Origin of the sequence: Thauera aminoaromatica (assembly GCF_000021765.1) — a bacterium.
Classification (GTDB): domain Bacteria; phylum Pseudomonadota; class Gammaproteobacteria; order Burkholderiales; family Rhodocyclaceae; genus Thauera; species Thauera aminoaromatica.
Window position 1 is genome coordinate 3662552 of sequence record NC_011662.2, and the last position, 228073, is coordinate 3890624.

Genomic DNA, 228073 nt, shown 5'->3' on the forward strand with positions numbered 1-228073 from the left:
GGCTCGGCGACGGATCATCGAACCGGGGCGGTATGATCCCCCGGTTCGGATCCTTTCGGCAGACACGCCATGCCCCCCGCCCTGAAGGCCCTCCTCGCCCAGCTCGCCGGTCTGGCCGCCGCGGTCGCGCTCGCGCGCACCGGCGCGCTCGTCGGACTGTGGCCGCTGGTGAGCGTGCAGGCGCTCGTCGCGGCGACGGTCGCGGCCGGCTTGCGCAGCGCGCGCTGGTGGCTGCCGATCCATCTCGGCTTCTTGCCGCTGGCGGTGGTCGCGCACGGCGCGGGCATCCATCCCGGGTGGTATCTCGCCGCCTTCGTCATCCTCGTACTGGTGTATTGGACGAGCTTCCGCACCCAGGTCCCGCTCTACCTCAGCAACCCGGCCACGGCAGCGGCGGTAGGGAAGCTGCTGCCGGCCCATCCGGCGCGGATGCTCGACATCGGCGCCGGCACCGGTGCGCTGCTGCGCCCGCTCGCGCAGGCGCGTCCCGACTGCCGCTTCACCGGCATCGAGCTGGCGCCGGCGACGTGGGCGATCGGACGCCTGCTGCTGCGCCGTCACGCCAACATCGAGTGGCTGCGCGGCGACCTCTTCGCCGCCGACTGGAGCGGCTACGATCTGGTGTACGCCTTCCTCTCGCCGGTGCCGATGGCGGCGGTCTGGGCCAAGGCGTCCGCCGAGATGCCCCCGGACAGCACCCTGGTCAGCAACAGCTTCGCGGTGCCCGGCCACGAGCCGGACGCGGTGATCGACGTCGGCGACCGCCGTGGCACGCGCCTCTTCCTCTATCGCATGGGCGCACGCGGAGAGCGCCGAAGCGGCTGAATTGGCCCCGCGAAGCGGCGCTTTTCCGCGCTCGCCCGCTTGCGTGCGGCGTCGATAATCCCCGTCATGCAAGGACTGCATGCAAAGGACTGAAGCGTCATGGCTGAGATCATCTGCGTGATCGGCAACAAGGGCGGCACCGGCAAGACCACCCTCTCGCACATGCTGTGCCAGGGCCTCGGCCTGCTTGGCCAGCGTGCTGCCTGCGTGCTCACCGACACGTCGCGCGAGCCGCTGGTACCCGCCGGACGGCGCTACGTGCTGGCCGACGCGCGCACACGCGACTCGCTGACCAAGGTGGTCGACAAGCTGCGCACGCTGGAGAACTGGATCGGGGTCATCGACGGCGGCGGCAACCGCACCGAGATGGACCGCAAGCTCTACGCGCTCTCCGACCTCGTGCTGCTGCCCTTCCGCGAGTCGCACGAAGACATCCGCACCGTGCTGCGCGACCTCGAGATGTTCCCGCGCGCCTACGCGATCCCCACGCAGTGGCCCACCAACCCCTGGCAGCGCGAGGCCGCCGACCGCAGCGTGGCGCGCCTGCTCGGCGCGCACCGCGATCGCATCCTGCGCCCGGTCAACGCGCTCTCCTCCACCAAGCTGCTGCTGCAGAAGCAACTGCCCGAGCAGCTGCCGACCCCGCTCGCCAACGCCTGCCGCGCGGTCGCGCGCCAACTGCTGGAAGTGCTGGAGATCGACTTCATCGACCACAACGAGGACACCTCCGGCGAAGAGCAGGATGAGCGCCTGTCGCCCGCCGAGATGCCGATGCGCCTGGTCGGCGGCGCTCGACGATCGCACTGAGCCGCGAATCGCGGCACGACGATTCTCTCAGGACTCCTCGTTCCTGCGCGAGAGCAGCACCAGCGCCTGGCTGCGGCTGCTCACCCCCAGCGCGCGGTAGATCGCCGTCATGTGCACCTTCACCGTCCCCTCGGTGAGGCCCAGCCGACTGGCAATCTCGCGATTGCTGCCCCCGGTGGCGAGGAGTTCCATCACCCTGGCCTGGGCGAGGGTCACCCCGTAGCGCTCGGCGGAGCGACGCGTGCGGGCGCTCGTCGCGGACGGGCTGGCACGCGGCGTCGGCATGCCGCCCTCCAGGACTTCGCGCACGGCCTGGGCCAGCACCTCGCCGGAACTCGCCTTGGAGACGAAGCCAGAGGCGCCGGCCGCGAGGGCGCGGCGCACCGCGGCGTCGTCGTCCATCGCCGACACCACGATCGCCGGCAGGTCGGGGTAGCGCTTCGCCAGCACGCCGAGCAGCGAGAACCCGCTCGCCCCCGGCAGCATCAGGTCGACGATCGCCAGATCGACGTCGTCATGCGCCTCGAGCAAGGCCAGCGCCTCGTCCGCGCGCGCCGACTCGAGACACACCAGGTCGGGCTCCAGGCGCCCGATGCGCTGCGCCATCGCCTCGCGCACCAGCGCATGATCTTCCACGATCAGGATCTTCGTCATACCCTCCCCTCCGCGTGCCTCTTTCCGCACCGAACATAGCATGAGGCGGCCGCCGGGCTTCACGCTCCATGCGAGCGCAAGCGCTACGCCGGCGCCGATAAACGCAGGAAAATCGACTCCCCGGGCGGAGTCCCACCGTCGGCAAGCCTCGCAGAACGGTCTTGCCGTCCACGGCTCGCCCCGCCCCACCGGAGGCCCTCGCCATGCCCGCCCCTTCCTGCCCTGCCGAACCCCGCAATGCCGTGCCGAGGAGGCGGCCTTGATCCACCGTTGGGGCATCCGCGCCCGCGTCACGCTGGTCGCCTTCATCCCGATGCTGGTCCTGGCCGGCCTGATGACGGCGACCCACACCACGCTGCGCCTGGGCGAACTCGACAACGCCTTGCGCGCACGCGCTCAGGCCTACGTCCGCCAGACCGCGGTGGCGAGCGAGTACCCGCTGTTCATCGGCGACCACATCGCCCTGCAGCAGCTGCTCGACAGCCTGCTGCTCGAGGAGGACATGGCGGCACTCGCGCTCATCGCACCGGACCGCAGCCTGATCGCCCGGGCGGGCAGCTTCGAGCACACCACGCCGCCACAGGCGGCCGTCGCGGGCACGACGCGGAGCGCAGGTCGCCTGCGCATCGTCGAGCCGATCCGCCCGCGCCCGCTGCCGATCGACGCCGTGTCCGATCCCGTGCCGGCGGACGAACTCCTCGCCACCCTCATCATCGAGATGTCCCTGGAACGCCTCGACCAGCGCCGCGCCGAGCTGTTGTGGATCGCCGCCGGCTGGATGCTGATGGTCGCCGTCGGCAGTCTCGCGCTCGCAAGGGGGATGAGCTACAGCGTCAGCGGCCCGATCCGCAACATCGCGGACACCGTGCTCCGCATCGGCCGCGGCGAACTCGACCGCCGTGTCCCGGTGGTCGGCGGTGGCACGCTGCGCATCCTGGCCGAGGGCGTGAACGAGATGGCCGGGCGCCTGAGCACCGCGCACGCATCGATGTCGCGCCAGATCGAAGAGGCGACCGCCGAGCTGCGCGCACGTCGCGACGAGGCCGAACGCGCCAGCATCGCCAAGTCGCGCTTCCTCGCCGCCGCCAGCCACGACCTGCGCCAGCCGCTGCATGCGCTCGGGCTGTTCGTGTCCGAGCTCTCCCAGCACGAGCTCGACGCGGGCAGCCGGCAGATCCTCGAGCGCATCACGGCCGCGGCCGAGACCATGGACGGCCTGCTCGGCAGCCTGCTGGACATCTCGCGACTCGATTCGGGTGCGCTCACCCCGGTGCCGCAATCCTTCGACCTGCAGGCGCGCCTCGAGCGTCTGGTCGCCGGTCAGTCGGCCGTCGCCGCCGAGCGCGGGCTCGACCTGCACCTGCGCTGTGCGCCCTGTCGCGCCCACACCGATCCGCTGCTCCTCGACCGCATCCTCGCCAATCTGTTGTCGAATGCCATCCGCCACACCCCGCACGGCCGCGTGCTGGTCGCCTGCCGGCGTCGCGGCGACCGGCTGCGCGTGGAGGTACGCGACAACGGCCCCGGCATCGCGCCGGAATCGCAGGAACTGATCTTTCACGAGTTCGTCCAGCTCGACAATCCGGAGCGCGGCCAGGACAAGGGCCTCGGGCTCGGGCTGGCGATCGTGCGCCGCCTCAGCACCCTGCTCCGGCTGCCGCTCGACCTCCGCTCGCGGCCCGGCCACGGGACGGTGTTCGCGGTGGAGGTCCCCGCCGCACAGCCGGAAGGCGCCTCCCGGGCGCATACGCCGGGCAGCTTCGAAGGGGTCCGGGTACAGCTTGCCGGCGCGGATCCCGCCGCCCTCGAGGCGACCGCCGAGCTGCTCGCCGACTGGGGCTGCACGGTGGACGACGGCACCCGTACGGCGCCGGCGGACGACCGCCCCCACGGCACCGAGCTGCTGATCCTCGCGCCGGTGCCCGCCGGCACGGCCGACGGCCTTGTCCTGCTCGCAGCCCTGCGCATGCGCCCCGACCTGGCCGACGTGCCCGCGATCCTGCTCGTCGTCGACAGCACCGACGAGCAGCGCGATCGCGCCCGCGCCCTGAATGCCCATCTGCTCGCCCGTCCGCTGCGCCCCTCGCGCCTGCGCGCCCTCATGAACCGCCTGCTCGGCGCGCGCGACGGCGATGGAGCGCAGGGCAGCGGCATCGGGTAATATTGTTCCGTCACCTCAACCCCCCGAACGGAGCAGCCCGATGTCCAATGACCAGAACGCCCAGGATCCGCTCGAGTTCGTGCGCGGCATGTGGAACCAGATGGGTTTCTCCCTGCCCGGCATGGTCACGCCCACGCTCGATGTCGATGAGCTGGACAAGCGCATCACCGACATGCGCGCGGTCGAGGGCTGGCTCAAGATGAACCTGAACATGCTGCAGATGAGCATCCAGGGACTCGAGATGCAGCGCGCCGCGCTCGCCGCGGTCAAGGCGATGAGCCAACAGGCCCAGCAGGCAGGCGAAGGCGGCGGCGCGACCGAGCCTGGAGCCAATCCCTTCGCCGCCGCGGCGGCGATGTGGCCGTGGAACCTGATGGGCGCGCAGGCGGCCGCCACGCCCGCTCCCGCGACCCCGGCCGAAGCGAAGGAAGGCGCGCGTGGCACCCGCCGCAAGCCGGCCACCGACAAGTAATCGACCCGCCGCGGGCTACACCACGCCCGCGCCCCGCAGCCGGGCAAGCTCCTCGGCATCCACGCCGAGCGCCTCCAGGATCGCATCCGTATCCGCCCCCGCACACGCCGGTGCCGGCGCGTCGGGTATCGGCGGCATCCCGCCCAGACGCACCGCCGCGCCGGCGTGGCACAGGCCGTTCGTCTCCACCACCATGCCGCGTGCGCGCAGCTGCGGGTCGCGCAGGCTCTCCTCCAGGCGCAACACGGGCGTCACGCAGCAATCGACCGGGTCGAACACCTCCACCCACTCGCGCTGGCTGCGTCCGCGGAAGATCGTCGCAAGCTCGCCCCGCACGCGTGCTCCGTCCGCCCCGGTGGCGAGATGCCCCGGGATCAGGTCCGCACGCCCGAGCGTAGTGCACAGCAGCCCCCAGAACTTCTCCTCCAGCGCACCCACCGCCATGTAGCGGCCGTCCGCGGTCTCATACACGCCGTAGCAGGGCACCCCGCCGGTGAGCAGGTCCTCGCCGCGCGGCCGCACGCCACCGTGGGCAAGCACCTCGGCGAGCGGGAAGATCATGTGCGCGAACGCGGCGTCGGTCATCGACACGTCGACCTCGCGGCCGCGGCCGCTGCGGCGCGCGTCGAACAGCGCCACCAAGATGCCCATCACCGCGCCCATGGTGCCGCCGAGCAGGTCGCCGATCTGCAGGTTCGACAGCGCCGGCGCGCCGCCGGCGCAGCCGATCTGGTCGAGCACGCCGGCGTAGCCGAGATAATTGATGTCGTGGCCGGCGCGCAGTGCGTACGGCCCGGTCTGTCCGTAGCCGCTGATGCTGCAAAGCACTACGCGCGGATTGCGCTCGGCGAGCACGGCGTAGCCGAGGCCGAGGCGCTCCATCACCCCCGGGCGGAAGCCCTCGACCACCACATCGGCGCTTTCCACCAGGCGCAGGAACAGCGCACGCCCCGCCTCCTGCTTGAGGTCGAGCCGCAGGCTGCGCTTGTTGCGGTTCACCAGTTGGTAGAACCAGCTGGTGTCGCCCCCCATCGCGCCCATCGTGCGCGCGTAGTCGCCGGCACCGGTGTCTTCCACCTTGATCACCTCGGCGCCGTAGTCGGCCAGGTGCTGGGTGGCGAGCGGACCGGGCAGCAGCCGGGTGAGGTCGAGAATGCGCACGCCGGCGAGCGGCGCGCGTGCGGGAGCGTTCGATGCGGGGTTCATGTGCGCGTCCATCGTTTTGCGGGAAGACGGCAGTATGCCAGCGGGAGGCACCGGGACACGCAGGGACAGGGCCTCCTCGGGGCTATTCGTAGGTGCGCACGTCGTCGATGACCTTGCCGTCGTTGGCGAGCGCGCCCGCGGGCAGGAAGGCGACCTCGCCGCGCAGCTTGGTCAGCTCGCGGATGCTGGCGGCTACGGCAGCGGCGAGGGCCTCGCTGCCGCCACCTGCCGCCTCGCACATCAGCGTCATGCGGTCGGCGAGGTCGGGATTATCTACCACCAAGCGCGCGCGCGTGATCTCGGGGTGCCGTCGCACAACCTGCGCGATCTGCCCCGGATGCACGAACATGCCCTTGACCTTGGTGGTCTGGTCGGCGCGCCCCATCCAGCCCTTGATGCGCACGTTGGTGCGCCCGCAGGGCGAGTCCCCGGGCAGCACCGCGGAGAGGTCGCCGGTGCCGAAGCGGATCAGCGGGTAATCGGGGTTGAGGGTGGTCACCACCACCTCGCCCACCTCGCCCACGGCCACCGGGTCCCCGGTGCCGGGGCGGACGATCTCGAGCAGCACATCCTCGTCCACCACCATGCCCTCGCGCGCCGGCGTCTCATAGGCGATCAGGCCGATGTCTGCAGTGGCATACGCCTGGAAGGCCATGATGCCGCGCGCGGCAAGGGCGTCGCGCATGCTGGGCGGAAAGGCCTCGCCGGAGACGAAGGCCTTGGTGAACGACACCCGCACGCCGAGCTCGTCCGCCTTGTCGAGCAGGATGCGCAGGAAGGACGGCGTGCCCACGTAGGCGTTGGGCTGCAGGTCGGCGATCGCCGCGAGCTGCTGCTCGGTCTGGCCGACGCCGGCGGGAAAGACGGTGCAGCCGAGCGCGTGCGCGGCCGTCTCCATCATCGAGCCGGCGGGCGTGAAGTGGTACGAGAAGGTGTTGTGCACCAGGTCGCCGGCACGGAAGCCCGCGGCGAACAGCGCGCGCGCCAGGCGGTAGTAGTCGGGCCGTGCGCCTTCGGGTTCGTAGAGCGGGCCGGGCGAGGCGAACACCCGCCTGCACGCCGCACCCCAGCCCACCGCCGAAAAGCCGCCGAAGGGGCGCGCCGCCTTCTGCAGCTCGAGCAGTTCCGACTTGCGTGTGACCGGCAGCGTGGCGAGCGCCTCGCGACTGGTGACCGAATCCGGGTCGACGTCGGCCAGCAGGCGGCCGAAGGCGGGCGCGGCGGCGCGCGCATGGGCGATCTGCGCCGGCAGGCGGCTCAGCAGCTCGCGCTCGCGCGCCTCGGGATCGCGGGTCTCGCGCGTGTCGTGGAAGTTCATCTCGGCTCCCCTGCTCGATGCATTGTCGGGTGATGTCGCGGCGGTGGCGGTCAGCTCAGCCAGCGCTTGCGGCGGCGATAGTGCTTGATGTCGCGGAAGCTCTTGCGGCCCTCGCCCGCCAGACCGAGGTAGAACTCCTTGACGTCCTCGTTGCTGGCCAGATCCTTGGCGGCACCTTCCATCACGATGCGGCCGTTTTCCATGATGTAGCCGAAGTCGGCATAGCGCAGCGCGACCATGGTGTTCTGCTCGGCGAGCAGGAAGCTCACCCTTTCCTTGGTGTTGAGATCCTTGACGATCTCGAACACCTCTTCCACGATCAGCGGCGCAAGGCCCATCGAGGGCTCGTCGAGCAGCACCAGCTTGGGCTTGGCCATCAGCGCACGACCGATCGCGCACATCTGCTGTTCGCCACCCGAGGTGTAGGCGGCCTGGCTGTTCCGTCGCGTCTTCAGGCGCGGGAAATAGTTGTAGACCTTCTCCAGCGTCTCTTCGACCGCGGCCTTGCCGTCGCTGCGGGTGTAGGCGCCGGTGCGCAGGTTTTCTTCGATGGTGAGGTGGCCGAAGCAATGCCGCCCCTCCATGACCTGGACGACACCGCGCTTGACGAGGTCCGCCGGCGTCAGCGCGTCCACGCGTTCGCCGTTGTAATCCACCGAGCCCTTGGTCACCTCGCCACGCTCGCCCTTGAGCAGGCTGCTCACCGCGCGCAGCGTGGTGGTCTTGCCGGCGCCATTGCCACCGAGCAGGGCGACGATGCTGCCCTCCTGCACCGACAGCGACACACCCTTCAGCACCAGGATGACGTGGTTGTAGATGACCTCGATGTTGTTGACGCTGAGGAAGGCCGGATTGGGAGCGTTCATGTTCGATTCCAGGAAAAGGCCTCCGCACCGCGCGGCGCGGAGGCACGTTTCAACTCAGTTTCAATTTACTGCGCGCACTGCTCCGCGGTACGGCGCTGCAGATTCTTCTCGGCGGCGTACTTCGAGGCCGCCTCGAGCACCATCGGCCGCAGCACCTTGTCGTCGGCCTGATACCAGTCGGAGCTGAACGCCCACTTGCTGCCATCCCACGTATGCACGCGCACCCACGACGAGCCCATGTGGTCGGTGCACGAGGTCTGCACCGGGCGCATCACGCCGGCAAAACCCATCGCATCGAGCTTGCCCTGGTCGAGGTTGAGGTTCTCCAGGCCTCAGCGCACCTGCTCGCCGGTCATGACCTTGCCCTTGCCGTAGCGCTCCTGCGCCTGCCGCACCCCTTCGACACCCAGCATCGCCGAGATCAGGCCGCGCATGTACAGCACCGAGCCCACCTCCTCCTTCGGGCCGGTGCCCTGGCCCTTGTCATGCACCATCGCCAGCATGTCCTTGACGACCTTGCTGTTGGGCTCCGCGCCGTGCTGAAGCGTCAGGGCGCTGTAGCCCTTGGCACCCGCGCCGACGTCCTTGACGTCCGGCTCGGCGCCCGCCCACCAGATGCCGAGCATCTTCTCGCGCGGGTAGCCCGTAGCCTGGGCCTCCTTGATCGCGGTCGAGTTCATCACGCCCCAGCCCCACAGCAGCACATGGTCGGGACGATCGCGGCGGATCTGCAGCCAGGTCGCCTTCTGCTCCACGCCGGGGTGGGCTACCGGCAGCAGCTGCAGCTCGAAGCCATGCATCTTCGCGCGCTCCTGCAGCAGCGGGATCGGCTCCTTGCCGAAGGGGCTGTCGTGATAGACCAGCGCGATCTTCTTGCCCTTGAGCTTGTCCAGCCCGCCCTCCTGCTTGCCGATATGCTGGATCGCGACGTCGGCGCCCACCCAGTACGAGCCGAGCAGCGGGAAGTTCCAGGTGAACACCGAGCCGTCCTGCGACTCGCTGCGGCCGTAGCCGGCGGTGATCAGCGGGATCTTGTCCACGGTGGCCTTGTCGGTGAGCGCAAAGGTCACGCCGGTCGACAGGCTCTGGAACAGGGTGGCGTTCTTGCCCTTCAAGCGCTCGTAGCACTCCACCCCGCGGTCGGTGGCGTAGCCGAACTCGCACTCCTCGTAGGTCAGCTTGACGCCGTTGATGCCGCCCTGGGCATTGATCAGCTTGAGGTAATCGACATAGCCGTTCGCCCATGGGTTGCCGTTGGCGGCATAGGCGCCGGTCCGATACACCAGCACCGGGAAGAACTGATCCTGCGCCTGAGCTTGCGCGGCGGTGGAGAACACGGCGGACGACAGGCCCACCGAGGCGATGGCGGCCGCGAGGGCCAGGTTGCGGAATTTCATGAGTCTCCTCCTTTTATAGGCTTCTTGGGCACTGCGGGAAATGGCGCTGCATCAGTGCGGGAACGGCCACAGGCGCAGCTTCTGCTTCGCGATCGACCACAGTCGGGCGAGGCCATGCGGCTCGACGATCAGGAAGAAAATGATCAGCGAACCGAAGATGATGAGTTCGGCATGCGAGATGCCGGCGGTCGACACGGTGACACCGACCAGGCTTCCGAGCAGGGGCAGGAACTGGTTGAGGAAGATGGGCAGGATCACGATGAAGGCGGCGCCGAAGAAGCTGCCCATGATCGAGCCCATGCCGCCGATGATCACCATGAACAGCAGCTGGAAGGAGCGATCGACCGAGAACGCCGCCGGCTCCCACGAACCCAGGTGCACGAAGCCCCACAGCGCACCGGCCACGCCGACGAAGAAGGAGCTCACCGCGAACGCCGACAGCTTGGCGAACATCGGGCGGATGCCGATCACCTCGGCCGCCACGTCCATGTCGCGGATCGCCATCCACTGGCGGCCGATCGCGGCGCGGGTGAGGTTCTTGGCGATGAACGCGAACGCGATCACGAAGGCGAGGCAGAACAGATACTTCTCGGTCGGCGAGTCGATCACCCAACCCAGCATCTCCAGCTTGGCGACCGACACCGAGCCGGACGACGAATGGTTGGTGAACCAGCCGATGCGCAGGAAGGCCCAGTCGCACAGAAACTGCGCCGCCAGCGTCGCCACCGCGAGGTAGAGGCCGCGCACGCGCAGGCTGGGAATTCCGAACAGGATGCCGAAGGCTGCAGCCGACACGCCGCCCAGCAGCATCGCCAGCACCAGCGGCATGCCGTCGATGCGCACCATGAAGTTGTACGCCGCATATGCCCCGATCGCCATGAAGGCCCCCGCCCCCAGGGTGATCTGGCCACAATAGCCCACCAGCAGATTGACCCCGAGCGCGGCGAGCGACAGCACCAGGAAGGGGATCAGGATGGCGCGGAACATGTACTCGTCGGCCAGCATCGGCACGGCGAGTGCGGCAAAGGCGATCAGCCCCCAGACGAACCACTTGTCCTGGGCGATGGTGAAGATCTGTTGGTCGGCCGCGTAGCTCGTCTTGAACTGGCCGTTTTCGCGATAGAACACTGTGTTGTCTCCCGGTCAGACGCGGTTGATGATCTTTTCGCCGAACAGGCCCTGCGGCCGGAACAGCAGCACGATCAACGCCATCACGTAGGCGAACCAGATCTCGATGCCGCCGCCGACGTAGGGTCCGAGATAGACCTCGGAGAGCTTCTCGCCGACGCCGATGATGAGGCCGCCGACGATCGCGCCCGGCACCGAGGTCAGGCCGCCGAGGATCACCACCGGCAGCGCGCGCAGCGCCACGGTGACGAGCGAGAACTGCACGCCCATCTTCGAGCCCCAGATGATGCCGGCCACCAGGGCCACCAGGCCGGCCACGCACCACACGATCACCCAGGTCTTGTTGAGCGGGATGCCCACCGATTGCGCGGCCTGGTGGTCGTCGGCCACCGCGCGCAGCGCGCGGCCGATCGCGGTCTTCTGGAAGAACACCGTGAGCCCGGCGACCAGCACGGCAGCGAGCGCCGCTGCGATGAAGTCTTCCTTGTTGATCAGCACGCCGCCCTCGAAGAGGCCTTCGAACATGATCACCGGATCCTTGGGCATGCCGACGTCGATCGAGTAGATCTCGCTGCCGAAGAAGGTCTGGCCGAGGCCCTCGAGCACGTAGGCGATGCCCAGCGTGACCATCAGCAGCGTGGCGCCCTCCTGGTTCACCAGCTTGCGCAGCACGAAGCGCTCCACCGCCCAGGCCACCACAAACATCACCGCGCCGGCGCCGACGATGCCGATCACGTTGGCGAGGAAGAGGCTGTCGCCGCCCAGTGCGGCGTTGCTCCACTCGGAGAAGCGCGCCATCGCCAGCGCGGCGACCAGCACCATCGCGCCCTGGGCGAAGTTGAACACGCCCGAGGCCTTGAAGATGAGCACGAAGCCCAGGGCCACCAGCGAATACAGCATGCCGGTCATCAGCCCGCCCAACATCGTTTCAATGAAAAATGCCATGACTCGCTCCGCTCAATGCCCGCTGCCGAGATAGGCGTTGATGACATCCTGGTTGTTGCGCACCTCGTCGGGTGTGCCGTCGCCGATCTTCTTGCCGTAATCGAGCACCACGACGCGGTCGGAGATGTCCATCACCACGCCCATGTCGTGCTCGATGAGCACGATCGTGGTGCCGAACTGGTCGCTGATGTCGAGGATGAAGCGGCACATGTCCTGCTTTTCCTCGACGTTCATGCCCGCCATCGGCTCGTCGAGGAGCAGGATCTGCGGCTCCATCGCCAGCGCGCGGCCGAGGTCGACGCGCTTCTGCAGGCCGTAGGGCAGCGCGCCCACCGGGGTCTTGCGGATGTGCTGGATCTCGAGGAAGTCGACGATCTCCTCGACCTTCTCGCGGTGGGCGATCTCCTCGCGCAGCGCCGGGCCGAGCCACAGCGCCTGCTGGAAGAGGTTGCACTTCATCTTGAGATTGCGCCCGGTCATGATGTTGTCGAGCACGCTCATGCCCTTGAACAGCGCGATGTTCTGGAAGGTGCGCGCGATGCCCTGCTGGGCCGCCATGTGCGGCTCCATCTTCTGGCGCTGCTGCCCGCGGAACATGATCCTGCCTTCCTGCGGGTGATACACGCCGTTGATCACGTTGAGCATCGAGCTCTTGCCCGCGCCGTTGGGGCCGATGATGGCGCGCACCTCATGCTCGCGGATGTTGAAGCTGATGTCGGTCAGCGCCTTTACACCGCCGAAGCGCAGCGAGATGTTCTGCAGGTCGAGGATGACCTCGCCCTGGCGACGGCCCGAAGGCGTGGTGGTGGCAGCGGAATTCATGTCGGTCATGTCCATTCTTCGTCCCCTCAGGCCGCGCGCTTGCCGGCCTGCGGCGCGAAGGTCTTCACCTCCTCGATGCGCAGGTCGGCCGAGACCTTGCCGGTGCGGCCGTCCTCGTACTTGACCTGGGTCTCGATGAACTGGGTCTTGCGGCCTTCGAACATCGCCTCGATCAGCACGCCGTACTTCTCGGCGATGAAATTGCGCCGTACCTTGCGCGTGCGCGTGAGCTCGCCGTCGTCGGCGTCGAGCTCCTTGTGCAGGATCAGGAAGCGCTTGATCTGCGAGCCGCTCATGTTGGGGTCGGCGGCGAGGTCGGCGTTGACCTTCTCGACGCAGTCGCGGATCAGCTCGTACACCGCAGCCTGCTGGGCGAGGTCGGTGTAGCCGGAGTAGGCCATGCCCTTCTTCTCGGCCCAGTTGCCCACCGCCTCGAGGTCGATGTTGATGAAGGCGGTAGCGAATTCCTTGCCGGCACCGAAGGTCACCGCCTCCTTGATGTGCTGGAAGAACTTGAGCTTGTTCTCGATGTAGTTGGGCGCGAACATCGTGCCGTCGGCCATCTTGCCGACGTCCTTGGCACGGTCGATGATCTTCAGGTGGCCGTCGGCGTCGAAGAAGCCGGCGTCGCCGGTCATGAAGTAGCCATCGGCGTTGATCGACTCGGCGGTCGCGTCGGGGCGCTTGTAGTAGGCCTTGAGCAGCATCGGCCCCTTGACCAGGATCTCGCCGTTGTCGGCGAGCTTGACCTCGACGAAGGGTGCCGGCTTGCCGACCGAATCCAGCTTGATCTCGCCGTCGGGCTGCAGGCACACGTAGGCGCAGGTCTCGGTCTGGCCGTAGAGCTGCTTGAGGTTGATGCCGATCGAGCGGTAGAAGCGGAACAGGTCGGGCCCGATCGCCGCGCCGGCCGTATAGGCCACGCGGATGCGGCTCATGCCGAGCACGTTCTTCAGCGGCCCATACACCAGCAGGTTGCCCAGCCAGTACTGGAAGCGATCGCCACCCGACACCGGCTTGCCATCCAGGATGTCGGCGCCGCAGCGCCGCGCCACGTCCATGAAGTGATGGAAGATCTTGCGCTTGAGGCTGCCGGCGTCTTCCATGCGGATCATCACCTGGGTCAGCAGGTTCTCGAACACGCGCGGCGGGGCGAAGTAATAGGTGGGTCCGATCTCGCGCAGATCGTTCATCACCGTCTCGCCCGACTCCGGGCAGTTGATCGTGAAGCCCGCCACCGTGGCCTGCGCGAACGAGAACAGGTGGTCGCCCACCCAGGCCATCGGCAGGTAGGACAGGATGTCCTCCTTGTCGGTGAGCTTGTCGAACTGGATCGCGCCGCGCGCCGCGGCGATGAACGCGCCATGGGTCTGGCACACGCCCTTGGGCTTGCCGGTGGTGCCCGAGGTGTACAGCATGATCGAGATGTCGTCGGAGGCGCCCTTGTCGATCTCGCCGTCGAGGAAATCAGGCTGGTTGCGGTCGTGGATGCGCCCCATCTCCTGCAGCTCGTCCAGGCCCATCAGCAGGGTCTGGGTGTAATGGCGCATGCCACGGGGGTCGTCGTAGATCACATGCGCGAGCAGCGGCGCATCGGGCTGGATCTCGACCATCTTGTCCACCTGCTCCTGGTCCTCGACCACGGCGAACTTGATCTCGGCGTCCTGCAGCACGTAGGCCATCTCCTGGGCCACCGCGTCCTGGTACATCATCACCGGGATGCCGCCCAGGCACTGGCAGGCCGCCACCGACCAGTACAACCGCGGGCGGTTGTCGCCCACCACCGCGAGGCGGTCGCCGCGCTTGAAGCCGAGCTGCGCCAGCCCGCAGGCGATCGCGCGCACGTTCTCGGCCACTTGCGCCCAGGTATAGGTCTGCCAGATGCCGTATTCCTTCTCGCGCATCGCCGGCTGCTGGGGGCGCGCCTTGGCGTGGTGCATCAGCCAGCGCGGAAAGGTATCCGGCCCTGCTCCGCCCTGTCCGGGCTCGGACGCGCTCGTGCGTGTGTCCATGCCACACTCCTCCTTTGGTCTTGTCCTGTCTGTCTCCGCACCCGGGCCCCTGGTGCTTTTTGTCAGGGCCCGGGCGGGACGCGCGAACGCGTCCGTTCCAGTTCAGGCTGGAGTGTGGCAAGCCACTTTTGCGCAACTGTTTGTGGAATGTACTGAATTGTTGCAGGCCGCCTGCGTACCCGCGGCCGGCCCTCAGACCGGGAACGCGAAGCCGTACTGCGACTTGCCGGCCTGTCGGCCGATCCCGCGCGTGACGCCACGCCCGACCCGCTTGGCGCTACCGATCGCGGCGATGCCGCCCCCCACCAGCCGGCCGACGGCGGGCTCAGGGACCAAGGCGCAGCACCACCCGCGCGCGGGGATCGTCGGGGACGAGATCGACGAACGCGATCGCATCCGGATCCTGGGCGACCCGCGAAATCGCGGCCGCGCTGTCGGCGACCCGCAGCGGCGGTTGTGTCCGCCCGGAGAACTGCAATCGCGCCCAGTACGCGTTGATCTCGGCGATGTCGCGCCCGAGCAGGCGGCGATAGAAGCTTGCGCGCAACGGTTCCACTTCGACCACGTTGGCACGCGCCCCCGAAGGCAGCATCTTCACGCGCCCGAGGAAGAGATGGCTGGCCTGCTCGCGACTCAGGGCGGAGATGCCGCTGTCGCGATTGACGATGAGGACGAGTTCCTCGGCCGCCACGTCGTGCGTCGGGAGCAGCAGCACGAGGAGCGCAGCGACGAGCGTATGGATTCGCATGGCCGGACGCTCAGAAGACGAAATCCAGCGTTGCGGAAAACACCGTCGGCGAGCGCGGGCCGGTGACGAAACCACGATCGTCGAGCAGCGCGGAGGAACGCTTCGCGTCGATGCGATCGAACTGCAGCTTCAAGGCCATGTTGTCGGCGAAGTCATAGCGCACGCCCACGCCGATGGTGGTCTGGTCGTGGCGGGTGTAGCCGTGGACGGTCTGCCAGAAACCGCGCAGCTGGCCCGCGGGGTCCAACGCCGGCGGCACGTCGAGGGCCCGATCGACAGGATCGAGGATGCTGCGCGAGCCGGTAAGGTAAGGCTTCCAGCGCCCGACCCGATAGGCGGCGGTCGCCCCCGCCCCCCAACCTTCGAAGCGCGGGTACACGGACATCGACATGTCGGTGGCCATGAGCTGCAGCGAGAACGGTCCGCGCTCCCAGCCGAGCGCCGCCCCCAGGTAACCGATCCGGTTGGACCCCGCGATCTCGGATGCACGGGCCACGGCCTGCCCTGCGAATTCCGTCCCCGGGGCCAGGCTCGCGAGATGACGCAGCGTGAACGGCAGCTCCCGATAGATGGCGTTGCGCGTGGACACCATGTTGCCCCAGGACAGTTTCAGGCTCAGTTCCGGCCCGATCCAGTCCAGGGTGACGCCGAAGCTGCGGCCGATCGGCACCGGATGCTCCATCCCGTTCAGGAACACGCTGCCGCGCGTACGCCCGCCGAACAGCTTGAAGCGCAGCAGGCCGTCGCCGAGCGCGTGCTGGAGGGTCGCATCCAGGCCGTCGAAGTTGTCATAGGTCAGACGGCCGTACACGTCGGCATACGGCCTCACCGGCGTGTAGGCGTAGCCGACGTGGCGCGAGTCGCCGTCGAGGTAGATATCGGTGACCAGGCGACCGGCGCGCAGTTCGAGCCAGTCGCTGGGCACGTGCTTGACGAAGCCCCATACCAGGTGCGGTCCCCACTCGCCGTGGCGCCCCTGGTTCATGACCGCCTGCGCCATGACCGACCACTGCGGCGTCAACGCACCGTGCACCTGCAGGCCGAGCGAGCTGTCGACACCGAAGTCGAGTTCGTTCGCACGCGTGCCACGATGCTGGTCCACGCTGCGGCGGAACTGCGTATCGTCCTCGTCGTGCCAGGCGGCGCCGAGCGTGCCGAAGCCGCTCGCGCTCCAGCGCGGGGCGTCGGCCTGCACAGGCCGTCCTGCCGCCAGCGCGGCGGCGCTCGTCGCGCACAAGCTCATCGCCGCGATCGCGGCGATGCAAACGGGTCTCACGGTCGACACCGGGCAACACCTCTCCCGATCGCGGATCGGGTCCGAGTCAGCAAAAGGCTCGAAGATAGCGAGCCCACCGCCCCTCATCCCATGACATAGATCACGACTCCGCCATTTAACGCGGTTCGCGCTAGACTCGCAGTCGCCACGCGACCCCGAATGGGCACTCGTCACCCAAAGCTCCGGAAAAACACCCGATGGAACGCAAGGATTTCACCAGACCCGTCCATGTCACGACCTGGATGGCCGTGTTTCTCGCCCTCGTCGCCGCGCTCGCCGCCGCCCTGGTCCCGCAACTCAAGCACGCCTTCATCGCCAACGCCGCATTCAACGGCGTGATCCTCTTCGTCCTCGCGGTCGGCATCGCAGTCAATCTGCGCCAGGTGTGGCGGCTGCAGCGTGAGGTGCTGTGGATCGAGGAATTCCAGCACAGCGCCGGCGGCGGCTCGGCCACCGGCCTGCAGCCGGTGCTGCTCGCCCCGATGGCACGTGTGCTCTCCAACCGCCGTCGCGGCCAGGCCCACCTGTCGCCGGCCTCCACCCGCTCCATCCTCGACGGCGTGCAGATCCGCCTCGAGGAGCAGCGCGACCTCTCGCGCTACCTGATCGGCCTGCTGATCTTCCTCGGCCTGCTCGGCACCTTCTGGGGCCTGCTCGCCACCATCCGGTCCATCGGCGAGATCATCGGCAGCCTGAGCGTCGGCAGCGATCCCGTCGCCATGTTCGAGGCGCTCAAGGCCAAGCTCGACGCGCCGCTCGGCGGCATGGCCACCAGCTTCTCGACCTCGCTCTTCGGCCTGGCCGGCTCGCTCGTGGTCGGCTTCCTCGATCTGCAGTCCGGGCATGCGCAGAACCGCTTCTACAACGAGCTCGAGGACTGGCTCTCGCACATGACCAAGCTGCCCTCCGGCGTCGGCGCCGAGGGCGAGGGCAACGTGCCCGCCTACGTCCAGGCCCTGCTCGAGCAGACCGCCGAGGGCATCGAACGCATGCAGCGCTCGGCGGCCGAATCCGAGCGCGAGCGCCGCGCCACCGCCGAGCACCTCGGCGAGCTCAACGCCCAGCTCACCCGCCTGGCCGATCTCATCGGGCGCGAATCACGCGACCTGTCCACGCTGTCCACCACGCAGGACGAACTGCGCGCGCTGTTGCGCCAGCTCGCCCAGCAGCCCGCACAGGGCGCGCAATTCACCGAGGACCTGCGCGCCGAGCTGCGCCTGCTGTCGCGCACCATCGGCGCCGCGCTCGGTGGCGCCGCCGGCAGCAAGGCGGACTGAGCCATGGCCCGACTCGCCCGCCGCCGGCCGCTGGATTTCTGGCCCGGCTTCGTCGACGCCCTCGCCTCGCTGCTGATGGTGATGGTGTTCGTGATCCTGATCTTCGTCATCGGCCAGTTCGTGCTCGCCGACGCGGTGAGCGGCCGCGACCGCGCGCTCGCCCAGCTCGAGGCCGAGCTCGCCACCCTCGCCAGGACACTGAGCCTGGAACAGAGCGCGCGCCAACGAGCGGAGGCCGAGGTCGGCGAGCTCTCGGCCTCGCTGAGCGCCGCCCGGCGCGAGAGCGAAGCGCGCGGCAACGAGCTGCTCGCCGCGCGCGACGAGCTCCACGCCGCCCAGGACGAGGCGCGCAGCCGCCGCGAGGAGGCCACCCGCATCGTTGCCGACATCGAGGCCCTGCAGCGCCTGAAGACCGAGCTCGAGGCCGAGGCCGCCCGCCTGGCGAGCGCACTCGACACCTCGGAGCGCGGCCTGAAGGAACACAAGGAGATGTCCGCCGCCGCGATCGCCCAGGTCGAGTTGCTCAATCGCCAGCTCGCCGCGGTGCGCGAGCAACTCGAGCAGCTCAATGCGGCACTCGACGCCGCCAAGCTCGCGGCCAAGGACAAGGATCTGAAGCTCGAGGAGCTCGGCCGCGAGCTCAACCTGGCGCTTGCCGGCCGCGTCAAGGAACTCGCACGTTACCGCTCCGAGTTCTTCGGCCGCCTGCAGGAGGTGCTCGGCAAGCGCAAGGACGTGCAGATCGTCGGCGACCGCTTCGTCTTCTCCAGCGAGGTGCTGTTCGCCTCCGCCTCGGACGAGGTCAGCGCCGACGGCATGGTCCAGCTCACCCGCCTGGCCGAGACGCTGAAGACGCTGTCCGCCGACATGCCCAAGGACCTGCCCTGGGTCCTGCAGGTGGACGGCCACACCGACCGCCGCCCGATCGCCACCGCCCGCTTCCCGTCGAACTGGGAGCTATCGACCGCCCGCGCCCTCGCCATCGTCAAGTTCCTGCGCGGCCAGGGCATCCCGCCCGAGCGCCTGGCCGCGACCGGCTACGGGGAGTTCCACCCGCTCGATGCGCGCAGCACCGAGGAAGCCTACACGCGCAACCGCCGCATCGAGCTCAAGCTGACAAGCCGGTGAGGCGATGCCGCGCAGGAGGCGACGCACAGGGGCACGACGTCAGGAGCAAGGCGTCCCCCCTTCCCGCTTCGCCTGCTCCAGGTCGCGGACGACCAGCGACAGCGCCTCGGTCGACAACAACACCTCGACCAGCGAAAGCACCAACGACACCGCGAGCGTCACGATGCTGGTGCCGAACATCCATTTGCCGGCCACCTCGGCCTCGAGGAAGAGCGCGAGCATGGACAGCGCGCAGAGCAGGAAGCTCAGCACGCCAAAGCCTTGCATGTACTGGGTGAGGGTGATCCGGCGCTTGAGCCCGGGGAGCTGGCACTGCACCAGCGCGGCGCCGCGATCGGGCGAGGCGTTGAGCTGGCGGATCACCTGGGCAAGCGTGAGGAAGCGGTTGGTGTAGGCGAGCAGCAGCAGCGAGATCGCCGGGAAGAGCAAGGCGGGGGTGGTGAGGTTCATGGCTGCGGGCGCGTTCGGGGACGGCCGCCATTGTCACACACCGCACGATCGCGACTTGCGTCGCTCCCACATATCGCGACTCGCGTTGCTCCTTCCGCCACCTCCCGAAGCGCGGAGGTTTTCCGTAGGAGCGACGCGAGTCGCGATTGCAGCGTGATTACATGCTGCGGCGGTACTGCCCGCCCACCTTGTACAGCGCCTCGGTGATCTGCCCCAGCGAGCAGTAGCGCACCGCATCGACCAGCACCTCGAACACGTTGGTGTTGTCGATGACGGCCTGCTGCAGCTTGGCCTGCCACTTGGGCGCCTGGTCCTTGTTGCGGGCGTGGAAGTCGGCAAGGCGCTTCAACTGGCCCTGCTTCTCCTCCTCGGTCGAACGGGCGAGCTCGATCTCCTGCTGCGCCTGGCCCTTCGGATTGAGGAAGGTGTTCACGCCGATGATCGGGTAGGAGCCGTCGTGCTTCTTGTGCTCGTAGTAGAGCGACTCCTCCTGGATCTTGCCGCGCTGGTAGCCGGTCTCCATGGCACCGAGCACGCCGCCACGCGACGCGATGGCCTCGAACTCCTTCAACACGGCTTCCTCGACGAGGTCGGTGAGCTCCTCGATGATGAAGGCGCCCTGGTTGGGGTTCTCGTTCTTGGCCAGGCCCCACTCGCGGTTGATGATGAGCTGGATCGCCATCGCACGCCGCACGGACTCCTCGGTCGGCGTGGTGATCGCTTCGTCGTAGGCGTTGGTATGCAGCGAGTTGCAGTTGTCGTAGATCGCGATCAGCGCCTGCAGCGTGGTGCGGATGTCGTTGAAGTCCATCTCCTGCGCGTGCAGCGAGCGGCCGGAGGTCTGCACGTGGTACTTCAGCTTCTGGCTGCGCTCGTTGGCGCCGTACTTGTTCTTCATCGCCACCGCCCAGATGCGGCGGGCGACGCGGCCGATCACCGAGTACTCCGGGTCCATGCCGTTGCTGAAGAAGAAGGACAGGTTGGGCGCGAAGTCGTCGATGTGCATGCCGCGCGCGAGGTAGGACTCCACGTAGGTGAAGCCGTTCGACAGCGTGAAGGCGAGCTGGCTGATCGGGTTGGCGCCGGCTTCGGCGATGTGATAGCCGGAGATCGATACCGAATAGAAGTTCTTGACGTCGTGATGAACGAAGTACTCCTGGATGTCGCCCATCATCTTGAGCGCGAACTCGGTACTGAAGATGCAGGTGTTCTGGCCCTGGTCTTCCTTCAGGATGTCGGCCTGCACGGTGCCGCGCACGGTCGACAGCGTCCACTCCTTGATCTTCTGCAGCTCGTCCTCGGTGGGCTCGCGGCCGTTGTCGGCCTTGAACTTGGTCACCTGCTGGTCGAGCGCGGTGTTGAAGAAGAAGGCCAGGATGATCGGCGCCGGGCCGTTGATCGTCATCGACACCGAGGTGGTCGGGCAGCACAGGTCGAAGCCGTCGTACAGCACCTTCATGTCGTCGAGCGTGGCGATCGACACGCCGGAGTTGCCGATCTTGCCGTAGATGTCCGGACGCAGGTCGGGATCGCAGCCGTACAGGGTGACCGAGTCGAAGGCGGTGGACAGGCGGTGCGCCGGCATGCCCTCGGACACCTTCTTGAAGCGGCGATTGGTGCGGAAGGCATCGCCCTCGCCGGCGAACATGCGGGTGGGGTCCTCGCCCTCGCGCTTGAACGCGAACACGCCGGCGGTGTAGGGGAAGGAGCCGGGGACGTTCTCCTTCATCAGGAACTTGAGCGTCTCGCCCGCGTCCTCGAAATTCGGCAGCGCCACCTTGCGGATCTTGCTGCCCGACAGCGAGGTGCTGGTGAGCTGGGTGCGGATCTCCTTGTCGCGGATCTTCACCACGTACTCGTCGGCGGCGTAGAGCTCGCGCGTCTTCGGCCACATGTCGAGCAGCTTCTTCGCGGCCGGGGTGAGCTCGCCGTCCTTCCAGTCGATGAGTTCCGCGAACGAGCCCGCGTCCTTGCCGCACTGCTCGAAGAGGCCCTTGGCGATCTTCAGCGACTGGCGCTCGCGCGCGACGCGAGCCTGCTGCTCGATGTGCTTGTGGTAGCCGCGCACGGTGTCGGCGATCTCGGCGAGGTAGCGCGTGCGGTCGGCGGGGACGATGGCGCGACCTTCGGACGAGGCGCGCACCTTGACCACCGGCAGCTTGCTCTTGGCGACCTTGAGGCCCTTGCCGACGAGCGCCGGCAGCACGGCCTGATAGAGCGCGGTGACGCCGTCGTCATTGAAGCGCGCGGCCATGGTGCCGAACACCGGCATCTCTTCGGGGCGCTGGTTGAACAGCTCGCGGTTGCGCTGGTACTGCTTGGCAACGTCGCGCAGCGCGTCCAGCGCGCCCTTGCGGTCGAACTTGTTGATGGCGACGAAGTCGGCGAAGTCGAGCATGTCGATCTTCTCGAGCTGGCTGGCGGCACCGAACTCCGGGGTCATGACGTACAGCGACAGATCGACGAAGGGCACGATCGCGGCGTTGCCCTGGCCGATGCCGGAGGTCTCGACGATGACGAGGTCGAAGCCCGCGAGCTTGCACGCGGCGATGACTTCGGGCAGCGCGGCGGAGACTTCCGAGCCGGTGTCGCGGGTGGCGAGCGAGCGCATGTAGATGTTGGCGTGCTCGATCGCGTTCATGCGGATGCGGTCGCCGAGCAGCGCGCCGCCGGTGCGCTTGCGCGAGGGGTCGATGGAGACGATGGCGAGCTTGAGCTTGTCGTCCTGGTCGAGGCGGAAGCGGCGCACCAGCTCGTCGGTCAGCGAGGACTTGCCCGCGCCGCCGGTGCCGGTGATGCCGAGCGTCGGCACCTTGGTCTTGGCCGCGGCCTCGATCAGCGCCTTCTTGACCTCGTCGCCGTAGCCGCCGTTCTCCAGCGCGGTGATGATCTGCGCGAGCGCGCGGCGATCGCCGGCGGCGAGCGCCTTGAGCACCGCATCGGCCTTCTGCGGCGCGGCCTTGGCGACGTCGACGTCGCAGCGCTCGACGACGCTGTTGATCATGCCCTGAAGGCCCATCTTGGCGCCGTCTTCGGGCGAGAAGATGTGGGTGACGCCGTACTCGTGGAGTTCCTTGATCTCGGCCGGCACGATCACGCCGCCACCGCCGCCGAAGACCTTGATGTTCTCGCCGCCGTTGGCGCGCAGCAGGTCGATCATGTACTTGAAGAACTCGACGTGACCACCCTGGTAGGAGGTGATCGCGATGCCCTGCACGTCCTCCTGCAGCGCCGCATTGACGATCTCGCCGACCGAGCGGTTGTGACCGAGGTGGATGACCTCGGAGCCGGTCGACTGCAGGATGCGGCGCATGATGTTGATGGACGCGTCATGGCCGTCGAACAGCGCGGCAGCGGTGACGAAACGCACCTTGTTCTTCGGCTTGTAGGGCGACAGCTTGTGCGCAACGCTCAGATCGGTCATGTCGTTCGTCTCCAGGTGGGTGTGAACATCCCTGCAATATTAGAAGGGTCTTCACGCCTTTGCCATTGCGCTTGCCGACGAGGATCGTGCAAAATCCGCCAAATCGAGCAACCGATGGCGCGCTCGGCGGCTTGCCGGTTGCCGCTTTCCCGTGGGAGCGACGCAAGTCGCGATTGCAGCGCTACCGCGGACGATGACGACGGCAGGCACCGGATGCGGAAATCGCAACGTGTGCCGCGCCTGCACAGCGCAGCGTCGCGAAGCCTCTGCGCAGCGCCGGCTCGATCCCTCCACCCAAGCCAGGAGCCCGCCCTGTCGACTCCCAGCCTTTCCGCTTCAGCGATCCCCCGCCGTAGCCGCGCCACGGTCGCGCCCGGCTTCGTCACCGGCATGCTGGCCGGGCTGCAGCGGCGCGGACTCGATGGGGCGCCGCTGCTCGCACGCGCCGGGATCGACCTTGCAGAAACCGACACGCGCATCCCAGTCGAGCGCTACGCCCTGCTCTACAACCTGTGCGTGGAGGCACTTGAAGACGAGGCCTTCGGCCTGCTCCCGGAGCCGATGCGCCCGGGCAGCTTCGAGTTCCTCTGCCGCGCACTGCTCGGCGCGCCCACGCTGGGCGAGGCCCTGCTGCGCGCGATCCGCTTCCTGCGCATCGTGTTGCCCGCCTTCCGCATTGAGCTGCGGGTGGACGGCGCGCGCGCCGAGTTGCTGCTGGACGACGGCGGCAGCCTCGGCCCCGGGCTCGACGCCCCGGCGCGCGTGTTCGCCTACGAATGGCTGCTGCGCCTGCTGCACGGCGTGGCGAGCTGGTTCGTCGGCCGCGGCCTGGCGCTCGACGCGGTCGCCTTCCCTTACGCACGCCCGGCCCATGCGGACGACTACGCGCTCGTCTACACCGAGCATTCGAGCTTCGACGCGCCGCAGCTGGCCGCCCGCCTGCAGGCCAACCTGCTGGCGCTGCCGCTGCGCCGCGACGAGGCGGCGCTGGTCGGCTTCCTCGAGGGCGCACCGGGAAAGATCACCACCCTCTACCGGCGCGACCGCGAGATGGTCTTCCGCGTGCGCGACATCCTGCGCGACGCGCTGCCGCAGAACCTTTCGCTCGAAGAGGTCGCCGAGCGCCTGCACGTGTCGCCGCGCACCCTGCACCGGCGGCTGGAGGATGAGGGCTCGGGATTCCGCAACATCAAGGAGGCCACCCGCCGCGACATCGCCTATGCGCGCCTGGCCAAGACCCGCCAGCCCATCGCCCGCATCGCGGCCGAGCTCGGCTACGCCGACCCGTCCACCTTCTACCGCGCCTTCGTCGCCTGGAGCGGCATGTCGCCGGAGCAGTTCCGGCACCGGCTGGCGGGCAACGACGGTCTTCCCGCGGCGTCTGCCGGTCCGGACAGGCGCCCTGCCCCAACCCCCCGTGTCACCGCCGGACGGCAGCGATCACGCGAATTCGGTCCGACCGAGGCATAGCTGGAGTCGCCCCTTGCGGGCGTCGATGCGATACAGGGGCGCATGCCCAGCAAGCGCTGTGCCGTCCGCTCCCACTCCGCCCGCCAGGGTCCTGACCACCTCCGCCATGAACTCGTCGAGCGGGCCCAGCTCGTGCACGAACGAGGGCACCACCGCGAGCACGGCGCGACTGTAGGATGCCGCCTGGTCGATGAAGTCGAACGCGTCCACCGCCGGGGCGGGCGGGAACAGCGCAGCGGCCAGGCGCCCCGGGTCGCCGGCATCCAGCGCTGCATTCAGTTCGTCGCGTTCGTCGCCGATGCCGCAATGCGTCCGCCAAGGCCGCCAGAAGGCGTGGAGTGCAAGCGCCAGCGCGCGGCCGCGCTGGTCACCCGATCCGCAGCGCGCGATCGATGCGGCGACACGACCGACGATCTCGCCATAGAAGTCCATCGTGTAGGTGTCCACCGGCTCGGGGATCGCCTGGAAGACGTAGGCGTAGAGCGTGGCCCGACCATGGGCACGGGCAGCCGCGTCGACCTCGTCGGCAGCCAGCGCGAGATCGCCGAGCAGGCGATAGTCGTTGGCGATGAGTTCGGAGTCGCGCCCCGCGAGCGGCGCCCGCTCGCCAAACTCGCCGGCGCCCTCGGCCAGGGAACGCAGGGCATGCGGGCGGGCATCGGCGAACTCGCCGCGCTCGAGCAGGTATTGGGCCACATAGAACTCGATCCAGGCCGCGACCCAGGACACGCCGTCGTCGAGAAACAGCGAGCGCGCCGCCTCGTAGAAGCGCAAGGCCTCGTCGCGCTCGTCACGCCCATAGGCCCGTGCTTCGGCAAGGAAGAAATCGGTGAAGGCACGCACCCGTCGAGCGTCCTCGCCGGTGATGTGGCGGCCATCGCCATCGAGGCCGAGCGCCTTGCGTATCCCGAGCAGCGCGCTCTCGGCGCGCACCCAGTCGCCGCCGGCACGCTTGTCGGGGCCCGCCGGGTAGGCATCCTGGAACGCTGCCACCTGATCGATCAAGGCACGCGCCCGCGCGTCGAGTTCGCGCTGCCTCCACTCGACGACCAGCCGCTCGCAGAACGGGAAGCGCTGGTAGTAGCCCCACCACCAGAACGCATCGAAGAACACGCGCAGGAAAGCCAGCACGCCCGCCACCGAGTCGCCGCTGTGGGCGGTGTGGTACAGGCAGGCGTCCTTGGTCTCCTGCCACTCCGCCCATTCGTGGCGATACCAGCTCAGATAGGCATCCGGATCGCTCTCGATCGAGCCCCGCAGCTTCTCGGCATAGAACGCGAGCGCCTTGCGATGCAGCGCCTGCGAGCACTGCAGGGGCAAGCGGGTGCGCGCGTACTCGGCGATGATGCGGTGCATCGTGAACACGTCCTTGCCCACCTGCTCGATCAGCCCGATGTCGCCGATGTCCTCCAGTGTCTGTTCGTCGGCCTCCCCCACGGCGAGCGCGATGTCGCGGCCGAAGGCGTTCGGCTTGGGACGGAAGATGGACAGCGCGGTCGCCGCGTCGCGCGCCGCGTCGCTGCGCAGCGCGCCGAAGGACAGTTCGATCACCTCCCCCAGCGTGCGCTGGTCTTCAGGACGCAGCAGCCCGAGCCGGCGGCCCGCCTGCGCCACCTCGTCGTAGGCGCGGCGCAGGCGTGCGGGATCGGCATGCGCTTCGCTCGCCGCCCGGCGCAAGACCTTGCCCACCAGCACGATTGCCAGCGGCAGGCCCTGCAGGGTTCCGAGCAGGGCCTTGGCGGCCATCGGATCCGCCTCGACGGCGCCCGGGGCGACCTCGCACAGGAGGCCGAAGGCCTGCGGCGGGTCCAGCTCCGGGACCAGCTCGCCGGCGCCGAGCTCCTTCGCCACCGTCTTCGAGCGCGTGGTGGACAGGAAGACACAGCGCGGACCCAGCTCCATGAAGCGTCTTGCATCCTCGGTGCGCCACACGTCGTCGAGCACCACGAGCATGCAGCGGTCGCCGATGGCGTCCTGCAGCGCACGCAGCCAAAGCTCCTTGTCGTCGAAACTGTTCATGCGCTCGGCCGGGATGCCGAGCGCTTCGCCCCATGCACGCAGCTCCGCGCTGTCGACGTGTTGCCGGCCGAGATTGGCCCACAAGACGCCGTCGAAATGCCCGAGGATCTTGTCGCGCTCGCGCAGCAGTTCCTGCGCGACCGTGGTCTTGCCGACGCCGGGCAGGAACAGCAGGCTGGTGTCGACGCCGTCCCGCAGCTTGCGCCACACACGGTCGACGAGCTCCGCGCGCCCCACCACGTGGTAATCGCGCACGGGCTCGCGCACCAACCAGGGCTTCGCCCCTGCGCCCGCCCCGCCCGCGGGCGCACGCGGACTCGCGCCCCGCAGGGCATCGATGCGCCGCGTGATGAAGGCCTCGAGGTGCTCTCCGAGCGCCTTCCCGAAGCTGGTCGGCGTATCGAAGGTGTTCACGCCGCCCTTGAGCGAACCATCGGGATTCTGGAATGCCCGCACGAAGTAAGCTTCCACCGCCCTGTACTGCGCGAGCTTTTCGTCGACGCGTTGGGCCTTGAGGTCATCACCCGAGATCTCGAGCGGACGGGTGCATCGGTAGACCCACACATCGCGGCCGCGATCCCTTGCATCCTCGAGTTCCCAGACGGTTCCCGACTCGAAGGCACTGCCGTCGTCACGGCGGAACGAGTTCGGCAGGCGCGTGCCGATGCGGGACCACAGGATGACCACCGTGAGCTCGCAATCCCGCGGCCGGCCCAGGTAGTCGATGACCGAATCCTCCGGCGTCGCCGACGCCGCCATCGGCACCTGGGCAAGGTCGTCGTCCCATTCGACGGTGTCGAGCGTCACCTTTCCGCGCGCGAACCAGCGCCGCTGCATGCCGTTGATGACCTCGAGCGCCAGCTTGCGCTCGGCCGCGACATCACCTGGCGAGGCGACGAAGACGCGCAGATTCTCGGGCGGCGCCGGCATTCACAAAGCCCCTTCGACCCGCCCGCCGTCCAGCGTGAAGGCGTACTCGCGCACGGTCGTGCACACCTGTACCCGGTAATCGCTGAAGTACCGACTGCGGCCCCGCGCCTGGATCTCCCGGTGCTCGGGGTGGTCGCGCCATGCGGCGAGGGTCTCCAGCGAGTCGAACTCGACGATGGAAACGAACTCGCCATCGTCCGCCGCGAAATCCTTGTACGAGACGTAGCCCGGCATGGATGCGGCCACCTGGAACATGCGGGCGCCCACACCTTCGAGTTCCGCCTCGTCGACGCCCGCGCGCAGGCGCGTGCGGAATACGATCACGACCATGACGTCCTCCCGCGCTTCCGGTTCGCATCCGCGCCCCGCCCGCCGGCGAATCGGATGCATTCCCATGATAGTCAAGCTTTCGCGCCCGCGCCGAGGAGAGGCCGCCCGGCACAAGGTCGCGGAGCCTTGTCGCCCACCGCGGTGAACGCCACAGGCATCGCGACGCGAGATGTGCAAACATCGCGCTCATGATCCTCGAAACTCGCCACACCGGAGACTGCCGCGAGCATGGCAAGATCGCCCTCCCCTCAGGCTGAACCCGCCGCCTTCACTCCGGAGCAGCTCCGGCGGCACGACCTGCTGCTGGCAGGCCTCGATCTGCTCGACCAGGCCATCGCGGTGTTCGACACCACGCCCAAGCTCGTCACCTGGAACAAGGCCCTGGTGCGCCTGCTCGATTTCCCTGAGGCGCTGGTGCGCGTCGGCACGCCGTTCGAGGCCTTCGTGCGCTTCAACGCCGAACGCGGTGAATACGGCGAAGGCGACATCGAAACCCTGGTCGCGAAGCGCATGGCGGCGGCACGGGCCTTCCTGCCGCACTACGTCGAACGCGCACGGCCCAACGGCACGGTGCTGGCGGTACGCGGGGTGCCGATTCCCAACCTCGGTTTCGTGTCGCTATGGACCGACATCACCGAGCAGCGTCGCTACGAGGCGCTGATCCAGCAGCAGAACGCGCAGCTCGAAGCGCGCGTGCGCGAGCGCACGGCGGAGCTGGAGCAGGCCAACAGCGAGATCGACCAGATCGCCGGCGCGCTGCGTCGCAGCGAACACCGCCTGCAACTGATCATCGACTCCATCCCCGCGCTGATCGCGTATGTGGACGGCGGCGAGATCTACCGCTTCGCCAACCGCGGCTACGCCGAATGGTTCGGCTATCCGAAGGACGAGATCGTCGGCCGCAGCATTCGCGAGGTGGTCGGCGAGGACGCCTACGCCCAGATCCGCTCGCAGGTCGAGCGCGCGCGCACCGGCGAGCGTGTGTGCTACGAATACAGTCGCGTCGGGACCGACGGTCGCACGCTGCATGCACGCAGCGTGGTGGTGCCCGAGATCGGCACCGACGGGCGCACGGTGGTGGGCTTCTTCGTCATGACCACCGACATCACGGAACAGAAGGCCAACCAGGCCGCGCTGGTGCAGGCGCAGAAGATGGAGGCGGTGGGCCAGCTCACCGGCGGGCTGGCGCACGACTTCAACAACCTGCTCACCATCATCATCGGCAACCTCTCCGCACTGCAGCAGCGCATCGGCGCCGGGCCGGGGGCGGAGTTCGTCGATCCCTCGCTGCAGGCGGCACGGCGCGGCGCCGAGCTGATCCGCCGCCTGCTCACCTTCTCGCGCCGGCAGTCGCTCGCCCCCACCGCGGTCGAGGTCGGCGCGCTCGTGCACAACATGACGCACCTGCTCGCGCGCACCCTGGGCGAGACCATCCGCATCCATCTGCGCCTGCCCGGCGAGCCGGTGCACGCGCTGGTCGACCCGCACCAGCTCGAAAACGCGATCCTCAACCTCGCGATCAACGCACGCGACGCCATGCCCGTGGGCGGCGAGCTGACCATCGGCGTGAGTCGCCGCCAGCTCGACGAGGCCCTCGCAGGGGTGGTCGAGGTGGCGGCCGGCGACTACGTGCAGATCGACGTCGGCGATACCGGCAAGGGCATCGAGCCGGCCGTGCTGCAGCGCGTGTTCGAGCCCTTCTTCACCACCAAGGACTTCGGCAGCGGCAGCGGGCTGGGCCTGTCGATGGTGTATGGCTTCGTACGCCAGTCGGGCGGCAACATCCGCATCCTCAGCACGCCGGGGCGCGGCACGCACGTGCGCTTCGTGCTGCCCACGGCGGCGGCGGCCGTGACTGCCCCCGAGCGCGCAGCGCCCGCGACGGCCCGCGCGCGCGCGCTCGACGGCCCGGTGCTGCTGGTGGAGGACGAGCCCGAGGTGCGCAAGGTGGTGCGCATGCAGCTCACCAGCCTGGGCCACGTCGTGATCGAGGCCGCCGACGGCGTCGAGGCGCTCGGGCTGCTGCAGAACGTCGACGACATCGCGCTGCTGGTGAGCGACACGGTGATGCCGGGCGGCATCGGCGGCCGCGAGCTCGCCCGCCGCGCGCGCACGCTGCGCCCGCAGCTGCCGATCCTGCTGGTGACCGGCTACGCCAGCGAGGCGACGCCGACCGACGAGCTCCCCGCCGACGTGCCGACGCTGCGCAAGCCCTTCGATCAGGCCGCGCTGGCGGGCGCGCTGGCGGCCCTGCTCGGGCCCGAACCGGGGGCGGCGGCAGGGGTCGAAGACGCGTCGCCGACTGCGCCGGCCGCCGACGGAGAAGCACGATCCCGCATCATGAACACCACCACGGAGCCTCGCCCCCAATGACCCAGAGCCCGATCGACCCCTCCCAGGCCCGGATCTTCGTGCTCGAGGACGACCCCGAGGTCGCCCGCCTGATCTGCATGAGCCTGGCCGAATACGGCTTCCGCTGCGAACAGATGCGCGCCGGCCGTCAGCTGCTCGAGCGCGCGCGCCAGCTCACCCCCGACCTCTGCATCGTGGACCTCGGCCTGCCCGACATGGACGGCATGCAGGTGGTGCGCGAGCTACAGGACGGCAGCCCGTGCGCAGTGCTGATCCTGACCGGCCGCAACGACGTGACCGACCGCGTGCTCGGTCTCGAGCTCGGCGCCGACGACTACATCGTCAAGCCCTTCGAGCCGCGCGAGCTGGTCGCTCGCGTACGCTCCATCCTGCGCCGCTACCAGCGCTCCGCCAGCGCCGACAGCGCCGGCGAACGCAGCACGGCGCGCTTCGCCGGCTGGACCTTCGACGCCAACCGCCACGCCCTCCTCGCCCCCGACGGCCGCGAGGTCCCGCTTTCCGCAGCCGAGGCCGGCCTCCTCGCCACCCTGCTGCGTCGCCCCAACAAGATCCTGTCGCGCGAACAGCTCCTCGGCGAACGCGACGTCGATCCCTTCGACCGCAGCATCGACGTCCGCATCTCGCGCCTGCGCCGCAAGCTCGACGACGACCCGCAGAACCCCCGCCTGATCAAGACGGTGTATGGCGCGGGGTATCTGTTTGCGGTGCAGGTGGAGTGGGTGTGAGAGGCCAAGGGGCAGGCCGGGACCACCACAGCTTCAGGAGCCGCGCTGGCGCCTGGCCTCGAACAGGCAGATGCCGCTGGCGACGGACACGTTGAGGCTCTCGACGCTGCCGTGCATCGGGATGCGCGCGAGCTCGTCGCAGGTCTCGCGGGTGAGGCGGCGCAGGCCGTCGCCCTCGGCGCCGAGCACCCAGGCGACGGGGACCTTCTGGTCGACCCCGTAGAGGGTCTTCTCGGCCTCGCCGGCGGCGCCGACGACCCACACGCCGGCGTCCTGCATCTCGCGCAGCGCGCGCGCGAGATTGGTGACGGTAATGTAGGGCACGGTGTCGGCGGCGCCGCTGGCGACCTTGACGGCGGTGGCGTTGAGACCCACCGCGCGATCCTTGGGCGCGACCACGGCGTGGGCGCCGGCAGCATCGGCCACGCGCAGGCAGGCGCCGAGGTTGTGCGGATCCTGCACGCCGTCGAGGACGAGGATGAGCGCGTTCTCGTCGAGGCTGTCGAGCACGTCGGCGAGCTTGATCTCGCGCCGGGTGGCGTCGACCTTGGCGACCACCCCCTGGTGGCGGCGGGTCCCGACGAGGGCGTCGAGCTTGTCGCCCTCGCTCTGGGTGATGCGTACGCCGGCACTCTCGGCCTGGGCGAGGAACTTGCGCACGCGCGCGTCCTTGCGATCGGCGGTGAGGAAGATCTCGAGCACCGAGTCGGGCGCGTGGCGCAGCTTGGCGGAGACGGCGTGGAAGCCGTAGATCAGCCGGGTGGGTGTGTTTTCGGGTGCTTTAGCCACGGTCGGAGCCCTTTGTGGTGGTCTTGCGGCCGGCACGTCGGGCCGGTACCGGGGGCGCGGATTCTAGCGCCTCGGCGGCGGACGCGGCGGGGACTTCGGTCGCGGTGCCGGCGACGGCCTTCTTCGCGCGCTTGCCGCGTGTCTTGGGCGCGGCGGGCGGAGCCGCATCCGGCGTAACCTCGAGCACCGGTGCGACGACGACCTCGGCGACCGTTGCGATCGCAGCCTTCTTCGCACGCTTGCCGCGCGCCTTGGGCGCGACAGGTTCCGCGGCGGCGGGCACAGGCTCGATCGCCGGCGCAGCCACGACCTCGGCCACCTGCCCGGCGACCACCTTCTTCGCGCGCTTGCCGCGCGCCTTGGGCGTCGCCGACGCCTCGGCAGCAGTCACAGACTCGCCCACCGGTGCGACGAGCACCTCCGCGACCACTTCGGGCGCAGCCTTCTTCGCCCGCTTGCCGCGCGCCTTGGGCGCGGCGGGCTCCGCTGCGGCAGCCGTGGACTCGACCGCCGGCGCGACGGGCACCTCCGCAAGCGCTTCGGGTGCGGCCTTCTTCGTCCGCTTGCCGCGCACCTTGGGCGCGGCGGGCTCCGCTGCGGCAGGCACAGCCTCGACCACCGGCGCAGGTGTGGCCTCGACCCTCTCCTCCACCTCAGCCTTCTTGCTGCGCGGCTTGCGCGCCCTCTTCCCTTCCACGGGCACGACCTCCGCGGCCACCACTTCGGCGACCTTCGGCGGGGCTTTGGCCTCGACCGGGAGCGGCCCCTCGATGAGGCGGAAGTCGATCTTGTTGGTGGCCATATCCACCCGCACGAGCTGCACCTTGACCCGGTCGGACAGGCGGAACTGCTTGCCGGTGCGCTCACCCATGAGCGCATGGCGGGTCTCGTCGTAGTGGAAGTAATCGCTGCCGAGGTCGGAGATGTGCAGCAGCCCCTCGATGAAGATGTCGTCGAGCGCCACGAAGAGACCGAAAGGCACCACCGCCGACACGCTGCCAACGAACTCCTCGCCGACGCGGTCCTGCATGAAGTAGCACTTGAGGAAGGCGACCACGTCGCGGGTGGCGTCGTCGGCGCGGCGCTCGGTCATCGAGCAGTGCAGGCCGATCTGCTCCCAGTCGCCGGGGCGGTACTGCTCGCCGGCGAGCGCGGCCTTGATGCCGCGGTGGATCAGCAGGTCGGGATAGCGCCGGATCGGTGAGGTGAAGTGGGTATAGGACTCGTAGGCGAGGCCGAAGTGGCCGACGTTGTCCGGGCTGTACATCGCCTGCTTGAGCGAACGCAGCATGACGGTCTGCAACAATTGGGCGTCGGGGCGGTCCTTGACCTGCTCGAGCAGCCTGGCGAAGTCGGCGGCGCGCGGCTCGTCGCCGCCGCCGAGGCCGAGGCCGAACTCCTTGAGGAACTCGCGCAGCTTGGCGAGCTTGTCCTCGGAGGGCGAGTCGTGGACGCGGTACAACGCCGGGTGCTCGCGCGTGGCGAGGAAGTCGGAGGCGCACACGTTGGCGGCGAGCATGCACTCCTCGATCAGGCGGTGGGCATCGTTGCGCACCTCGGGGACGATCTGCGCGATCTTGCCGTTATCGTCGAAGATCATGCGCGTCTCGGTGGTCTCGAAGTCAATCGCGCCGCGCTTCGCGCGCGCCTTGAGCAGCACGCGGAAGAGCTGGTCGAGCTGCTCGAGGTGGGGGAGCAGCGCGGCGAGTTCGGCGCGCACGGCCGGGTCCTTGTCGTACAGGGCCGCCGCAACCTTCGTGTAGGTCAGGCGCGCGTGCGACCAGATCACCGCGGGGTAGAAGCGGTAGTTCCTGATCTCGCCGGTGGCCGCGATGTTCATGTCGGCGACCATGGCCAGGCGCTCGACCTGCGGGTTGAGCGAGCACAGGCCGTTGGAGAGCTTCTCGGGCAGCATCGGGATGACGCGGCGCGGGAAGTACACCGAGTTGCCGCGATCGAAGGCATCCTTGTCGAGCGCGCTGGCGGCATCGACGTAGTGCGAGACGTCGGCGATGGCGACGATGAGGCGGTAACCCTTGCCCTGGCGCTCGCAATACACCGCGTCGTCGAAGTCCTTGGCGGTCTCGCCGTCGATGGTGACCAACGGCAACTTGGTGAGGTCCTCGCGGCCGGCCCAGTCCTTCTTGCGCACCACGTCGGGCAGCTTGCGCGTCTGCGCCTTGGCCTCGGAGGAGAACTCGAAGGGCAGGTCGTGCTTGCGCAGCGCGATCTCGATCTCCATGCCGGGGTCGGCGTAGTTGCCCAGCACCTCGACGATGCGCCCGATCGGCTGGGCGAACTTGGTGGGCTGCTCGACCAGCTCGACGGTGACGATCTGGCCTGGCTCGGGCTTCTTGCGCCCGCCCGGGGCGACCAGGATGTCCTGCGCCAGGCGGCGGTTCTCGGGCACGACGATCATCACGCCGTGCTCGTTGATGACACGACCGACGACGCGGGAGTTGGCGCGCTCGAGCACCTCGACCAGCTTGCCCTCGGGACGGCCGCGGCGGTCCGTGCCGGAGATGCGCACCATGACGCGGTCGCCGTGCAGCACCTCGCGCATCTCCTTGGGACCGAGAAAGACGTCGGGCTCGCCGTCGTCGCGGCGCAGGAAGCCGAAGCCGTCGGGGTGGCCCTCGACGCGCCCCTTGATGAGGTCGGCCTTGGCCGGCAGCAGGTAGGCGTCGCGGCGGTTGCGCACGACCTGGCCGTCGCGCTCCATCGCGCGCAGGCGACGGTCGAAGAAGTCGAGCTCGTGCGGGGCGATGTCGAGCGCGCCGGCGAGCTCGGCGAGGGGCATCGGCACGCCGCGCTCGGCGAGGATCTGCAGCACGTATTCGCGGCTGGGGAGCGGGTTGTCGTACTGCTGCGTCTCACGCTCGTAGAAGGGGTCGGCGAGACGGACGGCGCTGGCCTGCACGGCTGCCGCCTTGCGCGCGGCCCGACTGCGGCCAGGGCCGCGCGCCGGGGAGCCGGTGTGCCGAGTGCTGCCTTGGGCGGCGGGTTCGGGCGCGGCGTGCACGGCAAGTGTGCCGCGCCCGGCCTTGCGCCCGGGCGGGTTGGCGCGCGGCGCAAGCTCGCCCTGCTGCGGCGCGGCCGGCGTTCTGCGGGAGGGGGCGCCGGAGCGCTGCTGATCGGTTTTTTTCGTTTTGCGAGTCATTGACAATCTTCTTTGCGTGCTTATAATGCGCGTCTTCTTGCCCAGATGGCGGAATTGGTAGACGCACTAGTTTCAGGTACTAGCGCCGCGAGGCGTGGAGGTTCGAGTCCTCTTCTGGGCACCAGTTTCACGGGAAAGCCGCTCTTCGGAGCGGCTTTTTTGTTTTTGCGCCGTGTTGACGCGGACAAATGCGGCGCCCTTCAGCGGCGCGCTGGAGGACGCGCGGTGCAGGCTGCATGCGCAGGTCGCGACTTGCGTCCTTGCGGCGGCTCCCACGATGACCTGCGCACAATCGCCGCACGGCGCGGGATCCACGGACACTGCTGCGGGCCGTCCGCAGGAACGATCCGAGTCGCGAGCGGGCGTCGAGTGGGAACACATGCTGGGCGGGATCGAGGTGCCGGCATCGCGAGTCAAAGGCAGCCCCTTCGCTCGGCGACGGAAGGATGCGCCCGATGATGCAAAAAAAACCTTTGCGGAAGTTAAGGCCTTTGCTATTATGTGCCTCCCTGCCCAGATGGCGGAATTGGTAGACGCACTAGTTTCAGGTACTAGCGCTGCGAGGCGTGGAGGTTCGAGTCCTCTTCTGGGCACCAGTTTCACAGGAAAGCCGCTCTTCGGAGCGGCTTTTTTGCGTTTGTGCCATCGTCGCGCGAAGGAAGGTGCGCCATGCGGGCCGGACGCGAGGATCGCGACTTGCGTCGCCCCTATGAAAAACGGCGCGGAATTCGCGAACGCTGCGGATGGCGCAACATTCGCGGACGGCGCGGGTTGGCCCCGTGCAGGAACGACTCGAGTCGCGATCGAGCGTCGTGCTGGAATCGCGCGGGGGGTGCATTGACCCCCGGCGGGCGCGGCGGCCGCGGAGTGCGGCCGCACAGGGTGCTGCGGATGCTCAGGCGCCAAAGGGATGGCGGCGGAGGATGGTTTCGTCGCGCTCGGGACCGGTCGAAATGACGTCGATCGGGATCTCGCAGATCTCCTCGATGCGGTGCAGGTAGGTGCGCGCCTCCTGCGGCAGGGCGTCCCAGCTCTGCGCGCCAAACGTGGTGCCGCTCCAGCCTTTCAGGGTCTCGTAGATCGGCTCGCAGCGCGTGACCTCCTCCGAACCCATCGGCAGCAGGTCGATGCGCCTGCCGTCGAGCATGTAGCCGGTACACAGCTTGAGCTCTTCGAGACCGTCGAGCACGTCGAGCTTGGTGATGCACAGGCCGGTCACGCCGTTGATGATGATCGAGCGCTTGAGCGCGGCGAGATCGAGCCAGCCGCAGCGGCGCTTGCGGCCGGTGACGGTGCCGAACTCGCGGCCCTTGGTCGACATCTGCTCGCCGGGCACGCCCTTGGTCTCGATGTCGAGTTCGGTCGGGAAGGGCCCGCCGCCGACGCGGGTGCAATAGGCCTTCGTGATGCCGAGCACGTAATGCAGGCGGCCGGGGCCGACGCCCGAGCCCGCCGCGGCCTGCCCGGCCACGCAGTTGCTCGAGGTGACGAAGGGGTAGGTGCCGTGGTCGATGTCGAGCAGGGTGCCCTGCGCGCCTTCGAACAGCAGCGAGCCGCCCGACTTGTTGATCGCGTAGAGCTCGGCCGAGACATCGGCGACCATCGGCAGCAGCTCGTCGGCGTCGGCCATGGCCTGGTCGAACACGGTCTGGAAATCGACCGGCTCGGCGCCGAGGTGTCGGGTGAGCACGAAGTTGTGGTACTCGAGGTTGGCCTTCAGCTTGGCGGCGAAGCGCTCGCGGTCGAAGAGGTCGTACACGCGCAGCGCACGGCGGGCGACCTTGTCCTCGTAGGTGGGGCCGATGCCCTTGCCGGTGGTGCCGATCTTGTCGCCGGCGGACTTGGCGGCCTCGCGCGCACGATCGAGCGCGGCGTGGTAACCGAGGATCAGCGGACAGCCCGGGCTCACGCGCAGGCGGTCGCGCACCTTGATGCCGCCGGCTTCCAGCGTGCGGATCTCGGACAACAGGTGGTGCGCATCGAGCACCACACCGTTGCCGATGAAGCAGGCCACGCCTTCGCGGACGATGCCCGAGGGCACCAGGTTCAGCTTGTATTCGGTCTTGCCGACGACCAGCGTGTGACCGGCGTTGTGGCCACCCTGGAACCGCACCACGCCCTTGGCGTGGTCGGTGAGCCAGTCGACGATCTTGCCCTTGCCTTCATCACCCCACTGGGTGCCGACGACGACGACGTTTTTTGCCATTTCCTTACTCTCCCTGTAACGGCACGACCGCCCAGCGATCGCCCCGCTTCACCAGTTGCCGGTCGCAGCCGGCTTCGTTCCAAGTTCCTTCGTGTCCCGGCAGCGCCACCATCACGATCTCGCCACGTGCGCGCAGCGCGGAGACCTCGGAGGCCAGCCCCGCGTCGTCGTCCGGCGGCGCCAGCACCGCGCCCGCCGGCGCCGCCGGGATGGGCAGGTGCCAGGCGAGTTCGCGCAGGTCGAGGCTGAAGCCGGTGGCCGGCCGTGCGCGCCCGAACGCCTGGCCGACGCGGTCGTAGCGGCCGCCGAGCGCGAGCGCGGCGGGCGATTCGGCGCCGTAGGCGGCGAACACGACGCCGCTGTGATAGTGGTAGCCGCGCAGGTCGGCGAGATCGAAGCTCACCGGGAGGTCGCCCAGCGCGTCGGCGAGCTGGCGCAGTTCGGCAAGCGGGCCGGCGATCTCGGCATCCTGCGGCAGGCGTGCGGCGGCCTCTGCGAGCACCTCGGGGCCGCCGTAGAGTTCGGGCAGTGCCAGCAGCGCGCTGCGCGCCGGCTCGGAGACGTCGGCGAGCATGCGGCGCAGCTCGGGCACGTCCTTCGCCTGCAGCAGGTCGAAGAGCTCTTCCTCGCGGCCCGGCACCAGCCCTGCGCGCGCGGCGAGCGCATGGAAGAGTCCGACATGGCCGATGTCGATGCGCGAGGCAGGCACTTCGGCGAGGCGCAGCACCTCGGCGAGCAGGCGCAGGATCTCGACGTCGGCCTCGATGCCGGCATGGCCGTAGAGCTCAGCGCCGAGCTGCAGCGGCTCGCGCGTGCCGGTGAGCGTGGACGGCAGGGTGTGCAGCACGCTGCCGCAATAACACAAGCGCGACACGCCGCGGCGGTTGAGAAGGTGGGCGTCGATGCGGGTGACCTGCGGAGTCATGTCGGCACGCACGCCCATGCTGCGGCCGGAGAGCTGGTCGACCAGCTTGAAGGTGCGCAGCTCGAGGTCCTTGCCGGCGCCGGTGGTGAGCGAGTCGAGGTATTCGAGCAGCGGCGGCATCACGAGCTGATAGCCGCGCAGCCGGAAGGCGTCGAGCAGGCGGCGGCGCAGGCTCTCCAGCCGGTGGGCGTCGGACGGCAGGGCGTCCTGGATGTGGTCGGGCAGTACCCAGCGCATGGCGATGTCAGAGAACGATGAAAAGCATTGCGAGCCCCGCCAGCATGGAACTCAGACCGATGAAGCGGATCTGGCCGTCGGCCATGCTGGCGAGGCGAAGGAAGGTCTCGCGCCATGCGGCGGGCGCGATGAAGGGCAACAGGCCTTCGACGATCAGCATCAGCGCGAAGGCCGTGAGGAGCGAGCTTGCCATGAAGACGTCAGTTGCGCGGCGCGCCTCCGGCATCCTTCATGAAACGGAAGAAATCCGAGCTCGGATCGACCACCAGCACGTCGTCCTTGCCCGAGAAACTCGCGCGGTAGGCCTCGAGGCTGCGGTAGAAGGAGTAGAACTCGCGGTCCTTGCCGAAGGCTTCGGCGTAGATGGCGGTAGCCTTCGCGTCGCCCGCACCCTTGACCTCCTGCGCACTGCGGTAAGCCTCGGCGATGATCACCTCGCGCTGACGGTCGGCGTCGGCGCGGATGCGTTCGGCCTCCGCGGCACCCAGCGAGCGCAACTCGTTGGCGACGCGCTTGCGCTCGGCCTCCATGCGACGATAGACCGACTCCGAGACCTCGTTGGGCAGGTCGACCCGCTTCAGGCGCACATCGACGATCTGCACGCCGATGGTGCGGGCGTCGCGGTCCGCGCGCTCGCGCATCTGCTCCATGATGCGGTCGCGCTCGCCGGAGACGACGTCGTGCACGGTACGGCGGCCGAACTCCTCGCGCAGACCGGCGTTGACCGTCTGCGTCAGGCGGGTGCGCGCACGCGCCTCGTCGCCGGCCACCGACTCGTAGTACAGGCGCGGGTCGACGATGCGCCACTTGACGAAGTGGTCGACCAGCACGTTCTTCTTCTCGGAGGTGATGAAACGCTCGGGTTCGGGCGTGTCCATCGTCAGGATGCGCTTGTCGAAGTAGCGCACGTTCTGGATGAAAGGCAGCTTGGCGTTGAGGCCGGGCTCGGAGATGACCTCCTTGACCTCGCCGAGCTGGAAGACGATCGCATACTGGCGCTGGTCGACGGTGAACAGCGACATCGAGGCGATCACGACGAGCAGCAGCAGCGTGCCGCCGATCAGGGACATCTTGTCACGCATCAACGTACTCCCCGCTCACGACTGAACATTCCATCCCGGTTGCGCGGATCGAAGGACGGCACCGGAGCGTTGGCCGCGAGGCCCGCGGCCGACTGCGAGTCGGGAGGCGCCGCCGCGGCGGGCTTGGCGCCCGTCTGCTGCATCAGCTTGTCGAGCGGCAGCATCAGCAGGTTGCCGTTGCCCTTCGCGTCGACCATCACCTTGGAGGTGCTGGACATGACCTGCTGCATGGTGTCGAGATACAGGCGCTCGCGGGTGACCTCCGGTGCGCGGTTGTATTCTGCGAACACCTGGCTGAAGCGGCTCGCCTCGCCCTCGGCATTGGCGACCACGCGCTCGCGGTAGGCGTTGGCTTCCTCGACCAGGCGCGAAGCGGTACCGCGGGCCCGCGGCACGACGTCGTTGGCGTAGGCCTCGCCCTCGTTCTTCTGGCGCTCGCGGTCCTGCCCGGCCTTGACCGCGTCGTCGAACGCAGCCTGGACCTGCTCGGGCGGCTGGGCGTTCTGCATGGTGACGCGGCTGACCTGGATGCCGGTCTCGTAGCGGTCGAGGATGCGCTGCATGAGCTCGTGCGCGGTGGTCGCGATCTCCTCGCGGCCCTCGTAAAGCACGAAGTCCATGCGGCTCTTGCCGACGATTTCGCGCATCGCGGTCTCCGCGGCCTGCGCCACGGCCTCGTCGGGGAAACGGTTGTTGAAGATGTAGTTCTCCGGGCTGTTGAGGACGTACTGAACGGCGAACTGGATATTGATGATGTTCTCGTCGTCGGTGAGCATCAGCGATTCGCGCAGCACCTTGTTGCGCTCGGAACCGCGATAGCCCACCTCGACCGTGCGCACGCCCGTGAGGTCGACGATCTCGTGGGTCTCGAAGGGTGCGGGCAGGCGCCAGCGCAGGCCGGGCTCGGTGGTGGCGACGTACTCGCCGAGGCGCAGCACCACGGCGCGCTGGTTGGCGTCCACCGTGTACAGGCCGCTCGCCAGCCAGACCACCAGCACCAGCGCCGCAAGGACGCCGAAGCCGCCACGGAACTGCTTGAAGGAGAAGCCGGGGAGCTCGGGGCGATTGCCGCCACCATTGCCGCCGCCGAAGCCGCCGCCACGCCCGGGGCGTTTGCCGCCGAACATGCCGGAAAGGCGCTGGTTGAAGTCGCGCCAGACCTCCTCGAGGTCGGGCGGCCCCTGGTTGCCACCGCGATTGCGATCGCCGCGCTGGTCGTCGTTGCGGTTGTCGTCGCCGCGATTGCCGTCTTCGCGGTCGCCGCCGCCTTGGCCACCCCAGCGTGGGTCGTTCAGTGACATGAGAATGCCTGTTATCACGTTTCTTGTCGTCGCTCGTCATCCCGACCGGCGGGCCGGTCGGCGTTGTCACCAAAGGTCTGCCGAGCTACTTCGGCAAGCGCGTCGCGAAGCAGATCGAGGCCTTCCCCGGTTCGGGCGCTCAAAAAAATGCGCCTGATGGTACCACAGTCCCCCCTCTCGACCGCCGCAGCGGCGCGGGTGAGGTCGATCTTGTTCCACACCAGGATCTGCGGCACGTCGGCCGCGCCGATCTCGGCGAGAACCTGGTTCACCGCCCCGATCTGCGCATCGCGGTCCTCGCTCGCCGAGTCGACGACGTGCAACAGCAGGTCGGCCTGCGCCGTTTCCTCGAGAGTGGCCTGGAAGGCCGCCACGAGGGCGTGCGGAAGGTCGCGGATGAAGCCGACGGTGTCCGACAGCACAACGCTCGCACCTGCCCCCTCGCCGCCGACGTACAACCTGCGCGAGGTGGTGTCGAGGGTGGCGAAGAGCTGGTCCGCCGCGTAGGCGCCCGCCTTGGTCAGCGCGTTGAACAGCGTCGACTTGCCCGCATTGGTGTAACCGACGAGAGAGACAGACAGAACGTCGCGGCGTTCCCGAGCGCGCCGACGAACCTTGCGCTGCTTCTCGATCTGGGCGAGCCGGGATTTGAGCATCTTGACCCGGTTGCCGAGCAGGCGGCGGTCCGTCTCGAGCTGCTTCTCGCCCGGGCCGCGCAAGCCGATGCCGCCCTTCTGGCGCTCGAGGTGGGTCCAGCCGCGCACGAGGCGGGTCGCCAGGTGCTCGAGCTGGGCGAGTTCGACCTGCAGCTTGCCTTCGTGGCTGCGCGCGCGCTGCGCGAAGATGTCGAGGATCAGCGCGGTGCGGTCGATGACCATGCACCGCAGTTCGCGCTCGAGGTTGCGCTGCTGCCCGGGCGACAAGGCATGGTTGAAGATGACGATGTCGGCGCCGTAGGCGCGCAGCGCCTCGCCGATCTCCTGCACCTTGCCGCTGCCGGCGAAGAGCTTGGAGTCGGGCGCGGCGCGGCGGCCTTGCACGACCGCTTCGACGCTCGCGCCGGCGCTGAGGACGAGCAGCTTCAGCTCGGACAGGCGCTCGTCGATCGCGCCCTGCCCGAGGTCGAGCTGCACGAGGACCGCACGCTCACCGGAGGCGGGACGTTCAAACACGACGCGCGCCTCCCGCAGCCGGCAGACGCCGGCCGCGCCGGGTGGACCGCGGCCTCAGTTGGCACCCTCTTCCTGCTGGATGACGACCGGGCGGGCGGGCACGACGGTGGAGATCGCGTGCTTGTAGACCATCTGGGTGACGGTGTTCTTGAGCAGCACGACGTATTGGTCGAAGGACTCGATCTGGCCCTGCAGCTTGATGCCGTTGACCAGGTAGATCGACACGGGAATGTGTTCGCGACGAAGGGTGTTCAGGAAGGGGTCCTGGAGGAGTTGCCCTTTGTTGCTCATTGTGGAACCTCTTTATATTGTGTTTATAAGAATATTGCAGACACGTTGTGCACTGCCGCATGGCAGTATGCAACGAAATCCAGGCGTGGAAACGGGTTCTTTCGCGAAAAATGCTCAGGTCCGCGTCGCGTAAGGATTGTGCGTGGTGCGGAACTGGATGCGCAAGGGCGTGCCCTTGAGGTCGAAGGCATCCATGAAACAGCGCTCCAGGTAGCGCACATACGACTGCGGGATGTCGTCCAGCGCGTTGCCGTGGATGACGATCACCGGAGGGTTCATGCCGCCCTGGTGGGCGTAGCGCATCTTCGGGCGCGCCAGCCCGTGGCGCGGTGGCGCCTGGCGCGCGACCGCCTGCTGCAGCGCACGCGTCAGCCGCGGCGTGGCCAGGTTGGCGGTGGCCGCGGCATAGGCGGCATCCACCGACTTCAGCAGCCCTGCGATGCCCTCGGCCTTGAGCGCGGAGATCTGGTGGAAGCGCGCGAACGAGAGGAAGGCCAGCTTGCGCGCGATGTCGGCCTTGAGACGATCGCGGCGGTAGTCGTCGACCGCATCCCACTTGTTGATCGCCACCACCAGCGCGCGCCCGGCCTCGAGCGCGAAGCCGGCGATGTGGGCGTCCTGGTCGGAGATGTCCTGCGCGGCATCGAGCACCAGCACGACCACGTTGCACTCCTGCACGGCCTGCAGGGTCTTGATGACGGAGAACTTCTCCACCGCCTCGAAGACCTTGCCGCGGCGGCGCAGGCCGGCGGTGTCGATCAGGGTGTAGCGCTTGCCACCGCGCTCGAAGGGGATCGAGATGGCGTCGCGGGTGGTACCCGGCATGTCGAAGGCGATGACGCGCTCTTCGCCGAGCAGGGTGTTCACCAAGGTGGATTTGCCGACGTTGGGACGGCCGACGATGGCGACCTTGGGGCCCTCGTCGTCGGAGTGCTCCTTCTCGTCGTCGGCCGGGAAGGGCGCGAGCACGAGCTCGACCAACTGCTTGACGCCGTCGCCGTGCGCCGCCGAGACCGGCAGCGGATCGCCGAGGCCGAGCGCATGGAAGTCGGCGGCGACCATCGCGCGGTCGATACCCTCGGCCTTGTTGACGACCACATGCACCGGCCGCCCGGCGCGGCGCAGGCGCGCGGCGATGTTCTCGTCGTGCGGGGTGCGCCCGGCGCGGCCGTCGACCAGGAACAGCAGCACGTCGGCCTCGGCGATGGCCTGCTCGGCCTGGCGCGCCATCTCGTGCATGATGCCGTCCTTGGCCACGGGGTCGAAGCCGGCGGTATCGACGACCAGATAGTCGCGGTCGCCGACGCGGCCGATGCCGTAGTGGCGGTCGCGGGTGAGGCCGGGCTGGTCGGCGACGAGCGCGTCGCGGGTGCGCGTCAGGCGGTTGAACAGGGTCGACTTGCCGACATTGGGCCGGCCGACCAGAACGATGGTGGGTTTCACTGGCTACCGTACCTCAGCGTACTTCGTACGCGGTGATGTCGCCGCCGGCGCCCTGCACCACGAAACCGCGGCGCAGCGGGACCGGATCGGCCACGATCGGATCACTGCCGGCGCGCTCGCGCGCGGCGAAGGCGCCGGTCTCGCGCGAGAGCGCATGCACATAGCCCTCGAGGTCGCCGACGATCACGTAGTCGCCGACGATCAGGGGACGGGAGACGTGGCGGCGCGCGAGCGCGTCCTGCTTCCACACGCTGGCGCCGCTGGCGGCGTCGAGCGCATGGACCGCATCGCGGTCGTCGGTGATGAGCGCGAAGCGCGCGTCGCGGTCCATGCCGACGCTGCTGGAGAACTCGCGCGACCAGATCGCGTTGCCGTTCGAGGTGTCGAAGCAGGCGGCGCGGCCCTGATAGGCGACCGCGCAGACCTCGCGGCGCCCGACCACCGGCATGCCGGCCACGTCGGCGACGCGTTCGAGTTCGGTCGCTCCGCGCGGCACGGCGACGTTGAGCTCGGTGATCGCGCCGCCATTGGCAGCGTTGATCACGGCGAGCTTGCCGCCAGGGAAGCCGGCGAGCACGACCGGGCCTTCGAGGACCACGCCGGCGAAGCTGCGCAGCGCGAGCGGCGGGTTGTTGCGCTGGTACACCCAGCGCCGGCTGCCGTCGCGCGCGCTGAGCGCGATCAGGCGGTTGTCGGAGGCGCGCACGATCACCAGCTCGAGGCTGACCGCGGGCGGCGCCAGCACCTCGGCGCCGATCGGCGCGCGCCAGCGCTCGCTGCCGTTGTCGGTGTCGAGGGCGATCACCGTGCCGTCGGTGGCGACCACCACCGCGAGGCGGCCATCGGTGCCGACCCCGGAGGAGAGTTCGCCGCCGGTATCGATCCGCCACACCGTGCGGCCGTCCTCGAAGCGCGCGACCTCGCCCTCGTTGCCGGCGGCGTATACGCTGTCGCTCCACACCGCGGGCTGGAAGCGGTAGTGTTCGGCCTCGCCGATGTTCGCCTGCCATTTGGCCACGAGCTGCGCGCCGGGCTTGAAGTCGACCAGCGGCGCGGGCTTGGGTGCGGAGCTGGCGAAGGGGTTGAGCGAGGAGCAGCCCGCGGCGAGCAGCGCGGCGACGAGCAGCGGGACGAGACGCAGCGAGGGGGTTTTCATCGCTCAGGCTCCGAGGGATTCGAGTTTGACGCGGACGACTTCGCGCAACGTGACCGCATCGTCACCGACGGCGGCGAGCGCGTCGATCGCGGCCTGGTAGGCGGCGCGCGCCTCCGCGACCTTGCCTTGGGCGGCGAGCACGTCGCCGCGCAGGTCGTCGAAGCGCGCCTTGTAGGCGGCCGAGGGCGCGGACTGCAGGCGGGCGAGCGCGGCGTCGAGTTCGCCCGCCTGCAGCAGCACCGCCGCCAGACGCAGGCGTGCGAGCTCGCGCAGCGCGGGGTCGCTGCCCTTGTCGGCCGCCCACTCGAGCTGCGCGCGCGCGTTGGCGAGGTCGCCGGACTCGAACTGCATCGCCGCCGACAGCAGCGCGCCGAGTTGGGCGCCTACACTGCCGCCGTGCTCGCTCACCAGGCGACCGGCCGCCTCGCGGGCCTTCTGCGGCTCGTTCTTCTCCACCGCCTGCTGCACCGCGTAGTACAGCGCACCGGCCTCGCCGGCATTGCGGCTCTGGTACCAGTTCCAGGCCTGCCAGCCCACCGAGGCGAGCGCCGCCACCACCGCGAGGGTGACGACGAAGTTGCCGTACTGCGCCCACCACGCCTTGAGTTCGGAAATCTGTTCCTGCTCTTCGAGATCGTAGACCGCCATCATCAAACCTCTTCGTCTTCTTCTTCGGGGAACATCAGGGCGGCCATCGCCTCGACCAGGTCGTCGATCGCCACGCGCTGCTGGGCGCCCGCGACGCGCAGGGGCTTGAGGCCGACCTCCCCCGCCGCGGCCTCGTCCTCTCCGATCACGATCGCCACCGGCGCCTCGCTGGCGTCGGCCTTCTTCATCTGCGACTTGAAGCTTCCGCCACCGCAATGCATCAGCACCGCGAAGCCGTGCTCGCGCAAGGTCTCGGCGGCGCGGAAACCGAGGCGCTGCGCGGCCTCGCCCACGCTCACCACATACACGTCGGGCACCGGACGCTCGGCCTCGCCACCGCAGGCCTGCCACAGCAGCAGCAGGCGCTCGATGCCGATCGCGAAGCCCGCGGCCGGCTGCGGCTTGCCGCCGAGCTGCTCGAACAGGCCGTCGTAGCGCCCGCCGGCGCAGATCGTGCCCTGCGCGCCCAGGCGCGTGGTGACCCACTCGAACACCGTGCGGTTGTAGTAGTCCAGGCCGCGCACCAGGCGGTGGTTGATGCGATACGGGATGCCGGCGTCCTTGAGGAAGACCTGCACCGCCTCGAAGTGCGCCTTCGATTCGTCGCCGAGATAGTCGGCGAGCCTGGGCGCGGCTTCGACGATCGCCTGCAGTTCGGGATTCTTGGTGTCGAGGATGCGCAGCGGGTTGGTGTACAGGCGGCGCTTGCCGTCCTCGTCGAGCTTGTCCTGATGCTGCTCGAGGTGGGCGATCAGCGCGGCGCGGTGCTGCGCGCGCTCCTCGGGCGAGCCGAGCGAGTTGATCTCGAGCGCGACATCCTCCAGGCCGAGGTCCTCCCACAGCCGCGCGCACATCAGGATCAGCTCGGCGTCGGTATCGGCTCCGGCGAAGCCGAGTGCCTCCACGCCGATCTGGTGGAACTGGCGGTAGCGGCCCTTCTGCGGACGCTCGTGGCGGAACATCGGGCCGTAGTAGTACAACCGCTGCGGGCCGCCCGCGGGGATCAGGTTGTGCTGGATCGCGGCGCGCACGCAGGAGGCCGTGCCTTCGGGGCGCAGCGTGAGGTGCTCGCCGTTGAGCGCGTCCTCGAAGGAGTACATCTCCTTCTCGACGATGTCGGTGACCTCGCCGATGGCGCGCTTGAACAGCGGCGTCGGCTCGACCAGCGGCATGCGGATCGGGCGGTAACCGTAGCTCTGCAGCCAGTCGCGCACGATGTCTTCGAAGTATTCCCAGGTTTCGGCGTCGGCCGGCAGGATGTCGTTCATCCCGCGCACGGCCTGCAAGGTCTGGCTCATGTGGTTCTTTTCGGTTGTGCCGCGCTCGCGCGCGGCGGTCGTTGTTCGTTGCGGCGCTCAGGCGCCCTTCTTCACGTAGCGGGTGGCGACGTAATCGTCGACGAGCGCCTTGAACTCTGCAGCGATGTTGTCGCCGCGCAGGGTGACGACCTTCTCGCCGTCGACAAACACCGGCGCCGCCGGGGTTTCGCCGGTGCCCGGCAGCGAGATGCCGATGTTGGCGTGCTTGCTCTCGCCCGGGCCGTTGACCACGCAGCCCATCACTGCCAGCGTCATGTTCTCGACGCCGTCGTACTGTTCGCGCCACACCGGCATCTGCGCGCGCACGTAGTCCTGGATACCGGAGGCGAGCTCCTGGAAGAAGGTGCTGGTGGTGCGGCCGCAGCCCGGGCAGGCAGTCACCATGGGGGTGAAGGCGCGCAGGCCCATGGTCTGCAGGATCTCCTGCGCGACCACGACCTCCTGGGTGCGGCTGCCGCCCGGCTCGGGGGTGAGCGAGATGCGGATGGTGTCGCCGATGCCTTCCTGCAGCAGCACGGCGAGCGCGGCGGTGGAGCCGACGATGCCCTTGCTGCCCATGCCGGCCTCGGTGAGGCCCAGATGCAGCGCGTAGTCGCTGCGCCGGGCGAGATCGCGGTACACCGCGATCAGGTCCTGCACGCTGGAAACCTTGGCCGACAGGATGATGCGCTCGCGGCCGAGGCCGTATTCCTCGGCCTTGGCCGCGGATTCGAGCGCCGAGACGACGAGCGCCTCGCGCATCACCGCGCCGGCGTCGCGCGGCTCGGCACGCTTGGCGTTGGCGTCCATGATGCGGGCAAGGACCGACTGGTCGAGGCTGCCCCAGTTCACGCCGATGCGCACCGGCTTGTCGTAGCGGCAGGCAAGCTCGACGATCGCGGCGAACTGCGGGTCGCGCTTGCGGCCGGCGCCGACGTTGCCCGGGTTGATGCGCAGCTTGGCGAGCGCCTCGGCGCACGCCGGGAAGTCGGTGAGCAGCTTGTGGCCGTTGTAGTGGAAGTCGCCGACCAGCGGCACGTCCATGTTGAGCGCGAGCAGGCGGTCGCGGATCTTCGGCACCGCCGCCGCCGCGGCCTCGTTGTTGACCGTGATGCGCACGATCTCGGAGCCGGCGCGGGCGAGCTCGGCGACCTGCATCGCGGTGGCGAGCACGTCGGCCGTGTCGGTATTGGTCATCGACTGCACGACGACCGGGGCTTCGCCGCCGATCCTCACCTTGCCGACGCGCACCTGATGGGTGCGATGACGGGCGAGCGGGCGGGCTTCGATCGGCTGGAGTTCGTGTCGGGGATTCATGGCGTTCGGATCAGGGAAGCGTCAGGCGGGCGACGGAGCCGCGGGTGTGGGCTGCGAGATCGACCGCCTTGCCGTCCTGCTCGAGCACGACGTTGGCGGAGTTGCCCACCACCAGGCGGAAGGGCGGCGTGCCCTGGACCACCCGACTGCTGCCGGCACGGTTGGTGCCGGAGTGCAGGATGGTGCCGCTGGCGTCGCGCACCTCGATCCAGGAGTCGCCGCCGAAGCGGAAGCTGAGGCGGTTGCCGCCGGCACCTTCCTCGGCGACGGGGGTGGCCGCCTGGGCCGGCGACTGCACCACGGGAGACACGATGGCCGAGGCTGAGGCCGGGGGCGTTGCGCTCGCCGGCGCGGCGAGCGGGGTCACCGGGACGCCTGCACCCACCGCAGCGGGAATCGCCACCGGGCTGGCGTGCGGCGCCGCGGGCGCGCTCGCCTCCAGCGGAGCGGGCGTGGCCACCGGCTCGCTCGTGGCCGGCGCGGCGCCGCCACCCTCGGTGGGCGCGGGCATGAAGGCGGGCGCAGGCTCGGTCTGCAGTTCGAGCCCGGGCAGGGGCTCGGTGCGGAACCAGTCGAAGTACCAGCCCACGCCGAGCAAGACCAGCAACAAGGCCACGACGACCCCAGCCGGGAAGCTGCCGCGACGCCCGCCGCCACCGGCGGGCAGGTCGCCATCGGCATTGCGGATCGGCGACAGGTCGGGCTGCCCGGCGCCGGCCAGGTGCTCGATGCCATCGAGCAGCGGCGTCGCGTCGAGTCCGAGGTAACGCGCGTAGTTGCGCGCGAAACCACGCACGAAGGCCATGCCCGGGAGCGCGGCGAAGTCGTCGTTTTCCAGCGCCTCGATCTGGCGCGGGCTCAGCTTGATGGCGAAAGCGGCCTCGTGCACCGACTCGCCACGCGCCTCGCGCGCCCGGCGCAGGCGGGCGCCGGGCGAGGCGGCGGACTCGGCGCCAAGTGCAAGGTGGTCGGACTGCATGCTGCTCACTCGAACTTCCCTTGATTCATCGATTTGAACTCCTCCGATTCGGCGAAGCGGCTGCGCAACTGGGCAGCATAGCTCGCCTCGGCGTCGGCGTTGCCGAGGCGGCGCTCGGTGCGCAGGCCCAACCAGGCCGAAGCCGCGCTCGGTCCGTGCGCCTGGTGCAGCCGGATCAGCTCGCTGCGCGCCTGCTCGTAGCGACCGCCGCGATAGGCGATGTCCGCGAGCAGGTAGAGTGCCTGCGCGTTCTCCGGGTCGGCCTGCACCGCGCGCTGGAATTGCGCCTCGGCTGCAGCCTCCTCGCCGAGGCGCAGATGGCACAGGCCCGCGTTGGTGAGCGGGCGCGTCTGGTGGCGGTAATACGGGTTGCGCGCCGCGAGCGCGAGGTACTCGAGGCCTGCGCGCTCCTGGCCCTGAGAGCACAGGAACCAGCCGTAGCTGTTGTTGAAGTCGGGGTCACCCGGTGCCTCGCGCAGCGCACGCTCGAAGTTCTCGCGCGCGGCGGCGTGCTCCTCGACGGACATGTAGGCCAGCCCGAGCAGGTGGTAGGCCGGGGCGTAGGACGGGCTGTCGGCGAGCGCGATCTTCGCCTCGTCGAGCGCGACGTCGTAGCGCCCCACCTCGAAGTAGGCCATGCCGAGCTCCACATGCACGCGTGCGCGCGCATCGGCCGGCGTCGCCGGGTTGGTGTCGGACATCGGCCGGCTGATCGAGGACGACCCGGCGGGTACGCCGGGCGCACCCGCGCAGCCGCCGAGCACGAGCGCCACCGCCAGCACGACCGGTGCCAGTGTCGATTTCATCGCATGTTCTCCCTCGCCTGGTGCAGGCGCACGGTACGCCGCGTCCTGTCCTGGACCTGGCCGGCGAGCTGGCCGCACGCAGCGTCGACATCGTCGCCACGCGTCTTGCGCGTGGTGGTCACGATACCGGCGTCGATCAGGATACCGGCAAAACGCCGGATACGCTCCGCGGGCGAGCGCTGGAAGCCGGAGTCCGGGAAGGGGTTGAACGGGATCAGGTTGAACTTGCACGGCGTGTCGCGCACCAGCGCGACGAGTTCGCGAGCGTGCGCGTCGCTGTCGTTGACGCCTTCGAGCATCACGTACTCGAAGGTGACGAAGTCGCGCGGCGCGCGCTCGAGGTAGCGCTGGCAGGCGGCCATGAGCTCGCGCAGCGGGTACTTCTGATTGATCGGCACGAGGCGGTCGCGCAGCGCGTCGTTGGACGCATGCAGCGACACCGCCAGCGCCACCGGACATTCGTCGCGCAGGCGGTCCATCGCCGGCACGATGCCCGAGGTCGACACCGTGACCCGGCGGCGCGACAGGCCGTAGGCGTGGTCGTCCAGCATGAGGCGCAGCGCGGTGACGACGTTGTCGAAGTTGGCGAGCGGCTCGCCCATGCCCATCATCACCACGTTGCTGATGATGCGGCCGTTGTCCTTCTCGCCGGCCTCGAGGTCCGTGGCGTGCTCCTCGGCGTCGGCCCGCGCCGCGCCGAGCAGCTTGTTGGCCAGCCAGAGCTGGCCGATGATTTCCGCGGCCGACAGGTTGCGGTTGAAGCCCTGCTTGCCGGTGGAGCAGAACGCGCAGTCGAGCGCGCAGCCCGCCTGCGAGGACACGCACAGCGTGCCGCGGCTGGTCTCGGGAATGAACACGGTCTCGACCGCGTTGGCGTTGCCCACGTCGAGCAGCCACTTGCGCGTGCCGTCGGCCGAGATCGAGTCGCGCACCGGCACCGGCGGGCGGATCACGGCGAGGTCCTTCAGCTTCGCGCGCAGGGACTTGGCGACGTCGGTCATGGCGTCGAAGTCGTCGCAGCCCTCGTGATGCATCCAGCGCATCACCTGGCGGGCGCGGAACGGCTTCTCGCCCAGCCCGGCGAACCAGGCGACGAGGCCGTCTACGTCGAAATCGAGCAGATTGACCGGATTGGGAGTGCTCATGCCTGAAACTTCACCTCTCGGGAGCGGAGGCCCGCGATGACGGGCCGACCGTAATGCAAACGGCCCGCTCACGCCGCGCGCGGTGCGGGAGGCACCGCGAAGCGTGCGCGACGGGCCGCTGGTACGGACCGCTCAGCGCGAGTAAACGTTCATGCCCGGGAAGAAGAAAGCCACTTCCACGGCAGCGGTCTCGGGGGCGTCGGAGCCGTGCACGGCGTTGGCGTCGATCGACTCGGCGAAGTCGGCGCGGATGGTGCCCTTGTCGGCCTTCTTCGGGTCAGTGGCGCCCATCAGCTCGCGGTTCTTGGCGATGGCGTTCTCGCCTTCCAGGCACTGGATCATCACCGGGCCGGAGGTCATGAAGGAGACCAGATCCTTGAAGAAGGGGCGCTCCTTGTGCACGGCGTAGAACTGGCCGGCTTCCTGCTCGGACAGGTGCACCATCCTGGCGGCGATGATCTTGAGGCCGGCGGCTTCGAAGCGGGCGTAGATCTGGCCGATCACGTTCTTGGCGACGGCGTCGGGCTTGATGATGGAGAGGGTGCGTTCGATTGCCATGGAAAGACTCCGGGACGGTGTGTGGAAAAAAGCGCGAAATTTTAGCAGGTTTCCGCCCCTTTCCGGGCGACGCGAAGCAAGCGCCACGACCTTCCGGTCATCCTGCGCCCACCGAGGCTGCACGATGACGCAGCCACCCGACGAAAAGCGGCAGCAGCGACAGCAGGATGATGCCGAAGATCACCAGGGTGAGATTGTTCTTGATCAGCGGCAGGTTGCCAAACCAGTAACCCGCCATGACAAGAGGTCCGACCCAGAGCGCAGCGCCGAGCACATTGAAGGAGAGGAAACGCGGGTAGCGCATCGCCGCCATGCCCGCGACGAAGGGCGCGAAGGTGCGGATGATCGGCATGAAGCGGGCGATGATGATGGTCTTGCCGCCATGACGCTCATAGAACTCGCGTGTGCGCTCGAGCGCCCGGCGGTTGAAGAGGCGGCTGTCGGGCCATTGCAGCATCCGCCCACCGAAACGGTTGCCGATCGTGTAGTTCAGCGAGTCGCCGGCCACGGCTGCGACGAACAGCACGGTGATCAGGACACCCGGGTCCATGCCGCCACCGGCGGCCAGCGCGCCGGCCACGAAAAGCAGCGAATCGCCGGGCAGGAAGGGGGTGACGACCAGACCGGTCTCGCAGAAGACGATCAGGAAGAGGATCGCGTAGATCCAGTTGCCGTAGTTCGCGAGCAGTTCGGCGAGGTGACGATCGACGTGCAGCACGAGATCGACGGTGAAGGCGAGGTATTCCATGAAGGACCCGACGGGCAAGGACGCGCGATTCTAGCGCAGCGCAGCATCCGGAGCCGGGAATGAAACACCTCGATGCAGCATCCGCGCACGGCCCGAGCACCGGATCGTCCTCGAAAAGCCGGACCCGGCACACGGCCGGGTCCGGGATCGAGCTCGCTACGCCCTCACATCATGCCGAGCGTGCGCGGCAGCCACAGCGACATGGCGGGCCAGTAGGTGACCAGCACCAGGAACACCAGCATCGACAGCAGCCACGGCCAGACCGCCACCGTGAGCTCGGTGATGCCCATCTTGGTGATGCCACTGGCGACATACAGGTTCAGGCCCACCGGCGGGTGGCACATGCCCACTTCCATGTTCACCACCATGATGATGCCGAAGTGCACCGGATCGATGCCCAGCTTGATGGCGATCGGGAACAGGATCGGCGCCAGGATCAGCACGATCGATGACGGCTCCATGAAGTTGCCCGCGATCAGCATCAGGATGTTGGCCATGATCAGGAAGCCGATCATCCCCACGCCGGTTCCGATCATGAAGTCGGCCATTTCCTGCGGGATGTTCTCGTGCGTGAGCAGGAAGGAGAACAAGACCGCGTTGGTGATGATGTACAGCAGCATCGCGCTCATGTTGGCGGAGTTCAGCAGCACCTTGGGCACGTCCTTCATGCCCAGATCCTTGTACACGAACACCGCGACGAAGAACGCATACACCGCACTCATCGCCGCCGCCTCGGTGGGCGTGAAGATGCCGGTGTAGATGCCGCCCATGACCACCACGATCAGGAACAACCCCCAGGCCGAATCCTTGAACGCCTTCGCACGCTGTGCCCAGGTCGCCTTCGGAAGGCGCGGGTAGCCGAACTTGCGCGCACGGTTCCAGGTCGTGAAGCCGAGGAAGGCCGCAAGCAGGATGCCGGGCACGACGCCCGCCATGAACAGGGCGCCGACCGAGGTGTTGGTCGACACCGAGTACATGACCATCACGATCGAGGGCGGAATCAGGATCCCGAGCGCACCCGAGGTGGTGATCACGCCGGCACCGAACTTGTTCGGAAAGCCCTGCTTGACCATCGCCGGCAGCAGGATCGCGCCGATCGCAACCACCGTCGCCGGGCTCGACCCCGACACCGCGGCGAACAGGGCGCAGGCGACTACGCCGCCCAGCCCCAGGCCGCCGTGCCAGTGACCGACCATCGAGGTGGCGAAATTGATCATCCGCCTCGCGACGCCGCCATGGGTCAGGAAGTTGCCTGCGAGGATGAAGAACGGGATCGCCATGATCTCGAACTTCTCGATGCCGGTGAACAGCTTGAGTGCCACCGACTCGATCGGCACCTCGGTCATCGTGAAGAGGAAGGTCAGCACGGTGAGGCCGAGCGAAATGGAGATCGGCATGCCGGTGAGCATCAACACCAGCAGCAGGATGAAGATGATTGCGGCGCTCATTTCTTGCCTCCTTGCTGCTTGTCACGACCCTCGCCGATCTGCTTGTGCTTGAGGTCGCGCGGGTGCAGGTTGTCGCCCATGTCGTAGGGATTGACATCGACCGGCACGTGCTCCTCCTCGATGCCGTCGACATGGCCGTGATCGTGATGCGGCAGCTCGCCGGTGCGGATGAAGGCGACCATCACCTGCAGGAAGCGGAAGCACATCAGGTAGGAACCGAACGGGATCGCCGCATAGACCATCCAGGTCGGCCACTCGAGATCGGGCGTGGTGGGGCCTTCGAAGAGATCGCCGGTATCCATGCCGAGCCAGGACAGGATCTGGTAGTGGGCCCCGTTCTCGAGCACGAAGGTGGCCCCGAGCGTGCCGACGATGCCGGTGAAGAGGGCGCCGGCGGCGAGCCCGATGACGACGAACCGGGCACGATTGGGCGCGGACAGGCGGTTGATCAGCACGTCGACCCCGACGTGGATGCCGGTGCGAACGCCGTACGCCGCGCCGAACTTCGCCATCCACACGAACATGATGATGGTCAGCTCCTGCGCCCATCCGAGGTTGAGCCCGAGCAGCCAGTCCTGCAGCCCGGGGATCTCCAGGCCCGAGCCATAGCGGTGAACGACCGAGACGAAGATGATCAGCGTCGCGGCCCCCATGAGGAAGGTGATGAGCCATTCCTCCAGATGATCCAGAATCTTCAGCATTGCGACCTCCTCAAACAAAACGCCCGCGAGCGCGGATGCAGCCAGCGGGCGTGCGACAGATCAATCAGGGAAATCAGAGCTTGGCCGGATCGAACCCGGTTTCCTTGTAGATCGACTGGATCAGCTCTGCGCCGATGCGCGACTCCATCTTCTTGTGCACCGGGACGAGCGCCTTCTTGAACGCGGCTTTCTCTTCGGCGGTCGGCGCATAGACCTCGGTCTTGCCGGAGGCACGCACCGCCGCGAGCGACTTGTCGTTCTCTTCCTTGGCGATCTGGTTGGCGTAGACGGTCGATTCCTTCATCGCCTTGTCGAGCTGCGTGCGCACCTCGGCCGGCAGGCCGTCCCAGAACTTCTTGTTGGTGATGACCGCATAGCCCAGGTAGCCATGGTCGGTCAGGGTCATGTGCTTCTGCACCTCGTGCATCTTCTGGGTGTAGAGGTTGGAGTGCGGGTTCTCGGTCCCATCGACGACGCCGGTCTGCAGCGCTTGGTAGACCTCGGAGAAGGCCATCACCTGCGGCAGCGACTTGATCTCGCGCATCTGCTCTTCCAGCACCTTGGACGACTGGATGCGCATCTTCTTGCCCTTGAGGTCTTCCGGCTTCCTGATCGGGCTATTGGCCGAGAACGACTTGAAACCGTTGTCCCAGAAGGCTAGGCCCTTGATGCCCTTGGGCTCGAGCTTGGCGAGCAGCTGCTGGCCGACCGCACCTTGGGTGACCTTGTTCAGCGCCTCGTAGCCGTCGAAGATGTAGGGCAGATCGAAGACCTCGAACTCCTTGACACCGAGCGGACCGAACTTGGCCAGAGACGGCGCCAGCAGGTGCACGGCACCGAGTTGCAGCGCCTCCATCTCCTCCTTGTCCTTGTAGAGGGTACTGTTCGCGTACACCTCGACCTTGACCGCGCCGCCGGTGTATTTCTCGGCGAGCTCCTTGAATTTTTCGGCAGCCTTGCCCTTGGGCGTGTCCTGCGCCACCACGTGGCTGAACTTGATCACGATGGGGTCTGCGGCGACCGCTGCAGCAGACAGACCCACGGCAACCAGACCGACCAGAAGCGAACGGATCTTCATGAAAGCATCTCCTCCGAGAGAACTGCATCTAGGTAGTTTTCGCCGCCCGGACAGCTCCTTACCGGGCGCATGCACGGCGATAAGTTTCGCTGTGTCGGGGATCAGTATCGTTTCGCCCTGTGAGGGCTGCTATTGTGGATCTCCGCATGCGTGACAACCGCAAGCCGCCGGATCCCGACCCGCAGCCTTTTCCGATGAGCCTCTCCGACCCTCTCCCGCCCCCGGCGCGCCGGCGCTGGCTGCAGCAGCTGCCCTACCTCAGCCTGGCGCTCTTCCTCGCCGCGATCGCCGCGCTGGTGTGGCTCACCCGCGAGTACGACGACGAGGCCCAGCGCGCGACGCTGATCAGCGACGTGCTGTGGATGGAGCAGAACCTGCGCTTCAACCTGGACCGCAACGAGAACCACCTGCAGGAGATCGGCCCCGAGCTGCTCGCCACACCCACGCTGTCGGCGCAGACCGAGGCTCGGCTCGCCAGCCTGCTGACATCCGAGCGCGGCCTCGCGCGCATCCTGTGGCTGTCGCCGGAAGGCGAAGTGCGCGGCGCGATGCCGCCGCTGGCTCCCGCCCAGGCGGTGCACGACGCCTCCGCGGATGCTGCCGCGGTGCCGGTCGACGAATCCAGCGTGCGGCTGGCACGCGCCATCGGCCGCCCGGTGTATGGCCCCGCGCATCCGGCGCCCGGTGGCACCCACCACTTCGAGGTGCACGTGCCGGTGTGGTCGGACGAGGCGCAGGTCGGCATGGTGGTCGGCGTGTATGCGCTCTCGGACGTGGTGATGCGCGAGCTGCCGTGGTGGTTCTCCGAGCGCTACCACGTCGCCGTGCTCGACAGCGACGGACGCACGATCGCCGCCAAGTCGAAAGTCGCGCCGGTGTCGCCGCGGCTGTCCTATTCGATGCCCTTCGATCCGCCCGGACACGGCCTCACGCTGCAGATCTCCGCCTACCGCTCCGACCCGCGCTGGATCCCGGTGCTGCTCGGCGCCTCGATCGTGCTGCTGGCCGGCATCATCGTGTGGAGCGTGATGCAACTGCGCCGCCAGCTCGCACGCCGTCAGCAGGCCGAGGTGGCGCTGCGCGCCGAGTCGGTCTTCCGCAAGGCGATGGAGGACTCGATGCTGACCGGCATGCGTGCGCGCGACCTCGAAGGCCGCCTCACCTACGTCAACTCCGCCTTTTGCCGCATGACCGGCTTCAGCGCGGACGAGCTGCTCGGTCGCAAGCCGCCGATGCCCTACTGGGACCCGGAAAGGCTGGAGCAGACCTTCGAGCTGCACCGCCAGATCATGACCAGCGGCAGCGCCAGCGAAGGCACCGAGGTGCGCCTGCGGCGCAAGAACGGCGAAACCCTCGACGTCCTCGTCTTCGAGGCGCCGCTGATCGACGCTTCCGGCCGCCACGCCGGCTGGATGGGTTCGGTGCTCGACATCACCGAACAGAAGCGCGCGCGCGAACAGGCCCGCCAGCAGGAGGAGCGCCTGCAGCAGAGCTCGCGCCTGATCACCATGGGCGAGATGGCGTCCACGCTCGCGCACGAGCTCAACCAGCCGCTCGCGGCGATCGCAAGCTACACCACGGGCTGCATCAACCGCCTGCAGGACGAGGCGCCGCTCGACCGCAGCGAGCTGCTCGACGTGCACCAGCGCATCGCCCGTCAGGCCCAGCGCGCCGGCGAGATCATCCGCCGGGTGCACGATTTCGTGCGCCGATCCGAACCCAAGCGCGAGGCGCTCGACCTCGCCGCGGTGATCCGCGACGCCATCGGCCTGATCGAGGCCGACGCGCGCAAGCGCGGCATGCGGATCCGCAGCGAGCTCGCCGACGGCCTGCCGCAGGTGCCGGCGGACGCGGTGATGATCGAGCAGATCGTCGTCAACCTGGTGCGCAACGCGATGGACTCGATGCGCGACACCCCGCCAGCCGAGCGCGTCGTCGCCGTGCACACCGCGCGCGAGGGCCGCTTCGTCACCGTCACCGTCGCCGACCGCGGCGCAGGCATTCCCGCCGAAACCGCCGCGCGGCTATTCGAGCCCTTCTTCACCACCAAGCAGGAGGGCATGGGCATGGGACTCAACATCTGCCGCTCGATCGCCGAGCTGCACCGCGGCCGCCTGGCCTTCGAATCGCGGCCGGGCGGCGGTACCATCTTCACCCTTTCCCTCCCGGTGGACGCCGAGTTCGAATGAATCCCGCCTGCACGCACATCATCGACGACGACGAAGCCATCCGCGACGCCCTCGAATGGCTGTTCAAGACGCGCGGCGTACCCTGCCGGAGCTGGGCCTCGGCCGAGGCCTTCCTCGCCGACTGGCGCGGCGACTGGCGCGGCTGCATCGTGCTCGACATCCGCATGCAGGGCATGAGCGGGCTGGAGTGCTTCGACGAGCTGCTCGCGCGCGGCTGCCAGCTGCCGGTGATCTTCATCACCGGCCACGGCGACGTGCCGATGGCGGTGGCGGCGCTCAAAAAGGGCGCCTTCCACTTCATCGAGAAGCCCTTCAACGACCACGATCTCGTCGACCTTGTCGAGAAGGCGCTCGCCACCGACGACGAGCGCCTGCGCGCCGCCGCCAGCCGCGAGACCATCGAGGCACGCCTGGCCACGCTCACCCAGCGCGAGCGCGAGGTCATGGAGCTGATCCTCGAAGGCAAGTACAACAAGGTGATCGCCGACGACCTGTCGATCTCGATGCGCACCGTGGAGGCGCACCGCTCGCGCATCTTCGAGAAGATGGAGGTGCGCTCGGCGGTCGAGCTGGCACAGCTGCTGACCACGCTGCGCACCTGAGCGCGGGCGCCACCGTTCAGCGCTCAGGGTGGCGGCGCGGGGGTGACGCCGCCCGGTCGCCACTCCGGCACGAGCCCCGCTGCCCCCGGCGCGCAGGCGAACTCCGCCGCCACGCCGATGCCGCCCACCCACGCGGGCTCGCCGTCCACCCACAGCACCGGCAGGCGGTCGCGCAGCCACGCGGGAATCGCGGCCTCCTGGCAGAGCTTGCGCAGCTCGCGCCGCGGCCGCGCGGGGTGCAGTCGCATGCGCAGACCCTCGCGCCGGGGCCCGAGCAGGACCTCGCCGGCATCTTCGAGGCAGCCCCTGCCCAGTCCAGCGCCGATCGACGCCACGAGGCGTACTTCATCCCCGCCCCAGTGCATCGCCGCCTCGCCCTGCCAGTGCAGCGCCTGCGGAGCGGGCGGCTGCGCCGGCTCCAGCCACACACGATCGCGGTAGGCGCAGCACACCCAGGCGCCGAGCGGCAGACGCAGGGGGTGGGCGGGTTCGCACGCGCGCAGCTGGCGCAGGGCTTCGCCGAGCGGCGCCGCGCCGGGCAAGGGCGCACCGGACCCGAGCAGCAGCCAGCGCAGCAGGTTGGCCTGGCGCGCCGGCGTCAGGGCGAGCAAGTCCGCGCGGCATAGCACGGGCGCGCCGCAAGCCGCGGCATCGATCGCGGCGAGTTCGCCGAGCAGCGCGTCGGCCTCGGCGAAATGAGCGGCTGCGCGCGCCAGGTTCGGCACCGCCGCCGGGAAGAGGCCTTCGGCCACCGGCAGCAGACGATGGCGGAGGGCGTTGCGGGTGAAGCGCAGCTCGGCGTTGCTCTCGTCCTCCACCCAACCGAGTCCGTGCGCGCCCGCCCACTCGAGCAGCTGCGCACGGCGCAGCCCGAGCAGCGGGCGCAGCCGCCCCGCCCGCCCTGCCCCGCCCGGCTCCACCGCGCGCATCGCCGCCGCCCCGTGCACGCCCGTGCCGCGCAGCAGGCGGAACAGCAGGGTCTCGGCCTGGTCGTCCTGGTGATGGCCGAAGGCGAGCCAATCGCAGTCCACTTGGGCGAGCGCGGCGTGGCGCGCGGCGCGCGCGGCGGCCTCGAGGCCGTCGGCGTGGGCGCGCTCGACTTCGACGCGGAAGACTTGCAGGGGAACACCCGCGGCCAAGCAGCGCTCGGCGCAGGCGCGCGCCCAGGCGGCGGCATTCGGGCTGAGGCCGTGGTCGACGTGGGCGGCGCGCAGGCTGAAGCCGAAGCGCGGCTGCAGGCGGCGCAGGAGCTCGAACAGCACCACCGAATCGACCCCGCCGGAGAGCGCGCAGCACACGCGACTGCCGGCGCCGACACCGGCAGCCGCGAGGACCGCGGCGGCGGATTCGGGCAGCACGTCGGCGGGCGGGGTCCTCATCGATGGAGTCGCGAGCGCAGGCGCGGCAGCGCGCGCCCGACCGGGCTCGAGCGGCGAGAAGGCCTCAGGCCGCCTTCTCCTTGTAGCGGCCGTAGCTCATCAGCTTCTGGTAGCGCTGCTCGACCAGCTCGGAGGGCGACAGCGCCTCGAGCTCGCGCAGCGCGTCGGCGAGCGCGCGCTTGAGCGTGGCGGCCATCGCACGGTGGTCGCGGTGGGCGCCACCGATCGGCTCGTCGACCACCTTGTCGACCAGCTCGAGCGACTTCAGGCGCGCCGCGGTGATGCCCATGGTCTCGGCCGCGTCGGCGGCCTTCTCCGCGCTCTTCCACAGGATCGAGGCGCAACCTTCGGGCGAGATCACCGAGTAGGTCGAGTATTGCAGCATCAGCACGCGGTCGGCGACCGCGATCGCGAGCGCGCCGCCCGAGCCGCCTTCGCCGATGATGGTGCTGATGATCGGGGTCTTGAGCTCGGACATCAGGTAGATGCTGTGCCCGATCGCCTCGGACTGGCCGCGCTCCTCGGCGCCGATGCCGGGATAGGCCCCCGGCGTGTCGACGAAGGTGAACACCGGCAGCGCGAACTTCTCGGCCAGCTTCATCAGGCGCATCGCCTTGCGGTAGCCCTCGGGGCGCGGCATGCCGAAGTTGCGCGCGATCTTTTCCTTGGTGTCGCGACCCTTCTGATGACCGATCACCACGCAGGCCTGGCCGTTGAAGCGCGCCAGCCCGCCTACGATGGCCTTGTCGTCGGCGTAGTTGCGGTCACCGTGCAGCTCGTGGAAGTCGGTGAACATCAGGCTGGCGTAGTCCAGCGTGTAGGGGCGCTGCGGGTGGCGCGCGACCTGGGCGATCTGCCAGGGGCTGAGCTTGGCGTAGAGGTCCTTGGTCAGCGACTGGCTCTTGGCCTCGAGCCGCTTGATCTCGTCGGAGATGTCGACCGCCGGATCGTCCTGGACGAAGCGCAGCTGGTCGATCTTTTCCTCGAGTTCGGAGATCGCCGTTTCGAAATCAAGAAAGGTGGTCTTCATCCCGGGCTGTCCCAGTCAAAAATGTGCGCCATTGTAACGCCAGCCGCCCGGCCGCGCGCGGCGCGCGTGCTGCAGCGCAAAACCCGTGCTCGCGCGCAAAAGAATGGGGCGGCGCCTCGCGGCCACCGCCCCATTCCGGAAGGCGCCCGCCGTGGCGGGCGCTCCGGGTCAGTCGTTGTTGGCGAACCCCAGCAGGTGCAGCAGGCTGGTGAAGAGGTTGAAGATCGACACGAACAGCGACACCGTGGCCATGATGTAGTTGGTCTCGCCGCCGTGGATGATGTTGCTGGTCTCGTACAGGATGAGGCCCGACATCAGCATCACGAAGGCCGCCGAGACGGTCAGCGACAGCGCCGGGATCTCGAAGAAGATCGCGCCCAGGCCGGCAAGGAAGGCCACCAGGATGCCGACCATCAGGAAGCCGCCCATGAAGGAGAAGTCCTTCTTGGTGGTCACCGCGTAGGCCGACAGGCCAAGGAAGATCGCCGCGGTGCCGGCCATCGCCTGCATCACGATCGAGCCGCCATTGGGCAGGGCGAGGTAGGACGAGATGATCGGGCCGAGGGTGAAGCCCATGAAGCCGGTCAGCGCGAACACGAACACGATGCCCAGGCTGCTGTCGCGGAACTTGGTGGTGGCGAAGAGCAGGCCGAAGTAGCCGGCCAGCGTGATCAGGATGCCCAGGCGCGGCGCGCCCATCGCCATCGACAGGCCGGCGGTCAGCGCCGAGAAGGCCAGCGTGAGCGACAGCAGCATGTAGGTGTTGCGGATGACCTTGTTGGTCTGCAGGACCGAGGCTTCGGCCCGGCCCAGGGTACTGATGCGGTTTTCCATGGTGGAGGTCCTCCAGTGGGATCGTCGATTTGTTTTGGAACCGGCGCCGAACGGGCGGACGACCGGGGGTTTGCTGCAGGAACTACGAGAAAATCATGCCGGGATCGCGGCCATCGCCGGCCCGCGCTGGTGGCGGCGCACGCGCTGGGCGAGCACGCGGGCGACCCGGTCGGCGGCCTCGTCCACCGCCGCGCGCACGTCGAGCTGAGTGATGGCGAAAACCACATCGGGGAGGTTGCGCAGGCGCAGCTGAACCACGCAACGCTTGTCGGCGCCGCCCTCCGCACCATTCACATCGGCGACCTTCACGCGCGCCCACTGGATGTGGTCGCGGAAGCGGCCAATCGAAGCACGCATCCGCTGCGCCACGTAGTCGCGCAGGCCGGGGGCGGTCTCCACACCGTCGCAATGCAGATCGATACGCATGTCCAGTCTCCTTCGTTTTCGTTGCACGGATCCATCGGGCCCTGTGCTCCGGTGGATACTACCGCTCAGACTGTTCGATAGAATCTCGGTTCAGCAGAATTTGAATCCGATTTTTCCGAAGTATCGAAGTGCGCACGCCGGAGGCGCCCCATGCTGAACTACAAGCAGCTCCATCATTTCTGGACGGTGGCCCGCGCGGGTGGGATCGTGCGCGCGGCGGAACGTTCCGGCCTGGCGCCGCAGACCCTGTCCGGCCAGATCGCCACCCTGGAGACCGATCTCGGCGTAAACCTGTTCAAGCGCCAGGGCCGCGGCCTGGTGCTGACCGAGACCGGGCGCATGGTGCTGGACTACGCCGAGGAGATCTTCCGCCTCGGCAACGAGCTCGAGGAAGCGCTGCAGAGCCGCGCGACGGGGCGCGCGGTGCCTTTCCGGGTGGGCATCGCCGACGTGGTGCCGAAGGCGATCGCGTGGTTGCTGCTGGCACCCTCGATGGATCTCCCCGAGCCGATGCGCATCGTCTGCCGGGAGGGCAAGTTCGACGCCCTGCTCGGCGAACTCGCGATCCACAAGCTCGACGTGGTGCTCGCCGACAGCCCGCTGCCGCCCGCCATGGACGTGCGCGGTTTCAGCCACGCGCTCGGCGAATCGACCATCGGCTTCTACGCCGCGCCCGCGCTCGCCGCCCGCCTTGCCGGCGACTTCCCCGCCCGCCTCGACGGCGCACCGCTGCTGCTGCCCGGGGTGGAGGCGAGCGTGCGCGGGCCGCTGCTGCGCTGGATCGAGGCCGCCGGGCTGCGCCCGCGCATCGTCGGCGAATTCGACGACAGCGCGCTGATGCGCGCCTTCGCCGAGGCCGGCGCGGGCATCTTCCCGAGCGCTTCGCTGGTCGGCGAGCAGCTCTGCCGCCAGGGCGGGCTGGTGCATCTGGGGGACGCGAAGGGCGTCACCGAAACCTACTACGCGATCTCGGTGGAGCGCAGACTGACCCACCCCGCGGTGCGCGCGATCAGCGAGGGCGCGCACGCGAAGCAGAACTTCGCCTGATTTGATTTTCGCCCCGGGGCGCTACAGAATCGCGGGCCGGGAACGGACGGCGACCGGCAACGCTGGCAAGCGCGCTCCCTCAGCAAGAAGGCAGGCAGCCGGAACGCAGGAAGAGGAAAAGCGAGCGGAGGGCTCCGGCGCGAACGACTACTCGACGGGCGGGGTCGAACGCCGCGTTCATCGAAGAGCCACCGGCGGTCGATGCCGACCGGCGGAGCCGAAAACTGGTGCCGAGAGTGGGACTCGAACCCACACACCTTGCGGCGGCGGATTTTGAATCCGCTGCGTCTACCGATTCCGCCATCCCGGCACGAGACGCGCATTATCCCCGAACACGAGGCGGGGCGGCAAGCGAGCCGTCAGCCGCTCCGGACCAGAACAATCTCCACCGAACACGACACGATGTCCCTCACCCTCGCCGACTTCGACTACACCCTGCCTCCCGAGCTGATCGCCCAGGCACCGCTGGCCGAGCGCAGCGCCAGCCGCCTGCTCGTGCTGGAGCCGCAGGAGGGCGCCGCGCCGCGGCTCACCGACGCGGTGTTTTCCGCCCTTGCGGAGCGCGTGAATCCCGGCGATCTGCTGGTGTTCAACGACACCCGCGTCATCCATGCCCGTCTGCACGGCGTCAAGGACAGCGGCGGCCAGGTCGAGGTGCTGATCGAGCGGCCGGTCGGCCCGCACGAGGCGCTCGCCCAGGTGCGGGCGAGCAAGTCGCCGAAGACCGGCAGCCGGCTGCGCCTGGCGGACGCGTTCGAGGTCGAGGTGCTCGGCCGCGTGGGCGAGTTCTTCCACCTGCGCTTTCCGCCCGACGAAGACCTCCTCGCGCTGCTCGAGCGCCACGGCAAGCTGCCGCTGCCGCCCTACATCCAGCGCGCCGCAGGCGAGGCCGACGAGTCCCGTTACCAGACGGTCTATGCACGCGCGCCCGGCTCGGTCGCCGCGCCCACCGCCGGCCTGCACTTCGACGACGCGCTGCTCGCGCGCATCGCCGCGCGCGGCGCCAAGTGCGCCTGGCTCACCCTGCACGTGGGCGCCGGCACCTTCCAGCCGGTGCGCGTCGACGATCTCGGCGAGCACCGCATGCACCGCGAGCGCTACGTGATCCCGCAGGAGACGGTGGACGCCATCGCCGCCACCCGCGCCGCCGGCGGGCGCGTGATCGCGGTCGGCACCACCAGCATGCGCGCGCTCGAGGCCGCGGCGCAGGAGGGCGCGCTCGAAGCCGGCAGCGGCGAGACCGAGATCTTCATCCTGCCCGGCTTCCGCTTCCAGGTGGTGGATGCGCTGGTCACCAACTTCCACTTGCCCAGATCCACCCTGATGATGCTGGTGTCGGCCTTCGCTGGCATGGACAGCATCCGCCGCGCCTATGCGCATGCGGTCGAGCAGCGCTACCGCTTCTTCAGCTACGGCGACGCGATGTTCATCACCCGCCGCAACGAATCCGAGAACGACAAGAACGACGATGCAGTTTGAACTCCTCACCACCGACGGCGGCGCCCGCCGCGGACGCCTCACCCTCGCCCACGGCGTGGTCGAGACCCCGGTCTTCATGCCGGTCGGCACCTATGGCACGGTCAAGGCGATGACGCCGGCCATGCTCTCCGACATCGGCGCGCAGATCTGCCTGGGCAACACCTTCCACCTGTGGCTGCGCCCGGGGCTGGACATCATCTCCGCGCACCAGGGCCTGCATCGCTTCATGGCCTGGGACAAGCCCATCCTCACCGACTCGGGTGGCTTCCAGGTCTTCAGCCTGGGCGCGCTGCGCAAGATCAGCGAGGAAGGCGTGAAGTTCGCCAGCCCGATCGACGGCGCGAAACTCTTCCTGACGCCCGAGATCTCGATGCAGATCCAGAGCGTGCTGAACTCGGACATCGTGATGATCTTCGACGAATGCACGCCCTACCCCGCCACTCGCGACGAGGCGGCCAAGTCGATGCGCCTGTCGCAGCGCTGGGCGAAGCGCTCGCGCGACGAGTTCGATCGCCTCGAGAACAAGAACGCCCTCTTCGGCATCGTCCAGGGCGGCATGTACGAGGACCTGCGCGACGAATCACAGGCGGCGCTGGAAGACATCGGCTTCCACGGCTTCGCCATCGGCGGCCTGTCGGTGGGCGAACCCAAGGACGACATGGCGCGCATCCTCGCCCACACTGCGCCGCGCCTGCCGCAGGGCAAGCCGCGCTACCTGATGGGCGTGGGCACGCCCGAGGACATCGTCGCGGGCGTCGCCGCCGGCATCGACATGTTCGACTGCGTGATGCCCACCCGCAACGCCCGCAACGGCTGGCTGTTCACCCGCTACGGCGACATCAAGATCAAGAACGCGGTGCACAAGGCCGACACCCGCCCGCTCGACCCAAGCTGCGACTGCTACACCTGCCGCAACTTCAGCCGCGCCTACCTGCACCACCTGCACCGCACCGGCGAGATCCTCGGCAGCATGCTCAACACGGTGCACAACCTGCGCTACTACCAGACGCTTACAGCCGAGCTGCGCGCCGCGATCGCGGCCGGCGAGTTCGCGCCCTACGTACAGCGCTTCCGCGGCGAGCGCGCCACCGGCACGGGCTGAACCCTTCGCCGCGCGGGCCGTCTCACCCCTCCCGGGCCCCGTCCCGGCTGCTGCTATACTTCATCGTTTTTCTTCCAACCGGAGTTTCAACGTGCTGATTTCCAATGCCTACGCCCAGGCCGCTGGCGCCGCCGACCCCACCGGAGGCCTGATGGGCCTGCTGCCGCTGATCCTGATGTTCGTGGTGCTGTGGTTCCTGATGATCCGCCCGCAGATGAAGCGCGCGAAGGAACACAAGGCCATGGTCGAGGCGCTCGCCAAGGGTGACGAAGTCGTCACCGGCGGCGGCATCGCCGGCCGCGTCGTCGAAGTCGGCGACAGCTTCGTGCAGATCGAAGTCGCCCCCAACACCGTGGTCGCCGCGCAGAAACAGGCCGTCGCCACCGTGCTGCCCAAGGGCACGCTGAAGGCGATCTGACCCTCCCGGCGCGGTGGCGGGCGGCTCGACCGCGCCGCCGCCGCGGGCCCATGGCCGGCCCCTGCAATCCGTCGCCGCCCCCACGGGTGCGGCCAGGCGCCCGGCAGGCGCAGCCCGACGCCTCCCGTCGGGCCCCGCTCCACCCAAATTCCCGCCGACGATGAACCGCTATCCCCTCTGGAAGAACCTCCTGATCGGCCTCGTGCTGCTCTGGGGCCTGATCTACACCCTGCCCAACTTCTACGGCGAGGTGCCGGCGGTGCAGGTGTCCAGCGCCAAGGCCACGCTCAAGCTCGACACCGCGGCCACCACCGACCGCATCGCCGGTGCGCTCAAGGCGGCCGGCATCGAGAACACCGGCATCTTCTCCGACGCCACCAGCGTGCGTGCCCGCTTCAAGGACACCGAGACCCAGCTGCGCGCCAAGGACGTCATCGAGCAGACCTTCAACCCCGACGCCGCCGACCCGTCCTACGTGGTCGCGCTCAACCTGCTGTCGGCCTCGCCGAGCTGGCTCACCTCGATCCAGGCGCTGCCGATGTATCTCGGCCTCGACCTGCGCGGCGGGGTGCACTTCCTGCTCGAGGTCGACATGCCGGGTGCGCTGGTCAAGCGCCTCGATTCGACCACCGGCGACCTGCGCACCCTGATGCGCGACAAGAGCGTGCGCCACGCCGGCATCACCCGCGAAGGCAACACCGTGGTGATCCGCTTCCGCGACGCCGCCCAGCGCGAGGCGGGCCGGCGCGCGATCTTCGACAGCACCACCGACCTGCAGCTCGTCGAGCGCGACGATGCCGCCGACGACCTCAAGCTGGTCGCCACGCTGACGCCGCAGGCGCAGCAGACCATGCGCGACTTCGCGATCAAGCAGAACATCACCACGCTGCACAACCGCATCAACGAGCTCGGCGTCGCCGAGCCGGTGATCCAGCAGCAGGGTGCCGAGCGCATCGTGGTGCAGCTGCCCGGCGTGCAGGACGTGGCCAAGGCCAAGGACATCCTCGGCCGCACCGCCACGCTGGAAGTGCGCATGGTGGACGACACCCCGGGCGCGATCGAGCAGGCGCTCGCCGGCAGCGTGCCCTTCGGCACGGAGCTCTACAACGAGCGTGGCGGCTCGCCGCTGCTGGTCAAGAAGCAGGTCGTGCTCACCGGAGACCGCCTCACCGACGCCCAGCCCGGCTTCGACGGCCAGACCAACGAACCCGCGGTACACCTCACGCTCGATGCCGCCGGCGCGCGCATCTTCCGCGACGTCACGCGCGAGAGCGTCGGCAAGCGCATGGCCATCCTGCTGTTCGAGAAGGGCAAGGGCGAGGTCGTGACCGCGCCGGTGATCCGCAGCGAGATCGGCGGCGGGCGCGTGCAGATCTCCGGTCGCATGAGCACCGTCGAGGCCAACGACGTCGCGCTGCTGCTGCGCGCCGGCTCGCTGGCGGCGCCGATGGAGATCATCGAGGAGCGCACCGTCGGCCCAAGCCTCGGCGCGGAGAACATCCAGAAGGGCTTCAACTCGACGTTGTGGGGCTTCCTCGCGATCGTCGTGTTCATGTGCGGTTACTACATGCTGGTGGGCCTGGTGTCCTCGATCGCGCTCGCCGCCAACCTGCTGCTGCTGGTGGCGCTGCTGTCGCTGCTGCAGGCCACGCTGACCCTGCCCGGCATCGCCGCGATGGCGCTGACCCTGGGCATGGCGATCGACTCCAACGTGCTGATCAACGAGCGCATCCGCGAGGAACTGCGCAACGGCGCCAGCCCGCAGGCGGCCATCGCGGCCGGTTACGACCGCGCCTGGGACACCATCCTCGACTCCAACATCACCACGCTGATCGCGGGCATCGCGCTGCTGGTGTTCGGCTCCGGTCCGGTGCGCGGCTTCGCGGTGGTGCACTGCCTGGGCATCCTGACCTCGATGTTCAGCGCGATCCTGGTGTCGCGGATGCTGATCAATTTCATCTACGGCCGTCGCCGCAAGGTCGAAAGCCTGTCGATCGGCCAGGTGTGGAAGCCGGATACGAAATAAGCGGACGAACGCACAGGAAACACGACCATGGAATTCTTCCGCATCAAGAAAGACATCCCCTTCATGCGCCACGCGCTGGTGTTCAACGTCATCTCGTTGCTCACCTTCGCGCTGGCGGTCTTCTTCCTCCTCACCCGCGGCCTGCACCTGTCGGTGGAGTTCACCGGCGGCACCTTGGTCGAGGTCAGCTACGCCCAGGCACCGCAGCTCGAGCCGATTCGCGAGGCGCTGGCCGGCAGCGGCTACCCCGACGCGCAGGTGCAGAACTTCGGCAGCGCACGCGACCTGCTGATCCGCCTGCCCAACCGCGAGGATCTGGATACCTCGCGCGTGTCGGAGACGGTGATGAACACGCTGCAGCAGGTCGGCGGCCCCGCCCCCGAGCTGCGCCGGGTGGAATTCGTCGGCCCGCAGGTCGGCAAGGAGCTCGCCGCCGACGGCTCGATGGCGCTGCTGCTGGTGATCGTCGGCATCATGATCTACTTGGCGCTGCGCTTCGAGTGGCGCTTCGCGGTGTCGGCGATCATCGCCAACCTGCACGACGTCATCATCATCCTGGGCTTCTTCGCCTTCTTCCAGTGGGAGTTCTCGCTCCCGGTGCTGGCGGCGGTGCTGGCGGTGCTGGGCTACTCGGTGAACGAGTCCGTGGTGGTGTTCGACCGCGTGCGCGAGACCTTCAAGAAGAAGCGCAACATGACCACGCCGCAGGTGCTGGACCACGCGATCACGAGCACCATCTCGCGCACCGTGATCACCCACGGCAGCACGCAGGTGATGGTACTGTCGATGCTCGTCTTCGGCGGCGAGACGCTGTACTACTTCTCGCTCGCGCTGACGATCGGCATCTGCTTCGGCATCTACTCCTCGGTGCTGGTGGCGAGCCCGCTGGTGATGTGGCTGGGCGTGTCGCGCGAGCAGTTCATCAAGCCGAAGAAGGAGAAGGAAGAGGCGGTGGTCTGAGGCTGCTGCGCGCTTCCCGACCGGAAAAGGCGCCCGCGCGGCGCTTTTTTCTTGCCTGTGGGAATCAGCGCCTCGGCAACGCCTCCGTCCCTGCGAACGCGGCGCAACTGGAAAACGCCAGCCTGCGACACCCCCGAACGCAAGGCTGCGGGTCGGGGCTCGGGGCGGCGGGCGCCAACTTCAGGAGCGCCGAGGTGGAGGGCGTCGCGGGGGAAACAAGGCGACGCATGCCCGAGGAGCGCAGCGACGAGTTTGCGTCGCCGCCCCCGCGGCTGAACCGCCGCCGCGCAGGCGATCACACCATGCAGAACCTCACACCGCGAACACCTGCTTCACCCGCAGCGTTTCCCCACGCTCGATCAGCCCGATCAGGCGGTCGATGTTGGGATGCTTGCCGGGGTTGGCGCGGGCATCCTCGGTGTGCTCGGCATAGAGCTCCAGCCCCTTCTTCGCCGCCTCGGGGCTGATCGCGCCGTAGAGCTGGGCGAGGTGGTTGTAGACCGCCAGCGAGCCGGCCTGGCCGGGCTTGTTCTCGATGGTGGCGACGACCGCGTCGGCGGCGTCGATCAGATTCAACGCGGCGAGGTGAGACACGCCGGGCAGGGTCTTGAGGTTGTCGGCGAAGGCCATAGGGTTTCTCCTGGATTGAAAACGCCACCGCAAGGGTGGCGTCGGGATGGGCGCCGGCGCGCGGCCGGCGGATTCGGGCGACGCTCAGATGCGGCGGGCGAGCTCCGCCGCCTTGCCGACGTAGCTCGCCGGCGTCATCGCCAGCAGGTGGTCACGCGCCTCGGCGGGGATGGCCAGGGTGCGGATGAATTCCTGCAGCGCCTCGCGGGTGATGCCCTTGCCGCGCGTCATGGCCTTGAGCTGCTCGTAGGGGTTGGCGATGCCATAGCGGCGCATCACGGTCTGCACCGGCTCGGCGAGCACCTCCCAGCAGTCATCCAGGTCCGCCGCCAGGCGCGTGGGCTCGGCCTCGAGCTTGCCCAGGCCGCGCAGGCAACTGTCGAGTGCGAGCACCGTGTGGCCGAAGCCCACGCCCATGTTGCGCAGCACGGTCGAGTCGGTGAGGTCGCGCTGCATGCGCGAGATCGGCAGCTTCTCGGAGAAGTGCTTGAGCACCGCGTTGGCGAGGCCGAAGTTGCCCTCGGCATTCTCGAAGTCGATCGGGTTGACCTTGTGCGGCATGGTCGAGGAGCCGACCTCGCCTTCCTTGAGCTTCTGCTTGAAGTAGCCGAGCGAGATGTACATCCAGATGTCGCGGCAGGCGTCGATCAGCATGGTGTTGGCGCGCGCGATGGCGTCGAAGAGCTCGGCCATGGCGTCGTGCGGCTCGATCTGGATGGTGTATTCGTTGAAGGTCAGCCCCAGGGACTCGATGAAGCGGCGGTTGAAGCCCTCCCAGTCGAATTGCGGCCAAGCCGACAGGTGGGCGTTGTAGTTGCCGACCGCGCCGTTGAACTTGGCGGTCATCGCCACGCCGGCGATGGCTGCGCGCGCCCGCATCAGGCGCGCCGCGATGTTGGCCATCTCCTTGCCGAGCGTGGTCGGGCTGGCGGGCTGGCCGTGGGTGCGCGACAGCATCGGCAGGTCGGCGAGCGCGTGGGCCAACTCGCGGAACCGGGCGATCACCGCGTCGAGCGCCGGCAGCAGCACACGGTCGCGGCCTTCGGCCAGCATCAGCGCGTGCGAGGTGTTGTTGATGTCTTCGGAGGTGCAGGCGAAGTGGATGAACTCGGACACCTTCATCACCTCGGCGTTGTGGCCGAGGCGCTTCTTGAGCCAGTACTCCATGGCCTTGACGTCGTGGTTGGTGGTGGCCTCGATCGCCTTCACCGCTTCGCCGTCGTCGGTCGAGAACTGCGCCACCACGGCGTCGAGCTCCACCACCGTGGCCGGCGAGAACGGGGCAATCTCGGCCAGTGCCGGCTCGGCGGCGAGTGCCTTCAGCCATTCGACCTCGACGCGCACGCGGTTGCGAATCAGGCCGTGCTCCGAAAAGTGTTCGCGCAGGCCGGCGACCTTGCCATGGTAGCGACCATCGAGCGGAGACAGGGCGGTGAGCGGGGACGGGGCGGCGTTCGACATGGCGGGAGCTTCCGGGAAAAACTGCTATTTTAACGCCTGCCCCTCTTCCCCACCGAGAACAAAAGACGATGAGCGAGACCACGCCTTACCGCGTCCAGGTGACCGCGGTCGCCGAATACGTCGCCGACCAGTCGCGCCCGCAGGACGAGCACTTCGTGTTCGCCTACCACATCACCGTCCTCAACACCGGCGAGGTGCGCGCCCAGCTGCTCGCGCGCCACTGGGTGATCACCGACGGCAACGGCAAGATGCAGGAAGTCCACGGCCAGGGCGTGGTCGGCGAGCAGCCGGTGCTCGGCCCCGGCCAGGCCTTCCGCTACACCAGCGGCTGCGTGCTCGCCACGCCGGTGGGGACGATGCAGGGCAGCTACCGCATGCGCGCGGACGACGGCCACGAGTTCGAGGCCGAGATTCCGGCCTTCATGCTGGCGGTGCCGAAAGCGCTGCACTGAGCGCGCTGCCGGTCACGGCGGACGATCGTGCCCAGCTGCTAGCCCGGGCGCGCGCTCCCCGGGGCGACGAATGGCAGCGGATACTCCACCACGTGACCACGGCCGCCGTGCTTGGCGGCGTAGCACGCCTGGTCGGCGGCGATCATCAGCGCGTCGGCCTCCTGCAGGTCCGGGTCCATGCGCGCGAGCCCGATGCTGGCGCCGACGCGGAAGGCCCTGCCGTCGGACTCGAACGCATGCGCGGCGATCGCCGCGCACAGCCCCTCGGCGATGCGGCGCGCGTCCTCGCGGCCACAACCGCGCAAGATCGCGGCGAACTCGTCGCCACCGATGCGGAACACTTCGTCCTCGGAGCGCAGGCGACCCTTGAGCAGGGCACCGAGCTCGCTCAGCAGCCGGTCTCCCGCAGCATGGCCGCAGCTGTCATTGACCACCTTGAAGTGATCGAGGTCGATATAGAAGAGGGTGATCTGGTCGCCCGAGCGCCGGTGCGCACGCACCGCCTGCTCGATGCGCTCCTCGAAGGCGCGCCGGTTGGCGAGCCCCGTCAGCGGGTCGTGGCGGGCCTGCCAGGCCAGTTGCACGGTGGCCTCGTCGATGCGGGCCTGCAGCGTGCGCTGGTTCTCGGCGATCGCCTCGGCCATGGCGTTGAATCCCGCTTCGAGCGCCTTCAACTCGCCGTTGCGCGCACGCGCCGGTACGCGCGCCGCGAGGTCGCCGTCGGCCATGCGCCCGACCGCATCCACCAGGGCAGCGACCGGCTCGCCGACCGATCCGGCCAGACGCACCGCGATTGCCATCGCCGTCGCGAGCACGCCCAGCACCAACAGGCTCACGGTCAGGAAGACCCCGCGCTTCTCGGCATCCAGACGCGCGGTGCCGAGCACCACGCGGACGTGGCCGACGACCGGCGCCGTCTTCGACGACGAATCCTCCGCATAGTCGTCCACCGTCGCGGGCACCGCCACCACCGGCGCCTCGAAGCCGATCGCACCGTCCGCGAGGTCGACACGGATCTCGTCCCCCTCGGCGCGCGACGGCGCGGCCAGCCGTGGCGACACCCCCTCTCCCAGCGTCGCCAGCGCGTCGCCGCCCGCATCGTAGAACCCGACGCCGACCACGTCGGGCTGGACCTGCACCCGCGCCATCAGCGCGCCGAGCGCTTCGCGGTTGCCCGACACGAGCACATATTCAGCCGCCGGCGCGAGGAAGCGCACCATGGCACGGCCGCGTTCGAGCAGGGCCTGGTCGAGCGCGCGACTGCTCTGGTAAGCGAAGAGCGCGGCGATGCAGAGCACGAACACGACGCTCGGCAGGCCGAGCACCAAAAGCATCTGTCGCCGCAGCGAGTAACGGGAAAGCGCGGCGATCATTGCGCCCCTCCGTCGGCAATCCGCTCGCGCAACACCTGCTCGTCCGCGACCACGAGCCCCAGCGCCCGCGCCACCGCGCGATTGACCGCGACATCGAAGCGGCGCGGCGAGTGGATCTTGCGCACCAGGGCCGCAGGCTCCTTGGCTGCCGCCAGCAGGTCCGCGACATCCACCGCGACGTGCTCTGGCGTGCTGAACACCGCGGCGAGCGCACCCGCGGTGACATAGGCGGCCGAGTGGGCGAACACCGGCCGGCGGTGGCGGTAACTGGTGAGCAGGATCGTGCGCGCCGCGGCCGGCCCCGAGACGAGGCCGTCGGGCAGGGGGAGCAGGGCGTCGCCGGCAAAGAGCAGGTGATCGAGCGCCGGCACGAGGTCCGCCACCTCGCGCACCTCATGGACGTCGGCCTGCAAGCGCAGCGCGTCCGCTGCATGCTGGAGGCCGGGCAGTTGCACGACGCTGTCCGGTCCGAGCAGCACGCCGACGCGCTTCGCGTCGGGCAGGACCGCGCGCACGAGACGGAGATGACGTTCGAGCGGCTGGTCGAGCACCACCGCGCCGAGATCCCGCGCGGGATGCGCCCGCTTGAGGCGATCCAGGTCGCGCAGGCCGACGAGCACGGCCAGCACCGGCCGCGAGGAATCCCGCAGGGCGCGCTCCGCCGCCGCGTGGCCGACTGCGAGCACGAGATCGGCGCGGCCGAGCAGCGCTGTATCGGCCTCCCCGCCGGCGAGCCCCGCGCCTGCCAGCCGATGCACCCCGGGCGCGAGCGCGGCATCGAGCGCCTCGACGAAGCGCTGGCCGCGCCCCCCCGGCTCGGAAACCAGCACCGCCACCTCCATCGCGTGCGCAACGGACAGGCCGAGCACAGGCAGCAGCGCGAGCATGGCGAGCGCCGCTGCGACGCGCAGGCCGCCGGGGAGGAGACACGACAGGCAGGCTCGCATGCGCGCCGTCACCATCCGATACGCACGCCGAGATAGAGGTCCGGCTCGTGGCGGAACTTGTCCTCGTGGAAGTCCGCGTAGCGCCCCTTCAGGCTCAGCGCGGTGAGCGAGACCTCGTTGTCCGAACCGGGCGGACCGAAGCGGCGCGCGACGCGCAGGTCGAAGCGATCGGTGCGCGGCACGATGTCGCCGCCGTTCATCCAGTAGTACAGGCCGTTGTGGTAGTAGCCCAGGCTCGCCTGCCAGCGTCCGGGGAAGTCCTTGATCAGCAGCAGCGAGGTGGTCGCATGCGGTGCGCTGTTCGGGATGTCGCGGTCGCTGTAGGGCTCGCCATGGTCGATGCGGATGAAGGCCTGGGACAGTACCGCCCTGCCCCAGCCCGGCTTGCGCCAGTCGAGGGTGAATTCCGCACCGGTCATGCGGAAGTCGTCGACGTTGAGGAAATAGAAGCTCTTCTTGCCGGGGTCGATCGGAACATAGTCGGCCGGCTCGGGGCGCGGGCACTCTCCGAACACGCAGCTCTTGTCGTCGATGAAACGCCGGTAGTACTCGCGAAAGACACGCGCATCGAAGCCGAGTCCGAACGAACGCAGCTGCGCGACATAGCCCAGATCGACGAAGCGCATGCGCTCGCTCTGCAGCGGGTCGAAGACACGGAAGCCGATACGCCGGATCGTGTCGCCCTCGCGGTCGGTCTGGAAGGCTCGCGACTCCATCAGGCTGGGGGCGCGGTACGCCGTCCCGGTGGACAGGCGCAGGGCCGAGTCCTCGTCGAGGGCGTAGTTGAACGCAAGGCGGGGCGAGAACAGCCTGCCGCTGTAGTCATGGTGCTCGAGCGTGCCGCCGAGATCGATCTTGAGCGGATCGAGCGGGTTCCACGTGAGGCTGCCGAAGACCTGCCCATGGGTCGAATCCAGCCACCGTGTGGTGCCGAACAGGTGTAGCGAGCGCGCATGCTCGCTGCGCAGCCCGATACCGAGCATGCCGGTGAGACGCCGGCCGAGCCGGGTGTCGTATTGCAGCTCGAGATCGTGCCGCCTCGCCTCGCTGGCCCGGCTGGTCGGGAAGCTCGCGGTCGTCGTGCCTTGCGCCTGGATCACCGGCCAGCTCCCGCCGGCACGCTCGCCCTGGTGGAAATACTGCACGCTCAGCACGGATTCCGCGTCGATGTGGCGCCGCCAGCCGAATTGCAGGTGAAGCGCGCGGTCCTCCTCGGTGTGGGGCGGATAGTCGAGGTAGGCCTGGGCGCCGCGCTTGCTGTCGCCCTCGCTGACGCCAACCTGGAGGCCGAGCTCTTCGGCTGCGGACAACTGCAGCACTGCGCTGAAGTGGGCGGTGTTGCGGGTGAGCGACTCGGAAGAGTGCCAGTCCCCGAGCCGTTCCCGAAAGTGCGGTTCGAACGTCGTCAGCTCGCGCCGCGAGGCGGAGAGGCGCCAGTCGAAGGCGCTTCCGCCAGCCCCGTTCAGGCGCACGCCGTAATCACGGAAACCGTTCTTTCCAGTGCGCACGACGAACGCCCGCCCGCTCTCGGTGGAGGGAGCCCTCGTGATGATGTTGACCACCCCCTGGAAGGCATTGACGCCATAGGCCGCACCGTTGGGGCCGCGCACCACCTCGATGCGCTCGACATCGTCCACCCGCAAGGGCAGGTTGTCCCAGATCACGTTGCCCCACAGCGGGCTGTTGACGGTGCGCCCGTCCACCATCACCTTGATGCGGCGCGCATGGGCGTCGCCCAGGCCGTGGGTCGCCACCGTGGGGGGACCATCGGGATGGTCGGCCACGAGGAAGCCGGGCGCCAGGCGCAGAAGGTCGTGGATCTCGTTGAAACCCGAGGCGACGATCATCTCGCGATCGATCACGGTCACCGGCGCAGGCGCGTCGAGCGGCGACTGCGCCAGGCGCGATGCGGTCAGCACCATCGGAATCTCGCTGAAGAACGGGTCCGGGTCGCCCCATTCCGCACGCGCGTCGAGCGCGAGCAGGCCAAGCAGGACGAGGGGCCCCGCGTGCGAAGCCAGACCCCGCGTGCGCGGGTAGCGACTGGTATACGGATCCTGCATGACAAAGCGATTCCTACGGCTCCATGGCGAACTGAGCGCACCATCCAGCCTGCATTCTGCCCATTCCGGGGGCGCCGACAAGATACGTGCGCCGCCTTGGGTGAACCACGTCACGCATGCCAGCACACGGTCGCCGCCCGCCCTGCATGACATGACACGGCCCCGGCGCCGAGTGGCTGCCGGGGCCGTGGCGCACGCCGGAAGGCGCTCAGCTGCGGTAGTCGGCGTTGATCTTCACGTAGTCGTAGGAGAAGTCGCAGGTCCACACCGTGGCGGCGGCGTCGCCGCGGGCGAGCGCGATGCGCACCGTGAGCTCGGCGTGCTTCATGATGCGCGAGCCCGCCTCCTCGAGGTAGCTCGCCGCACGACCGCCGTGCTCGGCGACCAGCACCGACTCCTCGGGGTTGCCCAGCCACACGCGCAGCTTGGCGACGTCGAGGTCGTCGATGCCGGCATAGCCGATCGCCGCGAGGATGCGGCCGAGGTTGGGGTCGGAGGCGAAAAAGGCGGTCTTGACCAGGGGCGAGTGCGCCACCGCATAGCCCACCTTGCGGCATTCCTCGCGGTCGCGGCCGCCCTCGACCGCGATCGTCATGAACTTGGTCGCGCCCTCGCCATCGCGCACGATCGCCTGCGCGAGCCCGACCGCGACCTCGATCACCGCCGCGCGCAGGGCGCGGTAGTCCTCGCTGTCGACGTCGGCGATCTCGGCATTGCCGGCGGCGCCGGTGGCGATGAGGATGAAGGAATCGTTGGTCGAGGTGTCGCCATCGACGGTGATGCTGTTGAAGGACAGGTCGGCCGCCTCGCGCACCAAGTCATCGAGCAGGTCCTGCGCGATCGCCGCGTCGCAGGCGAGGAAGCCGAGCATGGTGGCCATGTTGGGCCTGATCATGCCTGCGCCCTTGCTGATGCCGGTGAGGGTGACCGTGCGCTCGCCGATGCGGACCTGGCGCGACACCGCCTTGGCGAGGGTGTCGGTGGTCATGATCGCGTGCGCGGCGTCGAACCAGCCGTCGGCACGCAGGTCTGCGACCGCTCCGGGCAGCCCGGCGACCAGGCGGTCGACCGGCAGCGGCTCCAGGATCACGCCGGTCGAGAACGGCAGCACCTGACCCGCCTCGATGCCCAGTTCGCGCGCCAGCGCGGCGCAGCAGGCATTGGCGTTGGCCAGGCCCGGCTCGCCGGTGCCGGCGTTGGCGACACCGGTGTTGATGAGCAGCGCGCGGATCGCCCCGCCCGTCAGATGCTGGCGGCACACCTGCACCGGCGCCGCGCAGAAGCGGTTCTGCGTGAACACGCCGGCGACGCGGCTGCCCTCGGACAGCTCGATCACGGTGAGGTCGCGCCGGTTGGCCTTGCGGATGCCGGCTTCGGTCACGCCGAGGCGCACGCCCTTCACGGGCAGCAGTTCGGCAGGGTTCGGGGTGGCGAGATTGACGGCCATGCGGTTCTCCGGGACGGAAGGATCAGTTCAGTTTGCCGTGGCAGTGCTTGTATTTCTTGCCCGAGCCGCAGGGGCAGGGGTCGTTGCGGCCGACCTTGGGCCCGGCAGTGGCCGGCTGCGCGCCCGCCTGCTCGGCGCCACCGCCGAGCGCCTCGTCGTAGTCGGCGTGCTGGTACTGCACGTTCTCGACCTGCTGCGGCGTCTCGGCTTCCTCGAGCTGCGCCTCGGTGCGGATCTGTACCGTCATCAGGATCTTGGTGACGTCGGTGCGCACGGCGTCGAGCAGGCTCTCGAAGAGCTCGAAGGCCTCGCGCTTGTATTCCTGCTTGGGGTTCTTCTGCGCATAGCCGCGCAGGTGGATGCCCTGGCGCAGGTGGTCGAGCGCCGCGAGGTGCTCGCGCCAGTGGGTGTCGAGGCTCTGCAGCATCACGTTGCGCTCGAACTGGTGCCAGGCCGCCGGGTCGACCATCGCGGTCTTGGCGGCGTAGGCCTCCTCGCCGGCCTGCACCACGCGCTCGAGGATGGCCTCGTCGTCCAGGCTGGGCTCGGCCGTCACCCACGCGGCCACCGCCAGCTTGAGCTGGCACTCGGCGAGCAGCGCCTGCTCGAGCGCGGGCAGCTCCCATTGCTCCTCGACACTGTCGACCGGCACGTAGCGGCGGAAGATGTCGTGCAGCACGCCCTGGCGCATCGCGCGCACGGTGTCGGAGATGTCCTCGCTCTCGAGCAGCTCGTTGCGCTGCTGGTAGATCACCTTGCGCTGGTCGTTGGCGACGTCGTCGTACTCGAGCAGCTGCTTGCGGATGTCGAAGTTGCGCTGCTCGACCTTGCGCTGCGCCGACTCCAGCGAGCGCGTCACCATCGCGTGCTCGATCGCCTCGCCCTCGGGCATCTTCAGGCGGACCATGATCGCGTTCAGGCGCTCGCCGGCGAAGATCTTCATCAGCGGATCTTCGAGCGAGAGGAAGAAGCGGCTCGAGCCCGGATCACCCTGGCGCCCGGAGCGGCCGCGCAGCTGGTTGTCGATGCGGCGCGACTCGTGGCGCTCGGTGCCGATGATGTGCAGGCCGCCGGCGGCGATCACCTCGTCATGCACCTTCTGCCAGGCCTCGCGCAGGGCGGCGATCCTGGTCTCGCGCTGCGCGGGGTCGAGCGTGGCGTCGTCGCGCACCGCGGCGACCGGCTTCTCGATGTTGCCGCCGAGGACGATGTCGGTGCCACGGCCGGCCATGTTGGTCGCGATCGTGACCATGCCGGGCCGGCCGGCCTGCGCGACGATCTGCGCCTCGCTGTCGTGCTGCTTGGCGTTGAGCACCTGGTGCTCGATCTTCGCCTTCTTGAGCACGCCGGAAAGGAATTCGTTGGTCTCGATCGAGGTCGTGCCGACCAGCACCGGCTGGCCGCGCTCGACGCAGGCACGGATGTCCTCGATGACCGCGTTCCACTTCTCGCTCGCGGTGCGGTAGACCTTGTCGTTCTCGTCCCTGCGCCGGGTCGGGCGATTGGTCGGGATCACCACGGTCTCGAGCCCATAGATCTGCTGGAATTCGAAGGCCTCGGTGTCGGCCGTGCCGGTCATGCCCGCAAGCTTGCCGTACATGCGGAAGTAGTTCTGGAAGGTGATCGAGGCCAGGGTCTGGTTCTCGGCCTGGATGCGCACGCCTTCCTTGGCCTCGACCGCCTGGTGCAGGCCGTCGGACCAGCGCCGGCCAGGCATCAGGCGGCCGGTGAATTCGTCGACGATGACGACCTCGCCGTTCTGCACCACGTACTGCTGATCGCGGTGGTAGAGGGCGTGGGCACGCAGCGCCGCGTAGAGGTGATGCACCAGCAGGATGTTGCCGGGGTCGTAGAGGCCGCCGCCCTCGGCAAGCAGGCCCATGCGCACGAGGATCTGCTCGGCGGTCTCGTGGCCCGCCTCGGTGAGCAGCACCTGGTGCGCCTTGAGGTCGACCGTGTAGTCGCCCGCCTCGATGACCTCGTCCTTGTCGTCGAGGCCGCCTTCCTGGCGCTTGAGCATCGGCGCGACCTGGTTCATCTTCAGGTAGAGATCGGTGTGGTCCTCGGCCTGGCCGGAGATGATCAGCGGCGTGCGCGCCTCGTCGATCAGGATGGAGTCGACCTCGTCCACGATCGCGAAGGCGAGCGCGCGCTGCACGCGCTCGCCGACCGCATACACCATGTTGTCGCGCAGGTAGTCGAAGCCGAACTCGTTGTTGGTGCCGTAGGTGATGTCGGCGGCGTAGGCGGCCTGCTTCTGGTCGTGCGACATGCGCGACAGGTTGCAGCCGGTGGTGAGCCCGAGGAAGCCGTAGATGCGCCCCATCCACTCGGCGTCGCGGCTGGCGAGGTAGTCGTTCACCGTGATCACATGGACGCCCTTGCCCGACAGCGCGTTGAGGTAGGCGGGCAGCGTGGCGACCAGGGTCTTGCCCTCGCCGGTGCGCATCTCGGCGATCTTGCCGTGGTGCAGCACCATGCCGCCGACGAGCTGGACGTCGAAGTGGCGCATGCCATGCACCCGCTTGCCGGCCTCGCGCACCACGGCGAAGGCTTCGGGCAGCAGTGCGTCGAGCGACTCTCCGTCGGCCACGCGCTGCCGGAACTCGGCCGTCTTGCCGCGCAGCGCCTCGTCGGACAGTGCGGAGATCTCCGCCTCGAAGGCGTTGATCTTGCGCACGGTGTGCATGTACTGGCGGACGAGGCGGTCGTTGCGACTACCGAAGATTTTCTTGAGCAGGCCGGAGATCATGTTTTTGGGTCGACGTCGATTCGGCAAAGGCGGGAGTTTATCATGGCGCACCCAGGCTCCCCGTGACGGTTCTCGCACGCATCCATGACCCGGCTGCTCTCACGCTTTCTCGGCGGCGACGCCCTCGCCCGCCTGCAAGATCATGCCGCGCGCCTGAACCGGCTGCAGGCGGTGCTCGACGGCATGCTTCCGCCACAGCTGCAGGGCCAGTGCCGGGTCGCGAACCTCAAGGAAGGCAGCCTGGTCGTGGCCGCACGCGGCGGCGCGGCGGCTGTGCGAGTGCGCCAGATCCTGCCCAGCCTGCTGGAGCGCCTGCAGCATGGCGGACATCCGGTGCAGTCGATCAAGGTCAAGGTCGGCACGCCCGAGCAGACGGCTCCCGAACGCCACGCTCCGCAGCGACAGATCTCGGAGGCCGCGAAGGCCGAGCTGCACGACTTCGCCGACAGCCTGCCCGTCGACTCGCCGCTGCGCGCCTCCATCGAACGCCTGATCCGGCGCGCCTGAAGAGGCGCACGCCGGTGGCCGAACGGAGGGATCGCGACTTGCGTCGCTCCTACGAGAACCGCGACGCCCTCGCAGACCCCGCGTAGGAGCGCCGCAAGTCGCGATTGCGGCGCTGCGGTCCGCGCCGCCCCCCGCGGAAGTCAGGCGACCGGGGCGAGCACGCGCTCGATGGCGAACAGCGCGAACAGCACGAACAGCATCACCAAGGTGGCGCGCAAGGCCTTCCATGCCCACGCCTTGTAGCGCGGGTTGCCGGTGAGCAGCCACAGGATCGCCGAGCCACCGATCGACAGCACCGCGAGCAACAGCAGCACGCGCATGATCAGCATGCGTACGCCCCTCGACGGCGCGCGTCTACCGCCTCGCCCGCAGCGGCGGCGCGCATGCAGCCGGGATCGAGGCCAGGCGCGGCGCGTGCGATCACCGGGATACGACCGGACACGAAGCGCCCGTTCATGCGAGGGCTACGAGCGGCGCGAACTGGTGCGAGACCGCGGGCGGGGTCGCGGCCTCCTGGTCGAAGCTCACCAGTTCCCAGGCCTCCTTCTCCTCGAGCAGCACGCGCAGGATCTGGTTGTTGAGCGCATGGCCGGCCTTGTGCGCCGAATACGACGCGAGCAAGGGGTGGCCGCACAGGTAGAGGTCGCCGATCGCGTCCAGCACCTTGTGTTTGACGAACTCGTCGGCGTAGCGCAGGCCCTCGGCATTGAGCACGCGGTACTCGTCCATCACGATCGCATTCTCCAGGCTGCCGCCGAGCGCCAGCCCGTTGGCCTGCATGAACTCGACGTCCTGCATGAAGCCGAAGGTGCGCGCGCGCGCGACGTCGCGTATGTAGGAGTCACGGGCGAAATCGACCTCGACCCGGGTCGAGGTGCTGTCGATCGCGGGATGGTTGAACACGATCGAGAACGCCAGGCGGAAGCCATCGTAGGGTTCGAGCCGGACCCACTTGTCGCCCTCCACGTACTCGACCGCCTTCTTCACGCGCAGGAACTTCTTCGCCGCCCTCTGCTCCTCGATGCCGGCCGACTGGAGCAGGAACACGAAGGGGGCGGAGCTGCCATCGAGGATCGGGATCTCGGGCGCATCGACGTCCACATGCAGGTTGTCGATGCCCAGCCCGGCCAGCGCCGACATCAGGTGCTCGACCGTTCCGACCTTGTGCCCGCCCTGCTCCAGCCCGGAGCACATGCGCGTGTCGCACACTGCATAGGGATCGGCAGGAAGGGTCAGGGGCGGGTCGAGGTCGACGCGGTGGAAGACGATGCCGGTGTCGGGCGCCGCCGGCCGCAGGGTCAGGGTCACCTTGCGACCGCCGTGCAAGCCGACGCCGGTCGCCGTGACGACGGATTTCAGGGTGCGCTGCCGGATCATGGTCTTTTTCCTCTTCGATGCGCGATTTTAACATGCACCCCCGCAGCCCCCCGGCGATCGCGCCGATGCATCCGGGCTATTGCGCAAGCGGATGTTGCGCGCCCGACGCCAGCCGGTAAACGGCGGAACCCCCGCACGGGCCGGAGGCGACGGCCCGTGCGGGGGTTCCGGTTCGTGGCCGCCGCGGCGGCGGCCACCCGGGCGGAGGTCAGTCCGCCTGGCGGCGCAGGAAGGCCGGGATGTCGTAGGTGCCCACACCGCTGGTGCTCATCGCCTCGACGGTGGTGCGGCGACCGCTGCGCATCACCGCCGGCACGTCGAGATTGGTCACGTCGACCGCGCCACCCATGGCCGGGCCGTAGGTGCCGGTGCCCTGCACCACCTGCATCACCGGCTGGCGCGCGGCGCGCGGCGCGCCGAGTCCGGTGGCCACCACGGTGATGCGGATGCGGTCTTCCATGGTGTCGTCGAACACGGTGCCGTACTTGACGAAGGCTTCGGGCGCGGCGAAGGCCTGCACGGTCTTCACCGCGTCGCGCACTTCGGACATCTTCAGCGACTTGCTCGCGGTGATGTTGATCAGCACGCAGCGCGCGCCGGAGAGCTCGGTGCCCTCGAGCAGCGGCGACACCGCGGCCTGCTCGGCGGCGATGCGTGCGCGGTCCATGCCGGCGGCCTCGGCCGAGCCCATCATCGCACGGCCCATCTCGGCCATCGCGGTGCGCACGTCCTGGAAGTCGACGTTGACCAGGCCGGGCACGTTGATGATCTCGGCGATGCCGCCCACGGCCGAGCGCAGCACGTTGTCGGCCGAGCGGAAGCACTCCTCGAAGCCGGCGTCGTCGCCGAAGACCTCGAGCAGCTTGTCGTTGAGCACGACGATCAGCGAGTCGACGTGGCGGGTGAGTTCCTCGATGCCGCTCTCGGCGACGCGGATGCGGTTCTCGAAATCGAACGGCTTGGTCACCACGGCAACGGTCAGGAGACCCATCTCCTTGGCGATCTCGGCCACCACCGGTGCCGCACCGGTGCCGGTACCGCCACCCATGCCGCCGGTGATGAACACCATGTGCGCACCCTCGAGCGCGGCGGAGATGGCATCGCGCGACTCCTGCGCGGCGGCGCGACCCGCTTCCGGCTTGGAGCCGGCACCCAGGCCGGTGATGCCGAGCTGGACCTTGACCGGGGCGAGGCAGCGCTTGAGCGCCTGCGCGTCGGTGTTGGCGGAGATGAAATGCACTCCCTTCACGCCCTCGCGGATCATGTGGTCGACCGCGTTGCCGCCCGCACCGCCGACGCCGACCACCTTGATCACCGTACCGGTGGCTTCCTTCTCAACGATTTCAAACATTAGCCTCGCCTCCTGAATTGACTGCCCCGCGCGGCACCGATCGCCAGCCGGCCTGCATCTAGTAATTCGGCCGGGAGTTTACTACTAAATAAGCGATGGTGATCGGCCCACATCCAAAATGAAAACCGCCCGAAAACCCGTTCAGAAATTGCGTTCGAACCAGGCCTTCATGCGCCCGAAAAACTGTTTCACGCTGCGCGTGTCGCGCGCCTGCAGCCCCCTGCGACGCTGCACGGCGCCCTCCATGACCAGGCCCATCGCGGTGGCGTAGCGCGGCTGGCAGACCACGTCGGCAAGGCCGCCGTCGTACTGCGGCGCGCCCACGCGCGCGGGCATGTGGAAGACGTCCTCGGCGAGCTCGGCCATGCCGCGCATCACCGCCGAGCCCCCGGTCAGCACGATGCCCGAGGACAGCAGCTCCTCGTAGCCGCTGCGGCGCAGTTCGGCCTGCACCAGCTCGAAGAGCTCGGAGACGCGCGGCTCGATCACGTCGGCGAGTGCCTGGCGCGAGAGCTTGCGCGGCGGGCGATCGCCCACGCCCGGGACCTCGATCATCTCCTCGGGGTCGGCCATGTGGTGCATCGCCACGCCATGGCGGATCTTGATCTCCTCCGCCTCGGCGGTGGGCGTGCGCAGCGCCATGGCGATGTCGTTGGTGATCTGGTCGCCGGCGACCGGGATCACCGCGGTATGGCGGATCGCGCCCTGGGTGAACACGGCGATGTCGGTCGTTCCGCCGCCGATATCGACCATGCACACGCCGAGTTCCTTCTCGTCCTCGGTCAGCACGGCGTGGCTGGAGGCGAGCGGCTGCAGGCTCAGATCCATGACCTCCAGCCCGCAGCGGCGCACGCACTTGATCACGTTCTGCGCCGCCGACACCGCGCCGGTGACGATGTGCACCTTGACCTCGAGCCGCACCCCGCTCATGCCGATCGGCTCGCGCACGCCGCCCTGGCCGTCGATGATGAACTCCTGGGTCAGGATATGCAGGATCTGCTGCTCGGCCGGGATCGGCATCGCGCGCGCGACCTCGATCACGCGCTCGACGTCGAGCGGCGAGACCTCCTTCTCCTTGATCGCGACCGTGCCGCTGGAGTTGAAGCTCTTGATGTGGCTGCCGGCCAGCCCGGTGTAGACCTCGTGGATCTTGCAGTCGGCCATCAGCTCGACCTCCTGCACCACGCGCGAGATCGCGTCCACCGTGGCCTCGATGTTCACCACCACGCCGCGCTTGAGGCCGTTGGTGGACTGGGTGCCGAGGCCGACGACGTTGAGTCGCCCGTCGGGCTTCACCTCGGCGACCATGCAGGTGACCTTGGCGGTGCCGATGTCCAGGCCGACGATCAGTTCGTTGTATTGCTTGCTCATTTCCTGCCTTTCCGGGCGGCGGGCGCGACGGGCTGGTGGAGCACCGAGGCGTCGGCCGGGGTCAGTGCGAACCCGCCCGCATAGCGCAGGTCCGCGGTCTTGATGTCGATGTCGATCTGTTCGTGAACGCGCGGCCACACCGCGATGAAGCGGCGCAGCCGTTCCATCAGCGGAGACTTGTCCTGCTCGCGCCCGAGCACGATGGTCATGCCGTTATCGAGCTGCAGCTGCCAGGCCTCGCGCGCCGACAAGGCCAGCCCGACCAGGCGCACGCCGAGCGGCTGCAGCATGCTGGAGAACTCGGCATGGCGTGCGAGCAGCCAGCCCGCCGACCCCTGCGGGCCGTCGAACTGGGGCATGTCGGCGTTGGAAGCGGCGACGAAAACCTCGCCCTGGCGGTTGACCAGGCGCGCCTCGCCGCTCTCGGACACCGTCCAGTAGGCCACCGCCTCGTGTTCTTCCAGGCGCAGCTCGAGCGCGTCGGGCCAGCGCCGGCGCACCTCGGCCTTGCGCACCCAGGGCAGCTTCTCGAAAGTTTCCTTCACGCCGTCGAGGTCGACGGTGAAGAAGTTGCCCTGCACCGCGAGGCGGGCGGCGTAGTCGAGCTGTTCGACGGTGACCTGGCCGGGGTCGGTGAGCACCACCAGCTCGCGCAGCGGGAACAGCGGCCGCGACACGAACCAGATCACCAGCGCCCAGCCGAGCGCCACCGCCGCACCCAGGGTGAGCAGATCGGAGATCAGGTTGAGCAACGCGGGCCGATGCCACAGGCCGCGCTCCGCACCCGCGCGCGCCGCTCCGCCCGCCGCCGGACGGCGGGCGGAGCGGATCGACGCGGGACGGATGCCGGCTTCAGCCAAGGCGGGCTCCCTGCAGGATCTCGAGGCACAGCGCGGTGAAGTCCAGCCCCGCCACGCGCGCCGACATCGGCACCAGCGAGTGGCCGGTCATGCCGGGCGAAGTGTTCATCTCGAGCAGGTAGGGGCGGCCGTCCTCGGTGAGGATGAGGTCGGCGCGGCCCCAGCCGCGGCAGCCGAGCACGCGCGCGCACTTCATCACCATCGCCTGCAGCTCCGCCTCCTGCGCGGCAGGCAGGCCGCTGGGGCAGTCGTAGCGCGTGTCGTCGGTGAAGTACTTGTGCTGGTAGTCGTAGTTGCCGCCGGGGGCGACGATGCGCACCAGCGGCAGCGCGCGGTCCTCGAGGAAGGGGGCGGTGAGCTCGGCGCCGCAGATGAACTCCTCGGCGATCACCAGGCGGTCGTAGCGCGCCGCGAGCTCCCACGCGGCGCGCAGCTGGCCCGCCTCGACCACCTTGGTCGCGCCCATGCTCGAGCCCTCGTGCACCGGCTTGACGAAGATCGGCAGGCCGAGTTCGGCCACCACCGCGTCCCAGTCGGAGTCGTGCTCCAGGATCGCGTAGCGCGGCGTCGGCAGGCCGGCGGACAGCCACACCATCTTGGTGCGCCACTTGTCCATCGACAGCGCGGAGGCCATCACGCCGCTGCCGGTATAGGGGATGCCCATCAGCTCGAGCGCGCCCTGCACCGTGCCGTCCTCGCCACCGCGCCCATGGAGGGCGATGAAGGCGCGCTCGAAGCCCTCTTCCTTGAGGACGTGCAGGTCGCGCTCCGCGGGATCGAAGGCGTGCGCATCCACCCCCGCGGCCTGCAGCGCGGCGAGCACCGCAGCGCCCGACATCAGCGAAACCTCGCGCTCGGCAGACGAACCGCCGAACAGCACCGCAACCTTTCCGAACCGGGCCTTCACGCTGCTTCCTCGATGCTGGCGAGCTTGCCCGGCACCGCGCCGATGCTGCCCGCTCCCATGGTGATGACGACGTCGCCATCGCGCGCGGCGGACAGGATCATGCGCGGCATGTCGGCGATCTCCTCGACGAAGACGGGCTCGACCGTGCCGGCGACGCGGATCGCGCGCGCGAGCGAGCGGCCGTCGGCGGCGACGATCGGGGTCTCGCCGGCGGCATAGACCTCGGCCAGCAGCAGCGCATCCACGGTCGACAGCACCTTGACGAAGTCCTCGAAGCAATCGCGTGTGCGCGTGTAGCGATGGGGCTGGAAGGCCAGCACCAGGCGGCGGCCGGGGAAGGCGCCGCGTGCCGCGGCGATGGTCGCCGCCATCTCCACCGGGTGGTGGCCGTAGTCGTCGACCAGCGTGAAGCGGCCGGCCTCATCGCCGTCCTGGTCGTGCAGCGCGACCTCGCCGTAGCGCTGGAAGCGCCGGCCGACGCCGTTGAACTCGGCGAGCGCCTTGACGATCGCCGCGTCCGGCACCTGCACCTCGGTGGCCACCGCGATCGCGGCGAGCGCGTTGAGCACGTTGTGCAGGCCGGGCAGGTTGAGCTCGATCGACAGGCGCGAGGTCGTGCCGTTGACCCGCACGCAGTCGAACCGCATGCGCCCGCCCTCGGCGCGCACGTTCTCGGCGCGGATGTTGGCGGTCTCCGAGAAGCCGTAGCGCACGATCTGCTTGGCCACCTGCGGGATGATCTCGCGCACGTTGGGGTCGTCCTCGCACAGCACCGCCACGCCGTAGAAGGGCAGGCGGTGGAGGAAGTCGACGAAGGCCTGCTTGACCCGGCCGAAGTCGTGGCCGTAGGTGTCCATGTGGTCGGCGTCGATGTTCGTGACCACCGAGATCACCGGGTTGAGCAGCAGGAAGGAGGCGTCGGACTCGTCCGCCTCGGCCACCAGGTAGTCGCCCGTGCCGAGGCGCGCGTTGGCGCCGGCAGCGTTGAGGCGCCCGCCGATCACGAAGGTGGGGTCGATGCCGCCCTCGGCGAGGATGCTCGCCACCAGCGAGGTGGTGGTGGTCTTGCCGTGGGTGCCGGCGATCGCGATACCGTGCTTGAAGCGCATCAGCTCGGCGAGCATCTGCGCGCGCGGCACCACAGGAATGTGGCGCTCGCGCGCCGCGACCACCTCCGGGTTGTCGGCCTTCACCGCGGTCGACACCACCACCACGTCGGCGTCGGCGACGTTGGCCGCGTCATGCCCGCGCACCACATGCGCGCCCATCTTGTGCAGGCGGCGGGTGGCGGCGTTGTCGCCAAGGTCCGAACCGCTGACGCGATAACCCTGGTTGGCGAGCACCTCGGCGATGCCGCTCATGCCCGCGCCGCCGATGCCGACAAAGTGGATGTTCCTGACCTTGTGCTTCATGCTTGTTCTCCACCGCCCAGCTCGGCGCACACGTGCGCCACCGCGACGGCCGCGAGCGGCTTCGCGAGCGCGCGCGCGTTCTCGGCCATGTGCAGCAGGCGGCCGCGGTCAAGACTGGACAGGATGCCCGCCAGGCGGTCGGGCGTTAGTTCGGATTGCGGCAGCAGATAGGCGCCGCCGCGGTCGGCGAGGAAGCGCGCGTTGCCGGTCTGGTGGTCGTCCACCGCGTAGGGGAAGGGCACCAAGAGGCTGGCCACCCCGGCCGCGGCGAGCTCGGCCACGGTGAGCGCGCCGGCGCGGCAGATCACCAGGTCGGCGTCGGCGTAGGCCGCCGCCATGTCGTCGATGAAGGGGCGCAGCTCCCCGTCGACCTGGGCGCGCGCGTACGCCGCGCGCAAGGCCTCGATCTGGCGTTCGCCAGCCTGATGCACCACCACCGGGCGCTGCTCGGCGGGAAGGCGCAGCAGCGCCTGCGGCACGGTCTCGTTGAGCACCGCGGCGCCCAGGCTGCCACCCACCACCAGCACGCGCAGCGGGCCCGAGCGTCCGGCCATGCGTTCGGCCGGCGGCAGTACCGCGGCGATCTCGGCGCGCACCGGGTTGCCCATCCACTCGGCCTGTTCCAGCACCTCGGGGAAGCCGCTCAGCACGCGGTCGGCCACGCGCGCGAGCACACGGTTGGCCAGGCCGGCGACCGAGTTCTGCTCGTGCAGCACGAGCGGACGCCCGAGCAGCGCGGCCATCATGCCGCCCGGAAAGGTGATGTAGCCCCCCATGCCCAGCACCACGTCGGGGCGGACGCGGCGGATCTCGCGCAGCGCCTGCCAGAAGCCGGAGAGCAGGGTCACCGGCAGCAGCAGCTTGCGCAGCAGGCCCTTGCCGCGCAGCGCACCGAAGCGCACCCAGGCGGTGTCGTAGCCGCGCGGCGGCACGATGCGCGCCTCCATGCCCTCGGGGTTGCCCATCCAGACGATGCGCCAACCCCGGGCACGCAGCTCCTCGGCCACCGCGATGCCCGGGAAGATGTGGCCGCCGGTGCCGCCGGCCATCACCATCAGCGTCTTCATGCACGCCCCCCACGCAGGAGCTGGCGGTTCTCCCAGTCCACCCGGAGCAGGATGGCGAGCGCGACGCAGTTGGCGACGATGCCCGAGCCGCCGAAGCTCATCAGCGGCAGGGTCAGGCCCTTGGTGGGCAGCAGCCCCATGTTCACACCCATGTTGATGAAGGACTGGATGCCGATCCACAAGCCGATGCCCTGGGCGACCAGGCCCGCGAAGTAGCGCTCGAGCTTGATCGCCTCGCGCCCGATGATGAAGGCGCGGTGCACCACCAGCGCGAACAGCGCCACCACGGTCAGCACGCCGGCGAAGCCGAGTTCCTCGGCGATCACGGCGAGCAGGAAGTCGGTGTGCGCCTCGGGCAGGTAGAAGAGCTTCTCGACGCTGCCGCCGAGGCCGACGCCGAACCACTCGCCGCGCCCGAAGGCGATCAGCGAATGGGAGAGCTGGTAGCCCTTGCCGTAGGCGTCCTGCCAGGGGTCCATGAAGCCGAAGATGCGATCGCGGCGGTAGGGCGAGGTCCAGATCAGGATCACGAAGCCGATCACCGCCACCACCGCGAGGAGCACGAACACGCGCACGTTCACGCCGCCGAGGAAGAGCACGCCGAAGGCGATCGTGGTGATCACGACGAAGGCGCCGAAGTCGGGCTCGCGCAGCAGCAGGAAGCCGACGAGCAGGATCACCGCCATCATCGGCACGAAGCCCTTCACGAAGCTGCCCATGACGTCGAGCTTGCGCACCGTGTAGTCGGCGGCATAGAGCGCCGCGAAGATCTTCATGAGCTCGGAGGGCTGCAGGTTCACCGGCCCGAGCGAGAGCCAGCGCTGTGCGCCATTGACCTCGCGACCGATGCCCGGGATGAGCACCACCACGAGCAATACCACCCCGGCGACGAAGAGCGCCGGGGCGAGCTGCTGCCAGCGCGCCATCGGCAGCTGGAAGGCCATCAGGCCGAGGCCGATGCCGACAGCAAGGAAGACTGCATGGCGCAGGAGGAAATAGTGCGACTGGTAGGCCGTGAAGCGGCTGCCCTCGGCGATCGCGATCGATGCCGAATACACCATGACCAGACCGAGCAGCAGCAGGCCGACCGCAGCCCAGATCAACAGCAGGTCGAGTTCGCGCGCCGGCGCCCCCTGGCGCCCGAGGCGCCCGCTCGCCGCGCGCGCCGGATCGGCCGCGCCACCTTCGCGCTGGAGCAGGCCGGTGAGGGTGCTGGCGAACTTCATCGCGGCTTCACTCCGGGCAGGCGACGCACCGCAGCGACGAACACCTCGGCGCGGTGGGCGTAGTTGCGGAACATGTCGAGGCTGGCGCAGGCGGGCGAGAGCAGGACCGCGTCACCCGCCTGCGCCCAGGCATTGGCGCGCGCCACCGCGGCATCGAGGTCGGGCGCGCGCTCGATCGCCACGCCGCATCCCGCCACCGCCTGCTCGATGCGGTCGGCGTCGCGACCGATCAGCAGCAGCGCGCGCGCCTTGCCGGCGAGTACCGGGGCGAGCGGCGAGAAGTCCTGGCCCTTGCCGTCACCGCCGGCGATCAGCACCACCGGGCAGTCCATGCCGGCGAGCGCAGCCACCGTGGCGCCGACGTTGGTGCCCTTGGAGTCGTCGTAGAAACGCACGCCGTCGGCGCGCTCGGCGACCAGCTCGACCCGGTGCGGCAGTCCGCGGAAGGCCTTCAGCCCGGGGATCAGGATCTGCGGCGCAATACCGAGCCCGCCCTCGCAGAGCGCGAGCGCGGCGAGCGCGTTGGCGGCGTTGTGGCGGCCGGCGAGCGGCAGCTCGTCGAGGGCGAGCAGGCGCTCGCCGCCGCGCAGCAGCCAGGCGCGGCCGTCGAGGTCGGCCAGACCGTAGTCGGTGTCGCTCGCCGGCGCCGCGGTGCCGAAGCGGATCGTGCGCCGGCCGGGCAGCGCCATGGCCGCCACGCGCGCGTCCTCGCGAGCGAGCACCTGCACGCCCTCGCCCTGGAAGATCGCCGCCTTGGTGGCGGCATATTCCTCGAGGTCGGCGTAGCGGTCGAGGTGGTCGTCGGTGACGTTGAGCACGATTGCCGCCTCGGCGTCCAGGCCCCGCATGGTCTCGATCTGGAAGCTGGAGAGTTCCAGCACCCAGCACGCGGGCAGCGCGGCGCCGATCTCCAGGCGCTCCATCAGCACGTCGAGCGCCGCCGGGCTGATGTTGCCGGCGGCGACCGCGTCGATGCCGACCGACTGCGCCAGCGCCGCGGTGAGCGCGGTCGTGGTGGTCTTGCCGTTGGTGCCGGTGATGGCGAGGATGCGCGTCTGCGCGCGCACGCCGAGCTCGTCGAGCGCCTGCGCGAGCAGGCTCATCTCGCCGGTGAGCGGCAGGCCGCGCCGACGCGCCTGCGCGGCGACCCCGACGCGCGGGTCGAGCCCGGGGCTGAGCGCGACCAGATCGACCCCGTCGAGCACCTCGTCGCCGAAGCTGCCCAGGAAGATCTCGGCCAGCGGCGCGTCCGCCTTCAGCGCGTCGACCCCGGGCGGGACGGCGCGGCTGTCGGCCACGCGCACGCGCGCCCCGCGCAGGGCGCACCAGCGCGCCATGGCCAGGCCCGATTCGCCGAGCCCGAGGACGAGGACGTGTTTTCCGGTGAGTGCGCTCATCGCAGTTTCAGCGTCGACAGCCCGAACAGCACCAGCATGATGGTGATGATCCAGAAGCGGACCACGACCTGGGTCTCCTTCCAGCCACCCAGTTCGTAATGATGGTGCAGCGGCGCCATGCGGAAGATGCGCTTGCCGCCGCTGGCCTTGAAGTACAGCACCTGCACCATCACCGACAGCGTCTCGGCGACGAACAGGCCGCCCATGATGAAGAGCACGATCTCCTGGCGCACGATCACCGCGATCGTGCCGAGCGCGGCACCGAGCGCGAGCGCGCCGACGTCGCCCATGAAGACCTCCGCCGGGTAGGCGTTGAACCACAGGAAGCCCAAGCCCGCGCCGCAGATCGCGCCGCAGAACACCGCCAGTTCGCCCGCGCCCGCCACATAGGGCACGCCGAGGTACTTCGAGAAGCCGACGTGACCGGCGACATAGGCGAAGATCGCCAGTGCCGCGGCCACCATCACCGTCGGCATGATCGCCAGGCCGTCGAGGCCGTCGGTGAGGTTCACCGCGTGGCTGGTGCCGTTGATGACGAAGTAGGTCAGCGCGATGAAACCGAAGATGCCCAGCGGGTACGCAATCGCCTTGAAGAAGGGCACGATCAGTTCGGTTTCGGCCGGGGTGTCTGCGGTGACTCCGAGATAGATCGCCGCGGCGAGCGCGATCGCCGAGGTCCACAGGTATTTCCAGCGGCTCGCCAGCCCCTTCGGATCGCGATGCACGACCTTGCGCCAGTCATCCACCCAGCCCACGGCGCCGAAACCCAGGGTCACCAGCAGGGTCACCCACACGTAGGCGTTCTTCAGGTCGCCCCACAACAGGATGGTGACGCCGATCGCGATCAGGATCAGCGCGCCGCCCATCGTGGGCGTGCCGGCCTTGGTGAGGTGCGACTTGGGACCGTCGTCGCGCACGGCCTGGCCGATCTTCTTGGCCGCGAGCCAGCGGATGACGGCGGGGCCGGCGATCAGCGAGATCGCCAGTGCGGTGAGAGCGGCGAGCACCGTCCGCAGCGTGATGTAGCCGAAGACGTTGAAGCCACGAATGTCCTGGCCGAGCCAGAGAGCGAGTTCCAACAACATGTCAGGAGCCGGTTTCCGTTGAAGGGGCCGGATTGTGCACTGCCGCAAGCGCATCCGCCACCCTTTCCATGCGCATGAAGCGCGAGCCCTTCACCAGCACCACCGAGTCCGCATCCAGGCGCGGCACGAGCGCCTTGACCAGCGCCTCCACCGAAGTGAAATGGCGCGCGCCCTCGCCGAAGTTGTGCGCCGCCACCGCGCTCATCTCGCCGAGCGCGAAGAGGCCGTCGATGCCCTTGCTCTTCGCATAGCCACCGACCTCGTCGTGAACCTGGGCGCTGGTCTCGCCGACCTCGCCCATGTCGCCGAGCACCAGCCAGGTATGGCCCGGCATGGCGGCGAGGACGTCGATGCCGACGCGCACCGAATCCGGATTGGCGTTGTACGAATCGTCCAGGATCAGCGCGCCCCGCGGCCCGGAACGGCGTTGCAGGCGACCGCGGGTGCCGGCGAAACCCGCCAGTCCCTCGGCCACCGCTTCGAGCGGAACCCCTGCCGCGAGGCAGGCCGCCGCCGCGCCGAGCGCGTTGCGCACGTTGTGCAGACCCGGCACCTGCAAGGCGAAATCGATCTTCCCTTGCGGGATGTCGAGTTCGAGCCGCGAGCCGAGGCCGCGCAGGGTACACCGCGCGGACACGTCCGCCGGATGGTCGATACCGAATGTCACAATCGGCCGCCCGGCGTTGAGCGAACGCCAGTAGCCGGCGTGCGGATCGTCGGCGTTGATCACCGCCACGCCTGCCCCGCCCAGGCCTTCGTAGATCGCGCCCTTCTCGCGCGCGACCTCGTCGACCGAGCCCATGCCCTGGAGGTGGGCGCGCTGGGCGTTGTTCACCAGGGCCACCGTGGGCTGGGCGAGCGCGCTCAGGTAGCCGATCTCGCCGGGATGGTTCATCCCCATCTCGATCACCGCGGCGCGATGGAAGTCGCGCAGTTCGAGCAGCGTGAGCGGCATGCCGATGTCGTTGTTCAGGTTGCCGCGCGTAGCGAGCACCGACTCCTCGCCGAAGCCGTCGCGGCTCGCCTGCACGCGCAGGATCGCGGCACACATCTCCTTCACCGTGGTCTTGCCGTTGCTGCCGGTGACGCCGATCAGGGGCAGCGCGAAACGCGCCCGCCAAGCCGCCGCGAGCGTGCCGAGCGCACGCCGCGTGTCGTCCACCACCAGCAGGGGCAGGCCGGCATCGGCCTTGCCGGCGCTCCAGGCGGCATCGACCATGGCCGCGGCGGCGCCCGCCTTCGCCGCATCGGCGACGAAGTCGTGGCCGTCGAAGCGCTCGCCGCGCAGGGCGACGAAGAGCTGCCCGGGCGCGAGCGCGCGGGTATCGGTACCGACGCTGTCGAAGCGCCCTTCCCCGGTCGCCCGCGCACCATGGCAGGCGAGTGCGCGCGTGGCGTCGTGCAGGCTCATCATCGGCCATTCTCCCTTGCATGCCAGGCGGCGAGCGCGCGCTTCGCCTGCTCCAGGTCCGAAAAAGGCAGGCGCTGGCCGAGGATTTCCTGGTACGGCTCGTGGCCCTTGCCTGCGATCAGCACGACGTCGTCGGCCCGCGCCTCGCCCACCGCGCGGGTGATCGCCTGCGCGCGGTCGACCACGCATTCGGCCGCGGCGCCGGCGCCGGCGGCAATGGCCTCGACGATGCGCTGCGGATCCTCCGAACGCGGGTTGTCGCTGGTGATCACTACGCGATCGGCGATCGCGCTGGCGATCTCGCCCATCATCGGGCGCTTGCCCGGGTCGCGGTCGCCGCCGCAGCCGAACACGCACACCAGGCGGCCGCGGCGGCTATGCACCGTGCCGCGCAAGGCTTCGAGCACCTTGGCGAGGGCATCGGGCGAATGCGCGTAGTCGATCACCACGAGCGGCTCGCACACCCCGCCGACGAGCTGCATGCGCCCCTGCGGCGGCGCCAGCCGACCGAGCACCGGCGGCAGCTCGTCGAAGGCGATGCCGCGCGCCAGCAGCGCGCCCGCAACCGCGATCAGGTTGGAGACGTTGAAGTGCGCCACCATGCGCACGCCGATCTCGGCCTCGCGCCCCTCCCAGACGAGGGTGAAGCGCAGTCCTGCGGGCGCCGCCTGCAGGCGATCGGCGCGCAGCACGCGCGCGCCGGGCACCGCGTCGGCGTTGGCGGCGTAGAGGGTGCATGCGATCACCGCGCGCCCCTCGACGACGAGCCGGCGCGCCAGCGCCAGGCCCCAGGGATCGTCGATGTTGATCACGCAGGCCGACAGCTCCGGGCGCTCGAACAGGCGCGCCTTGGCCGCGGCGTAGGCTTCCATGGTGCCGTGGTAATCGAGGTGGTCGCGACTCAGGTTGGTGAAGATCGCGACGTCGAACTGCGCACCATTGACCCGCCCCTGGTCGAGCCCGATCGAAGACACCTCCATCGCCGCGGCCACCGCCCCCTGGTTGCGGAAGCGCGCAAACCAGCGCTGCAATTCGAGCGCGTCGGGCGTGGTGTTGAGCCCTTCCTCGAGGGCGTCGGGGAACCCGCAGCCGAGCGTACCGACGATGCCGCAGCGCTCGCCGAGTTCGCCGAGCGCACGCGCGAGCATCTGCGAGACGGTGGTCTTGCCGTTGGTGCCGGTGACGCCGGCTAGCCAAAGCGACTGCGAAGGCCGGCCGTGGAGTTCGTGGGCAAGGTGCCCGGCGAGCTCGCGCAGGCCACGCACGCCGAAACCGGGCACCGCGAGCGCGGGCGCGCAGAATCCGTCGCCATCCTCCCACAACAGCGCGGCGGCGCCATGCACGACTGCATCGGCGAGGAAGCGGCGGCCATCGGTGCGCTGGCCGGGCCAGGCCGCGAACACGCAACCCGGGCCGGCCTTGCGCGAATCGGCGGTGATGTCGTCGGCGTGGACGCCGAGCGCACGCAGTCGATCGAGCACCGCGAGGGCTTGCATGGCGCTCACATGCTCTCCCGGCTGCTGCCTTCGCTCGCTGCCTCGTCGCCGCCGCGGCGAGCGAGCTGGAGCGGGGTCAAGGGCATGTCGGGGGCGACGCCGAGCGTGCGCAGCGTGCCTTCGGTGATGCGCGAGAACACCGGCGCGGCGACCGTGCCGCCGTAGTGCTGGCCTGCGGAAGGCTCGTCCACCATCACCGCGACCACGATGCGCGGATCGCTCGCCGGGGCGAAGCCGACGAAGGACGAGATGTACTTGCGCGCATAGCGGCCATCCTCGAGCTTGTGCGCGGTACCGGTCTTGCCCGCCACCGTGTAGCCGGGCACCTGGGCGCGGATCGCGGTGCCGCCGGGACCCGCCGCCATCGCCAGAACGGTGCGCATCTGGCGCGCGGTGTCGGCCGAGAACACGCGGCGCCCGGAACTCGGCGTGCCGTCCACCCGGGTCAGCGACAGCGGCACCAGCTCGCCCTCGCGCGCGAACACGAGGTAGGCACGCGCCATCTGGATCAGGCTCGTCGAGATGCCGTGCCCGTAAGACATCGTCGCCTGCTCGATCGGCCGCCAGGTCTTGGCGGGACGCAGCCGCCCGGAAGTCTCGCCGGGGAAGCCGAGGTTGAGCGGGGTGCCGAAGCCGAGCTGGTCGAAGAGGTGCCACATTTCCTCTGCGCCGAGCTGCTGCGCCATCTTCACGGTGCCGATGTTGGAGGACTTCTGCACCACCTGCGCCATGGTGATGACGCCGTGGCGCTTGGTGTCGGAGATGGTCGCGGTGCCGATCGTCATGCGGCCGTTGCCGGTATCGATCGGGGTATTGAGTTTGACCTTGCCGCGCTCGAGCGCGAGCGCGGCGATGAAGGGCTTCATCACCGAGCCGGGCTCGAAGGCGTCGGTGAAGACGCGGTTGCGCAGTTGCGCGCCGGTGAGGTTGGCGCGATTGTTCGGGTTGAAGGTCGGCGCATTGACCAGGGCGAGCACCTCGCCGGTGCGCACGTCGAGCACCACCGCAGCCGCGGCCTTGGGCTTGTGCTCTTCCATCGCCTCGCGCAGGGCGGACCAGGCGAGATACTGGATCTTGCCGTCGATCGACAGCGCCACCTCGTCGCCATCGCGTGGCGGACGGATCGCCTCGACGTCCTCGACGATCTGGCCGCGGCGGTCCTTGATCACCCGGCGCGCGCCGGCACGGCCCGACAGGCGCTTGTCGAAGGCGAGCTCGATCCCCTCCTGGCCGCGATCTTCCAGATCGGTGAAGCCGAGGATGTGCGCCATCACCTCGCCACCCGGGTAGTAGCGACGGTATTCCTTTTCCTGGTGGATGCCGGGCAGGCGGAGGTCGGCGACGGCCTGCGCCACCTCCGGCGGCACCTGGCGCTTGAGGTAGACGAAGTCGCGCCCCGCGGCGAGCCTGGCGTTGAGCTCGCCGACGTTCATCTCGAGCAGGCGCGCGAGCTCGCGCACCTGCGCCGGCTCCAGCCGGGCATCGGCGGGCAGGGCCCAGACCGCGCGCACCGGCGTGCTCACCGCGAGGATGTCGCCGTGGCGGTCGGTGATGCGGCCGCGGGTGGCGGGGACCTCGAGCACGCGCGCATAGCGCGACTCGCCCTTGGCCTGGAGGAAGTCGTTATTGACCCCCTGCAGGTAGAGCGCACGTCCGACCAGTGCGAGCGAACAACCCATCAGTGCGAGCATGATGATGCGCGGCCGCCAGGCCGGCAACTCGCGCTTGAGCAGCGGGTTGTGATTGAAGGTGACGGCACGTTGCTTTTTCATGATTGAGGCTCCACGACCAGCACCTGCCCTTCGGGCGGCAACTGCATGTGAAGGCGGTCGCGGGCGAGCTTCTCGATGCGACCGTGCGTCGCCCAGGTGCTCTGCTCGAGCTGGAGCTGGCCCCACTCGACCTCGAGCGCCTGCGCGCGCGCCTGCTCGCGCTCGTACTCGCCATGGAGGCGGCGCGCCTGGTGCTGGGAGGCGACGACGCCGAGCGCGCTTGCGACGGCGAGGGCGACGAGGACGGCGTCGATGCGCACCATCAGGGCGCCTCCGTGCGCTCGGCCACGCGCAGCACCGCGCTGCGCGCGCGCGGGTTGGCCGCGACCTCGGCCTCGCTCGGGCGCATCGCCTTGCCGACGAGCTGCAGGCGCGGCGCGGGCAGATCCGCCGCCCTGACCGGCAGCCGGCGCGGCAGCACCGGCGGACGCGACTCGTCACGCATGAAGCGCTTCACGATGCGATCCTCGAGCGAATGGAAGCTGATCACCGCCAGGCGCCCACCCGGCCGCAGCCGGGACACGCAGACGGGCAGCACGCGGCTCAGCTCCTCGAGTTCCTGATTGATGAAAATCCGAAGAGCCTGGAAGGTGCGTGTCGCCGGGTGCTGCCCCGGCTCGCGCGTGCGGACCGCCTTTTCCACGAGCGCGGCAAGTTGTCCAGTGGTTGCGACAGCCCCCCCTGCCCGAGCATTTGCAATCGCCTTTGCAATCGCATGAGCAAACCGTTCCTCTCCATATTCCCTGATGACCTCCGTGATCTGGCCGACGGACGCCTCCGCCAGCCACTCCGCCACGGTCTGCCCGCGGCTCGTATCCATGCGCATGTCGAGGGGGGCGTCGAAGCGAAAGCTCATCCCGCGCGCAGCGTCGTCCAGCTGGGGCGAAGACACCCCGAGGTCCAGCAGCACTCCATCCACCGCCTGCACGCCCAGGCGCGCGAGCTCGTCGTCGAGCGCGCTGAACGCCGAGTGCACGAGCGTCAGCCGGGCGTCGCCCACCCCCTGCCCGGCAGCGATCGCCAGCGGATCACGGTCGAAGGCGATCAACCGCCCCTGCGGTCCGAGGCGTTGGAGCACCGCGCGACTGTGGCCGCCGCGCCCGAAGGTTCCGTCGACGTAGAAGCCGTCGGCCCGGATCGCAAGCGCGTCGACCGCTTCGGAGAGGAGGACGCTGACGTGGGCATCGGCGAGGTTCACAGCGCGAGGCTCTCGAACCCGGGCGGCAGGCCGGTATTGACCAGTTCCAGCATCGCCTGCTGCTGCTTCTCCCAGCGCTCGTCGGACCACAGCTCGAAGTGCGCACCTTGGCCGACCAGCCAAACCTGCTTCTCGAGCGCGGCGAACTTGCGCAGGGAGGGCGCCACCAGCACGCGACCGGCGGCGTCGAGCGTCTCTTCCTGGGCGAAGCCCACGAGCAGGCGCTTGAGCATCGCCGCCTGCGGATCCAGGCTCGGTGCGCGCAGCACGTGGTCGCGGATCGGATTCCAGGCGGGGACGGGATAGACGAGGCAGCAGCCGTGCGGATGGGCGGTCAGCACCACCTGGCCGTTGTCGACGGCCAGGGCATCACGATGCCGCGCGGGAATCGCAAGGCGTCCCTTCGCATCGAGATTGAGCGCCACCGCTCCCTGGAACATCGAACCCCCTGACGGCTTCGGGAAAGCATCGGAACGACACTTTTCCCCACTTTTTTCCACTTGAACCCACTTTAGAGGAAAGGCCATACCGGGTCAAGGCTGCAAGATCGGAATCCCTTTGTTGCACAATGACTTACCGCTCTGCGCCAAGACACGGATAAATCCTGAAAAATCAAGGGAGATGCGCATGGACGTTCGCGCGGCACGCGAAATCGGGCCGCGCAAAGGGCGCAGTGGGAAAAAGTGGGAATGCCGGTGCAATCCGGCCTGCTCGCACTGGCGGATTCCGAGCGGATGGGGGAGAACGCTGCTGCCTTCCGCTCGCAGAGGGGGCATGCGCGGGCGGAAACAGGGGAAGAAGTGGGAAGTCCGCCGATAAGCCGGGTTCTGTCGAACGCCACCGGCGGACCGGTGACATCGGGCAGTCATTCCTCTGGGCGCCACGTCGCCGTGGCGCTCTAGCAGCCTACCCGGGAGCGACGCGAGCCACGCCGATGCTCCCCTATTTGGCCTTGCCCCGGATGGGGTTTGCCGTGCCAGTCCTGTTGCCAGTCCTGCGGTGAGCTCTTACCTGCCGATGCTTGCGCACCGACCCTCAGCTTGCTCGCGCAAGCCGCGGCACCGTTTCACCCTTACCTGTACCCATTGAAGAGCAAGCTCTTCAAAATGGACTCTGCTGCCTTGCGGCAGCGAAGTCCGGGCCATCGGCGGTCTGCTCTCTGTTGCACTTTCCGTCGCCTCACGGCGCCCGGCCGTTAGCCGGCATCCTGCTCTGCGGGGCCCGGACTTTCCTCCACGCACGACGAGGTGCGCAGCGACTGCCTGGCGGACTTCCGGCCCGGATTATACGCGTGCCGGCAGGGCGTCGCCCGGCTTATTTGGCGGCGGGCGCGGGTACGAAGGCGGGCGCGCCGTCCTTGAGGACGAAGCTGCCGACGAGGGCTCCGGGCGGGCGGTCACCCGGATTGTCCCAGTCCTGCACGCGGCACTCCTCGGTACCGGCGAGATACCAACGCGCGCCCTGGTGCAGCGCCCACAGGCCGTCTCCGGCGGCGTAGATCTTCATCTCGACGAGGGTCGCCGAGCCCGGATGGATGCGGATGCGCTTCTGACAGGCGGGCAGGCGCGACACCACCATCGCCTGACGCAACTCGTCATCCCAGAAGAACTTCTGCTCGCGCACCAGGATCAGCGCGTGCTGGTTGCCGTCGATCATGTAGGCGGTGGCGCTGTTCTCGCAACCCGCCAGCACGGCGAGCAGACCGACGGCAGCGAGACCGCGGCGCAGCGCGCGCCCGGCGCCGCCGCGGACGCCGCGCCGGATCGACATGGGCGCGCCCGCATCCCGGGCGCCCGTCTCAAGCATGCGGACACCCATCTCAGGCCCCTTCCACCAGCTTCCAGCCCACCTGCTCGCCGGCGCGCAAGGGCACCAGCGGATCTTCGCCCAGGTAGGGGTAGCTCGCCGGCACGCTCCAGGGCTCGCGCCGCAGCGTGATGGTGTCGCTGCTCGGCGCCAGGCCGTAGAAGGCCGGGCCGTTGAGGCTGGCGAAGGCCTCGAGGCGATCGAGCGCGCCGGCGGCGTCGAAGACCTCGGCGTAGAGCTCGATGCCCGCGTGCGCGGTGTAGCAGCCTGCGCAGCCGCAGGCGTTTTCCTTGGTGCTGCGCGCATGCGGCGCGGAGTCGGTGCCAAGGAAAAAGCGCGCGTTGCCCGAGGTGACCGCGGCGATCAGCGCCTCGCGGTGGCTCTCGCGCTTGAGGACCGGCAGACAGTAGTGGTGCGGGCGGATGCCGCCGGCGAAGATCGCGTTGCGGTTGAGCAGCAAGTGGTGGGCGGTGACCGTGGCGGCCACGTGCGAGCCCGCTGCGCGCACGAACTGCGCCGCCTCCGCGGTGGTGATGTGCTCGAACACCACCTTGAGCCCCGGGAAACGCCGCACCAGCGGCGACAGCGTGCGCTCGACGAAGACGCGCTCGCGGTCGAACACGTCAACCTCCGCCCCGGTGGCCTCGCCATGCACGCACAGCACCATGCCGAGCTTCTCCATGCGTTCGAGCACCGCATAGATCTTGTCGATCGCGGTGACGCCGGCGTCGGAGTTCGTGGTCGCGCCCGCCGGATAGAGCTTGCAGGCGACCACGTGGCCGCTCGCGCGGGCGCGGTCGATCTCGTCCGGCGACAGGTTGTCGGTGAGGTAGAGGCTCATCAGCGGCTCGAACCTCGACCCGCGCGCCGCGGCGAGGATGCGCTCGCGGTAGGCGAGCGCCTGCGCGGTGGTGGTGACCGGCGGCTTCAGGTTGGGCATGATCAGCGCCCGGCCGAAGCGGGCGGCGGTGTGCGGCACCACCGCGTCGAGCGCGGCGTCGTCGCGCACATGCAGGTGCCAGTCGTCGGGGCGGATCAGGGTAATCGATTGCATCGGGGCGTTCCTCGTGTGACCCACCGATTATAGGCGCTTCGGCGGTGCGCACGGCCGACGCGGGCGTGCATGCGTCACGCCTGCGGCGAATCCTCGCCCTTGCGCTCGAGCGCGAGCGCGTACAAGGCCTTGCGCGGCGCCCCGGTGATCTCGGCCGCAAGCCGCGCCGCCCCCTTCACCGGCAGCTCGGCGAGCAGCAGATCGAGCACCCGGCGCGCCCGCGCATCCACCACCTCGCCGGCCGGCGCGCCTTCCACCACAAGCACGAACTCGCCGCGCAGGCGGTTGGTGTCGGCGGCGAACCAGGCGGCGGTCTGCGCCAGCGGCATGCGCACGATCTGCTCGTGGAGCTTGGTCATCTCGCGTGCGATCAGCAGCTCGCGTGCGCCACCGAGGACCTGCTCCATGTCGGCGACGCACTCGACGATGCGGTGCGGCGCCTCGTGGAACACCATCGCGGCGCGCTCGTCGGCGAGTTCGCGCAGCGCCGCCGCGCGCGCACCGGCCTTCGCCGGCAGGAAACCGACGAAGCGGAAGCCCCCCTCGGCGAAGCCCGATACCGACAGGGCCGCCACCGCCGCGCACGGCCCGGGCAACGGCACCACCGGATGCCCCGCGGCGCGCACCCGTGCGACCAGGCGGGCGCCCGGGTCCGACACCGCCGGCGTGCCGGCGTCGGTGATCAGCGCGACCTGGCGGCCGGCAGCGAGCTCGGCGACGATCACCCCGGCGGCCTCGTGCTCGTTGTGCTGGTGCGCCGCGAGCATGCGCGCGCGGATACCGTGCGCATCGAGCAGGCGCTGGCTGTGGCGCGTATCCTCGGCCGCGACCACGTCCACCGCGGCGAGCACGGCGAGCGCGCGCAGCGTGATGTCATGCAGGTTCCCGAGCGGCGTCGCCACCACATACAATGACGGCGTACTGGAGAGCGGACGATCGGGCAAGGGAGCGGAGACGGTCATGGGCGGGAGATCCGGAGGCTGGACGCGCAGCGCGGGCGAGGACGCCCGGGGCGCGCACGCGGGGGCGGACAGTATCGGCGCACGCCCGACGCCGGCGCAAGCGCGCGGCGCCGCTGCCGAGGCGCTCGCCGCCGAACACCTTGCCGCACACGGCCTGCGCGTGATCGCGCGCAACGTGCGCTGCCGCGGCGGCGAGGTCGACCTGGTCTGCCTCGACCGCAGCCACGTCGTCTTCGTCGAGGTGCGCCTGCGCCGCAACAACCGCTTCGGCGGCGCCGCCGAGAGCATCACCGCGGCCAAGCAGCGCCGCGTGCTGATCGCCGCGCAGTGGTGGCTGGGCGGCGCCGGGCGGCGCTTTCGCGACGCAGCCTGCCGCTTCGACGCGGTGCTGCTCGACGCGCTCGACCCGGCGCGCATCATCTGGCTCCCGGGGGCCTTCGATGCCGGCTGATAGCGCGTGCTAGACTCTGGCGCCCCGCAGACGCCGCTTGCCGCATGAACCTGATCGACCGCATCTCGCACCAGTTCGAAGACAACATGCGCGCCTCGCTCGAGGCGCTCGAGCTGCTTGCCGCGCCGATCGCCGGCGCGGTCGAGCTGATCACCGCCAGCCTGCTCGACAGCGGCAAGGTGCTAGTGTGCGGCAGCAGCGGTTCGGCCGGCGACGCGCGCCGTTTCGCCGCTCAGCTGGTCAATGGCTTCGAGCTCGAACGCCCGGCGCTCGCCGCGATGGCGCTGAGCGCCGACAGCTCCAGCCTCGCCCCGATCGCCGGCGACCCCGATACCCAAGCCTTGTTCGCCCGTCAGATCGCCGCCTTCGGGCAGCCCGGCGACATCCTGCTGACCTTGTCCGCCAACCCCGATTCGGCGCGCGTGCTCGACGCCATCCGCGCCGCCCATGAGCGCGACATGCGAGTGATCGCCCTCACCGGCGCCGGCGGCGGGCGCACCGCCGAGACGCTCGGCCCGGCCGACATCCTGCTCTGCGCACCCGCCGAGCGGATTGCCCGCATCCGGGAAATCCACTTGCTGATCCTGCACTGCCTGTGCGACGGTATCGACTGCCTCTTACTCGGAGTGGAAGACTGATGACCCGACCCCAACACGCCGACAGACCGGCGAAGTCCAGCCGGCGCGCCCTCCTCCTGGGCCTTTCCGCAGCCATCGCACTGCCCTTGCTGCAGGGCTGCTTCCCGGTCGTCGCCACCGGTGTCGGCGCGGGTGCGGCGATGGTCTCCGACCGTCGCACCAGCGGCACCTATGTCGAGGACGAAGGGATCGAATGGAAGGTGGCGGCGCGCATCCGCGAGCGCCTCGGCGACAGCGTGCATGTCAACGTCACCTCCTACAACCGCAACGTGCTGCTCACCGGCGAAGCGCCCAACGAGACCGTGCGCGGCCAGCTCGATGGCATCGTGGCCGGCGTCGAGAATGTGCGCGGCGTGATCAACGAAGTCGCCATCGCGCCCAACTCCAGCCTCACCGCGCGCGGCAACGACACCTTGATCACCTCCAACGTGAAGGCGCGCATGATCGACTCCGGGGCCGTCTCGGCCCACAACGTCAAGGTGGTGACCGAGGCCAACGTCGTCTTCCTGCTCGGCATCGTCCCCCGCAGCGAGGCCGACGCCGCCGCCGAGGTGGCGCGCACCAGCCAAGGCGTGCGCAAGGTCGTGCGGGTGTTCGAATACATCAGCGACGAGGAAGCCCGCCGCCTCGACAACCCGACCGGCGCGCGCCGTAACTGAGCGCCCCCGACCGGCATCCCTGGCGGCGGCGTCCTTCCGAACGCGCTTCCAGGGATGCGACTTACGCTCCGAGCGCGTCGAGCAGCTTCTGGTGCACGCCGCCGAAGCCGCCGTTGCTCATCACCAGCACGTGGTCGCCGGGCTGTGCCGCCGCAACCACGGCGGCGACCAGCGCATCCAGGCGATCGTAGGTACGCGCGCGTGCGCCCAGCGGGGCGAGCGCCGCGGCGGCATCCCAGTCCAGCCCGTGCGCATGGCAGAACACCAGATCGGCTTCGGCGAGGCTGGCCGGCAACTGCGCCTTCATGATGCCCAGCTTCATGGTGTTCGAGCGCGGCTCGAGCACCGCCAGGATGCGACCCTGCGGTTCGCGCCGGCGCAGGCCGCCGACGGTGAGCGCGATCGCGGTCGGGTGGTGGGCGAAGTCGTCATAGACGCTCACACCTCTTACCGTCCCGCGCAGTTCCAGCCGGCGCTTGATGCCGGCGAAACGCCCGAGGCTGGCGATCGCCTGCGCGGGCGTGACGCCGACGTGGCGCGCGGCGGCGATCGCGGCGAGCGCGTTGTCGCGGTTGTGGCTGCCGGCGAGCGCCATGCGCACCCGGCCCTGCTCGACGCCATCGAGGCGGAACACCGCCTCGGCCTCGTCCGCCCCGGTGCCCACCGTCCATCGGCCGTCGCCGCCGAACCATTCCAGCTCCGACCAGCAGCCACGCTCGATGACGCGCTTCAGGCTGTCCTCGTGGGCGTTGGCGACGATGCGGCCGCTCGCCGGGATGGTGCGCACCAGATGGTGGAACTGGGTCTCGATCGCGCCGAGGTCGGCGAAGATGTCGGCGTGGTCGAACTCGAGATTGTTGAGAATCGCGGTGCGCGGCCGGTAATGCACGAACTTCGAGCGCTTGTCGCAGAACGCGGTGTCGTACTCGTCGGCCTCGATCACGAAGAAGGGCGACTCGGTCAGGCGCGCGGACACGCCGAAGTTCTGCGGCACGCCGCCCACCAGGAAGGATGGCGACAAACCCGCATCCTCCAGCATCCAGGCGAGCAGCGAGGTCGTGGTGGTCTTGCCGTGGGTGCCGGCGACCGCCAGCACCCAGCGCCCGGCGAGCACGTGCTCGGCCAGCCACTGCGGCCCGGACACGTAGGGCAGGCCGCGGTCGAGGATCGCCTCGAGGAGCGGATTGCCGCGCGACACCGCGTTGCCGACGACGTACATGTCGGGCTCGAGGTCGAGCTGGCTGGTGTCGTAGCCCTCGATCAGCCCGATGCCCTGCTCCTCGAGCTGCGTGCTCATCGGCGGGTAGACGTTGGCGTCGCAGCCGGTGACGGTGTGGCCGGCGGCGCGCGCGAGCAGCGCGACGCCGCCCATGAAGGTGCCGCAGATGCCGAGGATATGGATGTGCATGGGGGTTCGCGCTCCGCTAAGCCTTCATCCGGCCGCAACCGGGGGTGTATTACAATGGGCGCGCATTCTACCCGAGGCCCACCATGCCCTCACACGCCCACGTATCACGCAGCGGCGGCCTGCGGCGCGAGATCGCCGCGCTCGCCGCACGCATGATGGCCGAGGACGGCATCAGCGACTTCGGCTTCGCCAAGCGCAAGGCTGCGAAACAGCTCGGCGCCACCGACGCCGACGCCCTGCCCAACAACAACGAGGTCGAGGCCGAGCTGCGCGCCTGGCTTGCGATCTACCAGGACGAGGAGCAGCCGCAGCGCCTGCTCGAGATGCGCAGCGCGGCGATCGAGGTCATGCGCCTGCTCGCCGACTTTCGCCCCTACCTCACCGGCGGAGCCCTCGACGGCACCGCCGGACGCTACTCGGAACTCGAGATCGAACTCTTCCCCGAGAGCACCAAGGACGTCGAGATCTTCTTCCTCAACCAGGACTTCGCCTACGAGCACCGCGAGCCGCGCCGCCCCGCACCGCATACGCCCGAGGCCATCCTCAGCTTCGACTGGGACGACGTGCCGGTGAAGGTGTCGATCTATCCCTCGGCCGCCGAGCGCAGCCCGCGCCGCGGCCAGGATCGCGCCCGCCTCGCCCAGGTCGAGGCCCTGGTCGCCGCGGCGGTGGAGAGCACACGCGACACGGGGTCGCACGCTCCCTGAGGTTTGCCTGCCCCGCCATGCCGGGCACCCTCCGCGGCTTGCAGCCCACGGCGCACGAGCGCAGAATCCGCGCACGGCGCCGGGTCCCAGGCACCCTCCACGCAAGTCCAGATCACAACCCAAAGTGGACAATTTGCCGCGATTTACGGCAAACTTGCATCCATGAAGCGCTCAAAATGCTTGACGACCCATCTTCACCGGGCGCTCGGGCCAGCCCCCTGGCATGACGGGGCGGTGCTTCACGAGGTCGCTTGCACGCATTCCGCCCGTGGTGGCGAGCCATCCCGGCCGAGCGAGTTCGCGCGCGGCCCCCTCAGCACGAAACGTTTCCGCACCAGTCCGCCGCCCGACCGCGGCGGCCTCGGCGTGTGCGCGAAACCCGAACACTGAATCATCCCGATCGTGGCGCCCGTCGAGGCGATCGCGGTCCCGTCCGGAGAACACCATGGATCTGCGCAAGCTCAAGAAACTCATCGATCTCGTCCAGGAGTCCGGCATCTCGGAGCTCGAGGTGACCGAAGGCGAGGAAAAGGTACGCATCGCCAAGCACACCAGCGCACCTCCGGCAACCTACTATGCCCAGGTCCCCCCCGCACCCGCAGCCGCACCGGCGGCCGTCGTCGCCTCCCCCGCCCTGACCGATGCAGAAGACGAGTTGCCCGACGGTCACGTGGTCAAGTCGCCCATGGTCGGGACCTTCTATCGCGCCGGGGCCCCGGGCGCGAAGCCGCTGGTCGAACTCGGCCAGAAGATCGCCACCGGCGACCGCCTGTGCATCATCGAGGCGATGAAGCTGATGAACGAGATCGAGGCCGACGCCAGCGGCGTCGTCAAGGCCATCCTGGTCGAGAACGGTGAGCCCGTCGAATACGGCCAGCCCCTGTTCGTGATCGGCTGAGTCCGCCATGTTCGAGAAGATCCTGATCGCCAACCGCGGGGAAATCGCCCTGCGCATCCTGCGCGCCTGCCGCGAACTCGGCATCAAGACGGTCGCGGTCCACTCCGAGGCCGACACCCACGCCAAGTACGTGCGACTGGCCGACGAGTCCGTTTGCATCGGCCCGCCGCCCTCTGCGCAGAGCTACCTCAACGTGCCGGCCATCATCTCTGCCGCCGAGGTCACCGACGCCGAGGCCATCCACCCCGGCTACGGCTTCCTCTCCGAGAACGCCGACTTCGGCGAGCGCGTCGAGCAGTCGGGCTTCGTCTTCATCGGCCCACGCCCCGAGACCATCCGCCTGATGGGCGACAAGGTCTCTGCCAAGGATGCGATGAAGGCCGCCGGCGTGCCCTGCGTGCCGGGTTCGGACGGCGCACTGCCCGAGGATCCGAAGGAGATCGTCAAGATCGCACGCGCGGTCGGCTACCCGGTGATCATCAAGGCCGCCGGCGGCGGCGGCGGGCGCGGCATGCGCGTGGTGCACACCGAGGCCGCGCTGCTCAACGCCGTCACCACCACCCGCGCCGAGGCCCAGGCGGCCTTCGGCAACCCCGTCGTATACATGGAGAAGTTCCTCGAGAATCCGCGCCACGTCGAGATCCAGATCCTTGCCGACCAGCACGGCAACGCGGTCTATCTCGGCGAACGCGACTGCTCCATGCAGCGCCGCCACCAGAAGGTGATCGAGGAAGCGCCGGCCCCCGGCATCGACCGCAAGACGATCGCCAAGGTCGGCGAACGTTGCGCGGAAGCCTGCCGCAAGATCGGCTACCGCGGCGCCGGCACCTTCGAGTTCCTCTACGAGAACGGCGAGTTCTACTTCATCGAGATGAACACGCGGGTGCAGGTGGAGCATCCGGTGACCGAGCTGATCACCGGCATCGACATCGTGCAGGCGCAGATCCGCATCGCCGCCGGCGAGAAGCTCTGGTTCCGTCAGCGCGACATCGAGTTCCGCGGCCACGCGATCGAGTGCCGGATCAACGCCGAGGATCCGTTCAAGTTCACGCCCTCGCCCGGTCGCATAACCAACTGGCATACGCCAGGTGGGCCGGGGATCCGGGTCGATTCGCACGTTTACAACGGCTACACCGTGCCGCCCCACTACGACTCGATGATCGGCAAGCTGATCGCATACGGCGACACTCGCGAGCAGGCGATCCGTCGCATGCGCATCGCGCTCTCCGAGATGATGGTCGAGGGCATCAAGACCAACATCCCGCTGCACCAGACCCTGATGCTCGACCCGCGCTTCAACGAGGGCTGCACCAGCATCCATTACCTCGAGCACAAGCTCACCCACCGCAACGAAGTGCAGGACTGACGCGCGATGTGGATCTCGGTGACCCTGCAGGCCGAGGCCGACAAGGCCGAGGCGCTCTCCGACGCACTGATGGAGGCCGGCGCGCTCTCTGTCTCGATCGAGGACGCCGACGCCGGCACCGAGGCGGAGCGCCCGCAGTTCGGCGAGCCCGGCCACCTGCCCACCGCGCTGTGGGACCACAGCCGGGTGATCGCGCTGTTCGACGGTGCGGCCGATCCGGCCGAGCTCGGCGCGATGCTCGCCGAAGCCGCCCGCGCGGCGGGTTTCGACGCCGTCCCCCCGTTCTCCACCGAGACGGTAGCCGAGCAGAACTGGGTGCAGCTCACCCAGAGCCAGTTCGACCCGATCCGCATCACCGACCGGCTGTGGATCGTGCCGTCCTGGCACGAGGCGCCCGACGCCGACGCGATCAACATCGAGCTCGACCCCGGCATGGCCTTCGGCACCGGCTCCCACCCCACCACCCGGCTCTGCCTGGAGTGGCTGTGCGAGGTGGTCACGCCCGGCTGCAGCGTGCTCGACTACGGCTGCGGCTCGGGCATCCTCGGCATCGCCGCGGCCAAGCTCGGCGCCGGCGCGGTGCTCGGCATCGACATCGACGAGAAGGCGGTCGAGGCCGCGCGCGACAACGCCGCGCGCAACCACGCGGCCGTGCGCCTGCAGCACTCTGCCGTGCCGGTCGGCGACACCTTCGATCTGGTCGTCGCCAACATCCTCACCAACCCGCTGTGCGTGCTCGCCCCGGCGATTTCGGCGCGGGTCGCTCCGGGCGGCCGGGTGGCGCTGTCGGGCGTGCTCGAGACCCAGGCCGCGCAGGTCGTGGAGGCCTGGGCACCGCACATCGCACTGCACGTGGGCGCGGCGCACGAAGGCTGGATCCGCCTCGAGGGACGGCGCCCCGGGCCATGATGATCACCCGCTGCCCCGCCTGCCAGACGGTGTTCCGGCTGCGCCCGGAGCAGCTTCACGCACGGGGCGGCGAGGTCCGCTGCGGGCATTGCTTCCACCCCTTCAACGCGCTCGAGCACACGGTCGAGGTTCGCGACGACGGCGCCGCGACCACAGCGGCGCCCCCACCCCCCGCGGCGAGACCGGTGTATGAAGCACGCCCCGAACCGCTGCTCGACTTCGACATCCCCGAGGTTGCCCCCTCGCCGCCGATCCGGGCGCCGCTGCCCGAGCCGGGTCTCGACGACTACGAGGACTGGCTCGCGCCCGCGCACAAGCCCGCGCTGCGCGGCACCGCGATGGACGACGGGCAGACCGGCACGGCCCCCGCCTTCGACGAGGGCGCCGCAGCGGCCCAGCCCTTTCCGGAAGTCTTGCGCAGCGCCCGGCGAGGCCTGCCGATCGACGAGGACGAGGGCGGAACGCCTGCTCGCGGCAGGGACCTCGCCGCGCCCGGGCCCTTCGCACCGACGATCTCCTACACGCCACCGCCGCCCTTCGACGACGATCCGGCCACCGCAATCCCCGGGCTCTCCACCCCCGTGCGCGAATCCGCGCGGGCCGCACCGGAACCCGCCTCCATCCCTGCACACGAGGATGAACAACCCGCCTCGCCTCACGAGCCCGACCTCGCCCGCCTCGACGCCAACTACGGACGCCCGCGCAAGGAAACCCACCCGCTCGTACGCGCGCTCGCGATGCTGCTCGCGGTCGGCTTGTCCGCGCTGCTCGCGGCGCAGGCCACCTATCTGTATCGCATGGAGCTGGCGCGCGCCCTCCCCGGCCTGCGCCCCGTCCTGAGCGAGGCCTGCGCGCGCTTCGGCTGCGGCGTGCCCTATCCGCGCGATGCGGAACACATCGCGATCGAGGCCTCCGACCTGCAGGCCGAACCCGGGCGGCCCGGCTACTACCTGCTGCAAGCCACGCTCAACAACCGCGCGGACTATCCGCAGCAGTGGCCGCATCTGGAACTCACCCTCACCGACGCCGGCGACAACCCGATCTCGCGCCGCGTGCTGCCATCCACCGACTGGCTGCCACCGAGCCAGCCGCACGAAGCCTTCATGGCACGCAGCGCGATCGAGTTGCGCATTCCCTTCGCCGCACCGGCGCTGGCACCGACGGGATACCGGATCTATGCATTCTATCCGTGAGGAGTGAGGCGTAAGGCATCAGGGGTGAGGAGCGGGAGCGAACGCGCTCGACCCCGCATGCGCCGGGCTCGCGCCTGGCATCCTTCTCAGCGCGAGACGCGGGTGGTGCCGGCGTCGCGCAGCACGCGGACGCGCTCACCGGGGCGGAAGCCTTCGCCCTCGTCGGCCTGCACCACGGCGAGAAACTGGTCATTGTCCAGACGCACGGTGACTTCCACGCCCGCTTGCCGGGTCGCGCCTTCCTCCACCGCAGAGCCGGCAAGCCCACCGGCCACCGCGCCGATGACGGTGGCCACGGCCTGGCCACGTCCGCCGCCGACCGTGTTGCCGGCGATACCGCCGATGGCCGCGCCCGCGACCGAGCCGATCGGCGTCTTCGTTCCCTCGAGCTGCACCGCGCGTACCGCCTCGATGGTGCCGAACTGCACCGTCATCGCGCGCCGCGCCTCGGTGCGCGCATACGTGCCCCCCCCCAGTCCCTGGGCGCAGCCGCCCACCGCCAGCGCCGCGATCATCGCGCCGGCCAGGGCGCGCCACTTCATCCCGCTTCGATTCACCATAGATCCTCTCCGAAAGCCTCGCGATAACGCGCCCCGACGTCTGCACGCGAGGGCGCGTAGTTCTGTCCGCCACGCTGGGCGATCTTGAGCGCGCCCATGACCGCGGCCAGGCGCGCGCTCCTGCGCAGGTCCCAGCCCGCGGCGATACCGTGCAGCAGGCCGGCACGGTAGGCGTCGCCGCAACCGGTCGGATCGACGATCGCGTCCGCCCTCACCGCCGGCACCTCGAACACCTCGCCGCGCCAATGCACGCGCGAACCTTCCGCACCCAGCGTCACCACCAGCGCCTCGACCTCGCGCGCGAGTTCGGCCTCGCTGCGCCCGGTCTTCTCGCACATCAGCCGGGCCTCGTAGTCATTGACCGTACAGTAGCGCGCCTGTTGCAGGCATTTCAGTAACGCTTCGCTACCGAGGATGGGCAGGGCCTGGCCCGGATCGAACACGAAGGGCACCCCGGCCGCGGCGAAGCCGTCGGCGTGGCGCAGCATGCCGTCGGCGCCGTCGGGCGAGACGATGCCCAGCGTCGCACCGGCCGCGGTGCGCACGTCGTTCAGGTGCGAGTGGAACATCGCCCCCGGATGGAAGGCGGTGATCTGGTTGTCGTCGAGGTCGGTGGTGATGAAGGCCTGCGCGGTGAAGGTGCCCGGCACCTCGCGCACGAAGTCCTCGCGCAGCCCGAGCGCGCGCAGGCGCGCACGATACGGGCCGGCGTCCTCGCCGACGGTGGCGACGATCAGCGGATCGCTGCCGAGCAGCTTGAGCCCGTAGGCGATGTTGCCGGCACAGCCGCCGAACTCCCGGCGCAGGTCGGGCACCAGGAAGGAGACGTTGAGGATATGGATCTGCTCGGGGAGGATGTGATTCCGGAAGCGGTCGTGGAAGACCATGATCGAGTCGTAGGCGACCGATCCGCAGACGAGGATGGACATGGAAGGCAGGCAGGCGGAGGGTGGGCGGAAGCCGGATTATACGCGGCCCCTCCGCCTTCCCCTGCCGCCGCCGGAGCCGCGGCCAGGTCTTCAGTCCTGATCGGCGAGCGCCTCGCGCAGCTTCGCCGCCATCGCCTCGAGCGCCTCGCGCGGCGGGTTCTTCACCGGCCAGGCCAGCGCCATGCCGTCGCCTTCCCAGCGCGGCAGCACGTGGAGATGGAAGTGGAACACGGTCTGCGCCCCCGCCTTCTCGTTGGCCTGGAGCAGCGTCACTCCCTCGCAGCCGGTCACCTTCTTCGCCACGCGGGCGACCCGCGCCGCCGTGCGGAAGGCCGCGCCGGCGAGGGAGTCGTCGAGCGCGTAGATGTTCGCGCGGTGCGGCTTGACCAGCACCAGCATGTGGCCGGGATTGACCGACTGGATGTCCATGATGGCGAGCGTGTCGGCGTCCTCATACACCTTGGACGACGGCAGTTCGCCGCGCGCGATGCGGCAGAACACGCAGTCGGGGTCGTGGTCGGGCGGGGTCGTGCACTGCATGCGAAGTTCTCCTGGGGCCGGATGTGCGTCATCGCATCGTAACCAGCACGTCACCGCGTCGCAACGACGGGTTTCGAGAATGGTCCGCACCCAACAGGACGGACACAGGCCATGCTCCAGCACCTCCAGCCCCGCCAGCAAACCGCCGCGCGCAAGACGCGCAACCTGCACGTCGGCCTCGCCAGCAGCGAGACCGAGATCCTCGAGGCGCAGAAGCTGCGCTACCGGGTCTTCGCCGAGGAGATGGGGGCCCGCCTGCCCACACGCAGTCCGGGCGTCGACCGCGACCTCTACGATCCCTTCTGCGAGCACCTGATCGTGCGCGACGAGGATGCCGGCCGCATCGTCGGCACCTATCGCATCCTGTCGCCCTCCGCCGCACGCCGGGTGGGCGGCTACTACTCCGAGAACGAATTCGACCTCACCCGCCTGCAGCACCTGCGCGGCCAGCTGGTGGAGATCGGGCGCTCTTGCATCGACGCCGACTACCGCAGCGGCGCGGTGATCGCGCTGCTGTGGTCGGGGCTCGCGCGCTACATGCAGGAGAACGGCTACGAATACCTGATCGGCTGCGCCTCGGTAAGCATGGCCGACGGCGGGCACGCCGCGGCCAGCCTGTATAATCGTCTGCGCGAAAAACACCTCGCCCCGCTCGAGTACCACGTCTTTCCGCGCTGCCCGCTGCCGCTCTCGAGCCTGCGCGGCGACCTCGACGCCGAGGCGCCACCGCTGATCAAGGGCTACCTGCGCGCGGGAGCCTGGGTCTGCGGCGAGCCGGCATGGGACCCCGACTTCAACACCGCGGACCTGCCCATCCTGATGCCGATCGGCCGCGTGGATGGGCGCTACGCCCGCCACTTCATGGGACGCAAGGACTGAACGCCCCCCGCCACCCCGACCTCGTGCAGGATCGCGCCATGCATGCCGGTGCCGGCACCGCGCCACCAGCCTCCGCGTCCGGAGCAGCCACCCGCGCGGCCGCGGCGAGCGAGGCGCGCGCTGGTGGGCTGCTGCGCGCGACGCGCTGGACCCGGCTCGCCCTGCACCTACTGCAGGGGGTGCTGACGATCGCGACGATCTATCCGCTCACCGGCCGCGACACTCGCGAGGCCCTGCGCCAGCGCTGGTCTCAGGGGCTGCTGCGGGTGCTCGGGATGCGCCTCGAGCACCGCGGCGAGGCAATCGCACCCGGTTGCATGCTGGTTGCCAACCACGTCTCCTGGGTGGACATCTTCGCGATCAACGCGCTCGCCCCCGCCGCCTTCGTCTCCAAGTCCGAGGTGCGCGCCTGGCCGGTGATCGGCTGGCTGGCGGCGAAGAACGACACCATCTTCCTGCGTCGCGGCAGCCGTGGCCACGCCCGCATCATCAACGAGGAAACCGCCGCGCTGCTCGACGCCGGGTGCAACGTCGCCATCTTCCCCGAGGGCACGACCACCGACGGCGCGACCCTGCTGCACTTCCACGCCGCGCTGCTGCAGCCGGCGATCGCCTGCGGCCATCCGGTGCAGCCCCTCGCGCTGCAATACCGCACGCCGGACGACCGCTTCAGCCGCGCGCCCGCCTACGATGGCGAGCTCAGCCTGGGCGAGTGCATCGCCAACATCATCGCCGCGCCGCGCACGATCGCGCGCATCACGGTGGCAGCGCCGATCGCCACCGCCGACGGAGCGGACCGGCGCACGCTGGCTGCACGCACGCGCGGCGAGATCGCCACCGCCATCGGCGTCGCGCTCGACGCGCAGACCTGAGACCACCGCCGCAGGCTCAGCCCGGGACCTGGAACACCGCGTCGTCCTCGATGCGCAGCGCGGTCAGCTTGCCGCCCCACACGCAGCCCGAATCGAGCGCGATCAGCCCCGGCTCGCGGTAGAAGCCGAGCGCCGACCAGTGCCCGCAGACGATCGTATGGGTACGGCTGAAACGGTCGGGCACGCGGAACCACGGCAGCATGCCCGACGGCGCCTTGTGCGGCGCGCCCTTGGCACTCAGGTCCATGCGCCCCTGCGCGGTACAGAAGCGCAGGCGCGTCATGGCATTGACGATCACGCGCAGACGGTCCCAGCCCTTGAGCCCGTCCGACCAGCGATCCGGGCGGTTGCCCGCGAGGTGGAGCAGGAACTCGCGCGACTTCGGCCCGGCCAGCACCGCACCCACCTCGGCGGCGAGCGCCTGCGCGCGCGTCACCGTCCACCCGGGCAAGAGGCCGGCATGCACCAGCACGTGGTCGCCATGGACCCGCATCAGGGGCTGGAAGCTCAGCCACTCCAGCAACTCGTCGCGGTCGTCCGCCTCGAGCACCTGGAACAGCGTGTCGTCGCTGTCGCGCCGCTTGTAGCCGGCGGCGACCATCAGCAGGTAGAGGTCGTGGTTGCCGAGCACGATGCTCGCAGCATCGCCCAGCCCGCGCAGGAAACGCAGCACACGCAGGGATTCGGGTCCCCGATTGACGAGGTCGCCGACGATCCACAGCCGGTCGACCGCGGGATCGAAGGCGATGCGGTCGAGCATGCGGTCCAGCGGGGCGTAGCAGCCCTGGATGTCGCCGATTGCGTAGTTGGCCATCGATTCCTGCCGCTGCCGGCCGGCGGGCCGCAGCGCATGGAAGGTTGTAGATCGGGGGCGGCCGTCGCGCCGGGCCGCCCCGGGCGGATCAGACCCGGTAGTACTCCCGGTACCAGGCGATGAAGCGGCCGACGCCCTCGCGCACGCTGGTCGCCGGGGCGAAGCCGGTCCACGCGTTCAGCGCGGCGGTGTCGGCGTAGGTGGCCGGGACGTCGCCGTCCTGCAGCGGCAGGAAGTTCTTCTGCGCGGTGGTGCCGAGCGCATCCTCGATCGCGGCGACGAACTCCATCAGTTCGACCGGGTCATGGTTGCCGATATTGAACACACGGTAGGGTGCGCTGCCGGTGCCCGGGTTCGGCTGCATCGGATCGAAGGCGGGATCGGGTTCGGCGATGCGGTCAAGGGTGCGGATCACCCCCTCGACGATGTCGTCGACATAGGTGAAGTCTCGCCGCATGCGGCCGTGGTTGAAGACATCGATCGGACGCCCTTCCAGGATCGCCTTGGTGAACAGGAACAGCGCCATGTCCGGGCGGCCCCAGGGGCCATACACGGTGAAGAAGCGCAGTCCGGTGGTGGGCAGGCCGTAGAGGTGGCTATAGGTGTGCGCCATCAGCTCGTTGGCCTTCTTGGTCGCCGCGTAGATGCTCACCGGGTGGTCGACGCTGTCGCTCTCCGAGAACGGCATCTTCGTGTTGCCGCCATACACGCTGGAGCTCGACGCATAGACCAGGTGCTGCACCTTCGCGTGGCGGCAGCCCTCGAGGATGTTCATGAACCCGACCAGGTTGCTGTCGACATAGGCGTGCGGGTTCTGCAGCGAATAGCGCACCCCGGCCTGGGCGGCGAGGTGGATGACGCGGTCGAACTTCTCGGCGGCGAACAAGGCCTCCATGCCGGCGCGGTCGGCCACGTCCATCTTCACGAAGCGGAAGCCCGCGTGCGGCTGCAGCCGGGCAAGGCGCGCCTCCTTGAGGGTGGGGTCGTAGTAGTCGTTCAGGTTGTCGAGGCCGACCACCTCGTCGCCGCGCGCGAGCAGGCGCAGCGTGGTGTGCATGCCGATAAAACCGGCAGCGCCGGTGACGAGGATCTTCATGGAGGAAATTGGCTGGGCGATGGATTGGACAAATTATCGCATGCCCACGCCAGCGCACAGTGTGAACGGTTTCCTTCATCGCGCGCAGGACCGCGGCCGGCGTCCTTGCTTATACTGCGGCGGTCGTCCTGCCCTTCCACCCGATGCTGACCCGCCTGCCCTACACCTTGCTGTGGATCCTCGCCCTGCCCCTGGTGCTGCTGCGCCTGGCCTGGCGGGCGCGCCACCAGCCCGCCTATCTGCGCCACGTCGGCGAGCGCTTCGGGCGCTACCGGACGCGCGCGCCGGTGGGGGTGATCTGGGTGCACGCGGTCTCCGTGGGCGAGACCCGCGCCGCCGAACCGCTGGTGCGCGCCCTGCTCGCCGAATGGCCGGAGCACTCGGTGCTGCTCACCCACATGACGCCGACCGGTCGCGACACCTCGAAAACCCTCTTCCGCGACGAGCCGCGTGTGCTGCGCGCCTACCTGCCCTACGACCTCGGCTGCTTCGCCCACGCCTTCCTGCGCCACTTCCGCCCGCTGTTCGGAGTGGTGATGGAGACCGAGCTGTGGCCCAACCTCCTCGCCGCCTGCCGACGCCGCCGCATTCCGGTGATGCTCGCCAACGCCCGTCTGTCGGAGCGCTCGGCGCGTCGCTACGCCCGCCTGCCCGCGCTCACCGCGCTCACCCTGAAGGCACTCGCGGCGATCGGCGCGCAGACCGCCGCCGACGCCGCCCGCCTCGCCCAACTCGGCGCGCGCCGAGTCACGGTCACCGGCAACCTCAAGTTCGACATCGCCCCGCCGGCGCCGCTGCTGGCGCTCGGCCGCAGCCTGCGCGAACGCATCGGCGCGCGCCCGGTGCTGCTCGCCGCGAGCACCCGCGAGGGAGAGGAGGCCCTGCTGCTCGACGCCTTCGCCCGCCTGGCGCCGCCCGCGGCCTTGCTGCTGCTGGTGCCGCGCCACCCGCAGCGCTTCGACGAGGTCGCCGCGCTCGCCAGCGCCCGCGGCCTCGCGCTGCAGCGGCGCAGCGCGGACGACGCGGTGCGTGCGGACACGCGCGTGCTGCTCGGCGACTCGATGGGCGAGATGTTCGCCTACTACGCCGCCGCCGACGTCGCCCTGATCGGCGGCAGCTGGCTGGCCTTCGGCGGGCAGAACCTGATCGAGGCCTGCGCGGTCGGCACCGCGGTGGTGATCGGCCCGCACACCTTCAATTTCCAGGCGGTGGCCGAGGACGCCGAGCGCGCCGGTGCCGCGGTGCGCGCGCGGGATGCGGAGGCCGGCATGCGCGAGGCGCTGGCGCTGGTCGCCGACCCGGCGCGGCGCGCGCAGATCGCCGCCGCGGGGCGCGCCTTCGCGACCACGCACCAAGGCGCGACCGCGCGCAGCGTTGCGCTGCTCACGGCGCTGGCTGCGAGGCGTGAGGCGTGAGCCGTGCCGGGACGTTCAGGGCGCGAGCAGTGCGTTGATCGCGCGCACGTCGTCCTCGCCCAGGGTGCCGGCGGCGGCCTTCAGGCGCAACTGCGCGAGCAGGGTGTCGTAGCGCGCACGAGCGAGCTTCTGCAAGGTGTCGGCGAGCTGGGTCTGGGCGTTCAACACGTCGATGTTGATGCGCACGCCGACCTCGTAGCCGAGCTTGTTGGCGTCGAGCGCCGAGGTGGACGAGACGCGCGCGGCCTCGAGCGCCTTCACCTGCGCCATGCCGCTGGTCACGCCCAGCCAGGACTGGCGTGCGGCGAGCGCGGCGCTGCGGCGGGCGTCCTCGAGATCGGCGTCGGCCTTCATGCGCAGCGCAGCGGCCTCGCGCGACACCGAGGACACCCGGCCGCCCGCAAACAAGGGCACGTTGAGCTGCAGGCCGACACTGCTCACTTCATTGCGTCCGGCCGAGAGTTGCAGGTCGTTGTTGACACCGTGCCGGGCGACGACATCGACCGTAGGCAGATGGCCGGCGCGGGCGCGTTCGACTTCGCGCACGGCGATCTCGCGCACCAGCTGCTGGGCCTGCACGCCGAAGCCGCCGGATTCGGCCGCGGCCACCCAGTCGACGATGTTCTCGGGTTGCGGGCGCTGCAGCGCGACGCCTTCGCGCAGGCCGGCCAGCGCCTCGGGTTGTTTGCCGATGATCTGCGCCAAGGTCTGGCGCGCGACCTCAAGCAGGTTCTGCGCCGCGATCTCCTGCGCCGAGGCGAGGTCGAAGCGCGACTGCGCCTCATGCACGTCGGTGATCGTCACCGTGCCGACCTCGAAGCTGGTCTTCGCCAGCTCGAGCTGCTCGCCGGCCGCGGTGCGCAGCTGCGTCACCGCGGCGAGCGCGTCCTGGGCGTTGAGCACGTTGAAGTAGGCCTCGGCGACGCGCAGCACGAGATCCTGGCGTGCAATGCCGAACTGGGTCTCGGCGAGCGCAGTCTGCAGCTCACCCTGCTTGAACTGCACCCAGTTCTGCCAGCGGAACAGCGGCTGGGTAAGCTGCACGCCGTAGCCGTTGCTGTTGTAGCTGCCTTCACGGGGCGAGGCCCCGACCGGCTTGAGCTTGGCGTCGTTCCGGGTGGTGTTGGCGTCCATGCCCACCTGCGGCAGCAGCCCGGCGCGGCCCTGCACCACCTTCTCCTGCCCGGCCTCGAGCTGGGCGCGCGCGGCGGAGAACTTGGCGTCGTTGGCGAGCGCGTCCTGGTACACCTGCATCAGGTCGGCCGCCGCGGCAGCGCCCGCGAACAGGCCCGCCACCAGAACTGCCAGGACTCGCTTCATCGTGTTCTCCGCTGCTGCTGCGCCGCGCTCAATACTGCGGCATGTTGCGATCGACCTCGTTCGCCCAGCCGGCGACGCCGCCGGACAGGTTGGCCACGTTGGAGAAGCCCTGGCGCTCGAGGAACATCGCGACCTGCCAGCTGCGTCCGCCGTGATGGCAGATGACCACCGTCTCGCGGTCGCGTTCCAGCTCCGCGTAACGCGCCGGGACGCTGCCCATCGGCATCGTCACCGAGCCGGGGATCTGGCAGATCTGCACCTCCCACGGCTCGCGCACGTCGAGCAGCAGGGGTGCAGGCCGTCGCGCGTCTTGCAGGCGCTCGGCGAGCATGGTCGGCGTGATCTGCAGCATCGTCGCCTCAGAAGCTGAAGGCTTCGCGCTGGGGCGCGTTCTTGAGCATGGGCACCACGGTCTCGAACACGTCCTCGGTACGGAAGCGGCCTTCGCCCTCACAGGTGATCAGGCGCGCCTTCATGACCGGCGCCTCGCCGACGAAGGCGAACAGGCGACCACCCACCTTGAGCTGCTCGAGCAGCGACTGCGGCACGAAGGGCAGCCCGCCGGAAACGACGATCACGTCGTAGGGCGCGCGGCCAGACCATCCCTGCACACCGTCGCCGTCGACCACGACCACGTTGTGCACGCCGTTGCGCTCGAGGTTGGCGCTCGCCAGCTTCACCAGCTCGGGCTCGATCTCCATGGTGCGCACCCACTCGGCACGCGCCGCCAGCAGCGCGGCGAACCAGCCCGAGCCGGCGCCGATCTCGAGCACGGTGTCGGACTTGGTGACACGCAGCGCCTGCAGGATCTTGCCTTCGATCACCGGCTTGAGCATGACCTGGCCACAGCCGATCGGGATCTCGACGTCGGCGAAGGCCAGCTCGCGATGCGCGGCGGGAACGAATTCCTCGCGCTTGACCGTCATCAGGAGGTCGAGCACGTCCTGATCCAGCACCTCCCAGGGGCGGATCTGCTGCTCGACCATGTTGAAGCGCGCTTTCTCGAAGTTCATCAGGGGCTCCCGGCGAAATATTAGCACACGCTAATGGATAGCGTTATCCATGAAGGCAAAACCTCGTCATTCTAGCGCAGTTGCTGCGCTGCGATCCGCCGCCGCGCGCTCCTCGTCCGCCGGCTTGACACGGTACCAGGCGGCGTAGAGCGCGGGCAGGAAGAGGATGGTGAGCACCGTGGCGACGGTCAGCCCGCCCATGATCGCCACCGCCATCGGCCCGAAGAAGGTGCTGCGCGACAAGGGCACCATGGCCAGGATGGCCGCCGCGGCGGTGAGCATGATCGGGCGGAAGCGCCGCACCGCGGACTCGACGATGGCCTCCCACTGCATGCGCCCGGCCTCGACGTCCTGGCGGATCTGGTCCACCAGGATCACCGAGTTGCGCATGATCATGCCCGACAGCGCGATCGTGCCGAGCAGGGCGACGAAGCCGAAGGGCTTGCCGAAGGCGAGCAGGAAGGCGGCGACACCGATCAGGCCGAGCGGTGCGGTGAGCACGACGATGATGGTGCGCGAGAAGCTCTTCAGCTGCAGCATCAGCACCGTGAGCACGGTGAGCACGAAGATCGGCATGCCGGCGCCCACCGAGCCGCTGCCCTTGGCGCTCTCCTCGACCGCGCCGCCGACCTCGAGGCGGTAGCCGAGCGGCAGCTGCGCGGAGAGCTCGGCCATGCGCGGCGCGAGCTGGCCCACCACCACCGCGGGCTGGGTGCCGTCGTAGAGCGAGGCGCGCACGGTCACGGTGGGGATGCGGTTGCGCCGCCAGATCACCCCCGGCTCGAAGTCGTGCTCGAGGCGCGCCACCTGCGCCAAGGGCACGCTGCGCCCGCCGCCCACCGGCAGGGCGAGGTCGGGCAGCTGCGACAGGTGCGCGCGCTCGCTCTCCGCACCGCGCAGCACCAGCGCGATGGTCTTGTTGCCCTCGCGGAACTGGGTTGCGGTCATGCCCTGCAGCGAGGTGGCGAGCAGACTGGAGAGGTCCTGGGTGGAGACGCCGAGCAGGCGCGCCTTGTCCTGGTCGATCGCCACCCGCACCACCTTGGACGGCTCCACCCAGTCCATATGCACATTGGAAAGGTGCGGATTGGCGCGCATCGCCTCGGCCACCGCCTGCGCACGCCGGTGCAGCTCGGCCAGATCCGGCCCGCTCACCCGGTACTGCACCGGAAAGCCCACCGGCGGCCCGTTCTCCAGCCGGACGACGATGCCGCGCAGCGGCCAGGGCTCGTCCTCGAAGAGGTGGATCAGTTTCGCGCGCAGCGCCTCGCGCTCGGCCAGGCCGGCGGTGAGGATCACGAGCTGGGCGAAGTTGGTCTGCGCGAGTTGCTGGTCGAGCGGCAGGTAGAAGCGCGGGCTGCCGGTGCCCACCCAGGCCACGTAGTTCTCGATGCCCTCCTGCCTGTCGAGGAAGGCCTCCAGCCGCTTCACCGCGACCTCGGTGGCGTGGTGCGACGCACCCTCGGCCAGGCGCAGGTCGACCAGCAGCTCGGGCCGCGTCGAGTCGGGGAAGAACTGCTGCGGCACGAAGCGGGCGAACACGAACAGCGCGCCGACGAAGATCGCCACGGTGAGCAGGATCACCCCCCAGCGCCAGCGCACGCAGGCGTTCACCAGCGCCCGCAGCCGGTTGTAGAAGGGCGTGTGGTAGATCGCGAACTCGTCGTGCTGCTCGTGGGCATGGAGGTCGCGCTCCGCCATCCGCCGCCCCAGCGCCGGCCAGACCCTTCCGACCACGCGCGCCAGCCGCGAGGGCTGCCCGGCGCGCTTGCTGAAGTCGGGCAGCAGGTAGTAGCCCAGATAGGGCACGAAGAGCACCGCGGCGATCCACGACACCAGCAGCGCGGTCACCGTGACCTGGAAGATCGAGCGCGTGAACTCGCCCACCGAGGACGCCGCCAGCGCCACCGGCAGGAAACCCGCTGCCGTCACCAGCGTGCCCGAGAGCATCGGCATCGCGGTCGAGGTCCACGCGTAGCTCGCCGCCCGCACCCGGCCCCAGCCCTGCTCCATCTTGCTCGCCATCATCTCGACGGCGATGATCGCGTCGTCCACCAACAAGCCGAGCGCGATGATCAACGCCCCGAGCGAGATCTTGTGCAGGCCGATGTCGAACAGGTGCATGAACATGAAGGTGATCGCCAGCACCACCGGGATGATCACCAGCACCACCACGCCGGTGCGGAAGCCGAGCGACAGCAGGCTCACCGCCATCACGATGAGCACCGCCTCGGCGAGCACCTTGACGAACTCGTCGACCGCCCGCGTGACCGCACGCGGCTGGTCGGCCACGCGCTCGAGGCGGATGCCGACGGGCAACTGCGCGACGATCTTCTCCACCGCCGCGTCGAGCTGGCGGCCAAGCGCGACGATGTCGCCGCCGCTGCGCATCGACACACCGATGCCGAGCGCCTCCTGCCCCATGAAGCGCAGGCGCTCGGCCGGCGGGTCGGCGTAGCCGCGGCGCACCTCGGCGATGTCGCCCAGGCGCAGGCTGCGCCCGCCGGCGCGGATCACGGTGGCGCGAATCGCGTCTAGGTCCTCGAACTGCCCCGACGGCCGCAGCCAGATGCGCTCATCCCCGGTCTCGAAGAAGCCGGCGCCGGTCTCCGCGTTCTGCCGGGCGAGCGCGCCGACGATGTCGTCCAGGCGCACGCCCAGGGTGGCGAGGCGCGTGTTGGAGATCTCCACGAAGACGCGCTGCGGCTGCTCGGCGAAGAAGCTCACCTTGGCGACGTCCTTCACGCGCAGCAGCTCGCCGCGGATCGCCTCGGCGTGGCGCTCGAGCTCGGCGTGGCTCACGCCCTCGCCGAGCAGGGCGAAGACATTCCCGTAAGTGTCGCCGAACTCGTCGTTGAAATACGGTCCGCGCACGCCGGTCGGGAAGGTGTGGGCGATGTCGCCGATCTTCTTGCGCGCCTGGTACCAGATGTCGGGGATGTCGCGCGCGCGCGTGGAGTCCTTCGCCACGAAGAAGACCATCGCCTCGCCCGGCTTGGAGTAGCTGCGGATGATGTCGGCCTGGGCGATCTCCTGCAGCTTCTTCTCGATCTTGTCGGTGACCTGCCGTTCGACCTCGCGCGCACTCGCCCCCGGCCACTCGGCGCGCACCACCATGACCTTGAAGGTGAAGGGCGGATCCTCGGACTGGCCGAGCCGGGTGTAGGCGAACATCCCGCTCAGCGTGCACACGATCAGGAAGTACAGCACCAGGGAGCGGTGGGTCAGCCCCCATTCGGACAGGTTGAAGCGCCCGCTGCCGATCGGCCCCTCGCCCTTCATGCTCATCGCCGCACGTCCAGCAGCACCGGCGCGCCTTCCTCGACGGCACGCACGCGCATGCCCTCGATCAGCTTGTACACCCCGGCCACCACGACACGGGCCTGCGCCGGCAGGCCGGCGCGCACCACGACGCCGTCCTCGCGCCAGGCGCCGAGCTCGACCGCGAGCGGCCGCACGGCGTCGTCCTCGCCCACCACCCACACCGTGCCGGCATCGGCCTGGCCGGGTTGTCGCGTCACCGCGGGCAGCGGCAGCAGCACGCCGCCGGCCTCGCCATCCGCCGTGGCGAAGGCCACGCTCGCGCTGGCGCCGAGCGCGAGCGTGGCGTCGGCCCCCGGCACCGCGACCCGCACCGCGTGGGTGCGGGTGGCAGCGTCGGCCGCCGGCGCGACCTCGCGCACGCGGCCGGCGTATGCGCGCTCGGGTGCCGCCCATGGGCGCACCTGCGCGGCGCTGCCCGGCGCGATGCGGCCGGTGCGCCCCTCGGGCACGTGGATCAGCACCTCGCGCTCGTCGGGGCGGGCGAGGCGCAGCACCGCCTGGCCCGCCCCGACCACCTGCCCCGGCTCGGCGAGCACCGCGGTGACCACGCCGGCGGCGGGCGCCTCGAGGCGGGCGTAGCCGGCCTGGTTGGCGGCGACCTCGGCCTGCGCGCGCGCCTGGCGAAGGCGCGCCTCGGCGGCCTGCAGCGCGGTGCGACGGGCGTCGAGCAGCGAGGACGAGACGAAGTTGCGCGCCTGCAGCTCGCGTGCGCGGGCGAATTCCGTGCGCGCAAGCGCGAGGTCGGACTCGGCGGCCGCGGCCGCGGCCTGCGCCGAAGCCAGCGCCAGGCGCACGTCCTGCGCGTCGAGCAGCGCCAGCGGCGTGCCGGCGGCAACCTCGGCGCCGACATCGACGAGGCGCTCGACCAGCTTGCCGCCGATGCGAAATCCCAGGTCGGACTCGACGCGCGCCCTCACCTCGCCGGCATAGACCTGCACGGACGGGGGTGCATTGGCGGCAGCGAAGCTGCGAACGAGGACCGCGGGCGGCGGCGGGGTATGGGGTGCGGGCGCGGAACAGGCGGCCAGCACGAACAGGCCGGCCAGCAGCGTCGGGAGGGTGCGGAAACGCATGGAAATCTCGTGGCGATCGGGAGCGCCCCTGCCGACAACCCGCGGACGCGAGGCGAGGCCGCTAGTGTAGCGCCTCGCCCGTGTGGCCATGATCGCCGACGCCCCGCCGGCGCACAGACCTTGCCCATCGCGGGTCGTTCCCGCCACCCGATCCGGCCTCCGGGGATCCTGAAGTGCGCAAATGGGGCTCTTCGCGGTCGGACGACGCTCAGCGCGACTCGAGCAGCGGCCGGCCGTTGGTCGGCTGGATCGGCCGGCCGTTGCGCGGGTACAGGCGGGCGAAGACGTCGAGCTGGTCCGCGGAGATCGTCACCGGCTGCTTCATCACCACCCACAGCACGTCCTCGGTACACGGCGGCATCGGCAACGAGCCGGTGTAGAGGTAGTGGCCCGGGTCGGCCGGCACCAGCGCCGGCAGGTCGAGCACGGCGTCGGGAACGAACTCGCGCCCGCGATCGAGCGGCAGGTTGTTCCACAAGGTCTGCAGCGCCGGGCTGGCGTCGCCGCCCGCCGACAGCAGCAGCGAGACGATCGCCATGCGGCCGTCATCGGCGCGATGCTGCAGGTAGATCGCCATGTCGTGCGCCATGCCGCCGACGCGATCCTGCGAGGGGCGGTGCAGGGTGAGGCGCTCGAGCGCGTAACGCACCCCACGCACGGTGATGCCCATGCCCTCGCCAACCTCGACCTGCAAGGTGTTGCCGGTATCGCGGATGCGGAAGCCGGTGCGACGGTAGTCGAAGCGCACCGGCGCGAGATCGACCGCGATGCCGTCGCGCAGGTCGATCGGAGACTGCCGCGTGCCCTCCTCGCAGAGCCGCCACTCGGGGCGCATGCGGCCCCAGTGCTGCGGACCGCGCTCGCCCTCGTAGCTCCACTCCGGCACCCCCGGGCCGAGGCGGGTGAGCTCGATGCCGGCCGCGCGCAAGGCCTCCTCGCGGGCCGACGCGGCGCGCTCGGGCGGCGCGGGAGTCGCGTCCGGCGATGCCGGCTGCGCTGCGGCGACGCGTTCCGGACCGGCGGGACGCGGGCGCGGCGGCGTCGGTCTTGCCGGCACGGCGGACGCGGCCCTGGCCGGGGACGCCTTCTCGCGTGCGCCCGCGCGCTCCGGCGCGACCGGCCGCTCCGGCGCTGGCGCCGCCTGGCGGGCCGGCACAGCCGCCTGCGGAGCGGGCGCAGCGCGCCCCTGCGCAGGCGGCTGTTCGCGCACCGGCGGCTTGGGGGCCGGCGCGGTCTTCGCCTCGGGCTCGGCCGTCGCCGACAACTTGGGCAGCGGCGGCAGAATGGACTTGCGAGAGGACTCGGGCGCCGCGGCGCCCTGACCGCCAGGCAGGAACTTGGCCGGGATCTCGACGTGGGTCTCGAAGGCGGGGGGCGCCGCGGCGGGCTGCTCACCGCCGGCACCGGTACGCACCACCTCGGCGGAGACGGACTCCGCGCTCGGCTGGCGCACGCTGCCGGACTGCGCGCGCGCAGACTCCGCGGGCTTCGCCGCAGGCGACTGCACGGCCGTGGCGGCGGCCGCGGCAGGGGGCGTCGAAACCGCCGCAGCCGCGGGCGCTGCGGCGCCCCCAGGGGCCGCCACCGCCGCCGGCTGCGCGCTCGCGATCCGGGCCGCCTCGGCCGCCATCTTCTGCAGCTCGACCGCCGAGGGCGGATCGCACACCTCGCGCCACATGCGCTCGTCCACCGTGTTGCGCGCCACCGCGATCGGCGCCTCGGCCGCCACCGGCTCCTCGCGCACGATGTTGTCGTCGGCATCGACATACACCCGCTTGACCGTGGCGAAGCTGCGGTTGCGGCAGTCGTAGCGGTTGAGCGCCTTGATCATGGCGTAGCCGGAGCGCTGCGCCTCCTCCGAGGTCAGCACCACCCGGCCCCAGGAGATCTTGGTGCCGGCGTCCGAGCGCAGGATGCTGCCGCGATCGATCTCGATGCGGCGGTCGCGGTCGCTCAGCACGAGCTGCCAGTCGGCGGCACAGGCCACGCCGGCGAGGTGGGCGAGCAGCAGGGCGAGGAGGAGAGGGCGCGGTTTTTTCATCGGCGTCGGCATGGCGTGGCGTTCCATCCAGCTAAACGACCACGAGGGCGGGATCTTGAGCGGCTTGCCACGCTAAAGTGCATACAGTATCTTCCTCCGCTCTCGTTGGGGGTGCCCGCCGCGCACGGGCTGAGAAACACCCTTGGAACCTGATCCGGCTCGCACCGGCGTAGGGAAACGTCCTTCATGAGTTCGTCCGCAAGCTCCGCTGCCACCGGCAGCGCCTCGTCCCGCTCTTCCGGGACGTCCTCCCGAATCCCGAACGTGGTCACCATCGCCGGCGTCGACCCGTCCGGCGGCGCCGGCGTGTTCGCCGACCTCAAGACGTTCAGCGCGCTCGGCGCCTACGGCTGTGGCGTGGTCGCTGCGCTCACCGCGCAGAACACGCAGGCGGTCACCGGCGTGCACGTGCCGCCCACCGACTTCCTGCGCCTGCAGATCGACACCCTGTTCGCCGACGTCGCCATCCACGCCACCAAGATCGGCATGCTCGGCAGCGCCGAGGTCACCACCACAGTGGCCGAGCGCCTCGCGCACTGGCAGGCGGCCAGGGTGGTGCTCGACCCGGTCATGGTGGCCAAGAGCGGCGACAGCCTGCTCGCGAAGAGCGCGATCTCGGCGATGCGCGAGGCGCTGTTCCCGCAGGCCTTCCTGATCACCCCCAACCTGCCCGAGGCTGGCGTGCTGCTCGAGCAGCGCGCGCCCGACACGGTCAAGGAGATGTACCGCGCCGCCGAGCGCCTGCGCGAGCTGCTGCCGCTATCCTCCGAGCGCTGGGTGCTGCTGAAGGGCGGCCACCTGCCCGGCAACGACCTGGTCGACCTGCTGTTCGACGGCGACCGCATGGTCGAGCTGCCCGCACAGCGCATCGATACCAAGAACACCCACGGCACCGGGTGCACGCTCAGCTCGGCCATCGCCGCGCTGCTGCCGCAGGCCGAAGGCCAGTTCCGCCCGGTCGAGACCGCGGTGCGCCATGCGCGCCAGTGGCTGCTCGGCGCGATCGCGCACTCGGGCGAGCTCGCGGTCGGCAGCGGGCACGGGCCGGTGCATCACTTCCACGCCTTGTGGAAGCGGTGACCCGAGACGCGGCGGAGACCCTCCCCGTGAGAGCGAGCCTGCCCGCGAAGATGGCCCGATCGATCACCCCATTCGCGGGCAAGCCCGCTCCCACGGCCGCTTGACGGCACCGGCAGCCCTGCGGCACGAACCGAACACCAGACCAAAACCCACAGCCTTCCCCAGGAGACAGCATGAACGCCAACGAAAAATTCATCGCCGCCAAGGCCCACGTCGACGAGGCCGCGATCGCCCCGCTGCCCAACTCGCGCAAGATCTACGTCGAGGGCTCGCGCCCCGACATCCGCGTGCCGATGCGCGAGATCTCGCAGGCCGACACCCCGGCCTCCTTCGGCGCCGAGCAGAACCCGCCGATCTTCGTCTATGACTGTTCGGGCCCCTACTCCGACCCGGCCGCGAAGATCGACATCCGCTCCGGCCTGCCCGCGCTGCGCCAGCAGTGGATCGAGGAGCGCGCCGACACCGAGCTGCTGCCCGACCTGTCGTCCGAATTCGGCCGCCAGCGCGCCGCCGACAAGAGCCTGGACGAGCTGCGCTTCCCCGGCCTGCACCGCAAGCCGCGCCGCGCCAAGGCCGGCGCGAACGTGTCGCAGATGCACTACGCGCGCCGCGGCATCATCACGCCCGAGATGGAATACGTCGCCATCCGCGAGAACCTCAACCGCGAGCAGTACATCGCCTCGCTGCGCGCCAGTGGCGGCCTCAAGGGCCAGAAGATGGCCGACATGATGCTGCGCCAGCACCCGGGCCAGAACTTCGGCGCCAGCCTGCCGGCGACGATCACGCCCGAGTTCGTGCGCGACGAGATCGCCCGCGGCCGCGCCATCATCCCCAACAACATCAACCACCCCGAGAGCGAGCCGATGATCATCGGCCGCAACTTCCTCACCAAGATCAACGCCAACATCGGCAACTCGGCGGTCACCTCCAGCATCGCCGAAGAGGTCGACAAGATGACCTGGTCGATCCGCTGGGGCGGCGACACGGTGATGGACCTGTCCACCGGCAAGAACATCCACGAGACCCGCGAGTGGATCATCCGCAACTCGCCGGTGCCGATCGGCACGGTGCCGATCTACCAGGCGCTGGAAAAGGTCAATGGCAAGGCCGAGGACCTGACCTGGGAGATCTTCCGCGACACCCTGATCGAGCAGGCCGAGCAGGGCGTGGACTACTTCACCATCCACGCCGGCGTGCTGCTGCGCTACGTGCCGCTGACCGCGAACCGCATGACCGGCATCGTCAGCCGCGGTGGCTCGATCATGGCCAAGTGGTGCCTGGCGCATCACAAGGAGAGCTTCCTGTACGAGCACTTCGAGGACATCTGCGAGATCATGAAGGCCTACGACGTGGCCTTCAGCCTCGGCGACGGCCTGCGTCCCGGCTCGATCTACGATGCCAATGACGAGGCGCAACTCGGCGAGCTCAAGACCCTGGGCGAGCTCACCGAGATCGCCTGGCGCCACGACGTGCAGGTCATGATCGAGGGCCCGGGCCACGTGCCGCTGCAGCTCATCAAGGAGAACATGGACCTGCAGCTCGAGTGGTGCAAGGAAGCGCCCTTCTACACCCTGGGGCCGCTGACCACCGACATCGCGCCGGGCTACGACCACATCACCAGCGGCATCGGCGCGGCCACCATCGGCTGGTACGGCACCGCGATGCTGTGCTACGTGACGCCCAAGGAGCATCTGGGCCTGCCCAACAAGCAGGACGTCAAGGAAGGCATCATCACCTACAAGCTCGCCGCGCATGCCGCCGACCTCGCCAAGGGCCACCCGGGCGCGCAGATCCGCGACAACGCGCTCTCCAAGGCGCGCTTCGAGTTCCGCTGGGAAGACCAGTTCAACCTCGGCCTCGATCCGGACAAGGCGAAGGAATTCCACGACGAGACCCTGCCCAAGGACTCGGCCAAGGTGGCGCACTTCTGCTCGATGTGCGGCCCGCACTTCTGCTCGATGAAGATCACCCAGGACGTGCGCGACTTCGCCGCCCAGCAGGGCATCGACGAGGCCGAGGCGCTGAAGAAGGGCATGGAGGTGAAGTCGATCGAGTTCGTGAAGAGCGGGGCCGAGGTCTACCGCAACGTCTGACCGGACGTACCGGGAGGGCCCGCGCCCGGCGCACGGCCCTCCCGCACTCAAGCTTTGACCCAGATCAAGTTCGCCAGCGTCATCCTGGTCCATAGTCTTCCTGGCCGTCCGCGCCTCATGGCGCGAACTCCCCTTCCCTTCCCAGGAGATGCCTCATGACTGCCATGATGAAAGCGACCGTTTTCGTCGCCCCCGGCCGTATCGAACTGGTCGACAAGCCGATCCCCGCGATCGGCCCCAACGACGCCCTGATCCGCATCACCACGACCACGATCTGCGGCACCGACGTCCACATCCTGAAGGGCGAATACCCGGTCGTGCCGGGCCTCACCATCGGCCACGAGCCGGTCGGTGTGATCGAGAAACTCGGCAGCGCAGTGCAGGGCTATCAGGAAGGCCAGCGCGTGATCGCCGGCGCGATCTGCCCCAACTTCAATTCCTATGCTGCACAGGACGGCGCCCCATCGCAGGACGGCAGCTACCTGATTCCGCTCCACCAATGCGGCGGCCACGGCTACAAGGCCACCGCCGGCTGGCGCTTCGGCAACCTGATCGACGGCACCCAGGCCGAATACGTGCTGGTGCCGGATGCCCAGGCCAACCTGGCGCCGATTCCCGACGGCCTCAGCGACGAGCAGGTGCTGATGTGCCCCGACATCATGTCGACCGGCTTCAAGGGCGCCGAGAACGCGAACATCAAGCTCGGCGACACCGTGGTGGTGTTCGCCCAGGGGCCGATCGGCCTGTGCGCCACCGCCGGTGCGCGACTGATGGGCGCGACCACGGTGATCGCCGTCGATGGCAACGACCACCGCCTCGGCATCTCCAAGGTGATGGGCGCCGACGTGACGCTGAACTTCCGCAACTGCGACGTCGTCAGCGAGGTCATGAAGCTCACCGGCGGACGCGGCGCCGATTCCGCGATCGAGGCACTCGGCACCCAGGCCACCTTCGAGCAGGCGCTGCGCGTGCTCAAGCCCGGCGGCACCTTGTCCAGCCTCGGCGTGTATTCGTCCGACCTGACGATCCCCATGTCGGCCTTCGCCGCCGGCCTGGGCGACCACCGCATCAACACCGCGCTGTGCCCCGGTGGCAAGGAACGCATGCGCCGGCTGATGAACGTGGTCGCCTCCCAGCGGGTCGACCTCGGCGTGCTGGTTACCCACACCTACAAGCTCGACGACATCGTTGCCGCCTACGAGCTGTTCGCCAACCAGCGTGACGGCGTGCTGAAGGTGGCGATCAAGCCGAACTGAGCGCCCAGCGCCGAATGCACCAGGGATCGGTCCGGACGCCCGACCGCCCCCTGGCGCGCAGCCTGCTAGCTGCCCCGGACCCGGCTGATGTCGGACTCCAGGCCGTACTGCTTCACCTTCTGGTACAGCGTGCTCTTGGCGATGTCGAGCTCGCGCGCTGCCTGTGTCAGGTTGCCCCGGGTGGCAGCGATGGCGCAGCGGATCAGTTCCGCCTCGCCGGTGGCGATGCTGCGTACGGCAGGCGTGGCGCCGCCAGCCGGCGCCGGGCCTGACGCCGGCACGCCCTGCTCCATCGCCAGCTCCGGCGGCAGGGCCTCGAGGCCCAGACATTCCCCCTCACCCATCAGCACCATGCTCTCGATCACGTTGCGTAGCTCGCGCACGTTGCCCGGCCAGGCGTAGGCGTCCAGGGTCGCCAGCAGTGCATCGTCGAGCCGGCGGGGGCCAAGCCGATGGCGCTCGCGGAACAACTCGACGAAGTGCGCAGCGAGCAGGCGCACGTCGCCGCGGCGCTCGCGCAGCGACGGGATGCGGATCGAGGTCACCGCGACGCGGTAGTAGAAATCCATGCGGAAGCGGCCGGCCGCCACCTCCTGTCGCAGGTCGCGGTGGGTGGCCGCGATCAGGCGGAAATTGACCTTGCGCGGCGTGTTCTCGCCCAGGCGGTAAATCTCGCCCTGCTCCAGCACGCGCAGCAGGTGTGGCTGCAGGTCGAGCGGCATCTCGCCGATCTCGTCGAGGAACAGCGTGCCGCCATTGGCCGCCTCGATCTTGCCCATCAGCCCGCCCTTGCGTGCGCCGGTGAACGCGCCCTCGACGTAGCCGAACAGCTCGCTCGCCAGCAGCTCGCGCGAAAGCCCGCCGCAGTTGAGCGCCACGTAGGGGCCGTCGCGGAAAGGGCTGGCCCTGTGGATGCCCTGCGCGAACTCCTCCTTGCCGACACCGGTTTCGCCCAGCAGCAGCACCGGCACGCGCGAGCGCGCGAGCTGGTCGGCCTTGCGCAGCGCGTCGCACAAGCCGACGTCAGCGGTGACGATGGAGGCGAAGCCGGCAGGCACCTGCGCCGAGCGCAGGTCGCGCGCGACGGCCGGCGCGGCGGCCAGGTCGCGCACCGGATCGCCCGCCCGCGCACGGCCGACCCGCGGCAAGGGCACGATCAGCAGCGTACCCAGGCGCTCGCCGCGTTCGCTCACCGGCACCAGCCATTCGACGCGCAGCCACGCCGGCAGCGGCTGGCTCTCGCCATCGAGGGCGAGCGCCGGGATGCGCCTTGGCGCGGCAAGATCGAGATCGGCGCCGAAGGCAGCAATGGCAGCCTGCGCGTTCTCGTTGGCCTTGAAGGGATAGCCGCGACGGTCGAACAGCACGATGCCGTCGGTGCCTCCGGCCCAGTAAGGCAGGGCCGCCTCGAGCAGGCGGTAGCGGCGCTCCATCTCGAGCATGGTCAGCCGGCTCTCGATGCGACTCGCCGTGGTGACGACCAGTGCCAGGCTGTGGCGGCTGTAGGTTTCCGACAGGCCGGACACATCCACCACGCCGAGGATCTCGCCGTCCTGCGGATGGCGGATCACGGTCGCCGAGCAGGTCCAGCGCTTGATGCCGGCACAGTAGTGCTCGGCGGAATGGATCTGCACCGGCTGGCCCACCGCGAGCGCGGTGCCGATGGCATTGGTGCCGCAGATGCGCTCGCTCCAGGACACGCCGGGCAGCAGGTGGATGGACTCGGCCGAACCCAGCGTGGGGTTGTCGCCTTCCATCGTCAGGATGGTCGAGCTGGTATCGGCGAGCGCCATCACGGTGCCGGTTTCGGCGAGGAAATCACGCGCACAGGCCATGACGGGCGCGCTCGCCTGCAGCAGCTCGCTATGGCGCAGCTTCATCGACGCCAGCGTGGCCTCGGCCACCGGCGGCGGTGCGCTGCGCTTGTCGGGGTCGACGTTGTGCTGCTGACAGCGCTGCCATGAACCGTCGATCAGGCCGCGCAGCGCATCGGACGGCCCTCCTCCGCCATCGAGGAAGCGCTCCCATGCAGCCATGACCACAGCATCGTTGCCGGGATCGGAAAACATCTGCCCATCGGGCGTCTGCGTCGTGCTCAAGTGTCTCCTCCTCGCGAAACGCGACACGGCGGGTCGCTATGTGCGACCGGAGGGTTGAGCCCCTGTCAGTACTGCCGCATCGGTTCCGATGTGCTGCTGTCGCCACGGATGAGGCGACAATCCGGCGCGATACCCTGCCAGACCGCGGCGCCCCCATCGCACCTCGACTTCAAGCATAGCAAAGGGAATGCCAAAAACCCCACTGGGCTCAGGGGGTCGGCAAGACAATCGCCACAGCCGGCAGACTCGGGGCCTGCGCAGGCATCGCCGTCTGCCCGAGCCGGAAGACGGGTCCGGGCGGAAGCGCGCCCAGCCGACGACCGTCCGATTTTCGTACGTCCGCCGCGCGGACGGCGTTCGAAAACCGGACGATTCAGCCGACGATTCAGGAGAGGGCCCCGGCCGGCTCTGCGCAGGCACGGATGGCATCGAGTGCGGCCGGGTCCTCCAGCGCGCTGAGGTCACCCAGGGGGCCGGCGAGGTAGGCGGCACGCACCAGGCGGCGCAGGATCTTGCCGTTGCGCGTGCGCGGCAGCGCCGCCGTACAATGCACGCGGACCGGCGCCAGCGCCTTGCCCAGGCGCTCGGCAACATGCTCGCGCAACACGCGCTCGCGCTCCGCCCACGCCTCGGGGCCCACACCCCCGGCCGCGGCTGCCAGCGTCACGAAGCACACCGCCGCCTCACCCTTCACCGGGTCGGGCACGCCGATCGCGACCGCCTCCCTGACCAGCGGATGGCCGACCAGGGCCGACTCGTACTCGGCCGGGCCGACGCGCTTGCCGGCGATCTTGAGCGTGTCGTCGCTGCGTCCCTCGATGAACCAGTGGCCGTCGGCATCCACCCGCGCCCAGTCGCCATGCACCCAGATGCCGGCAAAGCGCGACCAGTAGGTGTCGAGGTAGCGTGCGTCGTCCTGCCAGAAGCCGGCGGCCATGCCCGGCCACGGCGCGCGCAGCACGAGCTCACCGACCTGCGTGCCGGCGCCGCGCTCGGTGGCCGGGCCGGCGCGCAGGCTGCGCCCGCCGGCGTCGACCACGTCGGCCGCCATGCCCGGGATCGGCCCGGCAAAGCCGCAAGCCTTCTGTGGCAGGCCGGGGAAGCAGGCGAGGATGCCGCCGCCAATCTCGGTGCCGCCCGAGTAGTTGATGATCGGCCGGCGCCCTTCGCCGACGCGCTCGAACAGCCAGCGCCAGGGCACCTCGTTCCACGGCTCGCCGGTGGAGCCGAACACGCGCAGGCTGGCGAGCGCGCCCGCTGCCGGCAGCCCCGCCTCGCCCTCGCCCATCAGCAGACGGGCGAGCGTGGGTGACAGCCCGAGGTGGGTTAGGCGGTGGCGCTCGACGAGTTGCCACAGCCGATCGGGCCGCGGGTGGTCGGGCGTGCCCTCGAACAGCATCAGGGCGGCCCCGCGCAGCAGCGCACCGAACACCAGCCAGGGCCCCATCATCCAGCCCATGTCGGTAATCCAGCCGATATGCTCGCCGGCCTTCACGTCGAAGGCCATCATCATGTCCTGCGCCGCCTTCAGCGGAAAGCCGGCGTGGGTGTGGAGCACGCCCTTCGGTCGCCCGGTGGTGCCCGAGGTGTACAGGATCATCAGCGGCGCATCGGCTGCATGCGGCGCGGCGCCGGCCTGGGGCGCGCTGCGCGCGACGAGTTGCCGGTAGTCGATCTCGTTGCCGCGGGCGCCACCGCCCGCCGAGGCGGGCTGCACACCGCCGTCGCGTGCCACTAACAGCACCTGCGCGACCGCGGCACTGCGCGCGGCCGCAAGCCGCGCCTCGGCGAGCATGTCGACGCGCCGGCCGCGACGCAGGTAGGCGTCGGCGCACACGAGCAGCTTCGCGCCCGCATCCTGCAACCGGCTCGCCACGGCGTCGGCCCCGTAGCCCGAGAACAGCGGCATGGCGATGGCGCCGAGGCGGGCGCAGGCGAGCAACACGACCGCCGTCTCCGGCACCATCGGCAGGTAGATCGCGACCCGGTCGCCGCGCCCGATACCCAGCTCGGCGAGCCCGGTGGCGAGCCGGCGCGCCTCCTCATCGAGTTCGACGTAGCGGTATCGCCGCGTGCTGCCGTCGTCGCCCTCCCACGACAGCGCCAGGCGCTCGGGATCTTCGCGCGCGACGCGCCCGATCAGGTTGTCGTACAGATCGAGCTCACCGCCGACGAACCAGCGCGGCCACGCCGGCCCGGCGCTGCGCTCGAGCACCCGGCGGTAGGGGCGCGTCCAGCGCAGGGCGAGCGCCTCGGCGACCTCGGCCCAGAAGCGCTCCGGCTCCTCGGTGGCGCAGGCCTGCAGGCCGGCGAGATCGACGTGGCCGTAATCACGGATGAAGCGGGCGAGCCCGGTGTCTTCCCAGCGGCAGCCGTTGGCGAGGAGTTGTTCTGACATGTCTGTCCCCTCCTGCGGCTCAGGCCGCCTCCACAATGAGCTCGATCGCCTGCGCGCGCGCGGCGCCGGCCCTGCCTTTCCATGCCATGCGGCCAGGTCCCTGATGGACGAGCGCCTTCATCATCTTGTCGTCTCCGCAAAAAGGCCCCCGGACCGGAGCCGGGGGGTTGAACAGCGGGCCGTGGCACCCCACGGCCCGGGGGAGAAGCCCGCCTCAGTCGGCGCGCTCCGGCACCGGCAGACCGACCCAGTCCTTGTAGAAGGCCTCGATGTCGGGCTCGAAGTCATGGATCACCGGGTACCACGGCGTGGGCGCCTCGACGTCGTGCATCGTGCCGCAGCTGGGGCAGTAGTACTCGCGGTACACCTGCCACTGCGTGTCCGGCGCCATCAGCTTCGGATAGACCTCGGTCATCGCCTCCTCGGTGTCGCGCACGTACAGGGCGGCGTGCAGCTTCCAGTTCTCCCGGTAGTCGCCGAATGCGTGGCCGCAGTCGCACTGGGTGACCCACTGCTTGTGCGCGTTCTGCACGATGTAGAGGTGCGGCCCCAGCGGCAGCACGATGCGCTCCTTGAAGCTCACCTTGGCCTGCAGCGCCGCCAGGTACTGTTCGAAGCGGCTGTTGTCCTTGGGCATGGAGAGCATGCGGAAGGTGGTGTCCCAGTCGAGGCTGCCTTCCACGAGGTGGGCGACCTGCTCATTGGTGTAGGTGGTCATGGTCTGGCTCCTTGATTCCTTGATTACTCTTCGACCTGGACGACGGTGGTCACGTCGGGCAGCAGCGAGAGGTCCATGCGGTGCTTGGCGCCGTAGGACGGCACGCCCAGCTCTTCCTCGAGCAGTTGCCAGTCGTCCGGCAGGCTCCAGAAGTCCTTGAACTGCTTCGTGAACTTCTCCGACAGCGCGAAGCTGGTGGCGAACATGTGGCGCACCTGAACGGCGGCATGCTTGTTGAGGATGCGTTCGCGCTCCTCCTTCATCCATTCACGCGTGGGCAGCGCACGGGCCAGGCGCTCCTTGCGCATTTCGCCGCGGCGGGCCTGCGTCTTCGCGGCATCCACGGTAAACACGCCCTTTGCGTCCTCGGTGAAGACCGCGCCATAGACCTTCTGCGCGTACTCGGGCAGCAGAAACTTCTGGTTGAGGTCGTTCTCGATCGCCTTCGGCTCGCGATCGATCGGGTCCCCGAAGCCGGGGCCGCCGCGCAGGTAGTTCAGGTACAGGTCGTGGTTGTCGTAGCAGTCCTCGGTCGTCATGCACTGCTTGTCGCGCTTGACCACGGCGGTCGCGTCGATGTGGCGCTCGTAGTCGGGGCGCGTCGGGTCGAGATCGCCGCCCAGAGGCAGCGAGTCACCGATCGCGATGCGCTGCTCCAGTCCCGTCTTGTGCGCCTCGAAGCGATAACCGGTCGCAGACGGGTAGCCGCCCATCATGCCCCAGTCACTGTTCATGAAGCCGTTGCCCATGAAGAACATCGTCCAGTCCTGGGCGTTCCAGACCATGCGCAGCGTCTCGAAGCCGCAGCCGCCGCGGTACTTGCCGTAGCCTCCGGAGTTGGCCTTGACGTTGCGCCCGAGATACAGCAGCGGCTCGGCCATTTCCCAGATCTCGATGTCGCCCATGTCGCCTTCCGGATTCCAGATGGCTGCGGCGTGGTTCAGGCCGTCCTTGACGGCGCAGGCACCGGTGCCGCAGCTAGAGGCTTCGAAGGAGTTGACCGCGTGGATCTCGCCGTCCTGGTTGATGCCGCCGCCCTGCAGCCAGTTCGACGTGTTGGCATTGCCAGCATTCACCTCTTCCAGATATCCGCGGCTGAAGTAGGACTGGCTCAAACCGCGCCACAGTGCGGCCCAGCCCGAGACCAGGAAGTGCCAGGCATAAGCGTGGCCGGTGCGGCGGTCGTCCGGGTTGCACCACGTGCCCTTGGGCAGGCGGAACTCGGTCGCGTAGTAGGCGCCGTCATTGATGCGCTGGGTCGGCACCAGGGTCTGGCACATCATCACCCAGATTCCGGAGGTGAAGGCCACCTGGTGGGCATTGAAGGTATGCCAACCCCAGCGGCTCGCGCCCTCGAAGTCCAGCCTCCACTTGCCATCCGGCTTGATCGTCATCTCGCACGGCGAGTGCATGATCGAGTCGAGCTTGGCGAAGGCGTTCGACACCTGCACGTCCTCGTGCTTGTACGGCACATCGACGAAGGACACCTTGCGGTACTTGCCCGGAAGCGTCATCGCCTTGATGCGGCTCATCAGGCCGCGACGGCCTTCCTCGATGACTTCGAAGGCGAATTTCTCGTAGGCGTCGATGCCGTCGGCGCGGATCACGTCCTCGACCAGCTCGCGGATCATGTGGCAACCGGCGATGCGCGTCTTCTCGTCGAGGATCCAGTACTTCGGCGTGCGCACCGAGCGTTGCGACTCGTGCAGCCAGTCGCGCAGCGGCTCGTCGTTCACCCCGGTCTTGCGACAGGTGATCATGTAGCCGTCGCCGAAGCGCTGCGTCTGGCCGGTGGACATCGAACCCGGCGTCACCGCGCCGGTGTCGATCACGTGCGTCACTCCGCCCACCCAGCCGATCAGCCGCCCGTCCCAGAAGATCGGCACGATGGTCGCGATGTCGCACGGGTGCACGTTGCCGATCGAGCAGTCGTTGTTGGTGAACATGTCACCGGGGTTGATGCCGGGGTTGGCCTCCCAGTTGTTCTCGATCATGTACTTGATCGCCGCGCCCATCGTGCCGACGTGGATGATGATGCCGGTCGAGGTCAGCACGCAGTCGCCGACCGCGTTGTAGAGGGTGAAGCACAGTTCGCCTTCCTGTTCGACGATGGGACTGGCGGCGATCTTCTTCGCCGTCTCGCGCGCATGCACCAGGCCGCCGCGCAGCTTGGAGAACAGCTTCTCGTAGCCGATCGGGTCGCTGTCGCGGAACGCCAGCTTCTCCAGCCCGTTGTAATGGCCGCTGGCCTGGGTGCGCTCGATGATGCCGTCGCGGAACTGCTTGAGCGTCTGGCCGTTCTTCAGCAGGTCGGCAAAGCCGACTTCCTTGCTTGTCATCATGTTCATGTCAGGTCTCCTCAATTCACTTCTTTGAGATGGAACAGGCGGTGCTTGTCGACCCGGGTCTCGAAGCCGTCGGGCACGACGAAGGTGGTGGCGTCGGACTCGATGATCGCGGGGCCGACGATGTGGTTGCCCGCCTTGAGCGCCTCCATCTTGAAGAGCCTGGCATCCACCCACTTCTTGTGGCGGTAGAACGGACGGGTGCCGAGCCAGGCTTCCTTCGGCGGCGTCGGGCCGCAGTCCGCGTCTTCCGGCAGTACCGGCTTCTGCGTCACCACCATCCCGCGCAGGATCGCGCCGGTAATCGAGAAACCCAGTTCTGGCGAACGCGCCGAGTTGGCATAGACGCGGCCGTAGGTGTTCTCGAACGCCTCGATGATCTGGTTCCAGTCGGCCGCCGTCGCCGCGGTGGATACCGGCGACACGATCTCGAGGTCGTTCAGCTGCCCCATGTACTGCATCTTGTAGCCGGGCATCAGCAGCACGTCTTCCGGCTTGTAGCCATTGATGACGAACTCGTCGATGACCTTGACCGCCAGCTCTTCCCACGCGTCCTGCAGGCTCGCGCACGCCGCAGCCTTCTCCGCGTCGCTCGCGAACTGGGCGACGCCGAGGTCCACCGACTTGTCGTAGCGATACTCGAAATCCGCGCAGGCGCAGCCGAAGGCCGAGAAGCCGGCCGCCCAGGCGGGCACGACGACGTCCTTGAAGCCGACGCCTTCGGTGTAGCCGTAGGTATGCACCGGGCCCGCTCCGCCGTAGGAGAAGCAGGTGAACTCCGCCGGGTTGTAACCCTTGGCACTGATGTTGGCGCGCAGGTATTCGGAGAGCGTCAAGTCCAGCAGTTCGATCACGCCGGCCGCCGCATCTTCGACCGACAGGCCCAGCGGATCGGCGATCTGCGCCTTGATGTGATCTCGGGCACGCTGCACGTCGAGCTTGATCGCGCCGCCGAGGAAGTTCTCCGGGTTCAGGTAGCCCAGCACCACGTGGCAGTCGGAGACGGTGACGGTATCCAGCCCGCTCTCCGGCCAGCAGGTGCCGACGCGGTAGCCGGCGCTGTCGGGGCCGAGCTTGATCGACTTGCTGTAGGGATCCAGGCGCACGAAGCTGCCGGCGCCGGCACCCACCGAATCCATCGCCACCAGCGGCAGGGACAACACCAGGCGGGCCATGTCGGGGTCGGACTTGATCGCGAAGTTGCCCTTGGTGATCAGCGCCACGTCGAAGCTGGTGCCGCCGATGTCCGAGCAGGCGATGTTCTCGTCGCCCAGTGTCTCACCCAGCAGCTTGGAGCCGATGACGCCGCCGATCGGGCCGGAGACGATGGTGCGGGCCAGCTCCTTGGCCTTCCAGCTGATGGTGCCGCCATGGGTGGCCATCACCCGCAGGTCGAACTTGGCGCCGTGCTTCTTGAAGCGGTCGCTCACCTTCTTGAGGGTCTGGCGCGAGGGCTCGGCGCCGTAGGCCTCCAGGATGGTGGTGTTCATGCGGTGGCTTTCCTTGCGCGACGGGTAGTAGTCCACCGAGGCGAACACCGGAATGTCGGCACCGAGCCGCTGCAACTCGTCCTTCACCAGGTCGCGCGCACGCTGCTCGCTGGTCTCGTTCTTGTGCGACTGCAACAGGCAGATCACGATCGCCTGCGAGCCCGCTTCGACCAGTTCGCGCGCCGCCTGGCGGACCTCGTGCTCGCGCAGGGGAATCACGACCTTGCCCTGCACGTCGGTGCGCTCGGTCACGCCGCGGGTACGCGACACCGGCACCAGGGGCTCGTCGTAGCGGTGGGTATTGAGGTGGATGCGGTCTTCCAGCGCATAGCCGAGGTAGCTCTGCAGCGCGCGGCCCATGGAGTGGATCTGCTCGAAGCCGCGGTTGCAGATCAGGCCGACGTCGAGGCCCTTGCGGCTCAGGATGCGGTTGAGCATCGCGGTGCCGGAATAGACGCAGGTCGCCAGCTCAGGGTAGACCTCGTCGACGTCGCGCCCCCAGTGGGCGAGCGCGTCCTGCGAGGAGTTGAAGATGGCGAGCGATTCGTCCGCCGGATTGCTCTGCGCCTTGCCGACGACGAAGCGGCCGTCGTCGCGCACGAAGAAGGTGTCGGTCATCGTGCCGCCGGCATCGATGCCCATCACCTGTACGCGTGCTGCGGTCTGTACTTGCATGGTTGTCTCCGTTCCTTCTGGTTGGATGAACGCCTGGTGCATCTGGCACCAATGCCTTCATTGCAACCGCCATGCCACCTCGGCGTCTGTGCGTCGCAGCACGCCTCCAGGGTGCATTGCTGCGGCATGGGAGGCCGTCCAACGCTGCATCGCCGCATGAAGGCGTCGAGCGCCGTGGCGACCGAGATCAAGATGGACGTCCGGTTTCCGAACGTATGGGAACGGGCTCCGGACAGACCGCGGCCCCGCACATATCGAGGCCTGCCGGCGTACTGCGCAGGCGAGAACGTGTAGACTTTCGGGTTTTGCCCTCGCGCCTGCCCCCGATCCGCCCATGACCCCGCTCGACCGCTTCACCCAGGATGACCTGATCGCCCAGCTCGGCATGGAAACCGTGGCCAAGGGGCTCGGCTACCTGAGCCGGGTGAGTGCGCTGTCGGCCGACGGCAGCGAGGTGTCGGCCCTGGTCAAGGGCCGGCAGCGCACACCCTACGACGTCGTCGCCGACGTCACCGAAGCGGACGGGCGGCCGACCCTGGTCAGCAGATGCACCTGCCCGATGGGCTACGGCTGCAAGCATGTGGCGGCGATGATGCTGGTGTGGCTGCACCAGCGCCGCCGCCCCGACCGCCCGCGCGAGCAGGTGCTGGCCTGGGTGAAGGGCTTTCGCGAGACCGCGGACAGCCTCGCGAAGGATGGCACGCGCAAGCGCAGGCCGGCCTCGGTCAGCTATGCGCTGCGCTATGTCGTCGAGCCCAGCCTGTACGGCGGCGACTTCAGCGTCAAGTGCCACAAGGTTCGCCTCGACCAGCACGGCGAGATCCGCCAGCACGAGCCCTGGAGCAACATCGAGCGCGCGCTGCAGGCCCCGCCCGCCTTCGTGGACGACACCGACCTCGACCTGCTGCGCCTGCTGTGGGCGCACCGCGCGCGCAGCCACTTCGACGCCAGCGACGGGCTGCCGCTCGAGGGCCGCCACAGCGACGAGCTGATGCGCCGTCTGCTCGCCAGCGGCCGCGCGCATTTCGGCAGCCTCGCCGGCCGCGTGCTGGAGTTGGGCGAGCCGCGTGCCGGCACGCCCGACTGGACGATCACCCCCGACGGGCTGCGCGCCCCGGTGCTGAGGGTGGAGCCCGCAGCCGACCGCGTGCTGGCGCTGCTGCCGCCCTGGTACATCGACACCGCCCGGGCCGAGGGCGGTCCGATCACGCTGCAGGTCTCCGCCGAGCTGGTGCAGCGCCTGCTCTGGCTGCCGGCGCTCACCCAGGCCGAATCCGAGCTGGTCGCCGAGACCCTGGCCGAGGTCGCCCCCGCCCTGCCCGCGCCCACGCTGCGCGGCGAACCGCCGATCGAGCTCGGCGGCGCGCCGGTGCCGGTACTGCGCCTGGAAACCCGCCCAAGCTACCACGTGCGCTTTCGCCAGTACGCACCGCACGGGACCTATCTGTTCGACTTCGCCCAGCTCGCCTTCCGCTACGGTGCGGTCACCGTCGAGGCCGGCGACGCCCGCCTCTTCCATCCCCTGCCCGACGGGCGCAGCGCGCGCCTGAGCCGCGACGAGGAGGCCGAGCGCGCCGCCGCGCAGCGCCTCGCCGCCGCCGGCGTCACCCGCATCCCGCCGGGCGCGGTGCAGACGAGCTTCGGCAGCCTGCCCGCCGATGCGCTCGGGCTGGCGAGCGAGGCGACCTGGCCCGGCTTCATGGCCGAGACCGTGCCGGCCCTGCGCGCGGAAGGCTGGGAGGTGGCCTTCCCGAGCGACTTCCGCCACCACGCGATCGACATCGATCACCTGATGCTCGACATCGACGAGCATCAGGACGGCTGGCTGGGCCTGTCGCCGGGCGTCGAGATCGACGGCAAGGCCCTGCCGCTGGCGCCCCTGCTCTCCGGCCTGTTCGCGCACGATCCGCGCTGGCTGTCCGGCCGCCTGGACGAGATCGACGACCACGAGGCGGTGATCCTGGAGGACGAGACGCTCGGCCGCCTGCGCATCGGCGCGGCGCGCATCAAGCCGCTGGTGCGCGCGCTGGTCGACCTCTTCGACCGCCCCGACCCCGACTGGCGCGTCTCGAAGCTCGACGCCACCCGCCTGGCCGACCTCGACCTGCCCGGCCGCGGCCGCGATCAGCTCGCCGCGCTCGCAGCGCGCCTGCGCGACGCCGAGGGCATCCGCGCCGTCGCCGCGCCGGCGGGCTTCCGCGCCGAGCTGCGGCCCTACCAGCTCGAGGGCCTGGCCTGGCTGCAGCACCTGGTACGGCACGACCTCGCCGGCATCCTCGCCGACGACATGGGCCTGGGCAAGACCGCGCAGACGCTCGCCCACCTGCTCGTCGAGAAGCAGGCCGGCCGGCTCGACCTCCCCGCCCTGGTGGTGCTGCCGACCTCGCTGGTGTTCAACTGGCAGGCCGAGGCCGAGCGCTTCGCACCGGACCTGAAGGTGCTGAACCTGCACGGCGCCGACCGCCACGGGCGCTTCGAGGAGCTGGAGGCCGGCGACGTCGGCGCCGGGAAGATCGACATCGCCCTCACCACCTACCCCCTGCTGTGGCGCGACGCCGAGCTGCTGCAGGCGCGCGAGTGGAGCCTCTTGATCCTCGACGAGGCACAGACGGTGAAGAACGCCGCCAGCAAGGGCGCGCAGGTGATCCGCCAGTTGAAGGCGCGCCACCGCCTGGGCCTCACCGGCACGCCGCTGGAGAACCACCTCGGCGAGCTGTGGGCGCAGTTCGACTTCCTGCTGCCGGGCTTTCTCGGCAGTCACAAGGACTTCACCGCGACCTGGCGCACGCCGATCGAGAAGCACGGCGACACGGTGCGCCGCGACCTGCTCGCGGCGCGCCTGCGCCCCTTCATCCTGCGCCGGCGCAAGGAAGACGTCGCCACCGAGCTGCCGCCCAAGACCATCATCGTGCGCAGTGTCGCCCTGGAGGGCGGCCAGCGCGACCTCTACGAGACGGTGCGCGCGGCGATGGACGAGAAGGTGCGCGCCGAGATCGCCGGCAAGGGCTTCGCGCGCAGCCAGATCGTGATCCTGGATGCACTGCTCAAGCTGCGCCAGGTGTGCTGCGATCCGCGCCTGTTGAAATCGCCCGCCGCCTTGCGGGTGAAGGAGCGCGCCAAGCTCGACCTGCTCATGGACATGCTGCCCGAACTGATCGACGAGGGCCGGCGCATCCTGGTGTTCTCGCAGTTCACCACCATGCTCGGCCTGATCGCCGCCGAACTGGACAAGGCAAAGATCGGCTGGGTGGCGCTGACCGGCGACACCCGCGACCGCCGCGTGCCGGTGGAGGACTTCCAGAAGGGGCGCGTGCCGGTATTCCTGATCAGCCTAAAGGCGGGCGGCGTGGGCCTCAACCTCACCGCCGCCGACACCGTGATCCACTACGACCCGTGGTGGAACCCCGCGGCCGAGAACCAGGCCACCGACCGCGCCCACCGCATCGGCCAGGACAAGCCGGTGTTCGTGTTCAAGCTGGTGTGCGCGGGCAGCATCGAAGAGAAGATCCTCGCCCTGCAGGAGCGCAAGGCCGCCCTCGCCGAGAGCGTGCTGTCGGAGGACGCGGACGCGCTCGCCAAGTTCGGCGAGGCCGACATCGCCGCCCTCCTCGCGCCGCTCCCCGCGGACGCGCGCTGAGCGGGAGCGGAAGCCGGGCAAAGGTGTCCTGCAGGAGCGGCGCAAGCCTCGGTCTCGGCGCGCCTCCGCGCCGAAGCGATCGAACGCACAAGTCGCCACTTGCGCCGCCCCCGCAATGAGCACGGGGCTCCAGGAGCCCCGTGGGAGCGACGCGAGTCGCGATCGAAGCGGTCGAGATGGCGCGGCGCGAAATCCCGCCGCAAGCGCTCACCCGACCCGTCCGGGGTCAGCGCTGTGCCGGCTCCGCGATGAAGATCTCCACGCGGCGGTTCATCGCACGGCCGGAGGCCGTCGAGTTGTCGGCGACCGGCTGGCGCGAGCCGCGCCCATCGACCGCGATGCGCTGCGCGGACACGCCACGCTGCACCAGATAATCGCGGGTGGCGGCGGCGCGGTTGATCGATAGCGGATCGTTCACCGCATCCGAGCCGGTGCTGTCGGTATGGCCGATGATGGTCACCGTGGTCACCGGATGCTGGTTCAGCGTGCTGGCCAGACGGTCGAGCACCGGACGCATGTTGGGCTTGATCGCGTGGCGGCCCACGTCGAAGGAAACGTCCGCGGGAATGTCGACCTTGAGCTGGTTGTCGGTCGTCTGGCTGATGCCGATGCCGGTGCCCGCGGTCGCCTGCTCCATCTCGGCGCGCTGCTTCTGCATGTTCTGCGACCACAGGTAGCCGCCGCCCGCCCCGAGTGCAGCGCCGATCGCAGCACCGGTTGCGGCGCTCTTGCCCTTGTTGCCGCCCGCGGTGGCGGCACCGATGAGGCCGCCGGCCACGGCGCCGATGGCGGCTCCCATGCCCGTGTCGCGCTGGGTCTCGTTCATGTTCGCGCAGCCGGAAAGACCGCTCACGGCGAGCGCGACCGCGGAAAGGGTGACGATGATTTTTTTCATTGGATGGGCTCCGTTGCGTTGAGGGGGTGCCACTGGGGATGCAGAACGGCGTGAATTATCGATGTAACGCTCATCCACTCTAGCCCATCGGAGTGAAACAGAAAATGACGCGGCCGCCCGCCTTGCGGCGCAGGTCACGCACGCAGGGCATTGAAAAGCACGTATCCCGCCCAGGTCATCAGCACGGATCCAGCCACATGCACGACCAGGTGGGCACCCAGCCAGCCGATCGCGCCGCGCTGCAACAGGTGGAAGGACTCGGCGGAAAAGGTGGAAAAGGTCGTCAGCCCGCCGAGCAGGCCGGTGGTGAGCAGGAGCTTGAGCGCCGGCGACATCGTCGGCCAGGCCTGCACCGCCGCGAGCACTACGCCCATGAGGAAACCGCCCAGCAGGTTCGCCATCAGGGTGCCGAGCGGGACGAGCGCGAACACCGGGTTGAGCCACAGCCCCAATCCCCAGCGCAGCCACGCACCGCACGCCGCCCCCGCCCCAACCGCTGCGAATGCCGCCAGATTCATCGCCCGTGCTCCATCCCGCCTCCCTGCTGCCGCCCACCGGCCGCACGATTCTACCCCTCCGCGGGCATCGCGCCCCGAACGCCACACCCCGTGACCGGCCCGCTCCGGCGAGCCCGCACGCCCGATCGGCTACAATCGGCCCATTGCGCCGCCCGCCTCGGGGTCCGGCCCCAGTTGCACACGAACCCCCACCATCCCGCCGAACTTTCCGACCCCTGCCTTCCCGATGAAACCCGAAAAGAAACCCGCCGCACCCGCCGCCGAAGCGCCCGTCGTCTCCAACTTCATCCGCAGCATCATCGACGAGGACAACCGCAACGGCAAATGGGGCGGCCGCGTCGAGACACGCTTCCCGCCCGAGCCCAACGGCTACCTGCACTACGGCCACGCGAAGTCGATCTGCCTGAACTTCGGCCTGGCCGAGTCCTACGGCGGCGTCTGCCACATGCGCTTCGACGACACCAACCCCGAGAAGGAAGAGCAGGAATATGTCGACGCCATCCTCGAGGCGGTGCAGTGGCTCGGCTTCGAGTGGGGCGAGCACCTGTACTTTGCGTCGGACTACTTCGACAAGATGTACGCCTGCGCCATCAGCCTGATCAAGGCCGGCAAGGCCTATGTCGATTCGCAGTCGGCCGAGGAGATGCGCGTCAACCGCGGCACCCTGACCGAGGCGGGCAAGAACAGCCCGTACCGCGAGCGCAGCGTCGACGAGAACCTCGAGCTCTTCGCGCGCATGCGCGCCGGCGAATTCGCCGAGGGCACGCACATCCTGCGCGCCAAGGTCGACATGGCGAGCCCCAACATCAACCTGCGTGACCCGGCGATCTACCGCATCCGCCACGCCACCCACCATCGCACCGGCGACGCTTGGCACCTGTACCCGATGTACACCTTCGCGCATCCGATCGAGGACGCGATCGAGAACATCACCCACTCGGTATGCACGCTCGAGTTCGAGGACCAGCGCCCGTTCTACGACTGGCTGCTCGACGCGCTCGCCACCGAAGGCCACTTCCCGCGCCCGCTGCCGCAGCAGATCGAGTTCGCCCGCCTCAACCTGACCTACGTGGTGCTGTCCAAGCGCAAGCTGATCCAGCTGGTGAACGAAGGCCATGTCGACGGCTGGGACGACCCGCGCCTGCCCACGCTGGTCGGCGCCCGCCGCCGCGGCTTCACCGCCGCCGGCTTCCGCCGCTTCGCCGAGCGCATCGGCGTGTCCAAGGCCGACTCGTGGATCGACATGAGCGTGCTGGAAGAGTGCATGCGCGACGATCTCAACGAGGCCGCCCAGCGCCGCGTGGCGGTGCTCGACCCGCTGAAGCTCGTCCTTACCAACTACGCCGAAGGCGCCTCCGAGCTGTGCCAGGCACCCAACCACCCGCTCGAGCCCGAGCTCGGCAAGCGCGACATGCCCTTCTCGCGCGAGCTGTGGATCGAGCGCGAGGACTTCATGGAAGAGCCCGTCAAGGGCTTCCACCGCCTCTATCCCGGCAACATGGTGCGGCTGCGCTACGGCTTCGTGGTGAAGTGCACCGGCTGCGAGAAGGACGCGGCCGGCAACATCACGGCCGTGCTCGCCGAGTACATGCCCGACTCCAAGTCCGGCACCCCGGGCGCCGACAACTACAAGGTCAAGGGCAACCTGCACTGGGTCTCGGCCGCGCACGGCTACGAGGCCCAGGTCCGCATCTACGACCGCCTCTTCGCCCACCCCCACCCCGGCCAGCGCCGCGAAGGCGACGCGCCCGACTTCGAGCGCGACTTCCTCGACGACATCAACCCCGACAGCAAGCGCGTCATCACCGCCTACCTGGAGCCGGCACTGAAGGACGCCCGGCCCGAAGAGCACTTCCAGTTCGAGCGCCACGGCTACTTCGTCGCCGACCGGGTGGACTCGAAGCCCGGCGCGCCGGTGTTCAACCGCACGGTGACGCTGAAGGATTCGTGGGCGAAGGGCGGGAAGTGAGATCGCATCCTTCGCGCGCGGCGACCAGACCTTGACCGCTCCGGCACTCCACTCATGAAGACCCCCCGCCGCCTCTTCGTTCTCGCACTCGTCGCGGCGCTGGTGGGCGCGGGGATCTGGTGGATGACCCGCCCGCAGCCGATCGAGGTGGCGGTGCACGAGGTGGCCCGCGGTACGGTCGAGGCCACGCTGACCAACACCCGCGCCGGCGAGGTCGAGGCCTGCCAGCGCGCGAAGATGGCGACGATCGCGGGCGGGCGGATCGAGTGGCTGGGCGTGGAGGAAGGCGACCGCGTCGAGGCCGGACAGGTGCTGATGCGGCTGTGGCATGGTGACCTCGACGCGCGCGCGGCGGTCGTGCGCGCCCAGCTCGCCACCGCCCGCCAGCGCGTGCAGGAGGCGTGCGCCGTGGCGGCCAACGCCGAGCGCGAGGCCGCGCGCCAGGCGCAGCTGGTGAAGCGCGGCTTCGTGTCCGCCAGCGCCGAGGAGAGGGCCCGCACCGAGGCGCGTGCCCGCCGCGCCGCCTGCGACACCGCGCAGGCCGACATCGCCACCGCCCAGGCCCAGCTCGTCGCGACCGAAACCGAGCGCCAGCGCCTGGTGTTGGTTGCGCCCTTCGCCGGCACCGTGGCCAAGATCAGCGGCGAGCTGGGCGAATACGCGACGCCCTCCCCGCCCGGCGTGCCGATGCCGCCGGCGATCGACCTGATCGACGACTCCTGCCTGTACGTGAAGGCGCCGATGGACGAAATCGACGCACCGAAGATCCGGCCCGGGCTGCCGGTACGCATCACGCTCGAGGCCATCCCCGGCAAGGTCTTCGAAGGCCGCGTGCGCCGTGTCGCGCCGTATATCACCGCGGTGGAGAAGCAGGCGCGCACGGTGGCGGTGGATGTGGATTTCGCGGACCCGGCCGAGGCGCACGGGATGCTGGTGGGCTACAGCACGGACGTGGAGATCGTGCTCGCGACACGTGCGGAGGTGCTGCGCGTCCCGACCGGGGCCTTGCGGGAGGGCGGCAAGGTGCTGGTGGTCGAGGGCGACACGCTGGTCGAACGCACGCTGCGGACGGGCGTGGCGAACTGGGAGTTCACCGAGGTGGTGTCGGGACTGGCTGCGGGGGAGAGGATTGTGACGTCGCTCGAGCGGGAGGGGGTGATGGCGGGGGCGAAGGTGGCGCTGCGGCCGGAAGAGGCGCGGTAGGCGCTGGATCGAAGTGGGCGCCCCGGCTCCCGGATCGCGACTTGCGTCGCTCCCACATCCCTCCCCGAGCGCCGCGGTGTCGCCGCGTGCACGCCAGTCGGCGCACGCATTCCCGGGCGTCGCAGCGTCGCCGCTTCCGGTCCAATCGGCGCCAGCCTCGCCAGGCGCCGCGTCTCGCCTGTGGGAGCGACGCAAGTCGCGATTGCCGCCGCCGAGCGGGCAAGGTCTTCTTTCATTGTCCGCTCGCCCGACACCCCATGCAGGGCGCTGAAAGGTGCCTCATGCCACCTCACGGAAGCCACACCGGCCTGAATTGAAGCTGCAACAGAACACCATGGCCCAGATCGAACTCGAGCACATCGACCGCATCTTCAAGCTCGGCGACAGCGAGGTGCACGCCCTGCGCGACATCACGCTGCGCATCGAGCCCGGCGAGTACGTCGCGGTCATGGGACCGTCGGGTTCCGGCAAATCGACGCTGCTCAACCTGCTCGGTCTGCTCGACCGCCCCGACGCCGGCCATTACCGGCTCGAAGGCCGCGACGTCACCACACTCTCGGCCGACGAGCAGGCCGCGGTGCGCAGCGCACGCATCGGCTTCGTGTTCCAGAGCTTCCACCTCGTCCCCCGCCTCAGCGCGGCCGAGAACATCGGCCTGCCGCTGGTGCTCGCCGGCATCCCCGTCGCCGAGCGCGCTGCTCGCATCGCGCAGGCCTTGCAGGACTTCGGCCTCGAGGGGCGCGCCCGGCACCGCCCCGACGAACTCTCCGGCGGCCAGCGCCAGCGCGTCGCGATCGCGCGTGCCACCATCATGCGGCCGGCGATGCTGCTCGCCGACGAGCCCACCGGCAACCTCGACCGCGCCACCGGCCACGAGGTCACCGCGCTGCTCGAGGCGCTCAACGCCGCCGGCACCACGCTGATCGTCGTCACCCACGACCCTTCGATGGGCGAGCGCGCACACCGCCGCATCCTGATGGAGGACGGCGCGATCCGTCAGGACCTGCGCACCGCCGCACCGCCCCCATGAGCCCCGCCGACACCCTGCGCTTCGCCACCCGCGCCGCCACCGCGTGGCCGCTGCGCACCGCGTTGATGATGCTGGCGATGTCGATCGGCGTCGCCGCGGTGGTGGTACTCACCGCGCTCGGCGACGGCGCGCGGCGCTACGTGGTGAACGAGTTCTCCGCGCTCGGTGCCAGCCTGCTGATCGTGCTGCCCGGACGCACCGAGACCGGTGGCGTCAACGCGGGCAGCTTCGTCAGCAGCACGCCGCGCGAGCTCACCAACGCCGACGCCGCCGCACTGTTGCGCTTGCCGCTGGTGCAGCGCGTGGCGCCGCTCGCGGTGGGCAACTCCGAGATCGCCGTCGGCGGCCGGCTGCGCGAGGTCACGGTCGTCGGCACCAGCGCCGACTTCCTCGAGCTGCGCGGTCTGAAGATCGGCCACGGCGGCTTCCTGCCGCGCGAGGACTTCAACCGCGCCTCGGCGGTGGCTGTGATCGGCGACGCGCTGCGCAGCGAACTCTTCCCCGGACAGAGCGCGGTGGGCCGCATGATCCGTGTCGGCGACACCCGGCTGCGCGTGATCGGCGTGCTCACGCCATCCGGGCGCGGGCTGGGCATGACCACCGACGAGCTGGTGCTGGTGCCGGTGGCGACCGCGCAGGCGATGTTCGACACCAGCGGGCTGTTCCGCATCTTCGTCGAGGCGCGCGGGCGCGAGGCCTTGCCCGCGACGCAGCGCCAGATCGAGGAGCGCCTGCGCGCGCGCCGCGACGACGAGCTCGACTTCACCGTGATCACCCAGGACGCCGTTCTCGGCACCTTCGACCGCATCCTCGGGGCGCTCACCCTGGGCGTGGCCGGCATCGCCGCGATCAGCCTGGCAGTCGCGGGCATCCTGGTGATGAACGTGATGCTGGTCGCGGTCACCCAGCGCACCGCCGAAATCGGCCTGCTCAAGGCGCTCGGCGCGCGCGCCGGCACCATCCGCGCCGCCTTCCTCGCCGAGGCCGCGCTGCTCTCCGTCGCCGGCGCGCTCGCCGGCTTCGCGCTCGGCCACGCCGGCGCCTGGGGCGTGCGCCTGGCTTTCCCGCAGCTGCCGGCGTGGCCGCCCGACTGGGCGGTGATCGCCGCGCTCGCCACCGCGCTCGGCACCGGGGTGCTGTTCGGCGTGCTGCCCGCGCGCCGCGCCGCCCGGCTCGATCCGGTGCAGGCCTTGTCGAAGCGGTAGCGGCGATGCGCTGGCGCGACGCCCTCCACCTCGCCCTGCGTGCGATCACCGCGCATCGGCTGCGCAGCCTCCTGACCCTGCTCGGCATCGGCGTGGGCATCGCCGCGGTGATCCTGCTCACCTCGATCGGCGAGGGTCTGCACCGCTTCGTGCTCGCCGAGTTCGGCCAGTTCGGCACCAACGTGATCAACCTCCACCCGGGCCGCCAGGGCGCACGCGGCGGCCCGCCCGGCCTGCCGTCCACCGCGCGCGACCTCACCCTGGACGACGCGGACGCGCTCGCCCGCCTGCCCCATGTGCGCCACGTCACCGGTTCGGTGAGCGGCAACGCCGAGGTGCGCGCGCAAGGCCGGGTGCGGCGCAGCACCGTGCTCGGCGTGGGACCGCAGATGCAGGAGGTGTACTCGATGCGGGTACGCGTGGGGCAGTTCCTGCCGCCCGACGAGGCGGCGAGCGCGCGCGCCTTCGTGGTGCTGGGCCCCAAGCTCGCACGCGAGCTCTTCGGCAGCACCATCGCGCTCGGCGAGCACGTCGAGATCGGTGCCGAGCGCTTCCGCGTGGTCGGCGTCATGGAAGAGAAGGGGCAGTTCCTCGGTATCGATCTGGACGACGCCGCCTACATCCCGGTGGTGCGCGGCATGGCGCTGTACCAGCGCGACGGCCTCATGGAGATCGCGTTGACCTACGACCCCGAGGCCCCCGCCGCGCGCGTGGCGGAGGCGGTGAAGAAGCGGATGATCGCGCGCCACGGACGCGAGGACTTCACCGTGCTGACGCAGGAGGACATGCTGGCGACGCTGTCGAACATCCTCGATCTGCTCACCGCGGCGGTGGGTGCGCTCGGGGCGATCTCGCTGCTGGTGGGCGGAGTGGGCATCGTCACCATCATGAGCATCGCGGTCACCGAGCGCACCGGAGAGATCGGCCTGCTGGTGGCCCTGGGCGCACGTCGGCGCACCATCCTCGCGCTCTTCCTCGGCGAGGCGGTGGTGCTGGCGGGCATCGGCGGCCTGCTCGGCCTGCTCGTCGGCGCAGGCCTTGCCCAGCTGGTCGGGCTGCTGGTGCCGGCGATGCCGGTGGCCACGCCCTGGCGATACGCGCTCGCCGCCGAGGGGGTCGCCATCGTGGTCGGGCTCGCCGCCGGGGTCCTGCCCGCACGCAGGGCGGCACGGCTCGACGCGGTCGAGGCCTTGCGCGCGGAGTGAGCCATGCGGCGCGCGCGCCCGTTCCAGCGCCACCCTCGCACGCACGTCGCTCCTGCAAAACCACCGCGCTTCCGGGAGCGCCTGGAGCCACGCGAGTCGCGAGTCGGACGCTGACGAAGCGCCGCCCCGCCCTCAGCCGACGAGCCTTTCCGCGCGGATCGCCTCGTATTCGTCCTGCCAGAACCATTTCGCCTCGCCGAAGGCGGGCGCGAGCTGGTCGAGCCAGGTGGCCTTTTCGTCGAACCGGGCGAAGAACGGGCGTTGCACCCAGTCGGGGTTGCGGCCCTGGATGAAGCGCAGCACGAAGACCTTCTCGCCGGCGATCTCGGTGACGCCCTGGATCTCGACCTTGCCGGGGCTGGCACTCATGCTCGGGCCGCGGGCGGTGCGGGCGAGGCCGGAGACCTGCTGGATGGCCTGCTGGTAGATCTCCCAGGCGCGCGCGAGCGGAACCTCGAAGTAATGGCGGGCGCCGGTGTCGCGCTCGACGAACATGTAATAGGGGACGAGGCCGAGGCGGACCTCGGTCTTCCACAAGCGCGCCCAGGCGGCGGGGTCGTCGTTGATGTGGGCGATGAGCGGACCTTGTGCGCGGATGACGGCACCGGTGGCGCGGATGCGGCGGATGGCGGCGTGGGCGGCGTCGGTCTCGAGCTCCTTCCAGTGGTTGTAGTGCGCCATCAGCGCGACGTGCTTGCCGGCTTCGACGAGCTGCCGGAGCAGGCGCATGAGATCGTCGGCATCCTCGGCGCCGAGGAAGCGGTGCGGCCAGAAGGTGAGCGCCTTGGAGCCGATGCGGATGGTCTGGATGTGGTCGAACTCGGGGCGCAGCAGGGGTTCGAGGTATTCGCGCAGGTGACGGGTCTTCATGACCATGGGGTCGCCACCGGTGACGAGCAGGTCGGTGACCTCGGTATGGGTGCGCAGGTAGTCGTGCAGCACGCGGGCTTCGGAGCTGGCGATGCGCAGCTCCTTGTCGCCGACGAATTGCGCCCAGCGGAAGCAGAAGCTGCAATAGGCGTGGCAGGTCTGGCCCTGGCTGGGGAAGAAGAGCACGGTCTCGCGATACTTGTGCTGCAGGCCGTCGATGCGCTTGCCGTGCTCGTCGAGCGGCATGTTCATCTGCATCTGGTCGGCGGGGTGCGGGTTGAGGGCGTGGCGGACCTCGGCGATGGCGGCCTCGAGCGCGTCCTTGTCCGCGTCGCCTTCGATGAGGCGGGCGATGCGCTCGTAGTGCTCGGACGCGAGCATGCCGCGCTGCGGGAAGGTGAGCTGGAAGATGGGGTCGCGGGGGACGTCGGCCCAGTCGATGAGCTCGTCGATGACATATTGGTTGACGCGGAAGGGCAGCACGGCGGCCACGACCTTCATCTCGAAGCGCTGCTCGGGAGAAAGGCGCGCGAGCTGCGGGATGCGGTCGAGATCGCGGGCGGTGAAGACCTTGAAGGACATCGGGGCGAAGCGCTCGGCGGCGGGCGCGGCGCGCGGGTTCGACACTGCGGCGGCGATGGGGGCCGCTCGCGCGGTCGCGGCAGCGGCGGCTGTGCGCGGGGTCGGGGCCGCGAGAGCATGCACTTGTGCGCTCATGTTCGTCTCCTTGGTCTGGTTGTGCTGGGGGTCTGCCGGTGCCGCGGGTTGCGGCCGCGCACCGGTTGCGGTTCGGCAGCGCGTGCGGTGGCCGGGCAAACGGCGGCGCCCGAGGCAAGCATCGGCCGACGGCGGCCAGGCTCCCGGCATCCGTCGACACCCCGGAGTGGGGAATCGCTTGGGGATGTGATGGTATGTCACAAAGTTGTTTTGTGCAAATCTAATAAAGGCATACTCGGAGGAAGCTCTGCTGCCGGCCGCGGCGCCCGTGGCCGCGCCGGTTCTCGACCGCCGCGATCGCGACTTGCGTCGCTCCTACGACACCATCACAGTTGCATCGGGATCGGGATCGGGATCGGGATCGGGATCGGGATCGGGATCGGGATCGGGATCGGGATCGGGATCGGGATCGGGATCGGGATCGGGATCGGGATCGGGATCGGGATCGGGATCGGGATCGGCATCGGGATCGGCATCGGGATCGGCATCGGGATCGGCATCGGCATCGGCATCGGCATCGGCATCGGCATCGGCATCGGCATCGGCATCGGCATCGGCATCGGCATCGGTATCGGGCGATGCGTGGCGCGCTGCCCGGGCGACGATCCAAGGCGATGGCCTTGATTTGGTTCACGTAGGAGCGACGCAAGTCGCGATTCCGGCCTTCGGGCAGCGCGGCGTGGGCGGAAGCGCCGCATTCGCGACTTGCGTCGCGCCTGCCGGAGAGCCGCTGCGCGGATGGCTTGCGCTTGCCTTGCCCCCTCCGCACTCACTAAGCTGAAGAGGTTCCCCACGAATGGAGCGCACCATGGACTTCCGCAACGGCAGGGAGAGCGACAACGTCGAGGACCGCCGCGGACAAGGCGGGCGCGGCCTGCGCGGCGGGGGCAAGATCGGCATCGGGACGATCGTGCTCGCGCTGGTGGCGATGTACTTCGGGATCGATCCGAGCGTGGTCCTCGACACGGCCATGACCGACCCCGCGCCGGTCGAATCCACCCAGACCCGCCCCGCCGCCGAGAACGCGCAGGCGCGCTTCGTGTCGATGGTGCTGGCCGACACCGAGGACACCTGGCGGACGATCTTCCAGCAGGGGGGCGCGACCTACCGCGAGCCCAAGCTCGTGCTCTACACCGGCGCGACGCGCAGCGCCTGCGGGGTCGGGCAGGCGGAGATGGGGCCGTTCTACTGTCCGGCGGACGCCAAGGTGTATCTCGACCTGGCCTTCTTCGACGAGCTTCACCACCGCTTCGGCGCGCCCGGCGACTTTGCCCAGGCGTACGTGATCGCGCACGAGATCGGCCACCACGTGCAGAACCTGCTGGGCATCTCGGACAAGGTGCAGCAGGCGCGCACGCGGGTGTCGGAGCGCGAGGCGAACCAGCTCTCGGTGCGCCTGGAACTGCAGGCGGATTGCCTCGCGGGCATCTGGGCCCACCACGCCAACCGCAGCCGCAGCGTGCTCGAGGCCGGCGACATCGAGGAAGGCCTCGCCGCCGCCACCGCGGTGGGCGACGACCACATCCAGAAGCGCAGCCAGGGTTACGCGGTGCCGGACAGTTTCACCCACGGCAGTGCCGAGCAGCGCCGGCGGTGGTTCGCGATCGGATTGCAGCAGGGGCAGTTCAAGTCCTGCGACACGTTCAGCGCGCCGCGGTTGTAGTTACGCCGTCGCCGCAAAGGCACGGCGCCATCGCCCGGGAGCCCGTCCAGGGCGATGACGCCGATTGTTTTCGCGTAGGAGCGACGCAACACATCGCACCGACGTCACCCGGGAGCCCGTCCGCGGCGCGCGTTCCGGTCCCGCGGTGGCCGGACAAAAAAGAGGCCTGCTTGCGCAGGCCTCGTGCCGACAGGCACCCGGGCGTGGCCCGGGTCTCCCTCCCCATCGATCAAAACGGTTTTCGGGTGGCGATCACTCGAACTCGATGATGACCTCGTCCACCGACAGGCTGGCGCCGGGCTTGGCGACGATCTTCTTGACCTTGCCGTCCTGCTCGGCCTTGAGGACGTTTTCCATCTTCATGGCTTCGATGATGGCGAGCTTCTCGCCGGCCTTGACGTCCTGGCCCTCGGTCACCGCGATCTCGCGCAGCAGGCCGGGCATGGGCGAGAGCAGGAACTTGGAGAGGTCGGGCGGCAGCTTCGCGGGCATCAGCGACAGCAGGTGGGCCGCGCGCACGGTCATCACGACGGGTTCGACCTGCAGGCCGAAGTGCGAGATGCGGTAGCGCAGGCCGCGGCGTTCGATCTGCAGGCCGATCGGGGCGCCGTTGACGGTGCCCGCGAAGAGCAGCTCGCCGAACTTCCAGTCGGAGACGATGTTGTAGGTCCGGCCTTCGCAGGTGACGGCGAGGCCGCCTTCGATGGCGGCGGTGCGCATGGCGTACTGCTTGCCGCCCATGACGACGACCCATTCGCTGGCGACCTTGCGGCCGTGGCCGGCGAGCTGACCTTCGATCTGCACGGCGCGCTCGATGTAGCGCATGCGGGCGAAGGTGGCGACGGCGGCGAGCAGCGCGGGGTCGTCGTGCGGGACCATGGAGGCGTCGAAGCCCTTCGGATACTCCTCGGCGATGAAGCCGGTGTTGAAGTGGCCCGAGCAGAAGCGCGGATGTTGCAGCAGCGCGGCCTGGAAGGGGATGTTGGAGCTGATGCCGCGGATGACGAAGCCATTGAGGGCGTCGCGCATGCGCTCGATCGCATCCTGGCGGTCCTTGCCGTGCACGATGAGCTTGGCGATCATCGAGTCGTAGAACATCGAGATCTCGCCGCCTTCATACACGCCGGTGTCGACGCGCACGCCGTTGCCTTCGGCAGGGGGCTGGAACTTGATGAGGCGGCCGGTGGAGGGCAGGAAGCCGCGGAAGGGGTCTTCGGCGTTGATGCGGCATTCCATCGCCCAGCCGTCGATCTTGACGTCGGCCTGGGCGAGCGGCAGCTTTTCGCCGTAGGCGACGCGGATCATCTGCTCGACGAGGTCCAGCCCGGTGATGAGCTCGGTGACCGGGTGCTCGACCTGCAGGCGGGTGTTCATCTCGAGGAAGTAGAACTCCTTGGTCGCGCCGCTGACCACGAACTCGACCGTACCGGCCGACTCGTAGTTCACCGCGCGCGCCAGGGCCACGGCCTGCTCGCCCATGGCCTTGCGCATCGCGGGGTCGACGAAGGGGCTGGGGGCTTCCTCGATGACCTTCTGGTGACGGCGCTGGATGGAGCAGTCGCGCTCGTTCAGGTAGACGTAGTTGCCATGCGAGTCACCCAGCACCTGGATCTCGATGTGGCGCGGCTCGAGCACGTACTTCTCGATGAAGACGCGGTCGTCGCCGAAGGCGTTGCGCGCCTCGTTGACGCAGGAGGCGAAACCCTCGTGCGCCTCCTTGTCGTTGAAGGCGACGCGCAGGCCCTTGCCGCCGCCGCCGGCGGAGGCCTTGATCATGACCGGGTAGCCGATCTTCTTCGCGATCTCGACCGCCTCGTCGGGGCCGGAGATGGCGTCGTTGTAGCCGGGGATGGTGTTCACGCCGGCCGCGATGGCGAGCTTCTTGGACTCGATCTTGTCGCCCATCTTGGCGACCGAATAGTGCTTCGGGCCGATGAACTTGATGCCTTCCTCTTCGAGGCGGCGCGAGAACTCGGCGTTCTCGGACAGGAAGCCGTAGCCCGGGTGGACCGCCTCGGCGCCGGTCTGCTTGCAGGCGGCGATGATCTTGTCCATGACCAGGTAGGACTCTTTCGAGGCCGCCGGGCCGATGCAGACGGCTTCGTCGGCGAGTTCGACGTGGAGCGCGTTCTTGTCCGCCTCGGAGTACACCGCGACGGTCTTGATGCCCATCTTGCGGGCGGTCTTGATGACGCGGCAGGTGATTTCACCGCGGTTTGCAATCAGGATTTTCTTGAACATTTGGTCGGTTCCTCGTGCGCGGGTCAGAGCGGGATGTTGCCGTGCTTGCGCCACGGGTTGTCGAGCTGCTTGTCGCGCAGCATGGCCAGCGAGCGGCAGATGCGCTTGCGGGTGTTGTGCGGCATGACCACGTCGTCGATGAAGCCGCGGCTGGCGGCGACGAAGGGGTTGGCGAAACGGGCCTTGTATTCGGCTTCGCGCTGGGCGAGCTTCTCGGGGTCGCCCTTCTCTTCGCGGAAGATGATCTCGACCGCGCCCTTGGCGCCCATCACCGCGATCTCGGCGCTCGGCCAGGCGAGGTTCACGTCGCCGCGCAGGTGCTTGGACGACATCACGTCGTAGGCGCCGCCGTAGGCCTTGCGGGTGATCAGGGTGACCTTGGGCACGGTGCACTCGGCGTAGGCGTAGAGCAGCTTGGCGCCGTGCTTGATGATGCCGCCGTATTCCTGCGCGGTGCCGGGCATGAAGCCGGGGACATCGACCAGGGTGACGACCGGGATATTGAAGGCGTCGCAGAAGCGCACGAAGCGGGCGGCCTTGATCGAGCTCTTGATGTCGAGGCAGCCGGCCAGCACGAGCGGCTGGTTGGCGACGATGCCCACCGGCGAGCCTTCCATGCGCGCCAGACCGATGATGATGTTCTTGGCGTAGTCGGGCTGCAGCTCGAAGAAATCGCCGTCGTCGACCATCTTGAAGATCAGCTCCTTCATGTCGTAGGGCTGATTCGGGTTCTCCGGGACCAGGGTGTCGAGCGACAGGTCGATGCGGTCGGCGGAGTCGGCGCAGGGGATCGCGGGCGGCTTCTCGCGGTTGCTGGAGGGCAGGAAGCCGATCAGGCGACGCGTCATCATCAGCGCCTCGACGTCGTTCTCGAAGGCGAGGTCGGCGACGCCGGACTTGGTGTTGTGGGTGACGGCGCCGCCGAGCTCCTCGGCGGTGACTTCCTCGTGGGTCACGGTCTTCACGACCTCGGGACCGGTCACGAACATGTAGGACGAGTCCTTGACCATGAAGATGAAGTCCGTCATCGCCGGGCTGTACACCGCGCCGCCGGCGCAGGGGCCCATGATCAGCGAGATCTGCGGGATGACCCCGGAGGCCAGCACGTTGCGCTGGAACACGTCGGCGTAGCCGCCGAGCGAGTCCACGCCTTCCTGGATGCGCGCTCCGCCCGAGTCGTTGAGGCCGATGACCGGGGCGCCGACCTTCATGGCGTGGTCCATGACCTTGCAGATCTTCTCGGCGTGGGTCTCGGAGAGCGAGCCGCCGAAGACCGTGAAGTCCTGCGAGAACACGAAGACCAGGCGGCCGTTGACGGTGCCGTAGCCGGTGACCACGCCGTCACCGGGGATGTGCTCGGCATCCATGCCGAACTCGGTGCAGCGGTGCTCCTTGTACATGTCCCACTCTTCGAAGCTGTCGTCGTCGAGCAGCAGTTCGATGCGCTCGCGCGCGGTGAGCTTGCCCTTGCGATGCTGCGCGTCGATGCGCTTCTGGCCGCCACCGAGGCGGGCCAGTTCGCGCTTTTTCTCGAGCTGGCGAATGATGTCTTGCATGAGTGCGATCTCCTGTCAGATCTCGGTTTCGGCCGGCTGTCGCGGCAGTCGGCCCTGTTCGTTGGATTGGAGGTGGCCGAGCAGCCGGAAGGCCGCGGCCGCGGGCGTGGTGTCGCCCTCCTCGACCGCGCGTGCGAGGGCGGGAAGTTCCTCGCGCACGCGGGGATGGCTGCGGAAACGGCTGCGCAGCCCGGAATCGATCATCTCCCACATCCAGGCCAATGCCTGGTGGCGACGCTTGGCGGCGAACTCCCCGGAGGCGCCGAGCGCCTCGCGGTAGTCGCACACCGCCTTCCAGAAGTCGGCGATGCCCTGCTTCTGGAGCGCCGACAGGGTGAGCACCGGCACGGTCCAGTTGGGGCTGGCCGGGCGCAGCATGTGCAGCGCGGTCTTGATCTGCGCCTTGGCGCGCATGGCCGCACCGGCGTCGATGTCGGCCTTGTTGATGACGATCAGGTCGGCGATCTCCATGATCCCTTTCTTGATCGCCTGCAGGTCGTCACCGGCGTTGGGCAGTTGCAGCAGGCAGAAGATGTCGGTCATGCCGGCGACCGCGGTCTCGGACTGCCCGACGCCGACGGTCTCGACGATGATGACGTCGAAGCCCGAAGCTTCGCACACCAGCATGGTCTCGCGCGTCTTCTCGGCCACGCCGCCGAGGCTGCAGGCCGAGGGGCTGGGGCGGATGAAGGCCGCGGGGTTCTGTGACAGCAGCTCCATGCGCGTCTTGTCGCCGAGGATGGAGCCACCGGTGACCGACGAGGACGGATCGACCGCGAGCACCGCGACGCGCAGGCCCTGCTCGATGAGGTAGAGCCCGAGCGCCTCGATGAAGGTGCTCTTGCCCACGCCCGGCACGCCCGAGATCCCCACCCGCATCGCCCCGCCGGTATGCGGCAGCAGCGCCTCGAGCACCTTCTGCGCGCGCGCCTGATGGTCCTCGCGCTGCGATTCGATCAGCGTGATGGCCTTGGCCAGCGGCCGCAGCTGGCGCGCCAGCACGCCAGCGACCAGCGACTGGTCGGCGGGATCGAGAGGGGTGGATATCGGAGCAGGCATGTCGGGTCTTATAGGGGGCGTCCGTTCTACGGTTTGCGGTTCGTGATTCTTGTAGGAGCGACGCAAGTCGCGATTTCGGCGCCTCGATCCGCGCCGCGCGAACGGGTACGCCAGATCGCGACTTGCGTCGCTCCTACGGGAAACATCGGCTCTCCGGCAGGGCGGTGCTGATTCTGGCGCTGCGATCGCGACTTGCGTCGCTCCTGCGGGGACCTCACCCCGCCTTGCGTGCGGCGCGGATCTGCTTGAGCACCTCGCGTGCGGCCGCCGGGATCGGCGTGCCGGGGCCGAAGATGCCCTTGGCGCCGGCGGCGTACAGCGTGTCGTAGTCCTGCGCCGGGATCACGCCACCGACGAAAGTGATGATGTCGTCGGCGCCGAGGCGCTTCAACTCGTCGATGACGGCCGGGACCAGGGTCTTGTGGCCGGCGGCGAGGCTGGAGCAGCCGACCGCATGGACGTCGTTCTCGACCGCGTGGCGGGCGGCTTCTTCCGGGGTCTGGAAGAGCGGGCCGATGTCGATGTCGAAACCGAGGTCGGCGAAGGCCGAGGCCACCACCTTGGCGCCGCGGTCGTGGCCGTCCTGGCCGAGCTTGGCGATCATCACGCGCGGGCGGCGGCCTTCTTCGGCGATGAAGGCCTCGATGTCGGCCTTGAGGGTCTTCCAGTCTTCCTGTTCTTCCACGACGGCTCCATAGACGCCGGAAACGGCTTGCGGATTGGCACGGTAACGGCCGAAGACCTTCTCGAGCGCGTCGGAGATCTCGCCGACGGTGGCACGCAGGCGAATGGCCTTGACCGACAGGTCGAGCAGGTTGCCTTCGCCCGTCTCGGCGCACTTGGTGAGCGCAGCGAGCGCGGCCTGCACCGCGGCGGTGTCGCGGGTGGCGCGGATCTTGTCGAGGCGGGCGATCTGCGCCTCGCGCACCGCATGGTTGTCGATGTCGAGGATGTCGATCGGGTCTTCCTTGGCGAGCTTGTACTTGTTCACGCCGACGATCACGTCCTTGCCCGAGTCGATGCGCGCCTGCTTGTCGGCGGCGCACTCCTCGACCTTCATCTTGGCCCAGCCGGATTCGACCGCGCGGGTCATGCCGCCCATGGACTCGATCTCCTCGATCAGCGCCCAGGCCTTGTCGGCCATGTCCTGGGTGAGCTTCTCCATCATGTAGGAGCCGGCCCAGGGGTCGACCACGTTACAGATGTGGGTCTCTTCCTGGATGATGATCTGGGTGTTGCGCGCGATGCGGGCGGAGAACTCGGTAGGCAGGGCGATCGCCTCGTCGAGCGCGTTGGTGTGCAGCGACTGGGTGCCGCCGAACACCGCAGCCATGGCCTCGATCGTGGTGCGCACGACGTTGTTGTAGGGGTCCTGCTCGGTGAGCGACCAGCCGGAGGTCTGCGAGTGCGTGCGCAGCATCATCGACTTGGCGCTCTTGGGGTTGAACTGCTTCATGAGCCGCCACCACAGCAGGCGCGCGGCGCGCATCTTGGCGATCTCGAGGTAGAAGTTCATGCCCACCGCCCAGAAGAAGGACAGGCGGCCGGCGAAGGTGTCGACGTCCATGCCGGAGTTGATGCCGGTGCGCACGTACTCGACACCGTCGGCGAGCGTGAAGGCGAGCTCGATGGCCTGGTTGGCGCCCGCCTCCTGGATGTGGTAACCGGAAATCGAGATGCTGTTGAACTTCGGCATGTGCTGCGCGGTGTAGCCGAAGATGTCGGCGATGATCTTCATCGACGGGGTGGGCGGATAGATGTAGGTGTTCCGCACCATGAACTCTTTCAGGATGTCGTTCTGGATCGTGCCCGAGAGCTTGTCCTGGCTCACGCCCTGCTCCTCGGCGGCGACGATGTAGCCGGCGAGGATCGGCAGCACGGCACCGTTCATGGTCATCGACACCGACACCTTGTCGAGCGGGATCTGGTCGAACAGGATCTTCATGTCCTCGACCGAGTCGATCGCCACGCCGGCCTTGCCGACGTCGCCGGTCACGCGCGGATGGTCGGAGTCGTAGCCGCGGTGGGTCGCCAGGTCGAACGCGACCGACACGCCCTGGCCGCCGGCGGCGAGCGCCTTGCGGTAGAAGGCGTTGGACGCTTCGGCGGTGGAGAAGCCGGCGTACTGGCGGATGGTCCACGGCTTGACCGCGTACATGGTGGGCTGCGGGCCGCGCAGGAAGGGCTCGAAGCCGGGCAGCGTGTCGGCGTGCTGCAGGCCTTCGGTGTCGGCCTTGGTGTACAGCGGCTTGACCGAGAGGCCCTCGGGCGTGATCCAGTTCAGCTTGTCGAGGTCGCCCCCCGGCGCCTGCTTGGCGGCAGCCTTTTTCCAGGCCTCGATGTCGGGCTGGGGATAGACGGGATCGTTGGCTTTCGACATGGGAAACCTCGTGAGATCTGCGGCGGCCTGGGGTACAGGCGCGACCCGGATTGGTGATTTATCGGCAAGCCAAACCCCCCCGGGGCGGCGACGAAGCCGCCCGTGGCGATCCCACGAGCGGCCGTCGACGCTCCGGCAAGCGACGCGTCCCCTCTCTTCCGCCGGGTGGTCCCGGCGCCTCCCATGACGCATCGCGCTTCGGAAGTTGACTTGCACTGCAGGAAAAATAATACTTTATCCATAATTATGAATGCAATAGGCGGCAGCGGGCGAATGCGTTCCGACGGTCGGAAAGGGCGCGCAGCGAGCCGGGCCCGTCCGGCGAGAGAGGGCATGCACGCGCCACCACCACCCGTGATGGCCCTGCCCCGCGCCACCTTTTGAATCCGCTCCGAAGAAAGAATCCGCCCATGAACGCCACCCGCATCGCTCCGATCGCGCTCTACCAGGAAGTGGCCGAGCGCCTGCGCCAGCGGATCTTCTCGCACGAGCTGCCGCCCGGCACCTGGGTGGACGAACAGGCGCTGGCCGAGCACTACGGCATCTCGCGCACACCGCTGCGCGAGGCGCTGAAGGTACTGGCCTCCGAGGGCCTGGTGACGCTCAAGCCGCGGCGCGGCTGCTACGTGACCGAGATCTCGGAGCGCGATCTCGACGAGGTGTTCAGCGTGATGTCGATGCTCGAAGGCGAGTGCGCCCGGCTGTCGGCTGCGCGCGCGACCGAGGACGACCTCGCCCGCCTGCGCGCGATCCACGCCAACCTCGAGAAGGCCGCCGGCAAGCCCGACATCGACCGCTTCTTCGAGGCCAACCAGGCCTTCCACCTCGCCCTGCAGGAGATCGCCGACAATCGCTGGTTGCTCCACGTGATCGAGGACCTGCGCAAGGTGATCAAGCTGTCGCGCCACCACTCGCTGTTCTCGGAGGGCCGGCTGGAGCAGTCGCTCGCCGAGCACCGCGACATCCTCCAGGCCTTGCTCGACCGCGACGGCGCGCGCGCCGAGACCCTGATGCGCACCCACATCCTCAGCGGCCGCGCCGCCCTCGCCCGCATCGCCGAGGCGAAGACGCAGGCCGCGTGAGGCCTGGCCACATTGATTTCGTGTGGGAGCGACCCGGCCGACACGCCCGCAATCGCGACTCGCGTCGCTCCTACATCCCACCGAAGCCGCCGCCGGTTTTCGTGGGAGCGACGCAAGTCGCGATTGCGGCGATTCCGCACCCGACAGGCGCCGACGCGGACGACGGGCGTCGGAACCGGCTTGTTGTTACACGGCGCCGACCGGGGTCTCGCGGGTGACCAGCACTTGGTCGATGCGGTAGTTGTCGATGTCGACCACCTCGAACTTGTAGCCGAGGTAGGTCACGAAGTCGGTGCGCTTGGGGACCTTGCGCAGGCGGTACATCAGGAAACCGGCGACGGTCTCGTAGTTCTGGAAGCCCTCGAAGACCTCGATCTCGAGCGCCTGCATGACGTCCTCGATCGGCGTGGCGCCGTCGATGAGCCAGGAGTTGTCGTCTCGGCGCACGATGAGCTCTTCCTGGAAGGGGCTGACGAGATCGCCCATCACCGTGTTCATCACGTCCTGCAGCGACAGCAGGCCCACCACCAGCGCGTATTCGTTGAGGATGAGCGCGAAATCCTCCTTGGCGTCGCGGAAGCGCTCGAGCGCCTCGAAGAGCGTGAGCGTGTCGGGCAGCATCAGCACCTTGCGCACGATCGGCTGGGTGCGCAAGGACAGATCCTGGCCCTGCACGATGCGCGGCAGGATGTCCTTCGAGTCCACATAGCCGATCACGCTGTCGATGCCGTCCTCGCACACCGGAAACTTCCCGTGCGGGTGGGCGGCGATCTTGCGCCGGATGCTCTCCTCGGACTCCGACAGGGTGAGGAAGACGATGTTCTCGCGCGAGGTCATCGCCGAGGGCACGATGCGCGAGTCGAGCTCGAACACGTTGCTGATCAGGTGCTGCTCCTGGCGCAGCAGCGCGCCGGCCTGGGCACCGGCGTCAGCCATGGCCATGATGTCGTCGGCGGTGATGTCCTCGATGCGCACGCTCGGCAACTTGAACCAGCGGAAGATGAGGTTGGCCGCGCCGTTGAAGACCCACACCAGCGGCGCGAACAGCCACATGCACACCTGCATCGGCTGCACCACCGCCACCGCGATGCGTTCGGGCTGGACCATGGCCAGGCGCTTGGGCATGAGGTCGGCAAAAAGCACGAACAGCGAGGTGACGAAAACGAAGGAGACGACGAAGGCGATGGTGTCGAGCATCGGGCCGGCGTAGGCCCGGCGCAGCAGCTCGGTGACGTAGGGAGAAAGCGCCTGTTCGCCGACTACGCCGCCGAGAATGGCGACGGCGTTGAGGCCGATCTGCACCACGGTGAAGAAGTGGCCCGGACTGTCCTGCAGCGCAAGCACGCGCCGGGCGTTGAGATGCCCTGCCTCGGCCATGACGCGCAGCTTGATCTTGCGCGCAGCCGCGAGGGAGATCTCGGACATGGAAAAGAAGGCGCTCGCTGCGATCAGCAGCAGGATGACGAGCAGTTCGTTGACAGGCACGACGACTCCTTTGGGATGAAGGTCCCGCCGGAAGGCAAAACCAGAATCTAGTCTGCGAGTCTACCACCGCGGCCTGAAGGGCAATCGGTGCCCCGGCGCATCGCCGCCCCCCCCCCCCGGGAAGGGATGGAGGAGGAATGCAGGAGGAATGTAGGAGCGACGCGGGTCGCGATTGCGCCCCCCGCAGCCCTTTCCGGCCGCGCATCGCCCGCCACATCGCCCGATCGCGGCTGGCGTCGCTCCCACGAAAACCGTCGTGGCCCGACCAGCGCCTCGAGTTTCTTGCAGGAGTGACGCCCGTCGCGATCCGGCGGCGAAGAGGCGCACCGCCGGTCGACGAAAAACCCGCCCGGCGCGGGAGCGCGGGGCGGGTCGGGGATGCGGCGCGGTTCGGGGAACCGCGCGCTTCGGTCAGTGCGACGAGGCGGTCGCGGCGCCGACACCGGTCTGGGCGCGCACGTACTGGTCCTCGAAGGCTTCCTTCTCGGCCTCGGCCGCCTTGCTCTTGTCGAGCGTGGAGAACAGCCAGGTCATGAAGAAGGCGATCGGCATCGAGAACAGCGCCGGCTGGGTATAGGGGAAGATCGCCGAAGCGTTGCCCAGCACATCCACCCACACCGACTTGGACAGCAGCACGAACAGCACTGCGCTGACCAGGCCGGAGTAGCCGCCCACGAGGGCGCCCTTGGTGGTGAGGCCCTTCCAGTACATCGACAGGATCAGCACCGGGAAGTTGGCCGAAGCGGCCACGCCGAAGGCGAGCGCGACCATGAACGCGATGTTCATCTTCTCGAAGGCCATGCCGAGCAGCACCGCGACCACACCGAGGCCGATGGTGGCGAACTTCGACACCCGCAGTTCGGTCGCTTCGTCGGCCTTGCCCTTCATGATGACGCGCGAGTAGATGTCGTGCGAGATCGCCGAGGCACCGGCCAGCGCCAGGCCGGCCACCACCGCGAGGATGGTCGCGAAGGCCACCGCCGACAGGAAGCCGAGCAGAAGGTTGCCGCCGACCGCGTTGGCCAGGTGCATGGCGATCATGTTGCCGCCGCCGATGACCTTGCCGCCGATCACGCCGCCTTCGAAGAACTGCGGGTTCTGGCCGACGATGATGATCGCGCACAGGCCCATGATGGCGATGACGTTGAAGAAGTAGGCGACGATACCCGAGGCGTAGAGCACGGACTTGCGCGCTTCCTTGGCATCGGTCACGGTGAAGAAGCGCATCAGGATGTGCGGCAGGCCGGCGGTGCCGAACATCAGGCCGAGGCCGAGCGAGATCGCGGTCACCGGATCGGCGAGCAGGCTGCCGGGGTTGAGCAGCTTCTGGCCCAGCTTGTGCACTTCCATCGCACGGTTGGTGAGCTCGTCGAACGAGAAGCCGAACTGGCTGAACGCGAGCACGCCCACCGCGGTACCGCCGATCAGCAGCATGCAGGCCTTGATGATCTGCACCCAGGTGGTGGCGACCATGCCGCCGAAGGTGACGTACACCATCATCAGCGCGCCGACGACGACGAGCGCGATGTTGTAGTCGAGACCGAACAGCAGCTTGATGAGCTGGCCGGCACCGACCATCTGCGCCACCAGGTAGAAGCACACCACGGTCAGCGAGCTCACCGCGGCCATCGTGCGCACCTTGCCCTGGTCGAGGCGGTAGGCAGTGATGTCGGCGAAGGTGAACTTGCCCAGGTTGCGCAGACGCTCGGCCATCAGGAACAGGATGATCGGCCAGCCCACGAAGAAGGAGAGCATGTAGATGTAGGCATCCACACCCTGCGCGTACATCATCGCGGTGAGACCGAGCAGCGTGGCGGCGGACATGTAGTCGCCGGCGATCGCGAGGCCGTTCTGGAAGCCGGTGATGCCACCGCCGGCGGTGTAGAAGTCGGCGGTCGACTTGGTGCGGCTGGCCGCCCAGTAGGTGATGCCCAGGGTCATCAGCACGAACACAAAGAACATGCCGATGGCGTGGAGGTTGAGCGGCTGCTTCTCGGCGGCGTCCATCGCGGGACCGGCGGCGAGCACCAGCGGGCTGGCGGCCAGCGCGAGCAGGCCGGCGGCGCTACGGGAAAGGCTACGGGCGTTCATCATTTTTCCTCCTTCCAGGCGGCCTTCACGAGTTCCTTGTTGATGTCGTCGAACTCGCCGTTGGCGCGGCGGACGTACACCAGGGTCAGGACCCAGAAGAAGATGAACTGCAGCAGGCCGGCGAGGATGCCGAAGGTCAGGTTGCTGCCCTCGAACAGACGCTTGCCGATGAGCTCGGGCGCGAACGCCACGAGCAGCACGAAGCCGTAAAAGACGATCAGGACGATCGCCGCCAGAATGCCCGCGAAGCGGGTGCGCTTGGCGACAAGCTCCGCGAACCGCGGGTTGCGCCGGATGTGCGCATACATCGAGCTAGACACTTTCACTCCCTCCCAAGGATAAGCAACACGAACTGCTTTGCCTCCACCTTTCCTCCTGCCTCGGCGGCCGTCTGACGCGGCATCGTAGGCGAGCGGATGATATATCATCCATAAGACTCCATACACATCCGTATGGAAAAATTTTATTTATCGAAAACGGCGAACCGATGAACACAAGAATCGACCTCGACATCGACCAGGGCATCGCCACCGTGACCCTGCACAACCCGACCAAGCTGAACGCTGTGAACGCGGCGATGTGGCGCGGACTCTCGGCGGCGATGGCGCGCATCGCCGCCGACGATTCGGTGCGCTGCGTGATCGTGCGCGGCGCGGGCGAGAACGCCTTCGCCGCCGGCGGCGACATCGAGGAGTTCCGCAGCGTGCGCGCGACGGTGGACGATGCGCTGCACTACCACGAGGACCTGGTGGCGAGCGCGCTGAACGCGATCCGCGACTGCGCCGTGCCCACCGTGGCGGCGATCCGCGGCGCCTGCGTGGGCGGCGGGCTGGAGATCGCCGGCTGCTGCGACATCCGCATCGCGGGCGAGTCGGCACGCTTCGGCGCGCCGATCAACCGCCTGGGGTTCTCGATGTATCCGGGCGAGATGGCCGGCCTGCTCGCCCTGGTCGGCCCGGCGGTGGTCCTGGAAATCCTGCTCGAGGGCCGCATCCTGGATGCGCGCGAGGCGCTGCAGAAGGGCCTGCTGACCCGCGTGGTGGACGACGAACGCGTATTCGAGGAGGCCGCCGTGTCGGCCGAGCGCATCCGCGCGGGCGCGCCGCTGGTGGCGCGCTGGCACAAGCAGTGGGTGCGCCGGCTGACCACCGGCGTGGCGCTGGACGAGGAGGAGAAGCGCCGCGCCTTCGACTTCCTCGCCACCGCGGACTATCGCGAGGGCCTTGCCGCATTCAGCGAGAAGCGGGCACCGGTGTTCCGGGGGCGCTAGCCGCGGCGCCGCAATCGCGACTTGCGTCGCTCCTACGGCACGTCACCGCGCTTCCGAAGGCGCCTGTAGGAGCGACGCGAGTCGCGATCGGGCGATCCGGTCGGCGATGCGCGGCCGGCGAGGACTGCGGCGCCGCAATCGCGACTTGCGTCGCTCCCACGGCACGTCACCGCGCTTCCGAAAGCGCCTGTGGGAGCGACGCGAGTCGCGATCCCGGCGCGGGCAGGCGCTTCATCGCCGCTTCGGCTTCTCCTCGACGTACTCCTCCACCTTCACCGCGCGCAGCTGGTAGCCCGCGGTACCCATGTCGGAATCGATGCGCCCCACCGCCATGACCCCGTCCACCCACACCGGCAGCATGTTCCAGCCGCCCGGCACGGGCTTGTCGGGGATGACGTGGATGAGCTGGTTGGCGGGCGGCGGCGGGACGTGCACGCAGGCACCGAAATACGGGACGAGGAGAAACTCGCGGATCTTCTCGCCGCTGGTCTCGAGCGGCACGACGAAGCCGGGGATGCGCACGCGCGCACCAGCCATGCGCTCGACCAGGGGCGCACGGTCCCACTCCTCGCGCATGCGCTGCAGCGCCTCGGCGGCGCGCGGGTCGTTGTCCTCGAGCTTGTCGAGCTCGAGGCCCGAGAGGAAGCCCTCGGGGTTCCAGTCGGCAGGGATGAGGTCGTCCCAGCTGATCTCGCGGAACTCGCCCTTTCCCGGCGCGGGCGCAGCGAGGCGGTCGCCCACCGCGTACTGGCCGGCGGACTCGCCGGCCGGGGCCTGCGCGCCAGCCGGCAGCGGCGCGAACGCCAACAGGGCAAGCAGCGGTACGACGCGCAGCGCGCGCGGGACCAAGCGGGCGAGGTGCAGATTCGTGTTCATTTCCTGCCTCCGGTTGCAGGCGTACGGTGATGGATCCGGGCCCTCCCGGCCCCGCGAACGAGGCGGTGCATCCCGCCTCAGGTCCGCACGGTCATGCCGTCGGCGAGCGACTGGCGGTAGGCGCGCAGCGCCGGCAGCAGGCTGGCGACCAGGCTGGCGGCGAGCACCGCGCCGAGCAGGCGCCATTCGCCCGCCGCGGGCCAGCCCAGGCTCGGCTGCAGACCATGCTGCGCGGCGAGCCAGGGGGCGAGCGCGGCGCCCGCACCATACAGCAGCCCGAGGCCGAGCGCGATGCCCGCAGTGGCGAGCAGCAGGCTCTCAAGCGCGAGCAGCGCGAAGACCTCGCGCGGGCTGGCACCCAGCGCACGCAGGATGGCGAGCTCGCGGCGGCGCTCGCCCAGGCTTGCCAGCACCACCGCCACCATGCCCGTCAGGCCGACCACGACCACCAGGGCCGAGACCGCGAGCAGCGCGCGCTCGGCGATGCCGACGAGGTCCCACAGCTGCTGCAGGGTCGCACCGGGCAGGATGGCGGTGAGCGGTTCGCCGGCGTAGGCGTTGATCTGGCGCTGCACGCGGAACACCGCGCTGCGGCTGTGCAGCCCGACGAGCGCGGCCGTGACGGATTTGGGGCGCAGGTCGAACTTGCGCACCTGCTCGGGCGTGATCTTCAGGCCCGGGATGGGCGCGCCGCCATGCCAATCGACATGAATCGCCTCCAGGCCCTCCAGGCTCACCAGCACGGCGCGGTCGAGCGGCGTGGCGCTGGGCGCGAGGATGCCGACCACGGTGAAGGGCTTGTCGGCGTGCTCGGCGAAGCGCGCTCCGCCCTCCCCCGCGCCGCCGCCGTGGCTGAGCACGATGCGCTCGCCGAGGCGGTAACCATGGCGGGCGGCGACCTCGGCGCCGATCACGGTCTGGAAGAGGTCCTCGACGCGCGCGGTTGCGCCGGCGAACGGGCCGCCGGCCGCGAAGACCAGACTGCGCCCCTCGCCATGGCGGTATTGCGCGAAGAAGTCCGTGGTGGTGCCGACCACGCGGTGACCGCGGTGCGAGTCGCCGAGCGCGAGCGGTACCAGCCACTTCACCTGGGGCAGCGCGGCGACGTGCTCGATGCTGGCCCACGACAGGTTGGCGGTGGCGTCGCCGATGTGGAAGACCGAGTACAGCAGCAGCTGCACCGGGCCGCTGCGCGCGCCCACCACCAGGTCGGTGGCGGAAATCGTCTGCGCGAAGCCCGCGCGCGCATCGTTGCGCAGGCGCTCGACCCCGAGCAGCAGCGCCACTGCCAGCGCCACCGCGACCACGGTGAGCGCGGCCGACAGCCTGCGGTTGGCGATGCTGCGCAGCGACAGCATGAAGACGGGGCTCATCGCGCGTCCTCCGCAGCGAGGCCGGCGCGGACGAGCGCACCGAGGTCGAGCACGCGGTCGAAGTGCGCTGCCAGGCGCTGGTCGTGGCTGACGAAGAGCAGCGCGGCGCCGACCGCGGCGCATTCGTCGAGCAGCAGGTCGATGAAGGTCTGCTGACGATCGGCGTCGAGCGCGGAGGTGGGCTCGTCCGCCACCACCAGGCCGGGACGGCCGATCAGCGCGCGCGCCGCGGCCACGCGCTGCTGCTGGCCGACCGAGAGCTGCGTGGCCGGGCGCTCGAGCAGCTCGACGCCGAGGTCGAGCCGCGCCGCCAGGCGCGCCGCCTCGGCAGCCGGCGTGCTGCCCGCGGCCGCGATACGCGCGCGCCGCTGCGGCGCGAAGCGGCAGGCGAGCAGGATGTTGTCGCGCGCGGACAGCCAGGGCAGCAGGTTGAAGAGCTGGAACACGAAGCCGACGTGGTCGGCACGGAAGCGGTCGCGCGCGCCCGCCGACAGCGCGCCGAGCGCCTGCCCGCCGACCTCGACCGTGCCGGCCTGCGGCAGGATCACCCCGCCGACCAGCGACAGCAGCGTGGTCTTGCCGCTGCCGCTCGGCCCGCGCAGGAAGACGCGCTCACCGGCGCCGAGCTGCAGCGCGTCGATCGCCAGGCAGTCCTGCGCGCTGCCCGGCCAGCGGTAGCGCAGGCCGGAGATGCGCACCGCCGGCGTCGGGTGCGCTCGCACTGCCGCGCTCACAGCGCGAGCGCGGCGGCGCCCGAGGTGAGCACACCGCCCCCCTGGCCGCGCGGGGTGGCGAACTCGGCGCGCACGCGCTGCAGGCGCGGGAAGTGCTTGAAGACGCGCAACTCCAGCCGACGCAGCGCCTCGGGATGCGCGCACTCGAAACCGTAGCTTGCCACCATGTCCTCGTGATCGCCGCGGGCCGGCCGGTTGTGGTCGCGTGTTTGGCCCCGACCGTGTTCGCGCCCGCTGTCCCGCCACGGCGATTCGATGCCGACCTCACGGATCACGCAGCCAGCTTCCGACGGGAGCGCGAACACCGCCTCGCTGTCGAGCAGGAGGCGCTCCGCATCGGCGAGCGCACCGCGCTGCGTCTCGTTCGCCGGCGCATGCTCGAAGCCGACGAGGTTGTCGAGCGGCGAGATCAGCTCCAGCTGCAACATGCGGCCTTCCAGTACAACGGTCAGTTCGGCGACGCCGTGCTGGTGTGCGCCATGCGCATGCTGTGCCGGCGCGGCGACAGGGAGCGCGAGGGCCAGGACGATGACGCTGGAGAGGAGGATCGGACGCAAGCAGGCTGGCATGGTCGTGGGAAGTGGAGACAAGCGATTCGGGGCGCGTGACGAGTGCTGAAAACCATGCAGCGCGGGGCACGCAAGTCTAATGCTACAATGTTGCATCAAAAGCGACCACCCTGCCACAAGAGCCGTTTCCCCGCGCCCCGCCGCAACAGGCTTCGATATGCCCCTGCACGAACACCCTGCCGCCACCGACGCTGCCCGCGAGCTCATCGCCGCACGCGGCGGCCGCGTCACGCGCACGCGGGTGGCGGTGATCCAGGCCTTGCAGCGCAGCGCCCATCCGCTCTCGCACGACGAGCTCGGCGCCGCGCTCGACGGGGCGGGCATCGCCCACGACCGTGTCACCCTCTACCGCGCGCTCGACTGGCTGGTGGAACAGGGTATTGCGCAGCGAATCGCGGGGGGCGAACGCGCCTGGCGCTTCGAGATCCGCCGCGACGGCGACCACCGCCACGCCCATTTCCACTGCGAGCGCTGTGGCCAGATCGTGTGCCTGGAGGACGTGTCCGCCGCCGCGCCGACCCTGCCCGCCGGCTTCGCGGTCGCACGCGCCGAGCTGGTGCTGCATGGCGCGTGCGCCGATTGCGGCCGCGAGGGCGTGGAGAGGAAGGAACGATGAAGCGCGCGCCCCCCGTCCTGCACGGCACCGATCCCCAAGCCGACGACGACACGCGCCCCTTCCCGGCACGTAGCCTGCTGGGCGCGGGCCTGGCCGCGCGCCTCGCCCTGGTCGCCGGCGCGCTGGCGCTGCTATGGGCGACCGTGCTGTGGGCCTTGCAATGAACCGCCTCGCGCTGCCGATGATCCGCCTCGACAACCTCACCCTGGGCTACGACCGCCACCCGGCGGTGCATCACCTGTCGGCCGAGATTCCCGCGGGCGCGCTCGTCGCCGTGGTGGGCCCCAACGGCGCAGGCAAATCCACCCTGCTCAAGGGCCTCGCCGGCGAGCTGCGGCCGATCGGCGGGCGCATCCTGCTGCCCGAGCTGCCCGCGGGGGGACTGGCCTACATGCCACAGCGCGGCGAGATCGACCACAGCTTCCCGGTGTCGGTGTTCGACGTGGTCGCGATGGGCCTGTGGCACGAGATCGGCGCCTTCGGCGGCGTCTCGCGCGAGCAGCGCCGACGCGTGCGCGCCGCGCTCGAGGCGGTGGGCATGGCGGGCTTCGAGTCGCGCCCCATCGGATCGCTCTCGGGCGGCCAACTGCAGCGCGCGCGTTTCGCCCGCCTGATGTTGCAGGACGCGCCGCTGATCCTGCTCGACGAGCCCTTCGCGGCCATCGACAGCCGCACGGTGGACGATCTCGTGGAGCTGATCCTGGGCTGGCACGACGAGGGCCGCACCATCCTCACCGTGGTGCACGACCTCGAGCAGGTGCGCCGCCACTTCCCGACCGCACTGCTGCTGTCGCGCGAGCCGGTGGCCTTCGGCCCCACCGCCGAGGTGCTGACGCCCGAGCGCCTGGCGCGCGCGCGCCGCCTGTCGGAAGCCTTCGACGAGCACGCGCACGAATGCCACATCGAGGAGTTGACGGTCGCGGTGGCGCCCGATGCGGCGGCACATCCGCACGCGCATGACCATGGACATGCGCACGACGAAGGCCACGGCCACGCCCATCCGCACCCCGCGGCACACACCGCGCCGCGTCCGCGCCGCGGTCTTCCCCGCCACTGAATCCGCAACCCGCGCCAGCAAACCAGGCCTTCGCAGTGTTCGACCTCCTCATCTCCCCCTTCACCGAGTTCGCCTTCATGCGCCGCGCGCTCGCCGGCTGCCTGGCGCTCGCGCTCGGCGCCACGCCGGTGGGCGTGTTCCTGCTGCTGCGCCGCATGAGCCTGATGGGCGACGCGATGAGCCACGCCATCCTGCCCGGCGCCGCGCTCGGCTACCTCGCCTTCGGCCTGTCACTGGGCGCGATGACGGTGGGCGGCATCGTCGCCGGCCTGGTGGTGGTGTTCGCCGCGGGGCTGGTGACGCGCGCCTCGGTGCTCAAGGAGGACGCCAGCCTGGCCGCCTTCTACCTGCTCTCGCTCGCCGCGGGGGTCATGATCGTGTCGCTGCGCGGGCAGAACCTCGACCTGCTGCACGTCCTCTTCGGCTCCGTGCTCGGGCTCGACGACGCCTCGCTGCTGCTGATCGCGAGCATCGCCAGCGTGACCCTGGCGAGCCTGGCGCTGCTGTTCCGCCCGCTCGTCATGGAGTGCTTCGACCCCGCCTTCCTGCGCGGGGTGAGCCGGTGGTCGCCGGTGGCGCACTACGGCTTCCTGATGCTGGTGGTGGTGAACCTGGTGAGCGGCTTCCACGCGCTCGGCACGCTGATGGCGGTAGGCATCATGATCCTGCCCGCGGCCGCGGCGCGCCTGTGGACGAACGGCCTGCCGATGCTGCTGCTGCTCGCGGTGCTGTTCGCCTTCGGCAGCGGCGCGAGCGGGCTGCTGCTGTCCTTCCATGCCGACGTGCCTGCCGGGCCGGCGATCGTGCTGGTGTGCGGCGTGGTCTATTTCGTGTCGCTGCTCGCGGCCCCCGGTGGCCTGCTCGCCGGACGCCTGCCGGTACGGCACCACCTCGAGTCGTGAGGCCCGATGTCGCCTGCGGGCAGCTCGACTGCTCCGGCAGGAGCGACGCGGAGACGTGATGGCTCTTGTGGGGCGCGACGCAAGTCGCGATCGCAGCGCTTGGTCAGTCGCCGACACGAGCGACCGCCCTGCGACCGGAGTCGCGACTTGCGTCGCTCCTACGAAAGCGATCGCGGCGGAAATCCGCGGTGGGGCCCTGCGGCTCGAGTACACCTTCTTTCCTTTCTTCAACCCGGACCCGACGACGATGAGATTCCCCTACCGCTTGCGCCGCCTGCGCATCCTCGCGGCCTGCGCCGCCCTGCTCCTGGGCGGCAGCGCCCACGCCCAGGCGCTCGAAGTGGCGACCAGCTTCAGCATCCTCGGCGACCTCGTCGCCCAGGTCGGCGGCGAGCGCATCAAGGTGCGCACCCTGGTCGGTCCCGACGAGGACGCCCACGCCTTCCAGCCGCGTCCCTCGGACGCGCGCGAGATCGGCAAGGCTGCGCTGGTGGTGGTCAACGGCCTCGGCTTCGACGACTGGATGACGCGGCTGGCGCGCGCCGGCGGATTCAAGGGGGCGGTGGTGGTGGCGAGCGCGGGGATCTCGACGCTGGAGATGAGGCGCGACGACGGGCACGACCATGGCCACGATCATGGCAAGGGCAAGGCGGTCGACCCGCACGCCTGGCAGGACGTGGCGAACGTGCGCCGCTACGTCGCCAACATCGCCGCCGCCCTCGCCACCGCCGACCCGGACGGCGCGGCCATCTACCGCGCCGCGGCCGCACGCTACGACGGCGAGTTGCAGGCGCTCGACGCGGAGATCCGTGCCGCCTTCGCGGCGCTGCCCGCCGAGCGCCGCAAGGTGGTGAGTTCGCACGCGGCCTTCGGGTACTTCGCGCGCGCCTACGACATCCGCTTCCTGTCGCCCGTCGGCGTGGCGAACAACGCCGAGCCCACCGCCAAGGGCGTGGCCGGCCTGATCCGCCAGCTCGCGGCGGAAAAGGTGCCGGCGGTGTTCATCGAGAACATCGCCGATCCTCGCCTGATCGAGCGCATCCGCAGCGAAAGCGGCGCGGTCGTGGGCGGCACGCTGTATTCCGACGCACTGTCGAAGGCTGACGGCCCGGCGCCCAGCTACGTACGCATGATGCGCGCCAACCTGGCGACGCTGCAGAAGGCACTCGCGGCACCCGAGCGCTGAACCGGATCGGTTTCCACGGAGCGGCGGCGGGTCTCGGGGCGCGGGGGATCGCGACTTGCGTCGCTCCTGCCGGGGCTCGGGGGCGGCGGAGCGTTCTTGTGGGAGCGACGCAAGCCGCGATTGCGGCGCCGCCGTTCGCGCCATCGCCCATTGCCGGCCCGGACCCGGGGCGGCTCAGCGGCTCGAGGCCGCCAGCATCGCCCCGGCGCCGACGAAGAGGCCGCCGAACAGGCGGTTCTGCAGGCGCAGCAGGCGCGGGTCGCGCAGCAGGGGGCGGAAACGCGTGGCGAGCAGCGCATAGCAGGACATCACCATCACGTCGACCCCGACCATGGTTGCGCCGATGATCGCGAACTGCGGCCACTGCGGCCGGTCGGGCACGATGAACTGCGGCACCAGCGCGGCGATGAACACGATCGCCTTCGGGTTGGTCAGGTTCACCAGGATGCCCTGAGCGTAGAGCTGGCGGCGCGACTGCACCCGCACGCCCTCGCCGTCCCCGTCGATCGGCTCGGGCGGCGAGCGCCACTTCTGCACGCCGAGCCAGATCAGGTAGGCCGCGCCGGCGAATTTCACCACCGCGAACGCCGTCTCCGAGGTCGCGAGCACCGCACCGAGGCCGAGCGCCACGACGCCGAGTTGCAGCAACAGCGCGATCTCCAGGCCGGTGATCGCGCGCAGCGCGGCGGTGTAGCCGTAGCGCAGGCCGGTCGACATCGACAGCACGGCGCCCGGTCCCGGCGAGACCGCGATCACCAGTGCGGCGGCAAGAAAGCCAAGCCACATCGTCCAGCTCATGGAAGTCTCCGGCAGATTCGTCCAGCGAGTTCGTTCAGGCGAAGATGCTGTGCAGCATCTTGGCACACAGCAGGACCAGCATCCCGGCAAACACCTTCTTCAGCGTCGCCACCGGCAGGCGGTGGGCCAGCTTCGCGCCGAGCGGGGCGAAGAAGGTGCTGACCACGGAGACCAGCACCAGCGCCGGCAGGTACACATAGCCGAAGGTGAGCGCCGGCATGTCGGGTGCGCCCCAGCCATTGACCAGGTAGCCGACCGTGCCGGCGAGCGCGATCGGCAAGCCGATCGCCGCGGAGGTACCGATCGCGTTCTGCATCTTGACGTTGCACCAGGTCATGAAGGGCACCGACAGCGAGCCGCCGCCGATCGCGACCAGCGCCGACACACCGCCGATGCCGAGGCCGGCCGCGCTCATGCCGAGTGCCCCGGGCAGCTCGCGCGCGGGCTTGGGCTTGATGTTGAGCAGCATCTGGATCGACACGTAGGCCATGAAGACGGCGAAGAAGATCGCCAGCGGCACGGTGGACACGCGCGCGGCGATGAAAGTGGCGGCGAAGGTGCCGACGAGGATGCCGGGCGTGATCGCGCGCACCACGTCCCAGCGCACCGCTCCACGCGCGTGGTGCGCACGCAGGCTGGACACCGAGGTCAGCACGATGGCCGCCATCGAGGTGCCGAGCGCCATGTGCACCACCTGGGACTGCGGGAAGCCCTGGGCAAGGAAGAAGGTCGTCAACATCGGCACCATGATGCCGCCGCCGCCCACACCGAGCAGGCCGGCGAAGAAGCCCACCGCCGCGCCGAGCACCGGGTAGGCGAGCCACCAGAGGTCGAAGGTCATTGCGTTTCCGTTCGGGTTCGAGGCACGCCGCGTGTTGCAGTGCGCAAGGAGCGGAACTATCGGTCAAAGCCGAGGGGCAGTGCAAGCGGACCGTGGGAATCCTCCCGGGCAGGGCCGGCGCGGACGCGGCGGGATGGGCACGCTGGTACCATCGCGGCATGGCCCTGCCGACACCACGCGACCGCCTTCCCGACCGCGCCCCGCTGCGCAATTACCTGCTCGCTGCGCTGGCGGCGGGTGCGGTGGCGCTGGTCGGTGCGCCGCTGCTCGGGCAGTTCGATCTCGCCAACATCGCCATGCTGTTCCCGCTCGCGGTGCTGTTCGCAGCGATCCGGCTCGGTCGCGGGCCGGCCGTGTTCGCCGCCTTCCTGGCGGTGGCGCTGTTCGACTTCTTCTTCGTGCATCCGCACTTCACGCTGGCGGTCTCGGACCTGCAGTACCTGCTGACCTTCGCCGTGCTGCTCGCGGTGGCACTGACCACCGCGGAGCTGGCCGCGCGCCTGCGCCGCGAACGCGACTCTGCCGAGGCGCGTGCGGAAGAGGCGGCACAGGCGCGCCTCGCCGCCGACACCGAGCGCCTGCGCAACACCTTGCTCGCCTCGCTGTCGCACGACCTGCGCACGCCGCTGACCGCACTCGCCGGACTCGCCGAGTCGCTCCCGCTGGCCGGACCGCCGCTGCCCCCGGCGCAGGCCGAGCTGGCCGAGGCGATCCGCGCCGAGGCCTTGCGCACCCATGCGCTCGCGCGCGACCTGCTCGACCTCTCCCGCCTGCAATCCGGGGCGCCGCGCCTCGCGCTCGACTGGCTGGCGGTGGACGAGCTGCTCGGCAGCGCGCTGCAGGCGCGCGCCCACGCCCTGCGCGCGCACGTGTTCGCGCTCGAGCTGCCCGAGGAACTGCCACTGCTGCACGCCGACGCGGTGCTGATGGAGCGGGTGGTGTGCAACCTGCTCGACAACGCGATCGCGCACACCCCGGAGGGAGGGCACATCGTGCTGGCGGCGCAGGTGGGCGCCGACTGGATCCGCATCAGTCTGTGCGACGACGGTTGCGGCCTGCCGCCGGGGCGCGAGCAGGCGATCTTCGAGCGCTTCGTGCGCGCCCCCCATCCGCGCGGCGCGGCCGACGCAACGACGGCGACCGGCGATGCCGGCACCGGGCTGGGTCTGGCGATCGTGCACGCCATCGTCGCGGCACACGGCGGCAGCGTGAGCGCACACAACCGCGCCGGCGGCGGCGCCTGCTTCGTGCTGCAGCTGCCGCTGCCACGCCAGCCGGACCGACCGCCTCCCGAGGACGAGGCCGGAGCGCCCCCACGATGAAGAGCGCCCAGCCCCCCTCCCCGGTCGTGCTGCTGGTCGAGGACGAGGCCGGCATCCGCCGTTTCGTGCGCACGGCGCTGGAATCCGAGGGCTGCACGGTGCGCGAGGCCGCCGCGCTCGAGCGCGGCCGCATCGAGCTCGCCAGCCGCCGGCCCGACCTGCTGGTGCTCGACCTCGGCCTGCCCGACGGCGACGGCACGGCGCTGCTGGCCGAGCTGCGCGGCTGGAGCGGCATGCCGGTGCTGGTGCTGTCGGCGCGCAGCGACGAGACCGACAAGGTCGCGGCGCTCGACGCCGGCGCCGACGACTATCTAGCCAAGCCCTTCGGCGTCGCCGAGTTGCTCGCCCGCGTCCGCGCCCTGCTGCGCCGCGCGCTGCGTCCGCCGCAGGCCGCGGCGTGCATCGCCTTCGGCGACGTGGAACTCGACCTCGAGCAGCGCCGGGTGACGCGTGGCGGCGCGCCGGTCCACCTGACCCCGATCGAGTTCCGCCTGCTCGGCCTGCTCGCCACCGCAGCGGGTCGCGTGGTGACGCAGCGCCAGCTGCTGACCGGCGCCTGGGGCCCGAACCACGTCGAGCACGCACATTACCTGCGCGTCTATATGGCCGGTTTGCGCCGCAAGCTCGAACCCGACCCGCGCCTGCCCGTCCACATCCTCACCGAACCCGGCGTGGGCTACCGGCTGGTGCCCGAGCCGCTCAGCGCCGCCAGAACGCCGGCGTCAGCACCACCAGCAGGGTGAAGATCTCCAGGCGGCCGAGAATCATCGCAAAGCTCATCACCCAAGTCTGGAAATCGCCCAAGCCCTGGTAGTTGCCCGCCGGCCCCAGCGCGGCCAGCCCTGGCCCGGCATTGTTGATGCAGGCCACCACGCCCGAGAACGCGGTGATCAGGTCCAGCCCGGAAGCGGCGAGGATCAGCGTCAGGCTGACGATGCTGACCATGTACATGAAGCTGAACGCGAGTACCGCGTGCAGCACGTTGTCGGACACCGGCTGCCTGCCCAGACGCAGCGGCACCACCGCGCTCGGATGCAGCGAGCGCACGATCTCGCGGTGAACCTGCTTGTACAGGATGATCGCGCGCATCATCTTGATGCCGCCACCGGTCGAGCCGGAGCAGGCGGCGAAGCTGCTCAGGAACAGAATCCACACCTGCGCGAACATCGGCCACACCGTGTAGTCGTAGGTCGCCAGACCGAGCGAGGTCGCCAGCGAGACGGCGTGGAAGGAGACGTGGCGGAACGCGAGCGCGCCATCCCGATAGGCGCCCGATTCGAGCAGATACACGGTCAGAAAGACCACGGTGACCCCGAGCACGCCGAAGAACCAGCGTAGCTCGGGGTCCTCGCCGTAAGGGCGCGGCGTGCGCCGCACCAGGGCGAGGTAGTGGGTGGCATAGTTGATGCCCGAGAGCAGCGCGAACACGATGGTGACGGTCTCGATCGGCACGCTGTCGAAGGCGCCGAGGCTGGCGTCCCGGGTGGAGAAGCCGCCCAGCCCCATGATCGAGAAGGCATGGATCAAGGCATCCCACGGCGCCATGCCGGCCTGCAAGAGCGCGAGGGTGCAGCCTGCGGTGAGCACTACATAAACGCCCCACAGGCCCTTGGCGGTCTCGGCGATGCGCGGGGTGAGGCTGGACTCCTTCATCGGCCCGGGCGTCTCGGCGCGGAAGATCTGCCGCCCGCCGATGCCCAGCAGCGGCAGCACCGCGACCATCAGCACGATCACGCCCATGCCGCCCACCCAGTGCATGAAGCAGCGCCACAGGTTGATCGACACCGGCATCGTGTCGAGCCCGGTAAGCACCGTGGCACCGGTCGTGGTGAGCCCGGAGGCGGCCTCGAAGTAGGCGTCGGTGAACGAGAGTTCCGGAAGGTAGAACAGCAGCGGCAGCGCCCCGAACACCGGCGTGATCAGCCAGGTCGCGGCCACGAGCAGGAAGCCGTCGGAGACGTGCAGGTCGCGCCGCGCCCGCCGGCCCGCGGCCCACATGAGCAGCCCGGTCGCGAAGGTGGCGAGGATGGCGAGGTCGTAGGCCTCGGTGGCACCGTCTTCGAGCGCGAAGGACACCGCGAGCGGAAAGCCCATCACCAGCCCGAACAGCATCAGCATCATGCCGAGCACACCGAGGACGGGGAAATAGGCTTGCATCGCGACAAGGACGGCAAACGCCGCGAGACTGTGTATGGACGCTGCGGATACTAGGCGGCCATGCGTAAAGATTGCGTTAAGAGTTTGCAGTGCAGCATCAGCGTGAGGCGCAGGGAGCGAGGCGTCGGGCGCGTGGACGTGAAGAGGGCGCGGTGATCACTCACCGCGCCCTCTTGTAAGGCCCCCCGCCTGTGCCGTCTCCGCCGGGCATCCTGAACCTTGGGTTCAGGGAGGTCGCGTCCCTTCCGCTTCAGGATCACCCGGCGAGGGGCGTTCACACCAGCGGCATCGATGGTTGGCGACCGAGTCTCTCGACTATTGGTTCAAGGAATCTACGACTTCGACGAACACTGCAGGGGATTGACCGGTACTGCTCGCACTGCCTTCAGAAAAGCTTGTCCTGCTGTCCCAGAACACCGTCCAGGCGCGCTTTCATGAGACCGATTCTACGCTTCATGCCCGGCATGTCAAACCCGTTGCCGCGCTGGTGCAGGAGGAACTCGTGGGCGATGTTGAGCGCGGTCATGACCGCCAGCTTTTCGCCGGAGGAGCCGGTGCGGGCACCGATCTCACGAAGCTTGTCGTCGAGGAAGGCGACGGTGGCGAGCAGTTCGTCGCGCGATTCGGGCGTGCAGGAGATGCGGTACTCCTTGCCCAGCAGCATCATGTCGAGGTGATCGGCGGACATCGCTTCAAGCCTCCGGCAGTTTGTCGAGCAGGCCCGCGAGGCGGTCCGCGGCGACGCGGACCTTGTCGGAGAGCCGGCGATTCTCGCCCTCGAGCTGCACGACGCGACCGCGCAGGGCGGCGTTATCGGCCTTCAGGCGCTCGTAGTGGCTGATCAGGTGCTCGAGCTGGGCTTCGAGCTGTGCGAGTTCGGTATCCATGGCGTCGATGGTAGTGAGCGGCCGATGACGGGTCAATCGGCCGGGGTCGATCAGCGCTGGACCTGGGTGACGTCCCGCACCGCGCCGGTGTCGGCCGAGGTGGTGAGCGCGGCGTAGGCCTGCAGCGCGGCGGAGACCACGCGTTCGCGCTTCACCGGCTTCCAGGCCGCATTGCCCTTCGCCTCCATCGCGGCACGCCGGCGGGCGAGCTCGGCGTCGGCGATGGCAAGATGGATGCGGCGCGCGGGGATGTCGATCTCGATCGTGTCGCCGTCCTCGACCAGCGCGATCGCGCCGCCGCAGGCCGCCTCGGGCGACGCATGGCCGATCGACAGGCCCGAGGTGCCGCCCGAGAAGCGTCCGTCGGTGAGCAGCGCGCACTGCGCGCCCAGGCCGCGGCTCTTCAGGTAAGAGGTGGGATAGAGCATCTCCTGCATGCCGGGGCCACCCTTCGGGCCTTCGTAGCGGATCACCACCACGTCGCCCGCCTGCACCTGCTCGCCGAGGATGCCCTCCACCGCGTCTTCCTGGCTCTCGTACACCCTGGCCTTGCCGGTGAACTTCCAGATGGATTCATCCACCCCGGCGGTCTTCACGATGCAGCCCTTCTCGGCGATGTTGCCGTAGAGCACGGCCAGCCCTCCGTCGGCCGTGAAGGCATGTTCCTTGTTGCGGATGATGCCGTGCTCGCGGTCGACGTCGAGCGACTTCCAGCGCCGGTCCTGACTGAAGGCGACCTGGGTCGGCACCCCGCCCGGCGCTGCACGGAAGAAGGTGTGCACCGCTTCGTCTTCGGTGCGCTTGATGTCCCACTTGTCCAGGGCTTCGCCCAGGCTCGCGCTGTGCACGGTCGGCACATCGGTGTGCAGCAGGCCGGCGCGGTCGAGTTCACCGAGGATGGACATGATGCCGCCGGCACGATGCACGTCCTCGATGTGCACGTCGGCGATCGCGGGCGCGACCTTGCACAGGCAAGGCACGCGGCGGCTGACGCGGTCGATGTCCTTCATCGTGAAGTCCACGCCGGCCTCGCGCGCGGCGGCGAGCAGGTGCAGCACGGTGTTGGTCGAGCCGCCCATGGCCACGTCCAGGCTCATCGCGTTCTCGAAGGCCTGGAAGCTGGCGATCGAGCGCGGCAGCACCGAGGCGTCGTCCTTTTCGTAGTAACGACGCGCGAGATCGACGATGCGGCGGCCGGCTTCCTTGAACAGGCGCTCGCGGTCGGCGTGGGTGGCGAGCGTGGTGCCGTTGCCGGGCAGCGACAGGCCGAGCGCCTCGGTGAGGCAGTTCATCGAGTTGGCTGTGAACATGCCCGAGCACGACCCGCAGGTCGGGCAGGCCGAGCGCTCGATGGCGTCGACTTCCTCGTCCGAACACGACTTGTCGGCCGCCTTGACCATCGCATCCACGAGGTCGAGCGAGATCACCTTGGCTTCCCACTTGACCTTGCCGGCCTCCATCGGACCGCCGGAGACGAAGATCGCCGGGATGTTCAGGCGCAGCGCGGCCATCAGCATGCCCGGGGTGATCTTGTCGCAGTTCGAGATGCACACCAGCGCGTCCGCCGTGTGCGCGTTGCACATGTACTCGACGCTGTCGGCGATGAGCTCGCGCGAGGGCAGCGAATACAGCATGCCGCCGTGGCCCATGGCGATGCCGTCATCGACCGCGATGGTGTTGAATTCCTTGGCGACGCCGCCGGCGGACTCGATCTCGCGCGCGACGAGCTGACCGAGATCCTTCAGGTGCACGTGGCCGGGCACGAACTGGGTGAAGCTGTTGGCGATCGCGATGATCGGCTTTTCGAAGTCGCCGTCCTTCATGCCGGTGGCGCGCCACAGGGCGCGGGCGCCCGCCATGTTGCGGCCGGCGGTGGACGTGCGGGAACGGTACTGGGGCATGGGGCGCTCCGGGAAATCGGCGGGAAAGGGTTCGATTCTAACGCGCGTGGGGCGAGCGTCGGCAAGCTGCGGTGCATGCGGGGACGCCGCGGTGGGGCGGACGATCCGGCTGGCGTATCATCCGAAGTCCGACACCGCAGGAGGCTCCATGCAGGACACGACCCCCACGACCGAGGCCGGCTTCGACCTCGACCCGGCCGAGATCCGCGTGCTCGGCGTGCTGATCGAGAAGTCCTTCATCACCCCCGACGCCTATCCGCTGTCGATCAACGCCATCACCACCGGATGCAACCAGCTCACCGCGCGCGAGCCGGTGATGAGCCTGTCCGAGGCCGAGGTGCAGGACGCGGTCGACCGCCTGATCGCCCGCCGCCTGGTGTCCAAGCGCGACCAGCAGAGCGCGCGCGTGGCCAAGTACGAGCACCTGGTCCGCCTGCGCCACTCGTTGCCGCCGGCCGAACAGGCCGTATTGGCGATCCTGCTGCTGCGCGGCGCGCAGACCGCGGGCGAGCTGCGCCAGCGCTGCGAGCGCCTGCACCGTTTCGACGACGTCGCCGCGGTCGATGCCGTGCTCGAGCACCTGGCCGAGAAGTACCCGCCGCTGGTCGCCGAGCTGCCGCGTGCGCCCGGCACCAAGGAGACCCGCCACGTTCACCTGCTCGGCGGCGACGCCGCGGTGCAGGAGATGGCCGAGGCGCAGTCCGTCGGCACGGCAGGCGGCGGGCGCGGGCGCATCGGGGAACTCGAGGACGAGGTCCGCCGTCTGCGCGAGGAACTCGAGGCACTGCGCGGAGCGTTCGCGGAGTTCCGCAAGCAGTTCGACTGAAGGCCGGCAGCCCTGCGCTCGGCGCCTCACACCTCACACCTCGCGCCTCGCGCCTCGCACACTCCATGCTCGTCCACCCCCAATTCGACCCGATCGCCTTCTCCCTCGGCCCGCTTTCGGTGCGCTGGTACGGGCTGATGTACTTGGTCGCCTTCGTGCTCTTCGTCGTGCTCGGCCGCCTCCACGCGCGGCGCCGTCCGGAGCTGGGCTGGGACGAGCAGGGGATCGACGACCTCCTGATGTACGGTGTGATCGGGGTGATCGTGGGCGGGCGCCTCGGCGAGGTGTTGTTCTTCCAGCCCGGCTACTATCTGCAACACCCGGGCGAGATCCTCGCGGTGTGGAAGGGCGGGATGAGCTTCCACGGCGGCTTCCTGGGCGTGCTGGTGGCGATGTGGCTGTACGGTCGCCGGCACGGCAAGGGCTTCTGGCAGGTCACCGACTTCATCGCGCCGCTGGTGCCGACCGGGCTGGCGGCCGGGCGGCTCGGCAACTTCATCAACGGCGAACTGTGGGGCCGGCCGGTGGAGACGGAGCTGCCGTGGGCCATGATCTTCCCCTGGGTGGATGCGCTGCCGCGCCATCCCTCGCAGCTCTACCAGGCCGCTGGCGAGGGTTTGCTGCTGTTCCTGCTGCTGTGGTCTTACTCGGCCAGCCCGCGCCCGCTGCGCGCGGTGTCGGCGATGTTCCTGGTCGGCTATGGCGCGCTGCGCTTCGTCGCGGAGTTCTTCCGTACGCCCGATCCGGGCATCTTCGGCACCTTGTCGCTCGGCCTGTCCACCGCACAATGGCTTTGCGTGCCCATGGTGCTCGCCGGGCTGCTGATGCTCGCCGCCGCGCGCACGCGCGGGACCGGAAGGTAGGCGGGGCTGCGGCAGGGACGTGAATATCGCACACAGTCCATTCGCAGGCTGCACAAGCGACTCCCCAAAGCGGGCTATCATGTAAGCACGATATCCGAACTGAATCGGACAGGAGGACGACATGGGCGGTGCAGGACTGGTCTCCCGGGGGCTGAACCGCGTTCGCGAGCTCGTCGCGAGCGCCGCGCATTTGGGCAAGCCCCCGGATGAGAGCGACCTCGAGCGCCTGCGCACGCAGTTGCAGGAGTGCGCCGAGGGCCGCGGCGGCGAAGTATCGACGCGCCAGCGTGCCGCCCGCCTGGCCGAGACCTATCTGCGCCTGGACGACGTCGGCCGCCACGCCTTCCTGCGCCTGATCGCCCACGAGTTCGGCCCCGATCCGGCGCGGGTGGCGCAGGCGCACGCCGCCTACCAGGCCGCGGTCGGCACGCCGCGGCAATGGGACGCGGAAGCCGAGCTGCGCGCCGCGCTGCGCTCGCGCCGGCTGCGCATCCTCACCCAGTTCAACGCGATCCCGCAGGGGGTCAAGTTCCTCGTCGACCTGCGTGCCGACCTGCTGCGCCTCATCGCCGACGATCCGCTGCTCAAGCCGCTCGACCGCGAGCTCGAGACGCGCCTGTCGGCGTGGTTCGACGTCGGCTTCCTGGAACTGCAGCGCATCACCTGGAGTTCGCCCGCCGCCCTGCTCGAGAAGCTCGTCGAGTACGAGGCGGTGCACGAGATCCGCTCCTGGAAGGACCTCAAGAACCGGCTCGACTCCGACCGCCGCTGCTACGCCTTCTTCCATCCGCGCATGCCGCTCGAGCCGCTGATCTTCGTTCAGGTCGCACTGCTCGAGGAGATCGCCGACGACGTGCAGCGCCTGCTCGACATCGAGGCGCCGCTCGCCGATGCGAGCCGGGCGACGACCGCGATCTTCTATTCGATCAGCGCCACGCAAAAGGGCCTGCGCGGGGTGAGCTTCGGCAACTTCCTGCTCAAGCGGGTGATCGACGACCTCAAGCGCGACTTTCCGCGCCTGAAGACCTTCGCCACGCTGTCGCCGATGCCGGGCCTGGTGCGCTGGGCGCAGCGCGACCCGGAGGCCTTCGCCGAGGCCTTCACCGCCACCGACTGGAAGCGCCTGGCGACGCTCGGCATCGAAGGCGTCGACTCGACGGGCCTCGCCGCGGTGCTCGCCGGCGACCCGGCGTGGGTCGAGGACGAGGCGCTCGCCGAGTCCTTGCGCGAGCCCCTGCTGCGGCTGGGCGCACGCTACCTGAGCGAGGCACGCCGCGGCGACCGCCCGGTCGACACGGTGGCGCGCTTCCACCTCGGCAACGGTGCCCGCATCGAGCGCCTGAACTGGCTCGCCGACCGCTCGGACAAGGGCCTGCGCCAGTCTTGGGGATTGATGGTCAATTATCTGTACGACCCGGACCGCCTGGAAGCCAACCTGGAGAGCTTCGCTGCCAACGGCAGCATCGCAGCCTCGTCCGCGGTGCGCAGGCTCGCCCGGCGCTGAGGTTCGCGTGCCGCCCGAAACATCGCCGAGCTCGTTCGCCCTCCGCCCCTCGTCGATCCGCATCCGCCTGTTGCTCGCGAGTACGGTGGTGCAGGTGGTGTTGCTGAGCATGTTGCTCGCGAACAGCGTGCGGCTGATGAACAACGCACTGTCGGCGAGCCTGGAGACGACGATCGGTCAGACCGCGAGCATGCTGCACGCGATGGCCACCGCCTACGGCGAGCAGGGCCGGCTCGACGGGCTCGAGGACGTGCTCGGCGAGCTTCTTGCCGACGCCGACGAAGGCCTGCTCTATGTGCGCATCCGCGACGCGCGCGGTCATCTGCTGGTGAGCGCCGGCATGCCCGGGCTGGAGCAGGTGCCGGAGCCGGACGAACAACGCCACCGTTTCTTCGAGACCCTGCTCGCCGACGACCTCGTGCATGTGCGCCGGCAACTGCTGCTGCCGCGCAACCAGGTCGGCGTGCTGCAGTTCGGAGTCTCGGTCTCGGTACTCGCCGCGGCCCGCGAGGCGATCATGCAGCAAGGCCTGGCGATCGCGATCGCGGAGATCCTGCTCACCTTCGTCCTGCTCTCCTCGCTCGGCTATCTGCTCACCCGCAACCTGCGCCTGCTGCTGGAGGGCAGTCGTGCGATCGCCAACGGCTTCCTCGCGCACCGCGTCGAGTCGCGTGGCAAGGACGAGCTGGCGGTGATCGCCAACCACTTCAACCTGATGGCCGAGGCGCTGCAGAACCGGATCGCCGAGCTGCAGGATACGGCGGTGCGCCTGCGGGCGAGCGAGGAGCGCCATGCCCTGGCCCTGCGCGGGTCCAACGACGGCCTGTGGGACTGGGACATCGACGCCGACGACGTCTATTACTCCGAGCGCTTCTGCCAGATCCTCGGGGTCCAGCCGGGAACCCTGTCGAACCGGCCGGAGGACATGCTCGCCTACCTCCACCCCTACGAGCGCGACGCCTACCGCCAGCGCCTGGTCGAACACCTCAAGGGCGACAGCAACCATTTCATCATGGAACTGCGCGTCCGCCTGCCCGACGGCGCCTACCGCTGGGTGCTGATGCGCGGAGTCGCCGATCGCGACGAGAACCTGCATGCCTACCGCATGGCTGGTTCGCTCGGCGACATCGACCTGCGCAAGCGCGCCGAACAGCAGCTGGTGCACGATGCCTTGCACGACGGACTCACCGGCCTGCCCAACCGGGCAATGTTCATCGAGCACGCCAACCGCGCGCTTGCCCAGCGCCGGCGCGGGGACCTCACCCAGATCGCGATCCTGGCGATCAACCTGGAGCGCTTCAGCCTGGTCAACGACAGCTACGGGCACCTCGTGGGCGACGAACTGCTGCGCCGGATCGGTGCCCACATCGCGGCCCTGATGCGCGATGGCGACGTGTGCGCGCGGGTGGGGGGTGACCAGTTCGCGGTGCTGCTCAACGGTGTGGAGAGCTCGATCGACGCGCTGCGCATCTGCGAGCAGCTGGTCGCGCTGCCGGCCTTCGCACCCGACGACGACGGTCAGCAACTGCACCCGCGCTGCCGGGTGGGCGTCGCCATCAGCGACAACGAGCGCGAGGATGCCGAATCGCTGCTGCGCGATGCCGACAACGCACTGCACAAGGCCCGTCGCAGCGAGCGGGGGCCGATCGAATTCTTCCACACCGAGATGCACGCCGCCGCGGTGCGCGCGCTGCAGGTCGAGGCCGAACTGCGCAAGGCGCTCACCCAGGGCGGGCTGCAGGTGTGGTACCAGCCCATCGTCGAGCTCGCGAACCTGCGTACGACCAGCTTCGAGGCCCTGGTGCGCTGGCCGCACCCGACGCTCGGCCTGCTCTCGCCGGGTGAGTTCATCCCGCTCGCCGAGGCGCTCGACCTGATCCACGACATCGGCACGCTGGTGCTCGAGCGCGTGTGCGCCGACCTGCGCGAATGGGCGGGCCGGCTGCCGGCCGACGCGCCGCTGCGCGTCAGCGTGAACCTGTCCGCGCGCCAGCTCGCACGCCCGGATCTCGCCGCCGAACTGCTCGCCGCCATCGACCGTGTCGGCGTGGCGCGCGAACGCATCCGCTTCGAGGTCACGGAGAGCGTGCTCGCCCATCCGGACGGCCCGGCGATCGACCACCTCCATGCCCTGCGCGCCGCCGGACTCGACATCCTCATCGACGACTTCGGCACCGGCTACTCGACGCTGAGCTACCTGCACACGATGCCGTGCAACCAGGTCAAGCTCGACGGCTCCTTCGTGCGCTCGCTGCCGTACGACCAGCGCCTGCGCGCGATCGTGCGGCACAGCATCGAACTCGCCCACGACCTCGGCATGACCGTCGTCGCCGAGTGCATCGAGGATGAGGCCCAGCTCGAGATCCTGCGCGCGATGGGCTGCGACTTCGGACAGGGCTACCTGTTCTCGCGGCCGCTCGACCGCGACGCCACCTTCAACCGCTTGCACAATCCCGCTCCGGAGCGCCGATGAGCCCTCGCCGCACCTTGTTGCTGCTCGCCGGCATCGCCGCGCTGGCGTCCAGCCCCGGCACGGGCGCCGCACCCGACCTGCAGGTGTCGGGCTTCGCGACCGCCGGGGCGGTCTACAGCCGCGCGGACGACCTGGAGTTCGCCCGCGTCGGGATCGACGCGCCGGGCGGCAACCGCGTCGACACCGGGCCGGACTCGGTGCTCGGGGTACAGCTCGGCTGGCAGTCCGGTGACGGCACCGGAGCGGTGCTGCAGGTCGTGACGCGCGAGACCCAGCGCGGCGACTACACGCCGCGGCCTGCCCTGGCCTTCCTGAGCCACGCCCTGAGCCCCGCGCTGACCGTGCGTGCCGGGCGCCTGCGCAGCCCCTTCTTCATGCTGTCCGAGACCGCCGACATCAACTACAGCCAGCCCTGGGTCCGCCCGCCGGCAGAGGTCTACGCGCTCAACCCCTTCGCCGACATGGATGGCATCGACCTGCTGCATCGCAGCCCGATCGGCGGATCCTTCATCGAGCTGCACCCGTATCTTGGCAGCAGCCGCATCCCCGTGATCGGTGGCGGACGCGCGAATCTGCGCCGGCTGCGCGGCCTCACCGTGACGCTGGAGCGCGACGAGTTGAGCTTCAGCGCGAGCCACGCGGAGGCGGAGCTGGCGGTGATCCGGACCTCGCAGTCGTACCGGGACCTCGTCGACACCTGGCGGATCCCGCCCGACCTGCAGGCGCGATTGAGCGGGAAGGGTGCCCACGCCAGCTTCAGCTCCCTCGGCATGCAGTGGGACGACGGGCGCTGGCGGGTGATCGCCGAGCTCGGGCGCCTGCAGGCGGACGCCTTCGTCAACAGCGCGACCGGAGCCTATGTCGCGGTCGGGCGGCGCTTCGGCGCATGGATGCCTTATTTCGGTCTCGCCCGCCAGCGCCAGGACGCGCCGCTGGCCGACCCCGGGCTGGCGGACTCGCCACAAAGCGCCGCAGCGGTCGCGGTCTTCAACCGCTCGCGCAACCAGGCCCAGCGCAGCGTCACCCTCGGCACGCGTTGGGACTTCACGCCGAATTCGGCGGTGAAGGCGGAATTCAGCCACATCGAAACCGATCGCGGCGCGCACGGCAGCTTCATCGCGCGGGGCAACCCCTTCGCCCCCGGTCTCGACGATCGCAGCATCAATCTGCTGAGCGTGTCGGTCGATGTGGTGTTCTGATCCGGCGCGCCTGCTCCGACGGCTCGGTCTTGCGCCGATGCTGACGCTCGTGCTCGCCCTCTGGCAGGCCGGAGCGCACGCGCAAGGCGTCGTCCTGGTCAGCGCCCACGCCGGAGGCATCGCCGAAGTCGACCGCGAGACCGCCGCCCAGCTCTACCTCGGCCGCCGCACCACCCTGCCCGACGGGCGTGGCGTCCGCCTGCTCGACCTGCCGGCCGGCGCCGAACGCGACCTCTTCTATCAGCGCCTGACCGGCAAGAACCCCAGCCAGATCCGCGCCTACTGGTCGCGGATGGTCTTCACCGGGCGCGCCCATCCGCCCCACGAGGCGGCCGACGCGGCCGACGCGCTCGGCCGCGTGCTCGCCGACCCGAACGCGCTCGCCTACCTGCCTGCCGCCTCTGCCGCCAACCAGCCCCTGAACGTCCTGATGCTCCTGGAGTGAAGCCAGCGGGCAGCGGATGCGCGCCGGCATTGCATGCGTCGGCGACTCGTGATTTAATGCGAATCATTCGTATTTTTAACGTCGTTCGATCATGCAACCTTGCGAATTCCCCGTTTCCGCCGCCATGCCGGCCAGCCGGCCCGATGCGGATTCGACTGCACAGCGGCGCCCCCTGCTCACCAGCAAGGAGCTCCTCGGCGGCCGGCGCGAGTTGCGGATCGAGCACGAGGGCTGCGAGTACATCTTGCGCACGACGCGCAACGGCAAGCTGATCCTCACCAAATGACCTTCCAGGCGATGCCATATCGGGGCAAAACCCCGTCAGGAGGCTAGACTATGTACGTGTGCGTATGCAACGCGGTCACCGAACGCCAGATCCACCACGCCGCGGCGCAGGGCGCGCGGACCCTGCGCGACCTGCGCCATTCGCTCGGCGTGACCGCAGAGTGTGGTCGCTGCGCCCGCTGCGCGCACGAGTGCCTGCGCTCGGCCGTACCCGCCACGCCCCGCCCGGGCGTGACCGCGCTGTTCGCAGGCATCGCTCCGGCATTCACCGCATCCCTGGAGGCAACATGAAAGGCGACAAGAAAGTCATCCAGTACCTCAACAAGCAGCTCACCATCGAACTCACCGCGATCAACCAGTACTTCCTGCATGCGCGCATGTACAAGAACTGGGGTTTCACGCGGCTCGGCAAGCACGAGTACGACGAGTCGATCGAGGAGATGAAGCACGCGGACATGCTGATCGAGCGCGTGCTCTTCCTGGAGGGGCTGCCCAACCTGCAGAATCTCGACAAGCTGCTGATCGGCGAGAACGTGCCCGAATGCATGCAGGGGGATCTCAAGCTCGAACTCGGCGGACGCGCCAACCTGATCGAGGCGATCGCCTACTGCGAGTCCAGCAAGGATTACGTGTCGCGCGAGCTCTTCGAGCACATCCTGGAAGACACCGAGGAACACATCGACTACCTGGAGACGCAGCTCGGTCTGGTCGACAGCGTCGGCCTGCAGAACTACCTGCAGTCGCAGATGGACCCCGGCGCCTCCTGATCCCGGCCCGCCCGATCGCTCCCGACCAACCCAACGCTGCCTCCGCGGAGGCGGCTCGTCGCCTCCGCCCCGATGCACCCAGCTGCCCAAGCATTGTCGCTGTTGCCTTCCCCTTCGCCGTCGCTGTCCACGGATCCTGAGGCGCAGCCCATGCGCGCCCCTGCCTCCGGAGCGGAAGTCGCTCCGCGCCCGACCGCGGCAGCGCACGGGAACTCGCCGCTGCGGCGCGGCGCCCTCCTCGGCCTGATCGTCGCCGCCCACCTCGGCGGGCTGGCGATGCTCGCCAGGCTCGCCGGCGAGCGCCCCGTGCCCGCCGAGCTGATGCCGATCCAGGTCGCACTCATCGCAGCGCCCGCGGTCGCCGAGCCCTTACCGGCGCCTCCCGAACCCGTCGTGGAGCCGCCGCGCCCGCCTGAACCTCGGCCGGTGGCGCGCCCGCCCGAGCCCACGCCGCCAACCCCGCCGATGGTGAAGAAGCCGACGCCCAAGCCCGTGGTGAAGAAGCCGGCGCCAGTCACCGAGTCGCCCACCGCGCTGAGCGCGGCCGAAGAACCCGCAGCCCCTCCGCCGCCCGCGCCGGCACCACCCGCCGCAGCACCCGCAGCGACGGCCGCGCCCGCCACGGTCACCGCCGCGCGCTTCGACGCCGCCTATCTGAACAACCCGCATCCGGCCTACCCGGCGCTGTCGCGCCGCCTGCGCGAGGAGGGCCAGGTGACGCTGCGCGTGTTGGTGTCGCCCGACGGCCAGCCCGCCCAGGTCGAGCTGCGCACCAGCTCCGGCTCCGAGCGCCTCGACCGCGCCGCGCGCGAGGCGGTGGCGCGCTGGCGCTTCGTGCCCGCACGGCGCGGCGACAGCGCGATCGAATCCTGGGTCCTGGTGCCCATCGTCTTCAAACTTCAAGGAAACTGAGCATGGACAGTTCGCAGGCCTTCGGCCTCGCCCACCTGTGGGCGCAATCCGACAACATCATCCGCGCGGTGGCGCTGATCCTGCTGGTGATGTCGATCACCAGCTGGTACCTGATCCTCAGCCGCTCCCTGCGTCAGCTGCGTGCGCGCAGCCACAGCGGCGCCGTAGAGGCCTTCTGGGCCGCCCCCGACCTCGACGCCGGTCTGCGCGTGCTCGCCGAGCGCGCCCCGGAGTCGCCCTTCGAGGCGCTTGCCCAGCAGGGCGCCGCCGCCGCCCAGCACGTGCGCCGGCACACCCACAGCAACACCCTCGGCGGCAAGCTCGACACCGACGAGGTCATCACCCGCGCGCTGCGCAAGTCGATCGCGCTGTCGACCGCGGCGCTCGAGTCCGGCCTCACCGTGCTCGCCTCGATCGGCTCGACCGCCCCCTTCGTCGGCCTCTTCGGCACGGTGTGGGGCATCTACCACGCGCTGGTGAACATCAGCGTTTCGGGCATGGCGACGCTGGACAAGGTGGCGGGCCCGGTCGGCGAGGCGCTGATCATGACCGCCTTCGGCCTCTTCGTCGCCATCCCGGCGGTGCTGGCCTACAACGGCATCACGCGCGCCAACCGCGTCGAGCTCTCCGAACTCGACGCCTTCGCCCACGACCTGCACGCCTGGTTCGCCACCGGCGCACGCATCGCTGCAGTGCCCGGCGCCGCGCCACGCGCGGCCGAAGTCGCCACGGGCACGCCGGCCGGCGCGCACGGAGCGGCGTGATGGCCTTCGGGGGATTCAGCCAGGGCGAGACGCGCGCCCCGCAGAGCGACATCAACATGGTGCCGCTGATCGACGTCATGCTGGTGCTGCTGATCGTGTTCATGATCACCGCGCCGCTGCTGACCCACTCGGTCAAGATCGACCTGCCGCAGGCCTCCAGCGCGCCGACCGAACAGAAGCCGGAGACGGTGGCACTGTCGATCGACGGCGACGGCCGCGTGTTCTGGAACAACGAGGCGGTCGACGAGGTGGCCCTTCCCGCCCGTCTGAGCGCCGCCGCGGCGCAAAAGCCCCAGCCGGAGCTTCACCTGCGCGCCGACCGCAACACGCGCTACGAGGTGATCGCGGAGGTGATGGCCGAGGCGCGCAGCGCCGGCATCGAGAAGATGGGCTTTGTGACCGTGCCGGAACGCTGAGCGTCGAGGAAGGAATGAAAGGAGGCGCCAGGATGCGGAGCGATTCCGCGCCCTGGCGCCCTTATTTCGATTGCGGCCCCCTCGCTCCCGGCTCCCGGGAGCAGGCGATCAGACGGCGCGGTTGCGCACGCGGACGATGACGTCGATTGCGTCGAGCACCACGCCCGCGGGCAGGCGGGGCTGGCCGATCACGCGCAACTCGTCGTCCGAGATGTCGCGCACCTCGCCGCTGTCGATGTTGTAGAGGTGGTAGTGCGGCGCGGTCGTGGAGTCGTACACCACGCGCTGGGGATCGACGAACAGCTCGCGGATCATCTTCTTCTCGCTGAACAGCCGCAAGGTGTTGTACACCGTGGCGCGCGAGACGTCGGGCGAGGCCTCGAGCACCTTCGCCCAGATCTGGTCCGCCGAGAGATGCACCGGCGCCGAAAACAGGGCGCGTGCAATCTCGATGCGCTGGTGCGTGACCGGAATGCCGGCCTGGCGCAGGCAGGCGATGGCGTCGGAGGATGCGTAGGTGTTCATCATGGCAGTCGACCTTCTGGTTGCGCATCCGCACCCCGTGCGGATTTGCATTGGACCCTGTCTGAATGCTGGACCGGGTCCCGGATCGTGTCAATAATCCATGAGAACTAGTACCGGGGCACGAACCTGCGTCCGTGCCCCGGCATTCCTGCGACAAGCCGGATGGCTTTTCGGATTACTTGAACGGATCGGGACGCGGCGTCGCGTTGCTCGACGGCGGCAGCACCGGCATCGCGATCTGCGGCAGTTCGCCGGTCAGCGTCTTCAGGAAGGCGACGATCTGTCCGATCTCATCCTTGCTGTAGGTGCGGCCGAGCTGCAGGCGCCCCATGGTATCCACCGCCTGCTCGAGCGTCGCCGCCTCGCCGTCGTGGAAGTACGGGTAGGTCAGCGCGACGTTGCGCAGGGTCGGCACCTTGAAGTTGAAGCGGTCGGCATCGGCACCGGTGACCGCCGAGCGGCCTTCGGCGGGCGAGCTGCTCTTGTACGGCTCGACCACGCCCATGCGCTGGAATGACGTGCCGCCGGCCGCCGGACCGTTGTGGCAGGCCACGCAGCCGCTTTCCTTGAATAGGGTGTAGCCGGCGAGCTCTTTCTCGGACAGCGCCTTGTCGTCGCCCCTGAGCCACTTGTCGAAGCGCGAATCGGGCGTGACCAGGGTCTTCTCGAACTCGGCGATCGAGTCGGTGATCATGTCGATGTCGATCTTGTTCTTGCCGTACACCGACTCGAACTCTTCGACGTAGCCCGGGATCGACTGCAGGATGCCGACCGCCAGGGTGTGCGGCATGTTCATCTCGACGCCGGCCTGGATCGGGCCGCCGGCCTGCTCCTTGAGGTCGGCCGCACGGCCGTCCCAGAACTGGGCGATCGCCAGGCTGGAGTTATAGACGGTCGGCGAGTTCACCGGACCGGCTTTCCAGCCGTGGCCGATCGAGGTCTTGAGGTTGTCGGTGCCCCCCATCGACAGGTTGTGGCAGGTATTGCAGGAGATGATGCCCGACATCGACAGGCGCGGCTCGAACCACAACTTCTTGCCGAGCTCGACCTTGGCGGCGTTCTCCACCTTCGCCGGCTCGATCGGCTTGATCGGTTCGTCCCGCACCGCCACGGCCGCCCAGGCGCTGCCAGCCACCACCAATGCCACCGCCACGCTCGTTGCCTTCAACTTCATCATGATGCTTCTCCTTGCCAGTTCGGCGAATTGTCGCTTCTTGGTTTCCCACCCTGCCCGGAGCAGGATGTTCCGACGCGCTAATTAGACTCTGTCTAAACAAGCCATTTCTTGACTACGGTCAACGTTTTGGAGTCGCGCGCCGGAACGATGCGTCCCACGGGCGGTCTCTCCAGCCGTAAACGACGCGGCTTCAATCCGATACAAGCGCAGGTCTCGCGGGCCGCTATGCTCTTGCCCACGAATCGATGCAGCGCCCGGCGGTCCGCCGGCAAGCCCTGAGCCCAATGAACGAAGACAAGCCCTCCAACCGAACCGCCCGCCCGCGCTGGGGACGCCGCGCCCTGCTGATCCTGGTGCCGCTGCTGCTCGCCGGCGCCTGGTACGGTCGCAGCGCCTTCATCGGTGAGCGCGACCCCACCACCAACTACCAGTTCACCACCGTGCAGCGCGGCGACGTCGAGGACGTCGTCACCGCCACCGGCACCCTGCAGCCGCGCGACTATGTGGACGTGGGCGCGCAGGTCTCCGGTCAGTTGCGCAAGATCCACGTCGAGGTCGGCGACACGGTCGAGGCCGGCCAGCTGCTCGCGGAGATCGACCCCACGGTCTATCGTGCCCGCGTCGACGCCTCACGCGCCCAGTTGAAGAACCTGCGTGCGCAGCTGAAGGACCGCGAGGCCCAGCTCGCCCTCGCGCAGATCCAGCAGCGCCGCCAGCGCGCGCTGATGGCCGAGGACGCCACCACCAAGGAGAGCCTGCAGACCGCCGAAGCCTCGGCGATGTCGGCGGAGGCTCAGCTCGAGGCGCTGCGCGCGCAGATCGAGCAGATCGAATCGACCCTGCGCGCCGACGAGGCCAACCTGCAATACGCCCGCATCCTGTCGCCGATGGCCGGCACCGTGGTGTCGATCACTGCGCGCCAGGGCCAGACGCTCAACACCAACCAGCAGGCACCGGTGGTGATGCGCATCGCCGACCTGTCCACGATGACCGTGCAGACCCAGGTATCGGAAGCCGACATCGGCCGCCTGAAGCTCGGCATGGAGGCCTACTTCACCACCCTGGGCGGCAGCGGCAAGCGCTGGCAGGGCAAGCTCGAGAAGATCGAACCCACGCCCACGGTGACCAACAACGTGGTGCTCTACAACGCGCTCTTCGACGTCCTCAATCCCGACGGCCGGCTGATGACGCAGATGACCGCACAGGTCTTCTTCGTGGTCGCGCAGGCCAAGGATGCGCTGCTGATCCCGATGGCCGCACTCGCCCAGGGCCAGGCGCGCCCGCCCCAGGCAGGGGCCGGCCCCGCCCCCGCAGCCCCGCCCGGCGCCGGGGCGCCCGCAGGCAATGGCATGGGCTCGGGGCGCGGCATGATGAGCCAGGGGCGCGGCGCAGCGTCGGGCACCTCCGGCGCCGGACCGCGCCAGGGTACGGTGCGGGTCGCCGATGCACGCGGCGCGCTGGAAGAACGCAAGGTCGAGCTCGGCGTCTCCAACCGCGTGCAGGCACAGGTGCTGTCCGGGCTGGCCGAGGGCGAACGCGTCGTCTCCGGGCTGGTGGTCGGAAACGGCGCCGGTCGCCCGCAGATGACGCCGCGGCTATGAAGATCGAACGCCTTCCCGACGAGGACGCGACCTCGTCCGCCAGCGCGCGCGCAGCGGCCACGCGGCCCGCCGCCCCGCCCACGACCGCAACACCGCTGATCGAGCTCTCGGGCATCACGCGCAGCTTCGTCAATGGCGAGGTCGAGACCCGCGTGCTGCACGGCATCGACCTCACCATCCACCCTGGCGAGTTCGTCGCCATCATGGGCACCTCGGGTTCGGGCAAATCCACGCTGATGAACATCCTCGGCTGCCTCGATCGCCCCACCGGCGGCACCTACCGCTTCATGGGCACGGACGTCGCGGCGCTGGACCGCGACGCGCTCGCGCGCCTGCGCCGCGAGGCCTTCGGCTTCGTCTTCCAGAGCTACAACCTGCTCGGCGGCGCCTCCGCGCGCGACAATGTCGAGGTGCCGGCGGTGTATTCCGGCATGCCACGCGAGGAACGCCATGCCCGTGCCGAGGCGCTGCTGGCGCGCCTCGGGCTCGGCGAGCGCATCCACCATCGCCCCGGCCAGCTCTCCGGCGGCCAGCAGCAGCGCGTGTCGATCGCGCGCGCGCTGATGAACGGCGGCCGCATCATCTTCGCCGACGAGCCCACCGGCGCGCTCGACAGCCGAAGCGGCGCCGAGGTCATGAAGCTGCTCGCCGAGCTCTCCGCCGCCGGCCACACCATCGTGCTGATCACCCACGAGCGCGAGGTCGCCGAGCAGGCGCAGCGCATCATCGAGATCCGCGACGGCCGCATCGTCGCCGACCCCGGGCCGCACCCGCCGCAGGAGCCGGAGCCCGACTTCGCCCCCCACATCGATCGCACCTCGCCGCTGTCGGACGTGGTGGAGGCCACCCGCACCGCGCTGCGCGCGCTGCGCGCCAACCTCTTCCGCACCGTCCTGACCCTGCTCGGCATCGTCATCGGCGTCGCCTCGGTGATCGCCATGCTGGCGATCGGCGACGGCGCCAAGCAGAAGGTGATCGACCAGGTCAGCGCGATGGGCACGAACCTGCTCACCGTGCGCCCCGGCGCACCCAACACGCGCGGACGCGACGCCCCCGCCACCCTGGTGATCGAGGACGTGCAGGCGATCGCCGAGCTGCCCAACGTGCTCGCCTCGGTGCCCGAGCAGGGCGCCACCATCACCCTGCGCGCCGGCAACATCGACCACCGCAGCAGCGTCAACGGCACCTCGGCCGACTACGTCGTGGCGCGCAACTGGCTACCGGCGAGCGGCACCTTCTTCAGCGCGGAGGACGAGGCGCGCTACGCCACGGTCGCCGTGCTCGGCCAGACGGTGGCGCGCGCCCTGTTCCCCGGGCGCGACGCGGTGGGCGAGTTCATCCTGGTCAACAACATCCCCTTCCAGGTCATGGGCGTGATGACGCCCAAGGGCGCCACGCCCTGGGGGCAGGACCAGGACGACATCGTCTTCATGCCCTACACCACGGCGAGCCTGCGCATCACCGGCCAGCGATTCCTGCGCAATGTGACCGTGGCGGTCGAGGACGTCGGGCAGATCGACGACACCCAGGCCGCGGTAAGCGCGCTGCTGCTCGCCCGCCACGGCGTGGAGGACTTCCAGATCCGCAACATGGCCTCGGTGATCGATACCGTGTCGGAGACGCAGAACACGCTCACCGTGCTGCTCGGCACGGTGGCGGCGATCTCGCTGCTGGTGGGCGGCATCGGCGTGATGAACATCATGCTGGTGTCGGTGACCGAGCGCACCCGCGAGATCGGCATCCGCATGGCCACCGGTGCACGCACCCGCAACATCCTGCAGCAGTTCCTCATCGAGGCCCTGGTGGTGTCGGCGGTGGGCGGGCTGATCGGGGTCGCGGCCGGGCTCGGCGCCGCCGCGATCATCGAGGCCTTCGGCACCGCGGTGCAGTACTCGCTGACGCCGGTCGTGCTCGCCTTCAGTTGTGCCTTCCTCACCGGGCTGGTGTTCGGCTACCTGCCCGCGCGCAAGGCTGCCCGACTCGACCCCGTCGTCGCCCTCGCCTCCGAATGACAAATCCATCCGGTTTCCCCCTGCGCACCCGTCTGCTCCCTGCCCTGCTCGCCGCCCTGACCGCCGGCTGCGCGCTCACCGAGCCCGTCGTGCGTCCCGAGCAAGCGCTGCCGGCGCAGTGGGCGGAACCCGCCCGGGCGGCAGAACCCGCCACACCGCTGCATGACACCTGGTGGCAGGACTTCGGCTCGGCCCGGCTCGACGCCTTCGTCACCGAAGCGCTGGCCACCACCCCCGACCTGCGCATCCAGGCCGAACGCGTGGTCCAGGCCGAGCTTGCGCTGCGCCAGGCCGGGGCGTCGCTATTGCCGTCACTCGACGTGAGCGGCGGGAGCAGCACACGCAATGTCGACAGCAATGAATCCAGCTCGACCGGCATCGACCTCGGCGCCAGCTACGAGATCGACCTCTGGGGCCGGATCGCCGCCGGCGTCGGCGCCAGCCGCGCCGGTCTCATGGCCACCCGCTTCGACTATGACGCGGCCCGCCTGTCGATCAGCGCCAGCGTCGCCATCGCCTGGTTCCAGGTCCTGGCGCTGCAGGAGCGCCTGGACATCGCGCGCCGGAACCTCGCCACCGCCGAGCGCGTGCTGCGCGTGGTGCAGGCGCGCTACGACAACGGTGCGGCCTCGGCGCTCGATCTGAGTCAGCAGCGCACCACGGTGCTCAACCAGCGCAAGGCCATCGAGCCGCTCGAGGTGCAACTGCGCCAGACGCGCAGCGCGCTCGCAATCCTGCTTGGCCGCAACCCGCAGGCCGGACCCACCCCCGACGGCGCTGGCGGCATCGAGCGCCTGGGGGCCCTGAAGGTGCCCGCGGTCGGCGCCGGCTTGCCGTCCGAGCTGCTGCTGCGCCGCCCCGACCTCGCCGCCAGCGAAGCCCGGCTCGTCGCCGCGGCCGCCAACATCGCCGCCGCGCGCGCCGCGCTGCTGCCCGGGATCAGCCTGTCGGCCGGTGCGGGCGTGGGCAGCGCCGCGCTGCTGGCGCTGGCCGACACCACACGCACGCTGTCGATCTCGGCCAGCGTGCTGCAGAAGATCTTCGACGGCGGCCGCCTGCGCGCGGACGTCGACATCCAGCGCTCGCGCCAGCGTGAGCTGGTCGAATCCCACCGCCGCGCGATCCTCGCCGCCCTCAAGGAAGTCGAGGACGTCCTCGCCAACGGCGTCCGCGACACCAACCAGGAGGCCGCCGAGCGCGAGATCCTCGCCGAAGCCGAGCGCAGCCTGCGCCTGGCCGAACTGCGTTACCGCGAAGGCGCGGACGGCCTGCTCACGGTACTCCTCGCCCAGCGCACCCTGTTCGCGTCGCAGGACCAACTCGCCCTCACGCGCCTGGCCCGACTCACCGCTGCAGTGAATCTGTACAAGGCGCTCGGGGGCGGGTGGAGCGCGGGGCAGGCGGGCAACTGAGCCGCAGCCGGCACGCGCACCGCGGGCCGCAAGCCGCTTGGCGGAGCGAGAACAACACGACCACGAGCCGGGATCCATCTCGACTCGCTGAAATTTGTTGCGAACGATTCTCGTTTTTTACATAATTCTCAACGTCTCGCCCAGCCAGCCACCTGAAACGGTCATCGTCACTCCGTCGATCGGGAAGCCAGCCAGCACCGACTTCCCGATCCAACCCTAGAGAGTCACGATGAAAGCTGCCGTTCGTTCCGGCGCGGCGCAGTCCGCGCACGCCCCCGCCCGCCCGCTGCTACCCCTGAGCGCGATCATGCTCGCCGTCCTGTCGGCGGGCGCGCAGGCGCAATCCACCCCGTCCTCGGCCAAGACGCTCCCGCCGGTCACCGTCAACGCTGCCGAGGAAGCCCCCCACGACGGCCACCGCGCCACCGCCACCCGTGTCGGCAAGGTCCTGCAGGACCCGCACGACATCCCCCAGGCGGTCACCACGGTCACCAACACCCTGATGGAAGAGCAACAGGTCGGCAGCCTCAAGGAGGCGCTGCGCAACGTCTCCGGCCTGTCGTTCAACGCCGCCGAGGGCGGCCGCTCGGGCGACAACATGAACCTGCGCGGCTTCTACACCTTCGGCGACATGTACCTCGATGGCATCCGCGACACCGCGCAATACAACCGCGAGACCTTCAACCTCGAACAGATCGACGTGCTGCGCGGCTCGGCCGCGATGCTGTTCGGCCGCGGCCAGGCCGGCGGCGTCATCAACCAGGTCACCAAGACGCCGCTGCTCGGCAACCGCGGCAGGATCACCGGCAGCGTCGGCATCGACGACTATCGGGAAGTGACTGGCGACTTCAACAAGGAGCTCGGCGACACCACCGCCGTGCGTCTGAACGTGATGAAGCGCGACGAGGGGAGCTGGCGCAGCAACCCGGCCGATGGCGCCGAACCGGAGATCCACCGCGAGGGCGCCGGCCTGAGCCTGGTCACCGGCCTGTACACCGACAACGAGTTCACCTTCAACCATTACTACCTGAAGACGCGCGACAACCCGGACTACGGCATCTCCTTCGATCCGGCGACCAAGCGCCCGACGAAGAACTTCTCCGCCGACACCTTCTGGGGCACGAACAACACCTTCGACGACAGCGACACCTCGATGACTTCGCTGGTGCACCAGTACAAGCTGTCCTCGCAGGCCGAGATCCGCACCCAGCTGCGCCATGCGAGCTACGAGCGCGTGTACTGGGCGCAGGCACCCGAGCGCATCAACCCGCCGAGCTTCGATGGCAGCACCGGCAGCCCGAAGGTGCGCCAGACCGACACCGAGAACCTGACCCTGCAGTCCGACCTCACCGCACGTGCCGAGCTCCTCGGCATGAAGCACGAGCTGCTCGCCGGCGTCGAGTACCTGAAGGAAGACTCGAGCCGCTGGGGGCTGCGGGATCTGGATCCCGGTGCAGGCCGCTTCTATCGTCCGGGCGCCTTCACCTCGGCGCCGGCGATCACCTACCAGGGCGACACGCTCGCCTTCTACGCCCAGGACACGATCGAGTTCGTGCCGAACTGGAAGCTGACCCTGGGTGCAAGGCATGACTCGCTCGACGCCGAGTATTCCAGCCTCAACTCGCCGCAGCTCGACTTCAGCGAGACCAGCCTCCGCACCGGCCTGTCCTGGCACCCGAACGCATACACCCACTACTACATCAGCTACAGCGACTCCTTCAGCCCGACCGCCGACCTCTACCAGCTCTCCGGCGGCAGCTACCCCGCCGAGCGCAGCAAGGTCACCGAACTCGGCGCCAAGTGGATGCTGATGGAGGGCGACCTCGCCCTGCGCGCCGCGTTGTACCGCGCCGACAAGGAGTGGGAGCGCAACACCGACCTCGAGTCCACCGCCGCAATCCTCACGAAGAAGCGCCGCACCGACGGTCTGGAGCTCGAGGTCGCCGGTCGCGTCACCCCGAAATGGGAGGTCTTCAGCGGCTTCTCGCTGATGGACGCCGAGATCCTCGAAGTCGCCCCGGGCGCAGACGCCCGCCTCGAAGGCCAGCGCCCGCGCAACACGCCCACGCTCACCTTCAACCTGTGGTCGACCTACGCGCTCGGCGGCGGCTGGAAGATCGGCGGCGGCGTCGAGGCGAAGAGCGACCGCTACGCCTACGTGCCGACGGCTGCCAACGCAAACAGCAACTTCGTCAACGGCAAGTTCTCGCCCAACACGGCACCCGGCTACGCGCGCTGGGACGCGATGCTGGCCTACGAGCAGAAGAGCTGGGCCGCGCGCCTCAACGTCAAGAACATCTTCGACCGGGTGTACTACGACGCGGTGTATGACCAGGGCGGCTTCGCCATCCCCGGCAGCGGCCGCGCGATCATCCTGACCGGCGAATACAAGTTCTGATCCGAGCCTATCGATCGGCGGGCCCCTGCGGGCCCGTCGCTTCCACTGGAACATCCCGATGAACAAACGCGACTTCCTGCGCACACTGGGCGGCGGCCTCTCGCTCGCCCTGCTGCCCCGCACCCTGTTCGCCGCCACCACGCCCGGCGAACTCCCCGCAATCCGCCTGATCGCCGCCTGGCGCAGCCTGCACGACCTTGGCCGCGACGGCGCCTCGCGCGGCGCGAAGGCGGAGGGCAGTACCGACTACGTCGGCATCCTGGCCACCGACTGGCAGCAAGGCCTCGCCCGCATCGAGACCGCGGTCGCGGTTCCCGATCGGGTCCACGGCCTGCTGCCCGACCGCGACGGCGGTTTCCTGGTGTGCGCCAACCGTCCCGGCCCCTGGCTGATGCGCTGCGCCGCCGACGGCGAAGTGCTCGCCCGCCAGGTCCTCGAGGACGAGAAGGGCGGGCGTACGCTCAATGGTCACGCGGCCTTCGACCCCGCGGGCGAGTGGCTGTACACCACCGAATCCGAGACCGGCTCCACCCAGGGCTGGATCGCCGTGCGCCGGCGCGACAGCCTGCGCAAGGAGGCGGAGTTCTCCACCCGCGGGATCGAGCCGCACGAGCTGCTGTTCGACGCCGAGGGCAAGCTGGTGGTCGCCAACGGCGGCATCCTGCGCGCCGCGGGCGACCGCAAGCGCGACCTCGAGCGCATGGACTCCTCGCTGGTGCGGCTCGATCCGCGCAGCGGCGAGCGCCTGGGCCAGTGGTGGCTGAAGGACAAGCGCCTGAGCCTGCGCCACCTCGCCCTCGGCTCCGCGCCGGCAGCGGGCGGCCCTGCGCTGGTAGGTATCGCACTGCAGGCCGAGCACGACGACCCTGCCGAGCGCGCCGCCGCCCCCATCCTCGCGGTGTGGAATGGCGACAGCCTGGCAATCCCCAGCCGCGAGACCGTCGGCGCGGGCTACTGCGGCGACATCGCCACCGGCATGGACGGCGGCTTCTACCTCTCCGCCGAGCGCAGCCATCGGGTAGCGCGCTGGCATCCGGCGGCCCCCGCGCGCCTGGAGATCATCGCCGAGCTGAACAAGGCGGGCGCGCTGGCCGAACTCCCGCTCGACGGTACCCACGCCAGCCTGATCGGCTCACCGCGCGGCCTCGGCTTCTGGCACCCGCAGCACGATCCGATGCTGCTGCGCTGGCCGGTGGAGATCGCGCCGGACAACCACTGGACGCTGGTCGGAGCCTGAACCCCGCCACCCGCCTGGATCGCCGTATCGCGACTCGCGTCGCTCCTACAGGAAGCTCCGAAGCGGGGGTTTTCTGCAGGAGCGACGCGCGTCGCGACATGGAGCGGAGAATTCGCCCCGACGCGTTTCCCGCTTACGGGAAACGACCGCCACGACGACCCGCGGCTCTCGAGAAAACGCGCTACAAGTTGGTATTTTCTTTGCGAACCCATTCCACCGCGGGCGGGGGATGGGACGCTCAGAACTCCCAGGCCACGCCCACGTTGGCGATGTTGCGATCGTTGCCGCGACCGACCGCGCCAGAGATCTTCACGCCCTCGGCGATCGTGTAGCGCAGACCGACCTGGCGATCCGGGCCGGAATGCTCCGCACCGAAGGTCTCGACGACGAAGTCGAGCTGCTCGCCGAGCGGCACGTCGAGGCCGATGCCCCAGAAGTCGAGGTCCTCGTCGTCGCGCGCCCACTCGCGGCCGAGGTTCACATGCACCCGCGGGCCCTGCTCGAACGCCCAGGTCGCCAGGCCGGCGAGCGCGTCGACACGCGAGGAGTCCTCGCCGCTGACGCGCTCGCGCCCATACTCGTATTTCAGGCCAGCCGAAAGCCCGCGCTCGGACTGCAATGGCACCCATTTGACCGCCGCGCCGACGGCGCGGATCTTCGCGTCTGGATCGGCGTCACGATCCTTCCCGCGGCCATAGCCCACCTCCACTTCGACATTGTCGATCGGACCGAAACCGGCCGCGCCCTCGTAGCCGCGCACCGCGTCGTCGCGGCTCCAGCCGAACTCGAGCTTGGCGCCGCCGCGCTCGAGCGTGCCGGCATCATCGACCGCCATCGGGCGTTCGGCGAGAGCCGGAGGGGAACACAAGGCGAACAGCGAGGCCAGCACGATCGGGCGCAGCCCGGACTTGCGTTGAGACATGACGATTCCTTTGCAGGGAGAGGTGGACAAAGACGGGCCGCCCACACGAGCGGCCCGAAAAGGGATGCGCAACTCCGAACGACCGGGGCTACGAGGTGATCGCTGGACAAGACCCACGCCGTCGATGCGGCAGGGACGCCCGACACTCGTGCCTCGGACGTGCCCGCATGCGCCGGGAGGGGCTTCTTACTCGAGCACCTGGCCAGACACGGAAAGGGCGGTGCGGCCATGTTCGAGCACCGCATCGCGATCGAGCTTCCCGGAATATTCGGCCCCCGCCTCAATGCAGCCGATGATCGCGGTCGCCGGGCCTGGGGATGGGTTGAAAAATATTAACCGCAACAACAATCATTACCATTTGATAATCATCAACAGCGCGCGGGATTCCGGCTTACTTTGCGCGCCGCGGACATCCCTTGCAGGGCTTGTCCTTCCTGCAGCATTTCTTGCTCATGGACTTCTCCTCGTGGAATGGAAAAGACGGACACCATCGAACCGGACTGCTCAGTGCAGTGCCTGCGGATCGTGGCCGCCATCGCCCGCATCGCCCAGCACTGCATAGGCCTCCCACTCCGCCACCAGCCGGGCGGCGCAGTCGCGCACACAAGCGGAAAGGCGCTGATCGCTGCCGATCACCCGGAAGTGACCGGCGATCGCCTGCGCCAGCGCGGGCGAGCGCCGCGCCGGGAAGCGCGACAGCAGCTGCAGCACCGCCGCCAGCGCGAGCTCGGGATGGGTGTCGTACTCCGGCCCCGCGTTCGCGGCAACCCTTCGCCGGCTGGCGGATGAATGCGCGCTCACAGCCGCACCGCGTAGTACTCGACGACCTGCTGGACGTCGACCGGGAAGGGCACCTCGTCGGGCGACGGGGTGCGCGTCATCGTCGCCACGAACGCCGCCTCGTCGAAGACGAGCCATTCGGGGCGGGTCAGCGCAGGCTCGGCGAGCGCCTCGACCACCACCGGGATGCACCGCGCACGTTCCGTGAGCTGGATGCGGTCGCCCGGCCGGATGCGGATGGAGGGGATGTTCACCGCCCGTCCGTTGAGCAGTACGTGCTTGTGGCGCACGAGCTGCCGCGCCGCCACCGCGGTGGGCGCGAAGCCGGCGCGGAACACGAAGTTGTCGAGGCGACGCTCGAGCAATTCCAGCAGCTTGTCGCCGGTCGGGCCGCGGTCGCGCTTGGCCTCGCGGAACAGGCGCTGGATCTGCTTCTCGCCGAGACCATAGTTGAAGCGCAGCTTCTGCTTCTCGATCAGCTGCACGCCGAAGCCGGACTTGCGCCTCGGGCGCCGGCCGTGCTGGCCAGGGGGATGGTTGCGCTCACCCAGCGGCTTGCGCGACAGGCCGGGCAGCTCGGCGCCGAGGGCACGCATCACTTTCAGGCGGGGGCCGGTGTATCGGGACAATGGGTTCTCCTTCATTCAGGGATTCTTGCTGCGCCGACGCACGAAGAGCGCCAGCAGGACAGCCTCGAAGTCGAGACAGGGTCGGTTGAATATCGTCTTTCCGAATGATTCGCAATATCGTTAAAATCCGAATCACTGTCAAGCCTCTCTGTCCTGCGGTCCGGACCGCATCGAATACACACCGGGCGCACGACCTTTGAGCTAGATCAGTAAAAGTCATAATGCGACCCATTATCGTTCTAGGCTTACTCCGCCCTCCGGACACCCGAGTTCATGGACTGCGCCACTTCGCCCTCCTCCGCCGCTGCCGCCGCGCTGCGCACCCTGGCCCTCGTCGGCCACCCCAACGTCGGCAAGTCGGTGCTGTTCCACCGCCTCACCGGCACCTACGTCACGGTGTCCAATTACCCCGGCACCACGGTCGAGGTCTCGCGCGCCACACCGCGCTTCGACCGCGAGGCCTCGCTGCTCGACACCCCGGGCGTGCTCGCCCTGCCATCGCGCAGCGACGACGAGCGCGCCACCATGCGCGCGCTGCTCCATGAGGACATGCGCACGCTGATCCAGGTCGGCGACGCCAAGAACCTGCGCCGCACGCTCAACCTCACCGCGCTGCTGGCCGAACTCGGGGTGCCGATGGTGATGGCGCTCAACATGACCGACGAGGCCAAGGCGCGCGGGGTCACGGTGGATGCCGCGGCCTTGTCGGAGGCACTCGGCGTGCCGGTCGTGGCGACGGTGGCGACCGGCGGGGAAGGAGTTTCCGCGCTCACCGAAGCGCTGCAGCGTGCGGCGGTGCCGGCACCACTGCTGCGTTACGACCCGGTGCTCGAGCGCGACATCGCCCGCGTCGAGCAGCTCATCCTCGCGCAATGCCCACATCCGCGCCTGGCCGCACGCGGGCTGGCCATCCTCGCCATCGGCCGCGACCCCGAGGTCGAGGCCTGGCTCGCGGCGCAAGCGAACAGCGAGACCGTGCGCGCCGCGCTCGCCGAGCTCACCGCGCCCATCGGCCGCGACTCGCTCCCGGCGCGGCTCGCGCGCGAGCGCGGCGGCGCCGCCGAGGCGCTCGCGCGCACCGTCACGCAGCAGGCTGCCGGCAAGGACCGCACGCTGTCGATGCTGCTCGGCCGCATCGCGGTGCACCGGCTGTGGGGCTGGCCGATGCTGCTCGGCGTGCTGTATCTGGTGTATCTGTTCGTCGGCGACTTCGGCGCCAGCACCCTGGTCGGACTGCTGGAAGAAGACTTCTTCGGCGAGGTCCTCAACCCCGCGGTCACCGAGTTCGTCACGAGCCACATCTCCACGCCCTGGCTGGCCGACCTGATCGTGGGCGAATACGGCCTGTGGACCATGGGCATGACCTACGCGCTCGCGCTGATCCTGCCCATCGTCACCACCTTCTTCCTCGCCTTCGGCGTGCTCGAGGATTCGGGCTACTTCTCGCGCCTGTCGGTGATCGCCAACCGCATGTTCGCCGCCATCGGCCTCAACGGCCGCGCGGTGCTGCCGATGGTGCTCGGCCTGGGCTGCGTGACCATGGCCACGCTCACCACCCGCATCCTGCACACCCCGCGCGAGCGCCTGATCACCATCTACCTGATGGCGCTGGCGATCCCGTGCTCTGCGCAACTCGGCGTGGTGCTCGGCCTGCTCGGCGGCATCTCCTTCGGCGCCACGCTGATCTGGGTGCTGGCGATCGTCGGCGTGCTGCTGTTCACCGGCTGGCTGGCGAGCAAGGTCGTGCCCGGCCGCCGCGTGCCGCTCGTCACCGAGCTACCGCCGATGCGCATGCCGGTGCTCGGCAACGTGCTCAAGAAGACCGGCGGAAGGCTGAAGTGGTATCTGATCGAGGTGATCCCGCTGTTCCTGATCGGCACCCTGATCATGTTCGGGCTCGACCGCAGCGGCGCGCTGCCGTGGATCATCGAGGCCGGCGAGCCGCTGGTGGTGGGCTGGCTCGGCCTGCCGCCGGAGGCGAGCGCCGCCTTCGTGATGGGCTTCCTGCGCCGCGACTTCGGCGCCAGCGGCCTGTTCGCGCTGCAGAGCGAGCTGTCGATGATCCAGGCCGTGGTGGGCATGGTCACGATCACGCTCTTCGTGCCCTGCATCGCCAGCCTGATGATGATCATCAAGGAGCAGGGGATGAAGGTCGCCGCGCTGATGCTGGCGATGATCATCCCCACCGCCTTCCTGATCGGCGGCCTGCTCAACCACGGCCTGCGCCTGATCTTCTGAGGAATCCGCGCCATGAACGCCGCCCCCTCCAAACCCCTGCCCCACGAGCGCATCCGCCTGATCGGCACCCCGGTCGGGCGCATGGTGCGCATCGACGACTTCGACGACGAGATCGATCCGCTGCAGCGTGAGCAGCTCCACGCCTACGGGCTCTCCGCCGCGCACGCGGTGAAGGTGCTGCAACAGCAACCGATGACGGTGCTATTGTGCGAGCACGTCGAGCTCGCGATCGAGCACGCGGTGTCGCGCCATATCTGGGTGCAGCCCGCCTGAGCGCTCCAACCTGCCTTCGCAAACGTTGCGCGCGGGAGAACTGCAGACAAGACCGACGCCATCCTCCATACTATACGGTATGGACCGAACCCCGCGTGGGACGCCGGCCCGACCAGTTTGTTTGACAATGAACGGGAGAGGAAAAGGATGTCGCAAAACGCATATCAGCAAGGCCTCGACAAGAACGCGGCCAACTACGTGCCGCTGTCCCCGCTGAGCTTCATCGAGCGCACCGCCATGGTCTATCCGACGCGCACCAGCGTCGTCCATGGCACGCTCATCTACACCTGGAGCCAGACCTACGAGCGCTGCCGCCGCCTCGCGAGCGCCTTGGTCGCGCACGGCGTGAAGAAGGGCGACACGGTCGCGTGCATGCTGCCCAACGTGCCGTCGATGTTCGAAGCCCACTTCGGGGTGCCGATGACCGGCGCGGTCCTCAACACCCTCAACACCCGGCTCGACGCCGATGCCATCGCCTTCATGCTGCAGCACGGCGAAGCCAAGGTGCTGATCACCGACCCCGAGTTCGCCGGCGTGGTCCGCGCCGCGCTCGAGCTGCTGCCGGGAGACAAGCCCCTGGTGGTCGACGCCCTCGACCCCGAGTATCCGGGCACCGAGCGCATCGGCACCGTGCTCTACGAGGACTTCCTCGCCGGCGGCAACCCCGACTTCCAGTGGAAGCTGCCCGAGGACGAGTGGGACGCGATCGCGCTCAACTACACCTCCGGCACCACCGGCAACCCGAAGGGCGTGGTCTACCACCACCGCGGCGCGTATCTCAACGCCGCCTCCAACATCATCAGCTGGGGCATGCCGCAGCACTCGTCCTACCTGTGGACGCTGCCGATGTTCCACTGCAACGGCTGGTGCTTCCCGTGGACCATGGCGGCCAACGCCGGCGTCAACGTCTGCCTGCGCAAGGTCGACCCGGCGCTGATCTACGAGCTGATCCGCCGCCACAAGGTCACCCACATGTGCGGCGCGCCGATCGTCTACGGCATGCTGATCAACGCCCCCGAGGGCCTGCGCGCCGGCATCGAGCACAGCGTCGCCGGCCTCATCGCCGGCGCCGCGCCCCCGGCGGCGATCATCGAGGGCGCCGAGAAGATCGGCTTCGACATCACCCACGTGTATGGCCTGACCGAAACCTACGGCCCGGCCTCGGTGTGCGCCAAGCACCCCGAGTGGGATGCGCTGCCGATCGACCGCCGCGCCGAGCGCAACGGCCGCCAGGGCGTGCGCTACCACATGCAGGAAGCGATCACCGTGCTCGACCCGGTGACCATGGAGCCGGTGCCCGCCGACGGCGAGACCATGGGCGAGATCATGTTCCGCGGCAACCTCGTCATGAAGGGCTACCTCAAGAACGAGAAGGCCACCCAGGAGTCCTTCGCCGGCGGCTGGTTCCACACCGGCGACCTCGCGGTCATGCACCCGGACGGCTACGTCAAGATCAAGGACCGCTCCAAGGACGTGATCATCTCGGGCGGCGAGAACATCTCCTCGCTCGAGGTCGAAGAGGTGCTGTACCGCCACCCGGCGGTGCTGACCGCGGCGGTCGTCGCCAAGCCCGACGAGAAGTGGGGCGAGGTGCCGGCGGCCTACATCGAGGTCAAGGAAGGCGCCGGCGTGACCGCCGACGACATCATCGCGCACTGCCGCGAACACCTGGCGCGCTACAAGGTGCCCAAGTTCATCGAGTTCTGCGTGCTGCCCAAGACCTCGACCGGCAAGATCCAGAAGTTCGCCCTGCGCGAGATGGCGAAGTCGGCCTCCGCGATCGAGTGATCGTGTCACGCGGTCGGCCCGTCGGGGCCGACCGCACTCGCCGCGCGCCGATGCCGCGTTCCGTCACCGGACGGACGCGGCATTTTTCCTTCCACACGTACTACCAGCCGAATCCCTTGCGCAGCAACAGCAGCATCGCCATGCCGAGGATGAAGGGCAGCCACGGATTGCGCGAGCGCAGCGCGACCAGGATCACGACTCCCCCCGCCGCGAGCTTGGGATTGAGCGGATCGAACGCACCGCCATCGAGCAGCAGGTCGGGCATCACCAGCGCCGACAGCGCCGCCGCCGGCGCGTAGCGCAAGGCACGCTGCAAGGCTGGCGGCAGACGCCCCTTCTCGCCGGCGAGGATGAAGCTGCCACGCGTCATGATCGTCGTCGAGCCGATGGCCAGCAGCGTCAGCCATAACCACAACCCCTCGCTCATCGCGCGGCCCTCCCTGCCAGCGCACGCTCGGCAATGAAGCCCGCGCCGATGCCGAGCGCGATGCCGGCAATCAGCCCCAGGCGCAGCGGCAGCTCGCGCAGCAGCACCGCACCCAGCCCGCCCACCAGCGCAGCCACCCACATCGGTCGCTCGCGCAGCATGGGGATCATCATCACCGTCAGCGCGATCGTGGTCATGAACTCCAGCGACCAGTCGCGCGGAATCGCCCCTGCGCCGAACACGCCGACCGCACCGCAGAGCTGCCAAAGCAGCCAGCAATACACCGAGGGCACGATGTAGTACCCCCATCGCCAGTGCGGATCGTCGGCCCTTTGCAGCTTGTCCGCGCCGACTGCGAACATGCCGTCCACCAGCAGATAGCTCGACGCCAGCCGGCGCATGAAGCGGTGATCATGGAAGACCGGCGCCAGCGCGGCACTGAAGATGATGAAGCGCAGGTTGAGCACCAGCGCAGTGAGAAAGATCAGCCATAAGGGTGCACCGCTGCCGATCAGCGGCAGCGTGCCGAGCTGGGCGGTGCCGGCATAGACCAGCAGGTTCATGCCCATGGACTCGGCCGGGGACAGGCCGATCGAGCGCATGGCGATGCCGGTCACGATCGCCCAGGGCACCAGGCCGACCGAGAGCGGCAGGAAGTCGCGCATGCCCTCGCGGGCACCGCGGCGGAACGAGGATTCCATCAGAACCCCAGTCCCTCGCCCGCACCGGCCAGGGTCGCGATGCCCAGGCCGAGGAAGATCGCCGCGGCGATGCCGTGCACCAGCTTCACCGGCATGCGCGTGGCGATGCGGTCGCCGAGCAGCACCGCGGGCACGTTGGCGATCATCATGCCGAGCGTGGTGCCGGCCACCACCGCGACCAGGGCCTGGTACTGCGCCGCCAGCGCCACCGTGGCGATCTGCGTCTTGTCGCCCATCTCGGCAAGGAAGAAGGCCACCAGCGTGGCGCCGAACACGCCCAGGCGCGGCAGCCTGGCCTCGTCCTCGTCGAACTTGTCGGGGATCAGCGTCCACACCGCCATCGCGATGAAGGACAGGCCGAGCACCCAGCGCAGGGTGTGCGGCCCCATCAGCGTGGTCAGCCAGGTGCCGACCGCGGCGGCGAAGGCGTGGTTGGCCAGCGTGGCGACCAGGATGCCGAGCACGATCGGCCACGGCCGGCGGAAGCGTGCGGCAAGGATGAAGGCGAGCAGCTGCGTCTTGTCGCCGATCTCGGCGAGGGCCACGATGGCGGTGGAGACGAGAAAGGCGTCCATGGGAATTCAGGTGGTGGCGGGAGCGCGATTCTAGCCGCCACCGCGCTGCATCGCCATCCGATACACCAGCGGCACCGCGAACAAGGTCAGCACCGTGGAAAAACCCAGCCCCCACACGATGCTCGCCGCCACCGGTCCCCACATCAGCGACTTGCCGCCCAGGCCGATCGCCAGCGAAAGCAGCCCGCCGATGGTGGTGGTGGAGGTGATCAGGATCGGCACCACGCGCCGGCGCGCGGCGTAGATCGCGGCGTGCTGCACGCTCATGCCGACGGCGCGGCGCTCGTTGGCGGCGTCGATGAGCACGATCGCCGAGTTCACCGCGATGCCGGTGAGCGCGATCACCCCATACAGCGTGTATAGCGACAGCGGATTGCCCGACACCAGCAGTCCGAGCACCACCCCGGTGAAGGCGAGCGGCACGGTCAGCAGGATGATCAGCGGCTGCCAGTAGCTGCGGAACTGGGTGGCGAGGATCAGGTAGATCAGCCCGACGCCGAGCGCGAACAGCTTGCCCATCGCATCCAGACTCTCCTGGATGTCCTCCAGTTCGCCGGAGAAATCCAGCTCCACGCCCGGGAAGCGCGGCTGCAGCTGCGCCCACGCGGCCTTCAGGCGGTCGTTGGCTTCGACCGTGTCGAGGCGCTCGCGATCGAGCTCGGCCTCGACGGTGATCGCGCGCGTGAGCTGGTAGTGGCGGATGTAGCCCTTCGACAGCAGCAGCTGCCGGCTCACCAGCTCGCCCAGCTGCACGCTGCGCCCGTCGGCCAGCGGCACCGGGCGCTGCAGCAGCCCGGTGACGTCATCCAGGCTCTCCTGGCGGGCGCGCACCACCACCTCCACCTTCTCGCCGCCGTCGCGCGTCGTGGCAACGATCTCGCCCTCGCCGTACAAACGCAGCAAGCGCGCCACCTCGGCCGGCTGCACCCCGGCACGCGCCAGCTTCTCGCGATCGAGCGCGAGGCGCATCTCGCCGCGCCCGGGCACATCGTCGTCGGTGAGATCGCGCACCCCGGGCAGCTTTGCCGCCTCGGCGAGGAGCGCATCGGCCGCGGCGCGCAGCTGCGGGTAGTCGTCGGACTTCATCTTCACCGAGATCGGCTTCGCCGTCGGCGGCCCGCCCTTCATCTCCATGAAGGAGAGCTTCGCTTCGCCGGCGAGCGCCTCGATCGCCGGACGCACCGCGTCGATGATTTCGCCGGTATCGCGCCCGCCGGCCGCGCGCGGCAGCAGCGAGACCAGCACCTGGGCGTACTGGTCGCCATACACCGGCTCGGTCTCGGTGAACTTCAGGCCCGCATACACCGCGACCGCGCGCAGCTCGTCGGCGCCGATCGTCTCGCCCAGCACCTTCACCGCGCGCTCGGCCTCGGCCAGCGTGCGCTGGGGCACGACACCGGCAGGCATGTCGACGTTCACATAGAAGAGCCGCATCGAGTCGAAGGCGAAGAACTGCACGCGCACCAGGCCGGTCGCCACCGCCGCGCCGGCACCCGCCATCATCAGCACCAGGACCGCGACGGTGAGGCGGCGGCGGCGCATCACCGCCACCAGGGCACGCGCATAGGCGATGCGGATGCGCAGGGTGAAGCGCTCGCGCAGCCGCTGCGACCGCGAGGGCCGCTGCGCCGGCTGCGGGCGCAGCGCCAGGATGTGGGTGGGCAGGATCCAGTAGGCCTCGACCAGGCTGACCAGCAAGCCGACGGTCACCACGAAGGGCACCACGAACATGAACTTGCCGAGGATGCCGGGCAGCAGCATCAGCGGCAGGAAGGCGGCGATGGTGGTCAGCACCGAGGACAGCACCGGCAGGCCGACCTCCTCCACCCCGGCCACCACCGCCTCGTGCGGAGGATCGCCGCGCTGCAGGCGGTAGTAGATCGCCTCGACGATCACCACCGCGTCGTCGACCAGCATGCCGAGCGCGATCACGACCCCGAGCAGCACGGTGAGGTTGAGCGTGGAGCCGATCAGGTCGACCGCGATGAAGGTGCCGGCAAGCGCGAACGGCACGCCCAGCCCGACCAGCACCGACAGGCGCGAGCCGAGGAAGATCCAGCACATCGCCAGCACCGCGAACAGGCCGAACACCGCGTTCGACTCCATCACCCCGATCGCGTGGCGGGTGGCGTGGGTCTGGTCGTCGATCAGGCGCAGCTGCACGCCCTGGTCGGCGAGCAGCGGGTTGCGCCGGGCAGCGAAGTCCTGCAGGCGCTCGACCAGCTCGAGCGTGTTGGCGTCGGCATCCTTGGTGATCGACAGCATCAGCGCCGGCGCGCCGTTGTAGCTCACGAGCTGGCCCGGACGCTCGTGGCCGCGCGCCACGCTGGCAACCTCGTCGAGCGCCACCCGGCCCGCCGGCGTCACCACCGCAGCCTGGGCGAGCGCCTCGGGGTCGGGCGTCTTGCCCTCCATGCGCACCAGCCACTCGCGGTCCTGCACCCGCACCCGGCCGGCGAGGGTGTTGCGGAACCAGGCCGCCACGCTGTCGGCGACCTGCAGCGCCGACAACCCGGACGCCGCTACCCGGGCGGGATCAAAATCGACGTGGAGCTGCGGATCTTCCAGGCCGGCGGCGATCACCTGGTCCACGCCGTCCAGGCCCTCGAGCTCCTTCTTCATCACGAAGCCTGCGCGCCGCAGGGTCTCGCCGCCGGCGCCATGGAGCACCAGGATCGCGGTCGGGAAGCCGTTCGAGCTGGTGAACTCGACCACCACGGGGTCGTTGGCGTCCGGCGGCAGCTCTGCCGAGGCCTTGTTCTGGATCTCGCGGCGCAGGTCGTTCACGCGCTTGTCGAACACCCGCTCGGGGAGCTCCTCGAAGCGCACCAGGATGGACGACACCCCCTCGCGGCTGGACGAGGAGCTGAAGCGGATGTCCTTGACCTGCTTGAGTGCGTCCTCGAGCGGCCCGGTGAGGTCGCGCTCGACGTCCTCCGCCGAGGCGCCGGGCAGCGCGGTGACGATGCTGACCCAGTTGAAGTTGATCTCGGGGTCCTGCGCCCGCGGCATGGAGAGATAACTGAACAGGCCGCCGAGCAGCACCATCACGAAGGCGATGTTGGCGAGCGGGTGATTGTCGATCAGCCGCCGGTACAAGCCGTTCAACGCGAGCCCCCGGCCGCCGCGGTCGGCGCCCGCAGTCCGAGCGCGAAGCGCCCCGCGTCCACCACCCGGGTGTCCGCGGGCCAGTCGACCGCGACGGGGCGGCCGGCCTGCGCGTCGGGGAGCGCCACGAACGCCGGCTCGCCGCCGCGCACCAGCCAGGCGCCGAGGCGGCCCTCGCGCTGCTGCAGGTAGGCGGCCGGCAGGTGCGGCACGACGCTGCGCCAGCGCAGCTCGCCGGCCAGGCCCGGCGGCAGCGCGGGCGCGGCGGCGAGGATCACGTCGCGCGCCTGGCCCGCGGCATCGAGCACCGGCGACACGCGCACGATGCGCAGCGCATGTTCCGCGCCGCCCGCGACCAGCACCGGCGGCGCAGCGGCGAGCAGTCCGTCTATCTGCGCTGCGGGCACGCGCGCGTGCACCTCGGCGCCGGCGCTCGCCGCCAGGCTCAGCATCGGCGTGCCGGGGGCGGCGAGATCGCCCACCGCGGCGAGGCGCTCGCGCACCACGCCGGCAAAAGGCGCGCGGATCACGGTGCGGGCGAGCGCGAGCTCGGTGGCGGCCTGGGCCGCGCGTGCCGCGTCGCGCTCGCGCTGCAGCACGCCGAGTTCGGTCTCGCGGATGCGCAGGCCGTCGGCGCTGATGAAGCCGCGTCCGGCGAGCGCGCGCGCCTGGTCGAGCTGGGCGCGCGCCAGCCCGATGCGGCTGTCGATCAGCGCCACCTGGGCGCGCGCGCGGTCGCGCTCGATGCGGAAGGCGGCCTCGTCCAGGCGCACCAGCTCGGTGCCGCGCGCGACCTCCACGCCGGTACGCGCCGGCATCGCGACGATGCGCGCGCCGACTTCGGCGGCGATGCGCGCCTCTTCGCCCGCGACCACGCTCGCCGGGGCGCGGAACTCGGGATACACCGCGATCTCGCCGAGCGCACGCGCGCTCCAGTCCTGGGCGGTCGCACAGAAAGGCAGCAGGAGCAGGAGGATACTCAGGATTCGCATCGGAACACACCGCAATGCATGGGCGAGGCCGCAGACGGCGGGCGCACCCGCAGACCCGTCGTGCATGGGCCCTCAGCCTTCGTCTATGACGCGGAAGGAGAGCGTGGGTGCGGTGAAATCGTCGGGGGCGGCGCCGAGGCCGATCTCCCCCTCGCCGTAGAGCGTGCAGCTGTCGCGGCGCAGCACCACGGGCGCCGAGTTGCCGCGCAGGCGCACCCAGCTGCCGTTGCTGCTGAAATCGGTGAGCACGCACTGCCCGGCGGTCCATTCCAGGCGCGCATGGCGGCGCGACACGCGCGCGTCCTCGACCGGGAAGCCGGCACCGTCGCCACGCCCGAGAATCAGCGGGGGATCGTCGGCGTGCAGTTCGACGCGCTGGTCGAGGCGCTCCAGATCGACCCGGCGCACCGGGCGCACGCCCGCGACGAGGTCGTCGAAACCGAGCAGCGTGGTGAGCGTGGTCTCCGCGGTGCGGGCGAAGTCCACCCGCCACACGCGCATCGGCTCGGCCTTGCCCTTGATGCTGATGCGGTCGAGGCTGTGGCAGGCCACGCGCAGCCCCTCGGGGAGGCTGGCGAACACCGCCTCGCCGATCAAGGTCTCGCCGGTCTGGGCGCGATCGCTCAGGCGCGCGGCGACGTTGACCGGATCGCCGTAGCAGTCGCCATCATGCTCGACGATGGGGCCGAGCGCGATGCCGGTCTTGACCCCGATCGGAGCCCGCCGCAGCTCGGCGCTGGCCAGCTCCTCGAGCACGTCCTGCAGGCGCGAAGCCGCCTGCACCGCGGCGACCGGATCGTCGAACAGCACCAGCACGCCATCGCCGAGATACTTGACGATGCGCCCGCCGGCACAGGCGAGGTGGCGGCCGAGCGCGTGCGTGCACCGGGTGACGATCTGCGTCGCCGCCACGTTGCCAGCCGATTCGAACAGGCCTGTGCTGCCTGTCAGATCGGCGAAGATCACGGTCCTGACCGCTTGCTCCACTGAATTCCTGCCCCGACGGATGTGCGGGCACTGCCCGCGACCCCGAAAAGCGGGGCTCGCTGCAGTGCGCAAGCAAGAATCCTAGCATTAAGGACCGTGATCGTCATCGCCGCGCACGCGACGATGCGCCCGCGGCAAGGCACGCGCGGGGCCGGGTGCGCGCTGCAGGACGCTAGTCGGCGAGGACGGCCCGCAGGGCCTCGGCCAGCATCGGCGCGATGTGAACGGCATTGCTCGGGTGGGCGATGCAGTCGGTGCTCCAGACTTCGCCCACGCCGGCGGCACGGATCACCTCGAGCGCGTCGCCGGCGAACAGCGCGTGGGTGACCGCGACATCGACCGAGGCCGCACCCGCCGCGCGCAGGCGCTCGGCCGCACGCGCGAGGGTGTGCCCGGAGCTGGCGACGTCGTCGAGCAACACCACCGCACGCCCGGCCACCTGCGCGCCCTCGGGCAGCGCGATATCGACCTCGCGGTCGCCGTGGCGGAGCTTGGTGCACACGATGGCATCGAGCCCGTGGCGCCGCGCCGCGGTCTCGACCCACTGCGCCGACTCGGCATCCGGCCCCACCAGCAGCGGGCGGTCGCGGCGCGCGACCGCCACGTCGGCGAGCAGGCCGGCGCCCGAGAGCGCGACCGCATGCGGCACCGGAATCGCCTCGGCGAGGCTGGAGATGCGATGCAGGTGGGGATCGACCGTGATGACGCCGTCGAACAACCCGGCCAGGAATCCGCCGACGATGCGCTGGCTCACCACCTCGCCCGGATGAAAGGCCTTGTCCTGGCGCATGTAGGCCAGATAGGGCGCGACCAGGATGAGGTGGCGCACGCCGCCGCGCCCGGCGCTGCGCGCCACCAGCAGCAGCTCGAGCAGTTTCTCGTTGGGACGGTGCAGGCTGCGGAACAGCACCGCGTTGGCCGGCAGTTCGGCCGGCAGGCGCAGGCGCAACTCGTCGTCGGGGAAGCGGTGGCGCTCGATCTCCGCCGCCTCGAGTCCCGCCGCACGCGCGAGGCGCAAGGCTTCCTCGCGCTCGTCGTCGAAATGCAGCAGCAGGGTGTCTTCAGTACTCATTGGCGGAAGATTACACGCCGTGCGGCGGCGGTCGCCGCGCAGAAATTCACGCCCCGGCTGCAAAACGGAACGCGGTCCGCGGTCCGCCCGGAAGCCTGTCACGTCGCCTCGGCAACGTCGAGTTCAGAACTCCACGAACAGATGCGGCACACCATCCGCCGTCCCCAGCGCGTAGCCGCTGGCGCGCACGCTGGCCTGGCGGGCGAACTCGAGATCGGCCGGATAGTCGGCGTGGACGCGGTAGAGAGGCTCGCCCCTGCCCACCGGCTCGCCGAGCTTCCTGAGCAGATCGACGCCCGAGCCCTGCATCTTGGGCGCCCCCGCCAGGCGGGCGATGCGCGCGAGCTGGTGGTTGTCGATCGCCACCACCACACCGTCGGCCTCGGCGCACACCTCGAAGCTCAGGCGGGCGAGCTGCGGCGCGTTGTGGTCGAAGGCGCGCGCGCCCTGGGCGCGGATGATCGCGTCCATCTTCGCCAGCGCGCGACCCGAGTCGAGGATGTCGCGCGCGATCGCGAAGCCGTCGCCGCCGCGCACGTCGGGGTCGAACTCGAGCATGCGCCCGGCCAGACGCAAGGCCTTCTGGCGCAGGTCGTAGGGCGCGCGCGGGTCGTTCTCGAGCACGCGCATTACATCGCGCGCCTCCAGCACCGGCCCGATCCCGCTGCCGATCGGCTGGCGGCCATCGGTGATGACCACGTCGATGGTCAGGTTCATGCGCCCGGCGACGAACTCGAAGAGCTTGCGCAGCTTCTGCGCCTCGGCCATCGAGCGCACCTTGGCCGTCGGTCCCACCGGGATGTCGAGCACCAGGTGGGTCGAACCCGCGGCGAGCTTCTTGGACAGGATGGAGGCCACCATCTGCCCGGGCGAGTCGATCGACAGCGGACGCTCGACCGAGATCAGCACGTCGTCGGCCGGCGACAGGTTGGCGGTGCCGCCCCAGGCGAGGCAGCCGCGATGCTCGCGCACGATGCCCGACAGCTCCTCGGTCGGCAGTTCGACGCGCGCGAGCACCTCCATGGTGTCGGCGGTCCCCGCGGGCGAAGTGATCGCGCGCGAGGAGGTCTTGGGGCACAGCATGCCGTGCGCGGCGACGATCGGCACCACCAGCATCGAGGTGCGGTTGCCGGGGATGCCGCCGATGCAATGCTTGTCCACCACCGGGCGCTCGTGCCAGTCGATGCGGTCGCCCACCGCCGCCATCGCCTCGGTGAGGAAAGAGACCTCCTCGCGATCGAGTTCGCCCTGGTTGGTGGCGACCACGAAGGCGGTGAGCTCGATCTTGGAATAGCGGTGCTCGGCGATGTCGCGGACGATGGCGCGGAAGTCCTCACGGGCGAGCCGCTCGCCGGCGATCTTGCGATGCAGCGCCGGGATGGAGGACGGCGGCTCGGCCTGCGCGATCATCGCCGGATGGCCGTCGTCGACGCCGAGCTGGAAGAAGGCGTCGATCGACACCCCGAGCTCTTCGGGCTCGACGATGCAGCCGTCGTCGACGACGTTGAGGGTGGCGAGGATGCGGCGCCCGTTGGCCCGCACCTCGACCTTGGAAAGGGCCTGGAAACCCTCGGCGCGATAGATCGCGCAGTCGCGGTGCAGGTAGGCGACGTTCTCGCGCCAGGTATCGATCGCCACCCTGCGCAGGCGCAGGGGAGAGGCCGACTCGGCGGTGGCGGGAAGCGGTCCGGCTTGTGGTTCCATAAATTCAGCCTACACCCGCATGGACAGACGAAACAGGACGCAGTTCACACGCAGACGGCGCCACGACGGCGGCGATCGGCGGCGCGGCGAGTCTCTCGCCACCGCGAGACCGTGCCGAAGCCACCAGGCCCCTTCGATCGATACCCATGAACCTTAACCAATATCAAGATCGCGCTCCGGTATTCGTCCTATGGTGTGACAGAAATCACACCAAGCAGAACAAGAGGAGGCCGCCATGACCAACCGCAACATCTCCTTCATCGTCAAGGACCAGAACCCGCTGATGCTGCGTCCCACGGACACCGTGCAGACGGCCTGCCGCAGCATGTGCGAACGCAGCGTGGGCGCGGTGCTGGTGACCGACGCGCGCGCGCACCTCAAGGGCATCTTCACCGGCCGCGACGCGGTGCAGGTGATCGCCAACGGCGGCGACCCGGCCAAGGTGCAGCTGTCCGAGGTCATGACGGCGAAGCCCGACACCATCGACCCCGAGCACAAGGCGATCGACGCGCTGCACATGATGTGCGACGGCGGCTACCGCCACCTGCCGGTGGTGGTCGACGGCAAGGTGGTCGGCATCGTCTCGCGCAGCGACTTCAAGGGCCTGGAGCTCGACCAGTTCGAGGACGAGCAGAGCCTCTGGGAACGCATCTGCTAGCCGCCACGGCAAGCCGGCCGGCAAGACGTCCAGGCCCGCGCGCACCACGGCAGGGGCGCGCGGGCCTTTTCTTCACTCCACCCTGAAGCGCAGCGTGCCGATCATGCGGTCGTCGGCGGCGAGCACCTGCACCTGCCAGCGCCCGCGCGGGTCGTCCGGGAAGTTGCGCTTGCGCGTCCACGCCCGGTAGCCCTCGGCACGGCCGCCGTTCACCTCCAGCTCGATACGGTCCACCACGCGTCCCTCGTGGCGCCACACGTGCACGACCTTCTCCGACAGGCCCAGCGGCGCATGGATCGCGGTGTAGGCGTACAGGCCCTCGGCGAGCAGCTGCCCGGCCTCGATCTGGCGCAGGCTCTCGGCGGGCGCGCGCTGCGCCTCGTCCACCACGCTGGTCACCGCGACCTGGGTCAGGCGCAGCGTGGCCGGCGGCACCCACAGCCGCGCCAGCCAGCCCGCAGCGCCGAGCGCGGCCAGCAGCGCCAGCACCAGCAGCCCGCGCCACCAGCGCGGCACGCTGATCGCCCCGGTCAGCGTCGGGAAGGACAGCACCACCGCGAGCGCGAGCGCGAGCTGGTAGCTCGCCAGCGCCGGCACCTGCAGCACCAGCGGGAACACCACCAGCAGCAGCGCGAACAGGGTCAGCGTGTGGTAGCCGAGGAAGAGCCAGCGCCGTGTCGCCAGGCGGCCGAAGTAGACCGGGTCGAGGATCGCCACCAGCGCCATCAGCCCGAGGGCGCCGGTAAACACCGCCTGCCCGCTGTTCCACGAGGTACTCGCGAAGAAGAAGGGCAGAGCGAAGAACAGGCTCTCCTGGTGGGTGAACTGGGTCAGGTAGCGCACCAGCGCCGGCGGCAGGCCGAAACCGAAGCGCCGCTCGAGCGCGCGGTCGAGCACGCGCTCGAGCACCAGCAGCAGCCAGCCCGCCAGCATCGCCACCGCCATCGCGCGCGCCACACCCTCGTGGCGCTCGACCAGTAAGAAGCTCGACACCCCGGAGACGAAGCCGAAGGTGGCGATCAGCCCGGGATGGCGGCGCAGCCACACCACCACGCACAGGCCGCGCCGCTTCAGGCGGGCGAGGCGGCTCCCACTCGTCCCCGGCGCCGACTCGGTTTCCTGAAGCGAGGCGACCAGGGCCTCGGTCGTCGGGTAGGACTCGTCCTTCATCGTCCGAGGTCGCGCAGGTCGGCCACCGCCTCGCGGCCGAAGTCCTCGTCGAGCAGGAAGTCGACCAGGTGCATCGCGCACTCGGCCGGGGCGACCAGACCGCCGCTGGCCTGCATCTCGGCGAAGCGGTCGCGCAGCGGGAAGCGTTCCGACGTGCTGGCGCGGATCTCGGCCTGCATGCCGGTATCGATCACTCCCGGGGCGAGCGCGCAGATGCGCAGCCCCGGCACGGCGTCGAGCTGCACCGCGCGGGCGTGGTGGTCGAGCGCGGCCTTGGTGGCGCAATACACGCTCCAGCCCGGGTAGGGCTTGCGCGCCGCACCGCTGGAGACATGCAGCACGCGGCGCGCCTGCGGGCCTTCGGCGGCGGCGAAGGCGGCGGCGAGCGCCAGCGGCGCGCCGACGTTGCTCGCCACCGCACGCGCCACCGCCGCCGGGTCCTGCAGCGCGAGCGGTCCCATCGGCTGCAGGGTGCCGGCGTTGTTGATCAGCAGCGCCTCGTCGGCGTCGGCGAGCCAGCCTTGCAGCATGCCCGAGCCGAGCCAGGCGGCGAGCGCCGCGGCGTCGGCGAGATCGAGCGCGACCTCGCGCAGGCGCTCGCCGTGGCGGGCGGCGAGCGCGGGATTGCTGCGGCGTGCGAGCGCGAGCACCGCGATGCCGCGATCGAGCAGCTCCGCGGCGACCGCCTCGCCGAGGCCGCGGTTGTGTCCGGTGAGTACGGCGCGCATCGCGTTCATCGGCGCCCCTCCCCCAGCGCGGGCGGACGGCGCGCGACCAGGCCGACCAGGGCCGAACGCCCCTTGTGGCCCACACCCTCCTCCAGCACGTCCTCGTATTCCTGCACATGCACGATGTCGAGCCCGGCGAAGGCCTCGCGCAGCAGTGCGGCCGTATACAGGTTCTCCACCGCGGACGGGCCGCCGGTGCGGTATTCGAGCTGTTGCGGCGTGTAGCCCTGCAGGATCAGGTGGCCGCCCGGCTTCAACGCGCGCGCCATGCCGGCAAAGATGCGCGCACGCTGCGCCGGGTCGGCGAACTGGATGAAGATCGCCACCACGAAGTCGAAGGCGGCCTCCGGGTAGTCCCACTCGACCGCGTCGGCGAGCACGAAGTCGACCTCGACATGGCGGCCGGCGGCAAGCTTGCGCGCCTTCTCCAGCGCCACCGGGGAGATCTCGGTGGCGGTCACCGCGAGCCCCTGCTCGGCCAGCCACACCGCGTTGCGCCCCTCGCCGTCGGCCACCGAGAGCGCGCTGGCGCCGGCTGCGAGCAGCGCCGCCTGTGCGGCGAGGAAGCGGTTGGGGGTGGTGCCGAAGACGTAGTCCTCGCCCGCGCTGCGATAGCGGGTGGACCACATGTGTTCCTGTTCCTGTGCGTTCATCCCTGGTCCCTGAAAGCGCCGCGGCGGCGCGGCGGTCACCACGGCACGGGTTCGCCGCGATGGTCGAAGAATTCGCCCGAGTCGCCCGGCCCGAGGCCCTCGATCACCGCGAGCAGGCGCGCCGCCGCCTCGGCGGGGGCCTGCACCTGCAGCCCGGACTTGGCGAAGGGCGCCGACAGCCCGGTGTCGACCGTGCCCGGATGCAGCGCCACGCAGATCGCCTGCGGCCGGCTGCGGCGCAGCTCGACCGCGGCGGTGCGCACCAGCTGGTTGAGCGCCGCCTTCGAGGCGCGGTAGGCGTACCAGCCGCCGAGCCGATTGTCACCGATGCTGCCCACGCGCGCCGACAGCGTGGCGAACACCGCGCGGCGGTCGCGCGGCAGCAGCGGCAGGAAATGCTTCATCAGCAGGGCCGGGCCGATCGCGTTGATCGCGAACGCGTGCGCCAGGTGGGCCGCATCGAGCTCGCGCCAGCTCTTCTCCGGCTCCATGCCCGCGCCGTGCAGGAAACCGGTGGCGTCGAAGACCAGGGTCGGCACGCCGCGCGCACGCACCGCGGCGGCCGCAGCGGCGATCGAGGCCTCTTCGAGCAGATCGAGCGCGGGGCTGCTCCGGCGCCCGAGGGCAAGGACCTCGTCGTGGCCACCCGCCTCGCGCAACGCGGCGACCACGGCCGCGCCCACCCCACCGCCGCCGCCCACGACCACGGCGAGCGTCCTGCCGCCGGCTTCCTCCATGCGCACCTCGGCGCGCGCCGCCTCGCTCGTACCGCCGCTCATGACACCTCCGTGCAGATCTCCGCGCCCGCCTCGATCGTGTCGCGCCCCTCCTCCACCGCATGACAGGCCACGCGCCGGCCGTCGTCGAGCTCGCGCAGGACCGGCGCCTCGCCCCGGCAGCGCGCGTCCGCGAGCGGGCAGCGCGGGTGGAAGCTGCAGCCGGATGGCGGGGTGATCGGGTTGGGGACCTCGCCACGCACCGCATCGTCGCCCCGACCCCGGCGGGAAAAGTCGGGGATGGCCGCCAGCAGCATGCGCGTGTAGGGGTGGCGCGGGCGCTCGAACAGTGCGCGACTGGCAGCGATCTCGACGATGCGGCCGAGGTACATCACGCCCACCTCGTCGGCCATGTGGCGCACCACGGCGAGGTCGTGGCTGATGAACAGGAAGGTGAGCCCGAGTTCGTCCTGCAGGTCGCGCATCAGGTTGAGGATCTGCGCCTGCACCGACACGTCGAGCGCCGAGGTCGGCTCGTCGCAGACGAGGAACTCGGGCCGGTTGGCGAGCGCACGCGCGATGCAGATGCGCTGGCGCTGCCCACCGGAGAACTCGTGCGGATACTTCGCGCCGTCGGCCGGCGACAGGCCGACCTGGCCCAGCAGAGCGGCCACGCGCGCACGGATCGCCGCCTCGTCCCGCTCCAGTCCGAACACGCGGATCGGCTCGGCGATGATGCGCTCCACGCGCCAGCGCGGGTTGAGGCTGGCGTAGGGGTCCTGGAAGATCATCTGGAAGCGGCTGCGCAGCTGCTGGCGCTCGGCGCTCCCGCGCACCTCGGCCACGTCGCGGCCGTCGAAGACGATGCGGCCGGCCGAGGGCTCATGGAGGCCGACGATCAGGCGCGCGACCGTGGATTTGCCGCAGCCCGACTCTCCCACCAGCGCGAAGGTGCATCCGCGCCCGATCGCGAACGAGACCCCATCGACCGCGCGCAGCCAGCGCCGCGGCTCGCGCGCGAGCACCCGCTCGAGCCAGGGCCGGGAGACGTCGAAGGCGCAGCGCAGGTCCTCGACGTACAGCAGCGGCGCCGCGGCACGCGCATCGCGCACACGGCGCGCGCCAGCCGCAGCCGGCGCCGGTGCAAGCGCTGCGGGCTCGATCTCGGCTTCGACCGCGGCCGCCACGGCGGGATGGTCCGCCACATCGCCCGTCCGCTCCGCGACCGCTCCCTGCGCGTCCTGCCCGGCCTGCGGCCGATGCACCAGGCCCTCGGCCTGCTCGACCGCGGCGCGGTCCTCCTGCTTCGCCTTGGCGAGCGCGCGCTCGATGATGCTCACTGCGGGCCTCCGTCGGTGTTCTCGCGCGCCGGCGCGTACAACCAGCACGCCGCGCGCGTGGCGCCGGCCGGCAGCAACTCCGGGCGCTCGACGCGGCAGCGCGCGCTGGCCTCGGTGCAGCGCGGATGGAAGGCGCAGCCGGACGGGATCGCATCCAGGCGCGGCATCGCGCCGTCGATCTGCACCAGGCGCTCGACCTCGGCGCCGAGCACGGGAATGGCGCCCATCAGGCCGCGGGTGTAGGGATGCGCCGGAGCGCGCACCACCTCGGCCACCGGCCCGATCTCCACCACCCGCCCGGCGTACATCACCGCGACGCGGTCGGCGGTCTCGGCGATCACGCCCATGTCGTGGGTGATCAGCATCACCGCGGTGCGGTGCTGGCGGCACAGGCGACGCAGCAGCGCGATGATCTGCGCCTGCACCGAGACGTCGAGCGCGGTGGTGGGCTCGTCGGCGATGATCAGCTCGGGCTCGGCGCACAAGGCGAGCGCGATCACCACGCGCTGGCGCATGCCGCCGGAGAACTGGTGGGGGTAATGGTCGATGCGCTGCGCCGGCGCCGGGATGCCGACCTCGTCGAGGAGCGCGAGCGCGCGCTCGCGCGCGGCGGCGGGCGTCAGGTCGAGGTGGGTCAGCATGGTCTCGACCAGCTGCTCGCCCACCGTATATAGCGGGTTCAGGCTGGTGAGCGGATCCTGGAAGATCATCGCGATGCGGCGTCCGCGCAGGCGCCGCATGGCCTCGCCGCGCAGCGCGTGGATGGCCTCGCCATCGAGCAGGATGTCGCCGCCGGCGATACGCCCGGGGGGCTCGAGCAGGCCGATGATGGCCGCGCCGGTGAGCGACTTGCCCGCACCCGACTCGCCCACCACGCCGAGCACCTCGCCGCGCGCGATGTCGAAGGAGACGTCGTCGAGCGCCACCAGCGTCCCGCGCCGGCGGGGAAATTCCACGCGCAGGTTGCGTACCGACAGCAGCGGCAGGTCGCCACCGGCGTTCATCCGGTCGATGTGCGGCACGTTCATCGGCGCAGCCTCGGGTCGAGCGCGTCGCGCAGCCAGTCGCCGAGCAGGTTCACCGACAGCGCGAGCAGCAGCAGCGTCAGCCCGGGGAAGAACACGATCCACCACTCGCCCGAGAACAGGTAGTCCTGGCCGACGCGGATCAGGGTGCCGAGGCTGGGCTGGGTGGGCGGCACGCCCACGCCGAGGAAGGACAGCGTCGACTCCAGGATGATCGCCAGCGCGAGGCCGATGGTGGCGATCACCAGCACCGGCCCCATCACGTTGGGCAGGATGTGGCGCAGCAGGATGGTGGGCGCCGGCACGCCGATCACGCGCGCGGCCTGCACGTATTCCTTGTTGCGCTCGGCCAGCGTGGAGCTGCGCACCGTGCGCGCGTACTGCACCCAGTCCGACAGGCCGATCGCCAGGATCAGCACGTAGATCGCCGCCTTGTCGTGCAGCGCCGGCGGCACCACGCCCTTGAACACGCCGAAGATCAGCAGCGCCACCAGGATCGCCGGGAAGCTCAGCTGCACGTCGGCGATGCGCATGATCAGGCTGTCCACCCAGCCGCCGCGATAGCCGGCGATCAGCCCGAGCGCGATGCCGAGCACCGCGGCGAAGGCCACCGCCGCGAAACCGACCAGCAGCGACACCCGCGAGCCGTAGAGGATGGCCGAGAAGAGGTCGCGCCCCTGCGCGTCGGTGCCCAGCCAATACACGTTGCCGGTGAACGCGTTGGCCTGCATGGGGCGGCTGAAGCCGTCCATCAGGTTCAGCGTGGCGGGATCGAAGGGGTTCTGCGGCGCGATCACCGGCGCGAGCAACGCGGCGATCAGGATCGCCAGCACGATCAAGGCCGAGAGCACGGTGATCGGCGAGCGGAGGAAGCCGTGCAGGAGGTCGCTGTCGAGCAGGCGTGCGAGCGCACCGCGCGGTGCGGCAGCGGTGGTGGGCGTGGGGGATTCGGTGCTCATGCTGGGTTCCGGGGTTCCGGGGGCGCTCACTGCCCGCGCCCGGTGCGCTGCACGCGCAGGCGCGGATCGACGACGAAGTAGAGCAGGTCGACGATCAGGTTGATGACGACGAAGATCAGCGCGATCAGCAC

197 protein-coding genes, 3 tRNA genes, 2 other RNA genes, 1 pseudogene and 1 riboswitch (1 of these 204 only partly in view) are annotated in these 228073 nt (G+C 69.4%); of the genes and pseudogenes, 73 read left to right on the plus strand and 130 right to left on the minus strand.

Annotated elements, in window-relative coordinates; genetic code table 11:
- The first annotated feature begins 69 nt into the window (after positions 1 to 69).
- Positions 70 to 825 carry a class I SAM-dependent methyltransferase gene (locus tag TMZ1T_RS16185; RefSeq protein WP_012585919.1) on the plus strand — a complete coding sequence of 252 codons (756 nt, stop codon included), beginning with the start codon at positions 70 to 72 and terminating at the stop codon, positions 823 to 825.
- 99 nt (positions 826 to 924) lie between these two features.
- Positions 925 to 1632 (plus strand): P-loop NTPase family protein, encoded by a 708-nt coding sequence (locus tag TMZ1T_RS16190; RefSeq protein WP_004298394.1) that lies wholly within the window; start codon positions 925 to 927, stop codon positions 1630 to 1632.
- A 27-nt stretch (positions 1633 to 1659) separates the two neighbouring features.
- On the opposite strand, the gene TMZ1T_RS16195 is transcribed toward TMZ1T_RS16190, so the two are convergent.
- Positions 1660 to 2286 carry a response regulator transcription factor gene (locus tag TMZ1T_RS16195; protein ID WP_004298392.1) on the minus strand — a complete coding sequence of 209 codons (627 nt, stop codon included), beginning with the start codon at positions 2284 to 2286 and terminating at the stop codon, positions 1660 to 1662.
- A gap of 259 nt (positions 2287 to 2545) precedes the next feature.
- Between TMZ1T_RS16195 and TMZ1T_RS16200 the strand changes: the two genes are divergently transcribed.
- On the plus strand, positions 2546 to 4447 hold the full coding sequence (locus TMZ1T_RS16200) for a hybrid sensor histidine kinase/response regulator (protein WP_012585920.1): 1902 nt from the start codon (positions 2546 to 2548) through the stop codon (positions 4445 to 4447).
- A 40-nt stretch (positions 4448 to 4487) separates the two neighbouring features.
- Positions 4488 to 4919 carry a PhaM family polyhydroxyalkanoate granule multifunctional regulatory protein gene (locus tag TMZ1T_RS16205; protein WP_012585921.1) on the plus strand — a complete coding sequence of 144 codons (432 nt, stop codon included), beginning with the start codon at positions 4488 to 4490 and terminating at the stop codon, positions 4917 to 4919.
- A gap of 15 nt (positions 4920 to 4934) precedes the next feature.
- Here TMZ1T_RS16205 and TMZ1T_RS16210 read toward each other — a convergent pair whose 3' ends face one another.
- The 11 genes and pseudogenes from TMZ1T_RS16210 to TMZ1T_RS16255 all read right to left on the minus strand — a co-directional run bounded on the left by TMZ1T_RS16210 (position 4935) and on the right by TMZ1T_RS16255 (position 16637).
- Complete coding sequence (locus tag TMZ1T_RS16210) at positions 4935 to 6125, minus strand: CaiB/BaiF CoA transferase family protein (protein ID WP_012585922.1); 1191 nt, start codon at positions 6123 to 6125, stop codon at positions 4935 to 4937.
- An 82-nt stretch (positions 6126 to 6207) separates the two neighbouring features.
- Positions 6208 to 7443 carry a phenylacetate--CoA ligase family protein gene (locus TMZ1T_RS16215; RefSeq protein ID WP_012585923.1) on the minus strand — a complete coding sequence of 412 codons (1236 nt, stop codon included), beginning with the start codon at positions 7441 to 7443 and terminating at the stop codon, positions 6208 to 6210.
- Positions 7444 to 7493: 50 nt separating this feature from the next.
- The gene (locus TMZ1T_RS16220) at positions 7494 to 8309 is read right to left on the minus strand and encodes an ABC transporter ATP-binding protein (protein ID WP_004298382.1); all 816 of its coding nucleotides are present in this window, start codon (positions 8307 to 8309) and stop codon (positions 7494 to 7496) included.
- 65 nt (positions 8310 to 8374) lie between these two features.
- Positions 8375 to 9706, minus strand: a pseudogene (locus TMZ1T_RS16225) (ABC transporter substrate-binding protein).
- Positions 9707 to 9757: 51 nt separating this feature from the next.
- The gene (locus TMZ1T_RS16230; RefSeq protein ID WP_004298380.1) at positions 9758 to 10834 is read right to left on the minus strand and encodes a branched-chain amino acid ABC transporter permease; all 1077 of its coding nucleotides are present in this window, start codon (positions 10832 to 10834) and stop codon (positions 9758 to 9760) included.
- A gap of 15 nt (positions 10835 to 10849) precedes the next feature.
- Complete coding sequence (locus TMZ1T_RS16235) at positions 10850 to 11779, minus strand: branched-chain amino acid ABC transporter permease (RefSeq protein WP_004298379.1); 930 nt, start codon at positions 11777 to 11779, stop codon at positions 10850 to 10852.
- Positions 11780 to 11791: 12 nt separating this feature from the next.
- The gene (locus tag TMZ1T_RS16240; protein ID WP_012585924.1) at positions 11792 to 12616 is read right to left on the minus strand and encodes an ABC transporter ATP-binding protein; all 825 of its coding nucleotides are present in this window, start codon (positions 12614 to 12616) and stop codon (positions 11792 to 11794) included.
- Between the two features lie 11 nt (positions 12617 to 12627).
- Positions 12628 to 14613, minus strand: coding sequence for an AMP-dependent synthetase/ligase (locus TMZ1T_RS16245; protein WP_012585925.1), 1986 nt, complete (start codon positions 14611 to 14613; stop codon positions 12628 to 12630).
- A 192-nt stretch (positions 14614 to 14805) separates the two neighbouring features.
- Positions 14806 to 14949, minus strand: a complete 144-nt coding sequence (locus TMZ1T_RS21370) for a hypothetical protein (RefSeq protein ID WP_156147806.1) — start codon at positions 14947 to 14949, stop codon at positions 14806 to 14808.
- Positions 14939 to 15328: a hypothetical protein gene (locus TMZ1T_RS16250; protein WP_231570696.1), complete on the minus strand. Its 390-nt coding sequence runs from the start codon at positions 15326 to 15328 to the stop codon at positions 14939 to 14941. Before TMZ1T_RS16250 ends, TMZ1T_RS21370 begins: the two co-directional genes overlap by 11 nt.
- A gap of 43 nt (positions 15329 to 15371) precedes the next feature.
- The gene (locus TMZ1T_RS16255; protein ID WP_261788997.1) at positions 15372 to 16637 is read right to left on the minus strand and encodes a signal protein; all 1266 of its coding nucleotides are present in this window, start codon (positions 16635 to 16637) and stop codon (positions 15372 to 15374) included.
- Positions 16638 to 16834: 197 nt separating this feature from the next.
- Between TMZ1T_RS16255 and TMZ1T_RS16260 the strand changes: the two genes are divergently transcribed.
- Positions 16835 to 17914 carry a hypothetical protein gene (locus TMZ1T_RS16260; protein WP_004298374.1) on the plus strand — a complete coding sequence of 360 codons (1080 nt, stop codon included), beginning with the start codon at positions 16835 to 16837 and terminating at the stop codon, positions 17912 to 17914.
- 3 nt (positions 17915 to 17917) lie between these two features.
- Positions 17918 to 19042, plus strand: a complete 1125-nt coding sequence (locus TMZ1T_RS16265; RefSeq protein ID WP_004298373.1) for a peptidoglycan -binding protein — start codon at positions 17918 to 17920, stop codon at positions 19040 to 19042.
- Positions 19043 to 19081: 39 nt separating this feature from the next.
- Here TMZ1T_RS16265 and TMZ1T_RS16270 read toward each other — a convergent pair whose 3' ends face one another.
- Positions 19082 to 19492 (minus strand): DUF2721 domain-containing protein, encoded by a 411-nt coding sequence (locus TMZ1T_RS16270; RefSeq protein ID WP_004298372.1) that lies wholly within the window; start codon positions 19490 to 19492, stop codon positions 19082 to 19084.
- 157 nt (positions 19493 to 19649) lie between these two features.
- Positions 19650 to 22916 (minus strand): fused isobutyryl-CoA mutase/GTPase IcmF, encoded by a 3267-nt coding sequence (icmF, locus tag TMZ1T_RS16275; RefSeq protein WP_004298371.1) that lies wholly within the window; start codon positions 22914 to 22916, stop codon positions 19650 to 19652.
- Positions 22917 to 23306: 390 nt separating this feature from the next.
- Between icmF and TMZ1T_RS16280 the strand changes: the two genes are divergently transcribed.
- Positions 23307 to 24386 (plus strand): AraC family transcriptional regulator, encoded by a 1080-nt coding sequence (locus tag TMZ1T_RS16280; RefSeq protein ID WP_004298370.1) that lies wholly within the window; start codon positions 23307 to 23309, stop codon positions 24384 to 24386.
- Here the strand turns inward: TMZ1T_RS16280 and TMZ1T_RS16285 are convergent.
- Together TMZ1T_RS16285 and TMZ1T_RS16290 are read right to left on the minus strand one after the other, a co-directional pair.
- Positions 24357 to 27335, minus strand: coding sequence for an NB-ARC domain-containing protein (locus tag TMZ1T_RS16285; RefSeq protein WP_012585928.1), 2979 nt, complete (start codon positions 27333 to 27335; stop codon positions 24357 to 24359). The genes TMZ1T_RS16280 and TMZ1T_RS16285 overlap by 30 nt on opposite strands.
- Complete coding sequence (locus TMZ1T_RS16290; RefSeq protein WP_004298368.1) at positions 27336 to 27665, minus strand: antibiotic biosynthesis monooxygenase family protein; 330 nt, start codon at positions 27663 to 27665, stop codon at positions 27336 to 27338.
- Positions 27666 to 27893: 228 nt separating this feature from the next.
- Between TMZ1T_RS16290 and TMZ1T_RS16295 the strand changes: the two genes are divergently transcribed.
- Together TMZ1T_RS16295 and TMZ1T_RS16300 are read left to right on the plus strand one after the other, a co-directional pair.
- Positions 27894 to 30038, plus strand: a complete 2145-nt coding sequence (locus TMZ1T_RS16295) for a PAS-domain containing protein (protein WP_012585929.1) — start codon at positions 27894 to 27896, stop codon at positions 30036 to 30038.
- Entirely contained in the window at positions 30035 to 30763 is a 729-nt protein-coding gene (locus TMZ1T_RS16300; RefSeq protein ID WP_004325957.1) for a response regulator transcription factor, read from the plus strand. The genes TMZ1T_RS16295 and TMZ1T_RS16300 overlap by 4 nt, the downstream gene beginning before the upstream one ends.
- Positions 30764 to 30796: 33 nt before the next feature.
- On the opposite strand, the gene rlmB is transcribed toward TMZ1T_RS16300, so the two are convergent.
- Positions 30797 to 31552 carry a 23S rRNA (guanosine(2251)-2'-O)-methyltransferase RlmB gene (gene rlmB / locus TMZ1T_RS16305; RefSeq protein ID WP_004325955.1) on the minus strand — a complete coding sequence of 252 codons (756 nt, stop codon included), beginning with the start codon at positions 31550 to 31552 and terminating at the stop codon, positions 30797 to 30799.
- Positions 31545 to 34712 carry a ribonuclease R gene (rnr, locus tag TMZ1T_RS16310; RefSeq protein ID WP_012585930.1) on the minus strand — a complete coding sequence of 1056 codons (3168 nt, stop codon included), beginning with the start codon at positions 34710 to 34712 and terminating at the stop codon, positions 31545 to 31547. The genes rlmB and rnr overlap by 8 nt, the downstream gene beginning before the upstream one ends.
- Positions 34713 to 34751: 39 nt before the next feature.
- Between rnr and TMZ1T_RS16315 the strand changes: the two genes are divergently transcribed.
- Together TMZ1T_RS16315 and TMZ1T_RS16320 are read left to right on the plus strand one after the other, a co-directional pair.
- Positions 34752 to 34836: transfer RNA gene (locus tag TMZ1T_RS16315), tRNA-Leu, on the plus strand.
- Positions 34837 to 35223: 387 nt separating this feature from the next.
- Positions 35224 to 35308, plus strand: a tRNA-Leu gene (locus TMZ1T_RS16320).
- Between the two features lie 299 nt (positions 35309 to 35607).
- Here the strand turns inward: TMZ1T_RS16320 and TMZ1T_RS16325 are convergent.
- The 20 genes from TMZ1T_RS16325 to TMZ1T_RS16420 form a co-directional block, all read right to left on the minus strand.
- Positions 35608 to 36918 (minus strand): adenylosuccinate synthase, encoded by a 1311-nt coding sequence (locus TMZ1T_RS16325; RefSeq protein ID WP_004322299.1) that lies wholly within the window; start codon positions 36916 to 36918, stop codon positions 35608 to 35610.
- Positions 36919 to 36922: 4 nt separating this feature from the next.
- The gene (locus TMZ1T_RS16330) at positions 36923 to 38080 is read right to left on the minus strand and encodes an ATP phosphoribosyltransferase regulatory subunit (protein ID WP_012585931.1); all 1158 of its coding nucleotides are present in this window, start codon (positions 38078 to 38080) and stop codon (positions 36923 to 36925) included.
- A gap of 7 nt (positions 38081 to 38087) precedes the next feature.
- On the minus strand, positions 38088 to 38273 hold the full coding sequence (locus TMZ1T_RS16335; RefSeq protein WP_012585932.1) for a DUF2065 domain-containing protein: 186 nt from the start codon (positions 38271 to 38273) through the stop codon (positions 38088 to 38090).
- A 7-nt stretch (positions 38274 to 38280) separates the two neighbouring features.
- Positions 38281 to 39162 (minus strand): protease modulator HflC, encoded by an 882-nt coding sequence (gene hflC, locus TMZ1T_RS16340; RefSeq protein WP_004322293.1) that lies wholly within the window; start codon positions 39160 to 39162, stop codon positions 38281 to 38283.
- Entirely contained in the window at positions 39162 to 40463 is a 1302-nt protein-coding gene (gene hflK, locus TMZ1T_RS16345) for an FtsH protease activity modulator HflK (protein WP_004322291.1), read from the minus strand. Before hflK ends, hflC begins: the two co-directional genes overlap by 1 nt.
- A 14-nt stretch (positions 40464 to 40477) precedes the next feature.
- Positions 40478 to 41635, minus strand: a complete 1158-nt coding sequence (gene hflX / locus TMZ1T_RS16350) for a ribosome rescue GTPase HflX (RefSeq protein WP_012585933.1) — start codon at positions 41633 to 41635, stop codon at positions 40478 to 40480.
- Between the two features lie 54 nt (positions 41636 to 41689).
- A complete protein-coding gene (gene hfq / locus TMZ1T_RS16355; protein WP_004322287.1) occupies positions 41690 to 41926 on the minus strand; it encodes an RNA chaperone Hfq in 237 nt (78 codons plus the stop codon).
- A gap of 114 nt (positions 41927 to 42040) precedes the next feature.
- Entirely contained in the window at positions 42041 to 43369 is a 1329-nt protein-coding gene (der, locus tag TMZ1T_RS16360) for a ribosome biogenesis GTPase Der (protein WP_012585934.1), read from the minus strand.
- Between the two features lie 13 nt (positions 43370 to 43382).
- Entirely contained in the window at positions 43383 to 44525 is a 1143-nt protein-coding gene (gene bamB / locus TMZ1T_RS16365) for an outer membrane protein assembly factor BamB (protein WP_012585935.1), read from the minus strand.
- Between the two features lie 3 nt (positions 44526 to 44528).
- Positions 44529 to 45173 carry a tetratricopeptide repeat protein gene (locus TMZ1T_RS16370; protein WP_012585936.1) on the minus strand — a complete coding sequence of 215 codons (645 nt, stop codon included), beginning with the start codon at positions 45171 to 45173 and terminating at the stop codon, positions 44529 to 44531.
- A gap of 2 nt (positions 45174 to 45175) precedes the next feature.
- Positions 45176 to 46471, minus strand: coding sequence for a histidine--tRNA ligase (gene hisS / locus TMZ1T_RS16375; RefSeq protein WP_004327075.1), 1296 nt, complete (start codon positions 46469 to 46471; stop codon positions 45176 to 45178).
- 57 nt (positions 46472 to 46528) lie between these two features.
- The gene (ispG, locus tag TMZ1T_RS16380; protein WP_004327074.1) at positions 46529 to 47788 is read right to left on the minus strand and encodes a flavodoxin-dependent (E)-4-hydroxy-3-methylbut-2-enyl-diphosphate synthase; all 1260 of its coding nucleotides are present in this window, start codon (positions 47786 to 47788) and stop codon (positions 46529 to 46531) included.
- A 10-nt stretch (positions 47789 to 47798) separates the two neighbouring features.
- On the minus strand, positions 47799 to 48767 hold the full coding sequence (locus tag TMZ1T_RS16385) for a RodZ domain-containing protein (RefSeq protein ID WP_012585937.1): 969 nt from the start codon (positions 48765 to 48767) through the stop codon (positions 47799 to 47801).
- A gap of 5 nt (positions 48768 to 48772) precedes the next feature.
- Positions 48773 to 49573: a type IV pilus biogenesis/stability protein PilW gene (gene pilW, locus TMZ1T_RS16390; protein WP_004321726.1), complete on the minus strand. Its 801-nt coding sequence runs from the start codon at positions 49571 to 49573 to the stop codon at positions 48773 to 48775.
- Positions 49570 to 50718: a 23S rRNA (adenine(2503)-C(2))-methyltransferase RlmN gene (rlmN, locus tag TMZ1T_RS16395; RefSeq protein ID WP_004321723.1), complete on the minus strand. Its 1149-nt coding sequence runs from the start codon at positions 50716 to 50718 to the stop codon at positions 49570 to 49572. Before rlmN ends, pilW begins: the two co-directional genes overlap by 4 nt.
- 132 nt (positions 50719 to 50850) lie before the next feature.
- On the minus strand, positions 50851 to 51276 hold the full coding sequence (gene ndk / locus TMZ1T_RS16400; protein ID WP_004321721.1) for a nucleoside-diphosphate kinase: 426 nt from the start codon (positions 51274 to 51276) through the stop codon (positions 50851 to 50853).
- A gap of 97 nt (positions 51277 to 51373) precedes the next feature.
- Positions 51374 to 52024 carry a DedA family protein gene (locus TMZ1T_RS16405; RefSeq protein ID WP_004321718.1) on the minus strand — a complete coding sequence of 217 codons (651 nt, stop codon included), beginning with the start codon at positions 52022 to 52024 and terminating at the stop codon, positions 51374 to 51376.
- A gap of 164 nt (positions 52025 to 52188) precedes the next feature.
- Positions 52189 to 53472 carry a TRAP transporter large permease gene (locus TMZ1T_RS16410; protein ID WP_004321715.1) on the minus strand — a complete coding sequence of 428 codons (1284 nt, stop codon included), beginning with the start codon at positions 53470 to 53472 and terminating at the stop codon, positions 52189 to 52191.
- Positions 53469 to 54173, minus strand: coding sequence for a TRAP transporter small permease (locus TMZ1T_RS16415; protein ID WP_004321712.1), 705 nt, complete (start codon positions 54171 to 54173; stop codon positions 53469 to 53471). The genes TMZ1T_RS16410 and TMZ1T_RS16415 overlap by 4 nt, the downstream gene beginning before the upstream one ends.
- Before the next feature lie 73 nt (positions 54174 to 54246).
- Positions 54247 to 55251, minus strand: a complete 1005-nt coding sequence (locus TMZ1T_RS16420) for a TRAP transporter substrate-binding protein (RefSeq protein WP_004321711.1) — start codon at positions 55249 to 55251, stop codon at positions 54247 to 54249.
- A gap of 146 nt (positions 55252 to 55397) precedes the next feature.
- Here TMZ1T_RS16420 and TMZ1T_RS16425 point away from each other — a divergent pair, with 146 nt between their 5' ends.
- Together TMZ1T_RS16425 and TMZ1T_RS16430 are read left to right on the plus strand one after the other, a co-directional pair.
- Complete coding sequence (locus TMZ1T_RS16425) at positions 55398 to 57440, plus strand: ATP-binding protein (RefSeq protein ID WP_004321709.1); 2043 nt, start codon at positions 55398 to 55400, stop codon at positions 57438 to 57440.
- Entirely contained in the window at positions 57437 to 58042 is a 606-nt protein-coding gene (locus TMZ1T_RS16430; RefSeq protein ID WP_004321707.1) for a response regulator transcription factor, read from the plus strand. Before TMZ1T_RS16425 ends, TMZ1T_RS16430 begins: the two co-directional genes overlap by 4 nt.
- 23 nt (positions 58043 to 58065) lie before the next feature.
- On the opposite strand, the gene tilS is transcribed toward TMZ1T_RS16430, so the two are convergent.
- The 4 genes from tilS to TMZ1T_RS16450 form a co-directional block, all read right to left on the minus strand.
- Positions 58066 to 59421 (minus strand): tRNA lysidine(34) synthetase TilS, encoded by a 1356-nt coding sequence (gene tilS, locus TMZ1T_RS16435; protein ID WP_012585938.1) that lies wholly within the window; start codon positions 59419 to 59421, stop codon positions 58066 to 58068.
- Between the two features lie 64 nt (positions 59422 to 59485).
- On the minus strand, positions 59486 to 60451 hold the full coding sequence (locus tag TMZ1T_RS16440) for an acetyl-CoA carboxylase carboxyltransferase subunit alpha (RefSeq protein ID WP_004306310.1): 966 nt from the start codon (positions 60449 to 60451) through the stop codon (positions 59486 to 59488).
- Between the two features lie 168 nt (positions 60452 to 60619).
- The gene (locus TMZ1T_RS16445; RefSeq protein ID WP_004306308.1) at positions 60620 to 61285 is read right to left on the minus strand and encodes a Bax inhibitor-1/YccA family protein; all 666 of its coding nucleotides are present in this window, start codon (positions 61283 to 61285) and stop codon (positions 60620 to 60622) included.
- A 93-nt stretch (positions 61286 to 61378) separates the two neighbouring features.
- On the minus strand, positions 61379 to 61711 hold the full coding sequence (locus TMZ1T_RS16450) for an HPF/RaiA family ribosome-associated protein (RefSeq protein ID WP_004306307.1): 333 nt from the start codon (positions 61709 to 61711) through the stop codon (positions 61379 to 61381).
- 150 nt (positions 61712 to 61861) lie between these two features.
- Between TMZ1T_RS16450 and nhaR the strand changes: the two genes are divergently transcribed.
- Entirely contained in the window at positions 61862 to 62758 is an 897-nt protein-coding gene (gene nhaR / locus TMZ1T_RS16455) for a transcriptional activator NhaR (protein ID WP_004306305.1), read from the plus strand.
- Positions 62759 to 62983: 225 nt separating this feature from the next.
- Here the strand turns inward: nhaR and TMZ1T_RS16460 are convergent.
- Positions 62984 to 63068 (minus strand) — tRNA-Leu (locus TMZ1T_RS16460).
- Positions 63069 to 63160: 92 nt separating this feature from the next.
- On the opposite strand from TMZ1T_RS16460, the gene queA reads away from it, so the two are divergent.
- The 5 genes from queA to secF all read left to right on the plus strand — a co-directional run bounded on the left by queA (position 63161) and on the right by secF (position 68743).
- Entirely contained in the window at positions 63161 to 64237 is a 1077-nt protein-coding gene (gene queA / locus TMZ1T_RS16465; RefSeq protein ID WP_004306303.1) for a tRNA preQ1(34) S-adenosylmethionine ribosyltransferase-isomerase QueA, read from the plus strand.
- Positions 64227 to 65339 carry a tRNA guanosine(34) transglycosylase Tgt gene (gene tgt, locus TMZ1T_RS16470; RefSeq protein WP_004306301.1) on the plus strand — a complete coding sequence of 371 codons (1113 nt, stop codon included), beginning with the start codon at positions 64227 to 64229 and terminating at the stop codon, positions 65337 to 65339. The genes queA and tgt overlap by 11 nt, the downstream gene beginning before the upstream one ends.
- Positions 65340 to 65430: 91 nt before the next feature.
- Entirely contained in the window at positions 65431 to 65757 is a 327-nt protein-coding gene (gene yajC, locus TMZ1T_RS16475) for a preprotein translocase subunit YajC (protein ID WP_004306300.1), read from the plus strand.
- A gap of 160 nt (positions 65758 to 65917) precedes the next feature.
- On the plus strand, positions 65918 to 67783 hold the full coding sequence (gene secD, locus TMZ1T_RS16480; protein ID WP_012585939.1) for a protein translocase subunit SecD: 1866 nt from the start codon (positions 65918 to 65920) through the stop codon (positions 67781 to 67783).
- A 27-nt stretch (positions 67784 to 67810) separates the two neighbouring features.
- On the plus strand, positions 67811 to 68743 hold the full coding sequence (gene secF, locus TMZ1T_RS16485; RefSeq protein WP_012585940.1) for a protein translocase subunit SecF: 933 nt from the start codon (positions 67811 to 67813) through the stop codon (positions 68741 to 68743).
- A gap of 312 nt (positions 68744 to 69055) precedes the next feature.
- On the opposite strand, the gene TMZ1T_RS16490 is transcribed toward secF, so the two are convergent.
- Complete coding sequence (locus TMZ1T_RS16490; RefSeq protein WP_004306294.1) at positions 69056 to 69373, minus strand: DUF2322 family protein; 318 nt, start codon at positions 69371 to 69373, stop codon at positions 69056 to 69058.
- Positions 69374 to 69457: 84 nt separating this feature from the next.
- Positions 69458 to 70834: an adenylosuccinate lyase gene (gene purB, locus TMZ1T_RS16495; RefSeq protein WP_004306292.1), complete on the minus strand. Its 1377-nt coding sequence runs from the start codon at positions 70832 to 70834 to the stop codon at positions 69458 to 69460.
- Positions 70835 to 70902: 68 nt separating this feature from the next.
- Here purB and apaG point away from each other — a divergent pair, with 68 nt between their 5' ends.
- Entirely contained in the window at positions 70903 to 71286 is a 384-nt protein-coding gene (gene apaG, locus TMZ1T_RS16500; RefSeq protein ID WP_004306290.1) for a Co2+/Mg2+ efflux protein ApaG, read from the plus strand.
- 38 nt (positions 71287 to 71324) lie between these two features.
- On the opposite strand, the gene TMZ1T_RS16505 is transcribed toward apaG, so the two are convergent.
- The 5 genes from TMZ1T_RS16505 to secA form a co-directional block, all read right to left on the minus strand.
- Positions 71325 to 72659 (minus strand): diguanylate cyclase, encoded by a 1335-nt coding sequence (locus TMZ1T_RS16505; protein ID WP_004306289.1) that lies wholly within the window; start codon positions 72657 to 72659, stop codon positions 71325 to 71327.
- Entirely contained in the window at positions 72656 to 73546 is an 891-nt protein-coding gene (locus tag TMZ1T_RS16510; protein WP_231570654.1) for an ABC transporter substrate-binding protein, read from the minus strand. Before TMZ1T_RS16510 ends, TMZ1T_RS16505 begins: the two co-directional genes overlap by 4 nt.
- 68 nt (positions 73547 to 73614) lie before the next feature.
- On the minus strand, positions 73615 to 75669 hold the full coding sequence (locus TMZ1T_RS16515; protein ID WP_012585941.1) for a TonB-dependent receptor plug domain-containing protein: 2055 nt from the start codon (positions 75667 to 75669) through the stop codon (positions 73615 to 73617).
- 208 nt (positions 75670 to 75877) lie between these two features.
- On the minus strand, positions 75878 to 77116 hold the full coding sequence (gene argJ, locus TMZ1T_RS16520) for a bifunctional glutamate N-acetyltransferase/amino-acid acetyltransferase ArgJ (protein WP_004306284.1): 1239 nt from the start codon (positions 77114 to 77116) through the stop codon (positions 75878 to 75880).
- A 22-nt stretch (positions 77117 to 77138) separates the two neighbouring features.
- The gene (gene secA / locus TMZ1T_RS16525; protein WP_012585942.1) at positions 77139 to 79868 is read right to left on the minus strand and encodes a preprotein translocase subunit SecA; all 2730 of its coding nucleotides are present in this window, start codon (positions 79866 to 79868) and stop codon (positions 77139 to 77141) included.
- Positions 79869 to 79952: 84 nt separating this feature from the next.
- On the opposite strand from secA, the gene TMZ1T_RS16530 reads away from it, so the two are divergent.
- Positions 79953 to 80375 carry a DciA family protein gene (locus tag TMZ1T_RS16530; protein ID WP_004306279.1) on the plus strand — a complete coding sequence of 141 codons (423 nt, stop codon included), beginning with the start codon at positions 79953 to 79955 and terminating at the stop codon, positions 80373 to 80375.
- Between the two features lie 140 nt (positions 80376 to 80515).
- Here TMZ1T_RS16530 and TMZ1T_RS16535 read toward each other — a convergent pair whose 3' ends face one another.
- From TMZ1T_RS16535 to rsmI, 21 genes are all read right to left on the minus strand, one after another.
- Positions 80516 to 80704 (minus strand): hypothetical protein, encoded by a 189-nt coding sequence (locus TMZ1T_RS16535; RefSeq protein ID WP_012585943.1) that lies wholly within the window; start codon positions 80702 to 80704, stop codon positions 80516 to 80518.
- A gap of 124 nt (positions 80705 to 80828) precedes the next feature.
- A complete protein-coding gene (gene lpxC / locus TMZ1T_RS16540; RefSeq protein ID WP_012585944.1) occupies positions 80829 to 81752 on the minus strand; it encodes a UDP-3-O-acyl-N-acetylglucosamine deacetylase in 924 nt (307 codons plus the stop codon).
- A gap of 208 nt (positions 81753 to 81960) precedes the next feature.
- Positions 81961 to 83103 (minus strand): cell division protein FtsZ, encoded by a 1143-nt coding sequence (gene ftsZ, locus TMZ1T_RS16545; protein ID WP_004306274.1) that lies wholly within the window; start codon positions 83101 to 83103, stop codon positions 81961 to 81963.
- Positions 83104 to 83244: 141 nt separating this feature from the next.
- Entirely contained in the window at positions 83245 to 84474 is a 1230-nt protein-coding gene (ftsA, locus tag TMZ1T_RS16550; protein WP_004306272.1) for a cell division protein FtsA, read from the minus strand.
- Entirely contained in the window at positions 84471 to 85334 is an 864-nt protein-coding gene (locus TMZ1T_RS16555) for a cell division protein FtsQ/DivIB (protein ID WP_012585945.1), read from the minus strand. The genes ftsA and TMZ1T_RS16555 overlap by 4 nt, the downstream gene beginning before the upstream one ends.
- Positions 85327 to 86241, minus strand: coding sequence for a D-alanine--D-alanine ligase (locus tag TMZ1T_RS16560; RefSeq protein ID WP_004304325.1), 915 nt, complete (start codon positions 86239 to 86241; stop codon positions 85327 to 85329). Before TMZ1T_RS16560 ends, TMZ1T_RS16555 begins: the two co-directional genes overlap by 8 nt.
- A complete protein-coding gene (murC, locus tag TMZ1T_RS16565; protein WP_004304323.1) occupies positions 86238 to 87653 on the minus strand; it encodes a UDP-N-acetylmuramate--L-alanine ligase in 1416 nt (471 codons plus the stop codon). The genes TMZ1T_RS16560 and murC overlap by 4 nt, the downstream gene beginning before the upstream one ends.
- Complete coding sequence (gene murG, locus TMZ1T_RS16570) at positions 87650 to 88720, minus strand: undecaprenyldiphospho-muramoylpentapeptide beta-N-acetylglucosaminyltransferase (protein ID WP_004304321.1); 1071 nt, start codon at positions 88718 to 88720, stop codon at positions 87650 to 87652. The genes murC and murG overlap by 4 nt, the downstream gene beginning before the upstream one ends.
- Positions 88717 to 89946, minus strand: a complete 1230-nt coding sequence (ftsW, locus tag TMZ1T_RS16575) for a putative lipid II flippase FtsW (RefSeq protein ID WP_004304320.1) — start codon at positions 89944 to 89946, stop codon at positions 88717 to 88719. The genes murG and ftsW overlap by 4 nt, the downstream gene beginning before the upstream one ends.
- Positions 89943 to 91343 carry a UDP-N-acetylmuramoyl-L-alanine--D-glutamate ligase gene (gene murD / locus TMZ1T_RS16580; RefSeq protein ID WP_012585946.1) on the minus strand — a complete coding sequence of 467 codons (1401 nt, stop codon included), beginning with the start codon at positions 91341 to 91343 and terminating at the stop codon, positions 89943 to 89945. Before murD ends, ftsW begins: the two co-directional genes overlap by 4 nt.
- The gene (mraY, locus tag TMZ1T_RS16585; protein ID WP_004304316.1) at positions 91340 to 92428 is read right to left on the minus strand and encodes a phospho-N-acetylmuramoyl-pentapeptide-transferase; all 1089 of its coding nucleotides are present in this window, start codon (positions 92426 to 92428) and stop codon (positions 91340 to 91342) included. Before mraY ends, murD begins: the two co-directional genes overlap by 4 nt.
- Before the next feature lies 1 nt (position 92429).
- A complete protein-coding gene (locus TMZ1T_RS16590) occupies positions 92430 to 93842 on the minus strand; it encodes a UDP-N-acetylmuramoyl-tripeptide--D-alanyl-D-alanine ligase (RefSeq protein WP_012585947.1) in 1413 nt (470 codons plus the stop codon).
- Positions 93839 to 95335, minus strand: a complete 1497-nt coding sequence (locus tag TMZ1T_RS16595) for a UDP-N-acetylmuramoyl-L-alanyl-D-glutamate--2,6-diaminopimelate ligase (protein WP_012585948.1) — start codon at positions 95333 to 95335, stop codon at positions 93839 to 93841. The genes TMZ1T_RS16590 and TMZ1T_RS16595 overlap by 4 nt, the downstream gene beginning before the upstream one ends.
- Before the next feature lie 5 nt (positions 95336 to 95340).
- Complete coding sequence (locus tag TMZ1T_RS16600) at positions 95341 to 97107, minus strand: peptidoglycan D,D-transpeptidase FtsI family protein (RefSeq protein WP_004304310.1); 1767 nt, start codon at positions 97105 to 97107, stop codon at positions 95341 to 95343.
- A complete protein-coding gene (gene ftsL / locus TMZ1T_RS16605; RefSeq protein WP_004304309.1) occupies positions 97104 to 97370 on the minus strand; it encodes a cell division protein FtsL in 267 nt (88 codons plus the stop codon). The genes TMZ1T_RS16600 and ftsL overlap by 4 nt, the downstream gene beginning before the upstream one ends.
- Complete coding sequence (gene rsmH, locus TMZ1T_RS16610) at positions 97370 to 98305, minus strand: 16S rRNA (cytosine(1402)-N(4))-methyltransferase RsmH (RefSeq protein WP_012585949.1); 936 nt, start codon at positions 98303 to 98305, stop codon at positions 97370 to 97372. The genes ftsL and rsmH overlap by 1 nt, the downstream gene beginning before the upstream one ends.
- Entirely contained in the window at positions 98302 to 98745 is a 444-nt protein-coding gene (gene mraZ / locus TMZ1T_RS16615) for a division/cell wall cluster transcriptional repressor MraZ (protein WP_004304305.1), read from the minus strand. Before mraZ ends, rsmH begins: the two co-directional genes overlap by 4 nt.
- Before the next feature lie 360 nt (positions 98746 to 99105).
- Positions 99106 to 99579, minus strand: an RNA gene (rnpB, locus tag TMZ1T_RS20340) — RNase P RNA component class A.
- Positions 99580 to 99619: 40 nt separating this feature from the next.
- Complete coding sequence (locus TMZ1T_RS16620) at positions 99620 to 100075, minus strand: hypothetical protein (RefSeq protein WP_245537147.1); 456 nt, start codon at positions 100073 to 100075, stop codon at positions 99620 to 99622.
- A gap of 49 nt (positions 100076 to 100124) precedes the next feature.
- Entirely contained in the window at positions 100125 to 101165 is a 1041-nt protein-coding gene (gene pyrC / locus TMZ1T_RS16625) for a dihydroorotase (RefSeq protein WP_004304301.1), read from the minus strand.
- Between the two features lie 74 nt (positions 101166 to 101239).
- Complete coding sequence (gene rsmI / locus TMZ1T_RS16630) at positions 101240 to 102127, minus strand: 16S rRNA (cytidine(1402)-2'-O)-methyltransferase (protein WP_012585950.1); 888 nt, start codon at positions 102125 to 102127, stop codon at positions 101240 to 101242.
- Between rsmI and TMZ1T_RS16635 the strand changes: the two genes are divergently transcribed.
- The 3 genes from TMZ1T_RS16635 to TMZ1T_RS16645 are packed head-to-tail and all read left to right on the plus strand — an operon-like array spanning position 102126 to position 103875.
- Positions 102126 to 102578, plus strand: a complete 453-nt coding sequence (locus TMZ1T_RS16635; protein ID WP_004304297.1) for a YraN family protein — start codon at positions 102126 to 102128, stop codon at positions 102576 to 102578. The genes rsmI and TMZ1T_RS16635 overlap by 2 nt on opposite strands.
- 44 nt (positions 102579 to 102622) lie before the next feature.
- Entirely contained in the window at positions 102623 to 103216 is a 594-nt protein-coding gene (locus TMZ1T_RS16640) for an SIS domain-containing protein (RefSeq protein ID WP_004304296.1), read from the plus strand.
- A complete protein-coding gene (locus TMZ1T_RS16645) occupies positions 103216 to 103875 on the plus strand; it encodes a BON domain-containing protein (RefSeq protein ID WP_004304294.1) in 660 nt (219 codons plus the stop codon). Before TMZ1T_RS16640 ends, TMZ1T_RS16645 begins: the two co-directional genes overlap by 1 nt.
- Before the next feature lie 61 nt (positions 103876 to 103936).
- On the opposite strand, the gene mpl is transcribed toward TMZ1T_RS16645, so the two are convergent.
- Positions 103937 to 105283 (minus strand): UDP-N-acetylmuramate:L-alanyl-gamma-D-glutamyl-meso-diaminopimelate ligase, encoded by a 1347-nt coding sequence (gene mpl / locus TMZ1T_RS16650; RefSeq protein ID WP_004304293.1) that lies wholly within the window; start codon positions 105281 to 105283, stop codon positions 103937 to 103939.
- Positions 105284 to 105366: 83 nt separating this feature from the next.
- Here mpl and TMZ1T_RS16655 point away from each other — a divergent pair, with 83 nt between their 5' ends.
- The 5 genes from TMZ1T_RS16655 to TMZ1T_RS16675 all read left to right on the plus strand — a co-directional run bounded on the left by TMZ1T_RS16655 (position 105367) and on the right by TMZ1T_RS16675 (position 110356).
- Entirely contained in the window at positions 105367 to 105990 is a 624-nt protein-coding gene (locus tag TMZ1T_RS16655) for a hypothetical protein (protein WP_004304292.1), read from the plus strand.
- A 445-nt stretch (positions 105991 to 106435) separates the two neighbouring features.
- A complete protein-coding gene (gene accB / locus TMZ1T_RS16660) occupies positions 106436 to 106888 on the plus strand; it encodes an acetyl-CoA carboxylase biotin carboxyl carrier protein (protein WP_004304289.1) in 453 nt (150 codons plus the stop codon).
- 7 nt (positions 106889 to 106895) lie between these two features.
- Positions 106896 to 108254 (plus strand): acetyl-CoA carboxylase biotin carboxylase subunit, encoded by a 1359-nt coding sequence (gene accC, locus TMZ1T_RS16665; protein ID WP_004304287.1) that lies wholly within the window; start codon positions 106896 to 106898, stop codon positions 108252 to 108254.
- Between the two features lie 6 nt (positions 108255 to 108260).
- Positions 108261 to 109163, plus strand: a complete 903-nt coding sequence (prmA, locus tag TMZ1T_RS16670; RefSeq protein ID WP_004304285.1) for a 50S ribosomal protein L11 methyltransferase — start codon at positions 108261 to 108263, stop codon at positions 109161 to 109163.
- The gene (locus TMZ1T_RS16675; protein ID WP_004304282.1) at positions 109160 to 110356 is read left to right on the plus strand and encodes a DUF3426 domain-containing protein; all 1197 of its coding nucleotides are present in this window, start codon (positions 109160 to 109162) and stop codon (positions 110354 to 110356) included. Before prmA ends, TMZ1T_RS16675 begins: the two co-directional genes overlap by 4 nt.
- 86 nt (positions 110357 to 110442) lie before the next feature.
- On the opposite strand, the gene TMZ1T_RS16680 is transcribed toward TMZ1T_RS16675, so the two are convergent.
- The 3 genes from TMZ1T_RS16680 to TMZ1T_RS16690 form a co-directional block, all read right to left on the minus strand.
- A complete protein-coding gene (locus tag TMZ1T_RS16680; RefSeq protein WP_012585951.1) occupies positions 110443 to 110916 on the minus strand; it encodes an outer membrane lipoprotein in 474 nt (157 codons plus the stop codon).
- Positions 110910 to 111845: a carbohydrate kinase family protein gene (locus TMZ1T_RS16685; RefSeq protein ID WP_004304279.1), complete on the minus strand. Its 936-nt coding sequence runs from the start codon at positions 111843 to 111845 to the stop codon at positions 110910 to 110912. Before TMZ1T_RS16685 ends, TMZ1T_RS16680 begins: the two co-directional genes overlap by 7 nt.
- A 90-nt stretch (positions 111846 to 111935) precedes the next feature.
- On the minus strand, positions 111936 to 112385 hold the full coding sequence (locus tag TMZ1T_RS16690; RefSeq protein ID WP_004304277.1) for an HIT family protein: 450 nt from the start codon (positions 112383 to 112385) through the stop codon (positions 111936 to 111938).
- Positions 112386 to 112496: 111 nt separating this feature from the next.
- On the opposite strand from TMZ1T_RS16690, the gene TMZ1T_RS16695 reads away from it, so the two are divergent.
- Positions 112497 to 113264, plus strand: a complete 768-nt coding sequence (locus TMZ1T_RS16695) for a GNAT family N-acetyltransferase (RefSeq protein WP_004304275.1) — start codon at positions 112497 to 112499, stop codon at positions 113262 to 113264.
- A 38-nt stretch (positions 113265 to 113302) separates the two neighbouring features.
- Positions 113303 to 114136 (plus strand): lysophospholipid acyltransferase family protein, encoded by an 834-nt coding sequence (locus TMZ1T_RS16700; RefSeq protein ID WP_004304274.1) that lies wholly within the window; start codon positions 113303 to 113305, stop codon positions 114134 to 114136.
- 16 nt (positions 114137 to 114152) lie between these two features.
- On the opposite strand, the gene TMZ1T_RS16705 is transcribed toward TMZ1T_RS16700, so the two are convergent.
- Positions 114153 to 114950 carry a symmetrical bis(5'-nucleosyl)-tetraphosphatase gene (locus TMZ1T_RS16705; protein WP_004304272.1) on the minus strand — a complete coding sequence of 266 codons (798 nt, stop codon included), beginning with the start codon at positions 114948 to 114950 and terminating at the stop codon, positions 114153 to 114155.
- Between the two features lie 88 nt (positions 114951 to 115038).
- Positions 115039 to 116046: an NAD-dependent epimerase gene (locus TMZ1T_RS16710; RefSeq protein ID WP_004304270.1), complete on the minus strand. Its 1008-nt coding sequence runs from the start codon at positions 116044 to 116046 to the stop codon at positions 115039 to 115041.
- A gap of 143 nt (positions 116047 to 116189) precedes the next feature.
- On the opposite strand from TMZ1T_RS16710, the gene waaA reads away from it, so the two are divergent.
- Positions 116190 to 117461: a lipid IV(A) 3-deoxy-D-manno-octulosonic acid transferase gene (waaA, locus tag TMZ1T_RS16715; RefSeq protein WP_012585952.1), complete on the plus strand. Its 1272-nt coding sequence runs from the start codon at positions 116190 to 116192 to the stop codon at positions 117459 to 117461.
- Positions 117462 to 117476: 15 nt separating this feature from the next.
- Here waaA and TMZ1T_RS16720 read toward each other — a convergent pair whose 3' ends face one another.
- The 6 genes from TMZ1T_RS16720 to TMZ1T_RS21630 all read right to left on the minus strand — a co-directional run bounded on the left by TMZ1T_RS16720 (position 117477) and on the right by TMZ1T_RS21630 (position 126232).
- On the minus strand, positions 117477 to 118781 hold the full coding sequence (locus TMZ1T_RS16720) for a TolC family outer membrane protein (protein ID WP_004325261.1): 1305 nt from the start codon (positions 118779 to 118781) through the stop codon (positions 117477 to 117479).
- Between the two features lie 28 nt (positions 118782 to 118809).
- Positions 118810 to 119133, minus strand: coding sequence for a rhodanese-like domain-containing protein (locus tag TMZ1T_RS16725; RefSeq protein ID WP_004325263.1), 324 nt, complete (start codon positions 119131 to 119133; stop codon positions 118810 to 118812).
- A gap of 7 nt (positions 119134 to 119140) precedes the next feature.
- Positions 119141 to 119794 carry a protein-L-isoaspartate O-methyltransferase family protein gene (locus tag TMZ1T_RS16730; RefSeq protein WP_004325265.1) on the minus strand — a complete coding sequence of 218 codons (654 nt, stop codon included), beginning with the start codon at positions 119792 to 119794 and terminating at the stop codon, positions 119141 to 119143.
- Positions 119795 to 119860: 66 nt separating this feature from the next.
- Positions 119861 to 123082 (minus strand): efflux RND transporter permease subunit, encoded by a 3222-nt coding sequence (locus TMZ1T_RS16735; RefSeq protein WP_012585953.1) that lies wholly within the window; start codon positions 123080 to 123082, stop codon positions 119861 to 119863.
- A complete protein-coding gene (locus TMZ1T_RS16740) occupies positions 123079 to 124191 on the minus strand; it encodes an efflux RND transporter periplasmic adaptor subunit (protein WP_012585954.1) in 1113 nt (370 codons plus the stop codon). The genes TMZ1T_RS16735 and TMZ1T_RS16740 overlap by 4 nt, the downstream gene beginning before the upstream one ends.
- A gap of 208 nt (positions 124192 to 124399) precedes the next feature.
- Positions 124400 to 126232, minus strand: coding sequence for a carbonic anhydrase (locus tag TMZ1T_RS21630; protein ID WP_261789015.1), 1833 nt, complete (start codon positions 126230 to 126232; stop codon positions 124400 to 124402).
- A 97-nt stretch (positions 126233 to 126329) separates the two neighbouring features.
- Positions 126330 to 126425, plus strand: a riboswitch (TPP riboswitch).
- 71 nt (positions 126426 to 126496) lie between these two features.
- Here TMZ1T_RS21630 and thiD point away from each other — a divergent pair.
- The 3 genes from thiD (at position 126497) to TMZ1T_RS16760 (ending at position 130661) form a co-directional block, all read left to right on the plus strand.
- Entirely contained in the window at positions 126497 to 127312 is an 816-nt protein-coding gene (gene thiD / locus TMZ1T_RS16750; protein ID WP_187283007.1) for a bifunctional hydroxymethylpyrimidine kinase/phosphomethylpyrimidine kinase, read from the plus strand.
- Positions 127313 to 127485: 173 nt separating this feature from the next.
- Positions 127486 to 129405, plus strand: coding sequence for a phosphomethylpyrimidine synthase ThiC (gene thiC / locus TMZ1T_RS16755; protein ID WP_012585957.1), 1920 nt, complete (start codon positions 127486 to 127488; stop codon positions 129403 to 129405).
- Positions 129406 to 129560: 155 nt separating this feature from the next.
- On the plus strand, positions 129561 to 130661 hold the full coding sequence (locus TMZ1T_RS16760) for an NAD(P)-dependent alcohol dehydrogenase (protein WP_012585958.1): 1101 nt from the start codon (positions 129561 to 129563) through the stop codon (positions 130659 to 130661).
- 65 nt (positions 130662 to 130726) lie between these two features.
- On the opposite strand, the gene TMZ1T_RS16765 is transcribed toward TMZ1T_RS16760, so the two are convergent.
- The 5 genes from TMZ1T_RS16765 to TMZ1T_RS16785 all read right to left on the minus strand — a co-directional run bounded on the left by TMZ1T_RS16765 (position 130727) and on the right by TMZ1T_RS16785 (position 140386).
- Positions 130727 to 132760, minus strand: coding sequence for a sigma-54-dependent Fis family transcriptional regulator (locus TMZ1T_RS16765; RefSeq protein ID WP_012585959.1), 2034 nt, complete (start codon positions 132758 to 132760; stop codon positions 130727 to 130729).
- Positions 132761 to 133145: 385 nt separating this feature from the next.
- Positions 133146 to 135158, minus strand: a complete 2013-nt coding sequence (locus TMZ1T_RS16770; protein ID WP_012585960.1) for an AMP-binding protein — start codon at positions 135156 to 135158, stop codon at positions 133146 to 133148.
- A 214-nt stretch (positions 135159 to 135372) separates the two neighbouring features.
- Complete coding sequence (locus TMZ1T_RS16775; protein WP_012585962.1) at positions 135373 to 135876, minus strand: acetone carboxylase subunit gamma; 504 nt, start codon at positions 135874 to 135876, stop codon at positions 135373 to 135375.
- Positions 135877 to 135899: 23 nt separating this feature from the next.
- A complete protein-coding gene (locus TMZ1T_RS16780) occupies positions 135900 to 138224 on the minus strand; it encodes a hydantoinase B/oxoprolinase family protein (protein WP_012585963.1) in 2325 nt (774 codons plus the stop codon).
- A gap of 11 nt (positions 138225 to 138235) precedes the next feature.
- On the minus strand, positions 138236 to 140386 hold the full coding sequence (locus TMZ1T_RS16785) for a hydantoinase/oxoprolinase family protein (protein WP_012585964.1): 2151 nt from the start codon (positions 140384 to 140386) through the stop codon (positions 138236 to 138238).
- 334 nt (positions 140387 to 140720) lie between these two features.
- On the opposite strand from TMZ1T_RS16785, the gene TMZ1T_RS16790 reads away from it, so the two are divergent.
- Positions 140721 to 144023, plus strand: a complete 3303-nt coding sequence (locus TMZ1T_RS16790) for a DEAD/DEAH box helicase (RefSeq protein ID WP_012585965.1) — start codon at positions 140721 to 140723, stop codon at positions 144021 to 144023.
- A gap of 226 nt (positions 144024 to 144249) precedes the next feature.
- Here the strand turns inward: TMZ1T_RS16790 and TMZ1T_RS16795 are convergent, their stop codons facing one another.
- Positions 144250 to 144918 (minus strand): OmpA family protein, encoded by a 669-nt coding sequence (locus TMZ1T_RS16795; protein ID WP_004325393.1) that lies wholly within the window; start codon positions 144916 to 144918, stop codon positions 144250 to 144252.
- Between the two features lie 134 nt (positions 144919 to 145052).
- The gene (crcB, locus tag TMZ1T_RS16800) at positions 145053 to 145436 is read right to left on the minus strand and encodes a fluoride efflux transporter CrcB (protein ID WP_012585966.1); all 384 of its coding nucleotides are present in this window, start codon (positions 145434 to 145436) and stop codon (positions 145053 to 145055) included.
- 226 nt (positions 145437 to 145662) lie between these two features.
- Here crcB and TMZ1T_RS16805 point away from each other — a divergent pair, with 226 nt between their 5' ends.
- The 5 genes from TMZ1T_RS16805 to TMZ1T_RS16825 all read left to right on the plus strand — a co-directional run bounded on the left by TMZ1T_RS16805 (position 145663) and on the right by TMZ1T_RS16825 (position 152048).
- Complete coding sequence (locus tag TMZ1T_RS16805; RefSeq protein WP_012585967.1) at positions 145663 to 147405, plus strand: glutamine--tRNA ligase/YqeY domain fusion protein; 1743 nt, start codon at positions 145663 to 145665, stop codon at positions 147403 to 147405.
- Between the two features lie 54 nt (positions 147406 to 147459).
- Positions 147460 to 148608, plus strand: a complete 1149-nt coding sequence (locus tag TMZ1T_RS16810) for an efflux RND transporter periplasmic adaptor subunit (RefSeq protein ID WP_012585968.1) — start codon at positions 147460 to 147462, stop codon at positions 148606 to 148608.
- Between the two features lie 334 nt (positions 148609 to 148942).
- A complete protein-coding gene (locus TMZ1T_RS16815; RefSeq protein ID WP_012585969.1) occupies positions 148943 to 149638 on the plus strand; it encodes an ABC transporter ATP-binding protein in 696 nt (231 codons plus the stop codon).
- Complete coding sequence (locus tag TMZ1T_RS16820) at positions 149635 to 150843, plus strand: ABC transporter permease (RefSeq protein ID WP_012585970.1); 1209 nt, start codon at positions 149635 to 149637, stop codon at positions 150841 to 150843. Before TMZ1T_RS16815 ends, TMZ1T_RS16820 begins: the two co-directional genes overlap by 4 nt.
- A gap of 5 nt (positions 150844 to 150848) precedes the next feature.
- Positions 150849 to 152048 (plus strand): ABC transporter permease, encoded by a 1200-nt coding sequence (locus TMZ1T_RS16825; protein ID WP_004327454.1) that lies wholly within the window; start codon positions 150849 to 150851, stop codon positions 152046 to 152048.
- Positions 152049 to 152180: 132 nt separating this feature from the next.
- On the opposite strand, the gene TMZ1T_RS16830 is transcribed toward TMZ1T_RS16825, so the two are convergent.
- On the minus strand, positions 152181 to 153635 hold the full coding sequence (locus TMZ1T_RS16830; RefSeq protein WP_012585971.1) for a KamA family radical SAM protein: 1455 nt from the start codon (positions 153633 to 153635) through the stop codon (positions 152181 to 152183).
- Positions 153636 to 153824: 189 nt separating this feature from the next.
- On the opposite strand from TMZ1T_RS16830, the gene TMZ1T_RS21375 reads away from it, so the two are divergent.
- Positions 153825 to 154259 carry a hypothetical protein gene (locus TMZ1T_RS21375; protein WP_187283008.1) on the plus strand — a complete coding sequence of 145 codons (435 nt, stop codon included), beginning with the start codon at positions 153825 to 153827 and terminating at the stop codon, positions 154257 to 154259.
- A gap of 184 nt (positions 154260 to 154443) precedes the next feature.
- Positions 154444 to 155298 (plus strand): KPN_02809 family neutral zinc metallopeptidase, encoded by an 855-nt coding sequence (ypfJ, locus tag TMZ1T_RS16840; RefSeq protein WP_187283009.1) that lies wholly within the window; start codon positions 154444 to 154446, stop codon positions 155296 to 155298.
- 252 nt (positions 155299 to 155550) lie between these two features.
- Here ypfJ and accC (TMZ1T_RS16845) read toward each other — a convergent pair whose 3' ends face one another.
- From accC (TMZ1T_RS16845) to scpA, 4 genes are all read right to left on the minus strand, one after another.
- A complete protein-coding gene (gene accC, locus TMZ1T_RS16845; RefSeq protein WP_004314673.1) occupies positions 155551 to 157539 on the minus strand; it encodes an acetyl-CoA carboxylase biotin carboxylase subunit in 1989 nt (662 codons plus the stop codon).
- 23 nt (positions 157540 to 157562) lie between these two features.
- Positions 157563 to 159095, minus strand: a complete 1533-nt coding sequence (locus TMZ1T_RS16850) for an acyl-CoA carboxylase subunit beta (protein WP_004314669.1) — start codon at positions 159093 to 159095, stop codon at positions 157563 to 157565.
- Between the two features lie 15 nt (positions 159096 to 159110).
- Entirely contained in the window at positions 159111 to 160154 is a 1044-nt protein-coding gene (meaB, locus tag TMZ1T_RS16855) for a methylmalonyl Co-A mutase-associated GTPase MeaB (protein WP_004314668.1), read from the minus strand.
- 214 nt (positions 160155 to 160368) lie between these two features.
- Positions 160369 to 162534 carry a methylmalonyl-CoA mutase gene (gene scpA, locus TMZ1T_RS16860; protein WP_004314665.1) on the minus strand — a complete coding sequence of 722 codons (2166 nt, stop codon included), beginning with the start codon at positions 162532 to 162534 and terminating at the stop codon, positions 160369 to 160371.
- Positions 162535 to 162944: 410 nt separating this feature from the next.
- On the opposite strand from scpA, the gene TMZ1T_RS16865 reads away from it, so the two are divergent.
- A complete protein-coding gene (locus TMZ1T_RS16865; RefSeq protein ID WP_004314663.1) occupies positions 162945 to 163616 on the plus strand; it encodes a GntR family transcriptional regulator in 672 nt (223 codons plus the stop codon).
- Between the two features lie 186 nt (positions 163617 to 163802).
- Here TMZ1T_RS16865 and TMZ1T_RS16870 read toward each other — a convergent pair whose 3' ends face one another.
- From TMZ1T_RS16870 to TMZ1T_RS16880, 3 genes are all read right to left on the minus strand, one after another.
- Complete coding sequence (locus TMZ1T_RS16870) at positions 163803 to 165101, minus strand: hemolysin family protein (protein WP_012585973.1); 1299 nt, start codon at positions 165099 to 165101, stop codon at positions 163803 to 163805.
- Positions 165102 to 165512: 411 nt separating this feature from the next.
- Entirely contained in the window at positions 165513 to 167192 is a 1680-nt protein-coding gene (locus tag TMZ1T_RS16875) for a cation acetate symporter (RefSeq protein ID WP_004314661.1), read from the minus strand.
- Positions 167192 to 167512, minus strand: a complete 321-nt coding sequence (locus TMZ1T_RS16880) for a DUF485 domain-containing protein (RefSeq protein ID WP_353799366.1) — start codon at positions 167510 to 167512, stop codon at positions 167192 to 167194. Before TMZ1T_RS16880 ends, TMZ1T_RS16875 begins: the two co-directional genes overlap by 1 nt.
- A gap of 167 nt (positions 167513 to 167679) precedes the next feature.
- On the opposite strand from TMZ1T_RS16880, the gene TMZ1T_RS16885 reads away from it, so the two are divergent.
- Positions 167680 to 168462 carry an enoyl-CoA hydratase/isomerase family protein gene (locus TMZ1T_RS16885; RefSeq protein ID WP_004314659.1) on the plus strand — a complete coding sequence of 261 codons (783 nt, stop codon included), beginning with the start codon at positions 167680 to 167682 and terminating at the stop codon, positions 168460 to 168462.
- A gap of 231 nt (positions 168463 to 168693) precedes the next feature.
- Here TMZ1T_RS16885 and TMZ1T_RS16890 read toward each other — a convergent pair whose 3' ends face one another.
- The 4 genes from TMZ1T_RS16890 to TMZ1T_RS16905 form a co-directional block, all read right to left on the minus strand.
- The gene (locus tag TMZ1T_RS16890) at positions 168694 to 169338 is read right to left on the minus strand and encodes a DUF3299 domain-containing protein (RefSeq protein ID WP_004314658.1); all 645 of its coding nucleotides are present in this window, start codon (positions 169336 to 169338) and stop codon (positions 168694 to 168696) included.
- A gap of 77 nt (positions 169339 to 169415) precedes the next feature.
- Positions 169416 to 170711, minus strand: coding sequence for an FtsX-like permease family protein (locus TMZ1T_RS16895; RefSeq protein ID WP_012585976.1), 1296 nt, complete (start codon positions 170709 to 170711; stop codon positions 169416 to 169418).
- Positions 170708 to 171433: an ABC transporter ATP-binding protein gene (locus TMZ1T_RS16900; protein ID WP_012585977.1), complete on the minus strand. Its 726-nt coding sequence runs from the start codon at positions 171431 to 171433 to the stop codon at positions 170708 to 170710. The genes TMZ1T_RS16895 and TMZ1T_RS16900 overlap by 4 nt, the downstream gene beginning before the upstream one ends.
- 8 nt (positions 171434 to 171441) lie before the next feature.
- Positions 171442 to 172002, minus strand: a complete 561-nt coding sequence (locus TMZ1T_RS16905) for a DUF2796 domain-containing protein (RefSeq protein ID WP_261789022.1) — start codon at positions 172000 to 172002, stop codon at positions 171442 to 171444.
- A 169-nt stretch (positions 172003 to 172171) separates the two neighbouring features.
- On the opposite strand from TMZ1T_RS16905, the gene TMZ1T_RS16910 reads away from it, so the two are divergent.
- The 5 genes from TMZ1T_RS16910 (at position 172172) to TMZ1T_RS16925 (ending at position 175775) form a co-directional block, all read left to right on the plus strand.
- Entirely contained in the window at positions 172172 to 172630 is a 459-nt protein-coding gene (locus tag TMZ1T_RS16910) for a Fur family transcriptional regulator (protein ID WP_004309844.1), read from the plus strand.
- On the plus strand, positions 172627 to 172794 hold the full coding sequence (locus tag TMZ1T_RS21380) for a hypothetical protein (RefSeq protein WP_004309846.1): 168 nt from the start codon (positions 172627 to 172629) through the stop codon (positions 172792 to 172794). Before TMZ1T_RS16910 ends, TMZ1T_RS21380 begins: the two co-directional genes overlap by 4 nt.
- Complete coding sequence (locus TMZ1T_RS16915; RefSeq protein WP_012585979.1) at positions 172791 to 173687, plus strand: metal ABC transporter ATP-binding protein; 897 nt, start codon at positions 172791 to 172793, stop codon at positions 173685 to 173687. Before TMZ1T_RS21380 ends, TMZ1T_RS16915 begins: the two co-directional genes overlap by 4 nt.
- A gap of 35 nt (positions 173688 to 173722) precedes the next feature.
- Positions 173723 to 174589 carry a metal ABC transporter permease gene (locus TMZ1T_RS16920; protein ID WP_004309850.1) on the plus strand — a complete coding sequence of 289 codons (867 nt, stop codon included), beginning with the start codon at positions 173723 to 173725 and terminating at the stop codon, positions 174587 to 174589.
- A gap of 247 nt (positions 174590 to 174836) precedes the next feature.
- Positions 174837 to 175775 (plus strand): metal ABC transporter solute-binding protein, Zn/Mn family, encoded by a 939-nt coding sequence (locus tag TMZ1T_RS16925; protein ID WP_012585980.1) that lies wholly within the window; start codon positions 174837 to 174839, stop codon positions 175773 to 175775.
- Between the two features lie 174 nt (positions 175776 to 175949).
- Here the strand turns inward: TMZ1T_RS16925 and rhtB are convergent, their stop codons facing one another.
- Together rhtB and TMZ1T_RS16935 are read right to left on the minus strand one after the other, a co-directional pair.
- Entirely contained in the window at positions 175950 to 176573 is a 624-nt protein-coding gene (gene rhtB / locus TMZ1T_RS16930; protein ID WP_012585981.1) for a homoserine/homoserine lactone efflux protein, read from the minus strand.
- 34 nt (positions 176574 to 176607) lie between these two features.
- A complete protein-coding gene (locus TMZ1T_RS16935; RefSeq protein ID WP_012585982.1) occupies positions 176608 to 177414 on the minus strand; it encodes a sulfite exporter TauE/SafE family protein in 807 nt (268 codons plus the stop codon).
- A gap of 158 nt (positions 177415 to 177572) precedes the next feature.
- Between TMZ1T_RS16935 and TMZ1T_RS16940 the strand changes: the two genes are divergently transcribed.
- The gene (locus TMZ1T_RS16940; protein WP_012585983.1) at positions 177573 to 178736 is read left to right on the plus strand and encodes a sensor histidine kinase; all 1164 of its coding nucleotides are present in this window, start codon (positions 177573 to 177575) and stop codon (positions 178734 to 178736) included.
- Positions 178733 to 179479: a response regulator gene (locus TMZ1T_RS16945; protein WP_012585984.1), complete on the plus strand. Its 747-nt coding sequence runs from the start codon at positions 178733 to 178735 to the stop codon at positions 179477 to 179479. The genes TMZ1T_RS16940 and TMZ1T_RS16945 overlap by 4 nt, the downstream gene beginning before the upstream one ends.
- On the opposite strand, the gene TMZ1T_RS16950 is transcribed toward TMZ1T_RS16945, so the two are convergent.
- From TMZ1T_RS16950 to ilvD, 5 genes are all read right to left on the minus strand, one after another.
- A complete protein-coding gene (locus TMZ1T_RS16950; RefSeq protein WP_012585985.1) occupies positions 179436 to 180893 on the minus strand; it encodes a TrkH family potassium uptake protein in 1458 nt (485 codons plus the stop codon). The genes TMZ1T_RS16945 and TMZ1T_RS16950 overlap by 44 nt on opposite strands.
- A 178-nt stretch (positions 180894 to 181071) precedes the next feature.
- A non-coding RNA gene (ssrS, locus tag TMZ1T_RS20335) (6S RNA) lies at positions 181072 to 181255 on the minus strand.
- Between the two features lie 23 nt (positions 181256 to 181278).
- Positions 181279 to 181581 (minus strand): cell division protein ZapA, encoded by a 303-nt coding sequence (locus TMZ1T_RS16955; RefSeq protein ID WP_004309870.1) that lies wholly within the window; start codon positions 181579 to 181581, stop codon positions 181279 to 181281.
- A 4-nt stretch (positions 181582 to 181585) separates the two neighbouring features.
- Positions 181586 to 181780: a hypothetical protein gene (locus TMZ1T_RS16960; RefSeq protein ID WP_004309871.1), complete on the minus strand. Its 195-nt coding sequence runs from the start codon at positions 181778 to 181780 to the stop codon at positions 181586 to 181588.
- 50 nt (positions 181781 to 181830) lie between these two features.
- A complete protein-coding gene (gene ilvD / locus TMZ1T_RS16965) occupies positions 181831 to 183681 on the minus strand; it encodes a dihydroxy-acid dehydratase (protein WP_012585986.1) in 1851 nt (616 codons plus the stop codon).
- A 148-nt stretch (positions 183682 to 183829) separates the two neighbouring features.
- Between ilvD and TMZ1T_RS16970 the strand changes: the two genes are divergently transcribed.
- The 12 genes from TMZ1T_RS16970 (at position 183830) to TMZ1T_RS17020 (ending at position 194135) form a co-directional block, all read left to right on the plus strand.
- Complete coding sequence (locus TMZ1T_RS16970; protein ID WP_012585987.1) at positions 183830 to 184507, plus strand: YceH family protein; 678 nt, start codon at positions 183830 to 183832, stop codon at positions 184505 to 184507.
- Positions 184508 to 184572: 65 nt separating this feature from the next.
- Positions 184573 to 185370, plus strand: coding sequence for a prolipoprotein diacylglyceryl transferase (lgt, locus tag TMZ1T_RS16975; protein WP_012585988.1), 798 nt, complete (start codon positions 184573 to 184575; stop codon positions 185368 to 185370).
- 121 nt (positions 185371 to 185491) lie between these two features.
- The gene (locus TMZ1T_RS16980; RefSeq protein WP_012585989.1) at positions 185492 to 186874 is read left to right on the plus strand and encodes a malonyl-CoA decarboxylase domain-containing protein; all 1383 of its coding nucleotides are present in this window, start codon (positions 185492 to 185494) and stop codon (positions 186872 to 186874) included.
- Positions 186875 to 186881: 7 nt separating this feature from the next.
- Complete coding sequence (locus TMZ1T_RS16985) at positions 186882 to 189347, plus strand: EAL domain-containing protein (RefSeq protein ID WP_012585990.1); 2466 nt, start codon at positions 186882 to 186884, stop codon at positions 189345 to 189347.
- A complete protein-coding gene (locus TMZ1T_RS16990) occupies positions 189344 to 190546 on the plus strand; it encodes a hypothetical protein (protein WP_012585991.1) in 1203 nt (400 codons plus the stop codon). The genes TMZ1T_RS16985 and TMZ1T_RS16990 overlap by 4 nt, the downstream gene beginning before the upstream one ends.
- Before the next feature lie 37 nt (positions 190547 to 190583).
- Positions 190584 to 190991, plus strand: coding sequence for a hypothetical protein (locus TMZ1T_RS16995; RefSeq protein ID WP_004309878.1), 408 nt, complete (start codon positions 190584 to 190586; stop codon positions 190989 to 190991).
- A gap of 91 nt (positions 190992 to 191082) precedes the next feature.
- Complete coding sequence (gene hemP / locus TMZ1T_RS20675; RefSeq protein ID WP_261789026.1) at positions 191083 to 191277, plus strand: hemin uptake protein HemP; 195 nt, start codon at positions 191083 to 191085, stop codon at positions 191275 to 191277.
- Between the two features lie 50 nt (positions 191278 to 191327).
- Positions 191328 to 191567 (plus strand): (2Fe-2S)-binding protein, encoded by a 240-nt coding sequence (locus TMZ1T_RS17000; protein ID WP_004309881.1) that lies wholly within the window; start codon positions 191328 to 191330, stop codon positions 191565 to 191567.
- Positions 191564 to 192043, plus strand: a complete 480-nt coding sequence (bfr, locus tag TMZ1T_RS17005; RefSeq protein WP_004309883.1) for a bacterioferritin — start codon at positions 191564 to 191566, stop codon at positions 192041 to 192043. The genes TMZ1T_RS17000 and bfr overlap by 4 nt, the downstream gene beginning before the upstream one ends.
- A gap of 150 nt (positions 192044 to 192193) precedes the next feature.
- Positions 192194 to 192955, plus strand: a complete 762-nt coding sequence (locus TMZ1T_RS17010; RefSeq protein WP_012585993.1) for an energy transducer TonB — start codon at positions 192194 to 192196, stop codon at positions 192953 to 192955.
- Positions 192956 to 192957: 2 nt separating this feature from the next.
- Complete coding sequence (locus TMZ1T_RS17015) at positions 192958 to 193719, plus strand: MotA/TolQ/ExbB proton channel family protein (RefSeq protein ID WP_012585994.1); 762 nt, start codon at positions 192958 to 192960, stop codon at positions 193717 to 193719.
- Complete coding sequence (locus tag TMZ1T_RS17020; RefSeq protein WP_004326359.1) at positions 193719 to 194135, plus strand: ExbD/TolR family protein; 417 nt, start codon at positions 193719 to 193721, stop codon at positions 194133 to 194135. The genes TMZ1T_RS17015 and TMZ1T_RS17020 overlap by 1 nt, the downstream gene beginning before the upstream one ends.
- A gap of 108 nt (positions 194136 to 194243) precedes the next feature.
- On the opposite strand, the gene TMZ1T_RS17025 is transcribed toward TMZ1T_RS17020, so the two are convergent.
- Both TMZ1T_RS17025 and TMZ1T_RS17030 read right to left on the minus strand, forming a co-directional pair.
- Positions 194244 to 194663: a Fur family transcriptional regulator gene (locus tag TMZ1T_RS17025; protein WP_012585995.1), complete on the minus strand. Its 420-nt coding sequence runs from the start codon at positions 194661 to 194663 to the stop codon at positions 194244 to 194246.
- Positions 194664 to 194835: 172 nt separating this feature from the next.
- Positions 194836 to 195837 carry a cytochrome-c peroxidase gene (locus TMZ1T_RS17030; RefSeq protein ID WP_004326361.1) on the minus strand — a complete coding sequence of 334 codons (1002 nt, stop codon included), beginning with the start codon at positions 195835 to 195837 and terminating at the stop codon, positions 194836 to 194838.
- Positions 195838 to 196121: 284 nt separating this feature from the next.
- On the opposite strand from TMZ1T_RS17030, the gene TMZ1T_RS17035 reads away from it, so the two are divergent.
- From TMZ1T_RS17035 to TMZ1T_RS17055, 5 genes are all read left to right on the plus strand, one after another.
- Entirely contained in the window at positions 196122 to 197438 is a 1317-nt protein-coding gene (locus TMZ1T_RS17035) for an efflux RND transporter periplasmic adaptor subunit (RefSeq protein ID WP_012585996.1), read from the plus strand.
- On the plus strand, positions 197435 to 199450 hold the full coding sequence (locus TMZ1T_RS17040) for a MacB family efflux pump subunit (RefSeq protein WP_012585997.1): 2016 nt from the start codon (positions 197435 to 197437) through the stop codon (positions 199448 to 199450). The genes TMZ1T_RS17035 and TMZ1T_RS17040 overlap by 4 nt, the downstream gene beginning before the upstream one ends.
- Positions 199447 to 200862, plus strand: coding sequence for an efflux transporter outer membrane subunit (locus TMZ1T_RS17045; protein WP_012585998.1), 1416 nt, complete (start codon positions 199447 to 199449; stop codon positions 200860 to 200862). Before TMZ1T_RS17040 ends, TMZ1T_RS17045 begins: the two co-directional genes overlap by 4 nt.
- A gap of 229 nt (positions 200863 to 201091) precedes the next feature.
- Complete coding sequence (locus TMZ1T_RS17050; protein ID WP_012585999.1) at positions 201092 to 203260, plus strand: TonB-dependent receptor; 2169 nt, start codon at positions 201092 to 201094, stop codon at positions 203258 to 203260.
- A 58-nt stretch (positions 203261 to 203318) separates the two neighbouring features.
- Positions 203319 to 204497: a DUF1513 domain-containing protein gene (locus TMZ1T_RS17055; RefSeq protein WP_012586000.1), complete on the plus strand. Its 1179-nt coding sequence runs from the start codon at positions 203319 to 203321 to the stop codon at positions 204495 to 204497.
- A 238-nt stretch (positions 204498 to 204735) separates the two neighbouring features.
- Here TMZ1T_RS17055 and TMZ1T_RS17060 read toward each other — a convergent pair whose 3' ends face one another.
- The 3 genes from TMZ1T_RS17060 to rpsD form a co-directional block, all read right to left on the minus strand.
- Entirely contained in the window at positions 204736 to 205419 is a 684-nt protein-coding gene (locus TMZ1T_RS17060) for a hypothetical protein (protein ID WP_012586001.1), read from the minus strand.
- Between the two features lie 504 nt (positions 205420 to 205923).
- Entirely contained in the window at positions 205924 to 206220 is a 297-nt protein-coding gene (locus TMZ1T_RS17065; RefSeq protein ID WP_012586002.1) for a hypothetical protein, read from the minus strand.
- Complete coding sequence (gene rpsD, locus TMZ1T_RS17070) at positions 206217 to 206828, minus strand: 30S ribosomal protein S4 (RefSeq protein WP_012586003.1); 612 nt, start codon at positions 206826 to 206828, stop codon at positions 206217 to 206219. The genes TMZ1T_RS17065 and rpsD overlap by 4 nt, the downstream gene beginning before the upstream one ends.
- A 273-nt stretch (positions 206829 to 207101) precedes the next feature.
- On the opposite strand from rpsD, the gene feoB reads away from it, so the two are divergent.
- The 3 genes from feoB to TMZ1T_RS17085 all read left to right on the plus strand — a co-directional run bounded on the left by feoB (position 207102) and on the right by TMZ1T_RS17085 (position 211127).
- A complete protein-coding gene (feoB, locus tag TMZ1T_RS17075; protein WP_012586004.1) occupies positions 207102 to 209066 on the plus strand; it encodes a ferrous iron transport protein B in 1965 nt (654 codons plus the stop codon).
- Positions 209067 to 209078: 12 nt separating this feature from the next.
- A complete protein-coding gene (locus TMZ1T_RS17080; RefSeq protein WP_004323587.1) occupies positions 209079 to 209339 on the plus strand; it encodes a ferrous iron transport protein A in 261 nt (86 codons plus the stop codon).
- A gap of 147 nt (positions 209340 to 209486) precedes the next feature.
- On the plus strand, positions 209487 to 211127 hold the full coding sequence (locus TMZ1T_RS17085; RefSeq protein ID WP_004323585.1) for an acyl-CoA synthetase: 1641 nt from the start codon (positions 209487 to 209489) through the stop codon (positions 211125 to 211127).
- A gap of 100 nt (positions 211128 to 211227) precedes the next feature.
- Here TMZ1T_RS17085 and TMZ1T_RS17090 read toward each other — a convergent pair whose 3' ends face one another.
- The 8 genes from TMZ1T_RS17090 to TMZ1T_RS17125 all read right to left on the minus strand — a co-directional run bounded on the left by TMZ1T_RS17090 (position 211228) and on the right by TMZ1T_RS17125 (position 220693).
- Positions 211228 to 211554 carry an AzlD domain-containing protein gene (locus TMZ1T_RS17090; protein ID WP_004323583.1) on the minus strand — a complete coding sequence of 109 codons (327 nt, stop codon included), beginning with the start codon at positions 211552 to 211554 and terminating at the stop codon, positions 211228 to 211230.
- Positions 211551 to 212255 (minus strand): AzlC family ABC transporter permease, encoded by a 705-nt coding sequence (locus TMZ1T_RS17095; protein WP_004323582.1) that lies wholly within the window; start codon positions 212253 to 212255, stop codon positions 211551 to 211553. The genes TMZ1T_RS17090 and TMZ1T_RS17095 overlap by 4 nt, the downstream gene beginning before the upstream one ends.
- Positions 212255 to 212830, minus strand: a complete 576-nt coding sequence (locus tag TMZ1T_RS17100; protein ID WP_004323580.1) for a TMEM165/GDT1 family protein — start codon at positions 212828 to 212830, stop codon at positions 212255 to 212257. The genes TMZ1T_RS17095 and TMZ1T_RS17100 overlap by 1 nt, the downstream gene beginning before the upstream one ends.
- Before the next feature lie 30 nt (positions 212831 to 212860).
- Positions 212861 to 215938 (minus strand): efflux RND transporter permease subunit, encoded by a 3078-nt coding sequence (locus TMZ1T_RS17105; RefSeq protein WP_012586005.1) that lies wholly within the window; start codon positions 215936 to 215938, stop codon positions 212861 to 212863.
- The gene (locus TMZ1T_RS17110) at positions 215935 to 216930 is read right to left on the minus strand and encodes an efflux RND transporter periplasmic adaptor subunit (protein ID WP_041589692.1); all 996 of its coding nucleotides are present in this window, start codon (positions 216928 to 216930) and stop codon (positions 215935 to 215937) included. Before TMZ1T_RS17110 ends, TMZ1T_RS17105 begins: the two co-directional genes overlap by 4 nt.
- A 72-nt stretch (positions 216931 to 217002) precedes the next feature.
- Entirely contained in the window at positions 217003 to 217917 is a 915-nt protein-coding gene (locus tag TMZ1T_RS17115; protein ID WP_004324921.1) for an adenylate/guanylate cyclase domain-containing protein, read from the minus strand.
- A 172-nt stretch (positions 217918 to 218089) separates the two neighbouring features.
- Entirely contained in the window at positions 218090 to 218989 is a 900-nt protein-coding gene (locus TMZ1T_RS17120; protein ID WP_004324923.1) for a ribose-phosphate diphosphokinase, read from the minus strand.
- A gap of 123 nt (positions 218990 to 219112) precedes the next feature.
- Positions 219113 to 220693 carry a thymidine phosphorylase family protein gene (locus tag TMZ1T_RS17125; RefSeq protein WP_004324925.1) on the minus strand — a complete coding sequence of 527 codons (1581 nt, stop codon included), beginning with the start codon at positions 220691 to 220693 and terminating at the stop codon, positions 219113 to 219115.
- A 235-nt stretch (positions 220694 to 220928) separates the two neighbouring features.
- Between TMZ1T_RS17125 and TMZ1T_RS17130 the strand changes: the two genes are divergently transcribed.
- Positions 220929 to 221351 (plus strand): CBS domain-containing protein, encoded by a 423-nt coding sequence (locus TMZ1T_RS17130; protein WP_004324928.1) that lies wholly within the window; start codon positions 220929 to 220931, stop codon positions 221349 to 221351.
- 72 nt (positions 221352 to 221423) lie between these two features.
- On the opposite strand, the gene TMZ1T_RS17135 is transcribed toward TMZ1T_RS17130, so the two are convergent.
- The 8 genes in view from TMZ1T_RS17135 to TMZ1T_RS17170 are tightly spaced (at most 59 nt apart) and all read right to left on the minus strand, a layout consistent with a single transcriptional unit that may run on beyond the window.
- A complete protein-coding gene (locus tag TMZ1T_RS17135) occupies positions 221424 to 222521 on the minus strand; it encodes a DUF5924 family protein (protein ID WP_004324930.1) in 1098 nt (365 codons plus the stop codon).
- Entirely contained in the window at positions 222518 to 223258 is a 741-nt protein-coding gene (locus TMZ1T_RS17140) for an SDR family oxidoreductase (RefSeq protein WP_012586007.1), read from the minus strand. The genes TMZ1T_RS17135 and TMZ1T_RS17140 overlap by 4 nt, the downstream gene beginning before the upstream one ends.
- Entirely contained in the window at positions 223255 to 223878 is a 624-nt protein-coding gene (locus TMZ1T_RS17145) for a class I SAM-dependent methyltransferase (protein ID WP_012586008.1), read from the minus strand. Before TMZ1T_RS17145 ends, TMZ1T_RS17140 begins: the two co-directional genes overlap by 4 nt.
- 59 nt (positions 223879 to 223937) lie before the next feature.
- A complete protein-coding gene (locus TMZ1T_RS17150; RefSeq protein ID WP_012586009.1) occupies positions 223938 to 224681 on the minus strand; it encodes an SDR family NAD(P)-dependent oxidoreductase in 744 nt (247 codons plus the stop codon).
- Positions 224678 to 225958 carry an ABC transporter ATP-binding protein gene (locus TMZ1T_RS17155; protein WP_004323234.1) on the minus strand — a complete coding sequence of 427 codons (1281 nt, stop codon included), beginning with the start codon at positions 225956 to 225958 and terminating at the stop codon, positions 224678 to 224680. The genes TMZ1T_RS17150 and TMZ1T_RS17155 overlap by 4 nt, the downstream gene beginning before the upstream one ends.
- The gene (locus tag TMZ1T_RS17160; RefSeq protein WP_004323232.1) at positions 225955 to 226986 is read right to left on the minus strand and encodes an ABC transporter ATP-binding protein; all 1032 of its coding nucleotides are present in this window, start codon (positions 226984 to 226986) and stop codon (positions 225955 to 225957) included. The genes TMZ1T_RS17155 and TMZ1T_RS17160 overlap by 4 nt, the downstream gene beginning before the upstream one ends.
- Positions 226983 to 227942: an ABC transporter permease gene (locus TMZ1T_RS17165; protein WP_004323229.1), complete on the minus strand. Its 960-nt coding sequence runs from the start codon at positions 227940 to 227942 to the stop codon at positions 226983 to 226985. The genes TMZ1T_RS17160 and TMZ1T_RS17165 overlap by 4 nt, the downstream gene beginning before the upstream one ends.
- Positions 227943 to 227968: 26 nt before the next feature.
- A protein-coding gene (locus TMZ1T_RS17170) for an ABC transporter permease (RefSeq protein WP_004323227.1) crosses the window boundary here: on the minus strand, positions 227969 to 228073 show its 3' portion. It continues 879 nt past the right edge of the window; 105 of the gene's 984 nt are visible here — the last part of the coding sequence; the start codon falls outside the window, past its right edge; its stop codon occupies positions 227969 to 227971.

Bases quoted from the DNA above. Each gene is read 5' to 3' on its own strand.
- TMZ1T_RS16960 (WP_004309871.1), bottom strand. From the start codon at position 181,780: ATGGATACCGAACTCGCACAGCTCGAAGCCCAGCTCGAGCACCTGATC.
- TMZ1T_RS16770 (WP_012585960.1), bottom strand. From the start codon at position 135,158: ATGTCAGAACAACTCCTCGCCAACGGCTGCCGCTGGGAAGACACCGGG.
- TMZ1T_RS17165 (WP_004323229.1), bottom strand. From the start codon at position 227,942: ATGAGCACCGAATCCCCCACGCCCACCACCGCTGCCGCACCGCGCGGT.
- TMZ1T_RS17015 (WP_012585994.1), top strand. From the start codon at position 192,958: ATGGACAGTTCGCAGGCCTTCGGCCTCGCCCACCTGTGGGCGCAATCC.
- ftsA (WP_004306272.1), bottom strand. From the start codon at position 84,474: ATGAGCAAGCAATACAACGAACTGATCGTCGGCCTGGACATCGGCACC.
- TMZ1T_RS16420 (WP_004321711.1), bottom strand. From the start codon at position 55,251: ATGAAGATCCGTTCGCTTCTGGTCGGTCTGGTTGCCGTGGGTCTGTCT.
- TMZ1T_RS16705 (WP_004304272.1), bottom strand. From the start codon at position 114,950: ATGGCCAACTACGCAATCGGCGACATCCAGGGCTGCTACGCCCCGCTG.
- TMZ1T_RS16190 (WP_004298394.1), top strand. From the start codon at position 925: ATGGCTGAGATCATCTGCGTGATCGGCAACAAGGGCGGCACCGGCAAG.
- TMZ1T_RS16285 (WP_012585928.1), bottom strand. From the start codon at position 27,335: ATGCCGGCGCCGCCCGAGAATCTGCGCGTCTTCGTCGCCTCGCCAGGT.
- hisS (WP_004327075.1), bottom strand. From the start codon at position 46,471: ATGAGCCAGACCTTGCAGGCCGTGCGCGGGATGAACGACATCCTGCCG.
- TMZ1T_RS16440 (WP_004306310.1), bottom strand. From the start codon at position 60,451: ATGAAGACCACCTTTCTTGATTTCGAAACGGCGATCTCCGAACTCGAG.
- TMZ1T_RS16265 (WP_004298373.1), top strand. From the start codon at position 17,918: ATGGCCCGACTCGCCCGCCGCCGGCCGCTGGATTTCTGGCCCGGCTTC.
- TMZ1T_RS16825 (WP_004327454.1), top strand. From the start codon at position 150,849: ATGCGCTGGCGCGACGCCCTCCACCTCGCCCTGCGTGCGATCACCGCG.
- TMZ1T_RS16895 (WP_012585976.1), bottom strand. From the start codon at position 170,711: ATGAGCCCCGTCTTCATGCTGTCGCTGCGCAGCATCGCCAACCGCAGG.
- TMZ1T_RS16535 (WP_012585943.1), bottom strand. From the start codon at position 80,704: ATGCTGATCATGCGCGTGCTGCTGTTGCTCGCGGTGCTGTCGATCGGT.
- icmF (WP_004298371.1), bottom strand. From the start codon at position 22,916: ATGACCGATCTGAGCGTTGCGCACAAGCTGTCGCCCTACAAGCCGAAG.
- TMZ1T_RS16915 (WP_012585979.1), top strand. From the start codon at position 172,791: ATGAACCGCCTCGCGCTGCCGATGATCCGCCTCGACAACCTCACCCTG.
- mraZ (WP_004304305.1), bottom strand. From the start codon at position 98,745: ATGTTCCAGGGAGCGGTGGCGCTCAATCTCGATGCGAAGGGACGCCTT.
- TMZ1T_RS17055 (WP_012586000.1), top strand. From the start codon at position 203,319: ATGAACAAACGCGACTTCCTGCGCACACTGGGCGGCGGCCTCTCGCTC.
- ndk (WP_004321721.1), bottom strand. From the start codon at position 51,276: ATGGCAATCGAACGCACCCTCTCCATCATCAAGCCCGACGCCGTCGCC.
- TMZ1T_RS16645 (WP_004304294.1), top strand. From the start codon at position 103,216: ATGACCCGACCCCAACACGCCGACAGACCGGCGAAGTCCAGCCGGCGC.
- TMZ1T_RS16795 (WP_004325393.1), bottom strand. From the start codon at position 144,918: ATGAAAAAAATCATCGTCACCCTTTCCGCGGTCGCGCTCGCCGTGAGC.
- TMZ1T_RS16245 (WP_012585925.1), bottom strand. From the start codon at position 14,613: ATGGACACACGCACGAGCGCGTCCGAGCCCGGACAGGGCGGAGCAGGG.
- TMZ1T_RS16370 (WP_012585936.1), bottom strand. From the start codon at position 45,173: ATGGCGGTCTACGATCTCGAAGAGCAGGAACAGATTTCCGAACTCAAG.
- ftsZ (WP_004306274.1), bottom strand. From the start codon at position 83,103: ATGTTTGAAATCGTTGAGAAGGAAGCCACCGGTACGGTGATCAAGGTG.
- TMZ1T_RS16690 (WP_004304277.1), bottom strand. From the start codon at position 112,385: ATGCAGTGCACGACCCCGCCCGACCACGACCCCGACTGCGTGTTCTGC.
- TMZ1T_RS16700 (WP_004304274.1), top strand. From the start codon at position 113,303: ATGCATGCCGGTGCCGGCACCGCGCCACCAGCCTCCGCGTCCGGAGCA.
- hemP (WP_261789026.1), top strand. From the start codon at position 191,083: ATGCAACCTTGCGAATTCCCCGTTTCCGCCGCCATGCCGGCCAGCCGG.
- TMZ1T_RS16995 (WP_004309878.1), top strand. From the start codon at position 190,584: ATGCTGACGCTCGTGCTCGCCCTCTGGCAGGCCGGAGCGCACGCGCAA.
- thiC (WP_012585957.1), top strand. From the start codon at position 127,486: ATGAACGCCAACGAAAAATTCATCGCCGCCAAGGCCCACGTCGACGAG.
- rhtB (WP_012585981.1), bottom strand. From the start codon at position 176,573: ATGAGCTGGACGATGTGGCTTGGCTTTCTTGCCGCCGCACTGGTGATC.
- TMZ1T_RS17060 (WP_012586001.1), bottom strand. From the start codon at position 205,419: ATGTCTCAACGCAAGTCCGGGCTGCGCCCGATCGTGCTGGCCTCGCTG.
- TMZ1T_RS16235 (WP_004298379.1), bottom strand. From the start codon at position 11,779: ATGGCATTTTTCATTGAAACGATGTTGGGCGGGCTGATGACCGGCATG.
- TMZ1T_RS16695 (WP_004304275.1), top strand. From the start codon at position 112,497: ATGCTCCAGCACCTCCAGCCCCGCCAGCAAACCGCCGCGCGCAAGACG.
- TMZ1T_RS16510 (WP_231570654.1), bottom strand. From the start codon at position 73,546: ATGCTCGCGCTGCTGCCTGTGCTCGGCCTGTCCGTTGCGCACGCGATG.
- purB (WP_004306292.1), bottom strand. From the start codon at position 70,834: ATGTCGAACGCCGCCCCGTCCCCGCTCACCGCCCTGTCTCCGCTCGAT.
- TMZ1T_RS16425 (WP_004321709.1), top strand. From the start codon at position 55,398: ATGCGTGACAACCGCAAGCCGCCGGATCCCGACCCGCAGCCTTTTCCG.
- TMZ1T_RS16710 (WP_004304270.1), bottom strand. From the start codon at position 116,046: ATGAAGATCCTCGTCACCGGCGCTGCCGGTTTTATCGGCATGCACACC.
- TMZ1T_RS16685 (WP_004304279.1), bottom strand. From the start codon at position 111,845: ATGTCCATCCTCGTCTGCGGATCGGTCGCCTACGACTCGATCATGGTC.
- TMZ1T_RS16935 (WP_012585982.1), bottom strand. From the start codon at position 177,414: ATGACCTTCGACCTCTGGTGGCTCGCCTACCCGGTGCTCGGCGCGGCG.
- TMZ1T_RS16955 (WP_004309870.1), bottom strand. From the start codon at position 181,581: ATGTCCGCCGATCACCTCGACATGATGCTGCTGGGCAAGGAGTACCGC.
- waaA (WP_012585952.1), top strand. From the start codon at position 116,190: ATGCTGACCCGCCTGCCCTACACCTTGCTGTGGATCCTCGCCCTGCCC.
- TMZ1T_RS16940 (WP_012585983.1), top strand. From the start codon at position 177,573: ATGGCCCTGCCGACACCACGCGACCGCCTTCCCGACCGCGCCCCGCTG.
- TMZ1T_RS16430 (WP_004321707.1), top strand. From the start codon at position 57,437: ATGAATCCCGCCTGCACGCACATCATCGACGACGACGAAGCCATCCGC.
- ypfJ (WP_187283009.1), top strand. From the start codon at position 154,444: ATGGACTTCCGCAACGGCAGGGAGAGCGACAACGTCGAGGACCGCCGC.
- TMZ1T_RS16850 (WP_004314669.1), bottom strand. From the start codon at position 159,095: ATGCAAGACATCATTCGCCAGCTCGAGAAAAAGCGCGAACTGGCCCGC.
- TMZ1T_RS16530 (WP_004306279.1), top strand. From the start codon at position 79,953: ATGACCCGGCTGCTCTCACGCTTTCTCGGCGGCGACGCCCTCGCCCGC.
- murC (WP_004304323.1), bottom strand. From the start codon at position 87,653: ATGAAGCACAAGGTCAGGAACATCCACTTTGTCGGCATCGGCGGCGCG.
- ilvD (WP_012585986.1), bottom strand. From the start codon at position 183,681: ATGCCCCAGTACCGTTCCCGCACGTCCACCGCCGGCCGCAACATGGCG.
- TMZ1T_RS16490 (WP_004306294.1), bottom strand. From the start codon at position 69,373: ATGGCCTTCGCCGACAACCTCAAGACCCTGCCCGGCGTGTCTCACCTC.
- TMZ1T_RS16445 (WP_004306308.1), bottom strand. From the start codon at position 61,285: ATGGAAAACCGCATCAGTACCCTGGGCCGGGCCGAAGCCTCGGTCCTG.
- secD (WP_012585939.1), top strand. From the start codon at position 65,918: ATGAACCGCTATCCCCTCTGGAAGAACCTCCTGATCGGCCTCGTGCTG.
- TMZ1T_RS16620 (WP_245537147.1), bottom strand. From the start codon at position 100,075: ATGTCGATCCGGCGCGGCGTCCGCGGCGGCGCCGGGCGCGCGCTGCGC.
- TMZ1T_RS17020 (WP_004326359.1), top strand. From the start codon at position 193,719: ATGGCCTTCGGGGGATTCAGCCAGGGCGAGACGCGCGCCCCGCAGAGC.
- rnr (WP_012585930.1), bottom strand. From the start codon at position 34,712: ATGACTCGCAAAACGAAAAAAACCGATCAGCAGCGCTCCGGCGCCCCC.
- TMZ1T_RS16885 (WP_004314659.1), top strand. From the start codon at position 167,680: ATGAACACAAGAATCGACCTCGACATCGACCAGGGCATCGCCACCGTG.
- TMZ1T_RS16925 (WP_012585980.1), top strand. From the start codon at position 174,837: ATGAGATTCCCCTACCGCTTGCGCCGCCTGCGCATCCTCGCGGCCTGC.
- TMZ1T_RS21375 (WP_187283008.1), top strand. From the start codon at position 153,825: ATGGTATGTCACAAAGTTGTTTTGTGCAAATCTAATAAAGGCATACTC.
- TMZ1T_RS16810 (WP_012585968.1), top strand. From the start codon at position 147,460: ATGAAGACCCCCCGCCGCCTCTTCGTTCTCGCACTCGTCGCGGCGCTG.
- TMZ1T_RS17100 (WP_004323580.1), bottom strand. From the start codon at position 212,830: ATGGACGCCTTTCTCGTCTCCACCGCCATCGTGGCCCTCGCCGAGATC.
- TMZ1T_RS17080 (WP_004323587.1), top strand. From the start codon at position 209,079: ATGAACGCCGCCCCCTCCAAACCCCTGCCCCACGAGCGCATCCGCCTG.
- TMZ1T_RS17130 (WP_004324928.1), top strand. From the start codon at position 220,929: ATGACCAACCGCAACATCTCCTTCATCGTCAAGGACCAGAACCCGCTG.
- meaB (WP_004314668.1), bottom strand. From the start codon at position 160,154: ATGCCTGCTCCGATATCCACCCCTCTCGATCCCGCCGACCAGTCGCTG.
- TMZ1T_RS16385 (WP_012585937.1), bottom strand. From the start codon at position 48,767: ATGCAGTCCGACCACCTTGCACTTGGCGCCGAGTCCGCCGCCTCGCCC.
- TMZ1T_RS16680 (WP_012585951.1), bottom strand. From the start codon at position 110,916: ATGGTGAATCGAAGCGGGATGAAGTGGCGCGCCCTGGCCGGCGCGATG.
- rsmI (WP_012585950.1), bottom strand. From the start codon at position 102,127: ATGACCGTCTCCGCTCCCTTGCCCGATCGTCCGCTCTCCAGTACGCCG.
- TMZ1T_RS17085 (WP_004323585.1), top strand. From the start codon at position 209,487: ATGTCGCAAAACGCATATCAGCAAGGCCTCGACAAGAACGCGGCCAAC.
- scpA (WP_004314665.1), bottom strand. From the start codon at position 162,534: ATGTCGAAAGCCAACGATCCCGTCTATCCCCAGCCCGACATCGAGGCC.
- TMZ1T_RS16295 (WP_012585929.1), top strand. From the start codon at position 27,894: ATGGCAAGATCGCCCTCCCCTCAGGCTGAACCCGCCGCCTTCACTCCG.
- ftsL (WP_004304309.1), bottom strand. From the start codon at position 97,370: ATGGTGCGCATCGACGCCGTCCTCGTCGCCCTCGCCGTCGCAAGCGCG.
- TMZ1T_RS16195 (WP_004298392.1), bottom strand. From the start codon at position 2,286: ATGACGAAGATCCTGATCGTGGAAGATCATGCGCTGGTGCGCGAGGCG.
- secF (WP_012585940.1), top strand. From the start codon at position 67,811: ATGGAATTCTTCCGCATCAAGAAAGACATCCCCTTCATGCGCCACGCG.
- TMZ1T_RS17150 (WP_012586009.1), bottom strand. From the start codon at position 224,681: ATGAGCGGCGGTACGAGCGAGGCGGCGCGCGCCGAGGTGCGCATGGAG.
- lpxC (WP_012585944.1), bottom strand. From the start codon at position 81,752: ATGATCCGGCAGCGCACCCTGAAATCCGTCGTCACGGCGACCGGCGTC.
- TMZ1T_RS17135 (WP_004324930.1), bottom strand. From the start codon at position 222,521: ATGAAGGACGAGTCCTACCCGACGACCGAGGCCCTGGTCGCCTCGCTT.
- TMZ1T_RS17160 (WP_004323232.1), bottom strand. From the start codon at position 226,986: ATGAACGTGCCGCACATCGACCGGATGAACGCCGGTGGCGACCTGCCG.
- TMZ1T_RS16415 (WP_004321712.1), bottom strand. From the start codon at position 54,173: ATGCTGAAGATTCTGGATCATCTGGAGGAATGGCTCATCACCTTCCTC.
- TMZ1T_RS16875 (WP_004314661.1), bottom strand. From the start codon at position 167,192: ATGAACGCCCGTAGCCTTTCCCGTAGCGCCGCCGGCCTGCTCGCGCTG.
- TMZ1T_RS16890 (WP_004314658.1), bottom strand. From the start codon at position 169,338: ATGAACACGAATCTGCACCTCGCCCGCTTGGTCCCGCGCGCGCTGCGC.
- TMZ1T_RS17050 (WP_012585999.1), top strand. From the start codon at position 201,092: ATGAAAGCTGCCGTTCGTTCCGGCGCGGCGCAGTCCGCGCACGCCCCC.
- argJ (WP_004306284.1), bottom strand. From the start codon at position 77,116: ATGGCCGTCAATCTCGCCACCCCGAACCCTGCCGAACTGCTGCCCGTG.
- TMZ1T_RS16215 (WP_012585923.1), bottom strand. From the start codon at position 7,443: ATGAACTTCCACGACACGCGCGAGACCCGCGATCCCGAGGCGCGCGAG.
- pyrC (WP_004304301.1), bottom strand. From the start codon at position 101,165: ATGCAATCGATTACCCTGATCCGCCCCGACGACTGGCACCTGCATGTG.
- hfq (WP_004322287.1), bottom strand. From the start codon at position 41,926: ATGAGCAACAAAGGGCAACTCCTCCAGGACCCCTTCCTGAACACCCTT.
- TMZ1T_RS16300 (WP_004325957.1), top strand. From the start codon at position 30,035: ATGACCCAGAGCCCGATCGACCCCTCCCAGGCCCGGATCTTCGTGCTC.
- feoB (WP_012586004.1), top strand. From the start codon at position 207,102: ATGGACTGCGCCACTTCGCCCTCCTCCGCCGCTGCCGCCGCGCTGCGC.
- TMZ1T_RS16635 (WP_004304297.1), top strand. From the start codon at position 102,126: ATGGGCGGGAGATCCGGAGGCTGGACGCGCAGCGCGGGCGAGGACGCC.
- tgt (WP_004306301.1), top strand. From the start codon at position 64,227: ATGCAGTTTGAACTCCTCACCACCGACGGCGGCGCCCGCCGCGGACGC.
- TMZ1T_RS17035 (WP_012585996.1), top strand. From the start codon at position 196,122: ATGAACGAAGACAAGCCCTCCAACCGAACCGCCCGCCCGCGCTGGGGA.
- TMZ1T_RS16775 (WP_012585962.1), bottom strand. From the start codon at position 135,876: ATGACCACCTACACCAATGAGCAGGTCGCCCACCTCGTGGAAGGCAGC.
- murG (WP_004304321.1), bottom strand. From the start codon at position 88,720: ATGAAGACGCTGATGGTGATGGCCGGCGGCACCGGCGGCCACATCTTC.
- nhaR (WP_004306305.1), top strand. From the start codon at position 61,862: ATGCTGAACTACAAGCAGCTCCATCATTTCTGGACGGTGGCCCGCGCG.
- TMZ1T_RS17000 (WP_004309881.1), top strand. From the start codon at position 191,328: ATGTACGTGTGCGTATGCAACGCGGTCACCGAACGCCAGATCCACCAC.
- TMZ1T_RS16640 (WP_004304296.1), top strand. From the start codon at position 102,623: ATGAACCTGATCGACCGCATCTCGCACCAGTTCGAAGACAACATGCGC.
- TMZ1T_RS21380 (WP_004309846.1), top strand. From the start codon at position 172,627: ATGAAGCGCGCGCCCCCCGTCCTGCACGGCACCGATCCCCAAGCCGAC.
- pilW (WP_004321726.1), bottom strand. From the start codon at position 49,573: ATGAAATCGACACTGGCACCGGTCGTGCTGGCGGTGGCGCTCGTGCTC.
- TMZ1T_RS16505 (WP_004306289.1), bottom strand. From the start codon at position 72,659: ATGATCGCCGCGCTTTCCCGTTACTCGCTGCGGCGACAGATGCTTTTG.
- TMZ1T_RS17045 (WP_012585998.1), top strand. From the start codon at position 199,447: ATGACAAATCCATCCGGTTTCCCCCTGCGCACCCGTCTGCTCCCTGCC.
- TMZ1T_RS16970 (WP_012585987.1), top strand. From the start codon at position 183,830: ATGCAGGACACGACCCCCACGACCGAGGCCGGCTTCGACCTCGACCCG.
- tilS (WP_012585938.1), bottom strand. From the start codon at position 59,421: ATGAGGACCCCGCCCGCCGACGTGCTGCCCGAATCCGCCGCCGCGGTC.
- hflC (WP_004322293.1), bottom strand. From the start codon at position 39,162: ATGCGTGACAAGATGTCCCTGATCGGCGGCACGCTGCTGCTGCTCGTC.
- TMZ1T_RS16760 (WP_012585958.1), top strand. From the start codon at position 129,561: ATGACTGCCATGATGAAAGCGACCGTTTTCGTCGCCCCCGGCCGTATC.
- TMZ1T_RS16990 (WP_012585991.1), top strand. From the start codon at position 189,344: ATGAGCCCTCGCCGCACCTTGTTGCTGCTCGCCGGCATCGCCGCGCTG.
- TMZ1T_RS17110 (WP_041589692.1), bottom strand. From the start codon at position 216,930: ATGCGAATCCTGAGTATCCTCCTGCTCCTGCTGCCTTTCTGTGCGACC.
- bamB (WP_012585935.1), bottom strand. From the start codon at position 44,525: ATGAAAACCCCCTCGCTGCGTCTCGTCCCGCTGCTCGTCGCCGCGCTG.
- accB (WP_004304289.1), top strand. From the start codon at position 106,436: ATGGATCTGCGCAAGCTCAAGAAACTCATCGATCTCGTCCAGGAGTCC.
- apaG (WP_004306290.1), top strand. From the start codon at position 70,903: ATGAGCGAGACCACGCCTTACCGCGTCCAGGTGACCGCGGTCGCCGAA.
- bfr (WP_004309883.1), top strand. From the start codon at position 191,564: ATGAAAGGCGACAAGAAAGTCATCCAGTACCTCAACAAGCAGCTCACC.
- TMZ1T_RS16410 (WP_004321715.1), bottom strand. From the start codon at position 53,472: ATGAGCGCCGCAATCATCTTCATCCTGCTGCTGGTGTTGATGCTCACC.
- accC (WP_004304287.1), top strand. From the start codon at position 106,896: ATGTTCGAGAAGATCCTGATCGCCAACCGCGGGGAAATCGCCCTGCGC.
- TMZ1T_RS17010 (WP_012585993.1), top strand. From the start codon at position 192,194: ATGCGCGCCCCTGCCTCCGGAGCGGAAGTCGCTCCGCGCCCGACCGCG.
- TMZ1T_RS16185 (WP_012585919.1), top strand. From the start codon at position 70: ATGCCCCCCGCCCTGAAGGCCCTCCTCGCCCAGCTCGCCGGTCTGGCC.
- TMZ1T_RS16405 (WP_004321718.1), bottom strand. From the start codon at position 52,024: ATGGAATACCTCGCCTTCACCGTCGATCTCGTGCTGCACGTCGATCGT.
- TMZ1T_RS16780 (WP_012585963.1), bottom strand. From the start codon at position 138,224: ATGAACATGATGACAAGCAAGGAAGTCGGCTTTGCCGACCTGCTGAAG.
- TMZ1T_RS16270 (WP_004298372.1), bottom strand. From the start codon at position 19,492: ATGAACCTCACCACCCCCGCCTTGCTCTTCCCGGCGATCTCGCTGCTG.
- TMZ1T_RS16600 (WP_004304310.1), bottom strand. From the start codon at position 97,107: ATGAAAAAGCAACGTGCCGTCACCTTCAATCACAACCCGCTGCTCAAG.
- TMZ1T_RS16590 (WP_012585947.1), bottom strand. From the start codon at position 93,842: ATGATGAGCCTGCACGACGCCACGCGCGCACTCGCCTGCCATGGTGCG.
- TMZ1T_RS16790 (WP_012585965.1), top strand. From the start codon at position 140,721: ATGACCCCGCTCGACCGCTTCACCCAGGATGACCTGATCGCCCAGCTC.
- TMZ1T_RS16205 (WP_012585921.1), top strand. From the start codon at position 4,488: ATGTCCAATGACCAGAACGCCCAGGATCCGCTCGAGTTCGTGCGCGGC.
- TMZ1T_RS16980 (WP_012585989.1), top strand. From the start codon at position 185,492: ATGGGCGGTGCAGGACTGGTCTCCCGGGGGCTGAACCGCGTTCGCGAG.
- TMZ1T_RS16735 (WP_012585953.1), bottom strand. From the start codon at position 123,082: ATGAGCATGAAGGGCGAGGGGCCGATCGGCAGCGGGCGCTTCAACCTG.
- TMZ1T_RS16725 (WP_004325263.1), bottom strand. From the start codon at position 119,133: ATGCTGCAGATCACGCCGACCATGCTCGCCGAGCGCCTGCAAGACGCG.
- TMZ1T_RS16815 (WP_012585969.1), top strand. From the start codon at position 148,943: ATGGCCCAGATCGAACTCGAGCACATCGACCGCATCTTCAAGCTCGGC.
- TMZ1T_RS17090 (WP_004323583.1), bottom strand. From the start codon at position 211,554: ATGAGCGAGGGGTTGTGGTTATGGCTGACGCTGCTGGCCATCGGCTCG.
- TMZ1T_RS17095 (WP_004323582.1), bottom strand. From the start codon at position 212,255: ATGGAATCCTCGTTCCGCCGCGGTGCCCGCGAGGGCATGCGCGACTTC.
- TMZ1T_RS16730 (WP_004325265.1), bottom strand. From the start codon at position 119,794: ATGAACTTCGAGAAAGCGCGCTTCAACATGGTCGAGCAGCAGATCCGC.
- TMZ1T_RS16820 (WP_012585970.1), top strand. From the start codon at position 149,635: ATGAGCCCCGCCGACACCCTGCGCTTCGCCACCCGCGCCGCCACCGCG.
- TMZ1T_RS16655 (WP_004304292.1), top strand. From the start codon at position 105,367: ATGCCCTCACACGCCCACGTATCACGCAGCGGCGGCCTGCGGCGCGAG.
- TMZ1T_RS16290 (WP_004298368.1), bottom strand. From the start codon at position 27,665: ATGGTCGTGATCGTATTCCGCACGCGCCTGCGCGCGGGCGTCGACGAG.
- TMZ1T_RS17140 (WP_012586007.1), bottom strand. From the start codon at position 223,258: ATGAACGCGATGCGCGCCGTACTCACCGGACACAACCGCGGCCTCGGC.
- TMZ1T_RS16865 (WP_004314663.1), top strand. From the start codon at position 162,945: ATGAACGCCACCCGCATCGCTCCGATCGCGCTCTACCAGGAAGTGGCC.
- TMZ1T_RS17040 (WP_012585997.1), top strand. From the start codon at position 197,435: ATGAAGATCGAACGCCTTCCCGACGAGGACGCGACCTCGTCCGCCAGC.
- TMZ1T_RS17025 (WP_012585995.1), bottom strand. From the start codon at position 194,663: ATGATGAACACCTACGCATCCTCCGACGCCATCGCCTGCCTGCGCCAG.
- TMZ1T_RS16260 (WP_004298374.1), top strand. From the start codon at position 16,835: ATGGAACGCAAGGATTTCACCAGACCCGTCCATGTCACGACCTGGATG.
- TMZ1T_RS16280 (WP_004298370.1), top strand. From the start codon at position 23,307: ATGCTGGCCGGGCTGCAGCGGCGCGGACTCGATGGGGCGCCGCTGCTC.
- TMZ1T_RS16515 (WP_012585941.1), bottom strand. From the start codon at position 75,669: ATGCAGGATCCGTATACCAGTCGCTACCCGCGCACGCGGGGTCTGGCT.
- TMZ1T_RS16910 (WP_004309844.1), top strand. From the start codon at position 172,172: ATGCCCCTGCACGAACACCCTGCCGCCACCGACGCTGCCCGCGAGCTC.
- TMZ1T_RS16450 (WP_004306307.1), bottom strand. From the start codon at position 61,711: ATGCGTATCGATCTGCATTGCGACGGTGTGGAGACCGCCCCCGGCCTG.
- rlmN (WP_004321723.1), bottom strand. From the start codon at position 50,718: ATGAGCACTCCCAATCCGGTCAATCTGCTCGATTTCGACGTAGACGGC.
- crcB (WP_012585966.1), bottom strand. From the start codon at position 145,436: ATGAATCTGGCGGCATTCGCAGCGGTTGGGGCGGGGGCGGCGTGCGGT.
- queA (WP_004306303.1), top strand. From the start codon at position 63,161: ATGTCCCTCACCCTCGCCGACTTCGACTACACCCTGCCTCCCGAGCTG.
- mpl (WP_004304293.1), bottom strand. From the start codon at position 105,283: ATGCACATCCATATCCTCGGCATCTGCGGCACCTTCATGGGCGGCGTC.
- ftsW (WP_004304320.1), bottom strand. From the start codon at position 89,946: ATGAAGTTCGCCAGCACCCTCACCGGCCTGCTCCAGCGCGAAGGTGGC.
- TMZ1T_RS16945 (WP_012585984.1), top strand. From the start codon at position 178,733: ATGAAGAGCGCCCAGCCCCCCTCCCCGGTCGTGCTGCTGGTCGAGGAC.
- TMZ1T_RS17120 (WP_004324923.1), bottom strand. From the start codon at position 218,989: ATGAGTACTGAAGACACCCTGCTGCTGCATTTCGACGACGAGCGCGAG.
- ispG (WP_004327074.1), bottom strand. From the start codon at position 47,788: ATGAATCCCCGACACGAACTCCAGCCGATCGAAGCCCGCCCGCTCGCC.
- prmA (WP_004304285.1), top strand. From the start codon at position 108,261: ATGTGGATCTCGGTGACCCTGCAGGCCGAGGCCGACAAGGCCGAGGCG.
- TMZ1T_RS16335 (WP_012585932.1), bottom strand. From the start codon at position 38,273: ATGGCAAGCTCGCTCCTCACGGCCTTCGCGCTGATGCTGATCGTCGAA.
- TMZ1T_RS17030 (WP_004326361.1), bottom strand. From the start codon at position 195,837: ATGATGAAGTTGAAGGCAACGAGCGTGGCGGTGGCATTGGTGGTGGCT.
- TMZ1T_RS16220 (WP_004298382.1), bottom strand. From the start codon at position 8,309: ATGAACGCTCCCAATCCGGCCTTCCTCAGCGTCAACAACATCGAGGTC.
- hflK (WP_004322291.1), bottom strand. From the start codon at position 40,463: ATGTCACTGAACGACCCACGCTGGGGTGGCCAAGGCGGCGGCGACCGC.
- TMZ1T_RS21630 (WP_261789015.1), bottom strand. From the start codon at position 126,232: ATGAAAAAACCGCGCCCTCTCCTCCTCGCCCTGCTGCTCGCCCACCTC.
- TMZ1T_RS16330 (WP_012585931.1), bottom strand. From the start codon at position 38,080: ATGCGCTGGGTACTGCCCGACCACATCCAGGACGCCCTGCCGTCCGAC.
- TMZ1T_RS16675 (WP_004304282.1), top strand. From the start codon at position 109,160: ATGATGATCACCCGCTGCCCCGCCTGCCAGACGGTGTTCCGGCTGCGC.
- TMZ1T_RS16740 (WP_012585954.1), bottom strand. From the start codon at position 124,191: ATGCGTTTCCGCACCCTCCCGACGCTGCTGGCCGGCCTGTTCGTGCTG.
- TMZ1T_RS17125 (WP_004324925.1), bottom strand. From the start codon at position 220,693: ATGGAACCACAAGCCGGACCGCTTCCCGCCACCGCCGAGTCGGCCTCT.
- TMZ1T_RS16720 (WP_004325261.1), bottom strand. From the start codon at position 118,781: ATGAAGCGAGTCCTGGCAGTTCTGGTGGCGGGCCTGTTCGCGGGCGCT.
- TMZ1T_RS16785 (WP_012585964.1), bottom strand. From the start codon at position 140,386: ATGCAAGTACAGACCGCAGCACGCGTACAGGTGATGGGCATCGATGCC.
- TMZ1T_RS16325 (WP_004322299.1), bottom strand. From the start codon at position 36,918: ATGGCAAAAAACGTCGTCGTCGTCGGCACCCAGTGGGGTGATGAAGGC.
- secA (WP_012585942.1), bottom strand. From the start codon at position 79,868: ATGATCTCCGGCCTGCTCAAGAAAATCTTCGGTAGTCGCAACGACCGC.
- lgt (WP_012585988.1), top strand. From the start codon at position 184,573: ATGCTCGTCCACCCCCAATTCGACCCGATCGCCTTCTCCCTCGGCCCG.
- TMZ1T_RS16210 (WP_012585922.1), bottom strand. From the start codon at position 6,125: ATGAACCCCGCATCGAACGCTCCCGCACGCGCGCCGCTCGCCGGCGTG.
- accC (WP_004314673.1), bottom strand. From the start codon at position 157,539: ATGTTCAAGAAAATCCTGATTGCAAACCGCGGTGAAATCACCTGCCGC.
- murD (WP_012585946.1), bottom strand. From the start codon at position 91,343: ATGAGCGCACTCACCGGAAAACACGTCCTCGTCCTCGGGCTCGGCGAA.
- TMZ1T_RS16830 (WP_012585971.1), bottom strand. From the start codon at position 153,635: ATGAGCGCACAAGTGCATGCTCTCGCGGCCCCGACCCCGCGCACAGCC.
- TMZ1T_RS16240 (WP_012585924.1), bottom strand. From the start codon at position 12,616: ATGGACATGACCGACATGAATTCCGCTGCCACCACCACGCCTTCGGGC.
- TMZ1T_RS16805 (WP_012585967.1), top strand. From the start codon at position 145,663: ATGAAACCCGAAAAGAAACCCGCCGCACCCGCCGCCGAAGCGCCCGTC.
- TMZ1T_RS17145 (WP_012586008.1), bottom strand. From the start codon at position 223,878: ATGTGGTCCACCCGCTATCGCAGCGCGGGCGAGGACTACGTCTTCGGC.
- TMZ1T_RS16595 (WP_012585948.1), bottom strand. From the start codon at position 95,335: ATGCAAGCCCTCGCGGTGCTCGATCGACTGCGTGCGCTCGGCGTCCAC.
- TMZ1T_RS16950 (WP_012585985.1), bottom strand. From the start codon at position 180,893: ATGCAAGCCTATTTCCCCGTCCTCGGTGTGCTCGGCATGATGCTGATG.
- mraY (WP_004304316.1), bottom strand. From the start codon at position 92,428: ATGTTGTTGGAACTCGCTCTCTGGCTCGGCCAGGACATTCGTGGCTTC.